128 protein-coding genes are annotated in these 164,013 nt (G+C 63.5%); 81 read left to right on the plus strand and 47 right to left on the minus strand.

Annotated elements, in window-relative coordinates; translation table 11 throughout:
• Positions 1–236: 236 nt before the first annotated feature.
• From R2N11_RS22175 to tssJ, 9 genes are all read right to left on the minus strand, one after another.
• Positions 237–635 carry a hypothetical protein gene (locus R2N11_RS22175; RefSeq protein ID WP_316682383.1) on the minus strand — a complete coding sequence of 133 codons (399 nt, stop codon included), beginning with the start codon at positions 633–635 and terminating at the stop codon, positions 237–239.
• Positions 636–1,106: 471 nt separating this feature from the next.
• Entirely contained in the window at positions 1,107–1,913 is an 807-nt protein-coding gene (locus R2N11_RS22180) for a hypothetical protein (RefSeq protein ID WP_316682384.1), read from the minus strand.
• 187 nt (positions 1,914–2,100) lie between these two features.
• A complete protein-coding gene (locus R2N11_RS22185) occupies positions 2,101–2,466 on the minus strand; it encodes a hypothetical protein (RefSeq protein ID WP_316682473.1) in 366 nt (121 codons plus the stop codon).
• 171 nt (positions 2,467–2,637) lie between these two features.
• On the minus strand, positions 2,638–3,729 hold the full coding sequence (locus tag R2N11_RS22190) for a PoNe immunity protein domain-containing protein (protein ID WP_316682385.1): 1,092 nt from the start codon (positions 3,727–3,729) through the stop codon (positions 2,638–2,640).
• Between the two features lie 16 nt (positions 3,730–3,745).
• Positions 3,746–5,476 (minus strand): hypothetical protein, encoded by a 1,731-nt coding sequence (locus tag R2N11_RS22195; protein WP_316682386.1) that lies wholly within the window; start codon positions 5,474–5,476, stop codon positions 3,746–3,748.
• Positions 5,473–8,283, minus strand: a complete 2,811-nt coding sequence (locus tag R2N11_RS22200) for a type VI secretion system Vgr family protein (RefSeq protein ID WP_316682387.1) — start codon at positions 8,281–8,283, stop codon at positions 5,473–5,475. The genes R2N11_RS22195 and R2N11_RS22200 overlap by 4 nt, the downstream gene beginning before the upstream one ends.
• Positions 8,284–8,369: 86 nt before the next feature.
• The gene (gene icmH, locus R2N11_RS22205; RefSeq protein ID WP_199028639.1) at positions 8,370–9,161 is read right to left on the minus strand and encodes a type IVB secretion system protein IcmH/DotU; all 792 of its coding nucleotides are present in this window, start codon (positions 9,159–9,161) and stop codon (positions 8,370–8,372) included.
• On the minus strand, positions 9,158–10,504 hold the full coding sequence (gene tssK / locus R2N11_RS22210) for a type VI secretion system baseplate subunit TssK (RefSeq protein WP_199028637.1): 1,347 nt from the start codon (positions 10,502–10,504) through the stop codon (positions 9,158–9,160). The genes icmH and tssK overlap by 4 nt, the downstream gene beginning before the upstream one ends.
• A 50-nt stretch (positions 10,505–10,554) precedes the next feature.
• The gene (gene tssJ / locus R2N11_RS22215) at positions 10,555–11,235 is read right to left on the minus strand and encodes a type VI secretion system lipoprotein TssJ (protein WP_316682388.1); all 681 of its coding nucleotides are present in this window, start codon (positions 11,233–11,235) and stop codon (positions 10,555–10,557) included.
• A 341-nt stretch (positions 11,236–11,576) separates the two neighbouring features.
• Between tssJ and R2N11_RS22220 the strand changes: the two genes are divergently transcribed.
• From R2N11_RS22220 to tssA, 17 genes are all read left to right on the plus strand, one after another.
• On the plus strand, positions 11,577–12,206 hold the full coding sequence (locus R2N11_RS22220; protein ID WP_316682389.1) for an outer membrane protein assembly factor BamD: 630 nt from the start codon (positions 11,577–11,579) through the stop codon (positions 12,204–12,206).
• A gap of 35 nt (positions 12,207–12,241) precedes the next feature.
• Positions 12,242–12,754 carry a type VI secretion system contractile sheath small subunit gene (gene tssB / locus R2N11_RS22225; protein WP_199028631.1) on the plus strand — a complete coding sequence of 171 codons (513 nt, stop codon included), beginning with the start codon at positions 12,242–12,244 and terminating at the stop codon, positions 12,752–12,754.
• The gene (gene tssC / locus R2N11_RS22230; RefSeq protein WP_316682390.1) at positions 12,747–14,237 is read left to right on the plus strand and encodes a type VI secretion system contractile sheath large subunit; all 1,491 of its coding nucleotides are present in this window, start codon (positions 12,747–12,749) and stop codon (positions 14,235–14,237) included. The genes tssB and tssC overlap by 8 nt, the downstream gene beginning before the upstream one ends.
• 213 nt (positions 14,238–14,450) lie before the next feature.
• On the plus strand, positions 14,451–14,954 hold the full coding sequence (locus R2N11_RS22235; protein ID WP_021193542.1) for an Hcp family type VI secretion system effector: 504 nt from the start codon (positions 14,451–14,453) through the stop codon (positions 14,952–14,954).
• Positions 14,955–15,026: 72 nt separating this feature from the next.
• Positions 15,027–15,500, plus strand: coding sequence for a type VI secretion system baseplate subunit TssE (tssE, locus tag R2N11_RS22240; RefSeq protein ID WP_021193543.1), 474 nt, complete (start codon positions 15,027–15,029; stop codon positions 15,498–15,500).
• Between the two features lie 64 nt (positions 15,501–15,564).
• The gene (gene tssF, locus R2N11_RS22245; RefSeq protein WP_316682391.1) at positions 15,565–17,415 is read left to right on the plus strand and encodes a type VI secretion system baseplate subunit TssF; all 1,851 of its coding nucleotides are present in this window, start codon (positions 15,565–15,567) and stop codon (positions 17,413–17,415) included.
• Positions 17,379–18,470, plus strand: a complete 1,092-nt coding sequence (tssG, locus tag R2N11_RS22250; RefSeq protein ID WP_316682392.1) for a type VI secretion system baseplate subunit TssG — start codon at positions 17,379–17,381, stop codon at positions 18,468–18,470. Before tssF ends, tssG begins: the two co-directional genes overlap by 37 nt.
• A gap of 44 nt (positions 18,471–18,514) precedes the next feature.
• A complete protein-coding gene (gene tssH, locus R2N11_RS22255) occupies positions 18,515–21,226 on the plus strand; it encodes a type VI secretion system ATPase TssH (protein WP_316682393.1) in 2,712 nt (903 codons plus the stop codon).
• 11 nt (positions 21,227–21,237) lie between these two features.
• Positions 21,238–24,000 carry a type VI secretion system Vgr family protein gene (locus tag R2N11_RS22260; protein ID WP_316682394.1) on the plus strand — a complete coding sequence of 921 codons (2,763 nt, stop codon included), beginning with the start codon at positions 21,238–21,240 and terminating at the stop codon, positions 23,998–24,000.
• Between the two features lie 7 nt (positions 24,001–24,007).
• Positions 24,008–24,958, plus strand: coding sequence for a DUF4123 domain-containing protein (locus R2N11_RS22265; protein ID WP_316682395.1), 951 nt, complete (start codon positions 24,008–24,010; stop codon positions 24,956–24,958).
• Between the two features lie 49 nt (positions 24,959–25,007).
• On the plus strand, positions 25,008–27,737 hold the full coding sequence (locus R2N11_RS22270) for a T6SS effector BTH_I2691 family protein (RefSeq protein ID WP_316682396.1): 2,730 nt from the start codon (positions 25,008–25,010) through the stop codon (positions 27,735–27,737).
• A complete protein-coding gene (locus R2N11_RS22275) occupies positions 27,734–28,465 on the plus strand; it encodes a putative type VI secretion system effector (protein ID WP_316682397.1) in 732 nt (243 codons plus the stop codon). The genes R2N11_RS22270 and R2N11_RS22275 overlap by 4 nt, the downstream gene beginning before the upstream one ends.
• Positions 28,466–28,529: 64 nt before the next feature.
• Positions 28,530–30,014, plus strand: a complete 1,485-nt coding sequence (locus R2N11_RS22280; RefSeq protein WP_316682398.1) for a hypothetical protein — start codon at positions 28,530–28,532, stop codon at positions 30,012–30,014.
• 116 nt (positions 30,015–30,130) lie between these two features.
• Positions 30,131–31,099 (plus strand): DUF6708 domain-containing protein, encoded by a 969-nt coding sequence (locus R2N11_RS22285; RefSeq protein ID WP_316682399.1) that lies wholly within the window; start codon positions 30,131–30,133, stop codon positions 31,097–31,099.
• 177 nt (positions 31,100–31,276) lie between these two features.
• Positions 31,277–32,404 (plus strand): hypothetical protein, encoded by a 1,128-nt coding sequence (locus R2N11_RS22290; protein ID WP_316682400.1) that lies wholly within the window; start codon positions 31,277–31,279, stop codon positions 32,402–32,404.
• A gap of 171 nt (positions 32,405–32,575) precedes the next feature.
• Positions 32,576–32,983 carry a hypothetical protein gene (locus tag R2N11_RS22295; protein ID WP_316682401.1) on the plus strand — a complete coding sequence of 136 codons (408 nt, stop codon included), beginning with the start codon at positions 32,576–32,578 and terminating at the stop codon, positions 32,981–32,983.
• A gap of 33 nt (positions 32,984–33,016) precedes the next feature.
• A complete protein-coding gene (gene tssA / locus R2N11_RS22300; protein WP_316682402.1) occupies positions 33,017–34,093 on the plus strand; it encodes a type VI secretion system protein TssA in 1,077 nt (358 codons plus the stop codon).
• A 64-nt stretch (positions 34,094–34,157) separates the two neighbouring features.
• On the opposite strand, the gene R2N11_RS22305 is transcribed toward tssA, so the two are convergent.
• The 7 genes from R2N11_RS22305 to R2N11_RS22335 form a co-directional block, all read right to left on the minus strand.
• Positions 34,158–35,729: a TIGR04222 domain-containing membrane protein gene (locus tag R2N11_RS22305; RefSeq protein ID WP_316682403.1), complete on the minus strand. Its 1,572-nt coding sequence runs from the start codon at positions 35,727–35,729 to the stop codon at positions 34,158–34,160.
• A gap of 85 nt (positions 35,730–35,814) precedes the next feature.
• Complete coding sequence (locus R2N11_RS22310; RefSeq protein WP_199032979.1) at positions 35,815–36,651, minus strand: OmpA family protein; 837 nt, start codon at positions 36,649–36,651, stop codon at positions 35,815–35,817.
• 2 nt (positions 36,652–36,653) lie between these two features.
• Positions 36,654–37,640 (minus strand): type VI secretion system-associated protein TagF, encoded by a 987-nt coding sequence (gene tagF / locus R2N11_RS22315; protein ID WP_316682404.1) that lies wholly within the window; start codon positions 37,638–37,640, stop codon positions 36,654–36,656.
• Entirely contained in the window at positions 37,637–41,581 is a 3,945-nt protein-coding gene (tssM, locus tag R2N11_RS22320; RefSeq protein WP_316682405.1) for a type VI secretion system membrane subunit TssM, read from the minus strand. The genes tagF and tssM overlap by 4 nt, the downstream gene beginning before the upstream one ends.
• A 53-nt stretch (positions 41,582–41,634) precedes the next feature.
• Entirely contained in the window at positions 41,635–43,098 is a 1,464-nt protein-coding gene (locus tag R2N11_RS22325; RefSeq protein ID WP_316682406.1) for a hypothetical protein, read from the minus strand.
• Between the two features lie 7 nt (positions 43,099–43,105).
• Complete coding sequence (locus R2N11_RS22330; RefSeq protein WP_021193560.1) at positions 43,106–43,375, minus strand: PAAR domain-containing protein; 270 nt, start codon at positions 43,373–43,375, stop codon at positions 43,106–43,108.
• A gap of 36 nt (positions 43,376–43,411) precedes the next feature.
• Positions 43,412–44,272, minus strand: a complete 861-nt coding sequence (locus R2N11_RS22335; protein ID WP_199030612.1) for a M15 family metallopeptidase — start codon at positions 44,270–44,272, stop codon at positions 43,412–43,414.
• Between the two features lie 289 nt (positions 44,273–44,561).
• Here R2N11_RS22335 and R2N11_RS22340 point away from each other — a divergent pair, with 289 nt between their 5' ends.
• The 9 genes from R2N11_RS22340 (at position 44,562) to R2N11_RS22380 (ending at position 54,185) form a co-directional block, all read left to right on the plus strand.
• Positions 44,562–45,302 (plus strand): hypothetical protein, encoded by a 741-nt coding sequence (locus R2N11_RS22340; protein WP_316682407.1) that lies wholly within the window; start codon positions 44,562–44,564, stop codon positions 45,300–45,302.
• Between the two features lie 172 nt (positions 45,303–45,474).
• The gene (locus R2N11_RS22345) at positions 45,475–48,360 is read left to right on the plus strand and encodes a type VI secretion system Vgr family protein (RefSeq protein WP_316682408.1); all 2,886 of its coding nucleotides are present in this window, start codon (positions 45,475–45,477) and stop codon (positions 48,358–48,360) included.
• On the plus strand, positions 48,357–49,241 hold the full coding sequence (locus tag R2N11_RS22350) for a DUF4123 domain-containing protein (protein WP_316682409.1): 885 nt from the start codon (positions 48,357–48,359) through the stop codon (positions 49,239–49,241). Before R2N11_RS22345 ends, R2N11_RS22350 begins: the two co-directional genes overlap by 4 nt.
• A 78-nt stretch (positions 49,242–49,319) precedes the next feature.
• A complete protein-coding gene (locus R2N11_RS22355; RefSeq protein WP_316682410.1) occupies positions 49,320–49,598 on the plus strand; it encodes a hypothetical protein in 279 nt (92 codons plus the stop codon).
• Positions 49,599–49,656: 58 nt separating this feature from the next.
• On the plus strand, positions 49,657–50,124 hold the full coding sequence (locus tag R2N11_RS22360; RefSeq protein WP_316682411.1) for a DUF3304 domain-containing protein: 468 nt from the start codon (positions 49,657–49,659) through the stop codon (positions 50,122–50,124).
• The gene (locus R2N11_RS22365; RefSeq protein ID WP_316682412.1) at positions 50,103–51,830 is read left to right on the plus strand and encodes a T6SS phospholipase effector Tle1-like catalytic domain-containing protein; all 1,728 of its coding nucleotides are present in this window, start codon (positions 50,103–50,105) and stop codon (positions 51,828–51,830) included. The genes R2N11_RS22360 and R2N11_RS22365 overlap by 22 nt, the downstream gene beginning before the upstream one ends.
• A gap of 215 nt (positions 51,831–52,045) precedes the next feature.
• On the plus strand, positions 52,046–52,402 hold the full coding sequence (locus tag R2N11_RS22370; RefSeq protein WP_316682413.1) for a hypothetical protein: 357 nt from the start codon (positions 52,046–52,048) through the stop codon (positions 52,400–52,402).
• 120 nt (positions 52,403–52,522) lie between these two features.
• Positions 52,523–52,828 (plus strand): hypothetical protein, encoded by a 306-nt coding sequence (locus tag R2N11_RS22375; protein ID WP_316682414.1) that lies wholly within the window; start codon positions 52,523–52,525, stop codon positions 52,826–52,828.
• A 235-nt stretch (positions 52,829–53,063) separates the two neighbouring features.
• Positions 53,064–54,185: a beta-ketoacyl-ACP synthase III gene (locus R2N11_RS22380; protein ID WP_316682415.1), complete on the plus strand. Its 1,122-nt coding sequence runs from the start codon at positions 53,064–53,066 to the stop codon at positions 54,183–54,185.
• Positions 54,186–54,203: 18 nt separating this feature from the next.
• Here R2N11_RS22380 and R2N11_RS22385 read toward each other — a convergent pair whose 3' ends face one another.
• The 3 genes from R2N11_RS22385 to R2N11_RS22395 form a co-directional block, all read right to left on the minus strand.
• Positions 54,204–55,310 carry an alpha/beta hydrolase family protein gene (locus tag R2N11_RS22385; protein ID WP_316682416.1) on the minus strand — a complete coding sequence of 369 codons (1,107 nt, stop codon included), beginning with the start codon at positions 55,308–55,310 and terminating at the stop codon, positions 54,204–54,206.
• Between the two features lie 2 nt (positions 55,311–55,312).
• Entirely contained in the window at positions 55,313–56,152 is an 840-nt protein-coding gene (locus tag R2N11_RS22390) for an AraC family transcriptional regulator (RefSeq protein WP_316682417.1), read from the minus strand.
• 68 nt (positions 56,153–56,220) lie between these two features.
• Positions 56,221–57,075, minus strand: coding sequence for a LysR family transcriptional regulator (locus R2N11_RS22395; RefSeq protein ID WP_199030599.1), 855 nt, complete (start codon positions 57,073–57,075; stop codon positions 56,221–56,223).
• Positions 57,076–57,185: 110 nt separating this feature from the next.
• Here R2N11_RS22395 and R2N11_RS22400 point away from each other — a divergent pair, with 110 nt between their 5' ends.
• Both R2N11_RS22400 and R2N11_RS22405 read left to right on the plus strand, forming a co-directional pair.
• The gene (locus R2N11_RS22400) at positions 57,186–57,578 is read left to right on the plus strand and encodes a tautomerase family protein (protein WP_316682418.1); all 393 of its coding nucleotides are present in this window, start codon (positions 57,186–57,188) and stop codon (positions 57,576–57,578) included.
• 8 nt (positions 57,579–57,586) lie between these two features.
• A complete protein-coding gene (locus R2N11_RS22405; protein ID WP_269848274.1) occupies positions 57,587–57,712 on the plus strand; it encodes a hypothetical protein in 126 nt (41 codons plus the stop codon).
• Here R2N11_RS22405 and R2N11_RS22410 read toward each other — a convergent pair.
• On the minus strand, positions 57,702–58,661 hold the full coding sequence (locus R2N11_RS22410) for an SRPBCC family protein (protein WP_199030597.1): 960 nt from the start codon (positions 58,659–58,661) through the stop codon (positions 57,702–57,704). The genes R2N11_RS22405 and R2N11_RS22410 overlap by 11 nt on opposite strands.
• Positions 58,645–59,001: an ArsR/SmtB family transcription factor gene (locus tag R2N11_RS22415; protein WP_199030596.1), complete on the minus strand. Its 357-nt coding sequence runs from the start codon at positions 58,999–59,001 to the stop codon at positions 58,645–58,647. Before R2N11_RS22415 ends, R2N11_RS22410 begins: the two co-directional genes overlap by 17 nt.
• Positions 59,002–59,118: 117 nt before the next feature.
• Here R2N11_RS22415 and R2N11_RS22420 point away from each other — a divergent pair, with 117 nt between their 5' ends.
• The 14 genes from R2N11_RS22420 to R2N11_RS22485 all read left to right on the plus strand — a co-directional run bounded on the left by R2N11_RS22420 (position 59,119) and on the right by R2N11_RS22485 (position 84,362).
• Entirely contained in the window at positions 59,119–60,012 is an 894-nt protein-coding gene (locus tag R2N11_RS22420; protein ID WP_430715467.1) for an alpha/beta hydrolase family protein, read from the plus strand.
• On the plus strand, positions 60,009–60,443 hold the full coding sequence (locus R2N11_RS22425; protein ID WP_316682420.1) for a MarR family winged helix-turn-helix transcriptional regulator: 435 nt from the start codon (positions 60,009–60,011) through the stop codon (positions 60,441–60,443). Before R2N11_RS22420 ends, R2N11_RS22425 begins: the two co-directional genes overlap by 4 nt.
• Entirely contained in the window at positions 60,440–61,231 is a 792-nt protein-coding gene (locus tag R2N11_RS22430) for an enoyl-CoA hydratase (RefSeq protein ID WP_316682421.1), read from the plus strand. Before R2N11_RS22425 ends, R2N11_RS22430 begins: the two co-directional genes overlap by 4 nt.
• A gap of 366 nt (positions 61,232–61,597) precedes the next feature.
• Positions 61,598–62,278, plus strand: a complete 681-nt coding sequence (locus tag R2N11_RS22435; RefSeq protein WP_316682422.1) for a TonB C-terminal domain-containing protein — start codon at positions 61,598–61,600, stop codon at positions 62,276–62,278.
• Positions 62,271–62,783 (plus strand): RNA polymerase sigma factor, encoded by a 513-nt coding sequence (locus R2N11_RS22440; protein WP_316682423.1) that lies wholly within the window; start codon positions 62,271–62,273, stop codon positions 62,781–62,783. The genes R2N11_RS22435 and R2N11_RS22440 overlap by 8 nt, the downstream gene beginning before the upstream one ends.
• 173 nt (positions 62,784–62,956) lie before the next feature.
• Positions 62,957–63,940, plus strand: coding sequence for a FecR family protein (locus tag R2N11_RS22445; RefSeq protein ID WP_316682424.1), 984 nt, complete (start codon positions 62,957–62,959; stop codon positions 63,938–63,940).
• 140 nt (positions 63,941–64,080) lie between these two features.
• Positions 64,081–76,284 (plus strand): filamentous hemagglutinin family protein, encoded by a 12,204-nt coding sequence (locus R2N11_RS22450; RefSeq protein ID WP_316682425.1) that lies wholly within the window; start codon positions 64,081–64,083, stop codon positions 76,282–76,284.
• Positions 76,285–76,601: 317 nt separating this feature from the next.
• Entirely contained in the window at positions 76,602–78,248 is a 1,647-nt protein-coding gene (locus R2N11_RS22455; protein WP_316682426.1) for a ShlB/FhaC/HecB family hemolysin secretion/activation protein, read from the plus strand.
• Positions 78,249–78,306: 58 nt separating this feature from the next.
• On the plus strand, positions 78,307–80,157 hold the full coding sequence (locus R2N11_RS22460; RefSeq protein WP_316682427.1) for a DUF2341 domain-containing protein: 1,851 nt from the start codon (positions 78,307–78,309) through the stop codon (positions 80,155–80,157).
• Positions 80,158–80,166: 9 nt separating this feature from the next.
• Positions 80,167–80,580 carry an ExbD/TolR family protein gene (locus tag R2N11_RS22465; protein WP_199030132.1) on the plus strand — a complete coding sequence of 138 codons (414 nt, stop codon included), beginning with the start codon at positions 80,167–80,169 and terminating at the stop codon, positions 80,578–80,580.
• A 13-nt stretch (positions 80,581–80,593) separates the two neighbouring features.
• Entirely contained in the window at positions 80,594–81,310 is a 717-nt protein-coding gene (locus R2N11_RS22470) for a TonB family protein (RefSeq protein WP_199030133.1), read from the plus strand.
• A gap of 50 nt (positions 81,311–81,360) precedes the next feature.
• A complete protein-coding gene (locus R2N11_RS22475; RefSeq protein ID WP_316682428.1) occupies positions 81,361–83,136 on the plus strand; it encodes a putative porin in 1,776 nt (591 codons plus the stop codon).
• Positions 83,137–83,145: 9 nt separating this feature from the next.
• Complete coding sequence (locus R2N11_RS22480; protein WP_199030135.1) at positions 83,146–83,844, plus strand: hypothetical protein; 699 nt, start codon at positions 83,146–83,148, stop codon at positions 83,842–83,844.
• Between the two features lie 29 nt (positions 83,845–83,873).
• On the plus strand, positions 83,874–84,362 hold the full coding sequence (locus tag R2N11_RS22485; RefSeq protein WP_316682429.1) for a YbjN domain-containing protein: 489 nt from the start codon (positions 83,874–83,876) through the stop codon (positions 84,360–84,362).
• 115 nt (positions 84,363–84,477) lie between these two features.
• Here R2N11_RS22485 and R2N11_RS22490 read toward each other — a convergent pair whose 3' ends face one another.
• On the minus strand, positions 84,478–85,695 hold the full coding sequence (locus R2N11_RS22490; RefSeq protein WP_199030137.1) for a substrate-binding domain-containing protein: 1,218 nt from the start codon (positions 85,693–85,695) through the stop codon (positions 84,478–84,480).
• A gap of 494 nt (positions 85,696–86,189) precedes the next feature.
• Here R2N11_RS22490 and R2N11_RS22495 point away from each other — a divergent pair, with 494 nt between their 5' ends.
• Complete coding sequence (locus R2N11_RS22495; protein ID WP_316682430.1) at positions 86,190–86,933, plus strand: hypothetical protein; 744 nt, start codon at positions 86,190–86,192, stop codon at positions 86,931–86,933.
• A gap of 11 nt (positions 86,934–86,944) precedes the next feature.
• The gene (gene gspK, locus R2N11_RS22500) at positions 86,945–87,910 is read left to right on the plus strand and encodes a type II secretion system minor pseudopilin GspK (RefSeq protein WP_316682431.1); all 966 of its coding nucleotides are present in this window, start codon (positions 86,945–86,947) and stop codon (positions 87,908–87,910) included.
• A 15-nt stretch (positions 87,911–87,925) separates the two neighbouring features.
• Here gspK and R2N11_RS22505 read toward each other — a convergent pair whose 3' ends face one another.
• The 5 genes from R2N11_RS22505 to R2N11_RS22525 form a co-directional block, all read right to left on the minus strand.
• Complete coding sequence (locus R2N11_RS22505; protein WP_199030140.1) at positions 87,926–88,555, minus strand: PulJ/GspJ family protein; 630 nt, start codon at positions 88,553–88,555, stop codon at positions 87,926–87,928.
• The gene (gspI, locus tag R2N11_RS22510) at positions 88,555–88,965 is read right to left on the minus strand and encodes a type II secretion system minor pseudopilin GspI (RefSeq protein ID WP_316682432.1); all 411 of its coding nucleotides are present in this window, start codon (positions 88,963–88,965) and stop codon (positions 88,555–88,557) included. The genes R2N11_RS22505 and gspI overlap by 1 nt, the downstream gene beginning before the upstream one ends.
• A complete protein-coding gene (gspH, locus tag R2N11_RS22515; RefSeq protein ID WP_316682433.1) occupies positions 88,952–89,422 on the minus strand; it encodes a type II secretion system minor pseudopilin GspH in 471 nt (156 codons plus the stop codon). The genes gspI and gspH overlap by 14 nt, the downstream gene beginning before the upstream one ends.
• A 2-nt stretch (positions 89,423–89,424) precedes the next feature.
• Positions 89,425–90,639: a type II secretion system inner membrane protein GspF gene (gspF, locus tag R2N11_RS22520; protein WP_316682434.1), complete on the minus strand. Its 1,215-nt coding sequence runs from the start codon at positions 90,637–90,639 to the stop codon at positions 89,425–89,427.
• Positions 90,640–90,761: 122 nt separating this feature from the next.
• The gene (locus R2N11_RS22525) at positions 90,762–92,180 is read right to left on the minus strand and encodes an aminotransferase-like domain-containing protein (RefSeq protein WP_199030144.1); all 1,419 of its coding nucleotides are present in this window, start codon (positions 92,178–92,180) and stop codon (positions 90,762–90,764) included.
• 285 nt (positions 92,181–92,465) lie between these two features.
• On the opposite strand from R2N11_RS22525, the gene R2N11_RS22530 reads away from it, so the two are divergent.
• A complete protein-coding gene (locus tag R2N11_RS22530; protein ID WP_233176878.1) occupies positions 92,466–92,606 on the plus strand; it encodes a hypothetical protein in 141 nt (46 codons plus the stop codon).
• 108 nt (positions 92,607–92,714) lie between these two features.
• Here R2N11_RS22530 and R2N11_RS22535 read toward each other — a convergent pair whose 3' ends face one another.
• From R2N11_RS22535 to R2N11_RS22545, 3 genes are read right to left on the minus strand one after another with little or no spacing between them, the layout of a single operon-like run.
• Positions 92,715–93,368: a methionine ABC transporter permease gene (locus R2N11_RS22535; protein ID WP_316682435.1), complete on the minus strand. Its 654-nt coding sequence runs from the start codon at positions 93,366–93,368 to the stop codon at positions 92,715–92,717.
• Positions 93,349–94,485 carry a methionine ABC transporter ATP-binding protein gene (locus R2N11_RS22540; protein ID WP_316682436.1) on the minus strand — a complete coding sequence of 379 codons (1,137 nt, stop codon included), beginning with the start codon at positions 94,483–94,485 and terminating at the stop codon, positions 93,349–93,351. The genes R2N11_RS22535 and R2N11_RS22540 overlap by 20 nt, the downstream gene beginning before the upstream one ends.
• Positions 94,486–94,505: 20 nt before the next feature.
• Positions 94,506–95,315: a MetQ/NlpA family ABC transporter substrate-binding protein gene (locus tag R2N11_RS22545; protein WP_316682437.1), complete on the minus strand. Its 810-nt coding sequence runs from the start codon at positions 95,313–95,315 to the stop codon at positions 94,506–94,508.
• A 211-nt stretch (positions 95,316–95,526) separates the two neighbouring features.
• On the opposite strand from R2N11_RS22545, the gene R2N11_RS22550 reads away from it, so the two are divergent.
• Complete coding sequence (locus R2N11_RS22550; protein WP_316682438.1) at positions 95,527–97,038, plus strand: M20 family peptidase; 1,512 nt, start codon at positions 95,527–95,529, stop codon at positions 97,036–97,038.
• 22 nt (positions 97,039–97,060) lie between these two features.
• Here the strand turns inward: R2N11_RS22550 and yddG are convergent, their stop codons facing one another.
• A complete protein-coding gene (gene yddG, locus R2N11_RS22555) occupies positions 97,061–98,011 on the minus strand; it encodes an aromatic amino acid DMT transporter YddG (RefSeq protein ID WP_316682439.1) in 951 nt (316 codons plus the stop codon).
• A 334-nt stretch (positions 98,012–98,345) separates the two neighbouring features.
• On the opposite strand from yddG, the gene R2N11_RS22560 reads away from it, so the two are divergent.
• On the plus strand, positions 98,346–98,708 hold the full coding sequence (locus R2N11_RS22560) for a DUF2917 domain-containing protein (RefSeq protein ID WP_199030150.1): 363 nt from the start codon (positions 98,346–98,348) through the stop codon (positions 98,706–98,708).
• 6 nt (positions 98,709–98,714) lie between these two features.
• On the opposite strand, the gene R2N11_RS22565 is transcribed toward R2N11_RS22560, so the two are convergent.
• Both R2N11_RS22565 and R2N11_RS22570 read right to left on the minus strand, forming a co-directional pair.
• Positions 98,715–100,136, minus strand: coding sequence for a heavy metal sensor histidine kinase (locus R2N11_RS22565; protein WP_316682469.1), 1,422 nt, complete (start codon positions 100,134–100,136; stop codon positions 98,715–98,717).
• A gap of 8 nt (positions 100,137–100,144) precedes the next feature.
• Complete coding sequence (locus R2N11_RS22570) at positions 100,145–100,819, minus strand: heavy metal response regulator transcription factor (RefSeq protein ID WP_199030151.1); 675 nt, start codon at positions 100,817–100,819, stop codon at positions 100,145–100,147.
• A 205-nt stretch (positions 100,820–101,024) separates the two neighbouring features.
• On the opposite strand from R2N11_RS22570, the gene R2N11_RS22575 reads away from it, so the two are divergent.
• From R2N11_RS22575 to R2N11_RS22590, 4 genes are read left to right on the plus strand one after another with little or no spacing between them, the layout of a single operon-like run.
• Positions 101,025–101,363: a hypothetical protein gene (locus R2N11_RS22575; RefSeq protein ID WP_316682440.1), complete on the plus strand. Its 339-nt coding sequence runs from the start codon at positions 101,025–101,027 to the stop codon at positions 101,361–101,363.
• Entirely contained in the window at positions 101,363–102,652 is a 1,290-nt protein-coding gene (locus R2N11_RS22580) for a TolC family protein (RefSeq protein WP_316682441.1), read from the plus strand. The genes R2N11_RS22575 and R2N11_RS22580 overlap by 1 nt, the downstream gene beginning before the upstream one ends.
• Before the next feature lie 23 nt (positions 102,653–102,675).
• Entirely contained in the window at positions 102,676–103,866 is a 1,191-nt protein-coding gene (locus R2N11_RS22585) for an efflux RND transporter periplasmic adaptor subunit (protein ID WP_316682442.1), read from the plus strand.
• Between the two features lie 10 nt (positions 103,867–103,876).
• On the plus strand, positions 103,877–107,047 hold the full coding sequence (locus R2N11_RS22590; protein WP_316682443.1) for an efflux RND transporter permease subunit: 3,171 nt from the start codon (positions 103,877–103,879) through the stop codon (positions 107,045–107,047).
• A gap of 22 nt (positions 107,048–107,069) precedes the next feature.
• Here R2N11_RS22590 and R2N11_RS22595 read toward each other — a convergent pair whose 3' ends face one another.
• From R2N11_RS22595 to R2N11_RS22610, 4 genes are all read right to left on the minus strand, one after another.
• A complete protein-coding gene (locus R2N11_RS22595; RefSeq protein ID WP_316682444.1) occupies positions 107,070–107,249 on the minus strand; it encodes a hypothetical protein in 180 nt (59 codons plus the stop codon).
• Between the two features lie 52 nt (positions 107,250–107,301).
• On the minus strand, positions 107,302–107,931 hold the full coding sequence (locus R2N11_RS22600) for a PadR family transcriptional regulator (RefSeq protein WP_199030157.1): 630 nt from the start codon (positions 107,929–107,931) through the stop codon (positions 107,302–107,304).
• A gap of 158 nt (positions 107,932–108,089) precedes the next feature.
• Positions 108,090–108,524 (minus strand): HIT family protein, encoded by a 435-nt coding sequence (locus R2N11_RS22605; protein WP_048931551.1) that lies wholly within the window; start codon positions 108,522–108,524, stop codon positions 108,090–108,092.
• Positions 108,525–108,830: 306 nt separating this feature from the next.
• Positions 108,831–109,589: a TetR/AcrR family transcriptional regulator gene (locus tag R2N11_RS22610; protein ID WP_316682445.1), complete on the minus strand. Its 759-nt coding sequence runs from the start codon at positions 109,587–109,589 to the stop codon at positions 108,831–108,833.
• A gap of 148 nt (positions 109,590–109,737) precedes the next feature.
• Between R2N11_RS22610 and R2N11_RS22615 the strand changes: the two genes are divergently transcribed.
• On the plus strand, positions 109,738–110,982 hold the full coding sequence (locus R2N11_RS22615) for a branched-chain amino acid ABC transporter substrate-binding protein (RefSeq protein ID WP_199030158.1): 1,245 nt from the start codon (positions 109,738–109,740) through the stop codon (positions 110,980–110,982).
• 24 nt (positions 110,983–111,006) lie between these two features.
• Here the strand turns inward: R2N11_RS22615 and R2N11_RS22620 are convergent, their stop codons facing one another.
• Positions 111,007–111,939: a 2-hydroxyacid dehydrogenase gene (locus R2N11_RS22620; protein ID WP_316682446.1), complete on the minus strand. Its 933-nt coding sequence runs from the start codon at positions 111,937–111,939 to the stop codon at positions 111,007–111,009.
• Between the two features lie 260 nt (positions 111,940–112,199).
• On the opposite strand from R2N11_RS22620, the gene R2N11_RS22625 reads away from it, so the two are divergent.
• The 8 genes from R2N11_RS22625 (at position 112,200) to R2N11_RS22660 (ending at position 124,102) form a co-directional block, all read left to right on the plus strand.
• Positions 112,200–112,931, plus strand: a complete 732-nt coding sequence (locus tag R2N11_RS22625) for a glycine zipper 2TM domain-containing protein (RefSeq protein ID WP_316682447.1) — start codon at positions 112,200–112,202, stop codon at positions 112,929–112,931.
• Positions 112,932–113,033: 102 nt separating this feature from the next.
• On the plus strand, positions 113,034–114,887 hold the full coding sequence (locus tag R2N11_RS22630; protein ID WP_316682448.1) for a methyl-accepting chemotaxis protein: 1,854 nt from the start codon (positions 113,034–113,036) through the stop codon (positions 114,885–114,887).
• A 743-nt stretch (positions 114,888–115,630) separates the two neighbouring features.
• The gene (locus R2N11_RS22635; RefSeq protein ID WP_316682449.1) at positions 115,631–117,748 is read left to right on the plus strand and encodes a glycosyl transferase family protein; all 2,118 of its coding nucleotides are present in this window, start codon (positions 115,631–115,633) and stop codon (positions 117,746–117,748) included.
• On the plus strand, positions 117,745–119,499 hold the full coding sequence (locus R2N11_RS22640; protein WP_316682450.1) for a bacteriophage N4 adsorption protein A: 1,755 nt from the start codon (positions 117,745–117,747) through the stop codon (positions 119,497–119,499). The genes R2N11_RS22635 and R2N11_RS22640 overlap by 4 nt, the downstream gene beginning before the upstream one ends.
• A gap of 234 nt (positions 119,500–119,733) precedes the next feature.
• A complete protein-coding gene (gene wecB, locus R2N11_RS22645) occupies positions 119,734–120,993 on the plus strand; it encodes a non-hydrolyzing UDP-N-acetylglucosamine 2-epimerase (RefSeq protein WP_316682451.1) in 1,260 nt (419 codons plus the stop codon).
• Between the two features lie 9 nt (positions 120,994–121,002).
• Positions 121,003–121,455, plus strand: coding sequence for a hypothetical protein (locus R2N11_RS22650; protein ID WP_316682452.1), 453 nt, complete (start codon positions 121,003–121,005; stop codon positions 121,453–121,455).
• A 14-nt stretch (positions 121,456–121,469) separates the two neighbouring features.
• The gene (locus R2N11_RS22655) at positions 121,470–123,197 is read left to right on the plus strand and encodes a DUF2334 domain-containing protein (RefSeq protein ID WP_199030166.1); all 1,728 of its coding nucleotides are present in this window, start codon (positions 121,470–121,472) and stop codon (positions 123,195–123,197) included.
• A gap of 2 nt (positions 123,198–123,199) precedes the next feature.
• Positions 123,200–124,102, plus strand: coding sequence for a hypothetical protein (locus R2N11_RS22660; RefSeq protein WP_316682453.1), 903 nt, complete (start codon positions 123,200–123,202; stop codon positions 124,100–124,102).
• Here R2N11_RS22660 and R2N11_RS22665 read toward each other — a convergent pair.
• On the minus strand, positions 124,092–125,225 hold the full coding sequence (locus tag R2N11_RS22665; RefSeq protein ID WP_316682470.1) for a mechanosensitive ion channel family protein: 1,134 nt from the start codon (positions 125,223–125,225) through the stop codon (positions 124,092–124,094). The two genes, R2N11_RS22660 and R2N11_RS22665, sit on opposite strands and share 11 nt — an antisense overlap.
• Before the next feature lie 149 nt (positions 125,226–125,374).
• Between R2N11_RS22665 and zigA the strand changes: the two genes are divergently transcribed.
• From zigA to R2N11_RS22680, 3 genes are read left to right on the plus strand one after another with little or no spacing between them, the layout of a single operon-like run.
• On the plus strand, positions 125,375–126,577 hold the full coding sequence (zigA, locus tag R2N11_RS22670; RefSeq protein WP_316682454.1) for a zinc metallochaperone GTPase ZigA: 1,203 nt from the start codon (positions 125,375–125,377) through the stop codon (positions 126,575–126,577).
• The gene (locus tag R2N11_RS22675; RefSeq protein ID WP_199030209.1) at positions 126,574–127,140 is read left to right on the plus strand and encodes a gamma carbonic anhydrase family protein; all 567 of its coding nucleotides are present in this window, start codon (positions 126,574–126,576) and stop codon (positions 127,138–127,140) included. Before zigA ends, R2N11_RS22675 begins: the two co-directional genes overlap by 4 nt.
• 4 nt (positions 127,141–127,144) lie before the next feature.
• On the plus strand, positions 127,145–128,494 hold the full coding sequence (locus tag R2N11_RS22680; protein ID WP_316682455.1) for a dihydroorotase: 1,350 nt from the start codon (positions 127,145–127,147) through the stop codon (positions 128,492–128,494).
• 2 nt (positions 128,495–128,496) lie between these two features.
• Here the strand turns inward: R2N11_RS22680 and R2N11_RS22685 are convergent, their stop codons facing one another.
• Positions 128,497–129,594, minus strand: a complete 1,098-nt coding sequence (locus R2N11_RS22685) for a GGDEF domain-containing protein (RefSeq protein WP_316682456.1) — start codon at positions 129,592–129,594, stop codon at positions 128,497–128,499.
• A gap of 131 nt (positions 129,595–129,725) precedes the next feature.
• Positions 129,726–131,054, minus strand: a complete 1,329-nt coding sequence (locus R2N11_RS22690) for an Nramp family divalent metal transporter (protein ID WP_316682457.1) — start codon at positions 131,052–131,054, stop codon at positions 129,726–129,728.
• A gap of 240 nt (positions 131,055–131,294) precedes the next feature.
• On the opposite strand from R2N11_RS22690, the gene R2N11_RS22695 reads away from it, so the two are divergent.
• From R2N11_RS22695 to R2N11_RS22705, 3 genes are read left to right on the plus strand one after another with little or no spacing between them, the layout of a single operon-like run.
• Positions 131,295–131,960, plus strand: coding sequence for a response regulator (locus tag R2N11_RS22695; protein ID WP_199030213.1), 666 nt, complete (start codon positions 131,295–131,297; stop codon positions 131,958–131,960).
• Positions 131,957–133,459, plus strand: a complete 1,503-nt coding sequence (locus R2N11_RS22700; protein ID WP_199030214.1) for an ATP-binding protein — start codon at positions 131,957–131,959, stop codon at positions 133,457–133,459. Before R2N11_RS22695 ends, R2N11_RS22700 begins: the two co-directional genes overlap by 4 nt.
• Complete coding sequence (locus R2N11_RS22705) at positions 133,419–134,024, plus strand: hypothetical protein (RefSeq protein WP_316682458.1); 606 nt, start codon at positions 133,419–133,421, stop codon at positions 134,022–134,024. The genes R2N11_RS22700 and R2N11_RS22705 overlap by 41 nt, the downstream gene beginning before the upstream one ends.
• On the opposite strand, the gene R2N11_RS22710 is transcribed toward R2N11_RS22705, so the two are convergent.
• Positions 134,025–134,636 (minus strand): NAD(P)-dependent oxidoreductase, encoded by a 612-nt coding sequence (locus R2N11_RS22710; protein ID WP_316682459.1) that lies wholly within the window; start codon positions 134,634–134,636, stop codon positions 134,025–134,027. It abuts the gene before it with no gap.
• 81 nt (positions 134,637–134,717) lie between these two features.
• On the minus strand, positions 134,718–135,155 hold the full coding sequence (locus R2N11_RS22715; protein ID WP_199030217.1) for an Rrf2 family transcriptional regulator: 438 nt from the start codon (positions 135,153–135,155) through the stop codon (positions 134,718–134,720).
• 275 nt (positions 135,156–135,430) lie between these two features.
• Here R2N11_RS22715 and R2N11_RS22720 point away from each other — a divergent pair, with 275 nt between their 5' ends.
• The 5 genes from R2N11_RS22720 (at position 135,431) to R2N11_RS22740 (ending at position 142,109) form a co-directional block, all read left to right on the plus strand.
• Complete coding sequence (locus R2N11_RS22720; RefSeq protein WP_316682460.1) at positions 135,431–135,958, plus strand: hypothetical protein; 528 nt, start codon at positions 135,431–135,433, stop codon at positions 135,956–135,958.
• Positions 135,959–136,073: 115 nt separating this feature from the next.
• Positions 136,074–137,435, plus strand: coding sequence for a TolC family protein (locus tag R2N11_RS22725; protein ID WP_316682461.1), 1,362 nt, complete (start codon positions 136,074–136,076; stop codon positions 137,433–137,435).
• 41 nt (positions 137,436–137,476) lie between these two features.
• On the plus strand, positions 137,477–138,643 hold the full coding sequence (locus R2N11_RS22730) for an efflux RND transporter periplasmic adaptor subunit (RefSeq protein ID WP_316682462.1): 1,167 nt from the start codon (positions 137,477–137,479) through the stop codon (positions 138,641–138,643).
• The gene (locus R2N11_RS22735) at positions 138,640–141,789 is read left to right on the plus strand and encodes an efflux RND transporter permease subunit (protein WP_316682463.1); all 3,150 of its coding nucleotides are present in this window, start codon (positions 138,640–138,642) and stop codon (positions 141,787–141,789) included. The genes R2N11_RS22730 and R2N11_RS22735 overlap by 4 nt, the downstream gene beginning before the upstream one ends.
• Positions 141,786–142,109 (plus strand): P-II family nitrogen regulator, encoded by a 324-nt coding sequence (locus tag R2N11_RS22740; protein ID WP_199030222.1) that lies wholly within the window; start codon positions 141,786–141,788, stop codon positions 142,107–142,109. The genes R2N11_RS22735 and R2N11_RS22740 overlap by 4 nt, the downstream gene beginning before the upstream one ends.
• A 116-nt stretch (positions 142,110–142,225) precedes the next feature.
• Here R2N11_RS22740 and R2N11_RS22745 read toward each other — a convergent pair whose 3' ends face one another.
• Complete coding sequence (locus R2N11_RS22745; RefSeq protein WP_199030223.1) at positions 142,226–144,484, minus strand: M1 family metallopeptidase; 2,259 nt, start codon at positions 144,482–144,484, stop codon at positions 142,226–142,228.
• Between the two features lie 585 nt (positions 144,485–145,069).
• Between R2N11_RS22745 and R2N11_RS22750 the strand changes: the two genes are divergently transcribed.
• Positions 145,070–146,542 carry a sensor domain-containing diguanylate cyclase gene (locus R2N11_RS22750; RefSeq protein ID WP_316682464.1) on the plus strand — a complete coding sequence of 491 codons (1,473 nt, stop codon included), beginning with the start codon at positions 145,070–145,072 and terminating at the stop codon, positions 146,540–146,542.
• 8 nt (positions 146,543–146,550) lie between these two features.
• Here the strand turns inward: R2N11_RS22750 and R2N11_RS22755 are convergent, their stop codons facing one another.
• Positions 146,551–148,677 (minus strand): TonB-dependent receptor, encoded by a 2,127-nt coding sequence (locus R2N11_RS22755; RefSeq protein WP_430715466.1) that lies wholly within the window; start codon positions 148,675–148,677, stop codon positions 146,551–146,553.
• A gap of 447 nt (positions 148,678–149,124) precedes the next feature.
• On the opposite strand from R2N11_RS22755, the gene R2N11_RS22760 reads away from it, so the two are divergent.
• The 9 genes from R2N11_RS22760 (at position 149,125) to R2N11_RS22800 (ending at position 161,595) form a co-directional block, all read left to right on the plus strand.
• A complete protein-coding gene (locus R2N11_RS22760) occupies positions 149,125–149,784 on the plus strand; it encodes a cysteine hydrolase family protein (RefSeq protein ID WP_316682472.1) in 660 nt (219 codons plus the stop codon).
• 54 nt (positions 149,785–149,838) lie between these two features.
• On the plus strand, positions 149,839–150,732 hold the full coding sequence (locus R2N11_RS22765; RefSeq protein WP_199030226.1) for a LysR family transcriptional regulator: 894 nt from the start codon (positions 149,839–149,841) through the stop codon (positions 150,730–150,732).
• 344 nt (positions 150,733–151,076) lie between these two features.
• On the plus strand, positions 151,077–152,519 hold the full coding sequence (locus R2N11_RS22770) for a sensor histidine kinase (RefSeq protein ID WP_316682465.1): 1,443 nt from the start codon (positions 151,077–151,079) through the stop codon (positions 152,517–152,519).
• Complete coding sequence (locus R2N11_RS22775; protein ID WP_316682466.1) at positions 152,516–153,160, plus strand: response regulator transcription factor; 645 nt, start codon at positions 152,516–152,518, stop codon at positions 153,158–153,160. The genes R2N11_RS22770 and R2N11_RS22775 overlap by 4 nt, the downstream gene beginning before the upstream one ends.
• 297 nt (positions 153,161–153,457) lie before the next feature.
• Positions 153,458–154,033: a fimbrial protein gene (locus tag R2N11_RS22780; RefSeq protein WP_199030229.1), complete on the plus strand. Its 576-nt coding sequence runs from the start codon at positions 153,458–153,460 to the stop codon at positions 154,031–154,033.
• Between the two features lie 70 nt (positions 154,034–154,103).
• Positions 154,104–154,850 (plus strand): fimbrial biogenesis chaperone, encoded by a 747-nt coding sequence (locus R2N11_RS22785; protein ID WP_199030230.1) that lies wholly within the window; start codon positions 154,104–154,106, stop codon positions 154,848–154,850.
• Positions 154,851–155,036: 186 nt separating this feature from the next.
• Positions 155,037–157,811, plus strand: a complete 2,775-nt coding sequence (locus R2N11_RS22790) for a fimbria/pilus outer membrane usher protein (protein ID WP_199030231.1) — start codon at positions 155,037–155,039, stop codon at positions 157,809–157,811.
• Between the two features lie 2 nt (positions 157,812–157,813).
• On the plus strand, positions 157,814–158,347 hold the full coding sequence (locus R2N11_RS22795; protein ID WP_199030232.1) for a fimbrial protein: 534 nt from the start codon (positions 157,814–157,816) through the stop codon (positions 158,345–158,347).
• 251 nt (positions 158,348–158,598) lie between these two features.
• Entirely contained in the window at positions 158,599–161,595 is a 2,997-nt protein-coding gene (locus R2N11_RS22800; protein ID WP_199030233.1) for a hybrid sensor histidine kinase/response regulator, read from the plus strand.
• 104 nt (positions 161,596–161,699) lie between these two features.
• On the opposite strand, the gene R2N11_RS22805 is transcribed toward R2N11_RS22800, so the two are convergent.
• Together R2N11_RS22805 and R2N11_RS22810 are read right to left on the minus strand one after the other, a co-directional pair.
• Positions 161,700–162,392: a response regulator transcription factor gene (locus tag R2N11_RS22805; RefSeq protein WP_316682467.1), complete on the minus strand. Its 693-nt coding sequence runs from the start codon at positions 162,390–162,392 to the stop codon at positions 161,700–161,702.
• Between the two features lie 275 nt (positions 162,393–162,667).
• On the minus strand, positions 162,668–164,013 hold a 1,346-nt coding region (locus tag R2N11_RS22810), incomplete at its 5' end, for a YadA family autotransporter adhesin (RefSeq protein ID WP_316682468.1).

The raw sequence follows: 164,013 nt of genomic DNA on the forward strand, positions 1-164,013 counted from the left end.
CGTACGCAGATGTAGTGCACCGCGCCGAGACGGTGTAGCATACGAACACTGTATATCCATCCAGTTATCCTGGGCTGGTGGAGCTAAGTGGATACCCCACATGAATGTACAGATACTGTAAATATATACAGTTATTTGCGGAATTCAAGGACGGTGTTGGGAAATGGCTGAATTTGTTTGAGGGGCCTCGGGTTTGCTGCGTAGCCGGCAGGTGTCGGCGCAAATCATGGTCCGACTTAGGAAGCGACGTACTCGAGATACAGAACCCAGTGCCCAGCGTCCATCGGAATGGCAACGGCGCGCTTGGTTGGTCGAGTCGCCAGACGGGAAACGTCATAGGCAAGACCGTCTGCCTGAGAGAAGACGTTGCTTAGTGCAACGCTTTCGGAATCCGAGAGCCATGCGCGGATGAAGGCATCCGGAATCGGTTGACGCTCTGTATAACGCGGCTGGTCAATGATGCGCTTGCTATCGGAGGGCGACAGCGTGACGGCGGCAATCAGTGCCACGTAGTCGGTTGGACCTGGCAGGCTGTTATCGCCAGTGTTGCCCTCCGGCAGCGTGGCGAGTTCAAAGCGAGTGGCTTTGGGTGGCCCCAGTCGGATGTATTGTGCGAGCGACGCTGTTGTCAGCACTTACGCGTGAACCATCCCGACTGCACCCGACGATCGCAGCAGCGATGCACAGCATGGTCAGCCATCGCCGGGGGATGTATCGAACTGTGGTGGCAATCATTGAGTATCCACTCTGTGCCAACCGTCTCCGCCAACGGGAATGGCTGTCAGCGGATCGATAGGGAACGAATCGGTTGCTGGTTTCGACTCCAGTTTGATCCCTTCTACGTTCACGTAGACCTTGTAGCGCACGAAGCCTTCCGGAAAGGCTTGGTCGTAGTAGAGAGCGGTGCCTGCCGGTAAGGTGGACGGTGGGGAGTTTACGAACCGCCACTGAGTACCAGAGGGAACTGGAGTTTGTGGACGAGTGGGCGTTACATCTTCTGATACGCATATAAGCTCAAGCCGCCGATCAGGGCGCCGAGCAAGGTACAGGCGACTGCCGATAGAGCCTTCATCTGCTGCCGGGCCATGTTGATAAGGGGACGAGACCTAAACATCCATGCACTCGCTGATCTCATATTTCGCGTCGAGCATGTGCGCGACTTCAGCGAATGCGGATACGAGCGCACGCGCGTGTCGCTCGTCGGTGCTGAATGGCAGATCGAATGCGCTGATGTACCCAGACCTATCGTAGATGCTGGGCTGCCCGTCGATGCCTGACACTGAAGCTTTACGAGAGGTGGCGAATCGAATGGCGAAGTCGCACCCGCCAGGTCCCTTTGCTGGATGGATCAAGGTGGCCGCAATCTCGGTGATGGCGCGACACTGAAAGCGAAAGCTGTCACCGCCGCACCGGAAGCCGGACCACGCGTTGTCGTGCGAGCGGAGCACCACGAGTACCTCATCCGGTCTAGGCGGTGGTACCTCGAGTCCGGCCATCTCACTGGCCGATACCATCGACGCAGCAGAACCCTCACCGCCTGCTTCCACATCCACGTGTTCGGCAATCTGCTTCTCCAGCAGGCTGTAGATGAGGCGCGTTGCATCTTGGCGCCCGTTCTCGTCGTCGTACACGATCAACTGCCTGAAGCGTGCCTGCGCGCCGATCTGATCCGGCAACTTGATCCTGGGAGGGTTTGCTGCGGCGGGTGCATCGGACTGAGTTGGAACAGTCCTGTTTTTGCGCTCTCGGATTCCACTCAACCAGAAAAGCAGCGCCGTCTGCGGGACCAGTACGGCAATCATGACTGCAACTAGGGTGGCGAGGCCTGCGAGGAAACCGTGCTTGGGACCGATGTGCGATGCGGCCGAGGCTCCGGCGTACACGGGCAAGGCGAGATAGAGAAGCCAAAACATCCGTAGTCCTGCTCAACTTGCTGATAGTGAATGCGACGCTTGGGGTTTGCTGGAGCCAATCACTTGGCGCGAGTGGTTTGGGTATTGGCCTGTTGACTGCGCTGTGGAGGACCGTGAGCGGCACCTGTGTACCGCCTCATGGTATTGCGGAAGGGCGGGTCGTTACACCTTTGGATCGGATTGATTGCTATCCCACTGCCAGAACGTTGAGCCATAGTCGGATTTTCACTTCCGGCATGGCCTCGTCCTGCTTGAAGAAGCGGCGTGAGTCAGTAGCGGCGGGCGTGAACCACCAGCCTTCCTTGGGGCATGGCCGCCCGGCGGGGGTACGCGGAGGTCTTTCGTCAGGCACTACGCTGGCGTGAGGGCGATACCAATCCACCAAATCCTTGGGGTAGATGCGCCACAAGAAGCTATTTCTTGCGCTCGGAATCAACTCTTCCGTCTGCAAGATGTTACGGGCGCGTTTGATGCCATCGTCAAACCAGTCGAGGTTCGCTAGGTAGTCCTTTTCGCCGAGAAAATTTTGCCTGCGCAGGTCGTTGATCTTCATGAATCAGTTCCTGTAGATCACATTTCCACAGGTTGATTGAGGCCCTCGTAGTCGTGCTCGTTGACAGGAATCTCGATATTTCTGTAGTGAATGCGCTGTCTACAAGGGACTCAGCTTCAGGTTGCCTGCTGATTACTATCCATCGAGCTGCAGACTCTGGCGGCAGGAAGATCAGTTGTTTGGAGCAGACTGATCGATGTCCCACTGCCAGATCGTGGAGCCATAGCTGCTGCCGTCGAACGCAGGCATGATTTCGCCTGACTTGAAGTGCCGGCGGCTGTTGGCCTTGGCTGGTGTTAGCCACCAACCGGTCTGAGGGCAGGGTTGACCGGCTTCGCAACGCAGGCGGCTGAGGGGATAGCCATCTAGGCCGAGTGGTGTGTCGAAATCACTGGTGACGCGATTCTCTTCACGAAGCTTGCGGCCATACGCAACGAGGTCCTTTGGATAGACCATGTGGTCGATGGCGCTGTCGTCAATGTCGAGCAAGTAACAGGTAGCGCCAGCTTCGAAAGCCCAGTAGCCGTAGTAGAACGACTCGTCCTCTTGGATCTTTTTGTGGCCGTCGTACCAGCGGGCGCCGTCCTGATATCGGTACCATTGCTTCAGGTAGGACTGAACGTGTGGAGTTGCAGCGTCTCGGCTCTCCTGGAAATAGGCTTCGATCAAGGTTGCATAGGGTTCCCCAAATAGAACAGCCTCTATGTCCTCATCTGGGTCGCCGACATAGTCAAAGACAAGTTGCTCATATAGGGCGTCCAGATGGCGATTGCTAGCCATGGCTGCGATGAGGCGTTTGATTGATCGACCATCACGAATCAGGATGGCAACGCTGATCAACTGCAGTGCCCTTTCATACTCGACCATGTTGTCGAAATCGACAGCGCAAACGGTCAAATCGGTATCGCCTTGCTCCTTGAACTTCTCTTTGAGAAATAGGCGGTAAGGAACATTAAGCTCATTCCAACGAACGAATTCGTCAACGATGGGTGCAAATTGGCGAGCAAGTGTATCGAGGTCCATACCTGCCGTGTACTCCAGCATCCACAGGTAGAACATCTCTTTGAAGACGGCACCTTGTGCATCGACTAGGTAATACGGATCGAGATCTCCTCGACGCACGCCTTTGACGCATACATCAATGCCTTCCTGCAGGCGGGCGTGAACGTTTCGATACAGCGCGTCATACAGAAACTTTTGACGACGCTTAATGTGAAGATCCTCCGGCTCAGGGAAGAAGGAGGGCGTGTTGTGCTTTGCCATGGATATATGCCAACAATTACTTGGCGCGTTGGGTACGAGGCTTTCTTTCAGCGGGTTTGGGCTGGCCAGTCACGACGCGTGTTCTCCTTGCCTGTTCATACATAGCGGTGAGCTCATCAAGTTCTGTGTAAGCGAACTGATCAGAAAGGCCGTGCGTGGGGCGATGTTTGTCATGCAAGCTCAAATCGTAATAATCGCCACCTGTGAGTGCGATGGTCCCAACATCGATGCTTACGGCCACGTGCTCTGCTGCTCCATCCGCCATGCCCTTTTTCAACACGCCACCTGGTCTAGGTGTGTAGCCTTTTGGCGGGCTCGTGCTGGGTATTGCAAAGACAACGTACACAAAGCGGTTCTTTGAGTTCCCATCGATCATTGAGGGCAATGCGCTTTCGCGCAGCCACTGCATCGACATCTGCAGTCCCTTCTTCGGCTGCGACAACATACACCACAACGCATACTGACGTTCCGTCAGATTTGCCGGGGGTTGGAGTTTGGATGACTGCTTGCCGTCAGCACGTTCCCGCCAACTATCTGCCGCCATGCCGAATAGGGCGCCGGCGGATTCGGAAGCCTTCGCCTCAACGAAGTGGAAGACGTTCTCGCCGAGCGACCAGACACCATCCACACCATTCTGATTGATGCGTACAAGATGCTCGGGGACCAACTCGGTTGGTGTGGCATGCTTGTTTTGCTCCGTCACCAGCCTCTTACTGCCTTTCCACACGGCCCCCGCGTGTTTCCCTTCGACTTTTCCATGTGGCCATGCGTCGGGAGCGTGCAGGCCCATGTGATGGTAGTGGGCCATGTGTTCGCCAATGAGCCCCTTGTACCGGCTACCGATCGCCTTCCAAGACGCACGTGTCACCCGACTAGCGGTAGTCTGCGGCCCACCGCCCGGCTCAACTTGCTGACGCTTGGTGTCCTGCTCATCCTTGTGCTTTGCCTGCTGCTTTTCGGCCGGAGGCGTCTTTCGACTGGCTGGCGTCGGCTCCTTGGCAGACGGATGGGACGATCCAGTCGATTTACTTGGACGACTCGGTTCGTGACCGCCGTGCGCGCCTGCACTTCTGCTACCGGACGTGGTCGATGCAGCGGCGACCGCCATTTGAGCAACGCGATAGCCGTCTTCGCCGATAAGGTCGGTGACGAATTCCTGCAGCGCTTGAATGCCTTGCTGAATACCCGTATGCAGCGGCCCGCGGATCGATTGCAGGCCCGGGCGCAAGTCATGTGCGAGCCCCTGTACAGAGTCAGGTAGCCACCAGTGGGACTGCTCCAACTCCGCCAGCAACTGGTCGCAGCCAGTCAAAGCATTGTCCATCTGCTGGATCGCAATTTGCGTATTGCTCGCCCAGTCCAGGGTCCGGATAAAGGTGATGGCTTTGCCCTTGGCCTTCCCGAGCATTCCGCTAACGAACGCTTCGCCACGCAGGGCACCCTTCAGCAGCTTGCGCCCTTTCCATAGAGGTTTGACGATCGTCTTGAAGAGGCTGCCCAGTTCAGGAATGCATCCGAAGGCCGCTAAGGCCAAGTCAACCCAATCATCTTTGGTGCAGTGTGGCGCTCCCTTACGCGAGATGCGGTAGATCATCCCGGAGATGTCGCGCACATTCAGTACCTGTTGGGCGACCGGGATCAGGGAAATCACACCGCCGACGATCATCGCGGCGTTGCTGGGATCTTCCTCAAAATCACCGAGTATCAGATCCTCGCAGAACTTGGTGATGTCATCGATCAGGCTCATAGTTGGACATCCTCTGCCGCGCGCGTATCCCCAGCGGCAATGCGCGCTTGTCGCTCCATCTCAATCTGTCGCTTGGCTTCGGGCTGGGCCTTTTTGTATTCGTCAGAAGTCTCTAGAGGCGGGGCTTTCCAGGGGCGTTCGTCTTCGCCAAATTCGACGTAGTACGGCAGGTTGGGCGTGCTCTCTTCACGGGCAAAACCTTGTTTGTCGAGCTTGCCTTCGCGGACGGTGTTGTCACTGAACACGATCCTGTAGGGCGCACCTTGAACGGGCTCGAGATCGTCGTACTGGTAGTTCAACTCGATGGCATTGGAAATCGTGGTGGTTCCGATTGGCAACGCCGGCAACGCCGCCGTCTGCCCCCCCGGCCCAACCAACGGATGCCCCGCCCCCTTCACCGACAACAACCCCGACGTCTCAAACGTCACCGCATTCCCCTCCAGCCGAATCATCGAATCCCCGCCATGCAGCACGACGTTCTGCTGCGCGAGAATCTCAACCGAATCCGCAGAGGACGTCACGGTGACAGCCTTGTCCGCCAGCACGGCCAGTGCATCGGTATGCGCCTGGATCGACACCGGCCCACCTTCCGCAATCGCGCGGATGCCGTTGCGCTGCGCAAACAGGCTCACGCCCTTGGCGGCAGCGGCCGCCACGACGTTGCCCACAGCCAGGTGCCAATCCGCCTGCGCGGTGCCGTGTAGGTGGCGGCCTGCATAAACCGTAGTGGTGGCCTGCGAGGCCAGCGCAATGCTCGATGGCGACTCTGCCACCAGCAGCGGCTGCCCGAACTTGTCGACCGGCTGCTGCGTGTCCTGCCCGTTGACGTTGCTGGCGTAGTGCCCGTCCTGCGATGGGTCGAGCGCCTTGTCGATCGGCTCAAACGCTTCATTGGCCGCCAGCGGCAGTGCTTGCTGGCTGGACGCAGCATCGGACAGACGCTGCGCGGTCTTCTGCGCGGCGGTGAGCTGCCCGCGCGCCTCATGCGCATCGAGCAGCGTGCCCGCCGCCTGAGCACGTGCGGTGGTCGAGAGCAGCAGGCCGGCGCCTGCACGCACCACTGCCCATGCATCGGTACGGAGTTCTGCACCAGTGCCGCGCCAACTGCCGCGGTCACCGCCCGTGGCCCCGTGCGAAGTCACATAGCCGAGATTGAGCTGGCTGTTGGCGGTGGAACTGGCCAGGCGCGTGCGCAGTTGGCCCGGATGATCGTCGACCACCCACTGGTTGTAGCCGTCGCCGCCCAGGCCCTGCGAGTGCCAGCCGGACAGGGCCTGCCCAAGCGGCGCATCGGCGGCGGGCCAGGGCAGAGCGTCCTGCGTGTTGTGCAGCTGCATGGCGATCATCGGCCGGTCGATGTCGCCGTCAATGAAGGTGAGCAGCACTTGTGTGCCCGCGCGCGGCAGGTGGTTGCCGCCCCAGTTGGGGCCGGCGCTGGCGGTCGCCACGCGCACCCAGGCGGTGACTTGCGTGCGGTCGCTGCTGCCGGGGTCGGAGAAGGCGTTGACTTCCGGCGCGCGCAGCCATGGGAAGCGCACGCGTACGCGGTGGTCGCGGTCCGTGGTGAGCGGGGCGCCATCATCGGCGATGACCACTGCAGCCTGGCCTTCCGGGGCGGTCGGGCGACGGCGATACGCGGGCACGATGGGCGCCTCAGCCGGCACGGCGACGAAACGATTGCGGTAGCTGCCGGATTCAATGGCTGTGGTACCCAGCAGGCGCGCGATGTCGGTGCCGAGGTTGTTGGCAGCCTCATGTTCGACCTGCAACGTGACGAACTCGCTGTGCTTGCTGTCGAAGTGCTGCGTGAGCTTGAAGCGTTGGCCGGCACCCAACTGGCGTACGCTGCCCTGGCCCTGGTAACGCAGGAAAGCGCCTTCGTGGGCTTGCATACGCAGCTTGGCCGCAAGGCCGGCACCTTGCGCGTCGGTAAATTGATACGGGCCGGAGGCTTCAAAGCTCTCCAGCGTGGGCAGTTCACCGCCGGTGTCGTTGGCCGTGGCTTGGCCGGAGGTGGCGGCCAGTGCTTTGTAGTCCCACGATGCCAACGTTACGGCATTGGTGCCGACACTATGTGTTTGCGAGAAACGTTCGATGGCGTCTTCGCTTTCTGTGGCGTCCACGCGGTGGAAGCGGATGTCGGATTGCGCACAGGCGGGCCGCTCAGCGTCGTTGTCGAAAATTACAACGGTATGCCGCGACTGCGCATTGTCCTGCTGCTTGTCGTCGCTCTGTTGATGCTCGATGCGGAACGAGAGACCCTCTTCCGCCAGCAGGCGCATCACGAAGGCGTAGTCGGTTTCGCGGTACTGGCAGCAGATCGAGCGCTTGGCGCACGGCTGGCTCGCGGCAATCTTGTAGTGCGCAACCGGGTACTCGGCAAAGACCTCTTCGATGATCTCAAGCGCCGTCTTGTTCTGGTAGACGAAGCAATCGCTACGGGTGCGTAGGCGATCGAGCCACGGCACGATGCGCAATCGATAGCGCGCCAGCCCCCCGTCACCGCCCAGCGATGCACAGTCCGCTACGTAGCCGTGCCATGCGCGCCAGCGGCCGTCAGCCTGCATCAGGCGCAGCGTGGCTTCTTGCGAGGCCAGCTTGACCGTATCCAGATGGGCAGACGGGCTCAGGCAATCGACCTGCAGCACGAACGAGGCCGAAACCGCCTCGGTCGCGGTAAAGCGCTCCACGACGAGGTTGTCGGAAGCGAGCGCCGTCTCGATGGTGATCTGGCGGGTTTGCTGCCCGAGCAGTGCGCCCAGGACAGCTTGTGGCACAGCGGCCGGCAGAGTGGACAAAGGCTTCATCGGAGCAGCGTCGCGATGGATGAGGATACGGGGTCAGCGGGCTGGCGCGGGTGTCGGCCGCGCCAGGGCGGCAATCAAGGCAGCGCTCAGGGCAACGAAATCGTCAGATGCGAGAAACGCGGCCCGAGCTTGATGACCTGCGAATAGCCCTCCAGCGTTTCGTTGGTCTTGGTACGCAGCGTGTGCGACAGCCCGAGAAATGCCAGCAGCCCGATCAGCGCGAACACGGCGCCGAAGATCCACAGCGGCGTCTCGCGCTTGAGTGTGTGCGCCACCTTGTCCGGCAGGGGCCAGTGTGGAGCAAAGGCCGCGCGCTTGCCCTTGATGGCGGAGATTTCATCGCCCAGACGTGCCGTCAGGTAAGCGAGCTTTTCTGGCCCTTCAAGGATGTACTTGCCGCGAAAGCCCAGCAGCAGACACATATGGAACACTTCGAGCGCCTGCAGACGCGGTGCACCGTGGGCGCGCAGCTCTTCGAGCTTGACGAAGAAGGTCTCACCGGCCAGTTGCTCGCCGAACAGCACGAGCTGCAGTGGGCGGCGCTCCCATGCCGTGCGGATCGAGAAGTTGGACGACAGGATGGTCTCGTCCACGGCCGCGCAGAAGGCGTACTTGGCATCGAACACATCTTCCGCCGACACGTTCAGACGCTTGGCACCGCGGTCGAATTCATCCAGGAAGGCGCGCACGCGAGCGAGAAAATCTTCCGCGCTGGCGGGCTGCTGGCCATTGCGCAACTGGAACAGCATGAAGAAGCCGTCATAGAGCAAGTCCAGCAGCGTGCGCGCGTGCGAGTTGGACTCACGGGCATCGGCCCCCGCATTACCGGGCGCGGGTGCCGAACCGCCAAACAGCGAAGGGGTGGTGGTAGCGCTCATGAAGTCACCGCAATCAGTTCAAGTTTGAGTTCCCGGATGCCGGCCGGGGCGTAGATGGTGATGGTCTGGGCCTGGAGCATGCGGTCGTACAGCATGCCGCGCGCTTCGATCGCGAAGTAGCACGCGCCCGGGCGCACCGGAATGGCCGGCGGCACCTGCGGGGTGTAAGTGATCGGCACGCCGGGCATGGACGAGAGCACGAGCTTTTCCACATCGTCAGGCGCGCCCAGCTTGAAGCGGGCAGGAATGGCCTCGACCAGTTCTGCCACCGGCATATCGGCCGATACCGACAGATAGAAGCTGGTCTTGTCGTCGATCTTGCCGGAGTCGATGCGGCCAAGGTGGAACGACGGGCGCGTCTCTTCCAGCGCAATTGCAAAGTAGCGCGTGGAGATGACCGTATCGAGCAGCTCGCGCACGATCGTGTCCAGCTTGGCGAACACGGGACCGGGTTGGTCATGGTCGTAGGCGGGAAGGTCGGTCAGCGTGTAGCTCTTGGTGAACGTCATCAGCGCACCGGCCAGGCGCAGCATCTCCTGGAACAGCCGCTCCGGGTGCAGATCCGGGTGGTGATACAGGTGCGAGAGCGCCGCAAAAGCCGCGTTGGCCGTGTGCAGCAGCCAGAACGAAGCGATGTCGCCCGAGCGGAATTCGATGATGTTCTTGGTCGGCTCGCGGTGGAAGCCGTATAGCGCATTGACCTTGGCCTGCAGCGCGTCAAGCAGCCGGCGCAGTCGCTGATACAGCACCGCCGATGCGTTGATCGACAGGCTCGGCGCCACGAAGCTTTCATCCAGTTCGAACCCGCCGGTGCCGGTGCGACGCACGCGCACCACGGGCAACGAGATGAACTGGTCGCGCGGCTCGGTTTCCGCCACCAGCTTGACCGACTTCTTCAGGAAGGTGATGGCGGCGGGCTCGGCCTCGGTGTAGAGGTCGGCTGTCTCTTCTTCCTCGCCCACAAAGCGCGAGCCGGATGCACCCTCGACCGGCTCGCGATAGTTGCCGCCGTTTTCCTGCAGCGGGTACAGCGCGATATGGAACGTCAGTTCCGACACGCCGGCCGGAACGGCATCAAGCACCAGCGGCGGCGGCAGAGCGTCGGCCTGGGGCGCGAAGTAAAGCTCGCCATCCGGAAAGAACAGCGAAAGCTCCGTCACACGCAGCACGCCGCTGGCGAGTGCATCGGTATCAAAGCGCGCATGGCGCACGCCCCAACTGTAGGGCTGGATCACCTGCGCCATCGCATGCAGGCGCGACTCGTGGTACGCGTCCTGGCGCTGGAAATGCTGCGGGCGCAGGAACAGTCCTTCGCCCCAGAGAATCTTTGCGGAATAGCTCACGTTGGCCCTTCTAGTGCTTGTGCATTGGCTTTTCGGTTCAACCCCGGAGCTCAACTGCCGCAGATTGCAGGCGAAAGCAGGTTCAAGTCGGATTGCGGTGTGCTGCCGGCCGGTGTGGTCGGCGTGCCGGCAGTCAAGGTCATGGCGCAGGCGTGCAGGCCGATCACGATGCCGTTCTTCTCATTCTTCTCGGTGTTGAAGGCGAACTTCCAGCGCTGGGCCGCAGGGCTGCGGAACAAAGCCACAACACCCAATGTCGTCGCCTCGCGCGAGACTTTTTCCGTGAAGTCGTAGCGCTGGCCTGGGATCAGCGTCATTTCACGAACCTGCACGAGATCGGCGCCAAGGGTTTGTTTCTCGCGTGCCGGATCGATGAAGGTGTCATACGGTGCCTGCAGGAAGCTGGTCGGGTCTTTGAGCGAATACAGGCGCACGACCAAGGCGACAGGGCGTTTGTCGTTGGCGGCATTCAGGTTGTTGCCGGCGGTGAGCTTGAGCGGCACTTCGCGCGGCGGCTTTTGGGCGTCCGGCAGGTTCGACGACTTCAGGCCCATGGCTTCCAGTGCGCCATTGGCGGCACCGGCCAGCACGCTGGCACCGGTGGAGCAGGCCGCCAGGGCCGCCACGCTTGCCCCAGCCAGTATCAGTTTGAGCACCGTCGTGACGCGGCGTTTGGGGGTGCTGCCGCAGCCCGACAGCCTCCTTGCTGCATCGAATTTCATTGTCTTCATGCCTGATTTTTGTACCGTTTAATTCTATTGATTTGACTGGCTTCGCATCCGTTAGAATAAAAGAAATCTTAAAATATTTCGGTTTCTTAATAATTGAAAACGGCGAAATGTTTCGGTTTCTTAATAATCGTGATTTGTCGTTTGGAGGTGCTGCAAAGCCTTGAATTCAAAGGAAATGTTTCGATTTCTTAATGATCCATTTTTGGTTGTCAACTTCAACGAGCGGAGTGTACTATTTCGCGCCAGTCGAGACCAACATTTAACTCGCCAATTTCGGCGATTATGATTGGATATCGACACACCGCTTTGAACTTTTGAAGAGTCTCGCCGTGGCCAAATCCATGTCTATTTCCCGCGTTCTCCGTTCCCTTATCGTGCTGGCTGGTGCCGCTGCCCTGATCACCGGCTGCGCCACAAGCAACCCTGGCCCGCAAACGGACGAGGCATTCAAGCAGAGCATGTCGGAGGCAGAAGCTGCCGCGAAGGGTGGCCAGCAGGACAAGGCCATCGACCTCTATCAGCAGATCGCCAAGGTCAACCCGACCCGCGACGAGCCTTGGGTGCGCATCGCACAGATCCAGTTCGGCGCAGAAAAATATCCGCAAGCCATCCTGGCCGCAGAGGAAGCGCTGCAGCGTGACGGTAGCGATCGCCAGGCCAAGAGCATTCTGGCTGTGAGTGGCCTGCGCGTGGCGCGCCGCTCGCTGCAAGAGCTGCGTGCCGATAGCGCGCTGGCAGGTGACGTCAAGACCGACGCACAGGTGTTGGCCAAGATGCTGCGCGACACGCTGGGCGAGCAGGTCCTCTTCCCGGGCGAGCAACAAGCTACTAAGCCGGTGGTGAAGCGCCGCCCGGTCGTGAAGCGTGCCGCTCCGGCTGCAACCGAGGCCGCCAACCATGGTGGCACAGCCGCACCTGCCGCCACGGGTGGCGCCAGCGGTAGCGCTGATCCGTTTGGCGCGCTGCGCTAAGCGATGCGCCAGTCCAGCATCTGTGGAGGAACGTGATGGCCAAGAAAGAAAGTGTGCAGAAGCGTCTGCAGAAGGTGCGCCCGCCGCGCGTGCAACTGACGTATGACGTCGAGATCGGCGACGCGATCGAGCAGAAAGAACTGCCGTTCGTCGTGGGCGTGGTGGCTGACTTGTCGGGCCAGTCGGAAGTGCCGCAGCCCAAGCTGCGCGACCGTAAGTTCGTCAACATTGATCGCGACAACTTTGACGATGTGATGTCTGGTGTCGCGCCGCGTGCGGCTTTTCAGGTGCCCAACACGTTGACGGAAGAGGGCGGCCGCTTTGGCGTCGATCTGACGTTCCGCTCGATTGAGGACTTCAGCCCCGAGGCTGTGGTGCAGCAGGTTGAGCCGCTGCGCCAGCTGCTGGAGGCGCGTTCCAAGCTGGCCGACCTGCGTAACAAGATGGCCGGTAACGACAAGCTGGAAGATCTGCTGTCCGACGTGCTCAAGAACACCGAGGCACTCGAGAAGCTCAGCGCCAAGAAGAACGGAGGCGGGGATGCTTGAGAACCAATCCACTGCGCTCGCGCAAGGCGCCTCGACGGCCGAGGCGGTCAACCTGCTCGACTCGATCGTCGAGCAGAGCCGCGTTGCCAAGTCTGATTCTGAACACGCACGCGCCAAAGACATCATTGGCGAGCTGGTCAACCAGGTTCTGGACGGCACCGTCGTGGTGTCCGACAACCTGTCGGCCACGATCGATGCGCGTGTCGCTGAACTGGACCGCCTGATCTCGTCGCAGCTGAGCGCGGTCATGCATGCGCCGGAATTCCAGAAGCTGGAATCCACCTGGCGCGGCTTGAACTACCTGGTCAAGGAAACGCAGACCGGTACGACGATCAAGATCAAGGCGCTGAACGCGACCAAGCGCGATCTCGTGCGCGACTTCAAGACCGCTATCGAATTCGACCAGAGCGCGCTGTTCAAGAAGGTGTACGAAGAAGAATTCGGTACGTTCGGCGGTGCACCGTTCGGCGCGCTGATCGGTGATTACGAAATCACGCGCCAACCAGAAGACGTGTACTTCATCGAGCAGATGGCGCACGTGGCCGCTGCCGCGCATGCACCGTTCATTGCATCGTCGTCGCCGGAGCTGCTGGGTCTGGAATCGTTTGCTGATCTGGGCAAGCCGCGTGACCTGGCCAAGGTGTTCGACACGGTGGAGTACGCCAAGTGGAAGTCGTTCCGTGAGTCGGAAGATTCGCGTTACGTGGGTCTGACGATGCCCCGCTTCCTCGGTCGTCTGCCTTACAACCCGAAGGACGGCACCACGGTTGAAGGCTTCAACTTTGTCGAAGACGTGGACGGCACCGACCACAGCAAGTACCTGTGGTGTAACGCCGCCTGGGCCTTCGGCGCACGCCTGACGGCTGCGTTTGAAGACTTTGGCTGGTGCGCGGCCATTCGCGGTGTGGAAGGTGGTGGTCTGGTCGAAGACCTGCCGACGCACACCTTCAAGACCGACGACGGCGAAGTCGCGCTCAAGTGCCCGACCGAAATCGCCATTACCGACCGCCGCGAGAAGGAACTGAGCGACCTCGGTTTCATCCCGCTGGTCCACTGCAAGAACTCCGACTACGCCGCGTTCTTCGCTGCGCAATCGGTGCAGCGCCCTAAGAAGTACGACACCGATAGCGCCAACGCCAATGCGGTGCTGTCGGCACAGCTTCAGTACATCTTCTCGGTGTCGCGCGTGGCGCACTACCTGAAGGCGATGATGCGCGACAAGATCGGCAGCTTTGCCTCGGCCAAGAACGTTGAGACGTTCCTGAACCGCTGGATCTCGCAGTACGTGCTGCTGGATGACAACGCCACGCAAGAGCAGAAGGCGCAATTCCCGCTGCGCGAGGCGTCGATCCAGGTGTCGGAGGTGCCAGGCAAGCCTGGTACGTACCGCTCGGTGGCGTTCCTGCGCCCCCACTTCCAGCTGGACGAACTCTCGATCTCGCTGCGATTGGTGGCTGATTTGCCCAAGCCCACCAACGCATAACCCGCAATTCCTGACCGGACTGTCCCCGGGGGGGAATGTTCGGGCTTAGAGCCGCTAACAAAACCCTCCTGGCGTTGTTGCGCCGCCCGAAGTTGCCCAATCGGTACTTGAGTACTGTTCGCATCGGCGTGCTTAGCCAGGAAGTTTTTGTTAGCGGCTCTTAACTGCTCGGTTTGCAGTACCAACAACCTATCTATTGAAGAGGGTCTCTGTATGAAGGATATCTACGTCAAGTTCGACAGCCCGGCGATCAAAGGGGAGTCGCAAGACAAGGATCACAAGGATTGGATCGAGATCAACAGCTGGTCGCAAGCAGTCGTGCAGCCGCGTTCGGCCACGGCTTCGACCGCCGGCGGCCACACCGCCGAGCGTTGCGAGCACCGCGACATGGTGTTCTCGAAGGATCTGGACGTGGTCAGCCCGCTGCTGTACCAGCACGCGTCGGGCGGCACGACCTTCGGTGAAGTCACGATCGAATTCTTCCGCGCAGATGGCGAAGGCAATCGCGTGAAGTACCTCGAAGTGAAGCTGAAGAACGCCATCCTGAGCGAAGTCGATTCGCAAGTGGTGGCCCAGGGCATCCCGAGCGACACGTTCAGCCTGCGTTACGCCGCTGTGCAGTGGAAATACACGCAGCAGAAGGGCGCTGGCGGCCAAGGCGGCAATTCGCAAGGCGCCTGGAGCCTCACGAAGAACGACAAGACGTACTCGGTTTAACGTTTGGCGTTCTGACTGCAAGCGCCGCAGCCGTACGCTGCGGCGTCTTGCATTGGCACTTTTAACGGCTGTATGAAAGGCTTCGAACCCAGCCTGCTCGACAAGCTCTTCGACGACGAGCCCCACGCGCCCATGCCCACGGCATTGCGCCAGCTCTCGCTTGAAGAACTCAAGAGCACGGTCGCACGCGACATCGAATCCCTGCTCAATACACGCATTGTGTTTGAGGAGGATGACCTGCATGGCTTGCCTGAGTGCAAGCGGTCGCTGCTCACCTATGGGCTCAACGATTTTGCCGGCCTGAGCCTCGCCAGCTTCTACGACCGCAACTACATCTGCCAGTCGCTCACCAAGGCGATCGAGCGCCACGAGCCGCGCCTGCAGCATGTGAATGTGTCGCTGGAGATCAACGAGCGGGCGACCAATGCGCTGTGCTTCGGCATCAGTGCGGTGCTGCTGGTGGGGCCTGCACGCGAGCCGGTGAGTTTTGACGCCACGCTGCAACCGTCCACGCTGCGGTATTCCGTTTCGCGCGGACGCGGCTGAGATTGCCTTCGGGCCTGAGCGTACCGATTGACAGCCTCAGGACCTGTACCGGACCGCAAGGAAGATGGAAGAGCTGCTGCCCTACTATGAACGAGAACTGGCCTTCCTGCGCCGGTACTCGCGCGACTTCGCCGAGCGGTATCCGAAGATCGCCGGCCGGCTCGCCATGTCCGGCGACGGCTGTGACGATCCGCACGTCGAGCGGATGATCGAATCGTTCGCCTTCCTGACCGCGCGTGTCAGCAAGAAACTCGACGACGATTACCCCGAATTTACCGAGGCCCTGCTGGAGGTCTTGTACCCCCACTATCTGCGGCCGTTCCCCTCATGTTCGGTGGCGCATTTTGATGTGCGTGGCGTGGCCGCGCAGTTGAGCGCGCCGGTCACCATCCCGCGCGGCACTTTCCTGACCACGCGCATCGTACGCAAGGTGGAATGCCGCTTTCGCACGGCGTATGACATCACCTTCGCACCGGTGCGCGTGGCCGCGGCCACCTTCGAGCGTGCGGTGTCCGCACCGGCTGCCGTGCAATTGCCCAAGGGCGCGACCGGTTCCATTGCCATCACGCTGGAGCACGTTGGCGAGCGCGGCGGCTTCGAGTCGCTGGCGCTGGACAAGCTGCGCGTCTACATGGATGGGGAACCGTCGTTCGTGGCGGCTCTGGGCGATGCGTTGTTCCTGCATACCGCTGCTGCCTACGTAGAAGGCGATCGCCCCGGTGTGTGGAAGCGTCTGATGGGCGTGCCGCTGCTGGAAGTCGGCTTTACCGAAGATGAATCCCTGATCGATTGCCCGGCCCGCTCGCACCCGGCCTATCGGCTGCTGACCGAGCACTTCAGCTTCTCGGAGAAGTTCAACTTCTTCGACATTGATCTGGCAGCACTGCGGCGTGGACTGACACCGGGTGTGCCAGTGCGCAAGCTGGTGTTGCATCTCGTGCTGAAAGATGTACGCAGCGATTCCCACGCCGCACGCCTGCTCGAGAATCTGCAAGCGGAACATTTGCGTCTGCACTGCACGCCAGTGGTCAACCTGTTCCAGCAGAAGGCGGACCCGATCCGCATCGAGCATACGGCCAGTGCGTATCCGGTGGTAGCCGACAGCCGCCGCGCGCACGGCTTCGACATCTACTCGATCGACAAGGTGCAACTCGTGCGCGAGACGACCGCGCACGAGCAGGTGACGGAGTTCCGCCCGTTCTACTCGCTGCACCACGGCGAAGAGCCTGGCCGCGCAGGGCACTACTGGCTCGCCCGTCGCAACGAGATGGTGGCGCAGCGCAGCCCCGGCTTTGAGACCGAGATCTCGATCGTCGATACGCAGTTCGACCCGGCCAGTCCGCAGACCGATACGCTGAGCCTGTCGGTCACCTGTACCAATCGCGATCTGCCGGCCACGCTGGCATTCGGTCAACCCGATGGTGACCTGTCGATGGAGGGCAGTTCGATTGCCCGCAACATCACCTTCCTGCGCAAGCCGACGCCTTCCATGCGGTTTGGCGGTGGGCGTGCGGCGCAGTGGCGGTTGATCTCGCTGCTGGCGCTGAACCACCTTTCGCTCGTGCAGAACGGGCTGCCGACATTGAAGGAGATGCTGCGTCTGCATGACCTGCCGCGCAGTGCGATTTCCGCTCGTCAGATCGAAGGCATTGTCGGACTGGACTATCAACCGGCGACGCAGTGGCTCGCCGGCAAGCCCTTCGCCACCTTTGTACGGGGCCTGGAAATCCGTCTCACGCTGGATGAAGACGCCTTTGTCGGCACGGGCCTGCATCGCTTCATTCGCGTGCTGGACCACTTCTTTGGCCTGTACGTCCACATGAACAGCTTTGTACAGCTGATTGCGGTATCGCGCCGCAGCGGCAAGGAACTGGTCAAATGCGCACCCCGCAGCGGCGAATCGATCCTGGTGTGATCCGCCGGCTGCTCAGGCAGCCGCACCGGTACCAATTTTTCCAGGCCGTGCGGCTGCTGGAGCAGCTCTTCGCAAGCCGCGGCAGTCAGGCGCCGGAGCAGGCGCTTGCCACGCGGGTGAGTTTTCGCAACACGCTGTCGCTGTCGTTTCCACCCAGCGAGCTTGCCGGCATCGAGGTGGAGCGCCTCACCCCGGCCATGCTGGAAACCGACGAGGCGTTCATCGCTGCGCTGGAAGCGGGCGCGCTCGACAACCTAGCCATCACGCCCTCCTTCTTTGGCATGCTGGGCGGGCAGGGTGCCTTGCCGCTGCGCTATACCGAGATCGTTGCCGAGCGCGAATCGGTCTGGCGTGACCGTGCAGCCCGCGCGTTCTTCGACATCTTCTCGAACCGGGCAACGGCGCTGTTCTACCTGGCGTGGAAGAAGTACCGACTGCCGTTCCAGTACGAAGTCGACAACAGCAAGCACTACCTGCCGCTGCTGTTGTCATTGGCGGGCGCGGCCGATAAGACACTGCGCAGTGATCTGACCGGCACGCCCGGCGCGATCCACGACGAAGCGCTGGCCGGCTATGCCACGGCGATGCGTCACCGGCCTGTGTCTGCCGCGTATTTGCAGCGCGTGCTGGCGGACTACTTCCAGGCGCCCGTGCGTGTGGAGCAGTTTGTAGGCGGCTGGTATCACGTGCCTGCATCGCAGTACACGCGCCTGGGCAGCACAAGCAACGTGCTTGGCGCGACGGCGCTGGCCGGTGCACGCGTCTGGCAGCGCGACCTGCGGGTGCGCCTGTGGGTCGGCCCGCTCAAGCGCGCGCAGTACCGTAACTTCCTGCCCGGCGCGCCGGGCGCTCTGGCGCTGCGCAAGATGCTGACCATCCTGTGCGGCACCACGCTCGAATTCGAAATCAAGCTGATCCTGCGCCAGCAGGACGTGACTGGCTGCACGCTCGGTGCGCAAGACAGCGGCAGGATTGGGTGGGACACCTTCCTGTGCTCGCGCCCCGCGCAGCAAGACCGCAGCGATGCCCGCTACACACTCGCGCCGCTGCACTGAATCCAACAACCGACACCTTTTCGACCCTTCGGAGCCCTGCCGCCATGGCCATCCCACTCAAGACCCTGATCGCCAAGCTGAACGCGACCAGCCGGCAGGCTGCCGAGCGCGCCGCCTCGCTGTGCATGGCGCAAGGCAACTACGAGGTCGACCTTGAACACCTGTTCCTGGCATTGCTGGAAAACCGCCGCAGCGATTTCGCGGTTGCCGCACGTGCCAGCGGCATTGATCTGGCAGCGCTGCAGCGTGATCTGGAGGCAGAGATTGGCCGCTTCCAGAAAGGCAGCACGCGCACGCCGGCGTTCTCGCCGTACCTGCCTAAGCTGTTCGAGCACGGTTGGCTGATCGCCTCGCTGGATTCCCAAATCACCCGCATCCGCTCAGGCCACCTGCTGCTGGCCCTGCTGACGGAGCCGAGCCTGTCAGCCCTGGCTGAGCGTGGCTCGCGCTTGTTTGCCAAATTCGAGGTCGATCGCCTCAAGCATGACTTTGAGCGCATGACTGCCGGTTCGGACGAGCAGGAACAAGCCGTCGATATCGCCGACGACGCAACCGCCCAGGCTGAAGATGGGAGCAAGCCCGCCGCAGCGCTGTCGTCAACGCCGGCACTCGATCAGTTCACCGTGGACCTGACGCAATCCGCGCGAGAGGGCCGCATCGACCCGGTGATCGGTCGTGACGCCGAGATCCGCCAGGTGATCGACATCCTGATGCGTCGCCGCCAGAACAACCCGATCCTGACCGGCGAGGCAGGCGTGGGCAAGACCGCCGTGGTGGAGGGTTTGGCCCTGCGCGTGGCTGCCAATGACGTGCCGCCGCCGCTGCAAGGCGTGACACTGCGCACGCTCGACATGGGTTTGCTGCAGGCCGGCGCCAGCGTGAAGGGCGAGTTCGAGAACCGCCTGAAGAACGTGATCGACGAGGTGAAGAAAAGCCCGAAGCCGATCATCCTGTTCATCGACGAGGCGCACACCATCATTGGTGCCGGTGGGCAGGCCGGCCAGAACGATGCGGCCAACCTGCTCAAGCCTGCCTTGGCGCGCGGTGAGCTGCGCACCATCGCCGCCACCACATGGAGTGAGTACAAGAAGTACTTCGAAAAGGATGCCGCGCTGGCCCGCCGCTTCCAGGTCGTCAAGGTGGAAGAGCCGAGCGAACCGCTGGCCGCATCCATGCTGCGCGGCGTGGCCCCGCTGATGGAGCGTCACTTTGGTGTGCGCGTGCTGGACGAGGCGATTACCGAGGCGGTCCGGTTGTCGCATCGCTACATCAGCGGGCGCCAACTGCCGGACAAGGCCGTCAGCGTGCTGGATACCGCCTGCGCCAAGGTGGCGCTGGGCCAGAGTGCCACGCCCGGCGCCATTGAAGACGACCAGAAGACGCTTGAGCGCCTGCAAGGCGAGATCAACGCGTTGGAGCGCGAGCAGAGCGCTGGAGCAGAACACGATGCACGCCTGGAGGCCCTGAACGCGCAGCGCGTCGAATTGGAGCAGCGCGTCGCCCAGAACACCGAACGCCTCGCCAAGGAACGTGAACTCGTCGCCCGCATCCTGGCCCTGCGCGAAGCCCGCGAAAGCGGCACCACACAAGCCGGAGAAGAAGACGCGCTGCCCGTGGCCGCCAACAGCAATGTCGTGTCGATGCCCAAGCGCGCCCGCACAGCCGATGAGCCGGACGAACTGGCCAAGCTGCTGGCCGAACTGCGCACGCTGCAGGGTGAAACCCCGATGGTGCCGCTGCAGGTGGATGGCCACGTGGTGTCGGAAATCGTCTCCGCCTGGACGGGCATTCCGCTCGGCCGCATGGTCAAGGACGAGCTGCGCACGGTGCTGAACCTCAAACCGCTGCTGGCTGCCCGCGTAATCGGCCAGAACCATGCGCTGGACGCTGTTGCCCAGCGCGTGCGCACCGCCACCGCCAACCTGGAAGACCCCAACAAGCCGCGCGGCGTGTTCCTCTTCGCTGGCCCGTCAGGCGTGGGCAAGACGGAGACCGCTCTGGCGCTGGCCGACATCCTCTACGGCGGCGAGCGCAAGCTCATCACCATCAACATGAGCGAGTACCAGGAGGCACACAGCGTGTCGGGCCTCAAGGGCTCGCCGCCGGGCTACGTCGGCTATGGCGAAGGCGGTGTACTGACTGAAGCCGTGCGCCGTAACCCGTACAGCGTGGTGCTGCTGGACGAGGTTGAGAAGGCCCATCCTGACGTGCTGGAGATGTTCTTCCAGGTGTTCGACAAGGGCGAGATGGACGATGCCGAAGGCCGCCCCATCGATTTCCGCAACACCATCATCATCCTGACGTCCAACGTCGGGTCATCGAACATCATGCAGACCTGCCTGAACAAGGCCGCAGAAGAACTGCCTGACGCCGATGTCCTGGCCGAACAACTGCGCCCGACGCTCTACAAGGCGTTCAAGCCGGCATTCCTCGGACGCATGAAGGTGGTGCCGTATTACCCGATTTCCGACGACGTACTGGCCGAGATCATCACGCTCAAGCTGGGCCGCATTCGCGACCGTGTGGCCATCAACCACAAGGCCACCTTCCAGTGGGACAACGCGCTGGTGGAATCGGTGCTCGCGCGCTGCACCGAGGTGGATGCTGGCGCCCGCGCGGTCGACCACATCCTCAACGGCACGCTGCTGCCTGAGATTGCCGAATCGGTGCTCACGCGCATGGCCGAAGGCGGCGGCGTCGAGAAGATCAAGGTGGGCGTCGGTAAGAGCGGCGAGTTCAAGTACCGCATTCAATAAGCGAGCACACCATGGTCTCTCCGACCGAGCTGGCAAACCTGTTGCGCGCGGCCTTCACCCAGGCCAACCGCCTGCTGCGGCTGGAAACGCCGCTGGGGCCGAACGTGCTGTTGCCCGAACAGCTGGACGCCGCCGAACATATGGATGCCGGCGGCTTCCGGCTGGAACTGACGGCGCTGTCCGACAACGCCGACATCGATTCCACCAAGCTGCTCGGCCAGCCCGTGCGGCTCGACCTGCTGACGCAGCAAAGCCGCAGCACGCTGCGCCCATTCCACGGCCACGTCACGCGCTTCGAGCGGCTTGGTGCCAATGGTGGCCTGGTGCGCTACCGGCTGGTGATCGAGCCGTGGCTCGCCTTCCTGCGCTACCGCCGCGACAGCTTCCTGTTCCAGGACATGTCGATCATCGAGGTGATCGACAGCATTTTTGGCGACTACCAAGGGCAAGGGCGGCTGGTGCCCGCATGGCGCTGGGCGTTGCGCGACAGCGCGGTCTACACGCGCCGCAGCGTCATCACGCAATATGAAGAGAGCGACTTCGATTTCGTCACGCGCCTGTTGGCCGAAGAGGGGCTGTTCTACTTCTTTGAACACGAGGCCAAGGATGGCGATGCGCTGGGTGTGCATCGTATGGTCATCGCCGATGCCAATGACGTGTTCACCGACAATGCGCAAGCCAGCATCCGCTTTGGCCGTGCGGACACCACTGCCACCGAAGACGTGATCGACCGCTGGCAAGGCACGCGCCGCTGGCAGACCAACGCGGTGTCGATCGCAAGCTGGGACTACCGCGCCAATGCCAAGCGCACGGCGCAGCTCGGGGGGCAACAGCAGGGCAGCGATGGCCCGCAACTGACGCTGCAGGATACCGACTACCCCGGCCAATACTGGTTTGAAGACAACAACCAGGCACAGCGTGTTGCACGGCTGATGATGGAAGCGCTTGAGTTGCGGGACAAGCAGTTTGACGGGGAAGGCAGCGTGCGTACGCTGTCCACCGGCACGCGCTTCAAGCTGACCGACCACTTTGATCACGATGAGGGCGACCAGCGCTTTGCCGTGCTGGCCGTGACACACCAGGCGCGCAACAACTTCAACGACCGCTTCGGGCAGGTGCTGACCGAAACGCTGGGCGCGTTGAAGGATGGCGATGTGCTTGGCGCCGGCAGTAACAAGGGCGCTGGCGAAGACGCCACGTTCTACCGCAACCACTTCACCGTGGTGCGCGACAGCGTGCCTGTGCGCCCCCAGCAGAGCGACGAACAAGGTCGCGCACTGCACCCGCGCCCGACCGTCAACGGCAGCCAGACCGCACTCGTGATTGGCGCCGATGGCGCGGTGCATACGGACCGCGATCACCGCATCAAGGTGCAATTCCACTGGCAGCGCGGTGCGCGCTCGGCCAGCCGCCAGTCACACCCAGCGGGCGATGACAACGCGCGCGCCAGCGCGGGCCTGGGCGCCTGGGTGCGCGTGGCCGCGCCGGTAGCGGGCCCCAACTGGGGCGGCGTGGCCTTGCCACGTGTGGGCCAGGAAGTACTGGTGGAGTTCCTGCAAGGTGACATTGACCGGCCCGTGGTGGTGGGTGCCGCTTACAACGGCACCGGCCAGACCGACGCGCAATACAACCAGAACCAAGCCGGCGCAGCCGGCGCCACCGGCAACGCGCCCGCCTGGTTTGCCGGCGACAGCAAGAGCCAGGGTGCTTACGCCCACAACGCTGTGCTCTCCGGCATCAAGACGCAGGCACTGGCGGGTAGCCAAACGGGCTCATCCGGCTACAACCAGCTCGTTTTTGATGACACGGCAGGCCAGGGCCGCACGCAGCTCAGCACCACGCAGGCCGCTACCGGCCTCGTGCTTGGCCACCATAAAGAGCAGATCGACAGCGCCCGCCAGGCAGATCTCGGCCACGGCGCCGCACTCGCCACCGACGACAGCGGCAGCGTGCGCGCTGGGGCCGGTCTTCTGCTCACCGCGCACAGTGCGGGCACAAGCGCAGCACTGCAAGACAGCGAAGCCGCTGCCAGCCAGATTGAAGCGACTAGCGATCTGGCCGAATCCCTGGCTGAAGCCGCGCAGAAGCAGAAGGCTGGCCTGGCAGATGAGCCGGCCGCTAGGGAGCTGCCCGCGCTCAAGCAGTTGCGTCACACCACAGAAGTCCTTCGTCACACAGAGAGCGCCGGCGAAGGTGCCCAGGCCGTTGCGTACAGCGAGCCGCATCTGCAGATCTCCGCGCCCAGGGGCATCGTCACCACCACGCCCGTCGACGCTGTGATCGTTGCCGGCACGCAGGTCACGCTCGCCGCCAAGCAGGATGCGAACCTGGCGGTGGGGGGCAACCTGTCCGTGGCCGTGGCCGAAGGGCTGAGCCTCTATGCACATGGCAAGTCGCTCGGGCAGGCGGGGGATGCAACTCCTGGTATCGCCATGCATGCTGCCAGCGGCAAGGTCGGGTTGAGCAGCCTCAAGGGTGAGAGCCATCTGGTGGCGGAGAAGGCCGTGACCGTGGCGTCCACGCAGGCCAACGTGACGGCGGAGGCCAAGCAGTATGTGCTCGTCAATGCCGCAGGTGCGCAGATCAAGGTGACGAACGGCACGATTGAGCTGCATGCGCCTGGGATGGTGACGTTCAAGGGGGCGGGGCATCAGTTTGTGGGGCCGGGTGGGGTGGGGGCAAACAACAACCTGACTCAGGGCAACCTGAAGGGATGTACTCCTGCTGTTGAAGGTGCTGCGCGCGAGCAGGGCGCGCTGGTGCCGCTGGGTTGAAGACGTCATGACTGATCCGCTACAAACGCAGGCCGCTGAGATCAGCCATGCCTTGCATTCGGAGGTGAACGCACGGCCGCAAGCGGATTGCATGCTGCTGATCGACACAGTGCCGCGACCGATATCGGAGGACGATGCACTGTGGGAAGGCTACTCGCAGAGTGACAATGTCCGCGTCAAACTTGCGCATCCGAAGATTGATCCCGCGCATTACCCGGCGCTGCTGCCACTGAGCATCACAAAGTTCAAAGACAGTCTTTTTCTTGAGCAAAGCGTTCTGAGCGCGCTTGAAGAGCTGCCTTCAGAAATCTTGCGAACCGGCACGGGCCGTCGGATCGCAGGTTGGTTGACGAGTTCCGAACCCATCAGCAAGGTTGCTCGCCACTTGGCGTCGAGCATGCTCCAGTACTCAACCCTGCGCGGTGGGGTTGCTTGGTTGCGACTACAAGACCCCGCTGTGCTGTGGTGGCTCTGGTCGCTCCTTTCTCCTGTACAGCGCAAGGCTTTGCTCGGCCCCATTGAAATCTTCTGGCTGCTGAATCCTGCTGGCAGATTGATCGAGTTGCGGGCGGAATCCGTCGAAGCCAAAGATGCGCAGGCTGTGCTGGCTTTGAGTTCCGAGCAGTGGAAAGACGTCGCCTGCATTGCACCGCTAAACCTTGCGATCCGTGAATGGGGGCAGGCTCAGGTTGTGGGCGCCCGGTTCGATTCCCTCTGCGCGAGCGCGCTCGCTGCCGTGCGGCGGGCATGTGCCGCCGGTTTCACTGACCAGCGCGACCTCGCTGCTTACGCGCGTTGCGCCTTGGAAATCCATCCGGAATTTGACTTGCACGCGCTGGTGCGGGCTCGGCTTGCACAGCGCGGCGAGGACGACTATTTCACGAGCTTGATCGACGACCTGGAAGAGCAGGACTGGCAACGCATTGCGAACGAGAGCAGCGTCACGGCCGTAGACTGAAGCGCCATCAAGGCAGGGTCAGTTTCGTCAAGATAACCAAGAGAATTTCATGCCGCCTAGTGCATCCCCCAGCCAGTTCTGCGAGCAGTGCAAAGCCACCGGCCTGCCTATCCTGCCGGTGCGATATGCCGTCGTACCCAAGAACATTAATCCGGCGTTGCCAGATTGGGTCAGTGGTGATCGGGTGAAAAGTGTGGCGCTGGGCGATGACTTTCAATATGCATTGCGTACGTTGCGCACCGGCTACCTGTATCTCTTCTATGACAAGAACGCACGCGGCTCCAAGCAGTGGGAGTGCTATGCGGTTGGAGAAGATGGCAGCCTGACCCGCCAACTTGACCCGAAATCTGCGCAACCGCAAAGCACGCCGGTATTGCAATGTTCGCGCCACGGCACCAACAACACGCAGGTGCACTATCTCGTGATTGAGCATCCCGAGAAATGCGGTGCGACCTGGGTTGCTTTTAGCGAGCACAAATGGAGCGACGAGACGGTCGCGGAGTACGAGAAGAACAGCAAGCTGCGCAACAAGCGCATGCAGACCATTCAGCCGGCAGTGATGGCCGCCGGAGCAAAGCACAGTCATGGCCAGATTGCCGACAAGGCTACGCTTGAGGCCGTGCTTGAGTACGCGCAAAAGAGTTCCAAGGAGCCACTGCCATTCAATCCCCCCGTGGGCACCCTCAGCGAGGAGGACGGTACCTGCAAACCCGGTAACCAGCTCGAGCAGATGAGCACTCGCTATCCGTGGTATCTGCGGACCGGCATGGCGGAGAGTACCGCCAAACACATGGAGAGTCGCGGCAAAGGCACGGACAAGCCGAGTAAGCCCCACGTGCTGGCGCTTTGGGATGCCATGGGTATCGCGCACGAACTCAACGGCTTCAGAAACGACGCGGCCGGATGGATCAAAAAGTACGGCGATGAGCGGGAACTGCAGATCAAGGCGCTCAACACCTACGATGGGCTCCAGAAAGCGCTAGAAAACCGCGCCCAGATACTGGGTGAGGAATATATTCGGCGCGGGGCTGAAGATGGTCCATTGCAGGAGGGAATACGTGAACTTGAGGAAAAGCTGAAGTCTTCGCCGGACGACGAGTATTTGCAAAAGCAACTCGCACAGTTCCGTAGTTTGCAGTCTGCGATGGCGTCAGCCGCCCCCAAGGTTGGCGAGGCGTTTGGCAAGAGCCAGGCAGCACAGGCGTGGCCAAAGTATCAAGACCGCATCGCTGACTCTGCCGGAAAATTCAAGACGAATTTCGGAAAATTCCAAGAGAAGGCGGCGGGCATCGTCGACCGACGCACCGTGCCGCTTGTTCACTGGTTGGAAGCGACGCTTCTGCTCGACACCTTGAACGACTACCACGGCCAGAACGTGGAAGACGGTTTGCTGTTCGAGCAGGATATCGGCGAAGCGATCTTCGGTCTGGGCAGTTGCCGCGCCGGCGCCCAGAAAATCTCCGAATGGGTGGCCGAATGCAAGGCCAGTGTGGAGGGCAATCTGCTGTGGCGCGTGATCGCGCTCAACCAGAATGATGCTCGAACCGAGTTGGATCGCATGCTGGCCGAGGCCAAGCAACACAAGAACCAGCGCACCGAAGCCAAGACGCTAGACTGGATTGGCTACACCACCAAGGGGCTGAAGGCTTTCGCCGATACCTATAAGAAGGCACAGAGCGTATTCGACACGAATACTAAGGCTGCCTCGCAGGCCGGTTCGCTAGCTTTCGGTGCGCGCCTGAAACCGGTGAATATGCGCGGGGCTGACAAAGTCGCCATCAGCGTGGGCGATGCGATATTCCGATTCTTTCGCATCGACACGCTGGCCGACTACGTCAGCGAGAAGATCATCCAGCATATTCTGAGTACGCGCGCATTTGTGAGTCCGGCCGATTCAGCCAACCTGATCATCGCTCAGGCCAAGAGCGAAGGGGTGCTGCGTCAGCAGATTCTGAAACGCTTGAGCACGGCGCGAGCCTTTATGGCGGCGGGCACGCCGGAGATCAAAAGTGCGCAGGCCGATGAGCTTAAGGCCGAATGGGCCAAGTTCAAGACTGGTGGGAGCGCGGGAGCTGGGCAGGCGGTTAAGGACGCGCGGCTGGCGCTGGTGGTGGGATTGATTGAAGGGGTGAACTTCGCCAAGCTGTTGGCCGAATGCAAAAAGAAGAACGACACCAAGAGCTATTTGAGCCTGTTAGCCTCGGGCATGAGCATCACGAGTGCGATGCTGGATATCAGTGCCACGGTGGCCAAGAACTTGCCGAGCATGGGCAACAGCAGTTGGACGTATCAGGGGCTGAAGATGTGGGGCGGGATGCTCAGCGGCGGGGCTAGTTTTGTTGGGACAGTGATTGACTTCAGGGATGCTGGCAAGAATTGGGGACAGGGGTACATCGGACTCACGGTGCTGTATGGCCTCAAAGGGCTCTCGGGCTCAGTGGCTGGTAGTTTGACTCTCGCTGTCACGTTCACCTACTCTGCGCCGCTCATTGCTCGGATGACTGGCAGTGCGGTTATTGGTACGGCAGTACGCAGTGCTGGTGCCAGGGCCGCGGCCATTATCGGTTTACGTGTTCTGGGCATGGCTTTGGGGGGGTGGATCACCGTGGGTTCATTCGCGATCCAGGTCATCATCTGGTGGGTAACACCAGATGCGTTGGAGAAGTGGGTCGACCACAGCGCTTTTGGCAAACTGCGCAAGAGCGATGGCTACAAGAGTGGTGATCAGCAGGACAAGGCTTTGTTGGACGCGCTAGTTGAGATGGGGTTTCAAGGATGAACGCAGCCGATCAACTGCAAGGGATGGTCAAACTTAGTGGTGCCATTACCAACTACAAGTGCACTCGAGCGAAAGCCAGCTTCGTTTTTACAGACAGTGACCGCACCCAATTGGGAGTCGTCGCCATCGCGGCCGGCGTTGCCGGGCTAAGTGGACAGGCGATCGCTACTGCCAGCTATGCGGCGAGTACGGAGGAAGAGGCGGACTACGTGGAGTTCGACTTGGACGGCAAGCCGGTCAAGGGTTGGGTCTGGCGCAGTCCATTCAAGGAGGGCGATCAGGTTGAGGTGGCGGGCGAATGGCGGGATGGCCACTACGAGGCTGGAGCGATCACAAGGCCAAGCGACCGGATGATCGCGTTGTATCCGCATTGCGCTCGGGGTGCAACGAGGCATATCAAGAATGCGGCGAAGTGGTGGTTCATTGGGGTAAGTATGTGGGTACTAGCATTTGCGCTCGTAATGCTGGTAATCACGGGGCCAAATGACTACTGGATTCTTGTAAGTAACAAAGCGTTCAGCTACGCCTTGATAGGTTCCTATGCCTTCTTCGGCATCATGACCATCAGCCTAGCCCGCAAGTGGATGCCTTTCGTACGCTTGACGGAGAGGGTATGCCGCACGTTGGGCATCCCTGATGCAGGTAATGTCGATCTGGTCAAATCCTCCAAGGCCCAGCGCAAGTCCGACGACCCTGGTGAGTACGGCACCTTCTACTTCCGCTATTGATTTGGTTCGAGAAGTGACTCGTCTTCGATTCTGATGACATCGGGGTCACTCCAAACCTGAAAAAATGAAACCAAGAAAGTACGCACTTTGGTCAGCGGCCACGGCGTTTGCCTGCCTGATCGTGGTCGTCACAGTGATCGATCAACGTCAACTGCGGCAGCTGGGCCAACCTCTTGCAGCGCCTGAGAAAATTTTCAAGACGGATGCAAAGCTCCCCTTTGACATCGCAGATGTGAAGTGGGTCGACGCCAACGGTGTTCAGCTTCTGACCGGCACGCTGCAGGACTTGAGGCAGGAAGGCGATACAACACCGCTCCCAGGTGCAATCCTCGATACGCTGCTCCCCTCCAGGGCTGAGCGCCTGCGGGAGCGGAACAACCAGATGGCGGCGGACTCCGCCGTTCGGATGGCCGCGGCGGGCCATCAGGACTTGGCCGTGCAGACCCTAATGGATCGTTTGGGCCGCGGGCACAAGCGGCAGTTCATTGCGCGCATGACGGACGAAGGCAGGATCGATATCCTGGCTAGTATCGAAGACGATCAGTCCCTCAGCCTGGTGACGGCACCAGGTGGCAAATGGATCGCGCTCGGCTCTGGTGAGTTCCCCAAGGACCGGCCCGATGACAGCCCGAGCTTCTACACGGCGTTTGTCAGCAACGATAGCGGACGTACCTGGAAATTCGATCCGAAGATTACGGTGCCGTCCAGCACCGACTTTCACGGCTACGTATCGGAAACTCGCGCCTACGCCCTTGCTACGCGTTACGGCGGAGAGCGTGAAGCGTGGACGACGTTTGATGGAGGGCACTCTTGGAAGAACGTCGACTTGGACAAGGCCGTCTGGCCGGACAATCCTGCACGTGAACATCAAGTACGCGACACGCACTGGGCATTGTTGTTCAACCCGGCGGGAAACGCAGTCGGCTGGTCGACGATGTCGGTAATTACCGTGGATGATGAAGGGCAGGAGAAAAGCCGTAAGCCTGTCGAGGCCCGCCGGTTTGATTTGAGCCTCTCTGGATCGCAAGCTGCCGTACGCAATGTTGCGGCCACGCCCGATGCCGGCCCGGCGAATGAGCCCAGCTACAGAATCTTGCAATCGGATTCCGGAGATACTCTGTTCGCACAGCCAGAAGGCCGCTTGCGTTACCTCGACCCGACAACTGGGGCTTGGGGGACAAGCACCATCCCGGATATTCGTGGAGCGTCCCCCTGGATAGACACCGACAAGATGTGGTCGGGCAAGGACGTCTGGGTTGTGCGAGCCCGTGGAGATACGGCATGGAACATCGTCGCCTGCTATATGCCGCCGTATTTCGGTAATACGCGCAACTGCGGAGGTGCATCGGCCGGAGCCTATTTCTATAGCCGGGACAAGGGCCATTCCTGGACGCCGTTTCTCCTGCCACGTTCGCCTGGCGAAAGCGACTACACCATCAACGTCATTGGATGGGATACCCGGCGGCAAGGCCTGCTTGTCATGCGACGTGATCCGGAGAATTCTGAGCGTGAGCAGATCGAACTCTATCGCTTACCAGAGCGTTCGTAAGTGGCCCGATGCGTAAGGATACTCGTAGCTTTGCAAGCCGAACGGCTCGAGCCAGTCATGCTTGAAACTTGCGATCAGTACTACAGATAGCTACGGGCCACTTGTCTCCACCTGCGATGGCAGAAACTCGCTCCAAACTGCAACCCCAAAGCCCCTACTGGTATGAGGATCTGCCCTCCCCTACGGCTGCGCTCGATGCGGGGAAGAAGGGCGATCAACCAGATCCTGGTCTTGATGTCCGCTACATCGATGCTGCTGTGTGCGAGCTGTCACGGGTCACATCGATCCAGCGCGGCTTCGGTTTGATGTTCGGTATCGGCATATCGATCGGATTCGTTGCCATGCTGCCGTTCCTCGCTGAGATATATGCGGATGGCAAGCCACAAGAGTCCCCATTCATGGCATCGTTCCTGATGGTGGTGCTATTGGTGCTCGTGGTGCTTCTGATCCACATGATCAAAAGGGCAATCAGAACGCCGCTGGACTTGCCGGTCTTGTTTGACAGGAACAGTCAAAAGATTTTCGCGCTTGAATATCTCGCGAAGCCCAATCCGTTTGTGAGGTGGAAAACGGTGATCAAGGAGTTTGACTGGTCTTGTGTTGAGGCCGAGGTTGGGAAGATCGCTGGGTACAACGGGAAGACGTATTCAGTGCGGTACGGATTGATTCTCGCGCAATGCGAGCAAGGTACGACCAAGGTTGAGGACCGGATCATCTTGAAGCAGGACGTGGGTGGTCCACTGGTACTTCACAAGATGTGGGCATACATTCGCTGCTACATGAATGAAAGGCCGGAGCGTCTGCGGGCGATCAAGCCGTTTCCGCGCGACGTTAACTTCAGGCGCTGCGTGCTGGAGTTCTATCCGCTGTTTGATCGGACGGCGGAGGGCAAACGCATTCGCGCAAGCATGCACATCGTTGAGCAAGTCCTTCTGACGGTATTCTGCGTGCCGCTGTTCTGGCTGTTCCTGCCCGCGGGCGTGTTCGAGTACATCGGACAACGTCTTGCCCCAAAGCCGAAATGGCCTGCAGAAGTCATTTCGCAAATTGCTGCGCTGCGCGCGCAGGCAACGAATGGAGCGTAGGGTCGCACGCTTGGCCAATCAAGCTGTTCCCGTACACGTGATGCTTCTGGCGTCGTCTTCTGGAGTTCTATCCCTGTATGCCTTTGTGCTTACCAGTAGCGTGGGATAACGCGTCCGCATTGTCACGTTCGCCCAGAGTCGTGAATAAAAAGATGCACGGAACGCCAGGATCCAACGATGTTCACTTTTGAAGCAGCGTTTCATCGTTATCGGCGCAAGCATGGCATCGCCAGGGCACTGGAGGACTATGCCGATTTGCAAGACGCTCCCATGAAGCACGCGCTTGATGCCACCTCGTCCGAACCGGCCATCTTGTGGCCCCCCAAGCCCACGGTCTTTGATTTCAACGAGCACTTCCTGGAACTGAGCAATCTGCGCAACGACGGACCGCCGCGCTGGATAGCCTTGATGCTCCTGGTGGTGGTCATCCCGCTATGTCTGCTGATGAGTGTGGGTGCACTGTGGTTCTTGTGGGATATCGTGTTTGTTGGCAATCCGAAGATGCCGTTTCCACCGAACTCCTTCAAGGAGCTTGGGTTGCTTTTGGGGATGTTGGTGCTCTCCGTGCTCGGTGTGCCCATGACCCTCATGCTGTGGCGCGAATGCCAAGGCCAGGTACTCACAGCGCGCTGTGCGCGTTATCGCTTCAACCGGACCACAGGCAAGGTCTATATGCTGCGGCCCGCGCGATGGGGAGGCAACGCAGTGCTGGACTGGTCGCGTGCCCAAGCGCATGTGCATTGGGCACCGCCTCCTGAATCGGCGCAGAGGCAAGGCGATGCGGCCTCGATCAACGATACGACTCAGCAACTCCGAAGAGAGGTGGATTTGTCGCGACGCACCGGCATGGAGATGGATGGCGGTCTTGTTCTCTCCGGACTGTTGGATCTGATCTTCAGTTTTAGCGTGCCCGCCTATGAACTGTCCGACGAAGCACGCCAAAAGCGGCGCAACGCAAGTGAGAGCGGCTGCCTGCTGTTGTACTGGCCACCGCTGGACGCAGCGGATCCGCAACGACGTGGAGAGGATCTGATCTGGGTTGGGCCGCGGAACAGTGGCGAGCGTCTTTGGCGCTACATACAGACGTTCATGCAGAAGGGAATGGATGCTGTGCAAGCCCCCGATATGCCGAATGATTGGATGCACAAAGGCCGCAACCCAGAGCAAGTGTTCAACTGGCTGGCGGAGTGCCTGTGCTATTGGCCCGTCTTTCCTGCGGAGTGGAAGAGCGACGTCGGCCAAGCCAGGCGCGAAAACGGCATCGGACCGGAGCAACCGCTGAGCTGGCCTGCCAAGTTGCCCTAGCCCATGGAAGACATTGTTTTTCGCAGAGGCGTCAGCGCGGGCTGAGTTGGGTGCGAAGCCAAATGAAGATTTGGAAACAATCCCCCCAAATCCATGCACCCTGAGTAGCATCACCACCGTCGAATCCAGTCGCTGCCGAGCGGGGATCGCCCCATTTTCAAACGCACCAACATGGCCCAATTGTTCCGTCTTGCCGCTGCCACGATCTTCGCCGCGCTGATCGCCAGCCCGGCACTGGCCGGCGACGACGCGCCACTCCAGGTGTCGTACCGTCAGGTGCTGACCGAGTACTTCAAGGACGCACCCAGCGCTGCCAAGAAGTACGATGGTCATCGCCTCGAGTTCAAGGGGCAGGTGTACCCGCTGTCCGACGACAGTTTGAACACGCTGGCCGTTACCGAAGACCTCAAGGTTGGCGCCCCGTTTCAGGATGACCAGCGCGACGCGTTGAAGGCCATGTTCCCTGACAACAAACTCTCGGCGTACAAGCCCAGCAAGGACATCACGCTGGATTGCCTGAACCGGCAGTTCGTTGGCCTGACGCTTGCCCTGACCGATTGCCGCGTCGCCAAGCCCTGAACGTTCACCCGCATTGCATCCTCGCTTCTGACCATGGCTTCTCTTCCGTTCGAACAACTGCTGGCCCCGCTGCCAGGCGCCCAACCTTGCGGCGAAGACATGCTCTTCTCCGCCGAATTCGACAGCATTCAAGAGTCGCGCCGCTTTGATGACCCGTCGCTCGACCAGGGCGAGTGGGTGACCGAGATCAAGGAGGCCAACTGGCGTGCCGTCATCACCGAGAGTACGTCGCTGCTGCAGAACCGCACGAAGGATCTGCGCCTGCTCGCGTGGCTGACCGAAGCCCTGTCGAAGGAGCGCGGTTTTGCGGGCCTGCGCGAGGGCTATGAGCTGATCTCCGGCCTGTGCGAGCAGTACTGGGAGCACATCTACCCGCTGCCCGAGGCCGACGACCCTGAGGCCCGCATGGGCAGCATGGCGTGGCTGGCTGCGCGCTCGAGCCAACTGATCCGCGAAGTGCCGCTGGTGGATGCATCCAAGGGCGGCTACAGCCTCGTTGACTGGGAAGTTGCGAGCAGCTTGGTCGAGGCGATCCGCCGTGATCCGGATCAGGCCGATGAGCTCGCGCGCGGCAAGGTCACGCAGGAACAATTCGAGGCAGCCAAGAGGGCGACGTCACCGGCGTTCTACAAGACGCTGCATGACGATGTGGTGGGTTGCGGGGCTGCGTTGCTGCGGTTGCAATCTGTGCTCGATGGGCGCGCCGGGGACCATGCCCCGAGCTTCCGCGCGGCTCGCGAGACGTTGCAGACGGTGCGTGCGCTGGTCGAGCGTTTTGGTGGCAAGCCCCCCGAGCCCAAGCCGGCTCCGGTGGAGGCCAAGGCAACCCAGCAAGCTGCCGGGCAGGCTGCAACGGAAGCGGTTGTCGCGACTGTCGTGGGCCCGATCCGCTCGCGCGCACAAGCGCTGGATCAGTTGCGTGAAGTGGCGGAGTTCTTCCGCCAGACCGAGCCGCACAGCCCGGTGGCGTATCTCGCTGCGCGCGCCGCCAAGTGGGGCGACATGCCACTGCATGCCTGGCTGCGCACGGTGGTCAAGGACGACGCGACGTTGTCGCAGATTGAAGAGTTGCTGGGTTTGGGCGATCCGTCGCCGGATAGCGCGGGCTGATCTTCGGTATGGGCCCCAACCAGGCACGATGTCTGGCGTGGGGTCTATGCAGATGCAAACCTCGTCAACTGCTCGAACAACCGCCACACCCACTCGATCCGCAACTACTGGAACTGCAGCTACTCGAGCTACCACTGCTTGAGCTGCAATTACTCGACGTGTCGCTCCCAGAGCCTCCGGAGCTGGCTGGCATTCCCGGCCCGCCCATCATCGATCGGTATCCGGCCCAGGCTGTGCCGGTCAACACGCTGGTACCGCCCAACGCCGTCATCCAGAGCAGGTCGGTCTTCGACCAACTGGCATCGGACGTCTGTTGGCCGCGCCGACGGTAAGCATCGAGCGCGGCGTCGGCTGTCGCAGTCGGTCCGGCGCTACCGACGCCGACCAGTCGTGCGGTCAACCACCAGTACGCGACTGCGAACGAAGCCATTTCGATCAGCAGCCACATCACCGGGCGCTCTCGGGCCAAGCCAACAAATACCTTCGTCACGCCGAGCCCGAGTACCAGCAGCGCAATCGCCCATGCAGCCAGCGTTGTTGCTCGCATGGAGCCGGACGCCCACATCCATCCCTGACCTTGCAGCCGTGCCGTCATTTCGGATGCATCGTTGACGAGTCGATCCCGAAAGCTTGGCCATGGCGAGCGGTGCTGCTTTTGCTGGTTGAGCCAAGCCCATGCGTCCACGTGGCGCTCGGGCGCGCGCTCCGTGTTGGCGACTACGTAGGTTTTGCGGTCGCGGCCTTTCTTCGCTGGATGGGCAATGCGGATCGCACCTGCGTCGAGCAGCGCGAGTGTTACGACCTGCGCCATTCGCGAAGCATCGCCTGTAATGAGTGCAGCCGCGTCAGGCGTAAGCGCGTGCGGTGCGCTGCCGAGCGCCACCCCCCGCGGGCGACGCTTATAGGTGAACTGGTGCAGGCCCCGGATCGACAGACAAGCCATCACACACACGCCCAGATAGAACGCGAGAAAGCGCGGTCCTGGATAGTTCAGCACACCGACATCCGGCGCAGCACGCGTGGTGATGGCGATGAGGGCGACGCCGATCACGAGCCACGCCAGCGGCATGATTCGACGAACGGTCGAGGCACGTGGCGGCGACGCTGTATTGTGCGGACGCCATGCGCGGCCATCTGCCTCTTGCGCTGCCACGTTCTCCGGCGTCGGCCAGACATCGGGGGGCGGTTCGACGCCGAACGTGCGCCGGTAACTGTCAAGCGTTTGCTGGTAGTGGCGCGCGTAGGTGTCCTCTTCATCCGGCGCGCCGATGCCCGGGGCATGGTGGAGCGGGGCGCGTAGTACTTCCGCGCAGAACACCGTCCAATAGTCTTTCGAGTATTGCAGGTGCAGATGCCAGGCGGCATCGATCGCCTCTGACGGCGTAACCGGGTGCCCGGCGTACACCGCCAGATAGGCAAAGCGCTTGTACTCCTCGATGACAGTCAGCGTGTACAGAGACGACCATCCCTCGGCTTCTGCCAGGCGGCGGCTGAACGGCATCGGAGCGTCAGGCGCATCGAGCGAATACTGGCTCAGCCGAAGCAGGCAGGCGTCGCGATCTGCGTCGGTCAGGGTGGCCTTGAGCGCGGATGTGGGATCGGATTCCGGAAAGGCGGAGGAAGGGGCCGGTGTCATAGATGGCTAATCTGATTAGCGGATGCTGCGTTGTGCGGCATCGCACCGTACCCCTTGTACAAACTGGCGTCAGGCAACAATTGCGTCACTGACTCGCCCGAAACTCAATCCGCCGATTGCGTGAACGCCCTTCATCCGTGTTGTTGGCCGCCACAGGCTGATCCGGTCCCACGCCAATCGCTGTCAACGTGCCTTGCTCGGCACCCTTGGCAATCAGGTAGTTCTTCACCGTTTCCGCACGCGCCTGGCTCAGGTTGAGGTTCATCGCGCGGCTGCCCGAGTTGTCGGTGTGGCCGACGATCTCGATCTTGCGGCCGTTCAGGCGCGGCAGCACGGTGTACATCTCATCCAGAATCGCACGGCCCTTGGGCGTGAGCGTGGCGCTGCCGGTTTCAAACTCGATGATGCGGTTGGCCAGCGTCTTGTCCAGCAGGCCCTGTTCGGACACCGCCGCCACGCGCAGACCGTTCTTGATCGTGTAGCTCTGACCCAGCGTGGTGGCCATGTCGCTGGTGATCTGCTGGCGCTGCGCCTCGTTGCCCACATCGCCGTGCAGCGAGACCTGTGTGCCGTCGACGTTGAGTTGGCCGCGGTTGACCTGCTTGATGGCCGGCGACAGGATCTTCTGCACATTGGCCGACCAGTTGGGCGGCGACACCACGTTGCCCACCTCGATCTGGTCCAGCACGTTGGCGCTGCCGTACAGCTCGCGCAGCTTGGCCAGCACACTGGCCTTGGTGGCCTCGTCGGGCACCGTACCACCGGCGACGACCTGGCCCGGGTTCGGTGTGGCTGCGGTCACCGTTGCGGCAGCCGGCGGCTGGTCGCCAGGGGCAGCGAAGGCGAGGCGGGACAGCGCGGCGAGGCACACCATCAGGATCGCTGCTGGCCGGAAGCCACGCTTGATTGCATCCAGACCCATGTTCATTCTCCGATGAAGACTTCGCGGAAGGTGTCGACCGCCACGCGCAGCGAAAGCTGCGGTTGATCCAGGTAACTCACGAACTTGGCCAAGCCGTACTCTCCGCTCACGTGCTGGTCGACCCATTCCGGATCGTCGATGTTGATGTTCTGCTCGGCATACGCCAGCGGCGACATCACGCTATGCAGCGTGCGCGACGATGCGCCGTTGAAGCCGATGACCAGGCGCTCTGCGCCGTTGATCTCGCCCAGGAACAGCGAGAGTTCAAAGTCTGCGCGCTGCAGGAAGCGCGACACCAGTTCCAGCCAGAAACTCGCCACCAGACTGCGGTACAGCGGGTCGGCCGGCAGGGGCAGGGTGAGCCCTTTCTCCAGGCGCGATGAGCCGTTGGCCATGACCGGCTGCAGCAGCGTGCCGAGTGCGAGCAGCGTGCGGCGCAGGCGGATGTTGTGGCCTTCGGTGCGCAGCATCTGCTCGAGCCCCGAGACGGTCTGGAAGTCGATGAAATCCGAAAAGCTGGCGTCGTAGGCCTGCGTGCCGTTGTCGGTTTCCACGCTGTGCTGCCCCTCGGCCAGCAGGCGCAGGCCCTCGGTGGCATCCGAGGCCTGACTGAGCGAGATCATCTGCTGGCCGGCGCGTGTCCACAGGCGAGCCAGTGCGATCGGGCTGCGCGCGATGAAGCTGATGGGGCGATCCACCTCCATCGCAGCCGCCGTCAGAAACGGAAAGCGGCGCGAAGACAGGTCGCTGCTGGCCATCAGCGTACCGGCAATCGCCAGCCGGCTCTGCGAGCCCAGGAAGGCGAATTGCACCGGCTTCCAGGTGTCGTAGGTGGTCTTCCAGTCCGGCGCTTCGGCCAGCAGTTCCATGCCTTGCGCCAGCCAGCGGTCAAGCGTGTCGAGCAACTGGACGTTGTTGGCGCTTTTGACAAAGTCGCCACGCGATGGAAGCTTGCCGAAGTATGAAAGCTGCAACTGCGTCAGGCTCATTGTGCCGTCCCCCCTTGCTCTTCCGTAACGGCGGACCGGGTTGCGGCCTGCGTCTGAGCAGGGGCCGGTGTGCGGCCCGCCGGCGGCGAGCCGGCTGGGGCGGGCGGGGTGGAGGTGTTCAGCGGCGCGTTCATGTCGGCAATCGACGTCGGCAGGCGCAGGCCGCGCAGGCCCTGGCCTTGCGGCGAGTCAGAAGCCGTGGTGCCGCCGGTCTGCGGGCTGCTGATGATGCGCAGACTGATGGCAACCGTCAGGCCGTCCTTCGTCCACGACAGATCGAAGGCGCCGTCCGGGCGACGCTTGCGCTGCGCGGTGGCAATCAGGCGTTCCAAGCCAAAGCGGCCCGGCTCGTTGAGCAGTTCCACCGTGCGGCCGTCAAACGTGGTGGCCGTGACCTTTGCACCCGGCGTGCCTTGCGGGTTTGGCCACACAAAGTTGGCCCACTGCGGCGGCGTGTTGCGATAGCGCAGTTGCTGGCCGTCAATCTCGATCGTGTATTCGGTCGCGCCTTGCGACGGCACCGGCAGGATCTGGAACACCGTCTGGGGGGCGGCAGCGGCTGCACCGCCGGCACCACCACCCGCCGCGCCGCCCGTGAGCGGCGCGATCCAGCGCGTGAAGCCTGTCGTGAACTCGGGTACGAACGACAGACCCAGATCCCCCCACGTGCGTGCGGCAAGCATGTCGCCACGGCGTACCGACAACGGGCCGATGGTCGTGCTGGCGAACTTGGCGATCGAGCCATCCGGGCCGAACACCTGGCCGATCTCCGCCGCGCTCGCTTCGATCTTGGCGTTGGCCGAGAACGGGTACTTGTCTGCCAGCGTCGTTGCAAACGGCTGGTAGACCTGTGCGTTCCACACCTTGTTGATTTCGGCTGTGGCCGGGCGGATCACCACCGCATACGACTGCAGCAGGGGGCGCACCAGCAGCGGGCGCAGCGTTGCGCGCTCGCTGTCGGTCATACCGGTCAGCATCTGCTCATCCACGTACTTGAGCGTGTCGGCCAGTTCCGAGCCGCTGCCATCCAGCGTCTGCTGCATGAGCTGGCGTGCGCCCGGGCCGGGGTCGCCCTGGTTCTTGATGAGGTTGAAGCGGGTGCGCACCTTCGACAGCGAATCCATATAGCCGCGCAGCAGGGACTTGTCATCACGCACCATCACCACACGCGCCAGGCCAGAGAATTCCTTGCCCACCGGGCCCATCGGGATCGTGCCGGCATCCGCGGCGTTGCCCATGTCGACATTGACGTTCACCTGCGACGGCGTCTGACGTGCAAACAGTTGCTTGAACCAGCCCAGCACGCCGGTCTTGGCTTGCTTGAGGCCCGCATTGAGCATCGACGGGTTGTCCCACGAAGTCTGGTCGTAGGCGGTGTCGAGCACCTTGCGGATCGGCGAATTGGTCGGGTCACCCAGCAGGTTCATGCCGGTAACAGCCTGGTCGAAGCCGATGAAGTCCTGAATGGCCACGCCTTGCATGAAGCGTTGCCACTCGCGGGCGTACTCGGTCTTGTACATCGTGACCAGCGCCTTCTGGATCTGCTCGGGGCTACCTTCCAGCGTCAGGTCGTCGCGTGCAGCGACGTTGAGCACCCAGTCCTTGGTCTGCAGCTCCTTGTTGGCGGCTTCGCGGATGGCGGGCTGCACATAACCCAGCCACGCTTCCTTGGTGAAGGTGCCGGGCACGGCGTAGCTGCCGGCGACCACGCCAGCGCCGGTCTCACCGACGATGCGGGCGACCGTCATCGGGGCATAGCGCGTGGAGGCGCGGGCCTTGATCTCGGCATAGGCGCGCTCGCGGGCCGGCATGCCGCGCACCACGCGGCGCAGGTTCTCGCGCGTCTGGTCGACCAGCGAGAGGTTGCCTTCCAGCATCGGCCAGTTGTCGTCGTTGACGTGCGCCAGGAAGAACGACAGGTTGCGTTCGGCCGAGCGGATCATCTGCTCGCGCGGCATGTTGCCCCGGTTGTCTTCCAGCCAACCGCGCCAGAAGCGTGTGATCTGATCGGTCAGGTGCGCGACCTCCACGTGACGCTTGTCTGACAGCATCAGGTAGGTCTTGAGCGCGTTGTAGCCGTCTTCCACGTTGGTGGGTGAGGCATCGGTGTAGCGCTTGGCACCGGTCGAGGCGGTGGCCTGGTTGTTGTTTGCCGGCGCGTTGGCGGCGGCACCCGAGGCTGCACCCACCGTGGCGGTGGCCGTGGTCACAGACGTGGTCATCACCGCGCCGGTTTCGGGCGGACGCACCATCGGCGCGAGCTGATCCGGGTGCGCGTTGACTTCAGCCAGGAAGGTTTCGATCGCACCGCCCACCGGCTTGAGCATGACCTGACGCAGTCCGTTGTAGTACTCGTCCAGCAGCTTGTGCTGCAGCGTGTCGCCCTGGTACAGGCCCAGCGACAGCGCGAGCGGGTGGTCGTTGCGATAGCGGTCGAGTTGCTCGATGCGGTCTTGCAGCATGTCGAGCGCTTCCAGGCGGGCCTGCAGGTCGACGCGGTTCTGCTGCATCTTCACGATCTTGTCGAGATCGGCCTGCACGTTGGCCGTCAGCGTGCGGTTGCCCATGTACGACCACGTCCAGCCGCCCAGCATCAGGCCCAGCGCCAGCACCAGTCCGAAGAAGGTGGCGATGCGCAGGCGCGTCTTGGCGGGGCTCGCAAACTGACGCACCGTCTGGCGGTCCGCAAAAATCACCTTGGAGAACAGGTCCCGCAGGAAGAAGCCGTTCTTGGAAAACACTTCGCGGCTGCGCGCTGCGCCGTCGGTCGACAGCCCGAACCGGCGTGCGATGCGCTCGGCCGATGCGCTGTTGGTGGCGCCTTCCTGCAGCGCGCTGGTGAAGTAGAAGCCGCGGAACACGGGCTTGTACTGGAAGGGGTTCTCATCAAACAGCGTGACCAGGAACGAGCGCAGCGTCGGCTTGATCGACGCAAACTCCAGCGGGAAGCTCAGCAGCCCCGGCGAGAGCTTGTTCTTCTGATGCAGCGCGATCTGCGCCACGCTGATCTCTTTCAGGCCGTCGCACAGCTCGTCAAAGCGCTGGTCGAACATGGCCGCCACATCGGGTTTGGCATCCGGCTCGAAGGGCAGGGAGGAGCCCCACACGCGGTCGCGCTCCTGTTTCTCGCTGTCGCCAAAGAATTCGGTAAAGCCGGTGATCAGATCCGCCTTGGTGAACATCACGTACACCGGGGCGAACACCTCTAGGCGCTCCGTCAGTTCCTGCACGCGCTGGCGCAGGTTCTTGGCCAGGTTGATGGCGAACTCGGGGCGGTTCTGCGTGAGTTCCGACACGCTTACCGTCACCACGATGCCGTTAATCGGGGCTTTCGGGCGATAGCGCTTGAGCAGGTCAAGAAAGCCGAGCCATTCGCGGCGGTCTTCTTCATGCACCGAGTAGCGGCCGGCAGTGTCGAGCAGGATGCCTTCCGTGGTGAAGAACCAGTCGCAGTTACGCGTACCGCCAATGCCCTGAATGACCGCGCCACCCTTGTCGGCAAACGGAAACTGCAGGCCCGAATTCAGCACCGCCGTGCTCTTGCCCGCCGCCGGGTTGCCGATCACGATATACCACGGCAGTTCATACAGCGCGGCGTCTCCCGACATCTGCCCGAGCTTGGAGCGCTTGATGGTCTTGACGGCTTCAGCCAGACGCACGCGCAGCGCTTCGACTTCTTCGCGTTTGTCGGGTGTGGCGGCCTTGTCGGCGGCGGCCTGCTCCAGCACGCCCTCCAGCTTCTTGCTTGCCTGACGCGCGCGCCAGCGTTTCCAGAGATAGGCCACCAGCCACAGCGCCAGCAGCACGCCCAGCGCGATGCCGGCCCAGACCAGGCCAATCTCGAAGGTCTGCGCAATCAGCAGCAGAAAGATGGTCAGCACGATCACGCCGAGAACGGACAGTGTGCGTGAGTTGGTCAGGAAGTTCAGGAAGCGTTGCATGTTGCCTTCGGCTCGTGGGCGGACAAGGTCGGGTTCGAGATCGGAATTCGGGGTCAGGTCAGGCTCGGCACTACCGCAATGGCGCCGCGCTGCTGGATGTCGTTGGCGGTGATGGCCAGCACGGGCTTGCCGCTTTGCTGGCTCAACTGGTGCGCCACCACCACGGGCAGCAGGGAACCCGCCGCGCCGACGTAACCGCACGGCGTGCCCAGGGGCAGCAGATCGGCGGCCACGTCCAGCGTGGGAAAGCGTTCAGAGAAGATGCGCGCGACTTCCACCGTGCGCACGGGGTGCATGCCGGTGTCGGTGACAACGCTGGCGACGAGCGGTTCCTCCTCGGCAGCGGCAGGCGCTTTTCCGTTTGCGCCGGCCGGTGCGGCAGCGAGGGTCTCCAGCACGTGACGTACCGCCCCGCCAAGGGCTTCCAGTTGCGGCTGGCCACGATCGGGCGTGGGCGCTTCCAGGCGAGCCACGCTGGCACGGGTGATTGTGATGGCGGCCGGCGGCGCGTCATCACCCGTGTCATCAACAGACGGGGTTACCGAGGCAACAGCAAGGGCCGGCGCGCAGAGCAATACGCCAGCGGCGGCTTCGCCCGGCACACGGCCATGCTGGCGATTGGCCTCGAACAACTGCTCGTTTTGCGTCAGTTGCTCCACGGCGCTTGGGCCGACCAGCGAGTCGGCCACCACCAGCATGCGCAGCACGCGCTCGTCGCTTGTGCGGTTCACAGCCTGCGTGGCGCGGTCGAGGAGCAGTAGCGCATCGGCATCGCCCTTGGCGGTGATCGGTTCAAGGGTGAGGTGATCGGCTCGCCAGATCACGCCAATGCGCTGGCGCAGCCAGGCATCTGCGGCGGCCTGTTGTTGCGGTGTCCACTCGCGCGGCAGCAGGGCGGTGATGACGAGCCGCGTGGCATCCGGGCCGGCGGGTTCTGGGTGTTGCGCGACGGCATGGGCTGCAAGTTCTTCGGCAACCTGCCCGGCGAGCGTCAACGCGCGCAGGTGTTCGTCCAGCCAGTCCACGTCTGGATGGCGCTCTGTCAGCTCGGTGCGCAGGTCTTCGATGTCGAGGCCATCCACCGGCGCAGCAAAGATTGGTTGGCCAAAGCCTTGTACGTCCGTCAGGCCCGGCTGGGTGCTGGCCTGCACGGCGTCCACCAGTGATGCCGCATCGCTGCCGCCCGGCGCGCGCAGCGCACTGGCGAGCAGAACGGCACGCCAGTGGCGCGTGGCATCCTGCGGGTCGGCCGGTGTGCCATCGCTCTTGGCGGCAGCAGCGGGCGCTGCGGCCGAGAGTTCGCGGCCCGCGGCAACGTTGGTGCGGATGCCGTCCAGCGCCCGCTTGATGACCCAATAGCCAATCACCATGCCCAGCGGCAGCAAGAACAGGTAGGTGACGATGTCGGCGGTGCTCGGCATGCGGTTGGTGGTCTGCCACCACACGATGACGGCAATCCACACCACCACGAACGCTGCCAGCAGCGTCAACCCGGACCGGAAGAGTCGTGCAGCCATGTCGTTCTCAGATGCTGCCCGTGTTGCCCTGGCTGGACAGGAGCGTGGCGCCGCAGGCGGTCTTATCACCGTGGCGCGCAGCCTGCTTGCCATCGATGATGACGTTCGGGTCTCCGGTGACGATGACCGTGGTGCCGCCATGCCCCTGCTTGGGGCAGGTGACCTTGTCGCCCACACAGGCGATGCCCTTGCCGCCCGTGGACGTATTGCCCGACGCGCTGATCACCACACCGCCGTGGTCCGTCTTGTCACCCAGCAGGATGAAGGGACGTGTCATTGCTTGCTCCCCGTATGTGTTCGATTCATCGATTCGTCATTGGCCTGGCGCCTCGGGGCGCTTGCCGAGTACGCCCTTGCGGCGCAGCTCCACGTGGCCCAAGTCCATCATCTTCCAGCGGCCGCCCCACACGAGGCCGACCGATTCCGCCGTTTGCCCATACAACTCGTAGCCGCGCATCGCCCAAGGATCTTTCTCGCTAATCACCAGCTTGCCGTCGCGGAAGAACGCGCTGTCTGCCGCCAGGCCGTACTGGTGGTAGCTCTGATACGCCCCGGCCTGCGTGACGTTGCTACCCATCGCCGCCAGCTTGGCTTGCCGATCGGGGCTGCGAAAGCCTTCGAGCAGCGCCATCTCGTAACCGTGTTCGTCGCGCATGATCTTGTAGACGAGCAGCAGACGCTGGCGGAAATCGGCGTCGAGCAGGTTCCAGTCGCGGCTTGCATCGCGGATGGCCGGGCGGATCAGCTCGACCTCGCGCGTGGTGAACACCTCGGGCGGCAACGGCGGCGGCGGGATCAGCCGTTCCCCGTTGAGCAGCGCAGAGATGTGCGGGTCCGGTTCACGCACCTGATCATCGTCAAACTCGAACGACTGCTGTTCACGCAGCGCCAGCGCCACGATGGGTGGCACAGACAGCACACCCAGCGCGCCCGCCAGCAGCAGTTTCCGGCGCGCCACGAACCGCTTGAACGCAGACGCATTCGACGCGGCACTGTCCACCGACCCGCGCAGCGACCCTGCCGAGCGCGCGCCGACCACGGCCGCACCGGCGCTCAGGCGCTGCCACTGCGCGCGCACGACCGCAGCGCAGCGTTGCCGAACCGACGGCAACAGCAACACTGCAGCCACCACCACCATGGCGACGAAGTAGAGGGCGAGAACAACGAAAACCATACTGACCTGCGGAGCGTAGGCGTCTATATCAATTCAGTCTGATTTATATCTGTATTCAGAGATTGAAAATATTATGAAACGATAAAAATTCAGCCGATTTTAGGTTTCGCTTCATTAACAAACGATAAAGAAGGCGCGTGTCTTTCCTAAGCATTTGTCTTTCAGCTAGGCCAGACTTAGAATCAGCAGCCACAACCGGAATCGGCATATTTTGTCGTACCTGATGCTCGGACGTTGTTTTTGATACGCATACGCTCGCCGCGCATTCTATTTCAATTCTGGACCCGTGATGAGTAATAACGGCGATTTGAAAAAAGAAGGGCCTCCGACGCTCTTCAACTCCCAGTCTGAAACTGATGAGGCTGGCCATACACGCATCCTCGCGAGCCTGGAAGGCAGAGTCGGGGCGGGTGGCAAGCCGCCCAAAAGTGCGGGGCGTCGCTATGGCATCGCGGCGGTCATCGCGGTGCTGGTGGCGGGCGTCGGGGCGTGGGTGGCGCTGAACCCGTCGGGCGATCAGGGTGCGCCGCAAGTGGCCGAACACACGACGCCTGCCACGCCTGCAGCCGCACAGCAGGCCGCAGCCGAGCCCGCGCAGGTGACGGCAGCCACGCCCGCAGCGGCTGCCAGCGAGAGTGCCACGGCCCCCGCGGCCACCATCGTCAACGTGGCCCCCAACGACGAGCACACGCTGGACAAGCCGGGCAAGGATGTGCAAACCGCCAAAGCAACTGCCGATGCCCCAGCGAGGGATGCCCATACCTCGACCACGGTGCAGCAAGCCGTGACGGCCAAATCGGGTGATACGCCGCAAGCCAAGGCGGAAACCGCCAAGCTGGTTGCAAAATCAACCAATACGCCAGTCAAGGCAGCACAAATTACAAAGGCGAAGCCGCAGGCAACGACAAAAGCCAAGAACCGTAAAGGCGGATTGACACCGGATGATCCGGATGCCGATTTGCTGGCGGCATTGCTTGCGCCACAGAACGCCAATCAACCGGCCACTCAACCCAATTACAAGGGGAAATAGCCGCTCGGTGGATGTCCGCAAGGGCAATCGCCCGGCGATGTTTGTGTTGCCAGGCGTTAATCAGGCGGCTGGCGCAATGCGGGACAATGCGCCGCCCACACAATGCATGCGCGCCGGCTTCACGTCACCCTGTCTCACGTGATGCGCCCGTCGTTGCAGTATCGGACAGCGAATGGACGTAACGACCCTTCTCCAGAATCTCTTTGCTCCGGCGCATCGACTGTATGCCCTGGAAGGCGAAGGCCCGCTGGCCGACCTGGCGGTGGAAGCGTGGCTCGGCCGCGAGGCGCTCTCTGAGCTGTTCGAGTGGCGCGTGGTGGCGGTCAGTGCCAACGCACGCATCGCACTCAAGTCTCTGCTCGGCCAACGCGTGACGCTGGTCACAACCTTGGCCAACGGCACGCAAGCCAAGCGTACCGGGCTCATCCGCCTGGCTGAAAAGCTGGGCGCAGACGGCAGCCTGACGCGCTATCGCCTGACCGTCGTGCCCTGGTTCTGGCTGGCGACGCAGCAGCGCCACAGCCAGGTGTTCCAGAACCGGCCGCTGGCGGACATCTTTGAGCAGGTATTGAACCCATACGCACCGTACGCGTCGTGGCGCTATGCCGCTGGCGCCGAGGCGCGCATGAACGACTTCGGCACGCGCAGCCACATCGCGCAGTTTCGCGAGACCGACTACCACTTCGTCACACGCCTGCTGGCAGAAGCCGGGCTTGGCTTCACCACGGTCGAAGACGAGCAGGCGCATGGTGGTCATACGCTGGTGTTCTTTGCCGACAGCACGCAGTTGGCTGAAGACACGGAATCGGCTGCCGGTGGCGGCATTCGCTACCACCGCGCGCACAGCCAGGAAGAAAGCGACGCCATCCAACAACTCGCCTGCCACAGCCGCACGACGGTGGGCGGAGTGGCCGTGGCCGCGTGGGACCCGGAAGGCAAGAGCAGCGTGCGCGGCCATGCACCGGCACGCGCAGGTGCCGCATCCGGCAGCCCGGACGCGTATCTGTCGATCAGCCCATCGCTGGCGCCCGATGCCGCCAACGCACAGCGCGTTGCCGAGCAGGTTATGGAAAGCCTGGAGGCGCGTGCGCTGCTGTTCTCCGGCCGTGGCACGGTGCGCACGCTGCGCAGCGGCACGCGACTGCAGTTGCGCGACTGCCCGCATCTGCCGCAAGACCCCAATGCGGATGCCAGTGCACCGTATCCGCTGCTGATGGATCTGGTCGAACACTGCGGCATCAACAACCTGACGGCCGACACGCATCTCGCGCTGGGCCAGCGGTTGGGCGGGCTCGATGCCTCGCTGCTGTTCGATACGCCGCCTGATGCACCAGAATCCGGCCCCGGCGTATTCGGTTTTCAGGAGGCGGATGAACCTGTCGAGCGCTTTGCGCCCACCGGCGATCTGCTTGCCGCCGCACGCAAGCATGGCTATGTCGGCTGGTTCCGCGCGAGCGATGCCCGCCGCCCCTGGCGCCCTGCGGTGACAGAACCCGAGACGGGGCGGCTGTACTCCGCACCTACCGCGCAGGGTGTGCATAGCGCCATCGTGGTGGGCCCCGACGGCCAGACTCAGGCGGGTGGCGATGGCGAACACCACACGACCCCCGCCGGCGAAATCCGCGTCCGCTTCCCATGGCAACAAGGTGAGCGCGCTGACGACCGCAGCACCCGCTGGGTGCGCGTGGCGCAGCGGCAAGCCGGCGCCGGCATGGGCTGGCAGTGGCTGCCTCGCATCGGCCAGGAAGTGCTGGTCAAGTTCAGCGAAGACGATATCGACCAGCCCGTCGTGATTGGCGCGCTCTACAACGGGCAGGGCGAGGCCGGTATCGCGCCCACGCCAGGTGGGCAAGGCGCATCTGGCCAGAGCGATGGTGCCGCACTCTACAAGCAAGGCAGTGACAGCGCCGCCAGCGCGCAAGGCAATGTCGCGGGGGGCCACAGCCCCGCTTGGCACGGCATGGGCACTGAACCTGAAGGCCACCGCAACGCTGCCGCCCACACCGGTTTCAAGAGCGCCGAGCATGGCGGCAGCGGCTACAACCAACTCGTCTTTGACGACAGCGACGGCCAGTTGCGCACGCAGCTCGCCACCACGCAGCAGTACAGCCAGCTCAACCTGGGTCACCTCGTTCATCAGCAGGACAACCGGCGCGGCAGTTTCCGCGGCCAGGGCTTCGAGTTGCGTACCGATGGGCACGCCGCTGTGCGTGGTCAGGCGGGTTTGCTGCTCACCACCTACCGCGACGCGAGCAACGGCAAAGCCGTGCCCACCGGCGACAACGCCGCAGGCATTGCGCTCATCAAGCAAGCCAAGGCGCTGACCGCATCGCTTGGGCAAGGTGCTGTCACGCACCAGACCGCGGCACTCACCACCGCCAAGGACGACGACGCACCGCTGGGCAAGCAAGTAAAGGCTGCGGCAGGCATGGTCGACGGCAAGGCACTGGATGCCGCCAAACAAGACGCCAGCGCGGGCAACACCGCCACGCAAGGCAAGGTGCCACAGCAGGGCGAAGCCATGGCGCACCTTGCCGGCCGGGCAGGCCTGGTGATGGTGGCGGGGCAAGACTTGCAGTTCTCCAACGGCGAGAGCATCGCCCTGGGCAGTGGCCAGGACACCAATCTCGCCATCGGCAAGCAGGCACGCATGCATGCCGGTCAGGCGATTGGCGTAGCGGCGGGCTTGTCCAAGGCAGGTGACGGCAACATCGGGCTGCAGATCACCGCGGGGCAGGACAACATCGACGTGCAGGCCCAGCACGATGTGCTCAAGCTGATGGCCAAGCAGGACCTGAAGCTGGTGTCGGCCAACATGAACGTGGACTTTGCGGCGGCCAAGCGGATTCGCATCGCCACGGCGGGCGGGGCGTCGATCACGATCGAGGGGGGGAACATTACCGTGGAGTGTGCTGGGCCGATTACGTATAAGGCGGCGCAGCGGCAGTTTCAGGGGCCGGTTAACAGTAGCTATCCGCTGCCGTCGTTCCCGCAAAGCATCTGCGTTGAGTGCATGCTCAAGGCATTGGCGGCAGGCAGCCCATTTGCATCCGTATGACAACCCTGGGCACATTTCAGTGGTTTGGCCAAGACCAAACCAACATTGATGCCGTAGTGGCCTTCTGGCGCGGTCAGTGTGATCTTCATCGCAACGCCCACTGGTATGCCTTGATCGACAGCGCTTTCGATCATGGCGCGGTGCCTCACGACGATCTGTCTGGTGCCGTCAACTGCTATGAGGGCGAATTCATCGTTGGCCTACCCATGGTCGCCCCCCTGCTTGTACCGCTGAGTGCGCAAGCACCCGGCCAAGCGGCGCTGACTCGTCTCCTTGCCCATTGCAGTGGCCGCCCCATGATGAGTCTGGTAGCGACCACGGGTAACGCTCAGGATTTGGTGAGCGCCTGGCGTTTGGCGTACTGGGCGCATCTGCCAGAATCGCAAAAGATGCTGGTGCGTTTTGCGGATACCCGAGTGCTGATAGAGCTCCCGCAGATCTTGCTAGCCGACCAGTGGCGGAGCTATTGTGCCCCCATCACTGCGTGGGTGGTCATTAACCGTGCGGGTATGCCGTCTCTGTTGCCGAAGCTGGCACCAGGTAACGCCGCACAGAGGCTGGAGCTAGACCAGGCGCAACTGGATGCCCTCATGAGTCGGACCCAACCCGACGCGGCTCTCGACTTTATGCAACGGGAATTGCCGGGCGCTGTTTCGCCTGCATTGCTGCCCAGCGAAGCGCATGCGCATATGGTGCGTACCTGCGCGTGGGCCGCAGCCCATCGCGTCGAGAATCTGGCCGATATCGCCGTGTTAGCGATGGCTACGGAGGGGCCAGACACCCAATCCCCGGCATTTGCGACCATACAAGAAGTGTTGGAAACCCAAACTTGGACTGCAGGTAACCTAGGGCAGGTGTTGCTGGATCGAGGGGTTATTTGAAAGGCGCTCTTGAACGGATCCTTAGTCCATGGATTCTGTCAGGCGTCACATTGATGAAAGTGGGAAAAACATTTCAGAATGAAGAAACCCTCCTTGGGGCTGATGATTGCCTATTTGCTGCTTGGTTTGCCGGCCAGCGTGTTGGTGGGTGGCACCATTGCCTGGCTTATTGCACGGGGTTTCTATCGGAAGGATGGGCAGGGATATGCATGGATTTGGTACGCGATATTTATTTCAATCGCCGTATACGTGGTGTGCCTAGTTTCACTTCCGTTCTTTCGAAATAACTCTAAAGCGATGGGTTGGGCTGTACTTGTTTTATTTTCCTTGTCGCTTTGTTTGTTTATTAAGCTGTAATTGCGATTCATATAGAGTCTCCGCTTTTTGATTTTGTTTTTCGAGGAAGTCATTCAAAGTGCAAATACCCAAGCCCTGGCTTCGCAACGCCGGTGTCGCACTCGGCGCAGGTGCTGTGCTGGCACTAGCGTGGTGGGCCTACGACTGGTGGCATGCTGGTACTCGTCGTGCGACGGCTTCCATCGTGCCCTACAACCACACTCATACCACGGTAGACAACTTCTACGTCGATGGCACATGGGGGGGTATCAGCGATGCAAAGACGGGGGGTGGGCGCAGCCTGTGTTGCGTGATGATTCCTGAGCGCTGGCATGACAGGCTGCAGGTCACGGTCAAGTGGCAACTCGAGACAGACCCCGACTCGAATTGGCATGAGAAGCGCGTGGATGTCCCGCGTTACAACGAGCCCGGCGAGTTGCAGGTGCATTTCTATGGCGGCGACACGGTGAAGGTGGTTGTCACCAACTGGGATCTGCGCAGTCCCAACAATCCGCTGCATGATGAATGGACGAAGGAGAAGGACTGATGGGCAACCCGGCTGTTTCGATGGCGCCTGCTCTGGCCAAAAGCGAGTTGCTGGCCAATTCCAAGAAAGACCTAGTTCGGCGTGCGCAGGCGCTCTCGTGTACGTTGTCGGAAAAGAACAAGCCTAGTTGCTCGACTACGGTCTTTCTGGGAATGTTCTTCGACGGTACGGGCAACAACCGTGACGACGACTTGCCCCAGAACAAGCAGAGCAATGTAGTCAGACTCTGGATGGCGCACCGCGACAGCGAGGACAAGAAAAGCGCCAGCCCATCAGCTTTTTTCCGCTCGGAGTACGTTCCCGGCGTCGGTACACCGTTTCCGCTGGTGGGCGAAACCCAACACGAAGGAGCGAAGGCCACTGCGGGCAAGGCGGCCGCTTACGGCGGGCAAGCACGCATCTTCTGGGGGCTGCTGCAAACGCTGAACGCCTTGCATCGGGCCGTGAAGAACGGGCCGCTCGTACCTGACAAAGACGCCGGTAAGCTGGCAGCAGGGTGGAGCAGCAACCCGTGGTCGGTCGAAACGGGCAGAGCCGGGATCAAGGCAAAAACTAAGGAGCTTGCCGCGATTCTCAAAGGCGACCCCAAGCCCAAGTTGCAGCAGTTCACCGTGTCAGTGTTTGGTTTTTCGCGCGGTGCCGCTCAGGCACGCGCGTTCTGCAATGCATTTTACGAACTGTTGTGCGAACCGGCCGGTGCTGGGCACACGCTGGCGGGTGTGCCGGTGCGCATCATCTTTCTTGGCATCTTTGACACCGTGGCCTCGGTCGGCGTGATCGGGGCCGACCTGCTGACTATGGAAGGTCATCAGGCCTGGGCCAACAAGGCCTTGCGCATTCATCCATCCATTCAGCGCTGTGTGCACTACGTGGCTTCCCATGAGGTGCGGGCTTGCTTCTCGCTCGATTCGGTGCGTTACAAGGGGGTGTTGCCCAGCAATTGCGTAGAGGTGGCCTATCCCGGCGCGCATTCAGACGTGGGGGGCGGCTACAGGCCCAATACGCAAGGGCGCAGCTCCTCTCCCGGCGTCGATTCGTACAACTTTCTGGCGCTGGTGCCTTGCATCCACATGTATAAGGAGGCATTTGCTGCCGGTGTTCCACTAAAACCCTTTGATGCTATGACCGCGCGGGAGAAAAGAAACTTTACCCCGTCCGATCAGCTGCTCGACGACTTCAATGCGTACGTCGGAGCTTGCAAGGTGAGCGGCTCGACCGAGGAGGTGCTGAACCAGTGTATGGATCGCTATCGCTTCTATCGGTTTCGCAGGTTGGACTCATTCGTATCAACAGCCAAGACCCAGGGCGCGCCTGCCGATGATGCGAAGTTCCTGGAGTTGACTAACGGCCACTTCCAGTCGCAGTGCAAGGATTTCCAGCGTAAATATGCCAATGCCAAGCGTGTGGCAGATCATGACCGGGATTTTGCGTATTACCAATGGGTGAAGAACGGGCGTCAGGGGACCTTTACCAATACCGCGCCGAGCATGCGGGACAACCTGAACAAGGGCTTCATCAAGGAAGATCTGGATATGTGGGAGGCCATGCATCGGGTGGGAGAGACACCGCCGGCGCTCGTGACCCTGTTCGATAGGTACGTCCACGACTCGATGGCCGGCTTTGCACAGGATGGTGTGGATGAATTCACCATCAACCATCGTGGCCACATGCGCAACCGTACGGTTTATGACAAAGGTGGTGAATAGGCTGCTACGGCGTGCCAAGGTGGCCGGATTCGCCCACCGTCGCACAGCCCTGAGAAAATCTTCATTGGATGGGCGCGGTGAAAGCGAATAGTTTCAGGCTGCGGTTTTGCTCCGTGGGCCTATTGCTGGCACCGAGTGTTCGCCGATAGCGCAGATGGATATGCCGTAGATATGTTCGACCGTAGCGCCCCTGTCCTGCTTTACGCCTGATCATCATGATCATCTTCGCAATCGCCGCGCTCCTCATGCCTCTTGGTCGGCCCCTTCTTCTAAATCAACCAACCTCTCTCAGAAAGATGCAATACAAAATTGCCGCAGCTCTTCTCACCGCCGTCTGGATGAACGCCAGCATCGGCGCTCAACTGACCACGACGTCGCAAGCCTCTGCCAACCCGGTTCAAGTCGGCACAAAGACCAAAGCTCAGGCGAAGAAGCATGGAAAGAAGCGCTCCAAGATCGTCCGCTCCCACAAGAACAACGCAGCGCCGACTCGCGATTCCGATGCCGACGTGCTCGCGCAGGTGCTGGCCTCGGACAACAAGAGCCCGCTGTGGGCAAAGCCGCAGCAGTAAGGGCATAGCTGCGGGCCATCGCTGTGCCTGATTCGGAGTCTTTCGATGGCGGTTAGGCATCTGGAACAGATGGGTACGGCCTGAACCCTGGCCCTGCGCTTTCACTCGAAGCAAGCATGCATGTCGACACGAGAAATTCAAGCGAAAGACAATTTCGGCGCTGCCGCTGAAATGCGAAAGCAGGATTTCATTCGAGGTGCCATTGTTTTTCCAGTTGCAGGGCTGGCATGCTGGACGATCCTGGCAATTGGGCGCGGTAGTCAGGACTGGGGTGTTGGGGTTTGGGCGGTGCTTGTCGGAGCTGTGCTGGCTGTTGGCGGCATCATCTGGACCCTCGTTGCCGGGTTGGTGCACAGCACCTTCAAGATCAGCACGTTTGGATTGCTGGCAGGGCTCTTGCTCGTCGGAATCGTCGGTGGCTTTTAGCCTCGCGAGCGAGGCGCCATTTGCGGCGTAGCACGAGCTTTGCCAAGTATCCCGCAGCATGCAGCGACTGTTGCGGTGCCGCAAATCACAATCAATCACTGTGATGCACCTTGTCGTGCCGCGGTCACGGAGTGGCATCGCGCCGGACTAGATGTAAACGACAACACCCCTGCCCGGCCCACCCCCCACCCAATGTGCTATCGTCCCCGCCACACAAATTTCACAAACACCGGGTATGCACGACGTTGTTATCAGCGGCACGGGCCTGTGGGTCGCGCCGGAGGTTATCACCAACGAGGAGCTGGTCGCCTCCTATAACGCCTACGCACAGCGCTACAACGCTGAACACGCGGCGGCCATTGCTGCGGGCGAACTGGCGCCGTTGTCGGAATCGTCGGCGGAATTCATCGAGAAGGCTTCGGGCATCCGCCAGCGCTATGTGATCGAAAAGACCGGCGTGCTGGACCCGGCGCGCATGCGCCCGCGCCTGACGCAACGCCCGGATGATGCGCTGTCCTTGCAGGCGGAGATCGGTGTGGCGGCCGCGCGCGAGGCCCTGGCCGCTGCCGGCCGCGACGCCGCTGACGTCGACATGCTGCTCTGCGCAACCTCCAACTTCCAGCGCCCGTATCCGGCGCTGGGCGTCGAAATCCAGAACGGCATCGGCGCGGGCGGTTATGCGTTCGACATGAACGTTGCGTGCTCGTCGGCCACCTTTGGGCTGGAGCAGGCCATCAATGCCGTGCGCAGCGGCACCGCGCGTGCCGCGCTGGTGGTGAGCCCCGAGATCACCTCTGGCCACCTGGACTGGAAAGACCGCGACTGCCACTTCATTTTCGGTGATGTGTGCACGGCCGTGCTGGTGGAGCGCGCAGATGAGACCCGCTCGACCGACGCCTGGCGTGTGCTGGGCACCAAGTGTGCGACCAGCTTCTCGAACAACATCCGCAACAACGCCGGCTATCTCTCGCGCAGCGAAGACCGCAATCCGGACGACCGTGACCAGCTCTTCCGCCAGGAAGGCCGCAAGGTGTTCAAGGAAGTCTGCCCGATGGCGGCCGAGCATATCGCCGGCCATCTGCAGCAACTGGGGCACACGCCGGCGGATGTGCGCCGTTTCTGGCTGCATCAGGCCAACCTGGCGATGAATCAGTTGATCGGCAAGCGTCTGCTGGGACACGACGCCTCGGCGGACGAAGCGCCGGTCATTCTGGATGAGTTTGCCAATACGGCGTCGGCAGGTTCGATCATTGCGTTCCACCGCCATCGCACCGACATGAAGTCGGGGGATCTGGGTCTGATCTGCTCGTTTGGTGCGGGCTATTCGATCGGCAGCGTGGCCCTTCAGAAGCAATAAGCAGCCTGCGGGTGGCGCTCAGGTCTTGGCCGGCAGCGTCGCCCGGAAGAACTCCAGCACACGGTGCACGGCCTGCGCATGCACATCACCACGGTCCACGCCTGGGTTGTCCTGGCAGAGCCACGCCGGCAGATGCGCTGCCGCGCCCGGCACGCAGGTGTCGATGAAGGTGTAGTGCGAAGCGCCCGGCACCAGCAGCAGATCTGCCTTGGGCAGCAGCCCGGCAATGCGGCGCACATTGGTTTCCACGGGGACTGTCACGTCGGCATCACCAGCCATCAGTGAGATGGGGACAGTGATGTTGCCAAGCGAGTTCGGGTCCATCGCCATGCCCAGCGCCGGCGCGATGGTGAAGACCGCCTTGATGCGTTCGTCCCGGTAGGACGCTCCTGAGCGTGCAATCGAGGCCTCTGTTTGCGGCGTCTTCGATGCGGTGGGCTGCGGGCCAGTCTCTACGCGGCGCATCTCCGGTGGGTGGCAGATCGCATCGGCCTGCGGCGAGCCGCAGAACGCCATGAGCGCCGCGAAGTTGGTCCGTGCGCCTGCCAGCTCCAGCACCGTATAGCCTCCCAACGAAAACCCTACCGCGCCGATCCGGTCGCGGTCGACATGTGCGCCAAGTGCCGCGTCGGCCAGCACGCCATCGATGACTTCGCTCACATCCGTTGCGCGTTCCCACCAGAGCATGAAACCGTCGTGCGTGAGTGGCTCCAATGCGTTGTTACCGGGGTGGTTCGTGCCCGCGACGATGTAGCCTTGCGCGGCCAAAGCGGCGGCCAGCCAGTCAAGGCTGTCTGCGGTGCCCCCCGTGCCATGCGAGAGCACGAGTAGCGGGTAGGTGTTTTGCGTACCCGCAAGCGGTGCGTCATGGGCAGCAGGGTGTGCGCGAAACAACGGGTGGCCCGGCTCGCCGATGTCGCGCGGCGTTTCAGGAACAGAAGCCTCCACTGGATACCAGATGTTGGTGACGAGCGCTTCGGTGCGTGCGCCACGCCAATGCCGTTCGACTTGTGGATGGAATACGCGGGAGGTTTCGCCCACGTGATAGGGCGCAGCGGGCTCGGCTGCACAGGCAGCGCTCACGACAAAGACCGCCATGGCGGCGGTCAGGCAACGACGCAGCATCTTTACTCCTTGCGGATGGGGATCATCAGGTCAGTCACGCAGGCGCGCGGCAGGTGCTGGCGCGCACTGCTGCGATACAGCTCCAGCGTGGGGCGGTCGTCCGGCTCGAAGCCGTAGCTGGGCAGGCAGCGGCCGTAGAGTACCTGCATGGTGGGGGCGATCAGCGCATAGGGGCCGATGAGCCGGTGTGAGGCATAGAGGCCGCCTTCAACGCGTACCGGCTGCAGGCCGTTTGTGATCGCGCGTGGTGCATCCAGGATGACGCCGGCAAAGTACTCAAACGAGCCGGGTGTTTCCGGGTCGCCATAGCAGATGCCGATGCGATCGGGTGCGTCTTGCGACGTGCTCTCGATGCCAAGCACCTCCCACAGCGCGATGAAGGTCTGGCGGATGGTCGCGATCGGGCCTTCGTGCCGCAGACACAGCGCGCTCAGGGGCGGCTGCTCGACCAGTTCGAGCGGCGGCAGACCCGTGGCCTCCGTGGTCGGTACGGCCAATTCCTGCTGCCGGGTTTGAAAGGCGCGCGGGCTGATGCCCGTGAATTCACGAAAGGCACGGGCAAATGCCTGTGGGCTGCCATAGCCGACATTGAGCGCGACGTCGGTGACGGAATCCTCCGCTCCGGTCAGGCGCTGGGCCGCCTGCGCCAGCCGCACGCGCTGTACCGTCTCGAACACACCCTCACCGGTGAGCGCGCGGTAGATGCGGTGGAAATGAAATGGCGACAGGTGTGCGACCTCCGCCAGGCTCTGCACGGTGTGCGGGGCGGCGGGATCCGCCAGGATCGCCTCGATTACGCGGGCGATGCGGCGGTGGTAGTCGCGAATGGTGCGGGGTTTCATGCCGGAAAGCATAGCCGCCCGAAGGGCACCGCGTGGTGCAGCGATTGCGCAAATGTGCGCCTGCAGCGTTATCGTCCGGCCGTTGCGCGCAGGGTGGTGGAAAAGGTGCGCAGCGCCTTTCTTGCCACCGGATCGGCCACCCGGGAATGTAGCACCACGCTGCGCGGTGGCAGCGGCGGCAGGCCGAGCGATTCCCCCACGTCGATGGTGCCGGGCGGTGCCACACGCCGGCTGAGCGCGGCCACGGCCAACCCGGCAGCGACGGCTGCGCCGATCGTGCCCACGCCGCCGCCGACAAACACTTCCTGCCACGCAATGCCCGCTGCATCCAGTACGGTGACCGCCATCTCGCGCACGCGGCACGGTTCGGCCTGGGTGGCAAGGTAGAGCGGTTCTCCGCTGCGGTGTTCGAAGTCGGGGGCGGCCATCCAGCCGAAGGGCTCTTCCATGAGGACTTCGCCATCGGTGCGGCGGCTGTCGTGGCGCAGGATCACGGCCGCATCCAGTGCGCCGTCTTCAAATGCGTCGAGGATTTCCCGCGAGCTGTCGATGCGGATTTCCAGCGTCAGGGTAGGTTCGGCCCGACGCATCTGGCGCAGCAGGCGCGGCAATTCTGCGCCGACGATGTGGTGGCTCATGCCGACTGACAGCCGGCGCCGCTCCACCCCGAACGAGCCGATCGCACCTTCATGCGCGGCCACCAGATCACGTGCCGGCCCGAGAAAGGCGCTGCCGTCCTGTGACAGCCGCACCAGCCGTGGCGTGCGCTCCAGCAGGCGGCGGCCCAGTGCATCTTCCAGCCGCTTGATCTTCAGGCTCACGGCGGATTGCGTGGAATCCATTGCCTCAGCGGCACGCGTGAAGCTCTTCAGGTCGGCGGTCAACACGAAGGCTTGGACGGCCTCCAGATCGAGCATCTTCATGATTCAATCATTTTGAAATCGAATGATTGAAATATCTTAGGATGTCTTTTTGAAATGAACAACCCGAGGCATGCTGTGAGCACGGTTCATCACCAAACACGGAGTCCACCATGCCTCTCGTTCAAGTGTCATTGCGGCGCGGCAAGCCAGCCGCCTACCACCAGGCCATTTTCGACCGCGTCTATCGCGCCATGCGCGAGACCTTCAACGTGCCGGAAGACGATCGCTTCATGGCGATCACCGAGCACGACGCCAGCACCTTCAGTGTCAGCCCTACGTACTTCGGTATCGCGCGCAGCGACGATGCGATCCTTCTCCAGCTCACCGTCAGCAACACGCGTACGCGCGAGCAAAAGCAGGCGCTCTACCGGCGCATCGTCGAGGTGCTACAAGAGAGCCCCGGCCTGCGGCCCGAAGACGTGTTCATCAACCTGGTGGAAGTGCTGCCCGAGAACTGGTCGTTCGGCCACGGCATTGCGCAGTACGTGGCGAACAAGAGCTGAGGCGCGTCATGACCACGCGTCAAGTCCTGTTCGCCTATGTGGGGGGCGTGCTGTGGGGCATGACGCTCATCGTCGGCGCGGCGATCACCCTGGCGACCGTCGCGCGCGACGTGCTGCGTATGCTCAGTCCTTGAGCGAGTCGCCCAGCATGTCCAGCAGGAACTGCGAGCCGCGCTCGCGCGAACCGGCATCGTCATAGCCGTCAAGGAAGGCGCCTTGTTCGGTCATGACGAGGTGCGTGCCGCCCGAGCCATCCTTGGCCGGGCGCAGTTCCAGCGTGGCAAGCGAGGCGGAGATCTTGCGATCATCGAGGTGCATCACGTACGAGTAGACGACGCGCTCGTCGGGGATCACGTCGTGATACGTCGCCTCGAAGCTCGACACCACACCGCTGTCCCATCGCCCTTTGACGACTTCACGGCCGCCGGGGGTAGCATCCATTTCGCGCACCAGCAGGGTGTAGCCGTTGCCGCCGGCAAACCACTTGGCCTTGGCGGCCGGGTCCGTCAGCGCTTTGAACACGCGTGAGCGCGGTGCATCGTACGTGCGCTCGACGGTGAAGGTGGCATGCACGACCGAGCGCTTGATGCCATCGGCCAGCGGCACACGTGCGGCTTCGCGCTCCAGCTTGTCCAGCGTTTGCTTCCAGCCTTCTGGCGCGCCCTTGATCATCATCTCGGCAATCGGGGCGAGCGGCGTGTGGGTTTGCGTGACTTCCATGCGCGTGCCACCGCATTCTTCGGCGAAGGTGACGACGGTGTGGGCGTTCATCAGCGGGCGGTTGTCGCCGTCCACTACGTTCATGTCGATCACGAGGCGCGCGTTGGGCACGATCTCGACAAAGTGGCCGCGCGACCAGTGGTCTTGCCCTTCGGGCGAGCGCATGCACACGTCAAACTTGCCGCCCACGCGAAACTCGACTGTCGCGTCCGGCACGGTGTAGTGCGTCGGGCAGAACCAGCGTTTGATGTGTTCAGCGGTGCTCCACGCCGTGAAGACCCAGTCGCGCGATACAGGAAAGGTGCGCGAGATCACGAGCGGGCGCAGGGTCGTGGCGGTGGGGCTGTCAATGGTCGTCGTCATGCGGGTCTCCTTGGGTTTTGAGGGTTTCCAGATAGGCGCCGAGACGGTCGAAGTGTTGTTCCCACTCCAGGCGCCGTTGGTTGATCCACTGCTCTGCCAGGCTCAGGGCTCCGGGTTCGATGCGGCAGGTGCGCACGCGGCCCACCTTTTCCGATCGCACGAGACCGGAGTTCTCCAGCACCGACAAGTGCTGCATGACAGCCGGCAACGAGATATCGAGCGGCTGTGCAAGCTCGCTGACAGAAGCCGGGCCGCGCACGAGCTGAACCAGCATCGCGCGCCGGTTGCCGTCTGCCAGCGCCTGGAAGGCGAGATCGAGAGAAGTGTCATGGTTAAGCATGTTGTTAACTATAGCGACTCTGAATAGTTAAGCAAGTACTTTATCTTTTGGTGGTTGACACACCCATTTAGTTCGCATACAAAGTAAATAACTTCGCATACGAACTAAATGAATACGATGGACAGCACGCCGCAAACCATTCCCGCCACGGACGGCTACCCCCTGGGCGCCACGTTCTGGGCAGCTGCCGGCACGCCGCAGGGCGTGGTCGTCATGCACCCGGCCACTGGGGTGCCGCAACGCATCTATCAGGCCTTTGCGCAGTTCCTGGCCGCACGTGGCTTCCACGCCATTACGTACGACTACCGCGGCATCGGCGCATCCCGGCCGAAGACCTTGCGCGGTTTCGCTGCGCGCATGCGCGACTGGATGCTGCTCGATGCGGAAGGCGTGACGCGCTGGGCGCGGGCGGAGTATCCAGACCTGCCGCAACTGGCGGTCGGGCACTCGGTGGGTGGCCATGGTATTGGCATGTGCGGTGCGGGCTGGGGTCTGGCAGGCGCGGTGCTGGTGGCCTGCCACACGGGCAACTCGCGCTTCATCCGCCAGCGGGGTGAGCGCTGGCGTGTCGAGCTGATCCTGCGCGGTGTCGGCCCGGCACTGGCGCGGCTGATGGGCTACGTGCCCGGCAAACGCATGGGACTGGGCGAAGATCTGCCGGGCGGCGTTGCCATTGAATGGGGCGCGTGGGCCGGCATGCAGCGCTACTTTTTCGATGATCCGACACTCGGTGCCGTCGAGCGCTTCAACCGCGTGACGAACCCGGTGCTCGTCTACGGCTTTGACGACGATCCTTGGGCCACGCCGCCTGCCATCAACGCGTTGACGCAGCACTTCACCAACACCTGGGTCGAGCGTCGCCAGATCGCACGGGCAGAGGCGGGCGGCGCCGTCGGACACATGGGCTTCTTCCGCCCGAAGTTTGTCGACACGCTCTGGCCCGGTCTGGCCGATTGGCTTGCCGCACAGGCAGCGGCCGTACGTGTGCCTGACGCCGCGGAGGCTGCATGACGGCACCCGATCGCCGCCTTGTTTATCTGATCAACGTCGGGCAACGCCGCCTGCAGCGATGGATTCAAACGCGCACCGGCGAGGGCGTGACCGCTGCGCAATCCGGCCTGCTGTTCTTCTTGGACAAGAACGACGGCGCGCTGATGCGCGAAGCCGGCGCTGCGCTCGACCTCGGCCCTTCCGCCATGAGCGGCCTGGTGGATCGCACAGCAGATGCCGGCCTCATCGAGCGACGCGCCGACGCCAAGGATGGCCGCGCCTGGCAACTCTGGTTGACCCCCGCCGGCCGGGCTGCATTGGCCGAAACACGCGGCGGCCTGACCGAACTGAACGCACGCCTGACCGAAGGTTTTACCGACGCCGAGATCGACGTCGTCGCGCGCTGGCTGGCCAGCTTGCAAACCAAGTTCCCCACAGGAGACGAGCAATGAGTGAACACATCCAGAGCCATATTCAGCGCCATATTGCCGATGGCGTGCTGACGCTCACGCTGGCACGCGCCGACAAGAAGAACGCCATCACCGATGCCATGTACGGGGCGCTGGCCGATGCGCTGGACGCTGCCGAGCACGACAACACCGTGCGCGTGGTACTGCTGCGCGCCGAGGGCGACATGTTCTCGGCCGGCAACGACATCGGCGAATTCGCTTCCGTGGCGATGGCCGGCGGCGGTAACGGCGGCGTGCGCAACGTCATCCGCTTCATCCATGCACTGGCGCGCGCCACGCGCCCGCTGGTGGCAGCGGTGCAGGGACGTGCGGTTGGCATTGGCACCACCATGCTGCTGCATTGCGACTTCGTGCTGCTGGCGGAGAACGCGCAGCTCTCCACGCCGTTCGTCAACTTGGCGCTGGTGCCGGAAGCGGCATCGAGCCTGCTGATGCCTGCGCGCCTGGGCCACGTGCGCGCGTTCGAGATGTTTGCGCTGGGTGATGCGGTGAGCGCGCAATCCGCGCTCGCGTGGGGTTTGGCGAACCGGGTGGTGCCGCTCGACAAGCTTGGCGATGAAGCACAGGCGATCGCGCAGCGTCTGGCACGTCAGCCGCTGGGTGCACTGACCGAAACCAAGCGTTTGATGCGTGATGCCGAGTTGCTCACCCAGCAGATGGATGCGGAGAGTGCCTGCTTTGCCAAGCGGCTGCAGTCTCCCGAGGCGCATGAAGCGTTCCGGGCGTTCGTCGATCGGCGGCCGCCCAATTTCAACGCCGTGGCGCACTGAGCGCGGCGGTGTCTCCTTCGGCGGCCCTGGTCTGGCCGCCTTTTTTCTTTCCGGATGGCCCGATCGACCACGCCGCGGCAGTGGTCTCCCCACGCACCCCCAGCCCGCATGGGGGCGATTCAAACGCCTGAGCGTGCACTTGCTCTGCACCCCCTCCAACGGGTGCTGTAACAGAACAGTCACGTTGCATTACTACCCTACGCGCTTACTTCACACTTGCGCGTTGTGAAACACGTCCGCACACCGGGCGATGTAGCACGCGTCTCTCACTGACCGGGTATGGCTGGAAACGTCGCATCGGGTGGTGCGCGGCGGATACTGCCTTGGTGCATCGCGATGATCGGCGTCTGCGTTTTCCATCCTGCCGTGTCTGCCGGCCCTGTCGAGCCGGAGCCGGCCGTCATTGCCGGCGCGCCGCCTCTGGATGTCGAGCGCTGGTTCGATATCGAGCCGCAGCCGCTGCAGCGTGCGCTGGAGCACTACAGCGCCGTCACCGGCATGTCCTTGCTGTATGACAGCGCGTTGACGGCGGGCCGTGCTGCGCCTGCCGTGCGCGGCGCCATGACGCCGCATATGGCGTTGCTGCGCTTGCTGGAGGGCAGTGGCCTGGCCCCGCGCTACACCGGTGCCGACACGCTGGTGCTGTTGCCCGTGCGCGCCCAGGCCAGCGCGGAGGCAAACGATACCGATACCGCCAACCAGCCCGCGCAACGCCGGTACTACGGCCTGATCCAGCATCGGATACGCGATGCGTTCTGCGCGAACCCAATCCTTGCCCAAGGCCGGCACCGCATCGCATTGCACTTGTGGGTGGATGCGCAGGGCAGCATTGGCCCGGTGCATTTGCTCGATTCCACCGGCGATGCGGTGCTCGATCGGCTGGTGGTGAACGCGCTGCAGGGCGTATCGGTGGGCGAGGCCGTGCCGGCGTCTGTAGCACAGCCATTCACCTTTGTTGTGATGCCGCGTGCATCGGGGCAGAGCTGGGGCTGTGTTGCGCCGGCCGTGTCGGTCTCCGTCATTTCAGCTGGGGGGCGTCATGGCTGACGGCGGCCGCGCCGTATTGCGCGATTTTCTGGTGGAGCGCTACAGCCACCTGAAATACCTGCTCTCTCGCCGGCTGGGCAATCCGGATCTGGCCGGTGACGCGCTGCAAGACATCTGGCTGCGCCTGGAGGGCAATGGCAGCACCGATGCCATCGAGCCGGTACAGAACCCCGGTGCGTACCTCTATCGCATGGCCTTCAACGCGGCCATCGACCAACAGCGTGCCGAAGATCGCCGCCTGAGCGTGGGCGAGGTCGAGACCATGCTCGAACTGGTCAGCCCCACACCCGGTCCAGCCGAGGTGGCCGAAGCCAACTCCGAGCTCGACGCGCTGATCCGCGCGATGGAGCAGATGCCCCGGCGCCGCCGCGACATCCTGCTGGCTGTGCGCCTGGAGGGCACACCGCAGCGCGAGGTGGCTGAGCGCTTTGGCATTTCGCTGCGGCTGGTAGAGCTGGAGCTGCAACGCGCCCAGGAGCACTGCGCCGCCAAGCTTGGCCGATAGCCATGCGCCTTGGCGCGGCGGACCCTGCCAAGGCAATGGACGCCCAAAAAAATCTTCCGAAAAGCTTGCGGGTTTGTGTGGCGGGATTCGTCATACCGATAAGACCGTCGGAGTGGCGGCAGAGGCAAGCCGTAGCCGCAAAGAGAACGGCGGTATGACAGATGGTTGAACGCATGAAGGCAGCACCCGAACCCCTCAAGACGACGCTGAAGATTCCGCACACGCTGCGCCGCGATGCGCATGCGTGGGTGCGCCGTCTGACCTCGGGCGAGGCCACCGTGGCCGACGCGCAGGCGCTCAAGCGCTGGTGCGATACGAGCGATGCGCACGCCGCCGCCTTTGCCGAGGCGCGCCAGTTGTGGAAGGACTTTGGCCCGGCGGGTGAGGCTGTACGGCGTCGGCAAGCCGCCAGGACGCGGCGCGCGCCCACGCTGGGCCGTCGCGCTTTTCTGGGTGGTGCTTTTGCGACGGCGGCGGGCGCTGCCGTGGCTGTGGTTGCGCCGGCTGGCCTGTGGGGTGCGTTCCCCTCATTGGCCGCAGACCTGCGCACCAAGACGGGCGAGCAGCGCCAGGTGGCACTCGCCTCTGACGTGACGATCGACATGAACACGCATACCAGCGTGGCGCTGCGTCGTGATGCGGGTGCGCTGCACGGGGTTGATCTGCTCGATGGCGAGATCGCTATCAACAGCACGCGTGGCGTGGCGCAGCCATTTGTGGTGGCAGCAGGCCCCGGCCGTGCGATTGCCACGCAGGCCAGCTTTGAGGTGCGCAATCTTGATGCGCACGTGTGCGTGACCTGCGTGTCGGGCGACGTGCGTGTGGAAGTCGGCGGTCGCAGCCTGACGCTCACGGCCAACCAGCAAGTGACCTACGACAAGCACGCGCTGGGTGCTGTCGCGCAAACCGACGTGGCCACCGCATCAGCGTGGCGCAGTGGTGTGCTGGTGTTCCGCCAGACGCCGCTGTCCGATGTGGTGAGCGAGATCAACCGCTATCGCCCCGGTCATGTGCTGGTGATGGATGACAAGCTCGCACGCAGCCGCCTGAACGGGCGCTTCCGTATCGACCGGCTCGACACGGTGTTTGCGCAGATTCGTGAAGTGCTGGGTGCCAGCGTGACGGAGCTGCCGGGCGGCATCGTGCTGCTGGGGTAAGGCGCACGCACCTGCGCGAGCATCGCGCATTGCCATATTTCTGTCATTGCGGGTTCGGGTTGTGACCTTCGTCATAGCAGGAGAGGCCGCACGGATGTGAACGACGCGGCCGCCGTCCGATCGTCCGTTTGCCTCCTGACATGCAGCCGAGCCAGCCCGCCCAGTCTTCTTCCGTCACGTTTCTGTCGCATCGTCGGCGCGCGCATGGCAGGCGGTCAGTCCGCACGTGGCGGATCAAGCCGCTGGTGCAGGCGGCGGCACTGACGCTGCTGGCCGCCAGCGCACATGCGCAAACGCGCGCCTTCAGCGGCGCCTGGTTTGCCGAGCGCGGCGCGGCGCAGAACACGGCAGCCGCCACCGGCCGCTTACCCAACGGCACGCCGGTCGCGCTGATCAACGACCCGCAGCAGCAATCGCAACAAGCCCGCCAGCAATTGCAGCAGTCGCTGGCCAACCTGAACGGCGTGGCGGCTGCCATTGCGGCACAGCAGGCTGCGCAGAATGCGGCGCGGCAGGCTGCACTCAGCGGTTCGTCAGACGTGCCCGACGGCTTGACTGATGGCGGCCTGAAGGTCGATACGAACTCGCTCACACGCGGCTGGGTCAACGCCAACGCGCCGGTGCAATCCAACAAGGATGGCCGGGTGAACGTGGCCATCCAGCAGACCGCCGACAAGGCCGTGCTGAACTGGGAGACCTACAACGTCGGCCGCAACACGACGGTGGAGTACCAGCAGCAGTCCAACTGGTCGGTGCTCAACCGCGTGAATGATCCGAACGGGCGGCCCAGCCAGATCCGCGGCCAGATCAAGGCCGATGGCACGGTGCTTATCGTTAACCGCAACGGCGTGATCTTCACGGGCAGCAGTCAGGTCGACACGCGCAACTTGGTAGCCGCCGCCGCCAACGTCACCGACGACCAGTTCCGCAAGGGTCTGTACGGTGACAACGCCACACCGACGTTCACCAACGCGGGTGGCAAGATCAAGGTGGAGGCCGGCGCGCAGATCAACACACGTGCGCCGGAGTCCGTCACGCAGGGCGGCGGCTACGTCTTGCTGGTCGGCACTGAGGTGGAGAACGCCGGCACGATCAACACACCCAAGGGCCAGACGCAACTGGCCGCAGGGGACAACTTCATCATCCGCAAGGGCGTGGGCACGGACGGCAACACCATGTCCACCACGCGCGGCAACGAGATTGCCCCACAGTTTGTGGCGGACAGCACCGCAGGGCGCGTGGTCAACAGCGGCCTGATCGTCGCCAACCAGGGCGACATCACGCTGGCGGGGCGCGACGTGGCGCAGAACGGCGTGGCCATCTCCACCACCACCGTCAACACGCGCGGCACGATCCACCTGTTGAACTCCGCTGCCGACACACAGGGCCGCGTAACGGTTGGACCCGGTGCGACCACCGCCATCCTGATCGAACAGGACGCGGCCACCGCACTCGACAGCCAGCGCAATGCGCTGCTCAAGGACTCTGCTGCGCAAGACAAGCTGCGTGCCGACACCGCGCCGGGTGCATTCGACAACCTCTCGCGCCTGTCGGACCGGCGTGACCTGTCGCGTATCGAGATCGTTTCCGGCGGCGATGTGCTCTTCGCCGACAACTCGCTGTCGCTGGCAACCGGCGGGCAGATTCAAGTGAACGCCGCGCGCCGTGCGCTGGTGACCGATCGCGCCCGGCTCGATGTAGGCGGTGCGGTGGGCGTGCAGGTGTCGATGGAGTCGAACAACGTTCAGGTGAACGTGCAGGGCAACGAGCAGCGCGATGCGCCGGGCAACCGCGACAGCGGCGTGTTGAACAACGCCAACGTGTGGATCGACCGCCGCCGCCTCATCTACGTGCCCGCCAAGCCCGGCGTGTACGACAAGGACCGCTACTACACCGCAGGCGGCCTGCTGGAAGTGGGCGGCTATCTCGACAACACCGGCCACAGCATCGGCGAGTGGGCTGCGCAGGGCGGCACCGTCACGCTGGGTGGCAAGGAGGTCGTCACGCAGCGCGGCTCGTCGATCAACCTGTCGGGCGGCTCGCTTGATGTGCAGAGCGGCTACCTGCGCCAGACCTTCCTCAAGGGGCGTGACGGGCAGCTCTACGATGCCTCGTCCGCGCCGATGGACGTGCTGTACGCGGGCGTGTATCAGGGCTTTGAAGCTGCGCATCCACGCTGGGGCAGCAAGACCACCGAGTACTACTACAGCCCGCTCATCGCGCCGCGCCAGAAGCTGGAGAACGGCTATACGGCGGGGCGTGATGCGGGGCAGCTGATCCTCTCCACGCCCACGGCGGTGGTCGATGGCGACATCGTGAGCGCGGTCTACAACGGGCCGCGCCAGACCCAGGCACGTTCGCCGAGCGCCACCGATGGCTACATGCAGGCGCAGACCGCGGTGGCGATTCCTGCCGCATTGCGGATCGGTCGCTATGACGGCTACGGCCTGGCCGGTGCATACGACACGCAGGTTCGCATTGATGATGTTGCAGCCGCGGGGCCGATCTCGCTGACCGACGCGCTGCCGGCAGACCGCATCAACACGATCCAGCTGGATGCGCAGCGCCTGAACGACATGGGGCTTGGCGGCCTGTCCATCGCGTCGCAGGGCAATGTGACCATCGACAAGCGTCTGGCGCTGGCCGACGGTGGCGCGGTGTCGGTGTCGGCATCGTCCATCGACGTGAATGCCGATGTGGTGGCGCACGGCGGCAACGTGACGCTCAGCAATGTGCTGCGTGCCGCAAATCCGGCCACGCAAGCGGCAGCGCTAACCAAGGACGGCAAGTCACGCATCACACTTGCGCAAGGTGCCACGGTGGACGTGAGTGGCCTGTGGGTGAACGGTGCGCTGGATCCAGCCACCGTGGCCGGCATGGCCTGGCTCAACGGCGGCAATGTCAGCCTGGAAGGCGTGCAGGGTATTGCGCTGGCAACCGGCAGCACGATCGACGTGTCGTCGGGGGCGAGCATTTTGGCCAACGGCAGCGTGCGCGGCGGCACGGGCGGCAACGTCACGCTCACGGCCAACACGCCGCCGTTCGCGCCTGCAACGGCGGATGGCAGCACGCTGCAATTGGGCAGCACGATCAAGGGCTACGGCGTCAATGGCGGCGGCACGCTTACGGTGGCGGCGGACAAGGTGCTCGTGTCTGATGGCAGTGGCGTGCAGAGCGGGCAGTTGCTGCTTACGCCGGACTTCTTCCGTCAGGGCTTCTCGGCCTACGACGTGAATGGGTATCGCGGCCTGACCGTTGCGCCGGGCACCACGTTGAATGTGGAAATGCCGGTCTACTTCGTGCCGGACGCTGCGCGCAACGTTGCCACGGGCGCGCACCCCGCCGATGTGCTCACGCTGTGGACGCCGCCGGTGTATCAAGAAGATGCCGTCAACGCCAAGCTGATCCAGCGCGGCGGGGCGAGCCTGACGCTGGAGTCGAACAGCAGCCTGAATCAGACCGTAGGCTCACAACTGCAGGTGGGGCAGGGGGCGCGCATTGTGGTGGACCCGGGGCAGGCGGTGGCACTGCAGACGCCGGGGCAGATCACGATTGATGGCGCGATCACGGCGCCGGGCGGCACGATCAATGTGCTGCAGATGAATGGTACCGACGGTGCCAACGGGCGTGCGGATTACGTCGACCTCGCCCGCTCGATCTGGATCGGCGATCACGCAGTCCTGGATGTGAGTGCACGTGCCGTCAGCGCGGTGGACAGCTACGGCCGTCGCTATGGTCAGGCAGGTAGCGGTGGCACGATCGCAATCGGCCCGAGGGGGCCCGCAACGGCTGGCGGGACAGCGCCGGCTGCTAACGCGTTCATCGTGATTCGCCCCGGTGCGCTGTTGGAGGCATCCGGCGCGCACACCACTGTGGATGTGACGGAGGGGGCTGGTGCTTCGTTGTCTGCAGGGCAGACTGCACGGCCGGTCGAGCTGGCGGGGGACGGTGGCACGATCTCGCTCGCGTCGTTCACGGGTTTGCAGGTGGACGGGACGCTGCGTGCTTTTGCAGGGGGTGCCGGTGCCGCTGGTGGCACGTTGTCCGTTACGCTGGAAACGCCACACTATCTGCCGGTTGACGGCGTTTCATTCCCCAGCGCGGTTGCGGTGCCGCGCGAACTGGAGATCGGTTCGACCTATCGAGCCGTATTGCCAGCGGATGCGCGCCCGGGAGAGTCGAATCCGGCGCTCGCATTTGGCAAGGCGCGCATCAGTACAGACCGGATCGGAGCAGGTGGCTTCGATGCGTTGTCGGTCTATGCCGACATGATTACGTTCGACGGGCCAGTCAACCTGTCGCTGGGTCGCAGCCTGCAGGTACAAAGTAACGCGTTGTCAGCTCGCGATGGCGTGTCCGCCGTCCATCTTTCGGCACCCTATGTCAGATTCGGCAGCATCTTGGTTGGGGAAAACAGCGGGATCTATCCGCTCGTGGGTGGTGCGATTGACCCTGCGCAACGGTTGCAGATAGGTCCATTGCCGCCGCTGCCCACGACGGCTGCGCTGACGGTCGATGCCAACATGGTCGACTTGGGGTTCCTCTATACCGCTGGTGCCAACGGGACTGTGGATCAGTATCAGCAGGCACCCCTGCAGATCATCCGCCCCGGCTTCGATACGCTGGCGCTCAACAGCACAGGGGACATTCGCGTCAACCTGGGCGGCGGCGTGTCGCGCCAGGTCACGATGAATGCTGCCCAGGTGTACCCGGTCAGTGGGGCCCAGGGCAGATTGGTTGCCACCGAACGCCTTGCGCTTGGTCGCACCTCTGAGGACACTCCGGACGTGCCCAACAGCGTATTCGGCACCTTGCGGCTGTTTGCGCCCGTGGTCGAGCAGGGTGGCGTCTTGCGTGCTCCCCTGGGCAATCTCGTGCTGGGGGGGACAACCTTCGACGGACTGACCACCACGACCAACCGCGTGAGCTTGCTACCCGGCAGTCTGACATCGGTGAGTGCCGCAGGTTTGACGTTGCCCTACGGGGGCACCTCCGATGGCGTGAGCTACACAGTGAACGGTACCTCGGTGGCCGGCGCCGTGTCATTGGATGGTGCCTCGGGTGTGGTCCGCCTTGCAGGGAAATCGTTCGAGGTGGCACCAGGTGCAGTGGTCGACCTGTCAGGTGGTGGCACGATCGCAGGGGCTGGCTTTGTCAGCGGCCGGGGCGGTTCGGTGGACGTGCTGACGACACCACTCATCAACGCAAACCCCACACTGGCCTATAGCGCTGCGGGCAATAGTGTGTATGCCATCGTACCCGGCTATCACAGCGCCTACGCCCCCTTTGATATCAATGCGGGTGCTGCCGCAGTAGGGAGGCAGATCACCATCGGCGTGGGAATTCCCGGTCTGGCTCCGGGCGTCTACACGCTGTTGCCGGCAGCCCACGCGTTGCTGCCGGGCGCGTACCGCGTCGAAGTTGGGCGAACCAATCCGTTGGCACCCGTGGCCTCTGGGCTGAGCGATGGCACGTGGCTTGCCAGTGGCGTGCTCAGTACGGCCAATACGGGTGTCCGCTCAGCACTGCCGTCGCAGATCGTGGTCACGCCGGGCGACAGCGTGCGCAGGCATTCCCAGTACAACGAAACGAGCTACGCTGATTTCCTCTTGGCAGATGCCAAGCGATTCGGTAATCCGCGCCCGGGGCTGCCTGCCGATGGCAAGACCCTTCAACTCGTCTACCAGGACCCAGATGCCAGCACGCCCGCGCTGAAATTCGGCGGTACGGTTCGCTTCGATGCCGCACCGGGAGGATATGCCGGCACGCTATCGGTCGACAGCAGCTCGAAGATCGGCACGAACCTTGAAGTGCTCGCCCCTGGGGGGACCGCTACGCCAGGGTTTGTGTCAATAGATTCGAGTGCCCTGAACGCAATTGATGCACCGCGCATGATGATCGGTGGCGGCATGCGCATGGTCGACGGCGTTCGGCGCACGCTGGCGGGCTACGCCAATTCGGTGAGCGTACGCGCGGGCGCGGAGCTGACGGCGCGCGAGGTTTTGCTGCTCGCGCAAGCGGGAGGCATCACGATTGAGGATGGCGCACGCATCAGCACCCTTGGCGAAGGTGCGGACACACCGTATCCGTCGACAGACGGATATGTCTACTCGACGGGCTCGAACCTTGTCGCGGTCTCCAACGGCCTGCTCAACGTGATTCAAGTCCCGTCGGCCGGTACATCGAAGGGCATTTCGATCGGCAAGTCAGAGCTCTATGGCGAGGGTTCGCTGCTGTTCTCCACACGGGGCAACGGCCAACTTACGCTGGACGGTGGCGCCCGCTATGGCGCGAAGTACCTGACACTGTCGATGCCCAGCATCAACATCGGCGAGCAGGCTGCCCTGGATGCTGCCGCAAACGTGCTGCCCAACGGGCTACGCCTGAATCAGGACCTGCTCAGTCGATTGCTTGCCGGCAACTCGGGCATTGGTGTCCCGAGGCTGGAGAACCTGGTGCTGACTGCTTCGCAGTCGGTCAACTTCTACGGCACTACGGCGCTCAATACGATCGACCCGGTGACGGGCAGATCATCGCTGGCCTCGTTCGTGCTCAATACGCCGGCTATCTATGGCCTGGGCAATGCGGGCGACGTTGCCACCATCACCACCGACAAGCTGGTATGGAATGGCATCAGTGACGGCGTCACACGCACGACCATCAATCAGGCGCCATCGAGTCTGAAGCCGGGGGCGGTCATCGCAGGCGGTGCCGGCACCGGCAGCGGTACGCTCAATATCGTTGCGCGCGACATGGTGTTCGGCTACGGTCCGCTCACCCAGCCCGATACGCAACTCACACTTGATCGGCTCACGCTTGGCTTTGCCAACGTGAACGTGCAGGCCAGCGGGAAGATCACCGCCAACAACCGCAACACGCTGTCTGTGTATCAATCGCAGGGCGCGTATCAACCCGGCACGGGTTACCAATACAGCGGCGGCAACCTGAACCTCGTCACGCCGCTGTTGACGGGTGAGTCCGGCTCGATCAACCGCATCACCGCGGGCGGGGCACTGAGTGTTTCCGCGGGAGCGGGTGCCGGCAGCGCCAGCACGGATGCGCTGGGGGCGGAGATCGGGCTCAAGGGCAATACCGTCAGCATCGCCAGCGCCATTGTGCTGCCCAGCGGCAAGCTGACCCTCTCCGGTGACAGCGGCGTCACGCTGGCCGACGGCGCGCGCATCGCCGTGGCGGGCCGCGCGATACAGATGGCTGATGTGACCAAGTACAGCGCCGGTGGCGACGTGCTGATCGACAGCGCGCACGGCAGCGTGAGCCAGGCGGCAGGCGCGGTCATTGATGTGTCTGCGCAAAATAACCATGCCGGCAGCGTGTCGGTAACAGCGCTCGATGCGGCGGCTGGCCGCGTCGATCTGGCTGGCACGATCCGTGGGGCGGCGAGCGGCCGCTACGATGCCGGCGGCACCGACGTGCCCTGGCAGGCCGGCAGCGTGGACGTGCGTGCGCAGACTGTTAACGACTTTGCAGGCCTGAACCAGCGCCTGAATACAGGCAGCGTGACCGGTTCACGCAGCTTCCAGCTCAAGCAGGGCGATCTGGTGATCGGTGATGAGCTCAAGGCCAACACGATCAACGTGTCGCTTGATAGCGGCAGTCTGACTGTCAACGGCCGCGTAGACGCCAGCGGAGAACAGCCAGGCACCATTCGTCTGGCCGCGCACAATGGGCTGACGCTCGGTTCGGGTGCCGTGCTCGATGCCCACGGCGCGCGCCTGCGCGTGGACAGCTATGGCTTGCCCATCGACGCCCCCAACCGCGGCATCGTCGAGCTGCGAGCGACGGACGGGCGCCTGATGCTGTCTCCGGGCGCAGTCATCGATGTACGCGCCGCCGACAACGTGGCGCGCGGCACCGTTACGCTCAGCGCGCCACGCATCGGCGCAGACGCGCAGGGCGACATGGACATCGATGCCTCCGGCCCGCTCGACATCCGGGGCGCGAAGAGCATCGCCGTGCAAGGTTTCCGCCGCTATAGCAATGCGCCGCTTGATACGGCACCGGGCGTGGATGGCAAGCCCAATCAGGTCATCACGCAAGGCTGGATGAATGGCGTCGATGCCGACAGCCGGAACTTCATCAACGCCGCGTGGGCCAACGGTAATTTGCAAGCGCGTGTGGCCGGCCTGAGCACCTACGGCGCTGCATACCATCTGCGGCCAGGGGTGGAGATTGTCAGTGCCACGCCGAACGGCAACCTGCTGGTGCGCGGCGATCTCGACTTTTCTGGCTATCGCTATGGACCTAATGCCGACCCGAACGTGCGCGGCTCGGGCGAGCCAGGCGCGTTGGTGCTCCGCGCGGGCGGCAAGCTGCAGGTGTCGGGCAGCATCAACGATGGGTTTGCGCCGCCTCCAGCCACGCAGGATGAGATGGGCTGGGTACTCATGTCGGGCAAGCAGCCCTATGGCAACGACGTGGTGGTGTCGCGCAGCGGCGTCACGCTTGCAGATGGAACGCTGTTCGCGCCGGGTACGGTGCTCAACTACGATGTGCCGTTGCGATCCTTCTCGCTGCCGGCCAACACAATTGTTCCGGCCGCGCTCAAGCTTGGCGGCAACGTGAACCTGCCCGCGGGCACGGTGCTGCGTGCGGCCGTGCGCAATGCTGCAGGCAACGTCGTGTACCCCGCCGGCACGATGTTGCGGCAAGACACCACCCTCACTACTGGGATGACGCTTGACGCGGGAAATGTGCTCGCTGTGCCTGCGATGGTGGCTTCGATCGTCTGGCCTAAGGGCGTGGCACTGGCGGGGCCGGGCACGACCGGTATCGCCCTGAATGGCGCGCTGAACCTAGCCGTCGGCGCTATTGTTCCGGGCTCGACCACCGTGAAGCTGCCGAACAACGCCCAATTCGTTGCATTGCGCGATACGGTCAACGGTTCAGAGGGCGCCAACTGGGCGATTGCACCGATGCTGCAGCCCGGTACCGAGTCGTGGGCGATGCGCTTGGTGAGTGGGGCCGATACCGCTGCAGCCGATGGTCGCGCCGTACGGCCCGATGCGCAGAAAGACGGCAATCTCGTGCTGGGCGACGCGCATTTCTCCGCGCAGATGCCAACCAAGACAACGGTCGTTGCACGCTTCCCGATGTTCAGTGTCTTGCGTACCGGAACGGGCGATCTGGATCTGGTGAGCGGTGGCAACATCGACATGCGCTCGACGTACGGCGTCTACACCGCCGGAACACAGTCCACACCGCTGCTGGATGGCAGCGGCGACAACCCCTACAACCAGCCGCGCGGCACGGAGTTGACGAGTGGTTCAACCGTGCTGGGCCCGAACGGCGCGCCATACGAACGGTTTGTCGATGGAGGCTCCGCAACAAGTCTCTATCAGGCGTGGTATCCGGAGCAGGGTGGCAACGTCATCCTTTCAGCGCGTGGCGCGATTACCGGGCACACACTGGGGCGCCTTGGCGCGAACGATTTCAGATACCTCAGCTACCCAGGAGCATGGTTGTGGCGCCAGGGCGGAGCAGGATCGGGACTGCCAACCGCATGGTGGGTCAACTTCGGAACGTATGCGTACGGAACCCCCGACGCCAGCAATGCGACCCTGCCTTCTCCGATTCTGGTCGGCTTCACGGGAATCGGCACCTTGGGTGGGGGCAACGTAAGCGTGCGCGCCGGCGCCGACATGGGGATGCAATCAAACCTCGGTACTCCCGCCCAGCCTGTGAGTGAGGCATTGAATATCGCCGTCGCGAGCACCGGGCGGCTTGGGCCCGACGGTAAGCTGGTGCTCACCGGTGGGGGGGATCTCTCGCTCAATGTGGGTGGTGGGGTGAACCCGATCGAAACACGCTTGCGCAACCCGAGTGTCATCCAGGACGACAGTGGCATTCTGACGGACCTGCGCGGCAATCTCCGCGTGGATGCGGGCTCCATCGGTCGAATCGATCTAGCCTATGGCCAGGCCACCGCAAACGATCCGCGCGGCATCAATGTCTTTGCGCCGACTGCCGCATCGCCCACGGATGGACTGGTGATCGTGCCGGGCGATGCCACGGTCAGCCTGTCGACGCGGGGCGATCTTGTGCTGGCCAGCGTGGGAGATGCAGGCCGGCTCAAGCAGATGAATGCGACGCCGTATATACCGACGCTGGATGGTGTGCTCGCGCCGCAGTCTGGCGGTGGCTATAGCTGGTTCTCGCTGTGGACGAACAAGACGGCGCTCAACCTGTTCTCGGCGGGTGGCAACCTGACGCCGACCACGCAGAGCATCCCGCAATCGAATACGGCAGATGTGGGAGGGGCCACTGACAGTCGCTTCGTCTATCCGGGTACATTGCGCGCCGTTGCTGCAAGCGGCAACGTGTACTACGGCGGCGGCCTGAGCGCGAACACCTCGTTGGTGTTGGCGCCGTCGCCGCTGGGGCAGCTTGAAATCCTGGCCAACGGATCGTTGTATGCGAACGGCTATGCGATCAGCCAATCCGGTGCGTCGCAAAGTGTACTGGCAACGCCTTTCGCCCCCGGCTTCCGCGGCTATGGGGTGGGCGCCGGTACGGTGCTGTTGGTCGACAACACCAGCATGGATAGCTCCGCAGTATCGAAAGGGAGCGGCACACCGTTGTTTGCGTTCGGCGCAGATACGGTATCGGGCATCTTGCATGCGAATGACAGCGAGCCCGCACGCTTCTACGCCGTGAACGGCGATATCGTTGGACTACGTACCGGTGAAGTTCTGGACTTCACCTCTGGTGGCCAGAATCCCTCCTGGAAGACGTTGACGAACTGGTACGTTGCCGCCAAGCCGACGTGGATTGTGGCCGGCCGGGACATCGTGGGTGCTGGCACGGCGCCCGGAACCTCAACCCCAACCGGCTTCAGCAACACCACTTCTACCGGCAACCTCCTCCTCAACAACAACCCCAACGACATCTCCGTCGTCTCGGCGGGCCGTGACATCCTGTTCGGCAACTTCCGCGTAGCCGGCCCCGGCACGCTGGAGGTCACCGCCGGCCGCAATCTTTATCAGGCAGACAAGGGTTTGCTGGAGAGCATCGGTCGCATCGGCACGGCCATCTCCACGAATGCGGGTGATCGCAGCAGCGGCGCTGGCATCAGCGTGATGGCCGGTGCGGGTGCCGCGGGCGGAGACTTCACGACGTTCGCACGCCGCTACCTCGACGCCGCCAACCTCGCCAACCCGAACGCGCCGCTAGCCGATCAAACGGGCAAGGTCGTCAAGACCTACGAGAAGGAGCTACTCGACTGGCTGCAGACCCGTTTTGACTACAAGGGCACGCAAGACGGTGCACTCGCGTTCTATCTAGGCTTGCCGCCGGAGCAGCAACGCGTGTTTGCGCGCTCGGTGTACTTCAGCGAGTTGCGCGCCGGCGGCCGTGAATACAACGACCCTACGAGCCGCCGCTTCGGCAGCTACCTGCGTGGGCGCCAGGCCATCGCATCGTTGTTCCCGGATAAGGATGCGCAGGGCCGGCCGATCCAGCGCGACGGCACCATCACGATGTTTGGCCCGTCGGGCATCCGCACGGATTTCGGCGGCGCCATCCAGACGCTCACGCCGGGCGGCAAGTTGATCGTCGGTGTGGAAGGGCTGGCGCCGCCGGCCACGTCGGGCCTGCTCACACAGGGGGCAGGCGACATCCAGGTCTATTCGAAGGACAGCGTGCTGCTGGGCCTGTCGCGCATCATGACGACGTTTGGCGGCGGCATTCTGGTGTGGTCTGCCGAAGGCGATATCAACGCGGGCCGTGGTTCGAAGACATCGCTGCTCTACACGCCGCCGCTGCGTGTGTACGACGGCATGGGCAACATCACGCTGTCGCCGCAGGTGCCGAGCTCCGGCGCGGGCATCGCCACGCTCAACCCGATTCCGGAAGTGCCGCGCGGCGACGTGGACTTGATCGCGCCGCTGGGCACGGTCGACCCAGGCGAGGCAGGCATCCGCGTGTCGGGCGACATCAACGTGGCGGCACTGCGTGTGGTGAACGCAGCCAACATCCAGGCGCAAGGCGAGTCGCGCGGTATTCCGACGGTGGCGCTGGTCAACGTGAGTGCGCTCAGCTCGGCCAGTGCGGCAGCCAACTCGGCTACGCAGGCAGCGCAGGACGTGATGCGCCAGCAGCAGGCGGCGGCACGCAATGGGCTGCCTTCCATCATCACCGTACAGGTGCTCGGCTACGGCGGGGCGGGTGGTGGCGAGAACGGCGACGGCGCGCAGAAGGCACCGCCGCCCGAGCGTCAGGACCGCAGCAGCTACGACCCCGGCAGCGCCTTCCAGATGATCGGCAATGGCGATCTGAGCGAGCGCCAGAAGATGCGGCTCACCGCAGCCGAACGCAAGAACCTGTGATGCCGTAAGCGGGCGGCAAGCGTTCTTCACCACATCGTCATCGCGTAGTCATACATCGCGCGATGCGCTCTCACTCTGCGGCGCATCCAAACCAGTGGATGTGCCGCAGAGCCAGTTCCCATGCGGCTTTGCGGTGTGAATTCGATCACGTCATGGTGCGTCGCGCCTCGCTCTATGAAGCTTGCGTGACATCACAAAATGTTTGCGGATTTGCATTTCAGCAAACGTCATTCCTGTGAAGACCGACGGCTGACCAACGACACAGCCGCACGTCGCACAACACACGAATGAATGCCGAATCGGCACCGAGCCAACGCATGTCCCAATTCAAACAACGCCGCAAACAACGCAGGTCTGCGGGGAGTGTCCGGCTGGCGATGCTGTCGCTGCTGATGCCGGGTGTGGTCCTGGCGCAAGAGCCACCGGCACCCGTTGCCGCACCGGTTGCCGCGCCGTCTTCCGAGCCTGCGCAGCAACGCAAGGTCAACATCAATGAGTACGTCGTGCGCGGCAACACCATGCTCGACATCCGCACCATTGAGAAGACCGTCACGCCGTTTCTCGGGCCGGATCGCACGCTCAAGGACATTGAAGATGCGCGTGCCGCGCTGCTGGCCGTGTATCAGGCCAAGGGCTTTCAGTCTGTCTATGTGGATCTGCCCGAGCAGCAGGTGACGGGCGGTGTGGTGATCCTGCAGGTGAATGAAACACGCGTGGGCCGCGTACGCGTGACGGGCGCTGAGTACACCTCGCCGCGACTGGTGCGTGATGGCGTGCCGGCGCTGCAGGAGGGCAAGGTGCCTGATTTCACACAGGCGCAGACGGAGCTGTCCACGCTCAACCGGGCCGATCGCCAGGTCATTCCGGTGGTGCGCCAGGGCGCGCTGCCCGGCACGATGGATGTCGACCTGAAGGTGGACGACAAGTCCCCAGTGCATGCCAGCATCGGCCTGAACAATGACCACAGCGCCGAGACGCGCCCGCTGCGCATGACGGCCTCGGTCAGCCACGACAACCTATGGCAGCTTGGGCATCGTGCGTCGTTGTCATTCTTCGGGGCGCCGCAGGATTTCAGCCAGGCGCGCGTGTGGTCGGGGTCGTACACCGCACCCATTCCGGAGTCGAACTGGAGCCTGGAATTCTCGGGTTACAAGTCCGACAGCAACGTTGCCACCACCGGCGGCACCAGCGTGCTGGGTAAGGGTCACGCGGTGGGCGTGAAGGCCAACTACGTGATGCCCACGGCGGGCGCCTGGTGGCAGCAGCTCGGTGTGGGCATTGACTTCAAGGACAACGCTGAGAGCCTGCGCTTTGGCAACACGAGCGACCACGTGCCGCTCAAGTACGCGCCCATCTCGCTGTACTACACGGGCTTCCGCCAGACCGAGCGCGACACGCTCAGCCTGAACCTGAGCGCCACCGCCGGCACACGCAGCCTGTTCGGCTACGGCAGCGACGAGCGTGCCTACGACTACAAGCGCGTGAACTCGCGATCGAGCTTCCTCGCCTTCAAGGCCGATGCCACCGAGACGCACACCTTCCAGGGCGGATCGCAAGCCGTGGTGCGCGTGGCGGGGCAGTTGTCGGATTCGCCGCTGGTGTCCAGCGAACAGTTTGCCGCGGGCGGCATGAGCAGCGTGCGCGGCTATCTGTCGGCCGAGGCCACGGGGGACTACGGCGCGCTGGCTTCGCTTGAGTGGCGGACCGCGCCGTACACGAAGTTCGCGCCCGCGCTGGATGAACTGCGCTTCTACCTCTTTACCGATGCCGCTTACCTGCGCCTGCGCCAGCCGCAGGTGGAGCAAGCGAGCAGCTTCTCGCTCCTCTCGCTGGGCTTCGGCACCAGTTTCAAATTGACCGACTACGTGCGCGGCCGCCTGGAGTTCGGCTATCCGCTGCGCGACGGCCCCAGCACGCGCGCGCATACGCCGCGCGTGAACTTTAGCGTGAACGCCAGTTACTGAACGCGCCATTGCGCCACGTCCAACCGTTTACTTGCTTTGTCTTCGGAGAGTTTCTGCCATGCGACGCATTCTGCTTCTGCTCACGCTGCTGAGCGCCTTCCTGCCCGGCACCGCGCTGGCGTGGTGGCAGCCCGATTGGGCCTATCGCAAGCCGATCACCATTGACGCCGGCCCGCAGGGCGGTGCGCTCAAGAGCGATGCCGGCCGTACGCCCGTACTTGTTCGCCTGCATACGGGAAACTTCAGCTTTGATGGCACGACAGAGAACGGTGCCGATCTGCGCTTCATCGCGGCGGATGACAAGACGGTGCTGAACCATCAGATCGAGCAGTTCGATCCGCTGCTCGGCATCGCGCTGGTGTGGGTGGATGTGCCGACGGTCACGACCAATGCACCGCAACGCATCTGGATGTACTACGGCAACCGCAAGGCGCCGTCGGCGAGCAACGGTCAGATGACCTTCGACCCGGACTACACGCTGGTCTATCACTTCAGCGAAACCGGCACCCAGCCGCGTGACACGACAGCCTACGGCAACCACGCATTCACGCCCGTCACTACGCTGGATGGCGGCGTGATCGGCAAGGGTGCGCAGTTCAACGGTACGCCGCTGATGTTGCCGGTGTCGCCATCGCTGGCCGTGCAGGCCAACGGTGCGTTCACGGTCTCAGCGTGGGTGCGGCCTGACAAGCTGGCGGCCGGGCAGGTGGTCTACGCCCGCCGCGAAGGTACCAACGAGTTCGTGCTCGGGGTCGACAACGGCGTTCCCTTTGTGCAGGTGAATGGCCAACGCAGCGAGCCGGGTCAACCGGTACGCGCGGGCCAGTGGTCGCACGTGGCGGCAACGGCGGATGACCAGGGGGTGCATCTCTACGTGAACGGCGCCGTTGCAGCCACGCTGGCGGCGCATCTGCCCGCGCTCAACAGCGCAGCGGCAGTGGGTGGTGATGCCCTGGGCGGTACGGGCCTGACGCCATTCAACGGCGCCATTGACGAGTTGCGCCTGTCCAAGACGGCACGCCCGGCAGGGTTGATCCAGGCCGATGCCGTTGCGCAGGGCGCCGAATCGCGTCTCGTGTCGATGGGCCCCGATGAGCAGCAAGCCGGCAAGAGCCACTTCGGTTTCATCCTTGCGGCCATGCCGGTCGATGCATGGGTGGTGGTGTGCGTGCTGGGCCTGATGATGGCCGGCTCGTGGGCCATCATGATCACCAAGAGCCGCTACTACAGCACCGTGTCGCGTGCCAACGCGCGCTTCATGGTGGTGTTCCGCGAGACCGCCGGCGCGTCGCTTGATTCGCTCGCGCGTGGCGGCAAGGTAGGGGCTGACATTCGGCAGGACTCCTCCCTGTGGCGCCTGTATGAGATCGCCATTCGCGAGATGCAGTTGCGGCACGAGCGCGGCTTCGACATCAACGCCGTTTCCGCTGCCACCATCGCTGCCATTCGCGCCGCCATGGAAGGCGTGATGGTGCGCGAGAACGAGCGCATGGCGCGCCGCATGAACTGGCTGTCGACCACCATTGAAGGCGCCCCGTACGTCGGCCTGTTCGGCACGGTGATCGGCATCATGCTGGTGTTCGTGGTGGCGGCCATGGCCGGTGCGGTGGACATCAACTCCGTGGCGCCGGGCATGGCTGCAGCACTGCTGTGTACGGCAGCGGGCCTGGGCGTGGCCATCCCCGCGCTGTTCGGCTACAACTGGCTCGCCTCCCGGTCAGATGCCATCGCCGCCGACATGGCGGTGTTCGTGGACGAGTTCGCTACGCGCCTGGCGGAAGAGCACGGCGACGGTCGCGCCACCGTTGTACTGGGCGATACCGCACCGCGTGCGGCGCATGCAGACCATCGCACCGACACGTCGGGCGGCGGCTTCGTGGCCAGCCCGGCCGCGCCGCACCGCGAGTAAGGGGCCGCCATGGCAAACGTGTCCCGCTTTGGGCCCAAGAAGCGCGCCAGCGGCATCAACATCACGCCGTTTGTGGATGTGCTGCTGGTGGTGCTGGTGATCTTCATCCTGACCAGTAACGCGAGCATCCCCGGTATCAAGGTCAACCTGCCGAAGGCGAGCGCCAGCGTGGCGTTGGAGAAGCCCAAGACCAAGGCCATCACCATCGACAACAACGGGCAGGTGTTCCTGGATGCGTATCCGGTCACGCTGCCCGAGCTGGAAGACCGCCTGCGCACCGAGAAGGCCGTCACGCCGGATTTTCCGGTGATCGTGCGTGGCGACGCATCCGTGCAGTACGCCAAGGTGGTGGAGGTGCTCGACCTGTTGCGCAAGATCGAGCTCAACCAGATCGGTCTGGTGACCGGCAAGCCGGCAGCGTGAGGGCGGCGCAATCATGCAGCTTGACCTGAACCCGTCCACGCCCACGGCGGATCCGCAGCCGGCTTTCTGGCGGCGCTGGGGCAGCTATGTGATCGGCGCCGTAGCGGCGCTGATCGTCGTGGCGGTGGTGTGGTATCTGCTCGCGGGCACGGCGAGCACCAAGCGTGAGGCACCGTCCACGCCGATGCTCGTGCTGCAGCCGCCACCACCTCCACCGCCTCCGCCACAACCCGAAAAGCAACCGGAGCCTGACAAGGTGAAGCCCGAAGTGGTGGAGCCCAAGCCCGACCCCACGCCCGAAACACCCAAGCCGGCAGAAGACACACCCAACCCCGCGAAGGACCTGTCCGACCCCGTCACCATGAATGCCGACGGGCAGGCCGGCACCGACGCCTTCGGTATCGGCGCAGGCAAGGGCGGCGGCATGAGCGGCGCGGGTGCCGGCGGCGGCAATGCCACGTATGGCCGCTATTTCGGCTACGTGCTGCAGCAGGCCCTGTCGCGCGATGACCGCGTACGCCGCCTGGCGTTCCTGATGCAGGTGAACGTGTGGCTGGACCCGAACGGCCGCGTCACCCGCGTCGAGCTCGTGCACGGCAGCGGCAATGCCGACACCGATCAGGCCGTGCTCGCCTCCTTGCGCGCGATTGAGCGCGTGGATGAACGGCCACCGGCTTCCCTGCAGTTTCCGCAGCGCGTGACGCTGCAAGGCAAGCGGCCCGCCGGTTGAAACACATGACAACGATAGCGCCGGCTCGGCAGTCGAGCCGGTACTCCAGCATGCAACGCACTTCTTCCAACAACATGGCACTCAACCCTGTTACCCACCCATTCCGTGCCGCCGCGCTGGCATCGGCTGTCGGCTTGTTGATCGCGTCGGGCAGCGTCCACGCGCAGGCCGCCGCGGGCGAGACCACGATGGTCAAGCTCATCCGCGGCCTGATCCAGAGCGGCGCGCTCAAGAAAGACGTCGGCGAAGCGCTGCTCGCGCAGGCCAGTGCCGAAGCGCAGGCCACGCAGCAACTGCAGCGCCAGGTGGCCGCGCAGGCTGCTCAACCTACGCAAACGGCAGGCGTGAAAGCCGAGCCCGGCGATGTGCGTGTGCCCTATGTGCCGCAGACCGTGCGCGACCAGATTCGCGACGAGGTCAAGAGCGAGGTGCTGGCCCAGGCCAAGACCGAGCGCTGGGCGGCGCCCGATGCCATCCCCGCCTGGACGCAGGGCATTCGCGTGGAAGGCGACGTGCGCGTGCGCAACGAATCGCGCTTCCTGTCGAACCAGAACAGCAACATCGAAATCGACTGGGCAGCCATCAATGCCGGCACCGGTTTCGACGTCAACACCAACACGAATACCAAGTTGCCGCCGCTGCTCAACACCTCGCAGAACCGCCGCAACCAATGGCGTGTGCGGGCGCGGCTGGGCGTCTTCGCAGATATCTCCGAGAGCACGCAGGCTGGCATCCGCCTGGCCTCGGGCAGCGACAACAACCCCGTGTCGACCACGCAGTTGCTGGGCACCGCGCAGGGCAAGAAGAACGTGTGGCTGGATCAGGCATGGATCTCGCACAAGCCGGCCGACTGGGTGACGATCACGGGCGGCCGCTTTGCCAATCCGTTCTGGTCGACCGACCTGCTGTTCTCGCAAGACCTGAACTTTGACGGCATTGCCGCCAACTTCAGCAAGACACTGCGCGGCGACACCATCACCGTGTTCGGTACCGCCGGCGTGATCCCGCTGGAGTACTCGGCAGATGGCTTCCCCAGCCGCAGCCAGGACAAGAGCTCAAGCCAGAACAAGTGGCTGTTTGCCGCTCAGGTGGGCGCGGAGTGGAAGGTGGATTCACGCAACACGGTGCGCGGCGCGGTGGGCTACTACAACTTCAACAACGTCACGGGGCAGGTGTCGCAACCGTGCGCGTTGTACTCGGGGCTGGACAACTGCAGCACGGACTGGTCGCGTCCGGCCTTCATGCAGAAGGGCAACACGCTGATGCTCCTGCGCAATATCGCGCTCAACCCGCTGGACCCGGCCAACACGCCGCAGCCGCAGTACGTGGGCCTGGCATCCGAGTTCCGCCTGCTGGACCTGAACGCGCGCTGGGACACCAAGGTCATGGGCAACTACGGCCTGCGCTTCGACGCCAACTACATCCGCAACCTGGCGTACGACGCCGACAAGATGTGGCAGCACGCCGGGCCGGGCGGCATCGTCAACAACTTCGGCGGCACCGGCGGAACGAACCGCTCGGACTTCCGCAGCGGCGGCAACGCGTACATGTTCCAGGCCACCTTCGGCAAGCCGGCCCCGAGCGCGCGCGGCGACTGGAATGTCATCGCTGGCTACAAGCGCATCGAGGCGGATTCCATGCCCGACGGCTACAACGACCCGACCTTCCACGGCGGCGGCACCAATGCGCGCGGCTACTACTTCGGCGGCTCGTATGCGGTGGACAAGAACGCGTGGTTCACCGGCCGCTGGATCTCCACGCGTGAAGTGACCGGCCCGCGCCTGTCGATCGACACGCTGCAGCTCGACTTCAACGCCAAGTTCTAAGGGGGCGACGTGGACGAGAACCGAACGGTTTCACGGCTGATGCTGGCGTTGTTGGTGGCGGCATCTCTGGCCCCCTGTGCCGCGTCGGCGCAGCAGCCCAGCATGGAGGAGCGTTTGCGTGCACAGCTGCGCGCGACCACTACGCAGCTTCAACAAGCACAGGCGCAGCTCGCCCAACTGCAGGCGGGCGGTGGTACCAACGCGCCCGCATCGGATGCCTCCAAGAAGGAGCTTGCCGACCTGCGCACCCAGCTTGATGCGGAGCGTGCGCGCACGCGGCAACTGAGCGAGGGTAGCGCCGCCGCCCATCGTGAAGCGCAGACCGTGGCTGACAAGGCCAATACGCAGATCACGCAGCTGCGCGCCGCGTACGATGAGTTGCTGCGCCGCGCCCGCGCCAGTGAAGCGGAGCGCCAGAAGCTGGCCACCGCAACGGCCACGCAGCAGAACGCCCTGCAGCAATGCGAGGCCAAGAACGCCAAGCTCTACGCCGTCGGCCAGGAAGTTCTGAGCGCCTACGAGTCGATGGACGTGACCACCGTCATCGCCGCTCGCCAGCCGTTTGCCACCAAGTCACGCGTCAAGTACGAGCAGATTGCGCAGGAGTACGGCGACAAGCTGTACGAGGGCCGCTTTGATCCGCGCGCTGTTACCGCGCCGACACCGGAAGCCTCCGCACCGCACGCAGAAGCGCCCAAGGCGCCCTGAGTTTTCTCCTCTCCGATTCACCCACGCACATGACCACCATGTCCATGCTGACAACCCTTTCCCCCACCGATGTGGCCGACGCCATCAAGGCAGCGGGCGGTGCTGTGACTGCCATTGAGCAAGGCGGCATCACCTACCTGACCAGCGCCAGCCACGGCATCAGCTTCCAGATCCTGTGGGGCAACGCCATCGAGCCCGGCCGCTATGCAGATCTCACGCTGAGCTGCCCGCTGCGTGTGCAAGGTGGCGCGCTGCCCGACGGTCTCATTGCCGATTGGCACCGCTCACGTCGTTTTGCGCGTTTGGCGCAGCACGGTGATTTTGTTGTGCTGGAGATGGATGTGATTGCTGCCGGAGGCATCTCCGTTGAGCACCTCGTCACGCAGATCCGCCTGTGGATGCAGATGATGGGCGAGTTCTTCGTGTACCTGCGCAACTATCGCAACGAGCCGGATGCCCAGGCTGCAACGGCTTCGGGTGCTGGCGTGGCTCAGCCTGTGGAAGCCGTCACGCAATAACATAATCAATCTTCGCGCTTCCATGCTGCAAGGTTTGCGTTGGCATGAAAAAAGCCCGGCAATGCCGGGCTCAAACCTCGCGACAGCGGTGAACCGCCGTCTGTATCCCTATCGATTAACGACCAGCCTTGCCTGCGCAAGCCGTGGTGTTGCCGATGTTGACGTTCTTGCCGTTGACGTTGTTGAGCAGGTTGTCGCGGATCAGGCTGACCAGCGCGTCCGGCAGCGGGGCGAAGCCGTTGCCGGTGATGCGCGGCAGGTTGCTGTTGATGCCCGAGTACGTCGTGTGGCGGTCCAGGAACGTCTGGATCTTGCTCAGCACCGTGGCGTTGGCGTAGCACTGGACGTGGTCCAGGTAGGTCACGCCTGCGATCGGGTAGCCCGTGGAGGGGTTGGCAACCGTCAGCGCCCAGGTGTTCGGGTCAGCCAGGTTGGACGACAGCGTAGGCAGGGTGAGGTTGCTGAGCGCCGTGGTGGTGTTTGCCGACGTCGGGTCGTAGGTCTGACCATCGTTGCTGTTCGTCAGGCTGGCAGCCGACAGGTTCTTCGTTGCAACGGTCGAGTTCGGGGCAAGCGTGGTGTTGATGTAGTCCGGGCTCAGGTAGCCGATGCCGCTGTTGGCGGCCACAGCGTCACGCACACCGGCGCTCAGGTTGCCACCCACGAAGTTGGACGGAACGCCACCCGGGAAGCTGTCGGTGAACTTCGTGCTCGTCACGAACGTCACGTTGGAGTTGTTGGCGTTGCAGACCGCGGCAAGGTGACGCGTGAAGATCTCCGACGTGCCGCTGCTGTCCGAGCGGTAGACGACCTTGATCGGGCCAGAGGCGCCGCCGAGCGCTGCCCAATCGGTGATTTGACCGGAGAACACACCGCACAGCTGGTCGTCGTTCAACGTCAGGCTGCTCAGGCTGGCGTTCTGGAACGGAATGCCAACAGCGGTACCGACCGACGGGATCTGCACCAGGGCGCCGTCCGTGCCCTTGCGGGGGGCGAAGGCGCTGATATCCGACGAGCTCAGGATCGAGTCGCTGCCGGCGTAGTGCACGGTCGTGTCCGTGCGCGGCGTGACGTAGGCGGCGTTGAAGGCGGCCGGGTTGTTGGTGGTCAGTGCGGTCTTGCCACCGCCGCTACCCGTCACGGCGTAGATGTGGTTCGGGCCAAACACAGCGATTTCCGAGCTGTACAGGAACTCGGGCAGCGAAGCGCCACCGCCTACGACCACCGGCGATGCCGGGCTCGGGTTCGGTTGCGTACCGGCAAAGGCCACCGTGGCGGTGCCCAGGGCCAGCGCGGCGCAGGCGGCTTGAATCATGACTTGCTTCAGCTTCATGGAGTGCTCCAGAGGAATAGGGATCAGCAAATACAAGTTGTGTTGTTTTGCCGATGTGCGCTCATGAATGAATTCACACCGGCATGCAAAGTATTGATACCGGGTGTGAATCAGGTGGGATAAGCAGATGAAAAAGCGATGGCGCTAGCTCATGCGTTCTCGTCATGAGTTTCTGCGGAACGAAAGCCTTGGGATATAAGCGGTGTGCGGTTTTTCAGGGCGCCGTTCGTCAATTAGAAGCGGGCCGTGCGTTGGAGTTCAACGCGTGACAGACGCATGGCATTGCACCATGCATGAATGCGGAATGCAATTCGAACAATTGAATTGTATGGCTGCATTCTGATTGAAATTCAATTGAATACAAGCCATGGCGTATTTGCCAGGGGTGCGTGTTGTCTTTTGATCTTGCTCCAAAGTAGAGCAGGACACAGGGCGCCACGTAATGCATCACAAAGGGGGGGCGCTGCAGAACCACTCAACCATGAGGTCCGTTCATGAACCTGGCTTTGCATCCGACCGAAGAGCGCATGTTGACGGTAGCGATGTATATCGAGGAGTTTGGTCATCTGACCAAGGCGGAACACGTGCCGCGCGCACGGTGTCCGATCTGTCATGGGGCGCTTTATGTGATCGGCTCGAAGAGCGACAAGCTCAAGCCGCGCTTCAGCCATATCAGCGGCGAGCGGTTGTGCTGTCCGCTCGTGCGCAATGGCGAGGCGCCGTCCGACATCACGGTCGAACAGCAGGCCGACGTCGTGCTCGCGCAGCGCAACCGCGAGCGCTTTCTCGCGCAATGGCAGTGGCACTTTGCGTTCATGAAGCGGCCACACCACGCGCCTACGCTATCGATGGCGCGTTTCATTGCCTTGCTCGACTATGCGTCCGCACGCAATCTATGGGCGTACGGAGAACTCAAGCCCGCGAGCGTGCCGTACATCCTGCTGTCGTATGCCGGCTTCATTCTGGCGGGACGGCAGCGCGGCGGGCGATGGCTGCATTTCTGGTTCGACTCGTCTGTGCGTGATGTGCACGACCTGCACATGCCGCGCCGATCGCCACCGCGTTTCTTTCGCGCGCACTACACGCATCCGCGCGCGACGCTGCTGCCTTCGCAACAGCATCTGTTCCACATGGAGGAGGTGAGCTTGTCGCAGACGTATCTGGAAGAAGCACAGCCCGCCGTAAACGCTGAAGATGTGGGTGCGTTCTGGACCTATCTGCGCCGGGCCGAGGCATGACGCGCCGGTGTATGCGCCGTGAGCGCGGCGCGGCCGTCGTCACCGCCTTGCTGGTGGTGGCAATGGCGGTGACGCTGGTGGCGACGATGTTTGCCGGCCAGCGCGCTGCCATTCGGACGGTGGAGGTGCAACGCCTGCGTGCCGACACGGTGTGGATGCAGCGGGCCTCCGTAGAGTGGGCGCGCATGCTGTTACGCGAGAATGCACGTTCCGCGCCCGTCGATCATCTCGGCCAGCGCTGGGCGTCGCCCGTCAACGATCTGCCGGTGGCCAGCGTATTGGGTAAGACGGCTGTGCAGGCGTTCGACGCTGCAGGCGACATGCGCGTCGACGGCTACATCGAAGATGCACAGGCGCGCTTCAACCTCAACACACTGATTACTGCCGCCGAAGGTGGCAAGCCGCCAGGCATTCGACCAGAAGGTGTACGTGTGTATCAGCAGTTGCTGACGAAAGCCGATCTCGATCCGTCGTTGGCGATGCTGACGGCCACCACCATTCTGCGTAGTCTTGATGCAAAGGGCTCGTCCGCATTTGCGCTCGCGCAGCCGGTGGACCTTGTCCGCATTTCCGGCTACACGGCCGACGGTGTGCGCAAGCTCGCGCCGTATGTGGTCGTGCTGCCGGAGCCGACGTCGGTCAACGTCAACACGGCGGGGCCAGAAGTGCTGGCAGCGACGATCCGTGGCCTGTCGCCGGGGCAGGCCGCAGCGCTGGTGTCGAGTCGCGACAGGGCATGGTTTCGCGATATGGGGGATCTCACCAACCGCCTCAAGGCCATCGCACCCGGTCTGGCTGAGCAGGGTGACATCCTGCTGGAAACGCGCAGCCGCTACTTCATCGCGCACAGCCGGTTGCGCAACGGGCGGGCTACACGCGCGCTGGATGCGCTGATCCTGCGCGAGGGTATCGGTGAGCGCTACCGCACCTCCCTGCTGTGGGTGCGTGAACCGGCTATGCCAGGCATCGATGGTTGAAGCGTAAGCAGCGCGCTACAGGTCCGCCAGAACCACCTTGGTATAGGGCGCGTCATTGACCATCACGGTCACTTCCAGGCCCGTCACAGCGTTGGGGGTGATCCGCGGCAGCATGCCGGAGGCCGCCACGGCGGATGCGGGGCGCGATGCATCCGCCGACAACGCCTTCCACCCCTGCGTTGTCCACCCCCGCACTTGCAGTGCTGACGTGTGCTCCACCAGCGTCAGCCGCTCCGGCAATGTGGCATTCAGTGCTTCACGCGCGGGGCCGCGCTCGTTGAGCGGTGCTGAAGCTTCGCGGATGAGCGAGCCGCCGTCCACACGATAGCGCACCACCTGCCAGCGGATCGGCTGACGCGAATCGCGCAGCATGCGCACGATGCGAAGGTCACCATCGCCAAACACAACGGCTGGCTGACCAAGGTCGTCGTCACGCACGGCTTCACCAAAGTCCGTATCGAGCTGCTCGAACAGACGGTCGATGGCGCGCGTCTCCTCCAGGCTGTCCGCCAGCCGATGCTGGCCGCGGATGATGCCGTCCAGCGACCGCCACGAGATCAGCGCAATGATCGCCAGGATCGTGATGGCGATCACCATTTCGATGAGGGTGAAGCCAGTTGACGGGCGGGCGCGCTGCATCAGCATCAGAAGGCCTGATTGGAGGTGTCGGCCAGTACGGTGGCCACTTGCGCCAGGCGCACGCGCGTCTCCAACCCTTCGCCTTCGCGATAGACGGAGACGACGACCAAGTGGAATACGGGGTTCTCCAGCACGACGACGGTGTCCTCGCACGTGAGCGCGATGCGCCCCTGACCACACGGCGTGCGGTGCAGCCCCGGGGGCGGTACCGTATTGGCCAGGCGCATGCGCGCAAGTTGGTTGGTGGCGCTCCATTGCGCCAGCGTGCGCTCGCGCATGCCGGCACTGGAATCGGCCAGCAAGCCGGTCGCACGCAGGCAAGCACCCAGCGCCACGGCCACGATCACCAGTGCCACCAGCACTTCCAGCAGCGTGAAGCCGGCAATGTGCCGCCGCGTGGCTCTATTGCACAACATAGCGGCTCGGGCCCGTGGTGACGATATCGACCTGTGCCGTGTCGGCGGCCATGTGCAGGGTGATGGGCGGTTCGATGGCTTCACGGCCAAACAGCATGCGCACGCTGCCGGATTGCGCAGGGCGGCCCACCTGCATGAGCGACAGTGCAGACAACGGCTGACGCCATTGGCCAGCGCGTAGCACGTCGTCACGCAAGGGTTGCCAGGCATCGTGCTCGCGGATGAGGAAGCGGTAGCCCTCGGGCGTCGCCTCCCACACGATGGGCTGGGAGCGCAGGCGCGCCTCGTCATGCGCCGCCTGCAGCAGAAAAATCAGGCGCTGCGCCTGGTGTTCAAGCACCGTGCGCTGGCTTGGTTGCGCATTGACGACCACCGCCCCCATCACGATGCCGATGATGACCACCACCACCAGCATCTCCAGCAGCGTGAAGCCACTTGCGCGCATGCCGGTGCGCATGCTCAGTGCACCATCTGGTTGATGTCGAGAATCGGCATCAGCACGGCCAGCACGATCAGCAGCACCATCACGCCCATGCTCAGGATGAGCACCGGCTCCAGCAGGCTGGTGATGAACAGCGTGCGGCGCTCCAGTTCGCGTGTCTCGCCCTCGGCTGCACGGTCCAGCATGGGAGCGAGGTTGCCGGTGGATTCTCCAGAGCGGATCAGGTGGACCAGCACAGGTGGAAACCGGTTGGCATGCGCCAGCGCCCGCGAGAGGGATGTGCCCTCGCGCACGCGGCCGATGGCGTCTTCCACGTTCTGGCGCAGCACCACGTTGTTGAGCGTTTCCCCAGCCGCTTGCAGCGCCCGCAAGATCGGCACGCCCGCGCTGATGAGAATCGCCAACGTGCTGGCAAAGCGTGCCGTGTTGTAGCCGCGTACGAGCCGGCCGATAAGCGGCGCGCCCAGTAACCAGCCGTGCCACGCTTGACGCGGGCCGGGTCGTCGCAACAGGCGTTTGACGCCCATACCGATTGCCGCCGCTACCAGTGCAGCTAGCCAGCCCCAGTCGCGCGCGAAATCGCTGCAGGCCAACATGATGATGGTCAGCGTCGGCAGCTTTTGCTTGGTCGTCGTGAAGACACCCACTACCTGCGGCACCACGTAGGTCAGCAGGAAGACCACGATGCCAAACGCCACCACGGTGACGACGGCAGGGTAAGTAAAGGCCAGCTTGATCTTTTGCGTGAGGGCGTTGCGGCCTTCAATGTAGTCGGCCAGGCGTGAGAGCACCACGTGCAGCTTGCCGGTGTGCTCGCCGGCGGAGACCAGCGCGCGGTAGATGTCAGGAAAGTCGCGCGGGTGGCGGGCCAGCGCACCAGACAGCGATTGCCCGCCCATCACCTCCGAGCGCAGCGTGCCGATGAGATCTCGCACGTAGTCGCGCTCGGCTTCAGCCGCCAGGGCAGAGAGCGCTTCGTCCAGCGGCAGGCCAGCGGTCAGCAGGCTGGCCAGTTGGCGCGTGAACAGCGCTTGCTCCGTGGTGCCGAGGCGATGGCCGAACAACCCGTTGAGGCTCGTGCTGGCCGTGCGTTCGGTCACGGCGGATACGTCGATCGGCGTCATGCCGCGCGAGCGCAGCAGCGTGCGCGCACCTCGGCTGCCATCGGCATCGATGACGCCACGGCGCAGTTGTCCGGCCGGCGTGACGGCCTCGTAGCGAAAGGTCGGCATGAGCGAGAACGGGCGAAGACTGCGGGTTCATCAGCAAAGCCGGACCGACTCTATGCAACAAAGATGGCGATGTGGTGTGCGAAAGTTTGCACAAGCGTGTCAATGCGCCATGCGCGGCGGGTTTAGGCCCGCTTGCGTACCGGGCGCCGGCCCATCTCCTGCAGGAAGGCCCGTGCACGTGCCTCGCCGGTGTAGGCCGTGTTGATCCGCACCCAAGGCGAGACCTCCAGATTGGGCCGGAAGTAACTGCCGGGCGCCAGCGTCACACCATGCCGCTCAGCCGCGGTAACGAGTTCGCGCGAATCCTCCACGTGCGGCACGCGCGCCCACAGGAAGTTGCCGCCGGTTGGGTGATGAAACACTTCCCAGCCCGCGTCCGTCAGCACGTCGAGCGAGGCGATGAGCGAATCGCCGATGCGTTGCCGCAGCCGCTCGGTGTATTTGCGGTACGCACCGCGCTCCAGCAGTGTTGCCACGACCGCCTCTGAAAAGCGCGAGCCGCCCACGCTGGTGAGCATCTTTACGTCGGTCAGGTCCTGCACGAGATCGCGCCGCGCAATCAGGTAGCCCACGCGCAGCGATGCCGATACCGTTTTGGAGAACCCGCCCACGTAGATCACGTGTTCAAGCTGGTCCAGCGTGGCCAGCCGTGCGGTCGGGTCGGCTTGGATGTCGGCAAAGATGTCGTCTTCCACAAAGACAAAGCCGTGGCGACGCGCCAGCTCCAGCAGGCGGAACGCAACCGGCGGAGACAGCACCGAGCCTGTCGGGTTGTGCAGCACGCTGTTGATGAAGAACAGCTTGGGCCGGTGCTCACGCAGCATCGCCTCGGTCACCTCCACGTCGGGGCCATCGGCGGTGCGTGGAATGCCGACCAGCTTGACGCCATGCAGCCGCAGTAGGCCGAACACGTTGTAGTAGCCCGGGTCTTCCACGAACACGGTATCGCCGGGCTTGAGCAGATGGCGGATGACGAGATCGATGGCCTGGCTGGCGCCCACCGTCATCATCACGTTGGGCAGCTCGGCCTGGATGCCCAGTTGGCGTGCGCGCGTCATGATCTGGTGCCGTAGCGCGGTGTTGCCCAGCGGTGTGGCGTAGTCGATCACCGCTTCCACGTCGGTGCGCGAGACCTGGCGGATGGCCTGCGTAAGGCCGCCCATGTCGCGCCAGTCTGCCGGCACAAAACCGCCGCCCAGCTTGAGCGACGCGTCAGGGTAGTTGAACTGCTCAAGGATGTGATCGGATTCGACCTCTGCGCGGCGCGGGTCAGACCAGCCGCGTCCTGCGCGCCCGGTCAGGCCGCTCTCGGCCACGTAGAAGCCCGAGCCGTGGCGCGAGTCCAGCAGCCCCAGCGACACCAGTCGGTCATACGCCTCGATCACCGGAAATCGGCTGATGCTGTACTCGGCCGCCAACTGGCGGATCGACGGCAGCTTGGCGCCGGGCCTCACATCGTTGTCGCGAATCCAGGTCTGCACGCCGGCCACGATCTGGTCGGCAATCGGCACGCGGGTGGTGGCGTCGATCAGGAGCTTCATGGGCGATAGCCCTCCGTAGCGGATGATGCGGAACAGTCATGTGCAACTGTTCGTGACTGTTCGCATTGTAACGATCCGCTGTCCAACTGAAAGAAGCGCCGATGCCCGGCTGGCGTATTTCAACGCACATGAACTCCAACATCGACTGCGCGGCCCATGAACTGGCTGCACGAGCGAACGATGCCTGGGAGGAGGGTGCACGCGACAAGGTGGCCGCCTCTTTGAGGGAGGCGTTCGTCCCGCGAGATCATCTTCTTGTGCAGCGCCACGGAGGCGAGCAACCTCGTGGCACAGACGCTTGGTCGCCAGCAGCACGCCGGTCTGAAGAAGGCCGGCAGGGCCGGGCATTCGCTGAAAGAGCAAAGCCAGCAGCTTAAGCAGGTGGTGTCGGTGTTCCGGATTGATCGGGAAGCGGCACTCGGGTGATCGCGCTGGTGGTAAGGCAAGACCGGCGCCCTGGGCAAGGAGCCGGTTTTTCTTTGGTCAGATGCCGAGGTCTAGCAAAAACGGATGGAGCGCGCCGTCAACGCGCCGTCAACGCCCCTTCATCCGCTGCACGGATCGATCCCCCACCCACTGCACTACGCTTACCAGGGCAATCAGCAGCACGATCACGACCGCCATGACCGTGGTGTCGAAGCGCTGATAGCCGTAGCGGATGGCGATGTCACCCAGGCCGCCTGCGCCCACCGCGCCCGCCATGGCCGATGCGCCAATCAGCGAGACGATGGTGAGCGTGAAGCCGCCGATGATGCCGGGCAGTGCCTCGGGCAGCAGCACGTGCCAGACGATGTGTCGGCGCTTGCAGCCCATCGCCTGCGCGGCTTCCACCAGGCCGCGGTCGACTTCGCGCAGGCTGATCTCGGCAATGCGCGCAAAGAACGGCGTGGCGCTGATCGACAGCGGCACGACCGCCGCCCATACGCCAATGGTGGCCCCCACCACCAGCCCTGTGAACGGCAGCAGTGCCACCAGCAGGATGATGAAGGGCGTGGCACGAAAGCCGTTGATGAGCGCACCCAGCGCGCGGTGCACGCGGGGCGATTCCAGCGTGTTGCCTGGCGCCGTCAGCACCAGGATCAGCGCCAGGGGGATACCGGCCAGCGCGGCGATCAGCGCAGATGCGGACACCATCGTCAGCGTGTCGAGCAGGCCCTGCCAGATGCGGTCAATCGTGAGCGGGGACATAGCCGAGGCTCCGGGTGGACTGGGACAGTTGCAAGGCCGCTAGCGCATCTTGCGAGAGGGTGCCGCCCGCTGCCGCAACCAGCAGGTGCCCTTGCGTGCGGCCCTGGATGCGATCGAGATCGGCGCGCAGCAGACGTGTCGGGTGGCGCAGCGCCTGAGCGATCTGCGCCAGCTCGGGCACGGCGACCGTACCGGTGTAGCCCAGTTCAATCAATTGTTCAAAGGTGCCGCGCGTGGGCGGGGTGGGCTGCAGGCGTGCCGCCACGTCGTCGGGCAAGCCGCCGCGCAGCGGTTGCAGCAGGGCGCGCGTGGCGTCGTGCTGCGGGTCACCAAAGACGCGCCACACGGGGCCCTGCTCTGCGACGCGGCCGGCTTCGAGCACCAGCACGTTGTCGCAGATGTCGCGGATCACCCCCATCTCGTGCGTGATGAGCACGATGGTCAGGCCTAGGCGGCGGTTGATGTCGCGCAGCAGAGCGAGGATGGCGTCGGTCGTTTCCGGGTCAAGCGCGGAGGTGGCTTCGTCGCACAGCAGGATCTCAGGCCGGTGCACCAGTGCACGGGCAATGCCCACACGCTGCTTCTGCCCGCCGGACAGGCGCCCTGGATACACGTGCTGCTTGCCCTCCAGCCCGACCAGCGCCAGTAGCGCATCCACGCGTTGCGCAATCTCCGCCGCCGGCACACCGGCCACCCTCAACGGCAGCGCGACGTTCTCCCACACCGTCTTGGCAGAGAGCAGATTGAAGTGCTGGAAGATCATGCCGATGCGCCGGCGCAGCCCGACCAGCGCATGTGTGCCGAGCGTGCCGACATCGACACCATCCACCAGCACCTGCCCGCTGGTCGGCTTCTCCAACCCGTTGATGGTGCGCAGCAGGCTGGACTTGCCCGCGCCGCTGCGCCCGATGATGCCGAAGATGCCACCGGCCGGAATGTCGAGATCGATGCCTTGCAGCGCATGCACATCGCCCGCCGCCGCGCGGTACGTCTTGCCGACGTTGCGGAAGGTGATGGTGCCGGCAATCGGCGTAGCAATAACGGCATCGGCTGGCCTGGTGTACGGAGCCGTGGTGTCCGGCCAGGCGTGGACGGGGTTCGATACAAGTGTGGTCATGGCGTCACCAAGTCATCGTTTCATCGCTTGAGCCAGGGCAGGGTGTAGAGCTTGTCGTCGTTGGCATACGACGTGTGTATCTGCTGCTGTACGGCTGGTGACTCCTGATACAGCTTGATGAAGCGTGCGATGCGCGGGTCGCCTGCGTTGTCGCGCCGCGCCACGAAGCGGATGGCGAAGTACTCGTCGTCGATGCCCGAGTACAGCAGGCCTGCGCCGGCAATGTCGGCCTTGCCCGCATTGACGAAGTGCGCCGGATAGCCCTGAGCGAGGTCCACGTCGTCCAGTGCGCGCACGAGCTGCGGGCCCTCGATCTCGACAAACTTGAGCTTCTTCGGGTTGGCCACCACGTCATTGAGCGTGCCGCGCGCGCCTACGCCGTCACGCAGCTTGATCAGCCCAGCCTTCTGCAGCAGCAACAGGCCGCGGCCCTGGTTGACGGGGTCGTTGGCTACCGCCACGCGCGCGCCGTCCTTCAGATCAGCCAGGCGCTTGATCTTGCTGGAATACAGGCCGATGTTGCCCAGCACGCCGATGCCGACGCTCTTGAACGCATAGCCGCGCTCCTTGACGGCGTTGTCCAGAAAGGCCTGGTGCTGGAAATAGTTGAGGTCCAGGTCGCCCGAGGCGAGCGCGACATTGGGGGTGGTCCAGTCGGTCAACTCGACCACCTTGACATCCAGCCCCTGCTTGCGGGCTTCAGCGGCGGCTACCTCCACGGAATCGGCCAGCGCGCCGGGTGTGACGCCAATGCGCAACGGTGCCGCATATGCGGCGGCGGTCAAGGTGAGTGTGGCGAAGGCGAGGAAGAGTCGATGTGTGAGCTTCATGGGTGTGCATGCTGCAAAGGGAACATGGGGTGATTCCAGCATGGCGGGTGGCCCTATTCCCACGAATATTTGCGTAGATGGTTACTCGGTCCGGACATGGCCCTGTAGCGGGGTGTGCTGGCGGCGGCACGCGAGTACGGCGATACTGGTGCCTTACGCCCGGTGCACGCATGCTGGGCGAAGGCAGTTCACCCTCAAGGAGCGGAGACCAATGAGAGCGTCGTACAAGCGTCGTGGTGCAGTGATCGGGCGGCTGTTGCGGCTCGTGATCGCAGTGGTGGTTGTGGTGGCGGCCTATGTGGCCTTCAACACCTGGCGGCATGGCTCGCGCCAGCTCGATGTGCCGGCCGTCACGCCGGTGGCCGTGGATGGCCCGGCGGCTGCCGCACACTTGGCGGAAGCCGTGCGTGCACGTACCGTGTCCAGCGCCACCGACGCACAGTTGAACGCCGACCAGTTCCGCCAGCTGCACGCCATGCTGGAGGCGCGTTACCCCAAGGCGCACGCCGTGCTTCAGCGCGAGCAGGTGGGTGACTTTGCGCTGCTCTACACCTGGAAGGGTTCCGACCCGTCACTCCAGCCCATCATGCTGATGGCGCACCAAGACGTCGTGCCCATCGCCTCCGGCACCGAAGGCGACTGGACCGAGCCGCCGTTCGACGGCGTGATCAAAGACGGCATGGTCTGGGGCCGGGGCGCATGGGACGACAAGGGCAACCTGATCTCGCAGATGGAAGCCATCGAGCTGCTGGCCGCCAGCGGCTTCAAACCGCGCCGTACCATCCATCTGGCCTTTGGTGCCGACGAGGAAGTGGGCGGCGACCGTGGTGCCAAGCAGATCGCCGCGCTGCTCAAGTCGCGCGGCGAGCGCCTCGATTTCGTGATCGATGAAGGGCTGCTGATTACCGAAGGTGTGCTGCCGGGCCTGACCAAGCCGGCAGCGCTGATCGGCGTGGCTGAGAAGGGCTTCCTGTCAATGCAGCTCAAGGTGTCGGCCACGCCGGGGCATTCGTCGATGCCGCCGCCGCACGGCCAGAGCGCCATCGCCATGATGAGTGCCGCGCTCAAGCGCTTGGACGACGATCAACTGCCCGCCGGCATCCGTGGTGTGGCGCAGGAGATGTTCCAGACGCTGGCGCCCGAAATGCAGGGCTTCAGCCGTGTCGCACTGTCTAACCTGTGGCTGTTCGGCCCGCTGGTGCAGAAGCAGCTGGAGGCGTCTGCCAGCTCCAATGCCATGCTGCGCACCACCACGGCGCTGACCGTCATCCAGGCCGGCAACAAGGACAACGTGCTCCCGGGCCGTGCCGAGGCCATCGTCAACTTTCGCCTACTGCCTGGCGATACCGTGGCGTCAGTGACGGAGCACGTGGAGAACGCCGCCAAGGCCGCGGCACCCAACGGCAAGTTCGAGCTGAGCAACTTGCCGGGCGTGAGTGAGGCCTCGCCGGTGTCGCCCACGCAATCGGCGTCGTATCAGTTGATCAATAAGACGGTGCGTGAGCTGTTTCCGGGCACGGTGGTGGCGCCGGGGCTGATGATCGGCGCGACGGACTCACGACACATGATCGGGATTGCGGACCACGTTTACCGCTTCTCGCCGGTGCGCGCTAAGCCGGAGGATCTGCCGCGCTTTCACGGCACGAACGAACGGATTACCGAGGCCAACCTGGTCGAGTTGATCCGCTTTTACCACCGGCTGGTGCAGCAGGCGGCGGGCTGAGGCGCGGGCACCGGCCCGGCGCTCACTGTCCGTGGGTGCTGGGCAGCTCGTGCGAAGGCGTTGGTGTTGGCGCGGACGATGCCCTTGCGCGTTGTCCGCGCGTCGCGAGCCAGCACAGGATCGACCCAGCAACCACCATCGACGCGCCTTTCCAGAACGCGAACGACAGCGGGGCATGCAGCAGCGCAGCCGCCAGCGCGGCGGAAAACACGGGAATGAAGTACGACGCGCCTGCCAGCACCGTCACGTTGCCGTGCAGGATGCCGACGTTCCAGGCCGCATAGCCGAACCCCATCGCGCAAGCGGCCAACGCCAGATAGATGGCAGCCGGGATGCTGAAGTGCAAGGCGCTGCCGCCCGTTGTGAAGAATTTGATCCATAGGGCGAGCGCCGTCAGCATGAAGAACAGCGTGACGCCATTCTTACCCCCGGCAATGCGGCTGGTGACCGTACAGTACGCCGCCCAGATCATCGCCCCGGCGAAGGCCAGTCCGTAGCTGAGCGGGTTGTCCTTCACGTTTGCGGCCATGCCGGCCAGATCCAGCCCCTGGTCACCGCCAAGCACCAGGCAGATCCCCAGGATGGAGATCAGCGCACCCGGAACGATCAGAGCATTCGCGCGCTGCTTGTTGAACGCAATGGCCGACAGCATCGTGAAGGTCGGCCACAGGTAGTTGACCATCCCGACCTCGATGGCCTGCCGGCCGCTGTTGGCATAGCCGATCGACAAAGACAGGCACAGCTCGTAGGAAACGAACAGCAGGCTGCCCCACACCAGATAGCGCCGGGGAAACGTCTTCAGGTTGCCGAGGCCAACCGTGAACAACAGCAGCACCGATGCCACCGAATAGATCATGGCGGCGCCGCCCACCGCCCCCAGGCTTTGGCTGACGCCCCGGATCAAGCCGACGATTGAGCTCCACAGCAGCACCGCGATGAGTCCGATCAGTGTTGCCCTACTTTTGCTTTGCATAACGCTTGCCTGCACGGATTCGTCGATCTGAAGTCAATACTGTCCATACCTACCACACCCGGTTCCATCCTGACCAGCAGGACGCGATTCTGGCCGGGCGGCGGAGCATCCATAGGGATGCCTGATGGGCAAAGGAGCGGAGGGCGGCCAGTTTAGCAATCGAATGTTCCGGGCCGGATTGGGGCGGCAAACTGTTCGCGAAAGATGCTGAACAGTTCAGCCAAACTGTTCGCAACTGTTCATGTCAATGCCTTGACGCGCCGCGCAAGATGGAATCGTGCCGACCAGCAATGCCAAAAATCCATCACGAACCCCGGCACAAGGAGTCTCCATCATGCGCGAAATCAGGATCTTCGAACTGGACCGGCCGGGCGTGCCGGTGAGCTGGCGGTCGGCACGGACCCAAACCATCGCCGCACAAGCCGGGCTGTTGTGGGTGACGCAAGAACACCAGTTGCAGGACATCTGGCTCAGGCCTGGTCAATCGATCGACGTGCCGGCAGGTGTGCGCTTCTGGCTCTCGGGCGATCCGGCAGACGGCATGGCAGCGCGCTTTGCCGTCACGGAAGACATCAATGCACCGCGCCGTCTGCTGCGCTTCATTGGCCAACGGGTGGCCGCAGCGTATCGGCAGGTCCTGCGCGATGACGGGCGTGATGCAACACGCACGCCGTCGGCATTGCGGATCGGCACCTGAGCGTACCTAAGCCGGAAACACCAGCCGGAACTCGGTCCGCCCACCCGGCGGGCTGCTGGCCTGCACCGTACCCCCGTGCAGGTCCATGATGGTCTTCACGATGGCCAGTCCCAACCCCGTGGACTGGCTGGATGGTTCACCGGACTGCGCACCGGATTGCGCCCGTGAGGGGTCGCCCCGGTAGAACCGCTCGAACAGCAGCGGCAGACTCTCGGCCGGAATGGTCGCCCCCGGGTTGCGCACAACAATGCCGATCTCGTGCTGCAGGTATTCGACCACCACGTCGATGCGTTCACCCGTCGGCGTATAGCGCAGTGCGTTGTCCAGCAGGTTGTTGATCGCCCGGCGCAGCAGCGTCGCATCTGCGTGCACCTGCGCATCGCCCGTGACGTGGATGGCGATCTCGCGATCGGCGGCCACGGCCTCGAAGTAGTCCACCAGCACCTGAATTTCGTGTCGCGCATCCAACGGCGCCACGGACAACGCCACGCGCGCATGATCGGCACGCGCCAGGAACAGCATGTCTTCAATCATGTGCGACAGGCGTGCGTATTCCTCCAGATTGGATTCGAGCACGCTGCGGTATTCGTCCACCGTGCGCGGGTGGGCGAGCGTGACTTCAGTCTGGCCGACGAGGTTGGCCAGCGGCGTGCGGAAGTCGTGTGCCAGATCTGCCGAGAATTGCGAGAGCCGTGCAAAGCCATCCTGCAGCCGCGTGAGCATGGCGTTGAGTGAGGTCAGCAGGTCAGCCAGTTCGCGCGGCGCACCCTCCAGCGCGAGGCGTGTGTCGAGCTGGCTGGGGACCACCGCCGCCGCTTGCCGGCCGATGCGCTCCAGTCCCCGCAACGTGCTGCGCACCAGCAGCAGGCTTAGCAGCGCCACGGCAGCCACGCCGCCAACTACCGCAAAGACAATGTGCCGCTGGTAGCTGGCCAGCAGCGCGGCGCGGCTGTCGCCGTCCTGGGCGACCAGCACGATCACCTTGGTGCCGGTCTGCCCAAGCCACGCCTCGGCCGCCACGGCTCGCGACGCAATGCCAGACATGGACGTCCAGGTGCGCACGGCCGATTCAGCGGGTGACGTTTCGGCCAGAACAGCAGGTGGCGTCGTCACCGATTCGCCTTCCGGATTGACTTCGATCAGCGTGCGCCCCTCTGGCGTGGCCATGCGCAGGATCAGCCCGTCATGGCCGGAGACCACGTCGGTATAACGGTGAGCACTGCGCGTCAGATCGTCTGCGCTGGTCGCCTCGCTGGCCAGGTGGCGCAGCTGCGTGATCTTGCCGAGCAGCATGGCGTCGTCGGTGGCGCGCAACTGGGCGTTTAGCGCGTAGTACAGATACGCGCCGGCCGCGGTGAGCGTGACGGCCGCCACCACAACAAAGGCCAGCACCAGCCGGCCGGCGAGCGATGCAGGCCAGCGCATCAGCGGGCCCATCAGCGGCCCACCGCGTCCAGCACGTAGCCCATGCCGCGCAGCGTGTGGATCAGCTTGTGCTCGAAGGGGTCATCCACCTTGGCGCGCAGGCGGCGGATCGACACATCGACCACGTTGGTGTTGCTGTCGAAGTTCACGTCCCACACCTGCGAAGCGATCAGCGAGCGCGACAGCACCTCGCCCGCGCGGCGTGCCAGCAGATGCAGCAGTGCGTATTCCTTGGCGGTCAGGTCAATGCGTTGTCCAGCACGTGTGACGCGGCGCTTGATGGTGTCGATGGTCAGGTCGGCGATTTCCAGGACTTCGTTCTCGCGCAGCGGGCCGCGCCGCAGGATGGTGCGCACGCGCGCCACCAGTTCGGCAAAGGCGAAGGGTTTGACAAGGTAATCGTCGGCGCCCAGTTCCAGGCCCTTGAGGCGATCGTTCAGATCATCACGCGCGGTCAGGAACAGCACCGGCGTGTTTTTTTGGCGGCGCAGCTGTTGGATGACTTGCCAGCCGTCCATGCCGGGCAGCATGACGTCGAGCACGATCAGATCGTAGTCGTGTTCCATGGCCTGGAAGAGTCCATCCGGGCCGGTGCGGGCGAGGTCGGCCACGAAGCCGGATTCCGTCAGGCCCTTCAGGAGGTAGTCGCCCGCTTTGGGCTCGTCTTCAACGATGAGCAGTCGCATGATGAAAGTTGCGGGCGCCCGTGGTGCGGCCCGTCTTGGCTGCCGATGCCGCCACGATATGCCAAAACCCCTGCTGCGGGGCCGAAGATGACAAGTTTGTCATGTTCAGGTCATGCCCGCGTGGCGACCCCCTCCCTAGACTGGCCCCACTGACACCGCCCCCTCTTCCTGTCTTGCTGGTGTCAGGCTATCTAAGGAGATCATCATGGCGATTCGATTCCAACGTGTACTGCCCCTGGCGGCTTCTGCCGCGCTGGCAGCGTTGCTGGCGTCCGGCACTGCCGTGGCCGCGCAAGACCATCACGACGCCTGCTGTGACCCACAAGTCAAGTCGATGGCGGCTCCGCTGGCCAAGGCTGGCCCGCGTGACCCCTACACCGACGGCGCCAAATCCGGCGCACGTGATCCGTACACCGACGGTGCTGCTGCACAAGCCATGCTCGAAGCCTGCATCGGACCGCGCGACCCGTACACCGATGGCGGCCTGACCGACACGCGTGGCCCGCGCGAGCGCAATCCGTACACCGACGGCGCCCGCGTGTGATGCACCGCAAGCCTTGGCGCTACGGGCCCGTTGGAGCGGCCGTTGCGTGTCTTCTGGCCGCTCCTTTGGCTGGCGCGGCGGCAACTGACCCTGTCACCCCGGCAGACCTTTCTGCAATTGCCTCCGCCGATGTGGTTGCCGGCCAGACCGAACGTGTGACGCTGCAGCAAGCGGTGGAGCGCGCCATGCAGACGCATCCCTTGCTGGCCGCTGCCAGCTACGAGATGGCCGCCAGTGAAGGTGCGCTGGATCAGGCGAGCCGCCTGCGCAATCCCGAGGCCGCGTTCGTTACCGAAGACGTGCGCCGCAACCGCGCCACCATGACGGCGCAACTCAATATCCCGCTGGAACTTGGCGGTAAGCGCGCAGCCCGCACGCGTGCAGCCGAGCTGGGGCGCGACGCTGTTACGCAAGACGCGGCAGTCCTGCGCGCCGAGTTGCGCGCCGACGTGACACGCACGTTCTTCGACTTGCTGATTGCGCAGGAGCGCTTGACGCTGGCGCAGGCCTCCGACACGCTGGCTGCGCAGGCGGAGTCGGCTGCTGCGCGGCGCGTGCAGGCGGGCAAGGTGTCGCCGGTGGAGCAGACCAAGGCGGGCGTGGCCCGCGCCAGCGCAGCCATCGAGTTGCGTGATGCGGGCGCTGAGTTGCTGGTCGCGCAGCGCGCGTTGTCTGCATTCTGGGGCGGAGCCACTGCTGCGCCGGAAGCCGACGGCAGTGCCGAGACGCTGCCCGTTGTACCGCCTGAAGCGCGTCAGGCCACCACCACGCTGGACAGCACCCCCCGTGCGGTCCGCGCTCGGCTGGAGATCGACCGCCGCCAGGCACTCGCCAACGTTGAGCGCAGCAAGCGCGTGCCGGATGTGACGGTCAACGTGGGGGTCAAGCGCGATAGCAGCGCGAACAACAACATGGCCGTGCTCGGCGTTGCCGTGCCGTTGCCATTGTTTGACCGCAATCAGGGCAACCTGCTTGAAGCACAGCGCTTGGCTGACAAGGCCTTCGAAGACTACCGCGCGCTGCAGCTTGAACAGAACGCCACCCTGGCACAGGACGTTGCCCGGCTCGATGCGGCGCGCACCGCTGTGCAGTCGCTGCGTCAGGACGTGCTGCCTGGCGCGCAGCGTGCCTATGACGCCGCACGCATTGGCTTTGATGCCGGCAAGTTCAATTTTCTCGATGTGCTGGATGCCCAGCGCACGCTGTTTCAGGCGCGTGCGCAGTACCTGGCCGCGTTGTCGCGTGCGCATCAGGCGGCAGCCGGCATCGATCGCATTCTTGGCCGGTGATCCGGCATCTCTTTTTCGTTGACATGACACTTCCACCGCAACAACGGCGCGCCATCGCGCTCATCGTCTTGTTGGGCGCGCTGGCTGCGGCCGGACTGTGGTTCGGCATGGGCGCACGCCAGCCTGCCACCGCCGAGGCTGAAGCCGCACCCACGCCCGCCGCCACGGAGCAGGCCGAGGCAGCGCACGCCGAAACGCTCACCATGACGGCCGAAGCGATTTCCAACGCCAAGATTGGTGTGGAGACGGCGGGGGCGACGGAGCTGCGCACGGAAGTCGTCCTGCCCGGCGAGATTCGCCTGAATGAAGATCGCACCGCGCATGTCGTGCCGCGTGTGGCGGGCGTGGCCGAGAAGGTGGCAGTGGAGCTGGGCCAGCCGGTTAAGCAAGGCCAACTGCTTGCCGTGCTGTCGAGCCCCGCGCTGTCAGACCAGCGCAGCGAGTTGCAGGCCGCGCAACAGCGCCTGGCACTGGCGCAGGAAACCCATGCGCGCGAGAAGCGCCTGTGGGAGCAGGGCATTGCCGCCGAGCAGGACTACCAGCAGGCGCGCACCTCGTTGCAGGAAGCACGCATCGCGGCGGATAACGCGCGCCAGAAGTTGACGGCCATTGGCGCTGCGCCGTCAGGGGCGACGCTCAACCGCTTCGAGTTGCGTGCGCCGTTTGATGGTGTGGTCGTCGCCAAGCATTTGTCGCAAGGCGAGGCCGTGCAGGCCGAGACGGCGGTTTTTACCGTGGCTGACCTGCGCACTGTGTGGGCGGATTTCTCCATCACCGCCAAGGACCTGGAAGCAGTGACCACCAACGCCGCTGCTACCGTGCGTGCAACGGCCACCGGCACCGCTGTGCAGGGCAAGGTGTCGTACGTGGGCGCATTGCTGGGCGAACAGACGCGCACGGCACCGGCGCGCGTGACGTTGGACAACCCCAAGCTGGCCTGGCGCCCAGGCATGTTCGTCAACGTGTCGGTGGAGTCGGGTCGCACGCAGGTGCCCGTGGCCGTGCGCGCAGACGCCGTGCAAACGGTGGATGACAAACCTTCGGTATTTGTCCCCGTGCCCGCAGGGTTCGAGGTACGCCCGGTCAAGATCGGCCGCTCAGACGGCACGTGGACAGAGATCGTTGAAGGCCTGCCCGCAGGCACGCGCTATGCCGCTGCCAACAGCTACGTGCTGAAGGCGGAAGCCGGCAAGTCCGCCGATCACGGCCACTGAGAGGCGCCCCATGTTCGAACGCCTTCTGCGTACCGTCATTGCCCAGCGCTGGCTGGTGCTGCTGGCCGTGCTGGCCGCTGCCGCATTCGGCGCGTACAGCTACACGCGCCTGTCCATTGATGCGGTGCCCGACATCACCAACGTGCAGGTGCAGATCAACACACCGGCACCGGGCTATTCGCCGCTGGAAACCGAGCAGCGCGTCACCTATCCGCTGGAGACAGCCATGGCGGGGCTGCCGAAGCTGGAGCAGACGCGCTCGCTGTCGCGCTACGGCCTATCGCAAGTCACCGTCATCTTCAAGGAAGGCACCGACATCTATTTCGCGCGCCAGTTGGTGAGCGAACGCCTGCAGGCTGCCAAGGAGCAGTTGCCAGCTGGCATGGCGCCGAGCATGGGGCCGGTCTCCACGGGGTTGGGCGAAATCTATCTCTGGACCGTCGAAGCCGATGCCAATGCGCGCAAGCCTGACGGCACTGCTTACACGCCGGCCGATCTGCGCGAATTGCAGGACTGGGTGATCCGCCCGCAGATCCGCAACGTGCCGGGTGTGACGGAGGTCAACACGATCGGCGGGAATACCCGTGAATTCCTGGTGGCGACCAGCCCCGAGCGCTTGGCTTCGTACAAGCTCACGCTGGCCGACGTGGTGGCCGCATTGGATCGCAACAACGCCAGCGTCGGCGCCGGCTACATCGAGCGCAAGGGCGAGCAATACCTCGTGCGCGCGCCTGGTCAGCTGCGCGACGCGGCCGACATCGGCAACGTCGTGCTGGCAAGCCCCAACGGCACACCCGTGCGCCTGCGCGATGTGGCCACCATCGAAAGCGGCAGTGAGTTGCGCACCGGCGCAGCCACCAGCAACGGGCGCGAAGTCGTGCTCGGCACCGCATTCCTGCTGATGGGCGAGAACAGCCGCACGGTGTCGCAGGCGGTGGACAAGCGCATGCAAGAGATCCGCAAGACGTTGCCGGCGGGCGTTCGCGTGGAATCCGTCTACGACCGAACGGTGCTTGTCGATAAGGCCATCGCCACGGTCAAGAAGAACCTGCTGGAAGGCGCCATTCTGGTCATGGCTGTCTTGTTCCTCTTCCTCGGCAACCTGCGCGCGGCGGTGCTCACCGCGTTGGTGATTCCGCTATCGATGCTGATGACCTTCAGCGGTATGGTGTCGGCCAAGGTGAGCGCCAATCTGATGAGCCTGGGCGCGCTGGACTTCGGCATCATCGTCGACGGTGCGGTGGTGATCGTCGAGAACTGTGTGCGGCGCCTGGCGCATGCGCAGGAAGCACGTGGCCGGCCACTTACGCGCGCCGAGCGTTTTGAGGAGGTGTTTGAGGCCGCCCGCGAAGCACGCCGCCCGCTGCTGTATGGCCAACTCATCATCATGGTCGTGTACCTGCCGATCTTTGCGCTGTCGGGCGTGGAGGGGAAGATGTTCCACCCGATGGCGATCACGGTGGTGCTGGCGCTGGCTGCTGCCATGATCCTCTCCATCACGTTTGTGCCGGCGGCGGTGGCGCTGTTCATTGGCGAGCGCGTGGCAGAGAAGGAGAACCGCCTGATGGGCTGGGCGCGCCGCATGTATGCGCCGTTGCTGGAGCGCGTGCTAGCTGCACCAGCTGTGGTGCTGACCTTTGCGGCGGTCGCGGTGACGGTCTCGCTGGTCGCCGCCACGCGCCTGGGCGCCGAGTTCGTGCCCAACCTGAACGAAGGCGATTTCTCCATCCAGGCGATGCGCGTGCCCGGTACGGGCTTGGCGCAATCGCTGGAGATGCAGATGCAGATCGAGCGCACACTCAAGGCGAAATTCCCCGAGATCGAACGCGTCTTCGCCCGCACCGGCACGGCTGAAGTGGCGACCGATGTGATGCCGCCCAGCATCTCTGACGGCTACATCATGCTCAAGCCAGAGAAGGACTGGCCCGCTGGCCAAGAAGGCAAGCGTCGCAACCGCGACCAACTGCTCGCCGACATTCGTGCCACGGTCGAAGCGCTGCCCGGCAACGCGTACGAGTTCTCGCAACCGATCCAGTTGCGTTTCAATGAGTTGATCTCGGGTGTGCGCAGTGACGTCGCCGTCAAACTGTTCGGCGATGACATGAATGTGCTCGAAGTGCAGGCCAAGATCGTGGCGTCGCAACTCGGCAAGCTGGCCGGTGCCACTGAGGTGAAGATCGAGCAGACGGGTGGCTTGCCGTTTCTCAACGTCGACATCGACCGCGACAAGGCGGCACGTTACGGGCTGTCCATCGGTGCGATCCAGGACACGGTGTCAGCAGCCATCGGTGGCAAGGATGCCGGCACGGTGTTCCAGGGCGATCGCCGTTTCGGCATCGTGGTGCGCCTGCCGGAAGCCTTGCGCAGTGACCCCGCCGCGCTCGGCCGTCTGCCGCTCGCACTGCCCAACGGCCAGGGTTACGTGCCACTTTCCGATGTCGCAACGCTCAACGAGGTCACCGGCCCCAACCAAGTCAGCCGCGAAGATGGCAAGCGACGCATCGTCATCAGCGCCAATGTGCGTGGGCGTGATATCGCCTCGTTCGTGGAGGAGGCGCAGACCGCGCTTGATGCACAGATGCGTCTGCCGACGGGCTACTGGATGGCGTGGGGTGGCCAGTTCGAGCAGTTGCAGTCGGCCACCGAGCGCCTGCAGATCGTGGTGCCGCTGGCGCTGGCGATGGTGCTCACGCTGCTGTTCATGATGTTCGGCAACCTGAAGGATGGCTTGCTGGTGTTCTCCGGCATTCCGTTTGCGCTGTCAGGCGGCATCCTGGCGCTGGCGTTGCGCGGCATTCCGCTGTCGATCTCTGCGGCGGTGGGATTTATCGCGCTGTCAGGCGTGGCTGTGCTGAACGGGCTGGTGATGCTGAGCTTCATCCGCAGCCTGCGTGAGGGTGGTCAGTCGGTCGATCAGGCTGTGCGGGAAGGGGCGCTGACGCGCTTGCGCCCGGTGCTGATGACGGCGCTGGTGGCATCGCTCGGTTTCGTGCCGATGGCGCTGGCGACCGGCACCGGTGCAGAGGTGCAGCGTCCGTTGGCGACTGTGGTGATTGGCGGGATCCTGTCTTCGACAGCGCTGACGCTGCTGGTGCTGCCGGTGTTGTATCGCCTGGCTTATCGGCGTGAGGCAAAGCCGGAAGGGGCGGCAATGTCGGCGCCCGAGGCGTCGTCCGCCTGAGCGCCGTGCGTCGCTATCCCGCTCAGTGCCACAGGCCGGCGAGGTGCAGCAGCGCTGCGCATGCGCCGATCGCCACCAGGAACAGGCCGGCGCCAATGGGTGAGCCCCAGCCATACCAGCTCAGGGCCTTCTCGGCATTCGGGTCAAACGGAATGGACTGCGGTTGCGCATCGCGCGGCAGGGTTTGGGACGAGGTTTGCATGGTGACTCCAGTGGTCATGCGACTACGAGAACTACGTTGAAGGCGGGTCAGCTCACGCTGGCCCGGCGGTGGAAGCAGCCTTGTCGGCCGCCGCGCGCTGCTGGTGCCAGCCGCGCCAGAAGTCCAGCCCGCCCAGCGTGCCGGTCTCCATCTGAGTGACGAGCCCGCTGACGAACTGGCGTTCGGCCAGCAGCAGGGCGCGCTGGTATTCGGACTCGATCATGAAGAGCTGTGGAAGTTCTTGTGCTGCTCCGGTTGCCAGTTCGGCGTCGACTTCGGCAATGAGCGGATCGAGCCGCGCGAGGCGATCGCGCAGCAGATCGATTACGTGGTCTGGTGGCAGCGCCGGCAGCAGCGACAGCCCGGCTTCAAAGCGCAGGTACTCCTTCTCCGGCCGAGCGATCCATTCGCGCAGCCAGTCATTCATTTCGGCACGGCCGGCGGGAGTGATGGCGTAGACCGTGCGCTCGGGGCGGGCGCCATCGCGCACGGTTTCGGTCGGCACAATCAGCGCGGCGGCTTCCAGTGCGTCGATCACCGTGTACAGCGAGCCGTAGCGCAGCTTGATGCTCTTCTCTTTGCCGCGTGCACGCATGGTCGACGCCATCTCGTACGGATGCATCGGCTTTTCAAACAGCAGGACTAGAACGGCAAGGGCCAGTGGGCTGGTCGGTCGTTTCATTTTGCTCGGTTACGTATATCCGTTAACGAATATACGTAACCGATTTCGTAAACGCAAGCCCACCGTGGTGGCGATGCCGCACGTGAGGAAAGTGACGCTGTGGGAGGGTGCTGCGGGTGCCCAGGGCCGCGCAAACGGCCCTGGCGGGGTGACGCGGCTTATTCAGCCTGCAGTGCTGCGATGATCTTCTCGGCGTGGGCCTTGAGCTTGTCGCTGTCGGCTTGCACGCGGGCGTGCGGTTGCAGAGGGGTGTCGCTGTAGCGCGGCAGCACGTGGAAGTGCACGTGCGGCACGGTCTGGCCGGCGGCGCTGCCGTTGAGCTGGAAGATGGCGATGCCTGGCGGCGTGAAGGCGGTGCGCACGGCGCGGGCCAGCTTGCGCGTGGTGCGGATGGCGGCAGAAGCGGCCTCGTCCGACAGGTCGAACAACTCCGCCGCGCCTTCCTTGGGCAGCACCAGAACGTGGCCGTCGGCCTGCGGCATGATGTCCATGAAAGCGATGGTGTGGTCGTCCTCATACACCTTGATGCAGGGCAGTTCGCCACGCAGGATCTTGGCGAAGATGTTCTGGTCGTTGTACGTCGCGTCAGGCATGGATGTCTCCGGCAAAACAGGAAAGGGCAGCGCGCAGTATATCTGCCACAGGCGGGGGCACGTGTGGCGTGAACTTGGCGTAGATCAAGCGACACCGTCGTCCGCCAACAGCGGCGCGACAACCTGTTCCAGCGGTTCTCGCTCGGTAGGCGCTACTGATCTGCACACGCGCGCGTTGGTGAGTCCCGGCGCTGGTCAGCGTTACCTCCAGCCCGGCATGCCGGCTGGGAAGGTCGGGGCGCTGAAAGGCTGGCGAATCGGGTATCGCGGCTTATTCGCTCTGCAATGCGCGCGATGCGGCGCGATTCATTCCTGCGCGTTTTTGTTTGAAGCGACAAGCGGCGCGCCGGCCAGCAACGTGTCTTCAAAGAAACGGCGGCGTGCGTCCTTGTCTGGCTTGCTGCCCTGGTGCCAAAGCGTGGCTTCGGAGAGTTGGTAGGCGTACAGCATGAAGGCGCGTGTCTTGGCATCCTTGCGCGTAAAGCCAATCGCCTGGAAGTGCTGGACGTAGTAGTCCATGCGGTGTTCGTCGACGGTTTCGACGGCCTCCTGTGCCATCGGGTCACGTCGTGCCCAGGCACGGATGGCGAACTCGATCATGGCAGTGCGGCGCGCGCTGCGGCCGCGAAACGGCAGCGCCAGCAGATCACGCACGAGGCCCTGTACAGACGGGTTCTGCCGCTCGAGCTTGGGGCCGACGCGCGTGCGTTCGCTCCAGTCCTGCAGCACCTGGTGCAGCAGATCGTCGCGGTTCTTGAAGTGCCAGTAGAAGCTGCCGCGCGTGACTTCCAGTTGTTTGGCGAGCACGTCTACGCGCACGGCATCGATGCTCTTGGTGACGAGCAGATCGGTGGCCGCGCGCACCCAGTCGTTGGGTGTGAGCTGCGCACGCGGCGTGGCGGTGGAGGTGGATTCGGCGTCGACGGGTGCGTCGTGTTCGTCGATCAGCGGGGCGGGCATGCACACCTCGTACGGCGTGGAGATGAAGGCGGATTCTATCGACGCTGACACCGCTGTCCAGCGCTGAGCGCGTGCTGAGTGCCCCAGGTTTTCTCCGGTTGACATGTCAACAAACGCACTCCTACCATGCACATACGTTTGTGTATGGAAGGATCGAGCTACCGTAAGCCTCGGTTTGCGGTTTTGTGCAAGGACCATGCTCGACGATGCCTTCTGCACGGCGTCTAAAGATAAAACATCAGGAGACATTTGCATGAAGGCATTCCGACTCGCGCTGTGCGCGGCGGCCGTCGCGGGCGCATTTTGCGCGAGCACTGTTCACGCCGAGACCGTCAAGATCGCCTGGATCGATCCGCTGTCCGGGCTGATGGGCGCGCTGGGCCAGAACCAGCTGCGCAGCTGGCAATACGCGGCCGACCTAGCCAACCAGCAGAACTGGAGCGGCAACGGCACCAAGTTTGAAGTCGTGGGGTTTGACAACAAGGTCTCGCCGCAAGAGAGCCTGACGATCCTCAAGCAGATCACCGATCAGGGCATCCGCTACGTTGCACAGGGCGACGGCTCCAGCGTAGGCATGGCACTGCAGGATGCCATTGCCAAGTACAACGACCGCAACCCGGGCAAAGAAATCATCTATCTCAACTACGCCGCGGTCGACCCGGACATGACCAACAGCAAGTGCAACTACTGGCACTTCCGTCTGGACGCCAACTCCGACATGAAGATGGAGGCCCTGACCACCTATCTGGCCAAGGACCCGAATATCAAGAAGGTCTACCTGCTGAACCAGAACTATTCGTTCGGCCATCAGGTGGCGCGTGCGGCCAAGGACTACCTCAAGCGCAAGCGTCCGGACATCCAGGTCGTGGGTGAAGACTTGCACCCACTGGCGCAGGTGAAGGACTTCTCGCCCTATGTGGCCAAGATTCGCGCGTCTGGCGCCGATACCGTGATCACTGGCAACTGGGGCAGCGACCTGGCCCTGCTGATTCGCGCAGCCAAGGATGCGGGCCTGAATACCAACTTCTACACGTACTACGCCGGTACCACGGGCGTGCCGACGGCCATGGGCGCATCGGGCGCAGATCGCGTGAAGGTCATCAGCTACTTCGCGCCGAACGACGGCAACCCCAAGACCAACGCGGTACTCGACGGCTTTAAAAAGAAGTACAACGACGACTTCTTCAACGCCGATGTCTATACCGGCATTGCGTTCCTGGCCAAGGCCATCAAGACCAGCGGCTCGGCCGAGCCGGCCAAGGTGGCCAAGGTGATGGAGGGCATGACGGTTGAGAGCCTGAATGGCCCGGTCGAGATGCGCAAGACCGACCACCAGGCGCAGCAGACGCTGTACGTCACCACGTGGGTCAAGGCCGACGGCAAGAAGATCAAGTACGACCAGGAAAACACCGGCTACGGCTGGCGCACCGACGTCACGCTTGAGCCGCACCTTGGTGCGCAGCCGACGTCGTGCCAGATGAAGCGGCCGGCGTCGTGATCCTGTAGTTGAGGTGTCTCCGGTTCAGACCGGGGACACCGCGCCTGTGCCCGAAAGATGCCCGCGGGCGTTGTCCAGAAAGCGATCCACCGTAGCCTGCACCGATTCCGGCGACCAGCCGGCAATGTGCGGTGTCAGCACGACCTGCTCCAAGTCCAGCAGGCCCACCGGCGGCTTCGGCTCGCTCTCATACACATCCAGCCCTGCGCTGCCCAGCTTGCCTGTGCGAATGGCGGCTTCCAGCGCCGCTGTATCCACCACGCTGCCGCGCGCGATGTTGACCACGCAGCCCGTCGGCCCCAGCGCCTCCAGAACTGACTGATTGACCAGGTGCTTGGTTTGCGCGCCGCCCGGCGTGGCAACGATCAGGAAGTCAGCCCACTCGGCCATCTCCTTGAGCGCACCGAAGTACTGGTACGACACACCGTTGCGCGGTTTGCGGTTGTGATAGCCGATCTGCATGTCAAAGCCTGCGGCGCGGCGCGCGATCTGCAGGCCGATGGTGCCGAGGCCCACGATGCCCAGGCGCTTGCCGTACACACCAGGCTGCAGCGGAATGTCGTCGCGCCAGACACCTTTGCGCGTGGCGCGGTCCAGCTTCGGGATGCCGCGCACGGCAGCCAGCAGCAGGCCGAAGGCGTGGTCTGCCACGCAGGCGTCGTTGGTGCCGGCGCCGTTGGCTACCACCACGCCGCGTGCACGGGCGGCTTCCACGTCGATGTTCTCGTAACCGGCGCCCAGTGCGCAGGCCAGTTCCAATTTGGGCAGGGCGGCGATTTCTGCGCCGGTCAGGCCGGTCGAGCCGTTGGTCAGCACGATGCGCACGTTGTGCCCGTTTTGGGCGATGGCGGCGTCGCGTTCTGCTCGTGTCGGGGCGTGGATGACGTGGAAGTGTTGAGCGATCTGCGCCACGTTGTCGGGCGTCATCGCAATCAGGATCAGGAGTGTCGGCTGCATGGTGAGGAGCGGGCGAGGAAGACGGGCGGGCCGTGTCTTGTCAGCTGGAAGTGCTGCCCACGGCGCCCGAAGATCATAGCGTGCCCGCTGGCAGGGGCACTGGGAAGCCCCTGACACAGCGGGGTTACACGCCGTTACCAATGAAGAAATTTGGTTTCACGGGGCAAGCAGCGTGCGGCATAGACTTTGCGGCAAGAGGCGCAGACCGCAGGAAGGCCTCCGGCCTGAACCAGACGCCTCATCCATAGACGGAAACAATCATGCAAGCAACGAACAGGTGGGTACGCGTCAGTCGCGCAGCGCGATGGATGGCAATGGCGACCATGGCTGCGGCAGCAGCCGGCCTGGCCGGCTGTGTCACGGCGCCTTACCCCGGCTACGGTGCGGGCTATGGCGCCGGCTATGCGGCCGGCAGCAATGCATACGGCAACAGTTATGGCGGCACGACCTACAGCACCGCGCCATACCCCAACGGCTATACCGGTGGGTACGACACCACCTACAACAACGGCTACAACGGCAGCTACGACCCGAACGCGCCGCAGCCGTATCCGCAGCAACCCTATCCGGCGCAACAGCCGGCCCCTGCGCCGGTGTATTCGCAACCGAACTATTCGCCGTATCCGAGTAGCGGCGAGCCTGCCTATCAGGCGCCGGCCGACAATCGCTACGGTGTGATTGAGCGCATTGATGCAGTGCCAGTGCGTGGGCAGCCCACCGGTGTAGGTGCGGTGCTGGGCGGTGTGGTGGGCGGCTTGCTTGGCCATCAGGTGGGTGGCGGACGCGGCAATACCGTGGCCACCATTGGTGGTGCGGTGGCAGGCGCCATGGCAGGCAATGCCGTGGAAGGCAATACGGTGGTCGGCCAGACCTACCGCGTGACCATGCGCCTGAACGACAACTCCATGGTCACGCTCACGCAAAACAACCCCAACGGCCTGCGTCCGGGCGACCGCGCGCGCATCGAAAACAATATGGCCGTGCCGTACTAGCCACTTTCTGCATGGGAGTTTGTCTGCGCCAGACTTCAGAAGGGGCGCGGACTGGCCGTTATAGCGGGTGCCGCAACCTGTTTTTTGCCCGCTTTGACTCCCATGTTTAATCGACTCTCCATCCGTTTCCGACTCAATGCAGCCCTTGCGCTGCTCGCCGTGCTGCTGGCCACGATTGGCACCATTGGCGTGGTCGGCATGCGCGCATCCGACGCGAACAGCAAAGAGATCTATACCAACCAGCTCGCTTCGACCTCGCTGGTTGCCAAATCGCAACTGAACGCAGCCATCGTGCGCACCACGCTGGATCGCGCGGTTTTCCACCTCGACGCCGCTGACGTACCAGCCATCCTCGACAAGGCTGACGGTTATCGCGCAAAGTCGAACGAGGCCTGGAAACAGTACAAGGCGCTGCCCATGAGCGCTGATGAGGCGCGGCTGGCTGAAGATATGGAAGCCAAGCGCACGGCGCTGTTTCGCGACGGTATCGACCCATTGATGGCCGCGCTGCGCGCCCGCGATGCCGCTGCCGCTGACAAGGTGGTGATGAACACGATTCCGCCGCTGTCCGTGGCGTTGTCCGCCGCCGCGGATGCACTGGACCGCAGCCAGACCGAACAGGCGAAGGCCGGTTACGACCGCGCAGTGGCGCGCTCGCATGGTTTCCTGATGCTGTGCATCGGCGCCGTTGTGGTGGGCATTGCGGCAGCGCTGGGCTGTGCGTTTGGTCTGCACCGCGCGATCTCTGTACCGCTGTCGCGCATGCTTGGCCACTTTGGCGAGATTTCACGCGGTAACCTGACCGAGCACATCACCGTGACCAGCCATGACGAAATGGGCGCGCTCACCCGCGGCCTGATCGACATGCAGCGTGGGCTGATCCGCACCATCGAGACGATGCGCGGCGGCAGCGATTCCATTGCCAGCGCGACCAAGCAGATTGCCGCCGGCAATCTTGATCTCTCGCAGCGCACGGAAGAGCAGGCATCTTCGCTGGAAGAGACGGCTTCCAGCATGGAAGAGCTGACCTCCATCGTGAAGCAGAACGCCGACAATGCACGCCAGGCCAGCCAGCTTGCTGGCAACGCATCAGACATTGCAGTCAAGGGCGGCGAAGTGGTGGGCCGCGTTATCGAAACGATGTCGGGCATCAACAACAGCAGCAAGAAGATCGCCGACATCATCGGCGTGATTGAAGGCATTGCCTTCCAGACCAACATCCTCGCCCTGAATGCCGCGGTGGAGGCTGCGCGTGCAGGCGAACAAGGCCGTGGCTTTGCCGTGGTGGCCGGTGAAGTGCGCAGTCTGGCGCAGCGCTCAGCCACGGCGGCCAAGGAAATCAAGGAACTCATCAGCGATTCGGTTGGCCGTGTTGAAAACGGTTCGACGCTGGTGACCGAAGCCGGTACGGTGATTGACGAAGTGGTGGTGGCCGTCAAACGCGTGACCGACATCATGGGCGAGATCAGCGCCGCGTCGGATGAGCAGAGCGCGGGTATTGAGCAGGTCAACCAGGCCGTCACACAGATGGACGAAGTGACGCAGCAGAACGCGGCGTTGGTGGAAGAGGCTGCAGCCGCTGCGCAATCGCTGGAGGAGCAGGCTGGTGTGCTGCGCGAGACGGTGGCTTCGTTCCGTCTGCCGCCGGCCGGTGCACACGCCGCGTCGACGACGAGCATCAAGCCTGTAGTTGCTGCCTCCGCCGTTGCACCTGCCGCCAAAGCCGCCATGCCGGTGGCCATCAAGCCTGCGCCTCGCAAGCCTGCGGCGGTAAAGGCTCGTGCGATTGTGCGCAAGCCTACAGTGGCGCCTGCAGCCGTAGAGCCGACGATGGCACCTTCACCAACCGCCGCGCCTGCCGCCGCTGCGTCCATGCCGGTGGCACCCGCACCGAAGACCGGCAAACTGGCGCTGGCAGCATCGACCAGCGACGCGGACGACTGGGAGCAGTTCTAAGCGTTGATTTAGCCCTGGCGGCTGCGCATCATGCGCGGCCGCATGTTTCAGCGCTGCAACCGGATCGCTTGGCTGGCGCAGCCGATGTTGTCGATATTGCTGCATCGGCAGGAAAGCGGTGCGCCCGCTGTGCAGCCGCACCGGCCGATTCTGCACGGTGATCTTTGCGCATCAATGCGGGAGTACACAGACTTCCCGCAAAGCCTTGTGCCAAAAGGCTTCACAATCTCTTCAAACTTGTTGCGCGCTGCCCTCTGAACGCGCGTGCGTCCCGCCGCGCAATGTCCTCGCAAGCGCGCCTCATCCAAACAGCCTGCGCCTGACCGCAATGTCCCTCCGCCGTTTGTAGGGCGGCCCTATCGGCTACCCGGACGATCGTTGCGTGACCATGACGTGCATTGCATGCCGCGGCCATGATTGTTCCTGCGCGGCGTCGGGTTGAGCGCGTTCATCCTTGCAACAACGCGGTACGCTCCGCACCCGCGCAGCGCCCCCCGCGTTATGCCGCACCGCGTAACGGCGCGCCTTGGCGAGCCTTGGTACGGTCCTCGCGTTGCTTGTTTCCCGAAGCGAATTACAGAACGAAGCATTGGCTACCACTTGCCAGAAACGGTGGGGTCCACATGCCACGGCGCGCCATTGCGCCGCACGCCAAAAAGAACCTTGGGGGAAGCAATGAGCGCCATAGCGCAAAGCGGGGGAGCGGCCGGGCACCTTTTTGACGCCGGCGCGTGGGAGGGGCCATGAGCGATGTGCCATGGGAAATCTACCTGGCGTTGCTCAACACGCTGACGGTGGCGACCACGCTCGTCATCCTCATCAGCACCGCCGACGATTTCTTTCTGGACGCCTTCTACTGGGTGCGGGAACTGTGGCTCTGGCCGCAGCGCGGTCGCACGCCCGTCACCATCTCGGCCCAGGCGCTACGCGAGCGCGAGGAGCGGTGGCTGGCCATCATGGTGCCGGCCTGGAAGGAGTACGACGTTATCGCCAAGATGGTGGAGAACACCTTGGCGACGATGGAGTACACGCACTTCATCATTTTTGCCGGGGCCTACCGCAATGATGCGGAAACCACCACCGAGGTCGAGCGCATGGTGCGCCGCTATCCGGGGCGCGTGGTGCGGGCGGCTGTCACGCACGACGGCCCCACCTGCAAGGCCGACTGCCTGAACACCATCATCCAGACCATCATCCGCCACGAGGCAGGCCACGGCATCCGCTTTGCGGGCGTGATCATGCACGACTGCGAAGACGTGATTCACCCGCTGGAGCTGAAGTATTTCAATTACTTCATCGGCGATCAGGATCTTGTGCAGCTGCCGGTGCTCTCGCTTGAGCGCAAGTGGTACGAGTGGGTGGCCGGCACTTACATGGATGACTTCTCAGAGACACACCAAAAGGATCTGGTGGCGCGTCAGGCCCTGACCGGCACGGTGCCGGGGGCAGGTGTGGCGCTGTGCTACAGCCGTCGTGCCATTGAGGCCGTGATGAAGGTGCGCGGTGATTCGCCCTTCAATACCAGCACGCTGACTGAGGACTACGACTTCAGCTTCCGCCTGCGTGAATTGGGCATGCGTGAAGCCTTCGTGCACTTCCCGATCTGTGAAAACGCGGCGCCTACTGAAGACGCCGAGGGCAACACGCGCACGCGCTGGCGCCTTGGGCGCCGCCGTGGCGTGCGCCCGCAGTTGCTGGCTACGCGAGAGTATTTCCCCAGCACGTTCCGAACCGCCTACCGGCAACGTGCGCGCTGGGTACTCGGCATTGCATTCCAGGGCTGGCTGCAGATGGGGTGGAAGGGCAACCTCATCACCCGGTACATGTTCTTCCGTGACCGCAAGGGTGTGGTGACCGCACTGTTTTCGATCCTGGCGTATGTGCTCTCGCTCAACTATCTGGTGATCGGTGCGCTGCTGGTTAAGGGATGGGTTGCGATTCCGGATGGCTCTTTCGTGGTCGGCTCTGCATGGATGCAGGACTTGCTGGCCGTCAACGCAACGCTGCTGTTCAACCGGCTGGCGCAGCGCGTGTATTTTGTCGGGCGCCTGAATGGCCCGCTGCAGGGCGTGCTGTGCTTGCCCAGGCTGGTGGTGAACAACTTCATCAACTTCTTCTCGGTATGCCGGGCGTGGAAGATCTTCCTGATCTATTGCCTGACCGGTAAGCCGATCGCGTGGGACAAGACCCAGCACACCTACCTGTCGAACGATGCGCTCGGCCGCACACGCTGCATGCTGGGTGAAACGTTGCTCAAATGGGAAGTGCTGACGCAGGCGCAGCTTGATGCGGCTTTGGCCATACAACACGAAACCGGCCGCCGGCTCGGGACCATCCTGGTCCAGCAAGGGCTGATCACGCCCGACACGCTGGCCGATGCGCTGGCCGAGCAGGTTGACCTGCCGCGCGTGAGTCTGACCAACGTCGTGTTGGGCGCATTGGCGGATTGTCTGCCGCGCGACCTGGCTGTGCGGCATCACGTGGTGCCGTTTTCCATTGGCGAGGACGGCTCGCTGAATGTCGCCGTGTCGGAGTTGCCCAATGGTGAAGTGTTGGACGAGTTGGCCCGCGCGGCCGGGCGCAAGGTTGCGTGCTTCATGGCATGCGACCACGAGATGTCGGCCGAGTTGATGCTGATGGCTGACCCCAATCGCCGTGCCACCGTCGTATTTGGCCCAGCGGCGTATTCGGCTACGCTAGCCGTTGAATCCATGACGGGCGCCGGCCCGGCAGTAGCAGGCACGGCATCCGCAACCGAGGCTCCCCCCATCCCCCCGATACCTTCGGGGCCGGTCTTGCAAGATCTGGCCTCCGGCCCTGAGGTACACCCCAATCCATCTGTTGCGGGAGGTGTGGCATGACTACCGAGAGAACCATCCGTTCCACCCCGCGCCGCGCAGGTTGGCCGATCAGGTGGCCCATCGCTGCCGCAGTTTGGGCGCTATGTCATGGTGTATCCATGGCGGAGCAGACGGCGCAACCGCTTCAGCCCGACGCGTACTTCCGCGCGGACCGCGCTTACCATGCGATCGACGCCAACAAGCTCGATGATGCCGAAGCCGCCACGCGCGCCGCGTTGGTCGTGCAGCCTGACAGCCTGCAACTGAACCTGCTGCTGCTCGATGTGCTTACGCGCAAAGGCCAGTTGGATGCGGCGCGCACGCAAGCCGATGCCCTCGTGCAGAAGTACCCCAACGAGCCGCGCATGTATGCGCAGCACGGGTTCCTCGCGCAGAAGGCGAATGACCCGGCCACGGCCGAACAGGATTTCGCCCGTGCCGTCCAGGGCACGGACTGGACACCGCAGGAGCAGCGCAACCTGCGCCTTGCGTGGTCGGACAGCGCGTATTCAGCCAAGCACCCGCAGGCAGCGCTGGATGCACTGACGCCGCTGCAGGATCAACCCGACCCTGACGTGCAACTGCGTCTTGCGCAATCGCGGCTGCAGTTGGGCGATCGCGCTGGCGCTGCCCAGGCTGCCAAGCTGGCTGCCGAACGCGCGACAGACCCTGCCCGTCAACATTACGCACAAGCACTGCTTGCCCAGGCGATGGCACCGCAGGCGCAAAGTCCGGTTGCACCGGCTGACGACGCGCGCGTTGCCGGCCAGCGCGCGTTGAACGAAGCCTATGACCACCTGCGGGCACGCGATGACCGTGCAGCGCTCGCAGCCTTTCAGCGCGGTTTCGCTACGGGGCAGGGCAACTGGAGCCACTACGCGGATGCCGCCTACGCTGCCAAGCGCCTGGGCGACAACCCGACCGCCATCACGCTGTTCCGCAAGAGCCTGGACGTAGCCGATACCGACGCCAATACCAAGAGCGACGTTGGCGGCAATGGCAATGACAGCCTTCCCGCTGACCGCCGCTTCGGCTATCGCCGCGAGGTGGAGCAGATGCAGCGCACCTGGGGCATGGTGCTGTCCGGCGCGTACCAGACATCGGCGTTTGGCCTGCCCAACACGGTAAGCGTGCTGCAGGGGGGCGCGGAGGTCTACTGGCAGCCTCCCGGCATCGGCTATCGCGACGGCAGCATCTTCCAGCTCTTCGTGCGCGGTTACGACAACCTGTATGACGGCAACGGCATCGCCGGCTTGCCGACGGCGCAAGGGTCGGTGGGTGCACGCTACAAACCGATCAAGGATCTCAATCTGGTGTTCACCGCCGAGCGGTTGATCCGCATCGGTACCCAGTCTGTCAATGACACGCTGCTGCGCATCGGCTTCTCCACCGACCAGGGCATCGACCTGCAGGTCACCAAACCGCGCTGGCAGACCTGGCAGGCGTATGGGGAAGGCGCGTACTTCCTCAATCAGGGCCGCATGATCATCAGCACCGAAGCGCGCTACGGCCACACCTGGTTACTCAACTCGATCAGCGATCACCTGACGGTCTATCCGCACGTGGTACTGGCTGGTGACCATGACAACAAGGCCACTGACCGGCAACTCGCGCTGGGTATCGGCCCCGGCATCAACTTTCGCTACTGGTTTCGAGAGACGCAATACAGCGCCCCGGCCAGTTGGCTGGATCTCACCGTGCAATACCGTCTGCCCCTGACCCACGCCGACCGGGCGAAGGGCGTAGTAGCGCGCGCCATCCTTTGGTTCTAGCGGCCAGGAGCCCAGGTGTCACGGATGAAACGATTTTGATCAACGAGGGGTACGGGCAACGACGATGAAGGGCAGTGGTGCACGCGCGATGGCGTCGTAGCGCCAGGGCAAGACCAGGCGGGATACATGGCACGACCTTCGCTCTAGGGTGAAATCTGCGCCGGTGTCAGAAGCGACGCGCTCGTCGTCGCGCTTGGAGTGACCAGCCGATGCAAATGACATGGGGAGAGCAAGATGACCGGGAAGATTTTGACAGTGTTCGGCACGCGGCCAGAGGCGATCAAGATGGCGCCGCTGGTAAAGGCGTTGCAAGCCGAGGCAGGCTTCACGTCGGCGGTGTGTGTGAGCGCGCAGCACCGGCAGATGCTCGATCAGGTCTTGCAGCTCTTCGGCATCGTGCCGGAGTTTGATCTGAACCTGATGCAGCCTGGGCAGACGTTGTCGGGCATCACCTCCAGCGTGCTGGGCGGCATCGACGGCGTACTGGATGCTTTCCAGCCCGACGCCGTGCTGGTGCATGGCGACACCACCACCACACTGGCCGCCAGCCTTGCAGCGTTCTACCGGCGTATCCCCGTGGGGCATGTCGAGGCAGGATTGCGCACGGGCAACATCTGGTCTCCGTGGCCGGAGGAGCTGAACCGCCGCGTGACCGATTCCGTGACCACGTGGCACTTTGCACCAACAGCTGAATCGCGCCAGAACCTGCTGGATGAAGGCATCGACCCGAGCCAGGTCACGCTCACCGGCAACACCGTTATCGACGCACTGCTGTCTGTGAAACGGCGCCTGGATGCAGATGCAGCGCTATCGGCGGAGATGGCCGCGCGCTATCCATTCTTCGACGCGGGGCGGCGGATGATTCTCGTGACCGGGCATCGGCGCGAAAACTTTGGCGAGCCGTTCGAGAACTTCTGCGTGGCGTTGCGCTTGCTGGCGGCGCGCCACCCGGATCTGCAGATCGTCTATCCGGTGCATCTGAACCCGAACGTGCAGCAGCCGGTGAACGCCATCCTGGCAGGCCATGACAACGTTCATCTGATCGCGCCGCAAGACTACTTGCCGTTCGTCTACCTGATGGACCGAGCCTATCTGATCGTCACCGATTCCGGCGGCATTCAGGAAGAGGCGCCTGCGCTGGGCAAACCGGTGCTGGTGACGCGTGACACAACCGAGCGGCCCGAGGCCGTGGCTTCCGGCACCGCACGCCTGGTTGGCACCGATACACAGCGCATCGTGGCGGAAGCCGAAACGCTCCTGCAGGACTCCGACGAATACCAGCGCATGGCGCAAGCCCACAACCCATATGGCGATGGCCACGCATGCCGTCGCATCGTCGATGCATTGAAAGCGGCCTTCGAGGCGCCCACCAAGGTGGTGGCGCGTGGCCCGCAACTCGTTCGCAAGCCGGCCACCGAGGCCGAGATCATCAATCTGGAAGCGGCACGCGCCACGGCGCTTGAGGCTGCGTCTGCGCAACGCCTGAACGGCTAGGAGGCTTGGATGAAAGCGAAACGCATCGGGGCTGGCATCTTGCTGGCCTCCGCCCTGGTTGCCGGATGGCTGGTGTTGGCGCCACCGTGGGCCGGCAATGCGGGGGTTCCTGCCGTGGTTACAGGGGGGGCTGAGCAGCGCAATCCCAGCATGGATGCAGACAAGGCAAAGCCTGCATCCGCTTCCTCCAATGGCACGGTCGTGGCCGGGCAGCCCGTACAGGCAGCTGTTGTGGCTGTGGCCACACACAAGCCCGTGACCGGGGGCGGACGCGCCTACGGCTACGGCGTCATGGATGAAAACGGGCAGGTCGTTCCGCCGCCGCGCCCACCTGGCATGACCGAAATCCGTCCCGGCATGCCAGAGAACGAGCCAACCGGCACGGAACGTGGCCACGACCGTGGTCCCAACTTCAACCTCGGGCTCTACCGCCAAGCGGATGGCTCGGTGTATCGCCCATGAGTCGGAGAGCCATCATGAAATCGATGTTTCGTAAGTTCCTATGCGCACTGATCTTTGCGGGCAGCCTGCTCGGCATCTCGCTGACCGGGCCAGCGCAGGCGTCCACTTGCACCATTGGGCTCGGGCCCATTTGCGTGACGGTCGGCACAACGGCTTCGGCGCAGACCACGCCGGCTCCCATCCTGGTGTTGTACGATGCGCCCGCCAATGACCAGTACACCAACCTGGGCAAGGCGTACGCGATCATGCTGTACAACCTGCTCGCGCACTTCAATACCACCATCACGATGCTGCCCGTGCAGAATTACACGGCTGGCATGACCGAGCAGTACACCGCCACGTTCTATATGGGCAGTTATTACGCCAACCCTATACCGGCGGCGTTCCTGTCCGACGTGAGCACCACGCAAAAGACTGTCGTCTGGTTCAAGTACAACCTGTGGGAGCTGGCCTGGAACACGGCGTATCCGTTCACCTCGCGCTATGGCATCACATTCTCCAGCCTCGCCGGCATGAATGCTGCGCCGTCGGCTAGCGCCCCCAACCCTGGTTTCTACGATACGGTCACGTACAAGAACCAGACCATGACCAAGTACTACGCGTTCAACGCCACGACCGGGGCCATTTCCGCAGATCCAGACATTGGCGTGACGGCGGTGGCCGATGCCACCAAGGCCACGGCTCTGGTGACCATCTCTAACTCGGTCAATCCCACCGCATATCCGGCCGTGCCGTACGTAATCCGCTCCGGCAATTTCTGGTACTTCGCCGACATGCCGTTCTCGTTCATCGGACCGCGTGATCGCTATCTGGTGGTCTGCGACATGCTGCACGATATTCTCGGCACCAACGCGCCGACGCAGCATCGTGCGCTGGTCAGGTTGGAGGACCTCAACGCCACCAATACCGTATCGTCGATCGAAACGCTGGCAGGCTATCTGTACGGCAAGAAGATCCCGTTCTCGCTTGCAACCATCCCGCTCTACACCGACCCGAATGGCGTCTACAACGGTGGCGTGGCACAGACCATTCACATGGTCAATGCGACAGGGTTGAAACAAGCGCTCAACTACTCGATTGCACGCGGCGGCAAGCTCCTGATGCACGGTTACACGCACCAGTACAGCAATATCCCCAACCTTGTGAACGCCGTCAGCGCGAACGACTACGAGTTCTGGCTCGCTACGTTGAACCGGCCGGTGAATGAGGATTCAACGCAGTGGGCGGCAGGACGCCTGTCTGCCGGGTTACTGGAGTTGCAGCTCAACGGCTACACGCCGTTTGCATGGGAGGCACCACACTACCAATCCTCTCCACTGGCCATTGCGGCGGTGCCGAAGTACTTCAAGAACACATACCAACGCGTGGTGTACTACACGTCAAGCAACCCGCAGACGTTGAATGCAACCACGCCGGGCCATGACTTCTCGGTCGGCCAGTTCTTCCCCTACATCATTCAGAAGGACTACTACGGCCAGCGCGTGATTCCTGAGAACCTGGGTAACGTGGAGTACAACATCTGCAATATCGACCCGTCGTCGTGCCTGACGTACACCGCACAGGACATCCTGACGAACGCCAACTATGCGCTGGTTGTGCGCGATGGTTTTGCTTCGTTTTTCTTCCATCCATTCTGGCTTGAACCCGATCTTGGTACGCCAGGCTATGCGGACTTCCAAACCATCATTACCGGCATCACCAACCTGGGCTTTACCTGGGTAGATGCCAGCACGGCGCAGTAGTCATGCGCTGGATGCGCTCGATACTGGCGGCAGCAACGCTGGTGTTGGGCGCCCCCACAAATGCCGCGGGGCCGGTGGGCACATTGCCTGCCGGCCCCGCGCCGCTATATGGCGTGACGGTGGATGCGGTGGACAACGTGCCCGCCGTGGTCGATGCGCTCTCGCACCTGTCACGCACGCCCACCGTGCGCATCGTCTTTGATGAAGGGATGGACGCACCGGACTACGCCGCGCCTGTCGCTGCCATCCGGCGCGTGGCCTACGTAATGGGCGAGCTGGTCGATTCGTCCACGCTCAGGCAAATCACCGTGCAGCAGATGCGCGAGCGCGCCACCACGTACGTTGATGCGCTGGGCCGCAACGTCGACATCTGGGAAGTCGGCAACGAGATCAACGGCGAGTGGACCGGCAGCACGCGCGATGTCATCGACAAGACGCTGGCCGCTTACGACGCCATCAAGCAGCGCGGTGGCCGCACGGCGCTCACGCTCTACTACAACGAAGGCTGCGCTGAAACGCCATCACGCACCATGTTTGACTGGACCGAGCACAATTTGCCGCCAAGCCTGCGCAATGGCGTGGACTATGTATTCATCAGCTTTTACGAAGACGATTGCAAGATCGCACCGCCCGACTGGAACGCCGTATTCGACCACCTTGGAAGCCTGTTTCCGCAGGCGATGCTTGGCTTTGGAGAGGTCGGCACACGCCATGCGGCAGGCAAGGGCGCATTGATCGCGCACTTCTACGGCTTGTCGATTGCGCATCCGCGATTCGTCGGCGGCTACTTCTGGTGGTACTTCCGGCAGGACATGGTGCCGCGCACGCGACCGCTCTGGCGCAGCATCGACGCGGCCTTTCAGTCGATGCCAGCCAAACCGTTGCGAACGTCGCCTACGCCCTAGCCCGTGTGCCTGGGTACTGCAGACCTTGCGGCGGCTGTCCATGGGTCTGCCCATCGGGCTCGACGGGTTCACCATGGCGTCGCACAAGCTGGATGGTGCGGGTCGGCAGTGCGAAGGCTGCCCCGAGGTTCTGCAGCTCTTCAAGAATCGCCAGGTTGATGCGCTGCTGGATATCCATGTAGAGGTTGAAATCGGGGCTGGTCACGAAGTACACCACCTCGAAGTTCAGCGCGTTCTCGCCAAATTCCTTGAAGTGCGCGCGATCGGAGCGCGTATCTCCCGCCGTCTCGACGGCGTGGCGCACGATGTCCGGGATCTTCTTCAACTGCGCGGCACGCGCGTCGTACGTCACCCCGAACGCGAACACGATGCGTCGTTCCTGCATCCGCTTGTAATTGTGGATCGTACTTTTGAGTAACGCAGTGTTGGACGTCACGATCTCTTCGCCCGAGAGGCTGCGGATGCGTGTGGTCTTGAGCCCCACGTGCTGCACCGTGCCGGCAATCGATTCGAAGACGATGAAGTCACCAATCTCGAACGGCTTGTCCAGCCCAATGGCGAGCGAGGCAAACAAGTCGCTCAGGATGTTCTGCACCGCCAGCGCAACGGCCACACCCCCCACACCCAGGCTGGCGACAAAGGCTGTGACGTTCACGCCCACATTGGCCAGGATGGCCAGCAACAGCATCGACCACAGTGCAAAGCGCAGCACCCACGCCATCATCGATGTAATGACCGGGTTGCGCGTGGTCTGGGTTTGCGCGGACAGCTTGTCACGTGCCCACAGCTTCACGCCCCGGTTGAGCCACAGCGCAATCTGGAACCCGATGATGACGAACCAGATGTGGTCCAGCTTGTTGGCCAAGCGTGTCGGCAACTCGATGAAGTACGAACCGGCCAGCAATGCCGCCAGCCCGATGAACAGCGGATGCGTATCGCGCAGCACGGCCGCAGTCAGCGTGTCGAAACGGTAGCCGGTGCGGTGCGCACGCACGTCCAGCCGGTTGCCGATCAGGCGCAGCACGCTCATCAGCACCACATACGTGGCCACCACCGTGAGCGCCGCTGCAGCCCAGTCTCGCGCCGGTATGCGCAGGAAGGTATGGACGTTGAGCCACTCCATGGCCATGGACATCTCCGTGCAAAGTCACGCAATGTCGCGTCGCACAAACTGTGCCGCATGGATTGATACGCGCATTGCAAATGCAACACAGTTGCGTTATCTTCTGTTGCAACATAGTTGCATAAGGTGCGATCGCTGTGAATCTGCCCATGACTTCGTCCACCCGTCTGCCCGTTACCGTCCTGTCCGGTTTTCTGGGGGCGGGCAAGACGACACTGCTCAACCATGTCCTGAACAACCGCGAGGGGCGGCGTGTGGCGGTCATCGTCAACGACATGTCCGAGGTCAATATCGACGCCGCACTCGTGCGCGATGGCGGTGCGCAACTCTCGCGCACAGACGAGAAGCTCGTCGAGATGAGCAACGGCTGCATCTGCTGCACCTTGCGCGAAGATTTGCTGGTCGAGGTTCGTCGTCTGGCAGCGGAAGGGCGCTTTGACTACCTGTTGATTGAATCCACCGGCATCTCCGAACCGTTGCCGGTGGCCGAGACCTTCACCTTCGAGGGGGAAGACGGCACGGCGCTGGCAGACGTTGCGCGGCTCGACACCATGGTGACCGTGGTGGATGCGTATAACTTCCTGCGCGACTACGGGTCGCGTGACAGCCTGCAGGCACGCGGTGAATCGATGGGCGCGGAAGACCACCGCACGGTGGTGGACCTGTTGGTCGATCAGATCGAGTTCTGCGATGTGATCGTGCTCAACAAGACTGACCTGATGAGCGACGCCGATCTCACACGCCTGGAGGGCATCCTGCACCGCCTCAATCCGCGCGCCCGCGTTGAACGCGCCATGTTTGGCCGGGTTCCGATCGATCGTGTGCTGGGCACGGGCCGGTTCGACTTTGACGAGGCCGCCAAGGCGCCAGGCTGGCTCAAGGCGCTGCGCGGCGAACATATGCCCGAATCCGATACCTACGGCATCGGCAGCTTCGTCTATCGGGCACGCCGGCCGTTTCATCCACAGCGCTTTTTCGACTGGGTACAAAGCGAGTGGCCGGGTGTGGTGCGATCCAAGGGCTTCTTCTGGCTGGCAAGCCATCCGGCGCATGCTGGGGCGTGGTCGCAGGCGGGTGCGATGGCACGGCATAACGTAGCGGGCTACTGGTGGGCGGCGGTGCCCCCTGAGCGCTGGCCAACCGACCCTGAATCCGTTGCCACGATTCACCAGCACTGGGACAGCAGCGTGGGCGACGCACGCCAGGAGATCGTCCTGATCGGCATGGGCATGGACGAAACCACATTGCGCGTGCGCTTTGACGCCTGCCTGCTGACCGACACCGAGATGGCTGCCGGCCCGCACGCCTGGAAGCGCTATGCCAACCCGTTTCCCGAGTGGCCTAACGCATGATCCGGCAGAACCCGCGCGGTGATCTGCCGCAGATTCATCCGAGTGCCTTTGTTGATCCGACCGCGATCGTGTGCGGGCGCGTGATCGTGTACGAGAACGTGTTCATTGGCCCCTATGCTGTGATTCGCGCAGACGAGGTGGACGAGGGCGGCCACATGGAGCCCATCGTCATTGGTGCGCATTCGAATATTCAGGACGGTGTGGTCATCCATTCCAAGTCAGGTGCCGCCGTCATCATTGGCGAACGGACATCGATTGCGCACCGTGCCATCGTGCACGGGCCCTGCGTGGTGGGCGATGGTGTGTTCATCGGCTTCAACAGCGTGCTGTTCAACTGCACGATCGGGCAGGGAGGCGTCGTGCGGCACAACGCCGTGGTGGACGGCTGCGACCTGCCGGATGGCTTCTACGTGCCGTCCACAGAGCGCATTGGGCCCGACACCGACCTGCGCAGCATCCGAAAGGTGTCCGCGCGCGAATCCGCATTTTCCGAAGACGTAGCACGCACCAACAACCACCTTGTGCAGGGGTACAAGCGCATTCAGGCCACCTTCGAGGCCTGATGCAATGAGGCACGCTGATCTAATCGTTCGCGGCGGTACGCTCGCAACGCCGGGCGGGCTGCACGCAGGCGATGTTGTCTGCAGCGCTGGCCGCATCGTCGCATTCAATGCGCAAGGCTGGACGGCTGAGGAATCTGTCGATGCCCGGGGGCTGCACGTGCTGCCGGGCGTGATAGACAGCCAGGTGCATTTTCGCGAGCCCGGCCTCACGCACAAAGAGAACCTGGAAGCGGGCACGCGTGGTGCCGTGCTGGGCGGTGTGACGGCCGTGTTCGAAATGCCCAACACGCATCCGCTCACACTCAGCGCGCAGGATCTGCAAGACAAATGCGAGCGTGCCCGCGGCCGCGCATGGTGTGACTACGCCTTCTACATGGGCGGGGCTGCCGCCAATGCGGATCAGTTGACCGCGCTGGAAAGGTTGCAGGCCTGCGCTGGCGTCAAGGTGTTCATGGGGAGTTCCTTCGGTGATCTGCTGGTCGACGATACGGCCGTCCTGCGCCGCATCCTGCGCCAGGGGCGGCGGCGCCTGGCGGTGCATGCCGAAGACGAGGCACGGCTGAGAGAGCGGCGAGCCCTGGTCGAGCATTCCGCCGACGTGCGTGACCACCCTGTCTGGCGCGATGCCGAGAGCGCGCTCCTGGCGACGCGGCGTGTGGTGAACCTGGCGATGGAGGCGCGCCGCCGCCTGCACGTGCTGCACGTATCGACCGCCGAGGAGATGGCATTCCTGGCGCAGCACAAGGCCAGTGCCAGCATCAGCGTTGAAGTCACGCCGCATCATCTGAGTCTGGTGGCGCCCGAGTGTTACGAGCGTCTTGGCACGCTGGCCCAGATGAATCCGCCCGTGCGCGACGCCCGCCATCAGGCGGCGCTGTGGCAGGCTGTCCGCAACGGCGTGGTGGATGTGCTCGGCAGCGACCACGCCCCCCACACGCTGGATGAAAAGGCCCGACCGTACCCATCGTCGCCGAGTGGCATGACGGGTGTGCAGACGCTGCTGCCGGTCATGCTGGATCACGTGAACGCCGGACGGCTCAGGCTGCAGCGGTTGGTGGATCTGACCAGTGCCGGGCCCGCGCGCATCTTCGGCATTGAATCCAAGGGGCACCTGTCGATCGGGTACGACGCCGATCTCACGCTGGTCGATCTGAAAGCGCGGCGCGAGATCACGCATGCCTGGATTGCCAGCGTGTCGGGTTGGACGCCGTACGACGGCCTGCGCGTAACAGGCTGGCCCATCGCGACCGTCGTGCGCGGCAGGCTCGTGATGAGGGAGGGCGCGGTCGTTGGTCAGCCGGAGGGGCAGCCGGTGCGCTTTGCTGAAACGGTGCCAGCACCAACGCCGGCCTGATATCAGGCGTCGGCGGTGGTGTGCTGCGCGCCGGGCGGCACACACACGCGGTTGCGCCCTTGTCGCTTCGCTTCCATCAGGCCGATGTCGGCATCTGCCAGCAGCTTGGCCAGATCCTGCCCTGGCCGCAGCGGCGCTGCACCCACGCTGATCGTGAGCGGACCGACCGGCGTTTCGCTGGCGCTCACGGCGGCTTTCAGCCGTTCCACGACGGCGAGCGCGTTGGTCAAGCCGCAGTTGGGCAGCAGCACGGCAAACTCGTCGCCGCCCAGCCGGCCGAACAGATCGTTCGGACGCAGTACGTCGGCCAGCGCATCGGACAATGAAACCAGCGCCTCGTCACCGGCCGCATGGCCCCATGCATCGTTGATGGCCTTGAAGTGGTCGACGTCGAGGTACAGCGCACATAGCGGCTCCGCATGGCGCTGGGCGCGCTCCACCGCAAAGCTGCCCAGCTCGAAGAAGCGCTGGCGCGCGAGCATACCGGTCAGGTGATCGGTGTTGGCGCGGTCGGCCAGATTGATCTCAGCGGCATAGTGCCGCGCCATCGCACGCAGCAGGTAGTGATGAATGACGGCTGAGGCGGCAATGCAGATCGGCAGGTACAGCACCAGGCCTAGCCAGCCGTGGTGCAACGTCGTGACCGGGTCCTGGGCGATCAGCAGCGCGACGACGGGCCCAGCCGTGCAGAGCGCCATCGCGATGCAGAAATCGCGTCGGGTCAGCCAGGCGGGGCTGGTGGCAAGCGGCATCAGGTAGAACGCCGGCAGCACCCATTCAAGCCCGGCCTGATAGCCAAACGCAATGATGGCCACCTCTTCTGCAAGCAGATGGGCGAGCGCCAACGGCCCCCATAGGCCGGTATGTCGATGCCGTTGCGCAGTCAGCACGATGGCCATCAGCAGCACGAGCAACGCGAGCAGCGGCTCGGGCCGATGCAACAGTCCTACCGACCAGCCCAGCATGATCGCAAAGCCGTAGCCGAGCACGCCGCATTTGCTCAGCGCAAGAATCATCGGCACGAAATGGCGCGCCTGATAGTCGCGAGAGGGCGTGCGTGCGTCGGGCAGGGCGGAGGCGGTAGGCGGGTTCGCGCTCAAGGCTGGGCGAGTACGGCCTTCACACGCTGCTTGATGGTGCAAGCGCGGGCAGGGCCGGGTTGCGCAACAAAGCGCGCATTCTAATGGCGGCGCGTGTTGCCGTGCGCGGATTTTTTTGGGGGGGGAATCCCTCAACCGGCCAGCACCTGCCACACCAGCCACAGATTGGCGACGCTGATGGCGACGAATAAACCCCACGCCAGTACGGACGTTAATCGGCTGTTAACAAACACGCCCATCAGCGTGCGATCGTCGGTCATGCGAATCAGCGGAAACATCGCAAACGGCAACTGAAAACCGAGCACCACCTGGCTGATCACGAGCAGCTTGCCGATGGCGTGGTCGCCCAGCATGGCCACGCCGATGAATGCCGGGATCAGCGCCAGCGCGCGTGTGATCAGGCGCCGCTGCCAGCAGGGGATGCGCAGGTCCAGGAAACCCTCCATCAGGATCTGCCCGGCGATGGTGCCGGTGAAGGTAGAGCTTTGCCCCGCCGCCAGCAACGCGATGCCGAACAGCGCGCCGGCCACTGCCGTGCCGACGATGGGTTCGAGCAGGCGATGCGCATCCTGGATGTCGGCTACGTCCTGGTAGCCGTTGGCATGAAATGCCGCGGCGGCGAGTATCAGGATGGCGCCGTTTACCAGCAGCGCCAGCGAGAGCGAGATGATGGTGTCGAGCCGCGACAAGCCCACCGCCTCGCGCTTGGCGGTTTCCGTGCTGGCCGTCATGCGTGTCTGCACGATGGACGAATGCAGATACAGGTTGTGCGGCATGATCGTCGCGCCGAGGATGCCGATGGCAAGGTAAAGCGGCTCGCGCTCGCTCACGCTTTGCCACGACGGCATCAACCCGGCCGCCACCGACGGCCAGTGCGGTTTGATAAGTAGCAGCTCAACGAAGTAGCACAGGCCGATAGTGAGGATGAGGCCCAGCACGATGGCTTCAAGCTGGCGAAAGTTCTTCCCTTTCAGGCCCAGCACGATCAGCGTGTCCAGCGCGGTGAGTGCCACGCCGCCCAGTATCGGCACGCCCAGCAGCAGGTGGAACGCCAGCGCGCAGCCCAACACCTCTGCCAGATCGCACGCGATGATCGACAGCTCGGCCAGCAGCCATTGCACGCGCACGGCCCCAGGCTGGTAGCGGTCGCGCGAGGCGCGCGCCAGATCCTTGCCCGTGACGATGCCCAGTCGCGCCGACAGACACTGCAGCACCATCGCGGCCAAGCTGGAGAGCAGCACCACAAACAGCAGCGAATAACCGTAGCGTGAACCGGCCTCGATGTCGGTTGCCCAGTTGCCCGGGTCCATGTAGCCGACAGACACGAGCAGCCCCGGCCCGGCAAAGCGCAGCAGCTTCTTCCACAACGGCAGGCCGGGCGGGATGGCCACGGTGCCGCGCACTTCGGATGGGCAGAACGGTGCAGTGGCAGTGGTGGGCAGGGCAGGCAGGCGGAACATGGCGCGGCCGGGAATGGGAGGGCGAAGAGGAAATCAATCGATGCGGCCTCATGATAGCCAAGTGCTGCCGCGCGTGCGGATATCCGCTGCTGGTGCCGCTTCAAGGTGATGTGTGAGGCATATTGCCGCGGCAGATTTAAGGCAAATCTCAGTCCGTTGGGGTAGATTTCCAGCTTTGCCGGCGCCTGTTTCTCAGGTGCCGGCTGTCCGTTTACCGTCGACCCGTCAAGACTCACTCGCATGAACGCCATCCTCCTCATCGAAGACGACCTGCCGTTGGGCACCGCACTGGCCCGCGCGCTGCGTCAGGCCGGCTATAACGCGACCTGGGTACGCCGCCTGGTTGACGCACAGAAATGGATCACCACCAACACGTTCGAGGCCATCGTGCTCGACCTCGGCCTGCCCGACGGTGAAGGCCACACCTTCCTCGAAGAACTGCGTGCCGCGCATAGCGATGTGCCGGTCATCATTGCCAGCGCGCGCGATGCGCTGTCCGAACGCCTCAAGGGCCTGGACTCCGGTGCCGACGACTTCCTCGTCAAGCCGTTCCCTGTCGATGAACTGGTCGCCCGCTTGCGTGCCGTGCTGCGCCGCCATGCCGGGCAGAGCACCAACCAGTGGAGCGTCGGCGCCCTGGTGGTCGAGCCTTCGCAAAAGCGCGTGACGCAGGACGGGCAGATCATCGAACTCACCCCGCGTGAATACCAGTTGCTGCTTGAGCTCGTGCGCCGCGCCCATCGCTGGGTCCCGCGCGAAACGCTCATGGACGCCCTCTATCGTGAAGGCGACAGCGTCAGCGCCAACGCACTCGAAGTCGTCATCCACCACCTGCGCCGCAAGCTGGGTAACGACACCATCCAGACCATCCGGGGTGTCGGCTACATGATCGGAGGCAACCGTTGAAGCTGACGGTCCCAGCGATCCTGCGGGTCCGGTCGCTGTCGTTTCGCCTGTATGTGCTGATCCTGCTGGCACTGGTGCTGATGCTGCTGGTGCAACTGGTGATCGCCCATCTGGAAATCTCCCGCACCAACAGCCGTCAGGTGGTGAGCGATCTGCGCATGTCGGCGCAGGCCTACGCTGATCTCACCACGCTCAATATGGATGACGTGCCGCGCCGGGAGGAATTCCTGCGCCGCCTCACCGACATCAAGCTGGGACTCTCGCTGCCCAACATCCTCCCTGGTGAATTCCGCTACGTGCTGTGCGATCGCGCCGGGCACGTCATCACCGCTTTCCCGGGCGCGCCCACCATGCCCTGTGGCAAGGCGCACGAGACCGTGGTCGAGATCATGCTCGAGGGCAAACCGTGGCGCAGCTATACGGTGGACAGCGTCGATGGCAAGCTCACGGCCACCGTGGCGCAGCCGCTTTCTGCCTATGAACGAGCCATTCGTGATCTCTTTCAGGAAGTGGCGATGGCGCTGGCCATTCTCGCGACCGCGCTGATGGTGATGGTGGGTTGGGCAGCACACGTCGGTCTCAAGCCGCTGCGCACGCTCACGCGTCAGGTGGAGTCGCGTGACTCGGCAGATCTGGACCCCGTGCAAAGCGTCGAGCATGCCGAGCTGAAGCCGCTGGTGGAAGCACTGAACGATCTTTTCGCGCGTGTGCGACGTGGCATCGAGGCAGATCGCCGCTTCTTTGCCGATGCCGCGCACGAATTGCGTACGCCGCTGGCGGCCATCCAGGCACAGGCGTATGTCGTCTCGCATTCCGACAGCGAGGACGATCGCTCCACCGCACTGCGCGAGTTTGACCGCGGCATTTCGCGTGCGACGCAATCGCTGGCCAAGTTGCTGGCCATCGCGCGGCTCGATGCACGCCGTGTGGAAGCCCAACTGGCGCAAGGTGCGCTGTCCGATCTGGCCGGTTGCGCGCGCAGCGGCGTGATTCAGCAGGCATCACGCGCGGAGCGTCGCAACGTCACGCTGTCGTACGAAGGTGCCAATCAGGCGTGGGTGTCGGTGTCACACGAAGACGCCGCCACGCTGGTTGAAAACGTGCTCGACAATGCTGTGCGCGAAACGCCCAAGGGCGGTGAGGTGCGCGTGGTGGTCAAGCGAGTTGAGCAAGGCGGGGCGGGTGCGACTGCAGGTACAGCCGTGCCGATGATCGAGCTACGCGTTGAAGATACCGGCCCGGGTATTCCGCCCGATGAGCGTGAACGTGTGTTCGAGCGCTTCTACCGCCCACGCGGCAGTCAGTCGCAAGGCAGCGGCCTGGGTTTGGCGATCGTGCGGCGCATTGTCGAACTCGGCAATGGCTCGGTCTCCATTGAGGATGGCCCGGGTGGAAAGGGCTGTGCCGTGGTGATCCGTCTTCCGGCACTGGACAGCGCCCCCGAGCCGATCGAGCCAGATGACGCGCCACCCGGCATGGCTGATACGCCCAGCCACTGACTGGCGCAGATCAAGGCTGATCGCCCTGGCACTGGTGGTGCTGGGGCATCTGGCACTGCTGGCGTGGTGGCGGGAGCATCCGCCACCCGTCGAGCGCGATGAGCCGCTGCTGCACGGGCGGTTGCTCAGCGTCGAGATTTCACCGCCCCCCATGCCTTTGCCGCCAGCAAAAGCAGCGGCCCGCAGTTCGCGGGCTGCGTTACCGGCGCCAACGCAACGCACCGAGGCCGCCGAATCGGCCTCTGCGGCGCCGGCCACGGTCGACACCGTCGAGGCCCGCACGCTCGACCTCAGCGCATCGATAACACCATCTCCGCGCACACGGTCTCAGGCAGAAAACAATCTTGCGGCAAGCACAGCACGCGGTGCCGGCCACGCGTTCGGGCCGGACGCCGCATCCACGCCGCGCGTAGCCGGGCCGGTTCAGGAATCGCGCGGCACCGCTGGCCGCTGGCAAGCACGTGTTGAGGTGGGCGGTAGCGCCTACTGCCTGAACGCGCAAGACCCAAGCCTGCGCCGCGACCCCTTTGAGAAGGCGCTGGCGGTGCCGTCCACCTGCCGTTGATCAGTAGCCGATCGTGAAGCGCTGGCGCGGGTGCGCCGGCTTTTCCGCCTCGTCGAGGAAGCCGATGGCGTAGTCCTCCATCGACACCCAGGGCTTGCCGTTGGCATCCACCAGCAGCGTGTCCTTGCCGACACGGAAGTGGCCTGTGCGCTCGCCCGGTTCGAAGATTGCCGACGGCGACACGAACGTCCAGTTCAGCTCGGTTTCCGTGCGCAGCGCGTTGAGGAAGTCACGGCCTGCCGAGGCTTCGGCAAAGTACTCCTTCGGGAATTGCGGCGTGTCGATCAGTGCCACGCCCGGCGCCACTTCCAGGCTGCCGGCGCCACCCACCACCAGCAAGCGCGGCACACCCGCCTTCTTCACCGCACCAACGATCTGGTCCGCATTGGCCTGCAGGAAGCGCACGGTGCTGAAGGCCACATCGTTGCCCGCCAGCGCAGCAACCAACGCGGCCTGGTCTGCCACATCCACGTCCTTGGCGGTCAAGCCTGCGCGTGCCGGCAATTTGGATGCGGTACGCGCAATAGCCGTCACCTGATGGCCGCGGCGCAGGGCTTCGTCGATCAGGCGGGTGCCTACGCGCCCGGTGGCGCCAATGATTGCAATCTTCATGGTTCAACTCCTTGTTAAGCGGTTATGAGGTGATATGTAATTAACGTAGTTACATATGGCGGTAAAAAAAACGCCAAGACGCTAGGCTCGGCGACGACGCTTCTGTGCGTGTCCGACTTCTTCCAGCATGCCCGCGATGGTCTGCGCGGCCAGCTCGGCTTCCATGGCGGCTTGCGCGCGTTCGGTCACGCGCTCCAGCACCCCGGTGATCTCGCGGCCCACATCACACGCCGGGTTGGGTGCGTTGGGCGGCAGCGCGATCAGAACGGAGGATTCCACCACACGAAACACATCGAGCAGGGTGATGCGATCTGCCGGCTGCGCCAGCGTTGCGCCGCCCGTTGCGCCCATCTGCGAGCTGACGAAACCAGCTTCGGCCAACTGCGCCACCAGGCGGCGGATCAACGCCGGATTGGTACCCACGCTACCCGCAATGAGCGACGATGGCACCGGCCCTTCTGCACTGGCAAGCAGGGTCAGAATATGCACGGCGACGGCGAAGCGGCTGCTGGTGGACATGGCGGTCAGATAAAGTGTAACCAGTGTAGATACACTTACGCGTGCAGTCAACCCTGTTCGCCGCTTGCGACTCAGAAGGCAGTCGCCAGTGCCGATGCCCTTGTTCTGGCGCATCGCTTAACCGCATGCCCATGGAGCTGGACGACTGGGTGAAGATGGTATTGCCCGGAAATGGAACGGATTCGCGCCGGATAGGTCGATTCCGAGTGACATCCGTGCGTTCTGCCGGAAGTTATGTGCAGATGCAGCAATTTTCCTGCTAGTATTCGGGGCCCATGTTTGTGACAAATCTTCGCCTCGCCTTGCCGACGATGCCTCGCGCTAACGCGCGTGGCGTGCTGTCGCGCGCGCGCGGCGTACGGTGGATCGTCACGATCTGGTGTCTGCTGTTTACCGTTACGGTGTTCTCGGCCACGCATTTCCCCGATGGGCAAGCCGCTGACGATGCGCTGGAAGCCATCGAGGCCGTCGTTGACGATGCGCTGGACGACGTACAGCCGGTTGCCCAGCCCAGCAAGGGCTTCGAGCGCGCCATCAAGGTGGCGCTCGGCAAGCTGGTCAAGCAGCCCGGCCAGTGCTTCAGCGTGGAGCACTGGGTGGCGCAGGCGCACACCGCGCCCGATGCCCCCTCCAGCAACGCTGCTGCCCCTGATCACCCCAGCGACGCGCCCGAACTGTGGCTGCCGCCGCCTCCCATGACGCTTGCGCCCGGCCTGCGTGTCGCGCGCGTCCGCGTTGCGCTCCCGCCATTCCAGGCCGGCCCTGTGCCGGCACCCATGCTGCGCCCGCCCGCGCACGTCTGATCTCCTCCGGCGCTTGCCGGAAGCCACTCCCTTGAGTTCGTAGTGCGGCACCTGCCTTGTTCTTGACAGGCGGGGTGCCCGCGCTTGGCTGTTGTTCTTTTTCAGGATGATCCGGATGTTGTCCAACCAGGACGCGGCCCGACCGTGCCCCGCTGCGGGCGCGCGTGCGTCGCAACGCTTGCTTCTTGCCGCCGTGCTGACGCTGTTGTCGGCATCGGCGGTTTCCGCCCCCGCTGCCTCCGCTGCACCCCCGCAGGCCAAGGTGCCTGTAACCACTCCCACCGCGCCACGTGATGAGGCGCTTCCGCTGCCGCGCTATACGCTGCCGCAATTGCTGGAACTGGCGCGCGCCAATCACCCGGCGCTCGCCGCATCGCAGGCCCAGGTGCGCGCCGCGCAGGCCGGCATGATCACCGCGCGCGCTTGGCCCAACCCCGAAGTTGAGGCGATGACCGGCCGCCAGCGCGCCCGCATGCCCGGTGCGGCAGAAGGCCGCACCAACAGCGTGTCGATCACGCAGAAGCTCGACCTGCCGTGGCAGCGTGCTGCCCGCACGCAGGCTGCGGATGCCGCCTACGAAGGCTCACAGGCCACCGCACGATCGCAAGCGCGCGACGTGGATGCCCAGCTCAAGCTGCGCTTTTATGACGTCGTACGCCGCGAGGCCGAGCAACGCAATGCGCGCGAAGACGTGACCCTGGTCGAGCAGATTCGCCGCCGTGTTGCCGTGCGTGTGGAAACCGGCGAGGCCCCGCGCTACGAATTGATCCGTGGCGATGCTGAGCTGCTCAACGCACAACGCACCGAGCAGGCTGCCGCATTGCGTGTGCAGCAGGCGTTGGCCGAACTGCGCCGCGCTGTTGGCACCGATCTCCCGCAGGCCTTTGACGTGGATGCCGGCGCCGATGCACCGCCCGTGGCCCATCTGCCGCCGCTGGCCGATCTTGTCAGCATGGTGGTGGCAACCCACCCCGATCTCGAAGCCGATCGCGCCGCCGTGCGCGAAGGTGAGGCACGCCTGGCGCACGAGCGCAGCCAGCGCTGGCCGTCGCTCGCACTGCGCGGCACGGTGGATCGCGCCCCCGATTTGCAGGACAACCGCGTGGGCGTGGTGATGTCGATTCCGCTGTTCGACCGGCGCGACGGCCCGGTAGGCGAAGCGGTGGCGGCGCTTGAGCGCGCCCGCGCCGTGCTGCGTGACCGTGAGCTGCAGACCCGCCAGGCGGTGGAATCCGCTTATCGCCAGTACGAGATTGCAGAGTCGCAAGTCAGCGCGCTGGAGTCTGGCGTGGTCAAGCAGGCTGAATCTGCCTTGCGCGTAGCCGAGGCCGCCTACCGCCACGGCGAGCGCGGCATCCTCGATTTTCTCGACGCCCAGCGCGTCTTCCGCCAGGCACGCAACGACCTGATTGCCGCGCGTGCCGACTTGCGCACCGCCGCTGTTGAACTCGACCGCCTGCGCCCGGAGGCTCAATGAGCCAGCACTCCGCTTACCGAACCCAAGAATCCAGCCTGACCATGAACCCACGTTCTTCTCTCTCTTCTTCGATCCGGCTGGCCGGTGTGGCCGTGGCGGCCATGCTGTTGCTCGGCGCTTGCGGCAAGGATGCCGCGAGCGACGCCAAGTCGGCGCAACAGGCCGCCGACCCGAATTTGGTGGTGGCTCAACCCACGCTGGTGCAACGCCTGAAGGTGGCGCAGGTTGGCAAGCAGCCGATCTCTGAACGCCTGCGCGTGCCGGGTCAGATTGCCTTTGACGAACAGCGCGTTGCGCGCATCGGTGCCACCGTGACGGGCCGTGTAACGGAGCTTGTCGCCACACCGGGCCAAAGCGTCAAGGCGGGCGACATCCTCGCGCAACTGCACAGCACCGAGTTGGGGGCCGCGCAGTTGGCCTATCAGAAGGCCGCTGCGCAGCGTGACTTGCAGGCGCGTGCGCTGGAACGCGCCAAGCTGCTGCTGGCCGCCGACGTGATCGGCTCCGCAGAGCTGCAGAAGCGCCAGAGCGAATTGGCGATGGCCGACGCCGAGGTGCGCGCGGCGGTGGACCAGTTGCGCGTCATGGGCGTATCACCCGCCACGCTGGCGAAGATGCGCACGGGCGGCATGTCGTCGATTTCCCCGGTGGTGGCGAGCATCAGTGGCACGGTAGTCGAGCGCAAGGTCACGCGCGGCCAAGTGGTACAGCCTGCCGACGAGTTGTTCACCGTGGCCGACTTGTCGCGCGTGTGGGTAGTGGGCGAGGTGCCCGAGAACGCTGCTGCAGGCGTGCGTGCCGGTCAATCGGTGGAGATCGACACCGGTGCAGGTGAACGCATGGTGGGCAAGCTGATCTGGGTGTCCGATATCGTTGATCCGCAATCGCGCACGGTCACGGTGCGCACGGAAGTCGACAACGCCGAGCGCACGCTCAAGCCATCGATGCTGGCAACGCTGCTGATCCAGTCGCGCCCCGAAGAGCGCGTGGTCGTGCCGACTTCCGCCGTGGTGCGCGAAGACAACCGCGACTACGTGTTCGTGCGCGCCAGCGATTCCGACTACCGTCTCACGCCGGTCAAGCTGGGCGATGAATCCAACGGTGTGCGTCCGGTGCTCTCTGGCGTGCAAGCCGGCCAGCCCATCGTGGTTGAAGGCGGCTTCCATCTGAACAATGAGCGCAAGCGCGCCGAGATGGAGGGTGCATGATCGACGCATTGATTCGCGGCGCGCTCAAGCAGCGGCTCGTGGTGGCCGTGCTGGCCGCCGTGCTGCTGTTCTTCGGGCTGGATGCCGCACGCAAGCTGTCGCTGGACGCGTTTCCAGACGTGACCAATGTGCAAGTGCAGATCGCAACGGAAGCGCCCGGCCGATCTCCGGAAGAGGTCGAGCGCTTCGTGACCGTGCCGGTGGAAATGGCCATGACGGGTCTGCCGGCGCTCACCGAGATGCGCTCGCTCAACAAGCCGGGGCTGTCGCTCATCACGCTTGTCTTTACCGACGAGACGGACGTGTACTTCGCGCGCCAGCTCGTGATGGAGCGGTTGATCGAGGTGCAGTCGCGCATGCCGACGGGCGTGACACCGGTGCTGGGGCCCGTGTCCACGGGTTTGGGCGAGGTGTATCAGTACACGCTCGACAGGCCGGATGACGGCGACAAGGAGCTCTCCGTCGAGGAGCTCACCCAGCGCCGCATTGCGCAGGACTGGGTGGTACGTCCGCTGCTGCGCTCCATTCCGGGCGTGGCGGAAATCAACTCGCAGGGCGGTTACGAGAAGCAGTACCAGGTACTGGTCAACCCCGAGCGGCTGCGCCACCACAACGTGACAGTCAAGCAGGTGTTCGAGGCGCTAGCCGCCAACAACGCCAACTCGGGCGGCGGTGTGCTGCCGCACTTTGCGGAGCAGTACCTGATCCGCGGTGTGGGTCTGGTGCGTGATACCAACGACATTGGCGCCATCGTGCTCAAGGAGGTCAACGGTACGCCGCTCAATATCCGCGATGTGGCGGAGGTGAAGATCGGCACGGCAGTGCGTGCGGGGGCGGTGGTCAAGAACGGCGTGACGGAATCCGTCGGCGGCGTGGTGATGATGATGCGCGGCGGCAACGCCAAGGAAGTCGTCGCCCGCATCCAGGATCGCGTCAAGGCCATCAACGACAACGGCATGCTGCCCGGCGGCCTGAAGATCGTGCCGTACTACGAGCGTTCGGACCTGGTTGATTCGGCACTCAAGACCGTCATCAAGGTGCTGGCCGAAGGTGTGGTTCTGGTGGTGATCGTGCTGCTGCTGTTCCTGGGGGACATCCGCTCGTCGTTGATCGTCGTTGGCACGCTGATCCTGACGCCGCTGCTGACGTTCATCGCAATGAACAAGCTCGGTATCTCGGCCAACCTGATGTCGTTGGGTGGGCTGGCGATTGCCATTGGCTTGATGGTGGATGGCTCGGTGGTGGTGGTGGAGAACGCCTTTGCGCACCTTGCGAAGCCGCGTGACCCGAATGAAAGCCGCGCACGCATCATCCTGCATGCGGTGACGGAGGTGGCGACGCCCGTGATCTTTGGCGTGGGCATCATCATCCTGGTGTTCCTGCCGTTGATGACGCTGGAGGGCATGGAAGGCAAGATGTTTGCGCCGCTGGCCTTCACGATTGCGATTGCGCTGTTCTTCTCGCTGGTGCTGTCGCTCACGCTCACGCCGGTGCTGTCTTCGTATCTGTTGAAGCCCAAGGCGCACAAGCACGTGGAAGGCGAGCATAGCGATGACCCGCACGCGGAGCACGATGCGCATGACACGTGGCTGATCCGCAAGATGAAGAAGCCGTATCTGCGCATGCTGGAGTTCAGCCTGAACAACGGTCGAAAGACTGTCGCGGTGGCGGTGGCGGTGTTCCTGGCTACCGGCGCGCTGATGCCGTTCCTGGGCACGGCGTTCATCCCCGAGATGAAGGAAGGTTCGGTGGTGCCCGGCATCAACCGCGCGCCGAACATCTCGCTGGAAGAGTCGATCCGCATGGAGATGGAAGCCATGCGCCTGGTGATGCAGGTGCCGGGTGTGAAGTCGGCCGTGTCCGGCGTGGGCCGTGGCGAATCCCCGGCCGACCCGCAGGGCCAGAACGAATCGACCCCGATCGTATCGCTCAAGCCGCGTGACGAGTGGCCGAATGGCTGGAACCAGGACGACATTGCCGAGGCCATGCGCCGCGCGTTGCAAGTGCTGCCCGGCGTGCAGATCGTCATGGCCCAGCCCATCTCTGACCGCGTGGACGAGATGGTGACGGGCGTGCGTTCGGACGTGGCCATCAAGGTGTTTGGCGATGATCTGAACGTGCTGCGCGAGAAGGCTGAGGCAATTGCCAAGGTGGCGCAGGGCATTCAGGGCGCGCAGGACATGCGTGTGGAGCGCATCACCGGCCAGCAGTACCTGCAGATTGCCATTGACCGTCAGGCCATTGCGCGCCATGGCCTGAACGCGGCCGACGTGCACAACGTGATCGAAACCGCCATCGGCGGCAAAGAGGCCACGGAAATCTTCGAAGGCGAGCGCCGCTTCAGCGCAGTGGTGCGCCTGCCGGAGACGTATCGCGGCAGTGTGGAGGCCATCCGCAACCTGATCGTGGCGGCACCCAACGGCGCGCAGGTGCCGATGGAGAGCATCGCCCGCATCGAGGTGACCGACGGCCCCGCACAGATCAGCCGCGAACTGGGCAAGCGCCGCGTGGTGGTGGGCGTAAACGTGCGTGACCGCGATCTGGGCGGCTTCGTGGCCGAGCTGCAAGGTGCCGTGGCGCAGAAGGTGAAGCTGCCCGAGGGCTACTACCTGGAGTGGGGTGGCCAGTTCCAGAACATGGAACGTGCCATGGGCCACCTGAAGGTGATCGTGCCGATTACGGTGGCAGCCATCTTCTTCCTGCTATTCCTGCTGTTCAACTCCGTGCGCTACGCCACGCTGATCATCCTGGTGCTGCCGTTTGCCTCTGTGGGCGGGATCATCGGGTTGTTCGTCACCGGGGAGTATCTGTCGGTGCCAGCCTCGGTGGGCTTTGTCGCGCTATGGGGCATTGCGGTGCTCAACGGCGTGGTGCTGGTCAGCACGATCCGCAGCCTGCGCGAGCAGGGCATGTCGGTGGAGGAATCTGTGCGGTTGGGTTCGCGCATGCGCTTCCGCCCGGTGATGATGACGGCCACCGTGGCCATGCTGGGGTTGATTCCGTTCCTGTTTGCCACGGGCCCGGGTTCGGAAGTGCAACGGCCGCTGGCCATCGTGGTGATCGGCGGTCTGCTGACCTGCACGCTGCTCACGCTGGTGATGCTGCCCACCCTGTACAAATGGTTTGATGAGGAGAGCAAGGCATGAAGGAAATCCGCATCGTAGTGCGCCCGCAATTGCTGGAGCGCTTGCATGAGGCGCTGCGCGGTTGCCCGGGGTTTCCGGGCATGACGGTGGGTGAGGTGAACGGCTACCCGCCGGTGGCTTCGCAGGCCGGTGCACATTCCATCAAGGAAGACCTGACGGAGTTCGTGCCGCGCGTGCGGATCGAGTTGGTCGTGTCGGATGCGCTGGCCAGCATGTTGTTCGATGCCGCCGTCAAGGTGCTCGAACACGGGCAGACCGGTGAGAGCGCGATCTGGATGACCGACGTCGTGCAGGCCACGTTTCTGCATCGCACGGGGTGATGATGGTGTGATGCGCGCATGAAAAACGGCGGACTGTGTCCGCCGAAAATCAGGAGACAACGTTGCAGCGGGCCGCTTTCCAGAGCACACGGAAAACGGCCCGTTTGCCTTGGCGCTTACCGCTTCAGGTCGGTCAGGTGCTTCATGACGCCCTCGTAGCGGAACTTGTGGATTGGGCGATCCATCGACTGCATCTCCTGCAGCTGCACCGCTTGCGGACGCAGCGAGCCGGTCGGCTTCACTGCCTGCGTGGCCAGCGTGGCCACAGCAGGCTGGAAGTTCTTGATGCCGACGATCTGGTCGTACTGCGCCTTGGTGATGAGCTGCGCGTTGTACAGCTGCGTGGCATCGCCCGCGATGTTGGTCTTGGTGGCGTCGGTGGTAATGGCACCGGCCTGCGCCAGCAGGTTGCTCCACAGCGTCGGGCTGTAGTTGGTCACGTAGTAGTCCAGGCCCGACGGGTTGGCCAGCACGGCAGAGCACGTCGGCAGCGTGACCTGCGCAGTCTGCTGATCCAGCACGATGGTCTGCGTCTGGCCGAAGTTGTCACCATACGCCAGCGTGAGCGGCACATTCCACTGGTAGCCGGAGTAGACGTTCTTGTTCGGGAACGCCTTTTGCGTGATGGTCAGCACGTTCTGGTTGGTGGCCGGATTGCACTGCGCATCAATGGTGACGAGCGGCAGGCCCGTCTGACGCACAAAGCTGTCGCCCACCTTGCCCACCGGCTTGCCGCTGGCGGCTTCCAGTTCTGCCCACAGGCGCGGCGGCGTACCGTTGCCGAACTTGTACTTGTTCAGGTAGCTCTGCAAGCCCTTGCGCATGGCATCTTTGCCGACGTAGTTCTCGATCATCTGCAGAACGTGGCCGCCCTTGTTGTAGGCAAAGCTGTCGAGGAAATCCATCGAGCCGGCGTCGCTCAGGTTGTGCTGCACCGGCACGGCCGTCGGCTGCAGGTCCAGCGTGATCACGCGCTGCTTGACCGCCGCATAATTGGCCCACGTGTTGCCCGGGAACTCCGGATGGATGGTGATCTTCGTGACGTTCTCGAACCAGTTGGCGAAGGATTCGTTCAGCCAGATGTCATCCCACCAGTCCAGCGTGACCAGATCGCCAAACCATTGGTGCGCCAGCTCATGCGATACCACTACGAACGAGCGCGCCTTGCCCATCGAGTGAACGGTCGTGGGTGCGCCATCGGGCGGTACCAGCACCTGGTCGGCAAATTCGAAGATGGCGCCCCAGTTCTCCATGCCGCCAAAGCCGGCATTCTTGTTGTTGTAGCTGTCGTTGGCGACGATGGTGTCCATCTTGTCGAACGGCAGCGGGATCTGGAAGTAGTTGTAGTAGTGGTTCAGCGCTTCCTTCGTGAACTGCATGCCGGCCACCGCCGAGTGTGCCTCGCCAGGCGGCACCCACCAGCGCAGGCGCATGCTGCTGCCATCGAGCGGGTTGGTGAACTTGTCTTCCAGGATGTCGAACTTGCCGCCGCCGAAGAACAGCAGGTACGCCGGCATCGAAGGCGTCTTGGCAAACGAGACCTGCTGGTAGCCGTCCGGCAGCTTGGTCGCGCCGGTCTGGCGGCCGTTGGCCACGGCCTTCCAGTCGCCCGGGATTTCTGCCGTCACCTCAAAGGTGTTGCGGAAGGCGGGCTCATCCCAGCTCGGGAACCATTCACGCGCAAAGTTGGATTCGCCCTGCGTGACGATGGCGTCGGAACTTTCCCCCGTTGCTGCCTGCAGGCCCAGCTTGAAGATGCCCTCGGCCTTGGTGAAGTTGATCGTGCCCGTCCACTCCATGTGCAGCACGTAGTTGCCGGGCTTGATGTCGCCGGTCGGGTCACGCAGGTCGTAGAAGGCGCCCTGCGACTGCGGAATCGGCACCAGCACGCGCGATGCGCCGCTGCCGGAAGTGGGGGTAAGCGTCAGGCGCGAGGCGTCGAGCTTCAGGTCACGGACGGCCAGCGTGACAGCGCCGGTCTGCTTGGTGACCTTGATCTCCACGTCGGCGCGGCCCGAGAAGCTGTTGAGGTCTGCGCTCGGACGGAACCACAGCTTGTAGTTGACGGGTTTGATGTAGTCCGGCAATTCCACGGGCGGCACGGATGCATCGACGGCAGGTGCCGGTGCATTGGTGTTGCCGGTATTGGCATTGCCCTGCTGCTCCGAACCGTTGGCGCCAAGCTTGCCGCCCGCCGGGCTGAGCGTGTCGTCGCCGCCGCCGCCGCAAGCCGCCAGAATCATCATCGCCGCCGTAGCCTGGGCTACCAGGGCAAGCTTGAACGCGCGGCGCGTGTGACGGTTGCCTGCGCTGCCGGTTGCTGCGCCATTGGCATATGTCGCGGCCGTACGACGGGTGGTGGTCGAATCCCGCATTGCCTTTCTCCTCAGATGGAAACGAATCGGCAGCCCAGGGCTCGAAAAGATTGGGGGGGAAGGACCGCCGAATCAGGACAGGAATAACCCCGCAGTCGCAGGACATAAAACGACGACATGGCGTGACAGTGTCGTCACAGCCCTGCTCAGGGATGCACGGATTCTGGAGGAAAAGTTCTCTGAATCGAGACGAAGTTTTTTAATTCACACGCGGCAAAGAATTGCCCGGTTTCTTGTAGATTTTGACCCGGAAAGACTCGCGCCGGTGGCTCAAACCGGGTGCTGCGCGTGAGTTTTGCAAAGCGCATTGAAAAATAGAAATGCAGCACGCGATTCTTGAATGTTTCGTAAAAATTCGGAGGCGATTTATTACAACATTAGATAAAGAAAAACTGTACACGCAGCGCCCGTCGATAATGCGGAATAAAAACGCGCTGAATATAGTCTGACGATTTGCTGACGACGGTTGGAGGCCGGAGCCGAGGCAGGGGTAATTCTTCCGGATGAGGCAAGCATTGCGCGCGACAGTGTGCAAAGCCTGTACGCTCGCAACGTTGGTTAACTTGTTCTCTCGTTGAGCGTTTCATGCAATCCGCGTCCGATAGCGTCAGCAGCCCGGCTGCCGTCGGGGTCGACCTGATCGACTTCTTCGATGTCACTCCCACCTCGCTCTGGCTGGAGGATTACAGCGATCTCCATCGCTTGTTCGCCAAGTGGCGAGAAGCCGGGGTGACCGACCTGCAGCGCTTTCTGGAAGAGGACGTATCGCGCGTGGCGGCGTGTTCTGCCTGTATCAAGGTGCTGCGTGTGAACCAGCGCACGCTGTCGATGTACGCCGCCCCGGACGCCGCGACCCTGACCGCCCGTTTGGCCGACGTCCTGCGCGACGACATGCTTGAGGCCCACGTGGGTGAACTGGTGCAGATGTGGTCTGGCGAGCGATCGTTCGAGAGCCGCAGCGTCAACTACACGCTGGACGGCCGTCGCCTCGATATCCTGCTCAAGGGCGTGCTGCTGCCCGACCACGACCAGCCGTGGGACCGCGTGCTCGTGGCCGTAGACGACATCACCGAGCTGGAAGATGCCCGCCGCCGGGTCGCCGCCAGCCAGCTCTATGCGCAGGGCGTGTTCGAGCACGCCCCTGTTTCGCTCTGGGTTGAGAACTTCAGCACCATCAAGACCCTGCTGGATGACGTGCGCATGCAGGGCATCACGGATTTCCGCACCTTTACCGACGTGCACCCCGAGTTTGTCGAGCGCTGCATGCAGGAGATTCAGGTGCTGGACGTCAACGGCTTCACGCTGGAGATGTTCAAGGCGCGCAACCGCAACGATTTGCTCAGTCGCTTGCCCGAAGTGTTTCGCGACGACATGCGCCCGCACTTTCGCGAGCAGTTGATCGACCTGTGGGAGGGCAAGCTCTTCCAGCAGCGCGAGGTGGTCAACTACGCGTTGGACGGCAACCCCCTGAACATCCACCTGCAGTTTTCCGTGTTTCCGGGGCGCGAGCAGGATTGGAACAAGGTGCTGCTGGCGCTGACCGACATCACCGCCCGCAAGAAAGCCGAGTCCTACCTGGAATACCTCGGCAAGCACGACGTTCTGACCAAGCTGAAGAATCGCTCGTTCTACGTGGACGAGGTCAACCGGCTGGAGCGCAAGGGGCCGTTCCCCGTGACGGTCATCATGATCGACCTGAACGATCTGAAGACTGTGAACGACCAACTCGGCCACGCCGCGGGTGATGCACTGCTGCGCCGCGCCGGCGAGGTGCTCGGCAAGGCCGTTGACAAGCCGTCATATGCCGCACGAATCGGCGGCGACGAGTTTGCCGTGCTCATGCCCGGTGCGGACACCCATGCCGGCCTGACGTTGATGGAAAGCCTGCGCAAGCTGGTCGAACTCAACAACCAGTTCTATTCAGGCTCGGCGCTGGGCTTCTCGATGGGCTGCGCGACATGTCACGAGGCGGGCCGCCTGGAAGACGCCCTGCGCGAGGCCGATGCCGCCATGTACGAAGACAAGCGCGTTCAGCACGAGGGCGGCCGGCCGGCGTAGGGCGCGCGTCAGAAACTCCAGGCGATGCCTGCGCGCAACGTGCGCGGCTCGGTGGGGTGGATGTGATGGTCCTGGATGCCGGTCGGTACGCCGTCGGCATCAACGGGTGAGGGCTCCCCCTTCAGGCGCGATGCATAGTAGTAGTCGATGTCGTTCGCGCGCTTGTTGAACACGTTGAGCACTTCCACGAACACGCGCACGTCTTTGCGAATGCGATAACCCGCCTTCAGGTTGACCAGGAACGACGACGCCGAGCGCACGCTGTTGTCTTCAATGAGCGGGCGCGGGCCGAAGTAGCGCAGCCGCGTTCCCAGCGTCCAGCGGCCAACCGCCCAGGACACGCCTGCCGATGCCGTAGTTTGAATGGCTTCGGGAATGTAGTCCCCCACGGCTTCATGGTCCCGGTACCGGGCGCGCGAGAACGCCGCATCGGCATCGATGATGAGATCAGGCCGGGGTGTGTAGTACGCGGCCAGTTCAATGCCCGTGCGCCGGCTCGGGCGGCTGGGCTCGGTGGTGCCGCTGTCGCCCGAAAAGACCAGCTCCGAGCCGATATCCAGCCGCCATAGCGACGCCGAAAGCTGCAGGCCCGGCAGCACGTTGCGCGTGCGCACGCCGGCCTCATACCCCACTGCAGGCACCAGTACGCTCACCTTCTGCACTGGGCCACCCGTGCTCGGGTCGACTGTGGTGGTGGCGCCGCGCACGTCGTTGCTGTGGTATCCGCGTCCCCAGTTGAAGAACACGTCGGTCTGCGTGGTGGGCGACAGGATGACGCTCAGCTTGGGGCTGAGGATGTGATCGTTACCGCGTCCGGAGTTGCTGGCATTGCTGCTGCCTACGTCGTACCAGAACTGGTCGGCACGCAGGCCGGCCACGGTGCGCAGCCAGGGAGTCCACTGCGTGCTGTTGCGCGCGTAGAGTGCTGCGCTGGTTTCGTTCACGGTGTCGCTGCGCACCAGCGCATACGGCGTGCGTGCTTCAGTCTGCGACAGGCTGATCGGGTCCAGCCGGTCATAGCGGACTTGCGTACCGATCTCGGTTTCGCTATCGCGCCCGGCCAGGGTGCCGAACCATGTGCGTGCGGCGTTGGCACCGGCCGTAGTGCGGTTCTCGAACTGCATGAACTGGTCGCCGCGTTCCGGGTTGTTCAGCGCGTAGGTGAAGTTGGAGAACAGCGTGAGCCGGCTCTTGATGACGTAGGCGTTGGCGGTGACGGACCCATCGCCCAGCGGCCGCAACCAATCGGCCGATAGGCTGTAGCGCGATGCTGCACCGCCGTCCGTCGGGTCAATGGCGCCAAAGCGGGAGATCAGCCCCTGGTCGATCGCGCGCTGCGGCACCTGGTCGGTGGATTGCCACGCGTTCTTGTAGGCCATGCCGGTCAAGCGCAAGCGCTCGCCGCCGCCCAGCGGTACGGCGTAGCGCAGCACGCCGTTGAGCTTGTGCACGCCTTCGGGTACCACCCACGGGCCGTTCTCGGTCAGCCATTCCAAGCCGTAGAGCAGGCTGCCCGTTGGCAAATCCGTCGACCCAGCCAGCAGCCCGCGCTTGTAGCCGTGCTCGCCAAGTTCTGCCTGCGCAATGCCGTGCTGCCCATCAGGAAAGCGGTCGATGTAGTCCATGCGTACCGAACCTGCCGCTGAGAAATCGCCTTCCTCCGCAAAGTACGGCCCCTTGCGGTACGCAATACCGTTCAGCAGCTCCGGGATGACGAAGTTCAAATCGGTATAGCCCTGCCCATGCGCGTGCGTGCGCATGTTGACGGGCATGCCCGCCACGGTGGTCGACAGATCCGTGCCGTGGTCCAGGTTGAAGCCGCGCAGGAAGTACTGGTTGGCTTTGCCATCGCCGCTGTGCTGCGTGACGATCAGGCCGGGCACCGTTTCCAGCAGCTCGCCGGGGCGCAGCAGCGGGCGGCTCTCCAGCTGCGCGCGCGACACGTAACCTGTATTGGCCGTGTCGACATCGGTGCGCGTGCCGCTTTGTGGTGCATGTACGACGGTGGCATCCAGCGCCAGGTCGTTCTGCTGTGTGCCGCCCGCCATCACGGCCAGCGGTTGCAGAAGGGCGGTGCCCAACAAGGTGTGCAGCAGGCGCGGCGATCGCAGCCGTGCCGAAAACGTGATTCCCATGCGCCGCATGTCGCGCAGTCTCCCCGGGTGTTGGGTTGTGATGGTTGAAGCGGGTGCCGGGTATGCAAGGCATATGCCGGTCCGCTGTGCTTGTCTGAGGGGTGGCTTATGTGGATACCAGAAGGCGTATCAGAGGTATAGGAACGGTGGCGGCACCGGAAGTGGGGTAGAGCGGAGTCAGAATTCTCAACATAATGGCGCCCGCGCCGGCCGAGTGAAAGGTCTTGACTTGGGCAGGCGCTGCCGTAGGACCGTTTGGCAAGCGGCGCCCACGTGTTCCAACCATGCCGGTGCGGGCGGCGACTTGTGCAGACCGCGCACAAATCCTGTCGCCCAGGTGGTCTGGTCCTGAGCGACGCACGCTGACAGACTGCGCTCCTGACTTTCTCCTCAGGAGCCGCCATGAACTTCCGCCTCTTCCATTTCATCAAAACGCTCGCCACCGGCATGTCGCTCACGGCTGCCGTGGTTGCCAACGCTTCTGCCGCGCAACCCAACCCGCATCCGACCATCCGCGCCATGGCGGGCGTCGGCACGCTGGATCATCTGGACCCGAAGACGACCGCGCTGATCGTGATCGACTTCCAGAAGGAATATTCCACTGGCAAGATGCCGATTCCGGACGGGGCCAAGGCCGCTGAAAATGCCAAGAAGCTGATTGCCTTTGCCGACCAGAACAAGATGCCGGTGTTCCAGGTGCAGCACGTCACCCCCGCCGGCTCTGCCGTGTTTGCCGCGGACGGCGACACCGTGAAGTTCCAGCCCGGCATGGAGCCGCGCGCGAACGACATCCTGGTCAAGAAGGACACCGTGAGCGTGTTTGCCAGCTCCGATATCGACAAGCAGCTGAAGGCTCGCGGCATCAAGACCGTTGTGATTGCCGGCCTGATGACCCACGCTTGCGTGGCCGGTGCCGCGCGTGACGCAGCGCCGCTCGGCTACAACGTCGTGGTAGCATCCGACGCCTCCGCCACGCGCGATATCACCCGTGCGAATGGCGACAAGATCAACAAGGATGACCTCCACCGCGCTGCACTGGCCGAAGTCGAAGACACGTTCGGCTATGTCATGAAGACGGCGGAGATCGAGCGTCTGCCGCTGCGCTAATCCACTTTCTTGATGCACAAAGCGGGCGCAGGCCCGCCTGCTGCATTCGCGCCTATGGACCAGTTGCTTGCAATGCGCGTGTTTTGCGCCATCGTCGAGGCACAAGGGTTTTCCGCCGCAGCGGAGCGCCTCGACAGCACGCATTCCTCCGTCTCACGGCAACTGAAGAATCTTGAAGCTGCGCTGGGCGTGCAATTGCTCAACCGTACAACGCGGCGCTTTTCGCTGACCGCCGCGGGGCAGCGCTACTACGAAGCCTGCATCGACATCCTCGCGCGTGTGGAGGCCGCCACGCAGGCCATGGCACATGAGCACCAGCGTGTGGCCGGCACATTGCGCGTGAGCGTGCCGCTGGCCATCGGCACCCTGGAGCTTGACGATTGGCTGCCGGCCTTCCAGACGCGTTACCCCGACATCCGCCTCGATTTGTCGTGCAGCGACGAGATGGTCGACCTCGTTGCCGACGGCTTTGACCTTGCGCTGCGGATCAGCCAACCCTTGGGCGACAGCAGCCTCGTCGCGAGAACCCTGGTCGAATCCGATATCGTGTTGGTCGCCTCACCGGTCTATCTGGCCCGGCATGGGTTGCCGGCCACGCCGCACGCACTCGCACAGCACGAGCTGATCGCCTTTTCCGGCTCGCAGACAGCCACCGAGTGGGTGATCGAACCCGCGCGGGGCGAGGCAGTCCACCTCCCGCTGGAAGGGCGCCTCATGACCGATGCCATTACCGCCGCCTATTCGGCCACGCTGGCGGGCGTCGGCATTGCCGCTTTTACGTGGAATACCGTACGACCGGCGCTGGCGCGTGGGCACTTGGTCCATGTTCTGCCGGGCTGCACGCTCGGCAAGCGCTTCTACTACGCACTCTATCCACACACGCGTCATGTGGCCCCCAAGGTGCGGGCCTTTGTCGACTACATGAGCGAGCACTACCGCGCACGCTAGCCGGCACCCGGCTCGCCGCAACCATGCGGAATCAGACCTTTCCGATTCGCCCAGCCACAGCCGGTCGGTACATTCGCACGCGTGTCGAACTGTGACGCGGGGCCGGCCACGGTCGCGGGCGCAACCTGATGCTCCGTTTCGATGCTTCTGCATGTGAAGACGCCGTGCGGTTTGTCCGCCTTGCCAGGCGAATGACGGCCACCGTCCGATTGCCATCCTCGTCGTGATACGAAGGATGAACCCGCGTGCGTTGCGCGGCGCGCACCTTGCGGCCAGAGGGCTGAATCCTGGGGGGGCACCGTGGCCAAGACGGCGAGCAACACCAGCTAACTCCCATCCCACCCATGAAAATTCCCGCCCGCGCCATCCTGTTACTGGCCTGGCTTGCATTGAGCCTGGCGGGCATGGCGCTGATCATCTCGCGCGCCGCTTCAGAGGCACACAACCGCTTTTTCCAGGACTCCAGCATCGCCATCCGGCAACTCGGCCAGCGGGCCGCGCAACACGAGGCGATCCTGGCGACGCTGGGGGCGACACCGCTTTCGGCACCTCCGAGAAACATGTTGGACAGCCTGCGCGAGCGCATGCCACAAGTCACGGCCATCGCCCATTGGACCCCCGGTGCAGGATGGAAAGGGGTGGGCGGCGTCATGCCGACGGCCGCGCCCGCCCATGCCAGCAATGGGAAGTTCGCGCTGGAATTTGATGGTTTGCAGGCGTACTGGGTCGTCGCTGAGCGTGGCTGGGCGGTGCGTGTCGAGCCGTCGCAGATGCTTGACGCGGGTGACTGGCCGGATTCGGTGTCGTCCGCCGCGCTGCGTTTGCGAGATCACACATTCAGGTTGTTGCAACGTGCCCGTTCAGAGGCACAGCCGGGCTGGACGCTCCACCTCGAAAAGCACCTCCCCACGCAACCGCAGGCCTTCGTGCTGGATACCACACGCACCCTGACGCTTGCCGATCTGCCGTGGCTCCCAATCGCGCTCTGGAATGCCGTTGCGGTGCTGATCGCGCTGGGCGCAGCGGGCATGTGGCGGCTGCGGGAAGTCCATCGACGCGAGCACGCGCGGGCCCGTATTGATCGCTTTGGCCGACTGGATACGTTTGGCGAGATGGCCGCTGGCCTCGCGCACGAACTCAACCAACCGTTGACTGCTATCATCACGCACACCCGCGCTGCCGAACGCATGCTCGACATGCCGGCCGAGCGGGACAGCGTGCGCCGGGCGCTGCAGACCAGTGTCGCGCAGGCCAAGCGGGCGGCAGCCATTCTGGATCGGCTGCGCGCTGGCGTCGCATCCACGCAGGCGGGAAAACGCAGCGCCATCGACACCGATGCGTTGATGGGCACGCTGCTGTTCCTGTTTCGCGATGAACTGGCGCGCGACAACATCCACCTCGTGTGGAACAACACCGCACCGCGCGCGCAACCACTCGGCGAGCAGGTCGCCGTGGAGCAGATTCTGTACAACCTGATCCGCAATGCGCGCGATGCCCTTGCGGCCACGGTGCGCAATGGCACGCGCGGCGAGATTCGCGTCAGTGGCGGCGCTGTCGGGCAGCGTTACCGCTTCAGCGTTGTCGACAACGGCCCGGGTGTGCCCGCGGATGTGGCACCGCGCCTGTTCGAACCCTTCTTCACGACCCGCTCCGGCGGGCTGGGCCTTGGCCTGCCGCTGTGCGACACGCTTGCGCAGCGCCTGGACGGCGCCCTGACCCTGCAGAACTTGCCATCCGGCGGTGCCGAGGCGGTACTGACACTTCCACTCGCAGATGCGTCCCCATGAAAGCCACCCCCAACACGCAGATCGAGACATCCGTCGTCGCCATCGTTGACGACGACGCGGCCGTGCGTGAAGGCCTTGCACTGCTGCTGCGCACGGTCGGCCTGCAGACCCGTTGCTACCCTGATGCCAACGCCTTCCTGGCGGATGCGGGCGATAGCGTGCTCGGCTGCGCGCTGTTCGACATTCGCATGCCGGGCATGAGCGGTCTCGATCTGCTGGATCAAGTGAGCGGCCGCTACGACTTGCCGATCGTCGTCATGAGCGGCCACGGCAACATCGATTCTTGCCGCCGCGCATTCAAAGGCGGCGCGCTCGATTTTTTGCGCAAGCCTGTTGATGACGACGAATTGATCGGCGTGGTCCAGCAGGCGATCCGCACGCGACGCCGGCAAAGCGATAGCCACGACGCCCAGCAGGTACGGGCCGAGCGCATTGCGACATTGAGCATGCGCGAGAGAGAGGTATTCAACGGCATCGTGAATGGCCTGAGCAACAAGGAGATTGCCCGTCATCTTGGCGGCCTGTCGCCACGCACCGTGGAGACCTATCGTGCCAATGTGTTCGACAAGCTGCAGACGCGTTCCGTGGTTGAGCTTGTGCGTACCTACGCCATGGGGCAGGACGCGGCCGCTGCACGGTAAGGGCCAGCGTCGTCCTCGCGCGACCACCAGGTTGCAGGAAGGCACACAGTTCTCAATGCAAATTAGGCCGATTCCGATGGCCTGTTACCCCCGTCGTTCCTAACATGCGCCAACACGTCAGGCAGTGTGCTGACAGCGTCCAGATATCAGACAAATCTCATTCGCTATGAGGGCTGTCATCAATAAGCTTGTGTCTGTTGATCGCTGCCTATCACACAGTTTGTCGTGGGGCTGTGAACACAGGTCTCATCGCGTTGATGAGTAAACATGTTTATTTATAAGTAGGAAATCATTCTCATGAAGAGCATCAAGTTTGCTTCCGCCATCGCACTGGCCGCAGGCGTTCTGGTGATGGGTAACGCTCAAGCTCAAGCTGCCAACGGCGGCACGATCCGTGTCACCGGTTCCGTGACCGACGCAACCTGCACGATCACCGGCGGTCCTGGCACCGACGGTGGCACGGGTAACGTTGGCGTGGCGCTGGATCCGGTTGCTGCAACCGCCCTGCAAAACCCTGGCGACCACGCCAACCACAAGCCATTCACCCTGATCATCGGCGGCCCGGGCCAAGGCTCGTGCGTCAACGGCAAGGTTGCCAAGCTGTCGTTCAACGTTGCCAGCCCGCGTATCGACGCCGCTACCGGCACGCTGACCAACGCACTGGCGGATCAGGCTACCAACACCAACATCCAGATGACGAACGGCACCGCTGCTGGTGTGCTCAATCTGGCCAGCCCGGCGACTGTTGTCGATAGCCCGGCAATCGCCAACAACACGTCCGAAATCAAGCTGGGCGCTCAGTACTACGCCACGGGCGCAGCAACGCCTGGTCTGGTTGACACCAGCGTGCAATACGGCGTGACTTACAACTAAGTCGCCGCTGTAAAGGTACCGGTGTTGCATGCAACACCGGTGCTGTTATCAACGAATCGAGGTGCCAAAGATGAACAATGTGTTGCGTAATGTTGTAGCCAGTGTGGCGGTTGTGGCTGGGTTGTTCGCGGCGCGCGCTGACGCTACCGTTGTCATTGGTGGTACGCGCATCGTCTACCCTGCCGATGAAAAAGAAGTCACGGTCAAACTGAGCAACGAGGCCAAGATCCCCGCACTGGTTCAGGTTTGGCTGGATGACGGCGACGAAAAATCAACACCTGATTCGGCCAAGGTTCCATTTACGGTGACACCGCCCATCTTCCGCATGGACGGAGGAAAAGGGCAGGCTGTGCGCCTGGTGTACACCGGAGAACCACTGCCGACAGATAAGGAATCGCTGTTTTGGGTGAACGTATTGGAAGTTCCGCCCAAGGCAGATAACAAGGACGGACGCAACAGGCTACAGTTTGCATTCCGTACGCGTATCAAGCTGTTTTTCCGCCCTGTCAAGCTGGCAGGTGACGTTGACCAGGCTGCAGACAAGCTCAGCTGGAAGCTGATGCCCGCTGAGGCAGGTAAAGAACTGGCGCTGCAGGTGACCAATCCCACGCCATACCATGTCAACTTTGCGCGGGTTGGCATTGATGCCGACGGTAAAACCATGGAGGGCGACGGCGGCATGGTGGCGCCTGGGCAGAGCACGGTGCTTCCGCTCAAGGGCGTAACGCATACCCCATCCGGCGAAATCAAGGCCGATTTCACGGTCATTACTGACTACGGCTCGCTGGTCCAGAAGCAAGCACCGCTCACACGCTGATCGTTTCTCGGTAGTCATCGAGGGGGCCGCTTCTGACGAGGCGGTTACGCCGGTAGCTGTTTCCGCGTGTCGGGCAGCAACAAACGCCGGCAATTCCCCCAACATTTCCCCCAAAGTTTTATGGCTCAAGCCGCCTCTGATGAGGCGGTAAGGCCGCCTGCTGCTTTTTATCTGGAGAAGGTAAGAATGTTGTCTCGTGACGCCATGACAAAACATGCGCGAGCGTTGGGCCTGCCGCGTGGCTACGTGCTGTCTGCGATGATCGCTGCGGCACTGGCACCGAAGGCCTATGCCGAGCCAACAGAGACCGACGCGGCTCCCGCAGCCTCGGGCACCGTGACGTTCGACCCTGACTTCTTTCCAAAGGGGACAACCAGCCAGGTCGACATCTCTCGCTTCGAGAAGAGCGGCTACATCACGCCCGGTACCTATCGTGCCGACGTGGTCCTGAATCAGCAATGGCGCGCCCGTGAAGACGTGACGTTTGCAACGGAGCCCGGATCGCAGGAAACGCAGCTGTGCCTCGACGCGCAATCGCTGTCGCGTTACGGCGTAGACGTCTGGAAAGTCGCAATGGCGGCGGCAGAAGGTAAGGCCGAGCGGCTGCCGGAAGGGCGTTTTTGCGCCCCCCTGAGTCGCTATATTCCCGATGCGACCGTGAGCTTCGATATGGGCAGCCAGGAGTTGACGCTCACGGTTCCCCAGATCTACGAGCAACGCAATGCCCGCGGCTATGTCGACCCATCGCAATGGGATGCCGGCACGACGGCCGCAACCGTCAGCTACAACGCAAACGCCTACACGAACAATGGCGGCACCAACTATTCCAGCGGGTACCTGGGGCTCAATGCCGCCCTGCACAAAGGGTCTTGGCATGTCTATCACCAGGGCGCGCTGAATGTATCGTCTCAAGGTGGGTCCGGCTACCAATCCGCCGCGACTTACCTTCAACACGACCTGCCGGCATGGCGAGAGCAGCTCACGGCTGGTGACCTGTTTACCTCCGGAGAACTGTTTGACAGCGTGCGCGTGCGTGGCGTGCGGCTGGCGACGGAAGATCGCATGCTGCCGCAGTCGCAGCGTGGCTTTGCCCCGGTTGTGCGCGGCGTTGCCGAGACCAACGCGCGCGTGGTGGTTCGCCAGAATGGGTACCTGATCTACGAGACCAATGCGGCCCCGGGGCCGTTCGTGATTGACGACCTGTACCCCACCGGGTACGGCGGTGATTTTCATGTAGAAGTGATCGAGGCCGATGGGCGCGTCAAGCGCTTCGTCGTCCCGTTCTCAACGGTGACCCAGTTGCTCCGTCCGGGCATCGACCGGTGGAGCGCCACCGTCGGTAAAGTCAACGGGTTGAACCTGCAGGACGCGCCCAATATTCTGCAGGGTACGTACCAGCGCGGCCTCTCGAACATCCTGACGGCCTACGGTGGTGTCACGTTGGCCTCGGGTTATCGTTCGGTGCTCGCGGGTAGTGCCGTGAACACCGATGTTGGTGCGTTCTCGCTGGACGTCACGCAGGCGCATCAGTCGGTGTCGGGGCAGCCTTCGTCCGATGGCGTCTCGGTGCGCGTGGGTTACAACAAGAACATTGTCAATACCGGCACGAACCTGGCAGTCGCGGCCTATCGCTATTCCACCAGCGGATTCGTGGGGTTGAGCGATATGGTTGCCGTTCGTGACGCAGCGGCACGTGGCTTGCCGACGGATACCGTGCTGCGTCAGCGCAGCCGTGTCGACTTGAACCTCGCCCAGTCTCTGGGCGATAAGGCGGGCTCGCTCAACGTGTCGGCCTCCATGCGCAACTACTGGGCGGGTGGCGGCAGTCAGTTGGACTACACCATTGGATATTCAAACCGGTGGCGTAACCTGACCTACAGCATTACCGCGCAACGTACGCGTGAGTCGATTGCCAACGTGGGGCGTTGGGGCGATTTCAACCAGATTCCCGGTGCGATTGACTCGCCCTCGCCAACGATCGATTCCCGCTGGGATACGCGGCTCTTCTTTACCGTGAGCATCCCGCTCGGCTCCAAGCCGACTTCGCCAACACTCTCGGGCACCTACAACCAGTCGCATCGAGACGGCAACAGCAGCCAGGTCAGCCTGTCTGGCAACGCCGGTGAAGACCAGCGCATCGGCTACGGTTTGACCGCGGGCCGCAACGACGGCAGCTCGGCATTGAGCGCCAATACCCGATACAACGGCGCCTACGGCCAGGTCGGGGCCAACTACAGCCAAGGCAACGGGTATCGCCAGGTTGGCGTTGGTGCGTCGGGTGGTCTCGTTGTCCACGGTGGTGGCGTGACGTTCGCCCCGACGCTGGGTGACACCATTGGTTTGGTGTATGCCCCCGATGCTGCCGGGGCGCGTGTGCAAAACGGCCAGGGCGCCGTTGTCGACCGTAAAGGCTACGCCGTTGTCTCGAACCTGAATCCGTACGAGCTCAATACGATCACGCTTGACCCCAAGGGGATGGCCGCTGGTGCGGAATTGAAGTCAACCACGGTGAGCGTCGCGCCGCGCGCGGGCTCGGTGGTCAAGCTGACGTATGAGACCAAGGCCGGACGTGCCGTGATTATCGACAGCCAGAAGCCAGACGGGCAGCCGCTGCCTTTCGGTGCGGAAGTGGTGGACGATCAAGGTACGAACGTTGGCGTGGTCGGGCAGGCCAGTCGCGTGATCGCCACAGGCTTGCTGGCTTCGGGGGCACTGACGGTGCGTTGGGGCGAAGGGGCGGAAAACAGCTGTCGAATCAACGTGACACTGCCAGACAAGCCGGCAGCGAGCGGGTTTGAGCGCTTTGATGCGGTTTGCGAGCCTGCTGCTCCCGTGGTGCAGCCAGTGAATCTTTCCAAGGCCTTCAGTCAGGCACCGCAGCCCCATGGCGCGATGCTGACAAAGGCACGTTTCTCTTCCATGCGGTCGACGCCGTCACCGCGCACTGAAATGCAGGGCTAACCATGCGACAAAGCTATTCGTCGATCCGTACGTTGTGGCTCCGATTGGCGGTGTTGGCGCTGTGCGGCGGCGCGTCTTCGGCCGCCTTGGCGCAGTCCGCCGTGAGTGTGACCGGGAGTTTGACTGCGGGAACGTGCCAATGGGGCATCGATGGTCCCGACCACGCTGTCCTCTTGGATCCGATCAACGTTTCCCAACTCAGGCAGGGGCAGGTGGCCGGGCTCAAGACCTTCAGCCTTTCTCTAACCAACTGCGCCGTCCGGATGGTCAGCGCAACGTTCACCTTTTCAGGAACGCCCGACGCCACCGATAGATTGCGCTACCACAACCTTGGTAATGCACCCGGCGTGGCCATCGAGCTGCAATCGAGCGATGGCAGAACGATCGGTGCCGATGGCACCAACAACCAACGGACAGCCACCGTCACAGGCGATCAGATAACGCTCCCCCTGCGGGCGGGTTATTGGCAGGTTGGAGAGCGCGCTTCAAGTGGCTCCGTCGAATCCAATATCACATTTGCGATCCAGTACAACTAGGAAGGGCGGCTAGGGAAGCACGCGTGCGGGCGATTTGTGTCGCCCCTTCGTTTCAGCGGTTCGGATGCGCCGGCGTTGGCCTTCAACGCCGGCGCTTGTCTTTTTGGGTGCGCCTTGTGCTTCCGATCATGGTGTGGCGCGTCGTGGCGCTACACAGGCGCAACTCGCTGGCATCTGCGCAGCGGGTTGCTTGCTTTAGGCTCACGTAAGATAGCGCGCAATATCTCGCGCCGCTAAAGGGTCGCCACGCCATGCCTAACGCCCAATCGTCCACCGTGCTCTCGGCCATGCGCCGCTTTCGGCGTTCTGCGCTGTTTGGCGGCGGCATCGTCCTCACTGTCATGGCGCTGCTCACGTTCGGCATTGCGGTGGCGTCCATCATTCGTGCACACATTGACGGCGAACGTCGCAACTTGCAGGTCGAGGGCGAGCGCATGGCCAGTGAGGTCATGAAGGCAGAGGCCATTGTGCGCAGCACGGTCTACCTGGCAGAGCTGGTGTGGAACCAACGTGCAACCACCTCAACCGATGAAGCTGCACGTTTTCGTGCCGGCGGGGGGCAGTTGGTGCAGCAACACAGCGGTGGGCTGCATGCTGTTTTGTTCGCCAGTATCACGCCGCAAACGCCTGTGCCCGAGCTTGACCGACTGATCGCCATGACAAACGGCGTGTCGCGCACACTGGCCGCCACCGCCAGCATTCAGGGCTACCGGCTCAGCACCTACTTCTATACGCCGTCGAACGACTTCATTGCGGTGTCGCCGTTTCCCTGGCCGGATCAGGCAAGGCTCGACACGGCAACGGCAAACCGCCAGGCACTCTTTGGGGCGCTGACGCAAGACGCCGATGGGCCGATCGCGCCCGCCACCTTGCACGACCCCGGCACCGGCCTGCACACCGTGCGCTGGCTCACGCCGTATCGCAACCCGCTGACAGGGGTAATGTCGACCCGCATGTCGATCTATGGGTTGGATGATCGTGGCAAGCCCTTTGCCGTGTTTGTGTGCGAGATCCCGACATCTGCCGTGCTGGGCCGGCTTTCGACGCAGCGATTCCACGGCACGTTCGTGGTGCTCAGCCGCAACGGAACCCCCATCACGACCAGCAACGGCGACGATCCACGCCCGGATGTACTGGCCGCCGTGCGCGAGACCGCTGCCGCGAAAGCGATGACCTTGCAGCGCGCAAGCAACGGCATCTTCACGATCAGCTCACCGCCTGGGCTGGCGGGAGGCCGGATCGTGTATGCCATTACCCTGCAGGATGTGTTGGCCGGCATCTGGCCGCAGATCCGCGCCACGACCCTGCTCACGGCGGGGTTGATCGCCGCGCTGTGGGGCCTGCTGTGGTGGTTCAACCGCCGTGTGTTCGTGCCGATGCTTGAACGCTCCGAGAGCGTGGTCGAAACCGAGCGCCTGAACCGGATGTTGGTTGAGTTGGCGCCGATCGGCCTGGGTGTGATCGACGCCCGTACCGGCGAGCCCATGCTGAGCAGCCCCGTCATGGACGAGGTGGCCAGCAAGACCATCGCCCACGCACCCTCCCTGTCCGCGGAGATTGCACAGCGCTATGCCCAGCGTGGCGGCGCGGGCGTGGTGCGAGACGACGACCTGGCCTTCACCACAACAGATGGTGGCCACGTCGACCTGGCCGTCAGCCTGGCGCCCGCGCGCTATCGCAACACCAACGTGCTGGTGACCGCCTTTACCGACGTCACCGACAAGAAGCGCACCGAGCTGGCATTGCGAGAGGCCAAGCAGGCGGCGGACAACGCCAACCGCGCCAAGTCCGTTTTCCTGGCAACGATGAGCCACGAAATCCGCACGCCGCTCAACGCGATTCTCGGCAACCTGGAACTGGTTGGCCGCATGCCATTGCAGCCCGCCGTGAGCGACCGGCTGCAGACCGTCGCCGCGTCGTCGAACGCGCTGCTGGGCATCATCAACGACGTGCTGGATTTCTCGAAGATCGAAGCCGGGCAGTTGTCGATTGAATCCATCCCGTTTGACCCGGTGGCAGTGGTGCGCGAGGTTGCGGCCATCTTCGCGCCCATTGCGCAGGAAAAGGGCCTGCAGTTCGACTGCGTGATTGACGACAGCGTCACGCCCGCGTACTTGGGCGACCCGACGCGCGTGCGCCAGATTGCCTCCAACCTGCTCAGCAACGCCATCAAGTTCACTGACAAGGGCGCGGTGCGGATCGAGCTGCGCGCCAATGACAAAGCCGCAGGCAAGACCGGTATCACCATTGGCGTGATCGACAGCGGCATCGGCATCAACGCCGAGCAGCAAGCGCGCCTGTTCGAGCCCTTCGTGCAAGCGGATTCCACCATCACGCGCCGGTTTGGTGGCAGCGGCCTCGGGCTTGCGCTGTGCCGCCGGTTGGTGGATGCGATGGGCGGCACCATTGCGCTGGAAAGCACGCCCGGAGTGGGCAGCCGGTTTGCCGTCACCCTGCCGTTTGCCACTACCGCCACTGCCGCCACCGCTGCTGACGCCGGTGCCGAAGCCGGCAACGATGCAGCGCCCGCGGCAAGCACCGACAGCCTGCCGGCCAACGTACGGGTATTGGCCGTTGACGACCAGGCTGCCAACCGTGAACTGATCCGCATGCAAATGGAAGCGCTCGGCTACCGCGTTGACATGGCCGATAGCGGTGGCCATGCATTGCGCCGTTTTGTCGAGCAGCCCTATGACATCGTGGTGACCGACCTCAACATGCCCGGCATGGACGGCTATGGGCTGGCGCGTTGTCTGCGTGCGCAGGGCGCGAAGATACCGATCATCGCCCTGACCGCCCATGCTGAAGTGGAAGAGCACCGCCGCTGCATGCGAGAGGGTATCGATGCTGTGCTCGTCAAACCGGTGCTGCTCAACACGCTTGACGCCACGCTGCGCCGCATGCTGCGCACCAGGGCGGTCGCGGCTCAGGCGCCCAAGACAGCACCGCGTGCCGGCATTGGTGAAGGGCGCTTGCCGGACGCCGTCCTTACCGCGCTCACCCGGTCAACGCAGGAGCAACTCACCGCCCTGCGCGTGGCGCTTTCGGCCGACGATCGCAACGCCGTGCTGCGTGACCTGCACGCGATGAAAGGCACGTACGCGATGATTCACGAACCGGCGGTTTCCGATGCCTGCGCAGAGATGGAGCAGCAGGCCCAGCGCGGTGACGACCTGATCGCCCTCCAGCCCGCGCTGGAAAAGCTCGCCGCGCTGACACAAGACGTACTCACAATGCGCAGCGTATAAGCACGGCTGGGTGGGGGTGGCTCAAACGTTGGCGGGCGAGGGCGGCAGCGCCGCGCGGCCCGCTTCCCTCGCTTCCCCGCCCGCTTGATGCATGCGACGCGCCGTTACGAATCGCCCAAAGGCCCGTCGACTGAGCCGCGCGATACCGCCGGAATGATCCCCGTCTCCATGCCATAACGCACCAGATCCACATCGCGCGCGATATTGAGCTTGCGCATGGCCGTGTTCTTCTGCGTGCTGACCGTCTTCTTGCTGCGATGCAGCTGTGCGGCAATCTCGGTGACTGTCAGCCCCGACACAAACAGCCGCACCACTTCCAGCTCGCGCCCCGACAGCGTTGCCGCATCGCACGTGCCGCGCCGGGGCGGCTTGATGGTGCGCAAGAGCTTCTCGATGGCGGGCGAGGCATAGCGGCCGTTGACAAACGCCGCATGCACTGCCAGCGACAAGTGGCTCATCAAGTCAGACTTGCTCACGATGCAGCGCACCTCCGCCATGAGCGACTGCAGGATCGCGGGGTTTTCAAGCATCGTCAGCACCACGATGCGCACATGCGGATAGCGCTGCCGGATCAACGTGAGCAGCGCCATACCGTCGCCATAGCGGCCACCGGGCATGGCGTAGTCACACACCAGCACGTCGATGGGGGTGCGGTCGAGCAGGTCGATCAGACCCGTCGAATCGCGCGCCAGGCCATCGACCGAAATCGCCATGCTGGCTGCAAATTCATGTTTGACGCCGAAGAGAATGGCCGAATGGTCATCCGCCACCGCAACACGTATCAGGACAGGATTCATGAGGCAGATCGCCAATTGTCGGATCGCCGCAGCGCGTGCGAAGGGACGGGCCTTGAGGAGGGAGCCTCGACTCTATGGCGTGGGGCAGGGCGTGCCTAGCGGAAGCGTCTGAAAACCATGTCAAACGTGGTGCACAAAAAAAGGGCCCCGGTTGCCCGGAGCCCTTCCCTCATGTGAACGTCCACCCGCCGCGCCGGCCTCCCCTCTGGAGGCGGAACATGAACAAGCCCGGAGGCCAGCGCGGTTTCTGTGCGTTCTAGAGCTGGTTGTGCGGCTTACCAGTAGAAGCCACCACCCACCACCGCGCCAACTTCACCGCGGCTGCTGGTGTTCACCGCACCCTTGACAACCCACTTGCCGTCCTTGGTCATGTAAGACGCACCGATGGCCGTGCCGTACTCACTGCCGTACGTGCTGCCCGAGATGGCCATGAACGTGCGGCCCGGCATGGACGACTGCGGCAAGCCTGCCACCGCCATCGCGGCAGCCACACCACCCATTGCATCCTGGCGTGCGCTGTACACGGCGTTGTTCATCTGGCGCACGTTCACCGCATCGGTCGGGGCCGTACCGGCCGCAACGTTGGTGATCTGACGCTCAGCACCGGCCGAACCCACCGACACCGAGTTGTCGCGATCCGTGGTCGAGCCTGCACCCAATGCCACCGAGTTGTTGTGCGTTGCAGACGAACCCTGGCCGATAGCCGTGCCGCTCGAACCCGAAGCGCTCGAACCTTGGCCGATAGCCGTGCCGCCCGAACCCGAAGCGCTCGAACCCTGACCAACGGCGCTGCTGTTGCTACCCGAAGCAGTTGAACCGTTGCCGATGGCCGAGCTGTTGCTGCCCGACGCATCTGCGCCCGCGCCCAGCTGCGTGCTGCCCGTGCCCGAGCCGCTGGAGTCACCGGGGCCCTTACCGCCGCCGCCGGAGCCGCCATCAGCGCCACCGGCTTCGATGGCACCCACGCGGCCGTCCAGGCTGGAGTAATAGCCTTCGAGCTTCTGGTCCAGGTCGAACAACTGGCTACCGTTGACTGCCTGCATGCTGCCCGCAGCGATCAGACCCGGTGCAACGTTGTTCAGGTACGTACCGCCTGTGCCGCCCAACGTCACGTTCTTCAGGTCGATGCCGTCATACACCACCGCAGCCAGCGCACGGCCATCGTTCGGGTCGAACAGGCCCATGGCCCTGAGCTGTGCGATCGAGGCCGCATCGTTGTCGGCCGTGCCGTTGGCAACGCCAGTCAGCCTGCGGTCGCCCGCCGTGCCAGCAAAGTTCACGACGGTGCCATCGGTGTTCTTGCCCACCGTCAGTTCAGCGCCTGCGCCCGCTTGCTGCACCAGCCCGATCGACCCGCTGTTCATGTCGTTGCGGATGTTGGTGATGTCGCCTTCGTTGGTCGTCACGCGGTCATTGAGGTTCGCCACCGCACCGCCCACGGTGCCGACGGTGGTCGTGCCGCCGTGGCCATCACCCACGGTAAAGCTCGGGGCCGAGATCGAACCATCGGGGTTGACTGTCGAGCCCGAGCCGATGACCGAAGCCACGCTGTCAGACACGGTACGCAGTTGCGAACCATTGATCGCTTCCTTGCTGATGGTCGACACCGCACCATCGGCCA

Origin of the sequence: Ralstonia flaminis, from assembly GCF_958415495.1 — a bacterium.
In the GTDB taxonomy this organism is placed as follows: domain Bacteria; phylum Pseudomonadota; class Gammaproteobacteria; order Burkholderiales; family Burkholderiaceae; genus Ralstonia; species Ralstonia flaminis.

Excerpts from the sequence above, each read along its gene's own strand:
- R2N11_RS22180 (WP_316682384.1), bottom strand. The coding sequence starts at position 1,913 with ATGTTTTGGCTTCTCTATCTCGCCTTGCCCGTGTACGCCGGAGCCTCG.
- R2N11_RS22185 (WP_316682473.1), bottom strand. The coding sequence starts at position 2,466 with ATGAAGATCAACGACCTGCGCAGGCAAAATTTTCTCGGCGAAAAGGAC.
- R2N11_RS22190 (WP_316682385.1), bottom strand. The coding sequence starts at position 3,729 with ATGGCAAAGCACAACACGCCCTCCTTCTTCCCTGAGCCGGAGGATCTT.
- R2N11_RS22195 (WP_316682386.1), bottom strand. The coding sequence starts at position 5,476 with ATGAGCCTGATCGATGACATCACCAAGTTCTGCGAGGATCTGATACTC.
- R2N11_RS22200 (WP_316682387.1), bottom strand. The coding sequence starts at position 8,283 with ATGAAGCCTTTGTCCACTCTGCCGGCCGCTGTGCCACAAGCTGTCCTG.
- icmH (WP_199028639.1), bottom strand. The coding sequence starts at position 9,161 with ATGAGCGCTACCACCACCCCTTCGCTGTTTGGCGGTTCGGCACCCGCG.
- tssJ (WP_316682388.1), bottom strand. The coding sequence starts at position 11,235 with ATGAAGACAATGAAATTCGATGCAGCAAGGAGGCTGTCGGGCTGCGGC.
- R2N11_RS22220 (WP_316682389.1), top strand. The coding sequence starts at position 11,577 with ATGTCTATTTCCCGCGTTCTCCGTTCCCTTATCGTGCTGGCTGGTGCC.
- tssB (WP_199028631.1), top strand. The coding sequence starts at position 12,242 with ATGGCCAAGAAAGAAAGTGTGCAGAAGCGTCTGCAGAAGGTGCGCCCG.
- tssC (WP_316682390.1), top strand. The coding sequence starts at position 12,747 with ATGCTTGAGAACCAATCCACTGCGCTCGCGCAAGGCGCCTCGACGGCC.
- R2N11_RS22235 (WP_021193542.1), top strand. The coding sequence starts at position 14,451 with ATGAAGGATATCTACGTCAAGTTCGACAGCCCGGCGATCAAAGGGGAG.
- tssE (WP_021193543.1), top strand. The coding sequence starts at position 15,027 with ATGAAAGGCTTCGAACCCAGCCTGCTCGACAAGCTCTTCGACGACGAG.
- tssF (WP_316682391.1), top strand. The coding sequence starts at position 15,565 with ATGGAAGAGCTGCTGCCCTACTATGAACGAGAACTGGCCTTCCTGCGC.
- tssG (WP_316682392.1), top strand. The coding sequence starts at position 17,379 with ATGCGCACCCCGCAGCGGCGAATCGATCCTGGTGTGATCCGCCGGCTG.
- tssH (WP_316682393.1), top strand. The coding sequence starts at position 18,515 with ATGGCCATCCCACTCAAGACCCTGATCGCCAAGCTGAACGCGACCAGC.
- R2N11_RS22260 (WP_316682394.1), top strand. The coding sequence starts at position 21,238 with ATGGTCTCTCCGACCGAGCTGGCAAACCTGTTGCGCGCGGCCTTCACC.
- R2N11_RS22265 (WP_316682395.1), top strand. The coding sequence starts at position 24,008 with ATGACTGATCCGCTACAAACGCAGGCCGCTGAGATCAGCCATGCCTTG.
- R2N11_RS22270 (WP_316682396.1), top strand. The coding sequence starts at position 25,008 with ATGCCGCCTAGTGCATCCCCCAGCCAGTTCTGCGAGCAGTGCAAAGCC.
- R2N11_RS22275 (WP_316682397.1), top strand. The coding sequence starts at position 27,734 with ATGAACGCAGCCGATCAACTGCAAGGGATGGTCAAACTTAGTGGTGCC.
- R2N11_RS22280 (WP_316682398.1), top strand. The coding sequence starts at position 28,530 with ATGAAACCAAGAAAGTACGCACTTTGGTCAGCGGCCACGGCGTTTGCC.
- R2N11_RS22285 (WP_316682399.1), top strand. The coding sequence starts at position 30,131 with ATGGCAGAAACTCGCTCCAAACTGCAACCCCAAAGCCCCTACTGGTAT.
- R2N11_RS22290 (WP_316682400.1), top strand. The coding sequence starts at position 31,277 with ATGTTCACTTTTGAAGCAGCGTTTCATCGTTATCGGCGCAAGCATGGC.
- R2N11_RS22295 (WP_316682401.1), top strand. The coding sequence starts at position 32,576 with ATGGCCCAATTGTTCCGTCTTGCCGCTGCCACGATCTTCGCCGCGCTG.
- tssA (WP_316682402.1), top strand. The coding sequence starts at position 33,017 with ATGGCTTCTCTTCCGTTCGAACAACTGCTGGCCCCGCTGCCAGGCGCC.
- R2N11_RS22305 (WP_316682403.1), bottom strand. The coding sequence starts at position 35,729 with ATGACACCGGCCCCTTCCTCCGCCTTTCCGGAATCCGATCCCACATCC.
- R2N11_RS22310 (WP_199032979.1), bottom strand. The coding sequence starts at position 36,651 with ATGGGTCTGGATGCAATCAAGCGTGGCTTCCGGCCAGCAGCGATCCTG.
- tagF (WP_316682404.1), bottom strand. The coding sequence starts at position 37,640 with ATGAGCCTGACGCAGTTGCAGCTTTCATACTTCGGCAAGCTTCCATCG.
- tssM (WP_316682405.1), bottom strand. The coding sequence starts at position 41,581 with ATGCAACGCTTCCTGAACTTCCTGACCAACTCACGCACACTGTCCGTT.
- R2N11_RS22325 (WP_316682406.1), bottom strand. The coding sequence starts at position 43,098 with ATGGCTGCACGACTCTTCCGGTCCGGGTTGACGCTGCTGGCAGCGTTC.
- R2N11_RS22330 (WP_021193560.1), bottom strand. The coding sequence starts at position 43,375 with ATGACACGTCCCTTCATCCTGCTGGGTGACAAGACGGACCACGGCGGT.
- R2N11_RS22335 (WP_199030612.1), bottom strand. The coding sequence starts at position 44,272 with ATGGTTTTCGTTGTTCTCGCCCTCTACTTCGTCGCCATGGTGGTGGTG.
- R2N11_RS22340 (WP_316682407.1), top strand. The coding sequence starts at position 44,562 with ATGAGTAATAACGGCGATTTGAAAAAAGAAGGGCCTCCGACGCTCTTC.
- R2N11_RS22345 (WP_316682408.1), top strand. The coding sequence starts at position 45,475 with ATGGACGTAACGACCCTTCTCCAGAATCTCTTTGCTCCGGCGCATCGA.
- R2N11_RS22350 (WP_316682409.1), top strand. The coding sequence starts at position 48,357 with ATGACAACCCTGGGCACATTTCAGTGGTTTGGCCAAGACCAAACCAAC.
- R2N11_RS22355 (WP_316682410.1), top strand. The coding sequence starts at position 49,320 with ATGAAGAAACCCTCCTTGGGGCTGATGATTGCCTATTTGCTGCTTGGT.
- R2N11_RS22365 (WP_316682412.1), top strand. The coding sequence starts at position 50,103 with ATGGACGAAGGAGAAGGACTGATGGGCAACCCGGCTGTTTCGATGGCG.
- R2N11_RS22370 (WP_316682413.1), top strand. The coding sequence starts at position 52,046 with ATGATCATCTTCGCAATCGCCGCGCTCCTCATGCCTCTTGGTCGGCCC.
- R2N11_RS22375 (WP_316682414.1), top strand. The coding sequence starts at position 52,523 with ATGTCGACACGAGAAATTCAAGCGAAAGACAATTTCGGCGCTGCCGCT.
- R2N11_RS22380 (WP_316682415.1), top strand. The coding sequence starts at position 53,064 with ATGCACGACGTTGTTATCAGCGGCACGGGCCTGTGGGTCGCGCCGGAG.
- R2N11_RS22385 (WP_316682416.1), bottom strand. The coding sequence starts at position 55,310 with ATGCTGCGTCGTTGCCTGACCGCCGCCATGGCGGTCTTTGTCGTGAGC.
- R2N11_RS22390 (WP_316682417.1), bottom strand. The coding sequence starts at position 56,152 with ATGAAACCCCGCACCATTCGCGACTACCACCGCCGCATCGCCCGCGTA.
- R2N11_RS22395 (WP_199030599.1), bottom strand. The coding sequence starts at position 57,075 with ATGAAGATGCTCGATCTGGAGGCCGTCCAAGCCTTCGTGTTGACCGCC.
- R2N11_RS22400 (WP_316682418.1), top strand. The coding sequence starts at position 57,186 with ATGCCTCTCGTTCAAGTGTCATTGCGGCGCGGCAAGCCAGCCGCCTAC.
- R2N11_RS22405 (WP_269848274.1), top strand. The coding sequence starts at position 57,587 with ATGACCACGCGTCAAGTCCTGTTCGCCTATGTGGGGGGCGTGCTGTGG.
- R2N11_RS22410 (WP_199030597.1), bottom strand. The coding sequence starts at position 58,661 with ATGACGACGACCATTGACAGCCCCACCGCCACGACCCTGCGCCCGCTC.
- R2N11_RS22415 (WP_199030596.1), bottom strand. The coding sequence starts at position 59,001 with ATGCTTAACCATGACACTTCTCTCGATCTCGCCTTCCAGGCGCTGGCA.
- R2N11_RS22420 (WP_430715467.1), top strand. The coding sequence starts at position 59,119 with ATGGACAGCACGCCGCAAACCATTCCCGCCACGGACGGCTACCCCCTG.
- R2N11_RS22425 (WP_316682420.1), top strand. The coding sequence starts at position 60,009 with ATGACGGCACCCGATCGCCGCCTTGTTTATCTGATCAACGTCGGGCAA.
- R2N11_RS22430 (WP_316682421.1), top strand. The coding sequence starts at position 60,440 with ATGAGTGAACACATCCAGAGCCATATTCAGCGCCATATTGCCGATGGC.
- R2N11_RS22440 (WP_316682423.1), top strand. The coding sequence starts at position 62,271 with ATGGCTGACGGCGGCCGCGCCGTATTGCGCGATTTTCTGGTGGAGCGC.
- R2N11_RS22445 (WP_316682424.1), top strand. The coding sequence starts at position 62,957 with ATGAAGGCAGCACCCGAACCCCTCAAGACGACGCTGAAGATTCCGCAC.
- R2N11_RS22450 (WP_316682425.1), top strand. The coding sequence starts at position 64,081 with ATGCAGCCGAGCCAGCCCGCCCAGTCTTCTTCCGTCACGTTTCTGTCG.
- R2N11_RS22455 (WP_316682426.1), top strand. The coding sequence starts at position 76,602 with ATGTCCCAATTCAAACAACGCCGCAAACAACGCAGGTCTGCGGGGAGT.
- R2N11_RS22460 (WP_316682427.1), top strand. The coding sequence starts at position 78,307 with ATGCGACGCATTCTGCTTCTGCTCACGCTGCTGAGCGCCTTCCTGCCC.
- R2N11_RS22465 (WP_199030132.1), top strand. The coding sequence starts at position 80,167 with ATGGCAAACGTGTCCCGCTTTGGGCCCAAGAAGCGCGCCAGCGGCATC.
- R2N11_RS22470 (WP_199030133.1), top strand. The coding sequence starts at position 80,594 with ATGCAGCTTGACCTGAACCCGTCCACGCCCACGGCGGATCCGCAGCCG.
- R2N11_RS22475 (WP_316682428.1), top strand. The coding sequence starts at position 81,361 with ATGCAACGCACTTCTTCCAACAACATGGCACTCAACCCTGTTACCCAC.
- R2N11_RS22485 (WP_316682429.1), top strand. The coding sequence starts at position 83,874 with ATGACCACCATGTCCATGCTGACAACCCTTTCCCCCACCGATGTGGCC.
- R2N11_RS22490 (WP_199030137.1), bottom strand. The coding sequence starts at position 85,695 with ATGAAGCTGAAGCAAGTCATGATTCAAGCCGCCTGCGCCGCGCTGGCC.
- R2N11_RS22495 (WP_316682430.1), top strand. The coding sequence starts at position 86,190 with ATGAACCTGGCTTTGCATCCGACCGAAGAGCGCATGTTGACGGTAGCG.
- gspK (WP_316682431.1), top strand. The coding sequence starts at position 86,945 with ATGCGCCGTGAGCGCGGCGCGGCCGTCGTCACCGCCTTGCTGGTGGTG.
- R2N11_RS22505 (WP_199030140.1), bottom strand. The coding sequence starts at position 88,555 with ATGCTGATGCAGCGCGCCCGCCCGTCAACTGGCTTCACCCTCATCGAA.
- gspI (WP_316682432.1), bottom strand. The coding sequence starts at position 88,965 with ATGTTGTGCAATAGAGCCACGCGGCGGCACATTGCCGGCTTCACGCTG.
- gspH (WP_316682433.1), bottom strand. The coding sequence starts at position 89,422 with ATGCGCACCGGCATGCGCGCAAGTGGCTTCACGCTGCTGGAGATGCTG.
- gspF (WP_316682434.1), bottom strand. The coding sequence starts at position 90,639 with ATGCCGACCTTTCGCTACGAGGCCGTCACGCCGGCCGGACAACTGCGC.
- R2N11_RS22525 (WP_199030144.1), bottom strand. The coding sequence starts at position 92,180 with ATGAAGCTCCTGATCGACGCCACCACCCGCGTGCCGATTGCCGACCAG.
- R2N11_RS22535 (WP_316682435.1), bottom strand. The coding sequence starts at position 93,368 with ATGTCCCCGCTCACGATTGACCGCATCTGGCAGGGCCTGCTCGACACG.
- R2N11_RS22540 (WP_316682436.1), bottom strand. The coding sequence starts at position 94,485 with ATGACCACACTTGTATCGAACCCCGTCCACGCCTGGCCGGACACCACG.
- R2N11_RS22545 (WP_316682437.1), bottom strand. The coding sequence starts at position 95,315 with ATGAAGCTCACACATCGACTCTTCCTCGCCTTCGCCACACTCACCTTG.
- R2N11_RS22550 (WP_316682438.1), top strand. The coding sequence starts at position 95,527 with ATGAGAGCGTCGTACAAGCGTCGTGGTGCAGTGATCGGGCGGCTGTTG.
- yddG (WP_316682439.1), bottom strand. The coding sequence starts at position 98,011 with ATGCAAAGCAAAAGTAGGGCAACACTGATCGGACTCATCGCGGTGCTG.
- R2N11_RS22560 (WP_199030150.1), top strand. The coding sequence starts at position 98,346 with ATGCGCGAAATCAGGATCTTCGAACTGGACCGGCCGGGCGTGCCGGTG.
- R2N11_RS22570 (WP_199030151.1), bottom strand. The coding sequence starts at position 100,819 with ATGCGACTGCTCATCGTTGAAGACGAGCCCAAAGCGGGCGACTACCTC.
- R2N11_RS22575 (WP_316682440.1), top strand. The coding sequence starts at position 101,025 with ATGGCGATTCGATTCCAACGTGTACTGCCCCTGGCGGCTTCTGCCGCG.
- R2N11_RS22580 (WP_316682441.1), top strand. The coding sequence starts at position 101,363 with ATGCACCGCAAGCCTTGGCGCTACGGGCCCGTTGGAGCGGCCGTTGCG.
- R2N11_RS22585 (WP_316682442.1), top strand. The coding sequence starts at position 102,676 with ATGACACTTCCACCGCAACAACGGCGCGCCATCGCGCTCATCGTCTTG.
- R2N11_RS22590 (WP_316682443.1), top strand. The coding sequence starts at position 103,877 with ATGTTCGAACGCCTTCTGCGTACCGTCATTGCCCAGCGCTGGCTGGTG.
- R2N11_RS22595 (WP_316682444.1), bottom strand. The coding sequence starts at position 107,249 with ATGCAAACCTCGTCCCAAACCCTGCCGCGCGATGCGCAACCGCAGTCC.
- R2N11_RS22600 (WP_199030157.1), bottom strand. The coding sequence starts at position 107,931 with ATGAAACGACCGACCAGCCCACTGGCCCTTGCCGTTCTAGTCCTGCTG.
- R2N11_RS22605 (WP_048931551.1), bottom strand. The coding sequence starts at position 108,524 with ATGCCTGACGCGACGTACAACGACCAGAACATCTTCGCCAAGATCCTG.
- R2N11_RS22610 (WP_316682445.1), bottom strand. The coding sequence starts at position 109,589 with ATGTCAACCGGAGAAAACCTGGGGCACTCAGCACGCGCTCAGCGCTGG.
- R2N11_RS22615 (WP_199030158.1), top strand. The coding sequence starts at position 109,738 with ATGAAGGCATTCCGACTCGCGCTGTGCGCGGCGGCCGTCGCGGGCGCA.
- R2N11_RS22620 (WP_316682446.1), bottom strand. The coding sequence starts at position 111,939 with ATGCAGCCGACACTCCTGATCCTGATTGCGATGACGCCCGACAACGTG.
- R2N11_RS22625 (WP_316682447.1), top strand. The coding sequence starts at position 112,200 with ATGCAAGCAACGAACAGGTGGGTACGCGTCAGTCGCGCAGCGCGATGG.
- R2N11_RS22630 (WP_316682448.1), top strand. The coding sequence starts at position 113,034 with ATGTTTAATCGACTCTCCATCCGTTTCCGACTCAATGCAGCCCTTGCG.
- R2N11_RS22635 (WP_316682449.1), top strand. The coding sequence starts at position 115,631 with ATGAGCGATGTGCCATGGGAAATCTACCTGGCGTTGCTCAACACGCTG.
- R2N11_RS22640 (WP_316682450.1), top strand. The coding sequence starts at position 117,745 with ATGACTACCGAGAGAACCATCCGTTCCACCCCGCGCCGCGCAGGTTGG.
- wecB (WP_316682451.1), top strand. The coding sequence starts at position 119,734 with ATGACCGGGAAGATTTTGACAGTGTTCGGCACGCGGCCAGAGGCGATC.
- R2N11_RS22650 (WP_316682452.1), top strand. The coding sequence starts at position 121,003 with ATGAAAGCGAAACGCATCGGGGCTGGCATCTTGCTGGCCTCCGCCCTG.
- R2N11_RS22655 (WP_199030166.1), top strand. The coding sequence starts at position 121,470 with ATGAAATCGATGTTTCGTAAGTTCCTATGCGCACTGATCTTTGCGGGC.
- R2N11_RS22660 (WP_316682453.1), top strand. The coding sequence starts at position 123,200 with ATGCGCTGGATGCGCTCGATACTGGCGGCAGCAACGCTGGTGTTGGGC.
- R2N11_RS22665 (WP_316682470.1), bottom strand. The coding sequence starts at position 125,225 with ATGGAGTGGCTCAACGTCCATACCTTCCTGCGCATACCGGCGCGAGAC.
- zigA (WP_316682454.1), top strand. The coding sequence starts at position 125,375 with ATGACTTCGTCCACCCGTCTGCCCGTTACCGTCCTGTCCGGTTTTCTG.
- R2N11_RS22675 (WP_199030209.1), top strand. The coding sequence starts at position 126,574 with ATGATCCGGCAGAACCCGCGCGGTGATCTGCCGCAGATTCATCCGAGT.
- R2N11_RS22680 (WP_316682455.1), top strand. The coding sequence starts at position 127,145 with ATGAGGCACGCTGATCTAATCGTTCGCGGCGGTACGCTCGCAACGCCG.
- R2N11_RS22690 (WP_316682457.1), bottom strand. The coding sequence starts at position 131,054 with ATGTTCCGCCTGCCTGCCCTGCCCACCACTGCCACTGCACCGTTCTGC.
- R2N11_RS22695 (WP_199030213.1), top strand. The coding sequence starts at position 131,295 with ATGAACGCCATCCTCCTCATCGAAGACGACCTGCCGTTGGGCACCGCA.
- R2N11_RS22705 (WP_316682458.1), top strand. The coding sequence starts at position 133,419 with ATGACGCGCCACCCGGCATGGCTGATACGCCCAGCCACTGACTGGCGC.
- R2N11_RS22710 (WP_316682459.1), bottom strand. The coding sequence starts at position 134,636 with ATGAAGATTGCAATCATTGGCGCCACCGGGCGCGTAGGCACCCGCCTG.
- R2N11_RS22715 (WP_199030217.1), bottom strand. The coding sequence starts at position 135,155 with ATGTCCACCAGCAGCCGCTTCGCCGTCGCCGTGCATATTCTGACCCTG.
- R2N11_RS22720 (WP_316682460.1), top strand. The coding sequence starts at position 135,431 with ATGTTTGTGACAAATCTTCGCCTCGCCTTGCCGACGATGCCTCGCGCT.
- R2N11_RS22725 (WP_316682461.1), top strand. The coding sequence starts at position 136,074 with ATGTTGTCCAACCAGGACGCGGCCCGACCGTGCCCCGCTGCGGGCGCG.
- R2N11_RS22730 (WP_316682462.1), top strand. The coding sequence starts at position 137,477 with ATGAACCCACGTTCTTCTCTCTCTTCTTCGATCCGGCTGGCCGGTGTG.
- R2N11_RS22735 (WP_316682463.1), top strand. The coding sequence starts at position 138,640 with ATGATCGACGCATTGATTCGCGGCGCGCTCAAGCAGCGGCTCGTGGTG.
- R2N11_RS22740 (WP_199030222.1), top strand. The coding sequence starts at position 141,786 with ATGAAGGAAATCCGCATCGTAGTGCGCCCGCAATTGCTGGAGCGCTTG.
- R2N11_RS22745 (WP_199030223.1), bottom strand. The coding sequence starts at position 144,484 with ATGCGGGATTCGACCACCACCCGTCGTACGGCCGCGACATATGCCAAT.
- R2N11_RS22750 (WP_316682464.1), top strand. The coding sequence starts at position 145,070 with ATGCAATCCGCGTCCGATAGCGTCAGCAGCCCGGCTGCCGTCGGGGTC.
- R2N11_RS22755 (WP_430715466.1), bottom strand. The coding sequence starts at position 148,677 with ATGGGAATCACGTTTTCGGCACGGCTGCGATCGCCGCGCCTGCTGCAC.
- R2N11_RS22760 (WP_316682472.1), top strand. The coding sequence starts at position 149,125 with ATGTCGCTCACGGCTGCCGTGGTTGCCAACGCTTCTGCCGCGCAACCC.
- R2N11_RS22765 (WP_199030226.1), top strand. The coding sequence starts at position 149,839 with ATGGACCAGTTGCTTGCAATGCGCGTGTTTTGCGCCATCGTCGAGGCA.
- R2N11_RS22770 (WP_316682465.1), top strand. The coding sequence starts at position 151,077 with ATGAAAATTCCCGCCCGCGCCATCCTGTTACTGGCCTGGCTTGCATTG.
- R2N11_RS22775 (WP_316682466.1), top strand. The coding sequence starts at position 152,516 with ATGAAAGCCACCCCCAACACGCAGATCGAGACATCCGTCGTCGCCATC.
- R2N11_RS22780 (WP_199030229.1), top strand. The coding sequence starts at position 153,458 with ATGAAGAGCATCAAGTTTGCTTCCGCCATCGCACTGGCCGCAGGCGTT.
- R2N11_RS22785 (WP_199030230.1), top strand. The coding sequence starts at position 154,104 with ATGAACAATGTGTTGCGTAATGTTGTAGCCAGTGTGGCGGTTGTGGCT.
- R2N11_RS22790 (WP_199030231.1), top strand. The coding sequence starts at position 155,037 with ATGTTGTCTCGTGACGCCATGACAAAACATGCGCGAGCGTTGGGCCTG.
- R2N11_RS22795 (WP_199030232.1), top strand. The coding sequence starts at position 157,814 with ATGCGACAAAGCTATTCGTCGATCCGTACGTTGTGGCTCCGATTGGCG.
- R2N11_RS22800 (WP_199030233.1), top strand. The coding sequence starts at position 158,599 with ATGCCTAACGCCCAATCGTCCACCGTGCTCTCGGCCATGCGCCGCTTT.
- R2N11_RS22805 (WP_316682467.1), bottom strand. The coding sequence starts at position 162,392 with ATGAATCCTGTCCTGATACGTGTTGCGGTGGCGGATGACCATTCGGCC.